This window comes from Pseudomonas sp. LB1P83 (assembly GCF_054897885.1).
In genome coordinates this window covers 5,370,645-5,596,765 of sequence record NZ_CM142709.1, presented here as the reverse complement: position 1 = coordinate 5,596,765, position 226,121 = coordinate 5,370,645, and the positions used below count along the sequence as shown (strand labels likewise).

The following is a 226,121-nucleotide window of genomic DNA, read 5'->3' as shown; positions in this document are numbered from 1 at the left end:
TGTGCTGCGCGCCTGTTGGCGGATGGTCTGGGCCGATGGGCGCGCGGGCAATGCCGAGCGTGAACTGATTGCGCAATGGGGCAAGTGGTTGGGCTGGACGCGCCATCAGGTGCAGGCGCTGGCGGCGGACTATGAGCCGCACCTGCGGCCACAAGTCAGCAGTGCTCTGACGTATCAGGATGCCTTGCGGCTTTTGGGGGTGTCGGCGACCAGCGAGCCGGCGCAGATCAAGCGTGCCTATCGACGCCTGCTGAGTCGTCATCATCCGGACAAGATTGCCGGCAGCGGGGCGACGGCGTTGCAGGTGCGTGAGGCGACTGACAAGACTCGCGAACTGCATACGGCCTACACGTTGATTCGTGAGCGGCGGGATTTTCGGTAGCAGGAAAGATTCGTGTCGCCGGGATACCGTCTTCGCGGGCAAGCCTCGCTCCTACAGGTTTCGCGTCATACGACACAGAAACCGTAGGAGCGAGGCTTGCCCGCGAATGGCGCGACGCGGTCTATCAGTCCGCCTCATTCTGCGGATTCAACCACCCACGCACCCGGCGCACCAGTTGCTCTTGCTCAGCCTTGGCATTACCGGGCAACGCTTTGAGCGATACCTGGCTGAACGCCGAAGTCTTCAACCGCTTGCTGGCCTGCATCCGTTCCAGCGCTGCGTTGCGATCCAGCGGCTTATCCATGTAGAAAATATCGACGGTCGGCAGCTTCAACGTTGGCGTCAATTGCGCCAGCTCGGGTTTCGCCGCAGCGGGTGTCTGCACCGCCACCATCACAAACTTCTCCACTTGCGACGGCTGCTTTTCGCTCAGATAACGCGCTGCCCAATAAGCGCCGGTGCCATGTCCCAGCACGACGATGCTGCGAGCGCTTTGCTGTTCGGCATAGGCAATGGCGGCATCAATTCGAGCAAAGATGCGTTCAGCGTCGGCCTTGGACTGCTCCTCGGTGGTTTCGGCGATGGCCTTGTCGGCAACTTCCGCTTCGCCACCGGCCGCTTGCTCGATGGGGGCCGCCGTGGTCGAGTCCTTGCTGCCGGTTTCCGGCGCCTTGAGCGTTGGCGGCATTTCCACGACGCGGGGCGCAATGGCATCGCTTTGCAGGTCGGGCAAGGTGATACTCAGGCTGCTCCACTTCGCGTCGGGCAATTTATTACGTAACGGGCCGATAGCTTGCGGCCAGTCAACGGTTTCACCGGCGCCCGGGATGATAATCACCGCACCTTTGGGCTCGGCGGTATTGGCCGGTTTCCACAACGCAAGAAAGGTGTCGGCACCGGCTTGCAGTTGTTGCTGCTCCTGCGCCGGGATTTTTCGCTCAAGTGCTGTCGCTTCTTCCTGACTACGCTCAAGCAGTGGCTGGCGTTCGACCGGTTTTTCTTCTGCAGGTTTTTCTGCAGTGGCAGGCGCCGGGTCGGCCGCCTCGACGGAAAAGGCGCAAGGCAGGATCAGCGACAGGCACAATGCTGGCAGTGCCAGGCGGTAGACAGGGGGCATCGGATATTCCAGGCCAGAAGTTATTCCGGCAGCCTAATGGGTTGGTCAGTATTTGTCAGTGTGTGAGACTTCGATGATGCGTTTTCGCTGCCTGTGGGTTATCGGCTGTTTGTGGTTTCCCTTGATGAGTTGGGCGGCTTCCGCGCCACCGACGCACGTCGCGCCCTTGTCGCCCAAGCAACAACTGTGGCTGGCAACGCACGGCGAATTGCGCGTGGGGCTGGTGTTGCAGGCGCCGTACGCGCAATACGATCGCCGCTTGCAGCGCTTGTCCGGGGTCAACGTCGAGTTGATGAAATGGCTGGCCAAGGCCCTCAAGGTCGAGCTGAGCTGGCGTAACTTTCCTGACCTTGAGCAACTGGAAGCCGCCGCACGCGAGGGTGAAATCGACATCGCCCCCGGGCTGACCCAAACCCCCGCCGGCCTGCGGCTCTGGCAATTTTCCGACCCCTACATGCGGGTGCCGCAACTGGTGGTCAGCGACCAGAAAAGCACCGGTGCCGTGGAGTTGGAAAAACTCGACAGCCAAACCCGCGTCGCTGTGCGCATGCCCAGTGCGACGGCCGATTATCTGCGCGGCAACTATCCCCATCTGAATCTGCAAGGCGTGCCGATCGAGCGTCAGGCCTTGCAGCTGTTGCTGAGTCAGCAGGCTGGTTACGCCGTGGTCGATGAGGCGCAATTGGGGCGCTTGTCCGTCGAGCCAGAGTTCGCCGGGTTGGTCGTGGTGGGTGACATCGGCCTGCCGCAATTGCTGCGTGTGGCCACGCGCCGGGACCAGCCAGAGTTGGCCGGTATCGTCGAAAGCGCCCTGCGGGCGATCCCGGCCAAGGACCTGGAACACCTGCACAACCAATGGCTGCAACCCAAATACCCGCGCCTGACTGAGTCCCCGGGCTTCTGGCAAAACCTCTGCCTGCTGATGGCGGTGTTGACGCTGAGCAGCATGGCCATCGTGTTCTGGCAACGCCGCCAGCAGCACAGTCTGGAGCAGCGTCTATTGGCGGCGCGCGAGGACATCGCCCTGCGCGAGGCCAGTGAAGAGGCGTTGCGTCTGACGCAGTTTTCCATCGATCAGAGCACCGTCGGCATCCTCTGGGTCAACTGGGACAGCCACGTGCGCTACGCCAACCGCGCGGCTGAAACCATGCTCGGTTATCCGGCCGGAGGAATCATCGATCGGCCGTTGATCGACTTCGAGCCGGGCCTGCACATGGACCGCTGGCTGAACCTGTGGAAGCGCGCCCGGACCAGCGAAGAGGGACCGCAAAGTTTCGAAACCAATTGCGTGCGAGCGGATGGCAGCATCCTGCCGACTGATGTTTCGTTGAGCTTTATGCGTTTTCGCGGTGGCGAATACCTGGTGGTCTACCTCAACGACGTCACTGAGCGTCGTCGCGCCCTGGCGGCGTTGCAGGAAAGCGAAGCCCGGTTGCAGGGGATTGCCGCCAACGTCCCGGGATTGGTCTTTCGCCTGGAGCGGGCGCCGGTGACAGGGCAGATCGACTTTGCCTACATCAGTGAAGGCAGCGAGAGTCTGGTGGGCTACTCGCCGGCGACCCTGGCCCATCGTGACAAAGGCCTGCGCAGTCTGGTGCATCCGGACGACAAGGCCAGCTATCACCAGACTCAGGACCATGCACTGGATACGGACAGTGACTGGTCGTGGCAGGGGCGGATTCTCACGCGTTCGGGCGAGCAACGCTGGGCCGAGATCAAGGCCATCACCCGCCGGCTCGAAGACGGCGCCTATGTCTGGGACGGGATTGTCTGGGACATCAGCGAGAGCAAGCGCATCGAACTTGAACTGGCCAGTTCCCGTGAGCAACTGCGTGAGCTGTCCGCTCACCTGGAGAGTGTGCGGGAAGAGGAAAAAGCGCGCATCGCCCGGGAAGTTCACGACGAGTTGGGTCAGATGTTGACCGTGCTCAAACTGGAAACCTCGATGTGCGAATTGGCCTACGCCCAGCTTGACCCTGGTCTGAATGAGCGCTTGAACAGCATGAAACGCCTGATTGCGCAGCTGTTCCAGCTGGTGCGCGATGTGGCGACCGCGTTGCGACCGCCGATTCTCGATGCCGGGATCTCCTCGGCCATCGAGTGGCAGGCCCGGCGCTTCGAGGCGCGCACGCAGATTCCGTGTCTGGTACAGGTACCGGAGAATCTGCCGGTGCTCAGTGATGCCAAGGCGATTGGACTATTCCGAATCCTCCAGGAAGCCCTGACCAATGTCATGCGGCATGCCCAGGCGCATACTGTCGAACTGACATTGACGCTGGAAGGCGACGAGTTGTGTCTGACGGTCAGCGATGATGGCGTAGGATTTGTCCCCGCCACCGGCAGGCCGACGTCGTTTGGCGTGGTGGGCATGCGTGAGCGGGTGTTGATCATGGGGGGGCAGTTGTCGCTTGAAAGTGAGCCGGGGGAAGGCACGACGTTGAGTGTGCGAGTGCCGGTGGATGAGGCCTGAAGAATTTTTGTTGTCTGTACTGACGCCATCGCGAGCAGGCTCACTCCCACAAGGGATTTGTGAGCGCCGCAGATCCACTGTAGGAGCGAGCCTGCTCGCGATAGATTTTGGCTCTGATATAAAAAGAATGGAGAAGACTGTGATCCGTGTACTGGTAGCCGAAGACCACACCATCGTCCGTGAAGGCATCAAGCAGTTGATTGGCCTGGCCAAGGACTTGCTGGTGGTGGGGGAGGCGAGCAATGGCGAGCAGTTGCTCGAAACCCTGCGGCATGTGCCCTGCGAGGTGGTGTTGCTGGACATCTCCATGCCGGGCGTGAATGGCCTGGAAGCGATCCCGCGGATTCGCGCGCTGAACAACCCGCCGGCCATCCTGGTGCTGTCGATGCATGACGAAGCGCAAATGGCCGCCCGGGCGCTGAAGGTCGGCGCGGCGGGTTACGCGACCAAGGACAGCGATCCGGCGCTGCTGCTGACGGCGATCCGCAAAGTCGCGGCGGGCGGGCGTTACATCGACCCGGACCTGGCCGACCGCATGGTCTTCGAAGTTGGCCTGACCGATTCGCGACCGTTGCACTCATTGCTCTCGGAGCGCGAATTTTCGGTGTTCGAACGTCTGGCCCAGGGCGCCAACGTCAACGACATCGCCCAGCAACTGGCCCTGAGCAGCAAGACTATCAGCACCCACAAGGCGCGGCTGATGCAGAAACTCAACATCACCTCCCTGGCTGAACTGGTGAAGTACGCCATGGAACACAAACTCCTCTAAACAACACCGCGGTCCCTGTAGGAGCGAGGCTTGCCCGCGAAGCTTTTGGCGTCGGTGCGGACGCCTTCGCGGGCAAGCCTCGCTCCTACAGGAATCCCGTCGTCATATCCATTTGCGACATCTCTCCAAACCGCTTTTGCCCGTTCTTGTGGCTTGCAGCTTGAAGCTCACCGCTTCCCCTATCCATCCCCGCCATCCTTGTAGGGCAATCCCTACCCCCAACCTTCCATCCGGCTGAGGCGATTCTCTCCTGCGCCCCGATTTGCGTGGTCGGCAGTGTCCACTAGGCTTAGTCCACAGCAGTCATCAACAAAAAAGGTGTGGGTATGAGCCAGGTCGATTCAAACGCAGGGGCCAGCGATATTCTGGTCAGCTTTCGTGGAGTGCAAAAAAGCTACGACGGCGAGAACCTGATCGTCAAAGACCTCAACCTGGAGATTCGCAAAGGCGAGTTCCTCACCTTGCTGGGGCCATCGGGCTCCGGCAAGACCACCAGTTTGATGATGCTCGCCGGTTTCGAAACGCCGACCGCTGGCGAAATCCAGCTGGCCGGACGCTCCATCAACAACGTGCCGCCGCACAAGCGCGACATCGGCATGGTGTTCCAGAACTACGCGTTGTTCCCGCACATGACCGTGGCCGAGAACCTGGCGTTCCCACTGACCGTGCGCGGTTTGAACAAGAGCGATGTCAGCGACAAGGTCAAGAAAGTTCTGAGCATGGTTCAGCTCGACGCCTTCGCCCAACGCTATCCTGCGCAACTGTCTGGCGGTCAGCAACAGCGTGTGGCACTGGCCCGCGCGTTGGTGTTCGAACCGCAGCTGGTGCTGATGGACGAACCGCTTGGCGCACTCGACAAACAACTGCGCGAACACATGCAGATGGAGATCAAACACCTGCACCAGCGCCTCGGCGTGACCGTGGTCTACGTGACCCACGACCAGGGTGAAGCCCTGACCATGTCTGACCGTGTTGCCGTGTTTCACCAGGGCGAGATCCAGCAGATCGCTGCGCCGCGCACTCTCTATGAAGAGCCGAAAAACACCTTCGTCGCCAATTTTATCGGCGAGAACAACCGCCTCAACGGCCGCTTGCACAGTCAGACCGGCGACCGTTGCATCGTCGAACTTGGTCGCGGTGAGAAGGTTGAAGCCCTGGCGGTCAACGTCGGCAAGACCGGCGAACCCGTCACGCTATCGATTCGCCCGGAACGCGTGAGCCTCAACGGCTCCAGCGAGTCCTGCGTCAACCGCTTCTCAGGGAGGGTGGCGGAATTCATCTATCTGGGCGACCACGTCCGGGTTCGCCTGGAAGTCTGCGGCAAGACCGACTTCTTCGTGAAACAACCGATTGCCGAGCTCGATCCCGAGTTGGCGGTTGGCGACGTGGTACCGCTTGGCTGGCAGGTCGAACACGTTCGTGCGCTCGACCCACTTCTAGAGGCGAACTGATCGCCCCGGCTTCAACAACACCAACCCTGCACGTGGAGAGAACAATAAATGTTGAGATCCCTGAAATTCACCGCTTTGGTCATGGGCATGATCGGTGCGGCACACGCGATGGCGGCGGGCCCGGATTTGACCGTGGTGTCCTTTGGCGGGGCGAACAAGGCGGCGCAGGTCAAAGCCTTCTACGCACCGTGGGAAGCGGCAGGCAACGGCAAGATCGTGGCGGGCGAATACAACGGTGAGATGGCCAAGGTCAAAGCCATGGTCGACACCAAAAGCGTTTCCTGGGACCTGGTGGAAGTTGAATCCCCGGAACTGTCTCGCGGTTGCGACGAAGACATGTTCGAGCAACTCGATCCTGCGCTGTTCGGCAAATCCGAAGATTACGTCAAAGGTGCGATCCAGCCCTGCGGCGTAGGTTTCTTCGTGTGGTCGACCGTATTGGCCTACAACGCCGACAAGCTGGCCTCCGCACCGACCAGCTGGGTGGATTTCTGGGACACCAAGAAATTCCCGGGCAAGCGCGGCCTGCGCAAAGGCGCCAAGTACACCCTGGAATTCGCACTGATGGCCGACGGCGTTGCGCCGAAAGACGTCTACAAAGTGCTGGCCGGCAAGGACGGTCAGGACCGTGCGTTCAAGAAGCTTGATGAACTCAAGCCAAGCATTCAGTGGTGGGAAGCCGGCGCGCAACCGCCGCAATACCTCGCTTCCGGTGACGTGGTCATGAGCTCGGCCTACAACGGCCGGATCGCCGCCGTGCAGAAAGAAAGCAACCTGAAAGTCGTGTGGAATGGCGGTATCTACGACTTCGACGCATGGGCCATTCCGAAAGGTCTGGACGCCAAGCGCGCCGAAGCGGCGAAGAAATTCATCGCGTTCTCGGTGGCTCCGCAGCAGCAGAAGACCTACTCGGAAAACATCGCTTACGGCCCGGCCAACGTTCAGGCCGTACCGTTGCTGTCCAAGGATGTCCTGAAAGACATGCCGACTACCCCGGAAAACATCGCCAACCAGGTGCAGATCGACGTCAGTTTCTGGGCTGACAACGGCGAGCAACTGGAGCAGCGCTTCAATTCCTGGGCTGCCAAATAAGACCACCCCGTGGGCTTATCCACTCCTGTAGGAGCGAGGCTTGCCCGCGAAGACGTCAGCACTTTCAACATCAATGTTGACTGACACGCCGCCTTCGCGAGCAAGCTTCGCTCCTACGGGGGAATGTGTAGTTATCAAGAACAGTGGCGGCCTCGCGGTCAAAGGATGCCGCCTCTGTAACGATCAAAGATTTCCGGAGTACGCCATGGCCACCGCCATTCCCCTGAACGCGGGCACTGACCCCACCTTGAAGCAGCGGCTCAAGCACGCCGAGCGGATCAACCGCTGGAAGGCTCAGGCCTTGATCGCGCCCCTGGTGCTGTTTCTGTTGCTGGTGTTCCTGGTGCCGATCGTGGCGCTGCTCTACAAAAGCGTTGGTAACCCGGAAGTGGTCGGCGGCATGCCGCGCACCGTGGCAGCCATCGCCAGTTGGGACGGCCGAGGCCTGCCCGCAGAACCGGTTTACAAAGCGGCCAGCGAAGACCTCGCTGAAGCTCGCAAGAATCAGACTCTGGGCGATCTGTCCAAGCGCTTGAACATGGAATTGGCCGGCTACCGCAGCCTGCTGACCAAAACCGCCCGCGCCTTGCCGTTTGCCACCGAACCGGCCTCCTATAAAGAAGCACTGGAAGGCCTCGACGAACGCTGGGGCGACCCGGCCTATTGGCAAGCGGTGCGCCGCAACACCAGCAGCATCACGCCGTACTACTTGCTGGCGGCCGTCGATCACCGCATCGACGACCTCGGCGAAATCGCCCCGGCCACCCCCGATCAGGCGATCTACCTCGACATTTTCGCCCGCACGTTCTGGATGGGCCTGATCATCACCGTGATCTGCCTGGTGCTGGCTTATCCGTTGGCCTACCTGCTGGCGAACCTGCCATCACGTCAAAGCAACCTGCTGATGATTCTGGTGCTGCTGCCGTTCTGGACTTCGATCCTGGTGCGGGTCGCCGCGTGGATCGTGTTGCTGCAATCCGGCGGGCTTATAAACAGCGGCCTGATGGCGATGGGCATCATCGATAAACCGCTGGAGCTGGTGTTCAACCGCACCGGGGTTTACATCTCGATGGTGCACATCCTGCTGCCGTTCATGATTCTGCCGATCTACAGCGTGATGAAAGGCATCTCGCCGACTTACATGCGTGCCGCAATTTCCCTGGGCTGCCATCCGTTCGCCAGTTTCTGGCGGGTGTACTTCCCGCAGACCTATGCCGGTGTCGGCGCCGGTTGCCTGTTGGTGTTCATCCTCGCCATCGGCTACTACATCACCCCGGCCTTGCTGGGCAGCCCGAACGATCAGATGGTCAGCTACTTCGTCGCCTTCTACACCAACACCAGCATCAACTGGGGCATGGCGACCGCACTCGGTGGGCTGCTGCTGTTGGCGACTGTGGTGCTTTATCTGATTTACAGCTGGCTGGTAGGCGCCAGTCGCCTGCGCCTGAGCTAAGGGGAGAATGAAATGCTGAGTCCTTATATGTCGCCCATCGAACGGGTGTGGTTCTACAGCTTGCGGATTCTCTGCGGCCTGATTCTGTTGTTCCTGATTCTGCCGGTGCTGGTGATCATTCCGCTGTCGTTCAACTCGGGCAGCTTCCTGGTGTATCCGCTGCAAGGCTTCTCGCTGCAGTGGTATCACGACTTTTTCGCTTCGGCGGAATGGATGCGAGCACTGAAGAACAGCATCATCGTTGCCCCGGCGGCGACGGTGCTGGCAATGATCTTCGGTACGCTGGCGGCGATCGGCCTGACTCGCGGTGATTTCCCGGGCAAGGCGCTGGTCATGGCCCTGGTGATTTCGCCGATGGTGGTGCCGGTGGTGATCATCGGTGTGGCGAGCTATCTGTTCTTTGCGCCGCTGGGCCTGGGCAACAGCTTCTTCTCGCTGATCGTGGTGCATGCGGTGTTGGGCGTGCCGTTTGTGATCATTACGGTGTCGGCGACCTTGCAGGGGTTTAACCACAACCTGGTGCGCGCCGCTGCCAGTCTGGGGGCTTCGCCGCTGACGGCGTTCCGCCGGGTGACGTTGCCGCTGATTGCGCCGGGTGTGATCTCGGGTGCGCTGTTTGCCTTCGCGACGTCGTTCGATGAAGTGGTGGTGACGCTGTTCCTCGCCGGTCCCGAGCAAGCGACCTTGCCACGGCAGATGTTCAGCGGTATCCGCGAAAACCTTAGCCCGACGATTGCTGCCGCTGCGACGCTGCTGATCGCTTTCTCGGTGATCCTGTTGCTGACCCTTGAGTGGCTGCGTGGCCGCAGCGAAAAACTGCGCACCGCGCAGGTCTGATTAGCTTTTGATTTTGTAGGAGCGAAGCTTGCTCGCGAGAGGCCATAACATTCAGCATCAATGTTGACTGACATGGCCTCTTCGCGAGCAAGCTTCGCTCCTACATTAGATTTGTGATATTCCCATGTTTGGTCATTCACAGCCTGAATAGCAGACAAACCCCAATCCCCAGCTACTATTGTGCCCAGCTCCCCTACTCATAAGAGGCTGCGCACGATGAGTCTTTCCTCTTTCAAAATCGCTCACAAACTGATCACCGGCGCAGGTGCCATCGAGCAACTGGCCGCCGAACTCACCCGCCTGGATGTCGACAACCCGCTGATCGTCACCGACGCTGCATTGGTCAAGTCTGGCACGGTCGAGCTGGCGCTGGCGCAATTGGGTGATCGGACCTACGAGATTTTCGACCGGGTGCTGCCGGACCCGGAAATCGCCATCGTCGAAGACTGCATGCGGGTTTACCGCGAGGGCGGGCACGACGGCCTGATTGGCCTCGGCGGCGGCAGCGCCATCGACATCGCCAAAAGTGTCGCGGCCTACGCCGGTTATCACGGCGCGCTGGAGGATTTGTTCGGCATCGATCAGGTACCTCGTAAAGGCCCGCCGCTGATTGCCATCCCGACCACGGCCGGCACCGGTTCGGAGGTGACCAACGTGGCGATCCTCTCCGACAAGGTCGCGCAGCTGAAGAAAGGCATTGTCAGCGACTATCTATTGCCGGACGTGGCGCTGGTCAGCCCGCAGATGACCCTGACGTGCCCGCGCAGTGTCACCGCGGCCAGTGGCGTCGACGCGCTGGTGCATGCCATCGAATCCTACCTGTCGCTGAACGCCTCGCCGATCACCGATGCCTTGGCCATCGGCGCCATCAAGCTGATCGCCAACGCACTGCCCAAGGCCTACGCCAACCCGTCCAACCTGCAAGCCCGGGAAGACATGGCCACCGCCAGCCTGATGGCCGGCATGGCATTCGGTAATGCCGGGGTCGGCGCGGTGCATGCGTTGGCGTATCCGCTGGGCGGGCGTTTCAATATCGCCCACGGGGTCAGCAACGCCTTGTTGCTGCCGTACGTCATGACCTGGAACAAGATGGCTTGCGTGGAGCGCATGCAGGATATTGCCGAAGCCATGGGGGTCAAGACTGCGCACCTGAGCGCCAATGAAGCGGCGGACAAAGCCGTGGAGGCCATGACCGCGTTGTGTGCGGCGGTAGAGATCCCGCCAGGCCTGCGCAGCTTCGGTGTGCCCGAGGACGCCATCCCGGCCATGGCCGTGGAAGCCGCGGGGATCGAGCGCCTGATGCGCAACAATCCACGCAAATTGAGTGCCGTCGATATCGAGAAGATCTACAGAGCGGCGTACTAGAGCCTGTCGTGACTTATTGATCGAAGGCAGCCCAATCATCGCGGTCACAGTGCGCGCGTCAAAGCATGAGGTATACAATGCGCGCCATCGTGATTCTGCTCAAAAAAGGTGCGTCATGCAGCCCTTCGTCATTGCTCCGTCGATTCTCTCCGCCGACTTCGCCCGCCTGGGTGAAGAAGTGGACAACGTCCTGGCCGCCGGCGCCGACTTCGTGCACTTCGATGTCATGGACAACCACTACGTGCCGAACCTGACCATCGGCCCGATGGTCTGCGCCGCGCTGCGCAAGTACGGCGTGACCGCGCCGATTGACGCCCACCTGATGGTCAGCCCGGTGGACCGCATCGTCGGTGACTTCATCGAGGCCGGCGCGACCTACATTACGTTCCACCCGGAAGCCACGCAGCACGTCGACCGTTCCCTGCAACTGATCCGCGAGGGCGGTTGCAAGTCGGGCCTGGTGTTCAACCCGGCGACGCCGCTGGACGTGCTCAAGTACGTGATGGACAAGGTCGACATGATCTTGCTGATGAGCGTCAACCCGGGCTTCGGCGGGCAGAAGTTCATCCCCGGCACCCTCGACAAGCTGCGTGAAGCGCGCGCGCTGATCGATGCCTCCGGCCGGGACATCCGCCTGGAAATCGATGGCGGCGTCAACGTGAACAACATTCGTGAAATCGCTGCGGCTGGCGCCGACACCTTCGTCGCCGGCTCGGCGATCTTCAATGCACCGAACTACCAAGAGGTGATTGAAAAGATGCGTTCCGAACTGGCGTTGGCTCGTCCATGAGTGGCTTTGAGCAGCTGTTCCCGGGGCGTCTGCCGCGGCTGGTGATGTTCGATCTGGATGGCACGCTGATCGATTCGGTCCCCGACCTCGCGGTGGCTGTGGATAACATGCTGCTCAAACTCGGGCGTCAACCTGCCGGCCTCGAGTCGGTGCGTGAGTGGGTCGGCAATGGCGCGCCGGTGCTGGTTCGCCGTGCGCTGGCCGGTGGTATCGACCATTCGACGGTCGACGACGGTGAAGCCGAAGGCGCACTGGAGATTTTCATGGAGGCTTACAGCGAGAGCCATGATCTGACCGTGGTTTATCCCGGTGTGCGTGACACCCTGAGATGGCTGCACAAGCAGGGTGTCGAGATGGCGCTGATCACCAACAAGCCGGAGCGCTTCGTCGCGCCGCTGCTGGATCAGATGAAGATCGGTCGCTACTTCAAGTGGATCATCGGTGGCGACACCCTGCCGCAGAAGAAGCCCGACCCGGCGGCGCTGTTTTTCGTGATGAAAATGGCCAACATCCCGGCCTCGCAATCGCTGTTTGTCGGCGATTCGCGCAGTGATGTGCTGGCGGCGAAAGCGGCGGGGGTCAAGTGCGTGGCCCTCAGCTATGGCTACAACCATGGCCGGCCGATTTCGGAAGAGTCGCCGGCGCTGGTGATCGACGACCTGCGCAAGCTAATTCCCGGTTGCCTGGATCCGGCCGCTGAGATAACGTTGCCCGACGCTGTTCAACCCCCTTCTGGAAACGCCATCGTGGTGGTCACTCGCAAACTCTGGATGAAAGTCATCAAGGCCCTGGCCCGCTGGCGTTGGCGCGCCTGACTCGATTCTGGCCGGCTTTCCGGCGCGTTTGCATACCTGACTGTTAGCACCTCAAGCCACGAGGCTACCCCATGATCCGCGAAGAATTCCTGCGTTTGGCCGCTGCCGGCTATAACCGTATCCCGTTGGCCTGCGAAACCCTGGCCGACTTTGACACGCCGCTGTCGATCTACCTGAAACTGGCTGACGAGCCGAACTCCTACCTGCTGGAATCGGTGCAGGGCGGGGAGAAGTGGGGCCGTTATTCGATCATCGGCCTGCCGTGCCGCACTGTGCTGCGGGTTCACGATCATCACGTCAGCGTGACCCACGACGGCGTCGAGATCGAAAGCCTTGAAGCCGAAGACCCGCTGGCCTTCGTCGAAGAATTCAAAGCCCGCTACAACGTGCCGACCATCCCTGGCCTGCCTCGTTTCAATGGCGGTCTGGTGGGTTACTTCGGTTACGACTGCGTGCGCTATGTGGAGAAGCGTCTGGGCAAGTGCCCGAACCCGGATCCGCTGGGCGTGCCGGACATTCTGCTGATGGTCTCCGACGCGGTGGTGGTGTTCGACAACCTCGCCGGCAAGATGCACGCCATCGTGCTGGCCGATCCATCGCAGGCAGATGCCTTCGAACAAGGTCAGGCACGCCTGGAAGAGCTGCTGGAAAAACTCCGTCAGCCGATCACCCCGCGTCGTGGCCTGGATTTCAGCAAGCAACAGTCGGCTGATCCTGTCTTCCGTTCGAGCTTCACCCAGGACGATTACGAAAAAGCCGTCGACACCATCAAGGAATACATCCTGGCCGGTGACTGCATGCAGGTCGTGCCGTCCCAGCGCATGTCGATCGACTTCAAGGCGGCGCCGATCGATCTTTACCGGGCGCTGCGCTGCTTCAATCCGACGCCTTACATGTACTTCTTCAACTTCGGCGACTTCCACGTCGTCGGCAGTTCGCCGGAAGTGCTGGTGCGGGTCGAAGACAACCTGATCACCGTGCGCCCGATTGCCGGCACTCGCCCACGCGGGGCCAACGAAGAGGCGGATCTGGCACTGGAAAAAGACCTGCTGTCGGACCACAAGGAAATCGCCGAGCACTTGATGCTGATCGACCTGGGCCGTAATGACACCGGTCGGGTTTCGGAGATAGGTTCGGTGAAGCTCACCGAGAAAATGGTCATCGAGCGTTATTCCAACGTGATGCACATCGTCTCCAACGTCACTGGCCAATTGAAGGCCGGGCTGACGGCGATGGACGCACTGCGGGCGATCCTGCCGGCGGGCACGTTGTCGGGCGCTCCGAAGATTCGTGCGATGGAAATCATCGACGAACTGGAGCCGGTCAAGCGTGGCGTCTACGGCGGGGCGGTGGGCTACTTCGCCTGGAACGGCAACATGGACACCGCAATTGCGATCCGCACGGCAGTGATCAAGAACGGCGAACTGCATGTGCAGGCCGGTGGCGGCATCGTCGCCGACTCGGTGCCGGCGCTGGAATGGGAAGAAACCCTGAACAAGCGCCGCGCCATGTTCCGCGCCGTGGCCCTGGCCGAACAAACCCCGGATAACTAATTCACATAAAAAACGCGGCGCCTGCGAGGGCGCCGCGTTTTTTATGCCTGCCATTCCCCCGCAGGAGCTGCCGAAGGCTGCGATCTTTTGATCTTGTTCCTCGGTCACCCCCAATGCCGCCAAAAGATCGCAGGCTGCGCCAGCTCCTACGCAAACCGATGCGTCCTTTGGCGTGCGACGGATCAGAAGTCCAGCGCAACGCCAACGGTAAGCCCTTGCTGGGTAAAGTCATCATCCTTGCGGAACGTGTATCCGCCACGCAGCGCCAGATCAGCCGTCAACTTGTGGCTGACTCCCAGGCTCACGCGATTCAAGTGGCTTTGCGGTGTATAGCCGTCCAGTTTGAAGTCCAGGGACGGCAGGCTGTTGAGCGCGATGTTTACTTTCTGAGTGTCATCCTCGTATTCACGCTCATACGCGTATTCGCCGAACACTTGAGTCTGCGCGGTGATCTGATACTTACCCTGCAGACCGGCGCCCAGACGTTTTGAATCGCGAGTCTGATCATCAAAGGTCAGCGCCGTGGAACGAGTGCTGTTTTCCGAATAGCCATCAACTTCCACTTTTGCGTAATCGGCGCTGATGAATGGCGACAGGTGCCACTCGCTGCCCGGTTGCGCAATGTCGTAGCCAAGGCGAGTGCTGAAGGCCCAGAGATCTCCATCGGTATCACCTTTCTCCGCACCTTCGCTGGCACCCAGGTCGAATTTGCGTTTGAGGTTGTCGTAATCCAGCTTGCCGCCGGTCAGCGCGGCATCGGCCCACCAGCGATTCTGCTGGAACTGGGCGAAGGCGGTGGCCAGGTAGCTGTTGAGTTTGTAGTCCGAATCGTTATTGCCTGCTTCCAGGTTCTGACGATAGGAACCCGCCGCCACACCGACGCGCCAGGCGTCATTGAGACGATAGCTGCCGCCGATGTTCAGGTTGTAACCGTCGCCGTCGGCGCTTGCTCCGCTGTTTTGGCTATCGACATCCAGATGCTGGCCGCCACCGGCGACAATGGCGCGCCATTGACCGACCGCCTGCCAGTTCTCCCAGTCCGATTGCCATTGGCTGCGCAGTTCATCCTGGTGCGCACGCAAGGTGGCGTGGGCCATTTCCGGCAACAACGTCAGCTCCCAAGGCGCTGCCAGTAAGGAATAGGCGTAGTCGGAAATCAGTTTTTGCCCGGCTTCGGTCGGATGAACCCCATCGTTATAAATCAGCTTGGTGGGATCCGGGGTGGCACTGTTGATGCCATACGCAGGGTTTTCGGTGCAGCTGTTACCGCTGAAGCAAGTCGCCGTCAGGCTCTGGCCGGTAGCAAAACCGAATCGAGCCGGATCGGCGAAAGTTTCCTGCAACAACAGCGGAATGTTCAGCGGGATGATTTCGGCATTGATCCCTGCGAGTCGAGTGACCAGTTGCCGGTTGAAGGCAGAGCTCAGTAGTGAGGTGGGTGTCTGCTGGGGCGTGCCATTGATGGCGGGCGTCAAACCCAGGTCGGGCAGCAGCCATACCGCGATGTACCGGGCGCCGGCGGTGTGCAGAACCTGGACGCTGTCGGCCAGTCGATCCGCAGCGGCATTCGCCTGAGCGCCACTTTGGACACGTCCCTGAAGAAAATCGTTACCACCCCCGGAAATGTAATACAGCGCATTCGGATCGGCGCTGAAGTTGTTTGTCGGCAGATAGCCCGGGCGTGTGCGTTCGCCCGTGGCGGATGCGCTGGTGATAGAGGTGAGGATCTGGTCAGTGCGGTAACCGCCAACGGCCCAGTTATTACCATCCGGTAGACCCTGGCTCGCCCGTGCTGCCGAGGTTGAAGCGGCCGTCTGGTCCGGTGAAAATCCGAGCCTTCCACCCAGCAGTTGGGTCGAGTTGGCGGAGTAGACTTCGCCGCTGCCGTCCAGGTAAACCGGTCCGGTGCGGTTGGTGAAGCGCAGGGTCGAGCCGGGAGGGCCGCCCGTGTCGGTAAACTGTCCGGCATCGTTGAGGCTATCGCCGAAGACGATGAAATTCGAATAGGGGTTGGGCGCCGCGATCGCCTGGGTGCAGGCCATAGTGAGCAAGCAGCCGGCAAGCGGTATAGCCAACGTCTGTCTGATCATGAGCAAGTCCGTTTGTTATTGTTGTAGTGAGCAAAACGATAGTGCCAAAAACTATAGAGCCTGTTGCCGTTCGGCGCGAACCCGTCAATTGTTTCAAGAGCTTCCATCGCCCCATATTGCACGCTCTGCCCAGCTAAGTTACTGTGCCAAGACGTATAAATGAGACCTTCCCCGTGTTGATCGTCAGCAAACTTCTGGATCAAGTCATCAAGGCACACGCCCGTTGGCGTTGGCGCGCCTGAATCCTTCTGCCGGCCTGGCCGGATCTTTACCGCTTTGCCTTCTTTACCCGCAAGACAAACCGCTTTGCAGCGCGACTCCAGCGACTGACAAAGTGCAGGACGCTGCGGGTAACTCATTCGAAGGCTGTATTCAAAGTCAGTAAATTCAAGAGGTTCTTAACGCCATGTTGCTGATGATCGATAACTACGACTCTTTTACTTACAACGTTGTGCAATACCTCGGTGAGCTCGGCTCCCAGGTCAAAGTCGTGCGCAACGATGAGCTCACCATCGCCGAAATCGAAGCCCTCAATCCTGAGCGGATCGTCGTTTCCCCCGGCCCTTGCACGCCGAACGAAGCAGGCGTGTCGATTGATGTGATCAAACATTTTGGCGGTAAATTGCCGATTCTGGGCGTCTGCCTGGGGCATCAGTCCATCGGCCAGGCCTTTGGCGGCGATGTGGTCCGCGCCCGTCAGGTCATGCACGGCAAAACCAGCCCGGTGTTCCACGAGGACAAGGGCGTTTTCGAAGGCCTGAACCATCCGCTGACGGTCACCCGCTATCATTCACTGATCGTCAAACGCGAAACCCTGCCCGATTGCCTGGAACTGACCGCATGGACCCAGCTCGAAGACGGCTCGGTTGACGAGATCATGGGCTTGCGCCACAAGACATTGAACATCGAGGGTGTGCAGTTCCACCCCGAGTCTATCCTCACCGAGCAGGGCCACGAGCTGTTCGCAAACTTCCTCAAACAAACCGGCGGCACGCGCTAAGGACTTTTCATGAATATCAAGACAGCCCTGAGCCGTATCGTCGATCACCTCGACCTCAGCACCGATGAGATGCGCGATGTGATGCGCGAAATCATGACCGGCCAATGCTCGGATGCGCAGATCGGCGCGTTCATGATGGCCATGCGCATGAAGAGCGAAAGCATCGACGAGATCGTCGGCGCGGTGTCGGTCATGCGCGAGCTGGCGGACAAGGTCGAACTCAAGACCCTCGACGGAGTAGTCGATGTCGTCGGCACCGGCGGTGATGGTGCAAACATTTTCAACGTTTCGACGGCGTCCTCCTTCGTGGTGGCGGCAGCGGGTTGCACCGTGGCCAAGCACGGTAACCGTGCGGTGTCGGGCAAAAGCGGTAGCGCTGACTTGCTTGAGGCAGCCGGTATCTACCTGAACCTGACCCCGGTCCAGGTGGCGCGCTGCATCGACAACGTCGGCATCGGTTTCATGTTTGCCCAGACCCATCACCGTGCCATGAAGTACGCCGCCGGCCCGCGCAAGGATCTTGGCCTGCGTACCCTGTTCAACATGCTCGGCCCGCTTACGAATCCGGCCGGCGTGAAACATCAGGTGGTGGGCGTGTTCAGTCAGGCGTTGTGCCGGCCATTGGCCGAGGTCTTGCAACGACTGGGCAGCAAGCACGTGTTGGTGGTGCATTCAAAGGATGGCCTGGACGAGTTCAGTCTGGCGGCGCCAACCTTTGTGGCAGAACTGAAGAATGACCAGATCACTGAATATTGGGTCGAGCCAGAAGACCTGGGTATGAAAAGTCAGAGCCTGCACGGCCTGGCAGTGGAAAGTCCGGCGGCGTCCCTTGAGCTGATTCGCGATGCCTTGGGCAAGCGCAAGACCGAGAGCGGTCAGAAAGCCGCCGAGATGATCGTGCTCAATGCCGGTGCGGCGCTGTACGCGGCCGACCTGGCGACCAGTTTGAAAGAAGGCGTTGCCCTGGCGCACGATGCGCTGCACACAGGCCTCGCTCGGGAAAAACTTGAGGAGTTAGGTGCATTTACCGCGGTATTCAAAGTGGAGAATGAGGGATGAGTGTACCGACGGTTCTGGAAAACATTCTGGCCCGCAAAGTCCAGGAAGTTGCCGAGCGTAGCGCCCGTGTGAGTCTGGCGGAGCTGGAAAGTCTGGCCAAGGCGGCCGATGCACCCCGTGGTTTCGCCAAGGCACTGATTGCTCAGGCCAAGCAGAAACAGCCGGCAGTCATTGCCGAAATCAAGAAAGCCTCGCCGAGCAAAGGCGTGATCCGCGAGCACTTCATTCCCGCCGACATCGCAAAAAGCTACGAGAAGGGCGGCGCGACGTGTTTGTCGGTGCTGACCGATATCGATTATTTCCAGGGCGCCGATGCGTATCTTCAACAGGCCCGGGCGGCGTGCAACCTGCCGGTGATCCGCAAGGACTTCATGATCGATCCTTACCAGATCGTCGAAGCCCGAGCCTTGGGCGCTGACTGCGTGCTGTTGATCGTCTCCGCGCTGGATGACGTGAAGATGGCCGAGCTGGCGGCCGTGGCCAAAAGCGTCGGTCTCGATGTGCTGGTGGAAGTCCACGACGGCAACGAGCTGGAGCGGGCCCTGAAAACCCTCGACACGCCACTGGTCGGCGTGAACAACCGCAACCTGCACACCTTCGACGTCAGCCTGGAGACCACGCTTGACCTGTTGCCACGGATCCCGCGTGATCGTTTGGTGATTACTGAAAGTGGCATCCTCAACCGGGCCGATGTCGAACTGATGGAAATCAGCGACGTGTACGCGTTCCTGGTGGGCGAAGCGTTCATGCGCGCCGAGAGCCCGGGCACCGAGTTGCAACGTCTGTTCTTTCCTGAACGCGGCGGTCCGGTCGGCGGTTCTACGCTCGACTGATTCAACGCAGACCGAGTCGACCCCATCGCGAGCAGGCTCGCTCCCACAAGAGATCTACTAGCACCGCAGATCCAGTGTGGGAGCGAGCCTGCTCGCGATGGCGGCATAAGTAGCACCACAGACTTTATGCCCCATGGATTACCTTATGACCTCAATCGTCTCTTTGACTGTCGAAGCCGGCCTACAGGCCGAACAGAATCTGCTGGCATCGGTCTGTGCCGGCGACGCTGAATTTGGTCTGCTGTTCTGGCAACCCAATGACCGCGCACTGGTCATGCCCCGACGCTTGAACCGTCTGCCAGGCTTCGAAGCAGCATGTGACGTATCAGCCGCCGCCGGTTGGCCAGTGCTGTTACGTGAAACCGGCGGTGAGCCAGTGCCGCAATCGGCCTCCACCATCAACATCGCACTGGTCTACGCGCCACCGCGCAGCGAGGGCGACCAGAATCGGATTGAAACCGCTTACCGCCGTCTCTGCGACCCGATTTGTCAGTTACTCGATGAGCTGGGCGGTGTTTCGTCTTTGGGCGAAGTCGACGGCGCATTTTGCGATGGTCGTTTCAACGTCAACCTCGACGGCCGCAAAATGGTCGGCACCGCTCAGCGCTGGCGCCAGAGCAAGGGTGGCCAACGTCCGGTGGGATTAGTGCACGGAGCTTTGTTGCTGGATAACGAGCGTGAATCGATGGTCGCCGCGGTCAATCGCTTCAACGAAGCGTGCGGTCTTGAACAGCGGGTGCGCGCCGAAAGCCACATTGCCCTGCATGAGAAGTTTGCCGCGCCCGATGCGCTCGGGCGGCTTGATACGCTTTATCGCCAGTTGCTGGCAGATATGCTCGCCGTTTAGCGCGTACCGAAGACCACCATGGTCTTGCCTTTGACGTCCACCAGGTTGCGTTCTTCCAGATCCTTGAGCACGCGACCGACCATCTCACGTGAACAACCGACAATACGGCCGATTTCCTGACGGGTCACTTTGATCTGCATGCCGTCCGGGTGGGTCATCGCATCCGGCTGTTTGCACAACTCCAGCAGGCAGCGGGCGACGCGACCCGTTACGTCGAAGAACGCCAGGTCACCGACCTTGCGCGTGGTGTTGCGCAGGCGCTGTGCGATTTGTCCGCTGAGCACGTAAAGAATGTCTGGATCTTGCTGGGACAGTTCGCGGAATTTTGTGTAACTGATTTCCGCCACTTCACACTCGATCTTCGCGCGCACCCAGGCACTGCGCTCCTGTTCGAGCCCCGCTTGTTCAAACAGACCCAGCTCACCGAAAAAGTCCCCGGAGTTCAGGTAGGCGATGATCATTTCGCGACCGTCGTCATCCTCGATCAGGATCGTGACCGAGCCTTTGATGATGAAGAACAGCGTTTCCGAGCGATCACCGGCGCAAATGATGTTGCTCTTGGCCGCATAACGACGGCGTTGGCAATGCATCAACAGCTTGTCGAGGTTCTTGATCTTGGGGGTTGGGGCAATAGCAACCATGGTTGTATCCCGAAAAGACTTCACGGTGTGTTTGGTTTTTTTATGAGTCGCTGATGACGGTTGCGGCAAAGGCTGGCCATGCGCCAGCGAATTGGCGCCAGCTTAACAGACACTTCCTGTAATATTCGAGCATTTACCTACGGCTCGGAAGGTTATGCCTACAAATGCCGGGCACTGTCAATCCGGGGCCCTGTGCTAAGCTGGCGACCCTTTTTTTATGCAGTGGAGTCTGGCGATGAAGGCACGCATCCAATGGGCTGGCGAAGCCATGTTCCTCGGTGAATCCGGCAGCGGTCACGTCGTGGTCATGGACGGTCCGCCCGATGCAGGCGGTCGCAACCTGGGTGTCCGGCCGATGGAAATGCTCCTGCTGGGTGTCGGTGGTTGCAGCAATTTCGACGTGGTCAGCATCCTCAAGAAGTCCCGTCAGGCCGTCGAAAGCTGTGAAGCCTTCCTCGAAGCCGAGCGTGCGACCGAAGATCCCAAAGTCTTCACCAAGATCCACATGCACTTCGTGGTCAAGGGCCGCGGGCTGAAAGAAGCCCAGGTCAAACGCGCTATCGAACTGTCGGCCGAGAAGTATTGCTCGGCGTCGATCATGCTTGGCGCGGCGGGCGTGGCGATTACCCACGACTACGAGATCATCGAACTCGGTTGAATCGACATTCAACTATCATAAAAGCAGTGCAGACTCTGGCGATCCCAAGCTGACGTCTGCATAATGCGCCACTTTTTTCAGGGTCGTGGTCCGTCATCGACAGGCTGCGAACCCGAACAGACAACCAAAATCGCCATCGCGAAGAGGTGTTAACCGTCCTACGCAGGTGCGTTGTTCGCATCTGACGGGCATGCTTGATCACGCGGCCCGGGCCGCAATACATAGAGAGTTTTTAACGGTGAAAAGCAAACTCAAGCTCCACGGGTTCAATAACCTGACAAAGACCTTGAGCTTCAACATCTATGACATCTGCTACGCGGAAACCCCGCAGGACCAACAGGCTTACGTCGAGTACATCAATGAAGAGTACAACGCGAAGCGCCTGACGCAGATCCTCACAGAAGTTGTCGATATCATTGGTGCCAACATCCTGAACATCGCCAGTCAGGACTACGATCCACAGGGTGCCAGCGTCACGATTCTGATCTCGGAAGAGCCGGTGACCCCGACCGACAGCCAGATCGAAGAGTCGCCGGGTCCGTTGCCCGAGATTATCCTGGCCCACCTCGACAAGAGCCACATCACGGTGCACACCTACCCGGAAATCCATCCGGACGACGGCATTGCGACATTCCGTGTGGACATTGACGTGTCGACCTGTGGCGTCATTTCACCGCTTAAAGCGCTCAACTTCCTGATTCACCAGTTCGATTCGGACATCGTGACCGTGGATTATCGCGTGCGCGGTTTCACCCGTGACGTCGAAGGCAATAAGCACTTCATCGATCACGAGATCAACTCGATTCAGAACTACCTCTCCGACGACACCCGCGACGCGTACCAGATGACCGACGTGAACGTGTACCAGGAAAACCTGTTCCACACCAAAATGCTGTTGAAGAACTTCGAACTGGATAACTACCTTTTCGGTGACGCGACCAACAACCTGTCCCCTGAGCAGCGTGCTCAAGTGACTGATCGTGTGAAACACGAAATGCTCGAAATCTTCTACGCGCGCAACATGCCGAGCTAAGATTTTCGGGTACAAAAAAAGGCGACTACCTCACGGCAGTCGCCTTTTTTATGTCTGTCGCAAAAAAAACCTGTAGGAGCGAGGCTTGCCCGCGAAGAACGATAACGCGGTGTTTCGGTAAGACCTCGTAACGGCCTTCGCGGGTAAGTCGGGTCGCCGCATCGCTTGCTGCTACGAAAAGCCCCTTGAATCAGATCCGATAAGTACTCTTGGTCATCACCTTGGCCATCAAGCTCATCCCGAACTTCACCGGTGCCGGAAAACGAAAGCCTCCAGCCTCCAGCGCACTCTCGGCATGATGTTCTTCATCAACCCGCATCTGCTCAAGAATCGCCCGGGATTTTTCGTCTTCCGCGGGCAATTGCTCAAGGTGCTCGTTCAAGTGCTTGCACACCTGATGCTCGGTGGCGGCCACGAAACCCAGGCTGACCTTGTCGCTGATCAATCCGGCCACGGCGCCAATCCCGAACGACATACCGTAGAACAGCGGGTTGAGTATGCTGGTGTGGCTGCCCAACTGTTTGATGCGTTGCTCGCACCAGACCAGGTGATCAATTTCTTCTTCGGCAGCATGTTCCATGGCGGCACGCACGTGCGGCAGCTTGGCAGTCAGGGCCTGACCCTGATACAGCGCCTGGGCGCAGACTTCACCGGTATGGTTGATGCGCATCAAACCGGCAACATGGCGGGTGTCTTCGTCACTCATTTGCGCATCCGGCTGCACGATGGCGGGCGACGGACGGTACGGCTGGCCACTGAAAGGCAGCAATGTACGCATCGCGGCATCGGCTTGCAGCAGAAGACGGTCAATCGGCGAGTAGTGACGCTGGGTAGTCATGCTGACCTCCGGGAAGAATCTCGGCGGCCAGTTTAACCCAATCGGCCGGGGGAAGGTTTGCGCTGGGTCATTGGAGTTTCCCGATCCCTGTAGGAGCGAGGCTTGCCCGCGAAGGCGGTGTACCAGGCGACATCTATGGTGACTGTCAAATCGCTTTCGCGGGCAAGCCTCGCTCCTACAAAGGGCAGGGCCTTTGGATCAGCCCGGCGGCCAGTGCATCTGGCGCTGACCCAGCACATGCATATGAATGTGATAGACAGTCTGCCCACCTTCTTCATTGCAGTTCATGACAACGCGGAAACCTTTTTCGCAGCCCAGTTCCAAGGCGAGGCGCTGGGCAGTGAACAGAATGTGCCCGGCCAATGCCTTGTCGTCCTCGGTGAGGTCGTTAAGGGTGCGCACCGCTTTTTTCGGAATGACCAGAAAATGCACAGGTGCCTGTGGGGCGATGTCGTGGAAGGCCAGTACTTGGTCGTCCTCGTAGATGATCTTTGCCGGGATTTCCCGGTTGATGATCTTGCTGAACAGAGTATCCACAGCTGTTTCTCCGTTGTTTGGGCTGGCCTGAGTGTACTCATCGGTTATCCCCGAGCCCAGCCTTTTACCTTGAGACATGGTCAGCGCGGGCAGTAGGCCTTGTTGACCATGCCAGCGACTGTCCGGATCAGCCAGCGAGAGCCGAGCCGTGGCAGAAAAGCGCGCCAGCGGTTCCCGCGACCCGGAATGATGATCGCGCGATTTTTCTCCATGGCCCGCACGGTATACAGCGCCACTTCTTCGGGACTCATCAGCATCGTGCTGTCGGCCAGTTTGGCGGTGTCCAACTGCGCGGTGCGGAAGAACCCGGTGCGTGTCGGGCCGGGGCAGAGCACCGAGACTTTGACCGCGCATTTCTTCAGCTCGACGCGCAACCCTTCGGAAAAGTGCAGCACATAAGCTTTGCTGGCGTAGTAAGTGCTCATCCATGGGCCGGGATGGAATGCCGCCATTGAAGCGACGTTCAGAATCTGCCCGCCCCCTTGCAAGGCCATGCTGTTTCCGATGGCATGGCACAAGCGGGTGAGTGCCAGGATGTTCACTTCGATCAGGTCCTGCTCGGTCATCCAGTCCTGGGCCAGAAAGGGCCCGCAGGTGCCGATGCCGGCGCAGTTGATCAGCAAATCGATTTGCCGGTCACCTTCTTCCAGTTCCAGCAGGAACCCGGACAGCCGTAACGGCTCGCCGAGGTCACAGGCGCGGAACAATACTTCCACGCCGAACCGTTGGGTCAGTTCAATTGCAATACTTTCCAGCTGATCACGCTGTCGGGCCACCAGAATCAGGCTACGGCCACGGCGGGCCAGCGCTTCGGCCATCGCCAGGCCGATGCCACTGGAAGCGCCAGTGATCAGAGCGTAACGGGTCATGCAGTTCTCCATCGCAACAGCTCCGCGCCAGCGACGCGGGTGTCACGGGCGGGGAGCGCTGTTCATTCTTTCGCAGAGTCTACAGGGGCCGGGGCTTATTCGGCTTCTTCCTCTGCGGAATCCGCTGCTTGCTCCGCCTCTTGCGCTGGCTCGACTTCAACTTCGTCGGTAGTTACCGAGCTGCTGTCATAGCTGGTTTCGGCAGCACTTTCGTATTCCTGCTGGATGGCAGTAATGCCGCCGGCCAGTGCGCCAATGAAAACGAGCGCGATGAACACGACCCAGAGCGAAGACAGCACCTTGACTGCGGTAGTGTTAGGCGGAGGCGGCGCGCCGTATTGATTGGGAATGTTGGTGCCCGGAGCGATCATGATCACAAACGGGAAGAAGCTGCCCACGAACGGCACAAGGTTCAGCAACCAGAGCCAGCCAGACCAGCCGATGTCGTGCAGACGCTGCACGCTGATCTGAATGCTGACGACCGCCATGGCAATGAACAGGATGAACGCAACCAGGCCACCGAGAATCAGGCCTGCGGTCGAATCGGCGCTGATGATGGCGAAGGCGAAAATGGCCAATACCGAACCGACGGCCAGCGTGACCAGCGTCAGGGACATCGTCCAGGCCAGATAGCGCAAACGACCGATGCGGCCTTCGACGCTGAATGGCTTGAGTGGAGCATACGCGGGCAGGCTTTCGCCGACCGTGGCCCGGGGCGGTGCGTAAGGGGATGCGGGGTCGGCGAATACCGGTTGGCTGCTGGCGGGCGTATGTTCGCGGGCGTCGGCCAGGTTCAGCTCTATGGGCGATTCGCTTTCGATGCGAGCATCGATGCCGGTTTTCTTCAGCGCCTGAAGGTAGGTTTGCGCGTCGACCTGCGACAGGTCTTGTTTGAGCGTAACCGTCTTGCCAGTGAACAGTCGCTCGACAGCTGCGACTTCGCTTTTGTACAGCGCGGCGAGATTCTGTTTGGCAGTGGTGGCGTCAACGCCTGGCAGCAGAGCGCCGTCGAACACGATCTTGAAACGGTTGTCGCCCATTGCGAGGCATCCTTGTCGCGAGTTTTTGAATGAGGAAATGTTACAGGCGTGGAGTGTAAGGCCAGCCGGGGCGGGCTGGCCAAACATTCATCTCAGCGCGGCCAGCGTTTAGGCAGCTCCGCCGCCAGTTCCAGTGCCTTGCGGTACTCCGCGTCCAGCCGTGCGACCAATTGATCGACGCTCGGCAAGTCATCGATTTCCCCGACACCCTGGCCCGCGGACCATACGGTTTTCCAGGCTTTGGCTTCATCGCTGATCGGCTTGAGTTTAGAGCCGAAGTCGACCTCGCCTTTGCCTTGCAGTGCCGCCATGTCAAAACCGGCAGCCTCCAGGCTTTGACGCATGAAACTCGCCGGTACACCCGATACCGCCGGAGTGTGGACGATGTCCGCGGCTCTGGAAGTCAACAACATCTCTTTATAGGCGTCAGGTGCATGACTTTCAGTGGTGCCGATAAATCGCGTGCCGAAGTAGGCCAGGTCCGCGCCAAGCAATTGCGCCGCAAGAATCTCGTGGCCGTGGTTCAGGCAGCCTGCCAGCAGCAGGGTCTTGTCGAAGAACTGGCGAATCTCGGCAATCAGCGAGAATGGGCTCCAGGTCCCGGCGTGTCCACCGGCGCCTGCTGCCACGGCAATCAAACCGTCCACACCGGCCTCGGCGGCTTTCTCTGCATGGCGACGCGTCGTCACGTCATGGAACACCAGGCCGCCATAGCTGTGGACGGCATCGACCAGTTCTTTTACGGCGCCGAGGCTGGTGATCACGATCGGTACTTTGTGCTCGACGCAGATCGCAAGGTCCGCTTGCAGTCGCGGGTTGCTGTTGTGGACGATCAGGTTCACTGCGTAAGGCGCCGGGTTCTCCAGTGTCGCCAACCCTGCCTCGATCTCTTCCAGCCAGGCCTTGAAGCCGCTGCTCTCACGCTGGTTCAGTGCGGGAAAGCTGCCGACCACGCCGTTACGGCAGCAGGCGAGCACCAGTTGCGGATTGGAAATCAGAAACATCGGCGCTGCCACCACGGGCAGACGCAAACGTTGTTCGAGCAAAGCGGGCAGCGACATTGGAAGTACCCCGGTGAGTTGTGCCTATTGGAGTTAGAACGGCCGAACGACGACCAGAATTACGATAGCCAGCAATATCAGAACCGGCACTTCATTGAACCAGCGATAAAAGACATGGCTGCGGGTGTTTTCGCCACGGGCAAAACGTTTCACCTGTGCGCCGCACATGTGGTGGTAGCCGATCAGGATCACCACCAGGGTCAGCTTGGCGTGAATCCAGGCACCTTGACTGAAAATGCCTGGGTTAAGCCAGATCAGCGCGATACCGAAAATCAGGGTGGCGATCATCGCCGGGCCCATGATGCCGCGGTACAGCTTGCGCTCCATGAGGCTGAAGCGTTCCTTGCTGACGGTGTCTTCGCTTTGGGCGTGATAAACGAACAGGCGCGGCAGGTAAAACAGGCCGGCAAACCAGCAGACCATGCTGATGATATGAAGCGCTTTGAGCCACAGATAAAGCATTTTAGTTATTCCCAGGTTCACGGTAGCCCGAATAGTAGAGGCTTGAGCGGCCGCACGTCACCTAAGCGGTTGTCGCAGGACGATGCGGGCCCTATTATCGACGGCTTTCCAGTGGGTTCGTTGAGGGCAGGTTTATGGTCAAGGTCGGTATCGTCGGCGGCACGGGTTACACCGGTGTCGAACTGCTGCGTCTGTTGGCACAGCATCCGCAAGCTGAAGTGGTAGTGATCACTTCCCGATCCGAGGCCGGTCTGGCCGTGGCTGATATGTACCCGAACCTGCGAGGCCACTACGACGGACTGGCCTTCAGCGTTCCGGACATCAAGACGCTGGGCGCCTGTGATGTGGTGTTCTTCGCCACGCCTCACGGTGTTGCTCATGCGCTGGCCGGCGAACTGCTGGCGGCCGGGACCAAGGTCATCGACCTGTCGGCAGACTTCCGTCTGCAAGACCCTGTCGAGTGGGCCAAGTGGTACGGCCAGCCGCACGGTGCGCCGGAACTGCTGGAGGAAGCGGTCTACGGTTTGCCGGAAGTCAATCGCGAGCAGATCAAGGACGCTCGCCTGATCGCCGTGCCGGGTTGCTATCCAACGGCGACGCAATTGGGTTTCCTGCCGTTGCTCGAAGCCGGCCTGGCCGATACCACCCGTTTGATCGCTGACTGCAAATCCGGTGTCAGCGGTGCTGGCCGTGGCGCCTCTGTGGGGTCGCTGTACTCCGAGACGTCGGAAAGCATGAAAGCTTACTCCGTCAAAGGTCACCGTCACTTGCCGGAAATCCGCCAGGGCCTGCGTCGCGCAGCGGGCAAGGACGTCGGTCTGACTTTCGTTCCGCACCTGACGCCTATGATTCGCGGCATTCACTCGACGCTGTACGCGACCGTCGTCGATCGCTCGGTGGATCTGCAGGCGTTGTTTGAAAAGCGTTACGCCAACGAACCGTTCGTCGATGTAATGCCGGCCGGCAGCCATCCGGAAACCCGCAGCGTGCGCGGTGCCAACGTCTGCCGTATCGCCGTGCATCGTCCGCAGGACGGTGATCTGGTGGTGGTGTTGTCGGTGATCGATAACCTGGTCAAAGGTGCGTCGGGTCAGGCGGTGCAGAACCTGAACATCCTGTTTGGTCTGGATGAACGTCTAGGCCTGTCCCACGCCGGCATGCTGCCTTAGAAGCAGCTGCAAGCGGCAAGCGGCAAGTTGTAAGCCGCAAGCTTGAAGCTCACAGCTTGAAGCTTGTCGCTGCCCCTCAAATAGTTGACCGATTTTCTAGGAGAAGCGGATAATGCGCGTCATCACGCATTATGGCGGCGTAACGCCGGGAGATAGTCAGCATGAGCGTCGAATCCTTCACCCCCACCGCTTTGCAATTCACCCACGGTGCCGCGCACAAGGTGAAGAGCCTGGTCGATGAAGAGGGGAATGATCGCTTGAAGCTGCGCGTATTTGTTACGGGCGGCGGTTGTTCAGGTTTTCAGTACGGCTTCACCTTCGATGAAGAAGTGGCCGATGACGACACCATCGTCGAGCGCGAAGGTGTGAGTCTGGTCGTAGACCCAATGAGCTTCCAGTACCTGGCCGGTGCCGAGGTGGACTATCAGGAAGGTCTGGAAGGTTCGCGTTTCGTGATCAAGAACCCGAACGCCAGCACTACTTGTGGCTGCGGCTCTTCGTTCTCGATCTGATCGCGCTTCACCGCATTATCAAGCGCCGCATGGCTTCAGGGCTTTGCGGCGTTTTGCTGTGTGGGATTTGATCTGGGATAGTCAGGCCGGGTAGATGGCGCCGAGTACGCGCAGGCCGCGGGCGCCGGTGACGCTCGGGCGATTGGCCGCGATGCCTTCCAGGCAGCAATGGGCCAGCCAGGCGAAGGCCATGGCTTCGACCCAATCCGGGTCCACGCCGTAAGCGGCGGTGCTGCTGACCGTCGCGTTCGGCAGCAGGCTGGCCAAGCGCTTCATCAGTGTGGCGTTGTGTGCGCCGCCACCGCAGACAAGCAGTTCCTGAGTATCCGATTGGGCGTGCTGCAGTGACTCGACGATGGTCAGTGCGGTCAGCTCAAGCAGAGTTGCTTGCACGTTTCCAGCGGCGAAGGGTGGCAGTTTTGATAGATGCTGTGTCAGCCATGGCAGGTTGAACACTTCGCGGCCGGTGCTTTTCGGGCCTTTGGTGACGAAGAAAGGATCACTCAGCAATTCATTCAGCAGAACCGGTTCAACCTTGCCGCTGGCAGCCCATTGGCCGTCGCTATCAAAGTTGTCGCCGCGCTGCTGATGAATCCAGGCATCCAGCAGGACGTTCCCCGGGCCGCAGTCGAAACCGGCGACAGGTTTGCCGGGCTCGATCAGGCTGAGGTTGCTGAATCCGCCAACGTTCAATACCGCGCGATTGCCGGCACGTTCTTCAAACAAGGCTTCGTGAAAGGCTGGAACCAGAGGTGCGCCTTGCCCGCCAGCAGCAACATCACGGCTGCGGAAGTCGCTGACCACGGTGATTCCGGTCAACTCGGTCAGCAGCGCAGGGTTGCCGATTTGCACCGTGAAGCCGCGTGTCGGTTCATGGCGAATGGTCTGGCCGTGGCTGCCAATCGCGCGAATGTCTTCGGGCTTCAGGTTGTGCTGGTGGAGGAGGGTGTTAATGCCCTGCGCTGCCAGTTTCACCCAGTTTTGCTGGGCGATGGCGGAACGGGCAATCTCGTCCGGGCCGCTGGCGCACAAGCCAAGCAACTCGGCGCGCAGGGAATCAGGCATTGGGGTGTAGTGCGTGGCGATCAGGTTGATCACCGGGGCCAGCTCGATCAGCGCAATGTCCAGGCCATCGAGGCTGGTCCCGGACATCACACCTATATAGAGCGTCATGAATTAGCGCTTCGAAGCCAGCATGGTGGCTTTCTCTTGGTCCATGCGGGCCATTAACGGCTGGCTCTGCGCGAGGAAGCGTGCGCGTTCCGCTTTGGAGATTGGGTCAGCCATCGCAACCTTCTGGCCCAGTGGGTCGACGTGCACGCCATTGACCTGGAACTCGTAGTGCAAGTGCGGGCCGGTGGAGAGGCCGGTAGTGCCGATGTAGCCGATCACTTGGCCTTGTTTGACGGTGCCGCCTGTCTGCACGCCTTTGGCAAAGCCTTGCATGTGGCCGTACAGCGTACGGTAGGTATTGCCATGCTGAATGATCACGGTATTGCCGTAGCCGCCGCGGCGACCTGCCAGCAACACCTTGCCGTCACCGGCCGCTTTGATCGGCGTGCCGCGTGGTGCTGCGTAATCCACGCCTTTGTGGGCGCGGATCTTGTTCAGGATCGGGTGCTTGCGGCCCATGGAGAACTTCGAACTGATGCGGGCGAAGTCGACCGGAGTGCGGATAAACGCCTTGCGCATGCTGTTGCCATCAGCGGTGTAGTAGCTGCTGTTGCCTTGCTTGTTGGTGTAACGCACGGCGGTGTAGGTCTTGCCGCGGCTGGTGAACCGTGCCGAAAGGATCGGGCCGTTGCCGACAGCCTTGCCGTTGACGACCTTCTGCTCATAGATCACATCGAACTCGTCGCCCTGGCGAATATCCTGGGCAAAGTCGACGTCATAGCCAAACACACTGGCCATGTCCATGGTCAGGCTGTGGGACAGGCCGGCACGCGCGGCAGACTGCGACAGCGAGCTGTTGATCACGCCATGCGCGTAGGCGGAGCGCACGGTAGGCTTGGCGGTCATGCGGTTGAACGTGTAACCCTTGTCATTCTTGGTCAGGCTGATGCTTTCGAGGTCGCTGACCTTGCTGTGCAAGTTGGTCAACTGGCCATCGGGGGTCAGTTCGAATTCGAGTTTCTGGCCGTGTTTGAGTTGACTGAATTGCTTGGCCTGCTTATCACTGGCCAGTACTTCATGCACGGCGGTGGCTGGAAGGCCGACTTTCGCGAATAGGGTGGAAAGGGTATCGCCTTTGGAAACGATCACTTCCCTGTGGCCTGGTGCCTTCTTTTCTTCGACGACAGGCGCCGGCGCCGGTGCCGGCGCAGCCTGGGCGGTTTCCTGAGGTTCTTCTGCGTTGTTTTCGATCTGCGCAAAAGGGGAGGCTGCCGGCTCATTTGTGGCTTGAACGGCTTCAGCAGCGTCTTGATCTTGTGTCAGTTGTTCAGCAGGGCTTTCCAGTTCAAGACTCAGGGTCGTCTTTTTGGCTTCTACATCACTGGAAGGGAATACCAGAAGCGCCAGGCTCAGAAGAGCGGCGATACCACTTGCTGCGAGCAGGTGGGTCTTCGGGTAAAGCGGTGGCGCTTTAGACGATTCTTTGGTCATAGGTAATTTTTGACTTTGAAAAAGATGAATTGGAAAAGATGAATGACATGATGAAGATGAAATAACTGTATAAAATATAACCAAATCATCTCTGAAGCAAGTCCGTGGTCACTCTGCCAGTGGATTGGCGTCATTGCGCCGGCCAAACTTTGTATTTGACGCGTGATCTTGTATGGTTGGTTCCCTTTGAATTCGAGCCTTGCGGGTCTGTTATGAAGTCGGTTGAAGAGCAGCTAGCGCTGATCAAACGTGGTGCGGAAGAACTGTTGGTCGAGTCCGAGCTGATCGAAAAGCTCAAGCGTGGACAGCCGCTGCGTATTAAGGCCGGCTTCGATCCGACCGCGCCGGATTTGCACCTGGGTCATACCGTGCTTATTAATAAGCTGCGCCAGTTCCAGGAACTGGGTCATCAGGTGATCTTCCTTATAGGTGACTTCACCGGGATGATCGGTGACCCGAGCGGCAAGAGCGCGACACGTCCTCCGCTCACCCGCGAGCAGGTTCTCGAGAATGCCGAGACCTACAAGACTCAAGTCTTCAAGATTCTTGATCCGGCCAAGACCGAAGTGGCGTTCAACTCCACTTGGATGGATCAGATGGGGCCGGCGGACTTCATTCGTCTGACTTCGCAGTACACCGTGGCTCGCATGCTTGAGCGCGACGACTTCGACAAGCGCTACACCACCAACCAGCCAATCGCTATTCACGAGTTCCTCTATCCGCTGGTTCAAGGGTATGACTCGGTCGCTTTGCGCGCGGATGTCGAGTTGGGCGGTACCGATCAGAAGTTCAACCTGCTGATGGGGCGTGAGCTGCAGCGCAGTTATGGTCAAGAGGCTCAATGCATCCTGACTATGCCGCTGCTCGAAGGTCTGGATGGCGTGAAGAAGATGTCCAAGTCCTTGGGCAACTACGTCGGTATCCAGGAAGCGCCGGGTGTCATGTACGGCAAGCTGGTCTCTATTCCGGATGCGCTGATGTGGCGCTACTTTGAGTTGCTCAGTTTCCGCTCCATGGATGAGATCAATGCATTCCGTGCCGATGTCGAGGCGGGTGCCAATCCGCGTGATATCAAGATCAAGCTGGCCGAAGAGATTGTCGCGCGTTTCCATGGTGAAGAGGCTGCGGCCAATGCTCACCGTGCGGCGGGCAACCGTATGAAGGAAGGCGAGCTGCCGGACGATCTGCCAGAAATCGAATTGACCGCGACTGAAGACATGCCGATCGCTGCTGTCCTTAATAAGGCGGGTCTCGTCAAGAACTCGGCTGTCGCTCGAGACCTGCTGGGTTCCGGTGGTGTGCGTATAGATGGTGAGGTTGTCGATCGCACCTTTATATACGTACTGGGCGCGACCCATGTTTGCCAGGCAGGAAAGAAGGCATTTGCGCGTATTACGCTCAAATCCGAATAAAGCTGAAATTAGGGGTTGACGGCAGATTCTGGAAGTCTATAATTCGCCCCACTTCCGGCGCAGTCGAAACGGAAAACTCCTTGGTAAACAAAGAGTTACGCAGTTTTCGGCAGCGAGTTGCTTCAGGTCATCGAAGCCCAGAAGGAGTTGATCAGGCAGGGTTGTAGGGCTTGATTGACGGTTCGATCTTCTCGGTCGAAAGCGGAGAAAAAGAGGTGTTGACAGCAGCGAGTAACGCTGTAGAATTCGCCTCCCGCTAACGAGAGATCGGAAGCGCAAGTGGTTGAAGTTGCAAAAGAAACTTTGAAAACTTCTGAAAATAACCGCTTGACAGCAACAGAGGCTGCTGTAGAATGCGCGCCTCGGTTGAGACGAAAGATCTTAACCAACCGCTCTTTAACAACTGAATCAAGCAATTCGTGTGGGTGCTTGTGGAGTCAGACTGATAGTCAACAAGATTATCAGCATCACAAGTTACTCCGCGAGAAATCAAAGATGTAACCAACGATTGCTGAGCCAAGTTTAGGGTTTCTTAAAAACCCAAAGATGTTTGAACTGAAGAGTTTGATCATGGCTCAGATTGAACGCTGGCGGCAGGCCTAACACATGCAAGTCGAGCGGCAGCACGGGTACTTGTACCTGGTGGCGAGCGGCGGACGGGTGAGTAATGCCTAGGAATCTGCCTGGTAGTGGGGGATAACGCTCGGAAACGGACGCTAATACCGCATACGTCCTACGGGAGAAAGCAGGGGACCTTCGGGCCTTGCGCTATCAGATGAGCCTAGGTCGGATTAGCTAGTTGGTGAGGTAATGGCTCACCAAGGCGACGATCCGTAACTGGTCTGAGAGGATGATCAGTCACACTGGAACTGAGACACGGTCCAGACTCCTACGGGAGGCAGCAGTGGGGAATATTGGACAATGGGCGAAAGCCTGATCCAGCCATGCCGCGTGTGTGAAGAAGGTCTTCGGATTGTAAAGCACTTTAAGTTGGGAGGAAGGGCAGTAAATTAATACTTTGCTGTTTTGACGTTACCGACAGAATAAGCACCGGCTAACTCTGTGCCAGCAGCCGCGGTAATACAGAGGGTGCAAGCGTTAATCGGAATTACTGGGCGTAAAGCGCGCGTAGGTGGTTTGTTAAGTTGGATGTGAAATCCCCGGGCTCAACCTGGGAACTGCATTCAAAACTGACAAGCTAGAGTATGGTAGAGGGTGGTGGAATTTCCTGTGTAGCGGTGAAATGCGTAGATATAGGAAGGAACACCAGTGGCGAAGGCGACCACCTGGACTGATACTGACACTGAGGTGCGAAAGCGTGGGGAGCAAACAGGATTAGATACCCTGGTAGTCCACGCCGTAAACGATGTCAACTAGCCGTTGGGAGCCTTGAGCTCTTAGTGGCGCAGCTAACGCATTAAGTTGACCGCCTGGGGAGTACGGCCGCAAGGTTAAAACTCAAATGAATTGACGGGGGCCCGCACAAGCGGTGGAGCATGTGGTTTAATTCGAAGCAACGCGAAGAACCTTACCAGGCCTTGACATCCAATGAACTTTCCAGAGATGGATTGGTGCCTTCGGGAACATTGAGACAGGTGCTGCATGGCTGTCGTCAGCTCGTGTCGTGAGATGTTGGGTTAAGTCCCGTAACGAGCGCAACCCTTGTCCTTAGTTACCAGCACGTAATGGTGGGCACTCTAAGGAGACTGCCGGTGACAAACCGGAGGAAGGTGGGGATGACGTCAAGTCATCATGGCCCTTACGGCCTGGGCTACACACGTGCTACAATGGTCGGTACAGAGGGTTGCCAAGCCGCGAGGTGGAGCTAATCCCAGAAAACCGATCGTAGTCCGGATCGCAGTCTGCAACTCGACTGCGTGAAGTCGGAATCGCTAGTAATCGCGAATCAGAATGTCGCGGTGAATACGTTCCCGGGCCTTGTACACACCGCCCGTCACACCATGGGAGTGGGTTGCACCAGAAGTAGCTAGTCTAACCTTCGGGAGGACGGTTACCACGGTGTGATTCATGACTGGGGTGAAGTCGTAACAAGGTAGCCGTAGGGGAACCTGCGGCTGGATCACCTCCTTAATCGACGACATCAGCTGCTCCATAAGTTCCCACACGAATTGCTTGATTCATTGAAGAAGACGATAGAAGCAGCTTTAAGCTCCAAGCTGATAGCTCACCGCTAACAGTTACGCGCTCGAAATTGGGTCTGTAGCTCAGTTGGTTAGAGCGCACCCCTGATAAGGGTGAGGTCGGCAGTTCGAATCTGCCCAGACCCACCAATTTTGTATGGGGCCATAGCTCAGCTGGGAGAGCGCCTGCCTTGCACGCAGGAGGTCAACGGTTCGATCCCGTTTGGCTCCACCATTAACTGCTTCTGCTGTTAGAGTTTAGAAATGAATATTCTGAAGTGAATATTGATTTCTAGTCTTTGATTAGATCGTTCTTTAAAAATTTGGGTATGTGATAGAAAGATAGACTGGACGTTACTTTCACTGGTAACGGATCAGGCTAAGGTAAAATTTGTGAGTTGCTCTTAATTGAGTATTATCGAATTTTCGGCGAATGTCGTCTTCACAGTATAACCAGATTGCTTGGGGTTATATGGTCAAGTGAAGAAGCGCATACGGTGGATGCCTTGGCAGTCAGAGGCGATGAAAGACGTGGTAGCCTGCGAAAAGCTTCGGGGAGTCGGCAAACAGACTTTGATCCGGAGATGTCTGAATGGGGGAACCCAGCCATCATAAGATGGTTATCTTAAGCTGAATACATAGGCTTAAGAGGCGAACCAGGGGAACTGAAACATCTAAGTACCCTGAGGAAAAGAAATCAACCGAGATTCCCTTAGTAGTGGCGAGCGAACGGGGACTAGCCCTTAAGTGGCTTTGAGATTAGCGGAACGCTCTGGAAAGTGCGGCCATAGTGGGTGATAGCCCTGTACGCGAAAATCTCTTAGTCATGAAATCGAGTAGGACGGAGCACGAGAAACTTTGTCTGAATATGGGGGGACCATCCTCCAAGGCTAAATACTACTGACTGACCGATAGTGAACTAGTACCGTGAGGGAAAGGCGAAAAGAACCCCGGAGAGGGGAGTGAAATAGATCCTGAAACCGTATGCGTACAAGCAGTGGGAGCCCACTTTGTTGGGTGACTGCGTACCTTTTGTATAATGGGTCAGCGACTTATTTTCAGTGGCGAGCTTAACCGAATAGGGGAGGCGTAGCGAAAGCGAGTCTTAATAGGGCGTCTAGTCGCTGGGAATAGACCCGAAACCGGGCGATCTATCCATGGGCAGGTTGAAGGTTGGGTAACACTAACTGGAGGACCGAACCGACTACCGTTGAAAAGTTAGCGGATGACCTGTGGATCGGAGTGAAAGGCTAATCAAGCTCGGAGATAGCTGGTTCTCCTCGAAAGCTATTTAGGTAGCGCCTCATGTATCACTGTAGGGGGTAGAGCACTGTTTCGGCTAGGGGGTCATCCCGACTTACCAAACCGATGCAAACTCCGAATACCTACAAGTGCCGAGCATGGGAGACACACGGCGGGTGCTAACGTCCGTCGTGAAAAGGGAAACAACCCAGACCGTCAGCTAAGGTCCCAAAGTTATGGTTAAGTGGGAAACGATGTGGGAAGGCTTAGACAGCTAGGAGGTTGGCTTAGAAGCAGCCACCCTTTAAAGAAAGCGTAATAGCTCACTAGTCGAGTCGGCCTGCGCGGAAGATGTAACGGGGCTCAAACCATACACCGAAGCTACGGGTATCACTTAGGTGATGCGGTAGAGGAGCGTTCTGTAAGCCTGTGAAGGTGAGTTGAGAAGCTTGCTGGAGGTATCAGAAGTGCGAATGCTGACATGAGTAACGACAATGGGTGTGAAAAACACCCACGCCGAAAGACCAAGGTTTCCTGCGCAACGTTAATCGACGCAGGGTTAGTCGGTCCCTAAGGCGAGGCTGAAAAGCGTAGTCGATGGAAAACAGGTTAATATTCCTGTACTTCTGGTTATTGCGATGGAGGGACGGAGAAGGCTAGGCCAGCTTGGCGTTGGTTGTCCAAGTTTAAGGTGGTAGGCTGGAATCTTAGGTAAATCCGGGATTCTAAGGCCGAGAGCTGATGACGAGTTACCCTTTGGGTGACGAAGTGGTTGATGCCATGCTTCCAAGAAAAGCTTCTAAGCTTCAGGTAACCAGGAACCGTACCCCAAACCGACACAGGTGGTTGGGTAGAGAATACCAAGGCGCTTGAGAGAACTCGGGTGAAGGAACTAGGCAAAATGGCACCGTAACTTCGGGAGAAGGTGCGCCGGTGAGGGTGAAGCATTTACTGCGTAAGCCCATGCCGGTCGAAGATACCAGGCCGCTGCGACTGTTTATTAAAAACACAGCACTCTGCAAACACGAAAGTGGACGTATAGGGTGTGACGCCTGCCCGGTGCCGGAAGGTTAATTGATGGGGTTAGCTAACGCGAAGCTCTTGATCGAAGCCCCGGTAAACGGCGGCCGTAACTATAACGGTCCTAAGGTAGCGAAATTCCTTGTCGGGTAAGTTCCGACCTGCACGAATGGCGTAACGATGGCGGCGCTGTCTCCACCCGAGACTCAGTGAAATTGAAATCGCTGTGAAGATGCAGTGTATCCGCGGCTAGACGGAAAGACCCCGTGAACCTTTACTATAGCTTTGCACTGGACTTTGAATTTGCTTGTGTAGGATAGGTGGGAGGCTTTGAAGCGTGGACGCCAGTTCGCGTGGAGCCAACCTTGAAATACCACCCTGGCAACTTTGAGGTTCTAACTCAGGTCCGTTATCCGGATCGAGGACAGTGTATGGTGGGTAGTTTGACTGGGGCGGTCTCCTCCTAAAGAGTAACGGAGGAGTACGAAGGTGCGCTCAGACCGGTCGGAAATCGGTCGTAGAGTATAAAGGCAAAAGCGCGCTTGACTGCGAGACAGACACGTCGAGCAGGTACGAAAGTAGGTCTTAGTGATCCGGTGGTTCTGTATGGAAGGGCCATCGCTCAACGGATAAAAGGTACTCCGGGGATAACAGGCTGATACCGCCCAAGAGTTCATATCGACGGCGGTGTTTGGCACCTCGATGTCGGCTCATCACATCCTGGGGCTGAAGCCGGTCCCAAGGGTATGGCTGTTCGCCATTTAAAGTGGTACGCGAGCTGGGTTTAGAACGTCGTGAGACAGTTCGGTCCCTATCTGCCGTGGACGTTTGAGATTTGAGAGGGGCTGCTCCTAGTACGAGAGGACCGGAGTGGACGAACCTCTGGTGTTCCGGTTGTCACGCCAGTGGCATTGCCGGGTAGCTATGTTCGGAATAGATAACCGCTGAAAGCATCTAAGCGGGAAACTAGCCTCAAGATGAGATCTCACTGGGACCTTGAGTCCCCTGAAGGGCCGTCGAAGACTACGACGTTGATAGGTTGGGTGTGTAAGCGCTGTGAGGCGTTGAGCTAACCAATACTAATTGCCCGTGAGGCTTGACCATATAACACCCAAGCAATTTGTGCGTAAAAGCCAGATTGCGGTGTGTGAAGACGAAACGAACCGAAAGTTCGAGATACTCACAAAACACCAAACTATCGCATACCCATTCGCTGGAGCGTGATCTCGCAAGAGAGAACGACCCGGCTACCGAATTTCTTGACGACCATAGAGCATTGGAACCACCTGATCCCATCCCGAACTCAGCAGTGAAACGATGCATCGCCGATGGTAGTGTGGGGTTTCCCCATGTGAGAGTAGGTCATCGTCAAGATTAAATTCCGAAACCCCAATTGCGAAAGCAGTTGGGGTTTTGTTTTGTCCGCAGGAAAGTACTGGCTCTCGGGTTTTCTATGCAACAGCCCGGGGCATGGCTATCATGCGGGCCTCATTGTGAGGCGAGACTTGCATGCTGACGTTGTTAAAGCTTCTTAAGGATGGCAAGTTCCATTCGGGTCAGGCCTTGGGCGTAGCCTTGGGTATCAGTCGTAGTGCGGTATGGAAGCAGCTTCAGCATTTAGAGGCTGAGCTCGGCTTGTCCATCCACAAGGTGCGCGGTCGCGGCTATCAAATGGCTGCGCCATTGATGCTGCTTGATCCTGCCGACATAAAAGAGCAGGCGCCCTCTTGTGACTGGCCTATTCTGGTCTTCGACTCAATTGACTCCACTAACGCCGAAGCCTTGCGCGCAATTGGACGTGGCCAGGCTGCGCCATTTTTGGTGCTCTCCGAGCGGCAGACTGCGGGGCGCGGCCGTCGTGGTCGCAATTGGGCCAGTCCTTTCGCGGAAAACATCTACTACAGCCTCGTATTGCGTATCGAAGGTGGAATGCGTCAGCTCGAGGGCTTGAGCCTTGTGGTTGGGCTTGCTGTCATGCAGGCTTTGCGAGATCTCGGTATTCCGGGCGCGGGCTTGAAGTGGCCCAACGATGTTTTGGTTGGCCAGAAAAAGATTGCCGGAATATTGCTCGAATTGGTGGGGGATCCTGCTGATGTGTGTCACGTGGTGCTGGGCGTTGGAATTAATGTGAACATGCAGGCGACCGATGAGATTGATCAGCAATGGACATCCATGCGGCTGGAGTCGGGCAGGGTATTTGATCGCAATCGCCTCGTCGCGCAATTAGGGTTAATGCTTCAGAAGTACCTGGCTCGTCATCAGATCGATGGGTTTTCCGCTATCCAGCGGGAATGGGAGCAGAACCATCTTTGGCAGGGGCGGGCAGTCTCATTGATTGCTGGTGTTAACCAGATAGATGGTGAGGTGTTGGGTATCGACAGTCAGGGTGCCTTGCGCTTGAAGGTAAATGGTGTGGAAAAAGTCTTTAGTGGTGGTGAGCTCAGCTTGAGGTTGCGTGATGATTCTTGAGCTCGACTGCGGAAACAGTTTTATAAAGTGGCGCGTTCTCCATGCGGATGCCGAGCGGGTGTTTGGTGAGGGTGTGGTGGATTCAGATCTCGCCTTGCTGGAAAGCCTGAATGGGCTTGAAGGGCTGGCTCTCAAGCAGTGTCGGTTGGTCAGTGTCAGAACGACCGAAGAAACCGGCGCGTTGACTTCTCTGCTGACGCAAGCGTTCTCTGTGTCCGCCATATGCGCTGCTCCGGCGCGCGAAGTGGCTGGCGTACGAAATGGTTACGAGGAGTTCGAGCGGTTGGGGCTTGATCGCTGGCTCGCGATGCTTGGTGGATTTCACCTGGCCGCAGGAGCGTGCCTGGTGCTCGATTTTGGTACCGCTGTGACTGCTGATTTCATTGCGGGGGATGGGGAGCATCTTGGTGGGTTTATTTGTCCTGGGATGCCTTTGATGCGCAACCAGTTGCGAACCCATACCCGCAAGATTCGCTACGGCGATATTGCTGCCGAGCGCGCCCTGGAAAGCCTTGTGCCTGGCCGCACAACTGTCGAGGCGGTTGAGCGAGGGTGTTCGCTTATGCTGAGGGGCTTCGTCCTGACTCAGCTGGAAATGGCGCGTAGTTATTGGGGGGGGGATTTTGCTGTATTCCTCACGGGAGGTGATGCGGCACTCGTCTCTGAAATTGTGCCCGATGCCAGGCTGGTTCCGGACCTGGTGTTTGTAGGTTTGGCAATGGCATGTCCTTTGTCTTGAGGTTTTTATGCGTTGGTTGTTTCTGCTGCTTCTTGTTCTCAATGTCTTCTATTACATCTGGCATCAACAAGAAGCTCCGCTGCGTGCGAAAGACGTCACGCCATTAAGTTTGTATCGAGGATCGCAGCAGGATATCCGCTTGCTGAGCGAGACGACTGATGCGGCTCGTGAGAAAGGAAAGTCAGCGTCGACGGACAGTGGGTGCCTCTATTTGGGTGGCTTTACTCGTCAGGAGATCGCGCTGGCAGCTGAGCGGCGATTGAGCGGGATGGATATCAAATTTCAGTCTTTGCCAAAAGACTCCTCTGATTCTGCTGGTTACTGGGTCCGTGTAGCGCCCGAAAGCCGGCGTTTAGTGGATGATCTTCAGCTGCTAAACCTTTCCAGAGAATTCAATGAGTTAAAACATAAAATAATGCCGTGCGAGGGGGTTGCGCCTGCGGAATAGTTTGCATAGAATGGCGCCCGCTTCGCAGTGAAGACCTTTAAGGGTCAACGGTGCAAAGCGGTGTCAACGCAGCTAACCTCAGGTTTTTAATGAGAAAATGCTTGACAGAAGGTCGGCATGATATAGAATGCCGGCTCGCTTAGGAGGGGTTCCCGAGCGGCCAAAGGGATCAGACTGTAAATCTGACGTCTACGACTTCGAAGGTTCGAATCCTTCCCCCTCCACCATTTTTAGCGAGAGCTGCAAGCTCCGCGGGTATAGTTTAGTGGTAGAACCTCAGCCTTCCAAGCTGATGATGCGGGTTCGATTCCCGCTACCCGCTCCAAGTTTGCAGATCCTGCAAAGTGTTACGCTCTTGTAGCTCAGTTGGTAGAGCACACCCTTGGTAAGGGTGAGGTCGGCGGTTCAAATCCGCTCAAGAGCTCCATATAACAAGGCAGATATGAAAATATCTGCCTTTGTTTTAATGGTTGCGGTCGCATCTTGTTGTTTTTGCTGGGTGATCGTGCGGGTGGTTTTGGTGATGAAGTCAAGGCTGCCGAGTAAATTGTTGTAATGTCTTTTTCGGGTCGGCATAATGGTCGGCCTGATTTTGTTTTAGGTCAGTAGCTCAATTGGCAGAGCGACGGTCTCCAAAACCGTAGGTTGGGGGTTCGATTCCCTCCTGACCTGCCAGATTCACTAGGTGTGTCTGGCTTTCTTTTCACAGGATCTTCATAGATGACTCCTAAAGCTGAAGCTCAAGGCTCTCGCTTCGATCTGCTCAAGTGGCTTGTAGTAGTCGCCTTGGTGATTGTTGGCGTTGTTGGCAACCAGTATTATTCTGCTTCGCCAATCCTGTACCGCGTACTTGCATTGCTCGCCATTGCTGCTGTAGCTGCCTTTGTAGGTCTGCAGACAGTCAAGGGCAAGTCTTTCTTTGTATTGGTTAAGGAAGCTCGCACCGAAATTCGTAAAGTCGTATGGCCAACTCGCCAAGAAACCACGCAGACCACGCTGATTGTTGTGGCTGTTGTTCTGGTTATGGCGTTGCTGTTGTGGGGGCTTGATTCCCTGCTCGGCTGGCTTGTTTCCTTGATTGTCGGCTAAGGGTGTCCCGTGGCTAAGCGTTGGTACGTTGTGCATGCTTACTCCGGTTACGAGAAGCATGTCATGCGCTCGTTGGTTGAGCGCGTAAAGCTGGCTGGCATGGAAGATGGCTTTGGCGAAATTCTGGTTCCCACTGAAGAAGTGGTTGAAATGCGTAATGGCCAGAAACGCAAAAGCGAGCGCAAGTTCTTCCCAGGTTATGTGCTGGTTCAGATGGATATGAATGAGGGTACTTGGCACTTGGTCAAGGATACTCCTCGGGTGATGGGTTTCATCGGCGGTACCGCTGATAAGCCTGCACCGATCACAGATAAAGAGGCAGAAGCGATTCTGCGTCGCGTTGCTGATGGTAGCGACAAGCCGAAGCCGAAGACGTTGTTCGAGCCGGGTGAGTCGGTGCGTGTCAATGACGGTCCGTTTGCCGATTTCACTGGCACGGTCGAAGAGGTTAACTACGAAAAGAGCCGGATCCAAGTGGCGGTGCTCATTTTCGGTCGCTCTACTCCGGTAGAGTTAGAGTTCAGTCAGGTCGAAAAGGTCTAGCTGAACAAGTATCCCAACCCCGCAGCCTAGGCTGTGGGGTTTTGTCGTCACTGGGATAAACGCGCAAGTAACCGGGGAGCCTTTCGAGGCGTTCGAACCCGTAATTGGAGTGCCTCATGGCCAAGAAGATTACCGCTTACATCAAGCTGCAAGTGAAGGCCGCTCAGGCTAACCCAAGCCCACCTGTTGGTCCTGCTTTGGGTCAGCACGGCGTGAACATCATGGAATTCTGCAAGGCTTTCAACGCCCGTACTCAGGGTATTGAACCAGGTCTGCCGACTCCAGTGATCATCACTGTCTACAGCGACCGTAGCTTCACTTTCGAAACCAAATCCACCCCTGCTTCGGTTCTGCTGAAGAAGGCTGCCGGTCTGACTAGCGGTTCCGCTCGTCCGAACACCGTTAAGGTTGGCACTGTGACCCGTGCTCAGCTGGAAGAAATCGCGAAAACCAAAAACGCGGATCTGACTGCAGCTGATATGGACGCAGCCGTGCGTACTATCGCCGGTTCTGCTCGTAGCATGGGCCTTAACGTGGAGGGTGTGTAATGGCTAAGTTGACCAAGCGTCAAAAGGCTATCGCCGGCAAAATCGAAGCAGGCAAGTCCTACAACTTTGTAGACGCTGCTGCTCTGCTGGCTGAGCTGTCGACTGTGAAATTCAGCGAGTCGTTCGACGTTGCTGTAAACCTTGGCGTTGACCCGCGTAAATCTGACCAGGTTGTTCGTAGCGCTACTGTGCTGCCACACGGCACTGGCAAGACTGTTCGCGTAGCTGTGTTCACTCAGGGTCCAGCTGCTGAGGCCGCTTTGGCTGCCGGCGCTGACCGTGTAGGTATGGACGACCTGGCTGCCGAAATGAAAGGCGGCGACCTGAACTATGACGTAGTTATCGCATCCCCGGATGCCATGCGCGTTGTTGGTCAGTTGGGTCAGATCCTGGGCCCGCGCGGCCTGATGCCTAACCCTAAAGTCGGCACTGTAACCCCAGACGTAGCTACCGCGGTTAAAAACGCCAAGGCTGGTCAGGTTCGTTATCGCACCGACAAAAACGGCATCATTCACACCTCCGTTGGCAAAGTCGGCTTTGATGCCGTCAAGCTGAAGGAAAACGTTGAAGCCCTGATCGCTGATCTGAAGCGTATCAAGCCTGCTTCCTCGAAAGGTATTTACGTCAAGCGCGTTACCCTGAGCACCACCATGGGTCCAGGTCTGGTCATCGACCAAGGCTCGCTCGACGCGTAAGACAATGGTTGGCGCAAGCGATTGCGCCAATTGAAAGATTGGGGTCCCTGCCTGGCGGGGGCTATCCAAGACCGTAGGCGACGCAAGTCTTAAACCTCAAGCCTACGCAGATGGTGCTCCCGGTTCCTTACCGAATCAGACACCAAAACGACATCTGGCCTCGGTTGGATGAAACGGTAACAAGCAGGAGTTTTTCCCGTGGCAATTAAACTTGAAGACAAGAAGGCCATCGTCGCTGAAGTCAACAAGGCTGCCCAAGTTGCTCTGTCCGCTGTCGTGGCTGATGCCCGTGGCGTAACAGTAGGCGCTATGACCGGACTCCGTAAAGAGGCTCGTGAAGCTGGCGTTTACGTACGTGTTGTACGTAACACCCTGCTCAAGCGCGCCGTTGCTGGCACTCAATATGACGTGCTCAACGACGTGTTCACTGGCCCGACCTTGATTGCATTCTCCAAAGAACATCCGGGCGCTGCTGCCCGTATCTTCAAAGAGTTCGCAAAAGGTCAGGATAAGTTCGAGATCAAGGCAGCTGCGTTCGAGGGCAAGTTCCTCGCAGCTAATCAGATCGACGTACTGGCAAGCCTGCCGACCCGTGACGAAGCAATTTCTCAGCTGATGAGCGTGATTCAAGGCGCAACCAGCAAATTGGCTCGTACTCTGGCGGCTCTTCGCGACCAGAAAGAAGCAGCTGCAGCCTAAGGCTGAGCGACTCCTTTCAGCGTTTATTGTTTATTTCGATGGCCGCGTAGGCTGTCACCCCAATACAGGAATTTATAGTCATGTCTCTGACTAACGACCAAATCATCGAAGCAATCGGCGAAAAATCCGTTCTGGAAATCGTTGAGCTGATCAAGGCCATGGAAGAGAAGTTCGGCGTATCCGCTGCCGCTGCTTCCGCTGGTCCAGCTGCTGTCGCTGCTGTTGTTGAAGAACAAACTGAATTCAACGTCATGCTGCTGGAAGCTGGCGAGAAGAAAGTTAACGTGATCAAGGCAGTACGTGAACTGACCGGTCTGGGCTTGAAAGAAGCCAAGGCTGTAGTTGACGGCGCTCCTGGCATGGTTCTGGAAGCTGTTTCGAAAGACGCAGCTGACAAAGCCAAAGCCACTCTGGAAGAAGCAGGCGCTAAAGTCGAGCTGAAGTAAGCATCGACTTTGCTCCTCCAGCCCGAGCGTTAAGCGAAAGGCTGATGGCTGGTGGCTCTTGCCACCGGCCTTTTTCCGTTATTGGCAGCCGACTGGGTCGGTGCTGGTAACGAGCTGTAACCACCCGATGCGGTGGCGCAAACCATGGGGTTTGCACGATTTTCTGGCTGCTCCCGTCGGGAGGGGCCAAACAAGCAGGTGACCAAGCTGGGGAACGCTGATGGCTTACTCATATACTGAGAAAAAACGTATCCGCAAGGACTTTAGCAAGTTGCCGGACGTCATGGATGTGCCGTATCTCCTGGCCATCCAGCTGGATTCGTATCGTGAATTCTTGCAAGCGGGAGCGACTAAAGATCAGTTCCGCGACGTGGGCCTGCATGCGGCCTTCAAATCCGTTTTCCCGATCATCAGCTACTCCGGCAATGCTGCGCTGGAGTACGTCGGTTATCGCCTGGGCGAACCGGCATTTGATGTCAAAGAATGCGTATTGCGCGGTGTAACTTACGCCGTACCTTTGCGGGTAAAAGTGCGCCTGATCATTTTCGACAAAGAATCGTCGAACAAAGCGATCAAGGACATTAAAGAGCAAGAAGTCTACATGGGTGAAATCCCCCTGATGACTGAGAACGGTACCTTCGTAATCAACGGTACCGAGCGTGTAATCGTTTCCCAGCTGCACCGTTCCCCGGGCGTGTTCTTCGACCACGACCGTGGCAAGACGCACAGCTCCGGTAAACTGCTGTACTCCGCGCGCATCATTCCTTACCGCGGTTCGTGGCTGGACTTCGAGTTCGACCCGAAAGACTGCGTGTTCGTGCGTATCGACCGTCGTCGCAAGCTGCCTGCATCGGTACTGCTGCGCGCGCTCGGCTATACCACTGAAGAAGTGCTCGACGCGTTCTACACCACCAACGTTTTCCATCTGAGCGGCGAAACCCTCAGTCTGGAACTGATTGCTTCGCGTCTGCGTGGTGAAATTGCTGTTCTGGATATTCAGGACGAGAAGGGCAAGGTCATCGTTGAGGCTGGTCGTCGTATTACTGCGCGCCACATCAACCAGATCGAAAAAGCCGGTCTCAAGACCCTGGAAGTGCCTCTGGACTACGTCCTGGGTCGCACTACCGCCAAGGCCATCGTGCATCCGGCAACCGGCGAAATCCTGGCAGAGTGCAACACCGAGCTGAACACCGAGATCCTGGCAAAAATCGCCAAGTCCCAGGTTGTTCGCATCGAAACTCTGTACACCAACGATATCGACTGTGGTCCGTTCGTCTCCGACACCCTGAAGATCGACTCCACCAGCAACCAATTGGAAGCGCTGGTCGAGATCTATCGCATGATGCGTCCAGGCGAGCCGCCAACCAAAGACGCTGCCGAGACTCTGTTCAACAACCTGTTCTTCAGCCCTGAGCGCTACGACCTGTCTGCGGTCGGCCGGATGAAGTTCAACCGTCGTATCGGTCGTACCGAGATCGAAGGTTCTGGCGTGTTGTGCAAAGAAGACATCGTCGCGGTACTGAAGACTCTGGTCGACATCCGTAACGGTAAAGGCATAGTCGATGACATCGACCACCTGGGTAACCGTCGTGTTCGCTGCGTAGGCGAAATGGCCGAGAACCAGTTCCGCGTTGGCCTGGTACGTGTTGAGCGTGCGGTCAAAGAGCGTCTGTCGATGGCTGAAAGCGAAGGCCTGATGCCGCAAGACCTGATCAACGCCAAGCCAGTGGCTGCGGCGGTGAAGGAGTTCTTCGGTTCCAGCCAGCTTTCCCAGTTCATGGACCAGAACAACCCGCTGTCCGAGATCACCCACAAGCGTCGTGTTTCTGCACTCGGCCCTGGCGGTTTGACTCGTGAGCGTGCTGGCTTTGAAGTTCGTGACGTACACCCGACTCACTATGGTCGTGTATGCCCGATTGAAACGCCGGAAGGTCCGAACATCGGTCTGATCAACTCCCTGGCTGCCTATGCGCGCACCAACCAGTACGGCTTCCTCGAGAGCCCGTACCGTGTGGTTAAAGACGCTCTGGTTACCGACGAGATCGTGTTCCTGTCCGCCATCGAAGAAGCTGATCACGTGATCGCTCAGGCTTCGGCCACGATGAACGACAAGAAAATGCTGATCGACGAGCTGGTAGCTGTTCGTCACTTGAACGAGTTCACCGTCAAGGCGCCGGAAGACGTCACCTTGATGGACGTATCGCCGAAGCAGGTAGTTTCGGTTGCAGCGTCGCTGATCCCGTTCCTCGAGCACGATGACGCCAACCGTGCGTTGATGGGTTCGAACATGCAGCGTCAAGCTGTACCAACCCTGCGTGCTGACAAGCCGCTGGTCGGTACCGGCATGGAGCGTAACGTAGCTCGTGACTCCGGCGTTTGCGTCGTGGCTCGTCGTGGTGGCGTTATCGATTCCGTCGACGCCAGCCGTATCGTGGTTCGTGTTGCTGATGATGAAGTTGAAACCGGTGAAGCTGGTGTCGACATCTACAACCTGACCAAATACACCCGCTCCAACCAGAACACCTGCATCAACCAGCGTCCGCTGGTGCGTAAAGGTGATCGGGTTCAGCGTAGCGACATCATGGCTGACGGCCCGTCCACCGACATGGGTGAGCTGGCGCTGGGTCAGAACATGCGCATCGCGTTCATGGCCTGGAACGGTTACAACTTCGAAGACTCCATTTGCCTGTCGGAACGAGTTGTTCAAGAAGACCGCTTTACCACGATCCACATTCAGGAACTGACCTGTGTGGCACGTGACACCAAGCTTGGGCCAGAGGAAATCACTGCAGACATCCCGAACGTGGGTGAGGCTGCACTGAACAAACTGGACGAAGCCGGTATCGTTTACGTAGGTGCTGAAGTTGGCGCAGGCGACATCCTGGTTGGTAAGGTCACTCCGAAAGGCGAGACCCAGCTGACTCCGGAAGAAAAACTGCTGCGTGCCATCTTCGGTGAAAAAGCCAGCGACGTTAAAGACACCTCCCTGCGCGTGCCTACCGGCACCAAGGGTACCGTCATCGACGTACAGGTCTTCACCCGCGACGGCGTTGAGCGTGATGCTCGTGCACTGTCGATCGAGAAGACTCAACTCGACGAGATCCGCAAGGACCTGAACGAAGAGTTCCGTATCGTTGAAGGCGCCACTTTCGAACGTCTGCGTTCCGCTCTGGTCGGCCACAAAGCCGAAGGCGGCGCCGGTCTGAAGAAAGGTCAGGAAATCACCGACGAAGTTCTCGACGGTCTTGAGCATGGTCAGTGGTTCAAACTGCGCATGGCTGAAGATGCTCTGAACGAGCAGCTCGAGAAGGCTCAGGCCTACATCGTTGATCGCCGCCGTCTGCTGGACGACAAGTTCGAAGACAAGAAGCGCAAACTGCAGCAGGGCGATGACCTGGCTCCAGGCGTGCTGAAAATCGTCAAGGTTTACCTGGCAATCCGTCGCCGCATCCAGCCGGGCGACAAGATGGCCGGTCGTCACGGTAACAAAGGTGTGGTCTCCGTGATCATGCCGGTTGAAGACATGCCGCACGATGCCAATGGCACCCCGGTCGACGTCGTCCTCAACCCGTTGGGCGTACCTTCGCGTATGAACGTTGGTCAGATCCTTGAAACCCACCTGGGCCTCGCGGCTAAAGGCTTGGGCGAGAAGATCAACCGGATGATCGAAGAGCAGCGCAAAGTCGCTGAGCTTCGTAAATTCCTCGACGAGATCTACAACCAGATCGGCGGTCGTAACGAAGATCTGGATAGCTTCTCCGACCAGGAAATCCTGGATCTGGCGAAGAACCTGCGTGGCGGCGTTCCAATGGCCACTCCAGTGTTCGACGGCGCCAAGGAAAGCGAAATCAAGGCCATGCTGAAACTGGCAGACCTGCCAGAAAGCGGCCAGATGCAGCTGACCGACGGCCGTACCGGCAACAAGTTCGAGCGCCCGGTTACTGTTGGCTACATGTACATGCTGAAGCTGAACCACTTGGTAGACGACAAGATGCACGCTCGTTCTACCGGTTCGTACAGCCTGGTTACCCAGCAGCCGCTGGGTGGTAAGGCGCAGTTCGGTGGTCAGCGTTTCGGGGAGATGGAGGTCTGGGCACTGGAAGCATACGGTGCTGCTTACACTCTGCAAGAAATGCTCACAGTGAAGTCGGACGATGTGAACGGCCGTACCAAGATGTACAAAAACATCGTGGATGGCGATCACCGTATGGAGCCGGGCATGCCCGAGTCTTTCAACGTGTTGATCAAGGAAATTCGTTCCCTCGGCATCGATATCGATCTGGAAACCGAATAACACGTGACGCGAATCGAGAGCGGGGCAGGATTGCCCGCTCTCTGCTCCGCCAGGAGGAAAGGCCTTGAAAGACCTACTGAATTTGCTGAAAAACCAGGGTCAAGTCGAAGAGTTCGACGCCATCCGTATTGGATTGGCATCGCCTGAGATGATCCGTTCGTGGTCGTTCGGTGAAGTTAAAAAGCCGGAAACCATCAACTACCGTACGTTCAAACCTGAGCGTGACGGCCTGTTCTGCGCCAAGATCTTTGGCCCGGTGAAGGATTACGAGTGCCTGTGCGGTAAGTACAAGCGCTTGAAGCACCGTGGTGTGATCTGCGAGAAGTGCGGCGTTGAAGTCGCACTGGCTAAAGTTCGTCGTGAGCGCATGGCGCACATCGAACTGGCTTCGCCAGTTGCCCACATCTGGTTCCTGAAATCGCTGCCGTCGCGTATCGGCTTGCTGATGGACATGACCCTGCGTGATATCGAGCGCGTTCTCTACTTCGAGAGCTATGTCGTTATCGACCCAGGCATGACCACCCTTGAAAAAGGTCAGCTGCTGAACGACGAGCAGTACTTCGAAGCGCTGGAAGAGTTCGGCGACGATTTCGATGCCCGCATGGGTGCCGAAGCTGTCCGTGAACTGTTGCACGCTATCGACCTGGAACACGAGATTGGCCGTCTGCGTGAAGAAATTCCGCAAACCAACTCCGAAACCAAGATCAAGAAGCTGTCCAAGCGTCTGAAGTTGATGGAAGCCTTCCAGGGTTCCGGCAACCTTCCAGAATGGATGGTGCTGACCGTTCTGCCGGTACTGCCGCCAGATCTGCGTCCACTGGTCCCGCTGGATGGCGGTCGCTTCGCGACTTCCGACCTCAACGATCTGTATCGTCGAGTGATCAACCGTAACAACCGCTTGAAGCGTCTGCTCGATCTGTCCGCTCCGGACATCATCGTGCGCAACGAAAAGCGTATGTTGCAGGAAGCCGTCGATGCACTGCTCGACAACGGTCGTCGTGGTCGCGCTATCACCGGTTCGAACAAGCGTCCTCTGAAATCCCTGGCTGACATGATCAAGGGTAAGCAAGGTCGTTTCCGTCAGAACTTGCTCGGTAAGCGTGTTGACTACTCCGGTCGTTCGGTAATTACCGTAGGTCCGACCCTGCGTCTGCACCAGTGCGGTCTGCCGAAGAAGATGGCTCTCGAGCTGTTCAAGCCGTTCATTTTCGGCAAGCTGGAAATGCGTGGTCTCGCGACCACCATCAAAGCTGCCAAGAAGATGGTCGAGCGCGAACTGCCGGAAGTTTGGGACGTTCTCGCTGAAGTGATCCGTGAGCACCCGGTTCTCCTCAACCGTGCACCGACCCTTCACCGTCTGGGTATCCAGGCGTTTGAACCGGTACTGATCGAAGGTAAGGCTATCCAGCTGCACCCGTTGGTCTGTGCTGCGTACAACGCCGACTTCGACGGCGACCAAATGGCCGTGCACGTACCGCTGACACTGGAAGCCCAGTTGGAAGCGCGTGCGTTGATGATGTCGACCAACAACATTCTGTCGCCAGCCAACGGTGAGCCAATCATCGTTCCGTCGCAGGACGTTGTATTGGGTCTGTACTACATGACTCGTGAAGCGATCAACGCCAAGGGCGAAGGTCGTGTGTTCGCGGATCTGCAAGAAGTTGACCGTGTGTTCCGTGCCGGCGAAGCCGCACTGCACGCCAAAGTCAAAGTGCGGATCAACGAAACCGTCAACGATCGTGATGGTGGCAGCGTCAAGAACACCCGTATCGTCGACACCACTGTCGGCCGTGCGCTGTTGTTCCAGGTAGTTCCACCTGGCCTGTCGTACGACGTCGTCAACCAGCCGATGAAGAAAAAGGCGATCTCCAAGCTGATCAACCAGTGCTACCGCGTGGTTGGTTTGAAAGAGACCGTGATCTTCGCTGACCAGTTGATGTACACCGGTTTTGCCTATTCGACCATTTCCGGCGTTTCCATCGGTGTTAACGACTTCGTTATCCCGGATGAAAAAGCCCGCATCATCAATGCTGCTACTGATGAAGTGAAAGAGATCGAAAGTCAGTACGCCTCCGGCCTGGTAACCCAGGGCGAGAAGTACAACAAAGTGATCGACCTTTGGTCCAAGGCGAACGATGAAGTTTCCAAGGCGATGATGGCCAACCTCTCGAAAGAGAAAGTCATCGACCGCCATGGCGTCGAAGTCGACCAAGAGTCCTTCAACTCGATGTACATGATGGCCGACTCGGGCGCACGGGGTTCTGCTGCGCAGATCCGTCAGCTCGCCGGTATGCGTGGCCTGATGGCCAAGCCGGACGGTTCCATCATCGAAACGCCGATTACTGCGAACTTCCGTGAAGGTTTGAGCGTACTTCAGTACTTCATCTCCACTCACGGTGCTCGTAAAGGTTTGGCGGATACCGCGTTGAAAACTGCGAACTCCGGTTACCTGACTCGTCGTCTGGTAGACGTGGCGCAGGATCTGGTTGTGACCGAGATCGATTGCGGCACCGAACATGGCCTGGTAATGACTCCGCACATTGAAGGCGGTGACGTTGTTGAGCCGTTGGGTGAGCGCGTATTGGGTCGTGTCATTGCTCGTGACGTGTTCAAGCCGGGTACCGAAGAAATCATCGTTCCTGCCGGTACTCTGGTAGACGAGAAGTGGGTCGAGTTCATCGAGCTGAACAGCATCGACGAAGTGATCGTGCGTTCGCCGATCAGCTGCGAAACCCGCTACGGCATTTGCGCCAAGTGCTACGGCCGTGACCTGGCTCGTGGTCACCAGGTGAACATCGGTGAAGCGGTCGGCGTTATCGCCGCCCAGTCCATCGGTGAGCCGGGTACCCAGCTGACCATGCGTACTTTCCACATCGGTGGTGCGGCAAGCCGGACCTCCGCAGCTGACAGCGTTCAGGTGAAGAATGGCGGTACCGTCCGTCTGCATAACCTGAAGCACGTTGAGCGAGTGGATGGTTGCCTGGTTGCTGTGTCTCGTTCCGGTGAGCTGGCGATCGCTGATGACTTCGGTCGTGAGCGCGAGCGTTACAAGCTGCCGTACGGTGCTGTGATTTCGGTTAAAGAAGGTGACAAGGTCGACGCTGGCGCAATCGTGGCCAAGTGGGATCCGCACACTCACCCAATCGTTACCGAAATGAAAGGTACCGTGACCTACGTGGGCATGGAAGAAGGCATCACGATCAAGCGTCAGACTGACGAATTGACCGGTATGACCAACATTGAAGTACTCGACGCCAAAGACCGTCCAGCTGCCGGTAAAGATATCCGTCCTGCTGTGAAGATGGTTGATGACAACGGCAAGGATCTGTTGCTGCCAGGCACTGACGTTATCGCTCAGTACTTCCTGCCAGCCAACGCCCTGGTCGGTGTTGCGGATGGTGCGAAGATTGCGATCGGTGATGTTATCGCTCGTATCCCGCAAGAGACTTCGAAGACCCGTGACATCACCGGTGGTCTGCCACGTGTTGCCGACTTGTTCGAAGCACGTCGTCCGAAAGAAGCCTCGATTCTGGCTGAAGTCAGCGGCACCATCGCGTTCGGTAAAGAGACCAAAGGCAAGCGCCGTCTGGTTATCACTCCGAACGACGGTACCGATCCGTACGAAGAGCTGATTCCGAAGTGGCGTCACCTGAACGTCTTCGAAGGCGAACAGGTAAACCGCGGCGAAGTTATCTCCGACGGCCCTAGCGATCCACACGACATCTTGCGTCTGCTGGGTGTGAGTGCGCTGGCCAAATACATCGTGAACGAAATCCAGGACGTTTATCGTCTGCAAGGCGTGAAGATCAACGACAAGCACATCGAGACCATCCTGCGTCAGATGCTGCGTAAAGTTGAAATCGCTGAATCCGGCGACTCGACTTTCATCAAGGGCGACCAGATGGAGTTGACTCACGTTCTGGTAGAGAACGAGCGTCTGGCTGGCGACGAGAAATTCGTTTCCAAGTTCACTCGCGTGCTGTTGGGTATCACCAAGGCGTCGTTGTCCACCGAATCGTTCATCTCGGCGGCTTCCTTCCAGGAAACCACTCGCGTACTGACCGAAGCGGCGGTAACCGGCAAGCGCGATTACCTGCGCGGCCTGAAAGAAAACGTGGTCGTGGGTCGCCTGATCCCGGCCGGTACCGGTCTGGCTTATCACAGCGAGCGCAAGCGCCGCCGTGATGCTGACAAACCGTTGCGCGTAAGCGCCAGTGAAGTGGAAGCTGCACTGACCGAAGCGCTGAACTCGAGCGGTAACTGAGTTCTGCGATAAATGAGCGTAAGGCCCTGATCGTTCCGTTCATCGAATCAAGACAATTTGTCGAGGTTCGATGAACGGGAAGGTCGGGGCCTTGCCTTGACTGGGGGCAAGATCCTCTTTAGACTCTTGTACCCCTAAATTTGGCGGGAATTCGTTCCTGCCATTTTGCTTTTCTTGCAAGACAATAGCGTCGCAAGACAACAGTGGAGCTAGTAGATGGCAACTATCAACCAGCTGGTACGTCAGCCGCGTAAGCGTATCGTCGAGAAATCCGACGTACCTGCGCTGCAGAACTGCCCGCAACGTCGTGGCGTATGCACCCGTGTGTATACCACCACGCCGAAAAAACCTAACTCGGCACTGCGTAAAGTATGCCGCGTGCGTCTGACCAACGGTTTCGAGGTTTCCTCGTACATCGGCGGTGAAGGCCACAACCTGCAAGAGCACAGCGTCGTACTGATCCGTGGCGGCCGTGTAAAAGACTTGCCAGGTGTTCGTTACCACACCGTTCGCGGCTCTTTGGATACTTCCGGCGTTAAAGGTCGTAACCAAGGTCGTTCGAAGTACGGTACCAAGAAGCCTAAGTAGTAGTGGCTTTTTGTAAAACTGATTTTCTATTTTTCTGAGTCGATAAGAGTAAGGTCGGAGGCGTCCCGAAAGGGCACCGATTCCGAGCGAACCTGAAGACCGTTTGAGGGCTTATCCATGCCAAGAAGACGCGTAGCAGCCAAGCGCGAAGTGCTTGACGATCCAAAATACGGCAGCCAGATCCTGGCCAAGTTCATGAACCACGTGATGGAAAGCGGCAAGAAAGCCGTTGCCGAGCGTATCGTTTATGGCGCGCTGGAAAAGGTTAAAGAACGCAAGAACAGCGATCCCCTGGAAATCTTCGAGAAAGCTCTCGACGCCATCGCTCCGCTGGTCGAAGTAAAGTCGCGCCGTGTAGGCGGTGCTACTTACCAGGTTCCGGTCGAAGTTCGTCCGTCCCGTCGTAACGCTCTGGCAATGCGCTGGTTGGTAGACTTCGCCCGTAAGCGCGGCGAGAAGTCTATGGCTCTGCGTTTGGCTGGCGAACTGTTGGACGCCGCTGAAGGCAAAGGTGCTGCAGTTAAGAAGCGTGAAGACGTGCACCGTATGGCTGAAGCCAACAAGGCTTTCTCGCACTACCGCTTCTAATTTTAGCGTCACTAATTTTGCGAGGGCTTTATGGCTCGTACAACACCGATTAACCGCTACCGTAACATTGGTATCGTTGCTCACGTGGATGCTGGTAAAACCACCACCACCGAGCGCGTCCTTTTTTACACTGGCAAAAGTCACAAAATGGGCGAGGTGCATGACGGCGCCGCGACCACAGACTGGATGGTTCAGGAGCAGGAGCGTGGTATTACCATTACTTCTGCTGCCATTACCGCCTTCTGGCAGGGTTCCGAGAAGCAGCACAAGGACCAATACCGTTTTAACGTCATCGACACCCCGGGCCACGTTGACTTCACTATTGAAGTTGAGCGTTCCCTGCGTGTTCTCGACGGCGCGGTCGTTGTGTTCTGCGGCACCTCGGGTGTTGAGCCTCAGTCGGAAACCGTATGGCGTCAAGCCAACAAATACGGCGTTCCACGTCTTGTTTACGTAAACAAGATGGACCGTGCTGGTGCGAACTTCCTGCGCGTGATCGGTCAGATCAAGCAGCGTCTGGGTCACACCCCGGTGCCAATCCAGTTGGCCATCGGTTCCGAAGACAACTTCCAGGGTCAGATCGATCTGATGGCTATGGAAGCTGTTTACTGGAATGACGCTGACAAAGGTATGGTTCCAGTTCGCAAGCCTATCCCTGCTGAACTGCAGGAACTGGCTGACGAGTGGCGCGGTAACATGGTTGAGGCTGCGGCCGAAGCCAGCGAAGAGCTGATGAACAAGTACCTCGAAGGTGAAGAACTCACCAACGCGGAAATCAAGGCCGCTCTGCGTCAGCGTACTATCGCTGGTGAGATCGTTCTGGCTGTTTGCGGTTCTTCCTTCAAGAACAAGGGCGTTCCCCTGGTTCTCGACGCCGTTATCGACTACTTGCCTGCGCCTGTTGATATTCCTGCCATCAAGGGTACTGACCCGGATGACGAGACTATCGATCTGGAGCGTCATGCAGACGACAACGAACCGTTCTCCGCTCTGGCATTCAAAATTGCCACCGACCCATTCGTGGGTACCTTGACCTTTGTTCGAGTTTACTCGGGCGTGTTGGCCTCCGGCGACGGCGTGATCAACTCGGTTAAAGGCAAGAAAGAGCGCGTGGGTCGTATGGTGCAAATGCACGCAAACGCCCGTGAAGAAATCAAGGAAGTACGCGCTGGTGACATCGCGGCCTTGATCGGCATGAAGGACGTCACCACCGGTGAGACTTTGTGCAACGCTGACAAGCCAATCATCCTGGTTCGCATGGACTTCCCGGAGCCGGTTATCTCGGTTGCCGTAGAGCCTAAGACCAAGGATGACCAGGAAAAAATGGGTATCGCTCTGGGCAAGCTTGCTCAGGAAGACCCATCTTTCCGCGTCAAGACTGATGAAGAGACTGGTCAAACGATCATCTCCGGCATGGGCGAGTTGCACTTGGACATCCTGGTTGACCGGATGCGCCGCGAGTTCAACGTCGAAGCCAACATCGGTAAGCCTCAAGTTTCGTACCGTGAGCGCATCACGAAGAGTTGCGAAATCGAAGGCAAGTTCGTTCGTCAGTCCGGCGGTCGTGGCCAGTTCGGTCATTGCTGGATTCGTTTTGCTCCTGCTGACGAAGGTCAGGAAGGTCTGCAATTCCTGAACGAAGTAGTGGGTGGTGTGGTTCCTAAGGAATACATCCCGGCTATCCAGAAGGGTATCGAAGAGCAGATGAAGAACGGCGTTGTTGCCGGCTATCCGCTGATCGGCCTGAAGGCTACCGTGTTTGATGGTTCCTACCATGACGTCGACTCCAACGAGATGGCGTTCAAGGTGGCTGCTTCCATGGCGACCAAGCAACTGGCCCAGAAGGGTGGTGGTGAGTTGCTCGAGCCGATCATGGCGGTAGAGGTTGTTACACCTGAAGACTATATGGGTGACGTGATGGGCGACCTTAACCGTCGTCGCGGCATGATCCTGGGTATGGAAGACACGGTCTCCGGCAAAGTAATTCGTGCCGAAGTTCCGCTGGGCGAGATGTTCGGTTATGCGACCGACGTCCGTTCCATGTCCCAAGGTCGCGCAAGCTACTCTATGGAATTCAAAAAATACAATACGGCTCCGTCGCACATCGTCGAAACCGTTACCAAAAAACAAGGCTGATTCAGCCCCTTTAGGCTAGGAGTTAATTGTCGTGGCTAAAGAAAAATTTGTACGTGACCTCCCGCACGTCAACGTTGGCACCATCGGTCACGTTGACCATGGTAAAACCACGCTGACCGCTGCTCTGACTCGCGTCTGCTCCGAAGTTTTCGGTTCGGCCGTTGTTGCTTTCGACAAGATCGACAGCGCTCCGGAAGAAAAGGCTCGTGGTATCACCATCAACACCGCGCACGTTGAATACAACTCGCTGATCCGTCACTACGCTCACGTTGACTGCCCAGGTCACGCTGACTATGTGAAGAACATGATCACCGGTGCTGCTCAGATGGACGGCGCTATCCTGGTTTGCTCGGCCGCTGATGGTCCAATGCCGCAAACCCGTGAGCACATCCTGCTGTCCCGTCAGGTTGGCGTTCCGTACATCGTTGTCTTCCTGAACAAGGCTGACATGGTAGACGACGCTGAGCTGTTGGAACTGGTTGAGATGGAAGTGCGCGATCTGCTGAGCACTTACGACTTCCCGGGCGATGACACTCCGATCATCATCGGTTCGGCTCTGATGGCTCTGAACGGCCAAGACGACAACGAAATGGGCACCACTGCCGTTCGTAAACTGGTTGAGACTCTGGACAGCTACATTCCAGATCCAGTCCGTGTTATCGACAAGCCGTTCCTGATGCCAATCGAAGACGTATTCTCGATCTCCGGTCGCGGTACTGTTGTAACTGGCCGTATCGAGCGCGGTATCGTCAAGGTTCAGGATTCGCTGGAAATCGTTGGTCTGCGTGACACTACCGTCACCACCTGCACCGGTGTTGAAATGTTCCGTAAGCTGCTCGACGAAGGTCGTGCTGGCGAGAACTGCGGCGTTCTGCTGCGTGGTACCAAGCGTGACGACGTTGAGCGTGGCCAGGTTCTGGTCAAGCCAGGTTCGGTTAAGCCGCACACCAAGTTCGAAGCTGAAGTCTACGTTCTGAGCAAAGAAGAAGGCGGTCGTCACACTCCGTTCTTCAAAGGCTACCGTCCACAGTTCTACTTCCGTACTACTGACGTGACTGGTAACTGCGAACTGCCGGAAGGCGTTGAAATGGTAATGCCAGGCGACAACATCAAAATGGTTGTCACCCTGATCAAGACCATCGCAATGGAAGACGGTCTGCGTTTCGCTATCCGTGAAGGCGGTCGTACCGTCGGCGCTGGCGTCGTAGCCAAAATCATCGAGTAAGCTCTTTTTGAGTAAGCTTTGATGAATTGAAAAAGCCCCCGCTTAGCGGGGGCTTTTTTATTGGGTTGACACCTATATGGGGCGTCTATAGAATTGCGCCTCCTTTTAACGGGCGTATTGCGCTCGGTGGGAATAGCAGCCGGAGTCTGAAATCCAATGCAAAATCAGCAAATCCGTATCAGGTTGAAGGCTTTTGACCATCGCCTGATCGACCAATCCACCCAGGAAATCGTGGAAACCGCGAAACGTACTGGTGCTCAAGTGCGTGGTCCAATTCCACTGCCTACCCGTAAAGAGCGGTTCACCGTTCTGGTCTCCCCGCACGTCAACAAAGACGCGCGTGACCAGTACGAGATCCGTACTCATAAGCGCGTTCTGGACATCGTCCAGCCAACGGATAAAACCGTTGATGCTCTTATGAAGCTTGATCTTGCGGCCGGTGTGGAAGTACAGATCAGCCTCGGCTAAGACTCGGTCTTAGTCGTGTAACGCTCTGAAATGGGCGGCCATAGCGGGTGAAAGCCCCGTACACTCATGAGGTTTACAACATGACTATTGGTGTAGTCGGTCGTAAATGCGGTATGACCCGTATTTTCACCGAAGAAGGTGTCTCCATTCCGGTCACGGTCATTGAGATCGAGCCGAATCGCGTCACCCAGTTCAAAACTGAAGAGACCGATGGCTATCGTGCAGTGCAAGTCACTGTAGGCGAGCGTCGTGCTTCGCGTGTTACAGCTGCTCAAGCTGGCCACTTCGCTAAAGCGAACGTTGCCGCTGGTCGTACCGTAATGGAATTCCGCCTTGAAGAAGGCGAGTACCAGGCCGGCGATCTGATCAACGCTGAAATCTTCGCCGCTGGTCAACTGGTTGATGTAACCGGTCAGTCCAAGGGTAAAGGCTTCCAGGGTACGATCAAGCGTTGGAACTTCCGCGGGCAAGATAATACCCACGGTAACTCCGTGTCCCACCGCGTTCCAGGCTCTATCGGCCAGTGCCAGACTCCTGGTCGTGTATTCAAGGGCAAAAAAATGTCCGGTCATATGGGCGCTGAGCGCGTGACCGTGCAGTCCCTCGAAGTAGTGCGCGTGGACGCTGAACGCAATCTGTTGTTGGTCAAGGGCGCTGTTCCTGGCGCTACTGGCGGCAACTTGGTTGTACGTCCAGCAGCCAAGGCTCGCGGTTAAGGGGAAGCTGACATGCAATTAAATGTAAATGACGCTCAAGCGATCGAAGTTTCCGAACTGACATTTGGCGGCGAATTCAACGAGACGCTCGTTCACCAAGCAGTCGTGGCCTACATGGCCGGCGGCCGTCAAGGTAGCAAGCAGCAAAAGACCCGTTCCGACGTTCGTGGTGGCGGTAAGCGCCCATGGCGTCAGAAAGGTACTGGCCGTGCTCGTGCCGGTACTATCCGTAGCCCAATCTGGCGTGGCGGCGGTACCACTTTCGCAGCTCGTCCTCAGGATCACACCCAGAAGCTGAACAAGAAGATGTATCGCGCAGCAATGCGTTCCATCCTTGCTGAGCTGGTGCGTACTGATCGTCTGGTTGTGGTTCAGGACTTCGCTGTTGATGCACCGAAGACCAAAGATCTGCTGAACAAACTGACCGGCATGGGCCTGACTGACGTCTTGATCGTGTCTGAAGTAGTTGATCAGAACCTGTACCTGGCTGCTCGTAACCTGCCACACGTTGATGTACGTGACGTGCAAGGTTCCGATCCAGTTAGTCTGATCGCATACGACAAGGTGTTGATCACCGTGTCGGCCGTGAAGAAATTCGAGGAGCTGCTGGGATGAACCAGGAACGCGTATTTAAAGTTCTGCTTGGCCCGCACGTTTCCGAGAAGGCTACGGTTCTGGCTGACAAAAAAGGCCAGTTCGTTTTCAAGGTTGCAACTGACGCAACCAAGCTGGAAATCAAGAAGGCCGTCGAAAGCCTGTTCAGCGTGAAAGTAGAGCGTGTTACTACCCTGAATGTTCTGGGTAAGAGCAAGCGCACTGCTCGCGGTCTGGGCAAGCGTAATGACTGGAAGAAGGCAGTTATCTCCCTTCAGCCAGGCCAAGATCTCGATTTCAGCAGCAGTGCTGAGTAAGGAAGGGGTGCATCATGGCAATCGTTAAATGCAAACCGACTTCCCCTGGCCGCCGTTTTGTGGTCAAGGTGGTCAACCAGGAGCTGCATAAAGGCGCTCCTCACGCACCGCTGCTCGAGAAAAAATCGAAGACTGGTGGTCGTAACAACAATGGTCGCATTACCACTCGTCACATCGGTGGTGGCCATAAGCAGCATTATCGTCTGGTCGATTTCCGTCGCAACGACAAAGATGGCATCTCTGCCACTGTCGAGCGTATTGAATACGATCCAAACCGTACTGCTCACATCGCTCTGCTGCTGTACGCAGATGGCGAGCGTCGCTACATCATCGCCCCTAAAGGCGTGAGTGCTGGTGACCAGCTGATCGCAGGTGCTTTGGCACCGATCAAGCCGGGCAACGCTCTGCAACTGCGTAACATTCCAGTTGGTAGCACCGTACACGGCATCGAATTGAAGCCAGGTAAAGGCGCGCAAATCGCTCGTTCCGCTGGTGCTTCGGCTCAGCTGATCGCTCGTGAAGGTGTCTACGTGACCCTGCGTCTGCGTTCTGGTGAGATGCGTAAAGTGCTGGCTGAATGCCGCGCGACCCTGGGTGAAGTCTCGAACTCCGAGCACAGCCTGCGTTCGCTGGGTAAAGCTGGTGCCAAACGCTGGCGTGGCGTTCGCCCAACCGTTCGTGGTGTTGCCATGAACCCGGTTGACCACCCACATGGTGGTGGTGAAGGTCGTACCTCTGGTGGTCGTCATCCGGTATCGCCATGGGGCTTCCCGACTAAGGGCGCGAAGACTCGTGGTAATAAGCGTACCGACAAAATGATCGTCCGTCGTCGCAAGTAAATAGAGGGATACGACAGTGCCACGTTCTCTGAAAAAAGGTCCTTTTATTGATCTTCACCTACTGAAGAAGATCGAAGTGGCGGCGGAAAAGAACGATCGCAAACCAGTTAAGACCTGGTCGCGCCGTTCCATGATCCTGCCACAAATGGTCGGTTTGACCATTGCTGTGCATAACGGTCGTCAACATGTTCCAGTTCTCGTGAACGAAGACATGGTCGGCCACAAACTAGGCGAGTTTGCCGGTACCCGCACATATCGTGGGCACGTGGCAGACAAGAAAGCCAAGCGTTAAGGGGTAAGGAACGATGGAAGTAGCCGCTAAGTTGTCGGGCGCTCGAATCTCCGCCCAGAAAGCCCGCTTGGTCGCCGACCAGATCCGCGGGAAGAAGGTGGGCGAAGCGCTCAACCTGTTGGCTTTCAGCAGTAAGAAAGCCGCCGAGATCATGAAGAAAGTGCTGGAGTCGGCCGTAGCCAACGCCGAGCACAACGAAGGCGCAGACGTTGATGACCTTAAAGTCAGCACCGTTTTCGTCAACGAAGGGCGTTCGCTGAAGCGAATCATGCCACGTGCCAAAGGCCGTGCTGATCGCATCGTCAAGCGGTCTTGCCATATCACTGTCAAGGTTGCTGACAAGTAACGGAGTCGAAGAGATGGGTCAGAAAGTACATCCCATTGGCATTCGCCTGGGAATCGTCAAGGAGCACACCTCCGTCTGGTACGCAGACGGTCGGACTTATGCGGACTATTTGTTCGCTGATCTGAAGGTGCGCGAGTATCTCCAAGACAAACTAAAAAGCGCGTCCGTAAGCCGTATCGATATCCATCGTCCGGCTCAAACTGCACGTATCACCATCCACACCGCTCGTCCAGGTATCGTTATCGGGAAGAAAGGTGAAGATGTTGAGAAACTGCGTCAGGACCTGACCAAGCAAATGGGTGTGCCTGTGCACATCAATATCGAAGAGATCCGCAAGCCGGAGCTCGACGGTATGCTGGTTGCGCAGAGCGTAGCTCAGCAGCTGGAGCGTCGCGTAATGTTCCGTCGCGCTATGAAGCGCGCTGTTCAGAACGCCATGCGCATTGGTGCCAAAGGCATCAAAATCCAAGTGAGCGGTCGTCTCGGCGGTGCTGAAATCGCACGTACTGAATGGTATCGCGAAGGTCGTGTGCCACTGCACACCCTGCGTGCCGACATCGACTATGCCAACTACGAAGCTCACACCACTTACGGTGTGATCGGTGTAAAGGTTTGGATCTTCAAAGGCGAAGTAATTGGTGGTCGCCAAGAAGAACTGAAACCACAAGCACCAGCGCCTCGTAAAAAAGCTGCTAAGTAAGGGGTACGCCAAATGTTGCAACCAAAGCGTACGAAGTTCCGCAAGCAGATGACAGGCCACAACCGTGGTCTGGCTCAGCGCGGTAGCAAAGTCAGCTTCGGCGAATATGCGCTGAAGTCTGTAGCTCGTGGTCGTCTCACCGCTCGTCAGATCGAGTCAGCGCGTCGTGCACTGACCCGTCACGTTAAACGTGGCGGCAAGATCTGGATCCGTGTATTCCCGGACAAGCCTATTTCCAAAAAGCCACTCGAAGTTCGGATGGGTAAAGGTAAGGGTAGTGTGGAGTACTGGGTTGCCCAGATTCAGCCAGGCAAAGTCCTGTATGAAATCGAGGGTGTTACTGAAGAGCTGGCGCGTGAGGCTTTTGCCCTGGCTGCTGCAAAGCTGCCGCTCGCCACCGCCTTTGTTAAACGGACGGTGATGTGATGAAAGCGAATGAACTTCGTGAAAAATCCGCACAGCAGCTGAACGAGCAACTGCTCGGCTTGCTGCGCGACCAGTTCAATCTGCGTATGCAGAAAGCAACTGGCCAGTTGGGGCAGTCTCATCTGCTCTCGCAAGTTAAGCGTGACATCGCTCGCGTGAAGACTGTGCTCAACCAGCAGGCAGGTAAGTAATCATGGCTGAAGCCGAAAAAACTGTCCGTACGCTGACTGGCCGTGTTGTCAGCGACAAGATGGACAAAACCATCACCGTTCTGATCGAGCGTCGCGTAAAGCACCCGATCTACGGTAAATACGTTAAGCGTTCGACTAAGCTGCACGCGCACGACGAAACCAATCAGTGCCACATCGGCGACAAAGTCACTATTCGTGAAACTCGTCCTTTGGCCAAGACCAAGTCTTGGGCGCTGGTTGATGTTCTCGAACGCGCTGTGGAAGTCTAAGGACTAGGGGTCGGAGAAATTATATGATTCAGACTCAATCCATGCTCGATGTGGCCGATAACAGCGGCGCTCGCCGCGTTATGTGCATCAAGGTGCTGGGTGGCTCCCATCGTCGTTACGCTGGTATCGGTGACATCATCAAAGTTACCGTGAAGGAAGCAATTCCTCGCGGTAAAGTGAAAAAAGGCCAAGTGATGACTGCTGTTGTAGTCCGCACTCGTCACGGCGTACGTCGTGCTGATGGCTCCATTATCCGCTTTGATGGCAACGCTGCTGTTCTTCTGAACAACAAGCAAGAGCCGATCGGCACCCGTATCTTTGGGCCAGTGACCCGTGAACTTCGTACTGAGAAGTTCATGAAGATCGTCTCGCTCGCCCCAGAAGTGCTGTAAGGAGATCCGACATGCAAAAGATTCGTCGTGACGACGAGATCATCGTGATCGCCGGCAAAGACAAAGGTAAGCGCGGTAAGGTGCTTAAGGTTCTCGCTAATAACCGTCTGGTTATTGGTGGTCTGAACCTGGTTAAGCGTCATACCAAGCCAAACCCGATGTCGGGCGTACAAGGCGGTATCGTCGAAAAAGAAGCTCCACTGGACGCTTCTAACGTCGCCATTTTCAACGGCGAAACCAACAAGGCTGATCGCGTTGGTTTCAAAGTAGAAGACGGCAAGAAAATTCGTGTCTTCAAGTCGACCCAAAAAGCGGTTGATGCTTGAACACTGCTAGGTAGAAGACCATGGCACGACTAAAAGAGATTTACTGGAAGGAAATCGCACCGAAGCTTAAGGAAGAACTTAAGCTTTCGAACGTGATGGAAGTTCCACGCGTTACAAAAATCACCCTGAACATGGGTCTGGGCGAAGCGGTCGGTGACAAAAAAGTCATCGAGCACGCTGTTGCCGACCTGGAAAAGATCACCGGTCAGAAAGTCGTTGTGACTTACGCTCGGAAATCCATCGCTGGCTTTAAAGTCCGTGAAGGTTGGCCGATCGGCGTCAAAGTGACTCTGCGCCGTGAGCGTATGTACGAATTCCTGGATCGTCTGCTGTCGATCTCCCTGCCTCGGGTTCGCGACTTCCGCGGCCTGAATGCCAAGTCCTTCGATGGTCGTGGTAACTACAGCATGGGCGTCAAAGAGCAGATCATCTTCCCGGAAATCGACTACGACAAGATCGATGCTCTCCGCGGTCTGGACATTACCCTGACCACCACTGCCAAGAACGATGATGAAGGTCGCGCGCTGCTGCGTGCTTTCAAATTCCCGTTCCGCAACTGATTGGAGTAGGAAAATGGCCAAGATGAGCATGAAAAACCGCGAGCTGAAGCGTCAGCTCACGGTTGCCAAGTACGCCAAAAAGCGTGCAGCACTGAAAGCTATCATCGTTGATCTGAACGCAAGTCCAGAAGCACGTTGGGAAGCTACAGTAGCTCTGCAGAAGCAGCCACGTGATGCAAGCGCCTCGCGCATGCGTAACCGCTGCCGCCTGACCGGTCGTCCACACGGCGTTTACCGCAAGTTCGGCCTCGGCCGTAACAAACTGCGTGAAGCTGCAATGCGTGGTGACGTACCTGGTCTGGTTAAAGCCAGCTGGTAAGCACTATCAAAGTCTCGGTGGTCGGAATCGCAAGATACTGACCACCGGTGACCTTGAACTTGAATCAAGCCCCTTTTGGGGCTTGATTCATTTGTGGGGTGTGTCTAGAATACCCGGCTCGCCTGAGCCCGTGCTTTTTTCGCATGGATGTCCTCGGCGACAAGTAGTAGCCGCAAGGCTAATTTTTTTGTATTAGGAGCGTCTAGCCCATGAGTATGCAGGACCCGTTAGCGGACATGCTAACTCGAATCCGTAATGCCCAGATGGCTGAAAAGTCCGTCGTAAGCATGCCATCTTCTACTTTGAAGGTAGCTGTTGCCAAAGTCCTGAAGGACGAAGGTTACATTGCGGGTTATCAGATCAGCAGCGAAATCAAACCACTGCTGTCCATCGAGCTGAAGTACTTCGAAGGCCGTCCGGTCATCGAGGAAGTGAAGCGCGTTAGCCGTCCAGGCCTGCGTCAGTACAAGTCCGTCGATGATCTGCCAAAAGTTCGTGGCGGTCTCGGTGTGTCTATCGTCTCCACCAACAAAGGTGTGATGACGGATCGTGCTGCGCGCGCTGCCGGTGTCGGCGGCGAAGTTCTTTGCACTGTGTTCTAAGGGGGGATAAGCATGTCACGCGTCGCTAAGAACCCCGTTAAGCTGCCAGCCGGTGTCGAAGTAAAATTCGCAGGCCAACAGCTTTCGGTGAAGGGTGCCAAGGGCACTCTCGAACTGAACATCCATTCGTCCGTTGAGATCGTTGAAGAAGCTGGTGAGCTGCGTTTCGCTGCTCGCAATGGCGATCAACAAACTCGCGCAATGGCTGGTACCACTCGTGCGTTGGTAAACAACATGGTCCAAGGCGTAAGCCAAGGCTTCGAGCGTAAGCTCCAGCTGGTCGGTGTTGGTTATAAAGCGCAAGCAAAAGGCACAGTGCTGAACCTGGCTCTTGGCTTCTCGCACCCAGTGGATTATGAACTGCCGGAAGGCATCACCGCTGAGACTCCTAGCCAAACCGACATCCTGATCCGGGGTATCGATAAGCAGCTGGTAGGTCAAGTGGCCGCCGAGATCCGCGACTTCCGTCCACCAGAGCCGTACAAAGGCAAAGGTGTGCGCTACGCGGACGAAGTCGTCCGTCGTAAAGAAGCCAAGAAGAAGTAGGGCATAGCAAATGACCGACAAAAAAGTTACTCGACTGCGTCGCGCTCGCAAAGCACGCCTGAAAATGCACGAACTCGAAGTCGTGCGTCTCTGCGTGTTCCGCTCGTCGCAGCACATCTACGCCCAGGTCATTTCGGCCGACGGCAACAAAGTCCTGGCATCTGCCTCGACTTTGGATAAAGAACTGCGTGATGGCGCCACTGGCAACATCGACGCGGCCACTAAGGTTGGCCAGCTGGTCGCTACGCGTGCTAAAGCCGCTGGCGTCTCGCAGGTGGCTTTCGACCGCTCTGGCTTCAAGTATCACGGCCGCGTCAAGGCGCTGGCTGATGCTGCTCGTGAAGCTGGGCTGGAGTTCTAAGTTATGTCAAATAACGACCAAAAGCGCGACGAAGGCTACATTGAGAAGCTGGTTCAAGTTAACCGCGTAGCCAAAACCGTTAAAGGCGGCCGTATCTTCACTTTCACCGCGTTGACCGTGGTTGGTGATGGTAAAGGGCGTGTTGGCTTCGGCCGTGGCAAGTCACGTGAAGTGCCTGCCGCGATCCAGAAGGCAATGGAAGCTGCTCGTCGCAACATGATCCAAGTTGATCTGAACGGCACCACTCTGCAGTACGCAATGAAGTCCGGTCACGGCGCTTCGAAGGTGTACATGCAGCCTGCTTCTGAAGGTACCGGTATCATCGCTGGCGGCGCTATGCGTGCTGTCCTCGAAGTTGCTGGCGTTCAGAACGTTCTGGCCAAGTGCTACGGCTCGACAAACCCGGTAAACGTGGTTCACGCCACTTTCAAAGGTTTGAAAGCTATGCAGTCTCCTGAATCCATTGCCGCCAAGCGTGGCAAAAGCGTCAAGGAGATCTTCTGATCATGGCTACCGTTAAAGTTACGCTGATCAAAAGCATGACCGGCCGCATCCCTAACCACAAACTGTGCGTTAAGGGTCTGGGTCTGCGTCGCATCGGTCACACTGTAGAAGTACTTGATACTCCCGAGAATCGCGGGATGATCAACAAGGCTTACTACATGCTGCGTGTCGAGGGTTAATCGATGAAACTCAATGATCTGAGTCCAGCGCCGGGTTCCCGTCGCGAAAAGCATCGTCCGGGCCGTGGTATCGGTAGTGGTTTGGGCAAGACCGGTGGCCGTGGCCACAAAGGTCAGTCCTCCCGCTCCGGTGGCACCATTGCTCCAGGCTTTGAAGGCGGTCAACAGCCGCTGCATCGTCGCCTGCCGAAGTTCGGTTTCGTTTCCCTGAAGGCCATGGACCGCGCAGAAGTGCGTCTGTCCGAACTGGCTAAAGTGGAAGGCGACATCGTCACCGTGCAGTCCCTGAAAGATGCCAACGTGATCAACGTCAACGTACAGCGTGTGAAAATCATGCTGTCCGGCGAAGTTACTCGCGCTGTGACCATCGGAAAGGGAATCGGCGCCACCAAAGGTGCGCGTGCGGCTATCGAAGCAGCTGGCGGCAAGTTCGAGGAATAAATGGCTAAGCAAGGTGCTCTCTCTGCGCTCGGCAAAGGCGGTATGTCTGAACTCTGGGCTCGTCTGCGTTTTCTGTTCCTGGCGATTATCGTCTACCGAATAGGCGCACACATCCCGGTTCCAGGTATCAACCCGGACCGACTCGCGGACCTGTTTCGACAGAATGAGGGGACCATTCTTAGCTTGTTCAACATGTTTTCCGGCGGCGCGCTGGAACGGATGAGCATCTTTGCACTGGGGATCATGCCGTACATTTCGGCATCGATCATCATGCAGCTGATGACCGCCGTCAGCCCGCAGTTGGAGCAGTTGAAGAAGGAAGGTGAAGCTGGGCGTCGCAAGATTGCCCAGTACACCCGCTACGGCACTGTCGTCCTCGCTCTCGTTCAGGCAATTGGCATGTCCATTGGTCTGGCGGGGCAGGGCGTATCGTTCACTGGTGACTTTGGCTTCCATTTCGTCGCGGTATCCACTTTTGTGGCTGGTGCGATGTTCATGATGTGGCTGGGTGAGCAGATTACTGAGCGTGGTGTTGGCAACGGTATCTCGATGTTGATTTTCGCAGGTATCGTCGCCGGTCTTCCGAGAGCGATCGGGCAGTCTTTCGAGTCTGCGCGTCAGGGTGACATCAACATTTTCGCCCTGGTTGCGATCGGTTTGCTGGCAGTAGCGATTATCGGTTTTGTGGTGTTCATTGAGCGTGGTCAGCGTCGTATTGCTGTTCACTACGCCAAGCGTCAGCAGGGCCGCAAGGTCTTCGCTGCGCAGACTAGCCACTTGCCGCTGAAGGTGAACATGGCCGGTGTTATTCCGGCTATTTTCGCGAGCAGCATTTTGCTGTTCCCGGCTTCGTTGGGTACCTGGTTCGGCCAGTCTGAAGGTATGGGCTGGTTGCAGGACATCTCGCAGTCGATCGCTCCTGGTCAGCCGTTGAATATTCTGCTGTTTAGTGCAGGGATTATTTTCTTCTGCTTCTTCTATACGGCGTTGATGTTCAATCCGAAAGACGTAGCGGAAAACCTGAAGAAGTCCGGTGCCTTTATTCCGGGCATCCGTCCAGGCGAGCAGTCGGCGCGCTACATTGATGGCGTTCTGACCCGTTTGACCCTGTTCGGTGCTCTATATATGACGGCCGTGTGTCTGTTGCCCCAGTTCCTGGTGGTTGCAGCAAACGTACCGTTCTACCTTGGCGGGACCTCGTTGCTGATCGTCGTCGTGGTTGTGATGGACTTCATGTCCCAAGTACAATCGCACCTCGTTTCGCACCAGTACGAATCCCTGATGAAGAAAGCCAACCTGAAGGGTTACGGCAGCGGCATGTTGCGCTGAGTACCCATAAGGTTCGAGGAGTTGGTGATGAAAGTTCGTGCATCGGTGAAAAAGCTGTGCCGTAACTGCAAAATTATTCGCCGCGAAGGTGTTGTTCGAGTAATTTGCAGCGCGGAACCGCGTCACAAACAGCGCCAAGGCTGAGTGTGATTGTGCTTCAAGCCCGGTAGCTAGTGCGCTACCGGGTTGATTATTTGTTATTACAGCGATATTATCTCGCGCCCTATTTCTTGGCTTCCGGGGCGTAGGTAGCTGTCAATTGGAGTCCCACTGAATGGCCCGTATTGCAGGCGTTAACATTCCAGATAACAAGCATACTGTTATCTCGCTGACCTACATCTATGGTGTTGGTCGCACTACTGCGCAGAAGATCTGTGCAGTGACTGGGGTAAACCCAGCCGCAAAGATCAAGGATCTGAGCGACGAGCAGATTGAACAGCTGCGTGGCGAAGTGGCGAAGTTCACCACTGAAGGTGACCTGCGTCGCGAAATCAACATGAAAATCAAGCGTTTGATGGACCTCGGTTGCTATCGCGGTCTGCGTCATCGTCGTGGTCTTCCAGTGCGCGGTCAGCGTACCAAGACTAACGCGCGTACCCGTAAAGGTCCGCGTAAGCCGATCCGCAAGTAATCGCCCCAGCGAATCGACAGGAAATTAATCATGGCTAAACCTGCTGCTCGTCCTCGTAAAAAAGTTAAAAAGACAGTGGTTGATGGCATTGCCCACATCCATGCATCTTTTAACAACACAATCGTGACCATCACCGACCGTCAAGGCAACGCTCTTTCCTGGGCTACCTCCGGTGGTTCGGGTTTCCGCGGTTCCCGCAAGTCCACCCCGTTTGCTGCTCAAGTAGCTGCTGAACGTGCTGGTCAAGCTGCGCTGGAATACGGTCTGAAAAACCTCGACGTTAACGTCAAAGGTCCAGGCCCAGGTCGTGAATCTGCAGTCCGCGCTTTGAACGGCTGTGGCTACAAGATCGCCAGCATCACCGACGTGACGCCAATCCCGCACAACGGGTGCCGTCCGCCGAAGAAGCGCCGCGTGTAATCCAGGAGATTGTAAAGAATGGCTCGTTACATTGGTCCAAAATGCAAACTCGCTCGTCGCGAAGGCACCGATCTCTTTCTGAAGAGCGGCGTGCGCGCGATCGAATCGAAGTGCAACATCGAAGCAGCACCTGGTATCCACGGCCAACGCCGCGGTCGCCAGTCCGATTACGGCACCCAACTGCGTGAAAAGCAGAAGGTCCGTCGTATCTACGGCGTTCTCGAGCGTCAATTCAGCGGCTACTACAAAGAAGCTGCTGGCAAGAAAGGTGCAACCGGTGAAAACCTGCTGCAACTGCTCGAATGCCGTCTGGACAACGTTGTATACCGTATGGGTTTTGGCTCTACTCGTGCCGAATCCCGTCAGCTGGTATCGCACAAATCCGTCAGCGTTAACGGTCAGACCGTAAACGTACCGTCCTACCAGGTTCGTGCTGGTGACGTGGTCGCGATTCGCGAGAAAGCAAAGAACCAACTTCGCATTGTCCAAGCTCTCGATCTGTGTGCCCAACGTGGCCGCGTAGAATGGGTAGAAGTAGACACTGAGAAGAAGTCGGGCGTTTTCAAGAACGTTCCTGCTCGCAGTGATCTGTCCGCCGACATCAACGAAAGCCTGATTGTCGAGCTCTACTCCAAGTAAGGGCTAGAAAATAGGTGCATCCATGCAGATTTCGGTAAATGAGTTCCTGACACCCCGCCATATTGATGTGCAGGTTGTCAGTCCAACCCGCGCCAAGATCACTCTCGAGCCTCTCGAGCGTGGTTTCGGCCACACCCTGGGCAACGCGCTGCGACGCATCCTGTTGTCCTCAATGCCCGGCTGTGCAGTAGTCGAGGCCGAGATTGACGGTGTGCTCCATGAGTACAGCGCCATCGAAGGCGTACAGGAAGACGTAATTGAAATCCTGTTGAACCTTAAAGGTCTGGCTATCAAGCTGCACGGTCGTGACGAAGTTACGCTGACCTTGTCGAAGAAGGGTTCGGGGGTGGTTACCGCTGCCGATATTCAGCTGGATCATGATGTCGAGATCGTTAACCCCGATCACGTAATCGCTAACCTGGCGTCTAACGGCGCCCTGAACATGAAGCTCACCGTAGCTCGTGGTCGTGGTTATGAACCGGCAGACTCGCGTCAGAGCGATGAAGACGAAAGCCGCAGCATCGGTCGCTTGCAGCTTGACTCTTCGTTCAGCCCGGTTCGCCGTATCGCATACGTGGTGGAAAACGCCCGTGTCGAACAGCGTACTAACCTGGACAAGCTGGTTATTGATCTGGAAACCAACGGTACCCTGGATCCTGAAGAGGCTATCCGCCGCGCTGCAACCATTCTGCAACAGCAGTTGGCTGCGTTCGTCGACCTTAAAGGTGACAGTGAGCCAGTGGTTGTTGAGCAGGAAGACGAGATCGATCCGATCCTGCTTCGCCCGGTTGACGATCTGGAACTGACTGTACGTTCGGCTAACTGCCTTAAGGCGGAAAACATCTACTACATCGGTGACCTGATTCAGCGTACCGAAGTAGAGCTGTTGAAGACTCCGAACCTTGGCAAGAAATCCTTGACTGAAATCAAGGACGTTCTGGCCTCCCGCGGTCTGTCCCTCGGCATGCGCCTCGACAACTGGCCGCCTGCAAGTCTTAAGAAGGACGACAAGGCGACTGCCTGATCGTCGTAATCACCGAACGTTGTGTTTGGTAAGGAATGAACCATGCGTCATCGTAAAAGTGGTCGTCACCTGAGCCGCACTAGCTCGCACCGCAAGGCCATGTTTCAAAACATGGCAGTGTCGCTGTTCGAGCACGAGCTGATCAAAACTACACTGCCGAAAGCTAAAGAACTGCGTCGCGTTGCTGAGCCGCTGATCACTTTGGCCAAGACAGACAGCCTGGCTAACCGCCGTCTGGCTTTCGACCGCACTCGTTCGAAAGCTATCGTTGGTAAGCTCTTCAACGACCTGGGCAAGCGTTACGCTACCCGTGAGGGTGGCTACCTGCGCATCCTCAAGTGCGGTTTCCGCACTGGCGACAACGCGCCTATGGCGTACGTCGAGTTGGTTGATCGTCCTGCCGGTGGTGAAGCTGTATCCGCTGAGTAAGACGTCAGTCTGAAACGAAGAACCGGGCCTAGTGCCCGGTTTTTTGTGCGCGCTCGAAAAGCATCGCCATCGATACAAAACCAAAAACGTAATTAGAAATTTTCTATCGATACCCGCAAGTTAATGAATTTGTAGCTGTAACGTTCGTGATCAATACTCCCTCTCTGCCGATTAGCCGGCCGTTAAAGACTGACAGAGGAAGAGATCGCATGAGCCAAAATAAAACGCTTACCACCGCCAGTGGCGCTCCTGTCGCCGACAACCAGAATTCCCGTTCCGCCGGCCCTCGTGGCCCACTGCTGCTCGACGACTTCCACCTGATCGAGAAGCTTGCCCACTTCAACCGTGAGAACATCCCTGAGCGCCGTGTACACGCCAAAGGCTCGGGTGCTTACGGCACGTTCACCGTTACTCGCGACATCACTGAATACACCAGTGCCAAACTGTTTGAATCGGTCGGCAAACAAACCCCGACGTTCCTGCGGTTTTCCACTGTCGGCGGCGAACGCGGTTCGGCCGACACTGAGCGTGATCCGCGTGGCTTTGCCCTGAAGTTCTACACCGAAGAAGGTAACTGGGACATCGTTGGCAACAACACGCCCGTGTTTTTCATTCGTGATCCGCTGAAATTCCCGGACTTTATCCACACCCAAAAGCGTCTGCCGCAAAGCAATCTGAAAAGCGCGCAGATGATGTGGGACTTCTGGTCGCACTCGCCTGAGGCCCTGCACCAGGTCACCATTCTGTTCTCCGACCGTGGCATTCCTGACGGCTATCGTCACATGCACGGCTTCGGCAGCCACACCTACAGCCTGATCAACGCCAATGGCGAGCGGCACTGGGTGAAGTGGCATTACAAGACCCAGCAAGGGATCAAGAACCTGGCGCCTGCGGACGCGGCACGTTTGGCCGGCACCGATCCGGATTACGCGCAGCGTGATCTGTTCGGGGCGATTGAGCGCGGTGACTTCCCGAAATGGCGTGTGTGCATCCAGATCATGACCGAGGACCAGGCCGCCGCACATTACGAAAACCCGTTCGACGTGACCAAAACCTGGTCGCAGAAAGAGTTTCCGCTGATCGAGGTGGGTGAACTGGAACTCAACCGCAATCCGCAGAACTACTTCGCTGAAGTCGAGCAAGCGGCGTTCGGTCCGAGCAACATGGTCCCGGGTGTTGGTCTCTCGCCGGATCGCATGCTTCAGGGCCGCGTGTTCGCTTACGCGGACGCTCACCGCTACCGCATTGGCACCAACCATCAACAACTGCCAGTGAACGCACCGCGCAGTCCGGTCAATAGCTATCAGCGCGATGGTTCGATGGCGTTCGGCAGCAATGGCGGTGCGGCACCTAACTATGAGCCGAACAGTTACGTCGAGTCGCCAAAACAAGCGCCTCGCTTTGCTGAGCCACCTTTGGCATTGAGCGGCGCCGCTGATCGTTACGATCATCGTGAAGACACCGACTACTACAGCCAAGCCGGTGCGTTGTTCCGACTCATGAATGACGAGCAGAAAACGCTCCTGGTCAACAACATTGCCGGGGCGATGGGCGGTGTTTCCAGTGATGTGGTCGATCGTCAGTTGCAGCATTTTTTCAAGGCTGACCCGGCGTACGGAGAAGCAATCGCAAAGGCACTCAACGTACAGCTTAACGAAGTCTAAACGAGAAGCAGAACCGCCCTCATTTGGGCGGTTTTGGCGTTATTTAAACCATTTTTCTCAGAATATCTTCGCTTTTATCGCGCAAACGAAGTGACCAAACAGTCGCCTTGGTTCAAACTACAGACTTTCAAGCAGGGAGATGTAGGGCGATGCAAGGCCACCCAGACGTAATCGATTACCTCAACACGTTGCTGACCGGCGAACTGGCCGCGCGTGACCAATATTTCGTTCATTCGCGGATGTATGAGGACTGGGGATTCACCAAGCTCTACGAACGAATCAACCACGAGATGGAAGAAGAAGCAGGGCACGCCGATGCCCTGATGCGTCGTATCCTGATGCTGGAAGGCACGCCGCGCATGCGTCCGGACGATCTAGATGTCGGCACCACGGTGCCTGACATGCTCGCCGCTGACCTGCGCCTGGAATACAAAGTGCGCGCCGCACTCTGCAAGGGTATCCAGCTCTGCGAGCAGCACAAGGACTATGTCAGCCGCGAGATGCTGCGGGTTCAATTGCATGACACCGAAGAAGACCACACCTACTGGCTTGAAAAGCAGATGGGTCTGATCAAGTTGATCGGTCTTGAGAACTACCTGCAATCCCACGCCTGATTGCTCCCGATACAAAAAAGCCCCTGTCACCGATAAAGTGACAGGGGCTTTTTCATGGGCCCGAATCAGTCCCTGTCGCGAGCCAGTAGCGGCTTGAGGTAGAAGCCAGTGTGAGACTGCTTCATCTCGGACACTTCTTCCGGCGTCCCGACAGCAATGATCTGTCCGCCCTTGGAACCGCCTTCCGGCCCCAGGTCCACCAGCCAGTCGGCAGTCTTGATCACATCCAGGTTGTGTTCGATTACCACCACGGTGTTGCCGTGGTCACGAAGGCGATGCAGTACGTCCAGCAATTGCTGAATATCCGCGAAGTGCAAACCCGTGGTGGGTTCATCGAGGATGTACAGCGTCTTGCCGGTATCGCGCTTGGACAGCTCGCGGGACAGCTTCACCCGCTGGGCCTCGCCCCCCGACAGCGTCGTCGCCGATTGCCCCAGCTTGATGTAGGACAGACCCACGTCCATCAACGTCTGAAGCTTGCGTGCCAGCGCGGGAACCGCATCGAAGAACACCCGCGCTTCCTCGATGGTCATCTCGAGGGTTTCGTGGATGCTCTTGCCCTTGTACTTGATCTCAAGGGTTTCGCGGTTGTAGCGCTTGCTCTTGCAGACGTCGCACGGGACATAGATATCCGGCAGGAAGTGCATTTCCACCTTGATCAGGCCATCACCCTGGCACGCTTCGCAACGTCCACCCTTCACGTTGAAGGAGAAACGTCCCGGGCCATATCCGCGTGAGCGGGACTCCGGCACGCCGGCGAACAATTCACGAATCGGTGTGAACAACCCGGTGTAGGTCGCAGGGTTGGAGCGCGGCGTACGGCCGATCGGGCTCTGGTCGATATCGACGACCTTGTCCAGATGTTCCAGGCCTTTGATGCTGTCGTGAGCGGCCGCCTCAAGCGTCGTTGCTCCGTTGAGTGCCGTAGCACTCAACGGAAACAGCGTGTTGTTGATCAGTGTCGACTTGCCCGAGCCAGACACGCCGGTCACGCACGTCAACAGGCCAATCGGAATGTCCAGGTCGACATTGCGCAAGTTGTTGCCGCGAGCGCCCTTGAGGGACAGCGAAAGCTTTTTGTTACGCGGGGTGCGCTTGGCTGGAACGGCAATCTTCACCCGACCAGACAGGTATTTACCGGTCAACGAATCAGGATGGGCCATGACCTCGGCCGGCGTACCTTCGGCGACAATATGCCCACCGTGGACACCCGCACCCGGTCCGATATCGACCACATAATCCGCCAGGCGAATCGCATCTTCGTCGTGTTCGACCACAATCACCGTGTTGCCGATGTCGCGCAGGTGCTTGAGCGTGCCGAGCAACCGATCGTTATCACGTTGATGCAGGCCAATCGAAGGTTCATCGAGGATGTACAGAACTCCAACCAGACCGGCGCCAATCTGACTGGCCAAACGAATCCGCTGGGCTTCACCACCGGACAACGTGTCGGCACTGCGATCCAGCGAAAGATAGTCGAGGCCAACGTTGACCAGGAACTGCAATCGCTCGCGAATCTCCTTGAGAATTTTGTCGGCAATTTCGCCGCGGCGCCCCGTGAGCTTCAGCACACCGAAATACTCACAAGCATCGCCAATCGGCAGATTGGTCACCGCCGGCAGCGTCTTCTCACCTACCCAAACGTGCCGCGCCTCACGACGCAAGCGCGTGCCGCGGCAATCCGGGCAAGGCTGGGTGCTGAGGAACTTGGCCAGCTCTTCACGCACAGAAGCCGACTCGGTTTCGCGATAGCGGCGTTCCAGGTTCGGCACGATCCCTTCGAACGGGTGCGAGCGTTTGACGATATCGCCGCGGTCGTTCAGGTATTTAAAGTCAACGTTCTGCGAACCGCTGCCGTGCAGGATGTATTTCTGCTGATCGGCCGGCAAGTCGTTGAACGGCACTTCAAGGCTGAATTTGTAGTGTGAAGCCAGCGAGCCGAGCATCTGGAAGTAATAGACGTTACGCCTGTCCCACCCGCGAATCGCACCCTCGGCCAGCGTCAGCTCGCCGTTCACCAGTCGCTTGATGTCGAAGAACTGCTTCACCCCCAGCCCATCGCACGTCGGGCAAGCGCCGGCCGGGTTGTTGAAGGAGAACAGCTTGGGTTCCAGTTCGCTGATGGCATGACCGCAAATCGGGCAAGCGAAGCGCGCGGAGAAGATGATCTCTTCGCCGGGCTCGTCGTCCATCGGTGCGACCAGGGCAATGCCGTCCGCCAGCTTCAGCGCGGTCTCGAACGACTCGGCCAGGCGCTGTTGCAGATCGGCGCGGACCTTGAAGCGGTCGACCACGACATCGATTGAGTGCTTCTTCTGTTTATCCAGCTTCGGCAACTCGTCCAGCTCGCAGAGCCGGCCATTGACCCGGGCCCGCACAAAACCCTGGGCGCGCAGTTCTTCGAAGACCGACAAGTGTTCGCCTTTGCGCTCGCGAATCACCGGGGCCAGCAGCATCAGTTTGCTGCCCTCCGGCTGGGCGAGGACCAGGTCGACCATTTGGCTGACGGTTTGCGCTTCCAGCGGAATGTCGTGATCCGGGCAGCGTGGAATACCAACGCGTGCGTAAAGCAGGCGCAGGTAGTCGTAGATTTCGGTGATGGTGCCGACCGTCGAGCGCGGGTTGTGCGAGGTCGATTTCTGCTCGATGGAAATGGCTGGCGACAAACCTTCGATGGTGTCGACGTCAGGTTTTTCCATCATCGACAAAAACTGCCGGGCATAAGCCGACAGTGATTCGACGTAGCGGCGCTGGCCTTCGGCATACAGCGTGTCAAACGCCAGGGACGATTTGCCGGATCCGGACAAGCCGGTGATGACGATCAGTTTGTCCCGTGGCAGGGTCAGGTCGATGTTCTTCAGGTTGTGGGTTCGGGCCCCACGAATCAGGATCTTGTCCAAAGTGGCCTCGCTTGGCGGGCGTCGAAAACGTAGGAGTATACGGCCAAATACTGGATGGATGCACACTATCAAACGAGCGGGTTGATGTCTTACATGAAGAGTCTGTCAGCGGAGCGCGTCAAAGCGTCGCGATATACCCCGTCAATCGATGGGACTGGTAGAATCGCCGCCGGTTCACATGAGGTTTTTCCATGCACGATCCCCACAGCGAACGCATGAGTGGCAGTGAGACCCGCGCAGCAAGCGGTCTGGCACTCGTGTTCGCCTTCCGTATGCTTGGCATGTTCATGGTGTTGCCGGTACTGGCGACCTATGGGATGGATCTGGCAGGAGCGACCCCGGCCCTCATCGGGCTGGCGATTGGCGCTTACGGCCTGACCCAGGCGATCTTTCAGATTCCGTTCGGTTTCATCTCCGACCGCATCGGCCGCCGTCCGGTGATTTACCTGGGGCTGATCATCTTCGCCCTCGGCAGCGTGCTGGCAGCCAATGCCGATTCGATCTGGGGCGTGATCGCCGGGCGAATCCTGCAAGGCGCCGGGGCGATTTCCGCCGCAGTGATGGCGCTGTTGTCAGACCTGACCCGGGAACAGCATCGAACCAAAGCCATGGCCATGATTGGCATGACGATTGGTCTGTCGTTTGCAGTGGCCATGGTTGTAGGTCCATTGCTGACCCGCGCCTTCGGCCTTTCCGGGTTGTTCCTCGCCACGGGCGGCATGGCGCTGTTTGGCATCGTGATCGTGATGTTCATGGTGCCGCGCTCCACCGGCCCGTTGCAGCACCGAGAATCCGGCGTCGCACGTTCGGCGCTGATCCCGACGCTCAAGCATCCGGACCTGCTACGCCTGGACCTGGGCATTTTTGTGTTGCACGCGATGTTGATGTCGAGCTTCGTTGCATTGCCCCTGGCCCTGGTCGAAAAAGCCGGGCTGCCCAAAGAGCAGCACTGGTGGGTCTACCTGACCGCGCTGCTGATTTCCTTCTTCGCCATGATCCCGTTCATTATCTATGGCGAGAAGAAACGCAAAATGAAACGAGTTTTATTGGGCGCGGTGCTGACGCTGATGCTCACTGAGCTATTCTTCTGGCAGTTCGGCGATAGCCTGCGGGCTCTGGTGATTGGCACGGTGGTGTTCTTTACCGCGTTCAATTTGCTGGAAGCTTCGTTGCCATCGCTGATCAGCAAGGTTTCACCGGCAGGCGGCAAGGGCACGGCGATGGGGGTTTATTCAACCAGTCAGTTCCTCGGTTCGGCGCTGGGCGGGATCCTCGGCGGCTGGATGTTCCAGCACGGCGGTTTGTCGGTTGTATTCCTCGGATGCGCCGGCCTGGCTGCCCTCTGGCTGGCCTTTGCTGTTACCATGCGCGAACCACCTTACGTGACGAGCCTGCGCTTGCCGTTGTCGCCCGAGGCGATCCGCGAAGCGGGTCTGGTCGAGCGCCTGAAGGCCGTCGTAGGGGTAACAGATGCAGTGATCGTCGAAGATGAAGCGGCGATTTACATAAAATTGGACACCGAACTATTGGATCGCACCACCCTTGAACGCCTGGTGAACAACCCGGCCGGGGCAGCGTGCGTAGCCTAGGAGAACGTTATGGCCCGTGGGGTTAACAAAGTCATATTGGTCGGCACTTGCGGCCAGGATCCCGAAGTTCGCTACTTGCCTAACGGTAACGCCGTGACCAACCTGAGTCTGGCGACCAGCGAACAGTGGACCGACAAGCAAACCGGTCAGAAGGTCGAGAAGACCGAATGGCACCGTGTTTCGATGTTCGGCAAGGTGGCCGAGATCGCCGGCGAATACCTGCGTAAAGGTTCGCAGGTCTACATCGAAGGCAAGCTGCAGACCCGCGAGTGGGAAAAAGACGGTATCAAGCGTTACACCACCGAAATCGTGGTCGACATGCAAGGCACCATGCAACTGCTCGGCGGCCGTCCACAGCAGGGCGACCAACAAGGCGGGGGCAACAACTATCAGCAGTCCGCTCCGGCTCCACGCCAGCAGGCGCCGCGTCCGCAGCAGTCGGCACCCCAGCAATCGGCTCCGCAACAGTCGCGTCCAGCACCACAGCAGGCTCCGCAACCGGCTCCGGATTTCGACAGCTTTGATGACGATATCCCGTTCTGATCCGCAGCTTTTTCAGAACCGTAAACAAAAAAAAGCGAAGCCATATGGCTTCGCTTTTTTGTTGGCGCTGTTTAACGGGATAAAGCGGTCACGTTGGCTCTCGCGGTGTGCAGTTTCTTGTAGCTGTCGATCAAGCGCAGGTGCCTATCGAGCCCCTCCAGTTTCATGCTGGTCGGCGTCAAACCATGGAAGCGCACGCTGCCATCCACCGAGCCGATCGCTGCATCCGTGCGCTCGCTGCCAAACATCCGGCGGAAATTGGCCTCGTAGTCTTCGAGTTCCAGGTCTTCGTCCAGCTTCATCTCCAGCACCACATTGACCGCCTGGTAAAACAAGCCGCGCTCGACCGTGTTGTCGTTGTACTGCAGGAACATTTCCACCGCCTCTTTTGCCTCTTCATATTGCTGCAAGGCGAGATAAATCAGCAGCTTCAACTCCAGGATCGTCAGCTGGCCCCAGGCGGTGTTGTCGTCAAATTCGATGCCGATCAAGGACGTGATGTCGGTGTAGTCGTCCAGTTCACTTTCCACCAGACGCTCAACCAGCGCTTTCAGCTCCTCTTCGTCCAGGCGATGCAGGTTCAGGATATCGGCGCGGAAGAACAGCGCTTTGTTGGTGTTATCCCAGATCAGATCGTCCGCAGGATAGATTTCCGAATAGTCCGGCACCAGGATGCGGCAGGCCGTCGCGCCGATATGCTCGTAGACCGCCATGTACACTTCTTTGCCCATGCCTTTGAGAATGCCGAACAAGGTCGCGGCTTCCTCGGCATTCGAGTTTTCACCCTGGCCGGAGAAGTCCCACTCCACAAATTCGTAATCGGATTTGGAGCTGAAAAAGCGCCACGACACCACGCCGCTGGAATCGATAAAGTGCTCGACGAAGTTATTCGGCTCGGTCACCGCATGACCTTCAAACGTCGGCTGAGGCAAGTCGTTGAGGCCTTCGAAGCTGCGGCCCTGGAGCAGTTCGGTCAGGCTGCGTTCCAGCGCCACTTCCAGGCTCGGGTGCGCACCGAACGAGGCGAACACACCACCCGTACGCGGGTTCATCAACGTGACGCACATCACCGGGAATTCACCGCCCAGGGACGCATCTTTCACCAGCACGGGGAACCCTTGCTCTTCCAGTGCCTGAATACCGGCCAGTATCCCAGGGTACTTCGCCAGCACGTCGGCCGGCACATCCGGCAGGGCAAATTCACCTTCGATGATTTCGCGTTTGACCGCGCGCTCGAAGATCTCCGACAGGCACTGCACCTGGGCTTCGGCCAGCGTGTTGCCGGCACTCATGCCGTTGCTCAGGAACAGGTTTTCAATCAGGTTGGACGGGAAATACACCACCTCGCCATCGGACTGGCGCACGTAAGGCAGCGAGCAGATGCCGCGCTCTTCATTGCCCGAATTGGTGTCGATCAGATGGGAGCCGCACAGCTCGCCGTCGCGGTTGTAAATCTTCAGGCAATACTCGTCGAGAATTTCCGTCGGCAGTGCATCTTTACGGCCAGGCTTGAACCAGCGTTCGTCCGGGTAGTGCACAAACGCGGCGTTGGCGATGTCTTCGCCCCAGAACTGGTCGTTGTAGAAGAAGTTGCAGTTGAGTCGCTCGATAAACTCGCCCAACGCCGACGCCAACGCGCCTTCCTTGGTTGCACCCTTGCCGTTGGTGAAACACATCGGTGAGTGCGCATCGCGGATATGCAGCGACCAGACATTGGGCACGATGTTGCGCCACGAGGCGATTTCAATCTTCATGCCCAGGTCCGCCAGAATGGCCGACATATTGGCGATGGTTTGCTCCAGCGGCAGATCCTTGCCCGCGATGTAAGTGCTCGCCTCTGAACTGGATGCCGGCATCAGCAAAGCCTGGGCATCGGCGTCGAGGTTTTCCACTTCTTCGATCACAAACTCAGGCCCGGCTTGCACCACTTTTTTCACGGTGCAACGGTCGATGGAGCGCAGGATGCCTTGGCGGTCCTTGTCGGAGATGTCTGCCGGCAACTCGACCTGGATCTTGAAAATCTGGTTGTAGCGGTTTTCCGGGTCAACAATGTTGTTCTGCGACAGGCGGATGTTGTCTGTGGGGATGTTGCGCGTGCTGCAGTACAACTTCACAAAGTACGCCGCGCACAACGCCGACGAAGCCAGGAAGTAGTCGAACGGGCCCGGTGCCGAGCCATCGCCCTTGTAGCGGATTGGTTGATCGGTCACCACCGTGAAGTCATCGAACTTGGCTTCAAGTCGAAGGTTGTCGAGAAAGTTGACCTTGATTTCCATGGGGGATTACCAGAATAACGGCTAGACGATTGGCCGCCATTATCCGGTATTTCAGCGGTAAGTCTTGCGAGCGTCTTGCGATATGTCCCCAACGGGCCTTTTTTAGCGGTCAGTCGAGGATCAGATGCGGCAAGAAGCGACTCGAATCCTTGGTGATCAGGCTGTTGTCCTCTCGCACGCCGATGCCTGCCGCCTGATCGCCGATCACCCAAGAACCGATCAGCGTATAGCTGTCGCCAAACTTCGGCAGTGGCGCGAATTCCTGAAGGATAAACGGCGCATCGGTGTAGGGGCCGTCCTCTTTCACGATCAGACCGTCAGCGGTTTGCAGCTCGATATTGGCACCTTCCCGCGAAAAGAACGGCTTGCGCACCCAGCCCTTGGGCACCGCTTTGTTCGGATCGGTATCCAGGTGAGCCGCGAGCAGGTTCGGGTGACCTTTGTTGAATTCCCACAACAGCGGCAGGATGCCTTTGTTGGAGATGATGGATTTCCACGCTGGCTCGAAAAACTGCGTATCACTCTGGGCAATCGCTGCGCCAAAGGGCTCGTGGAAGATGAACTCCCAGGCGTGCAGTTTGAAAAGGTGCGGAATCCAGCGATCCTCAAGGTCCACGAAACGTCCATCACTGGTCAGGCCGATGTCTTCGATATCGATGTGGCGTGATTCGATGCCGACCTTTTCCGCCACCAGCCGCAGGTAGTCGGTGGTGCCCTTGTCTTCGACCGAGTCTTTCATCGAGGCGAAGTAGAAGGGTTGCTTGAGCTGCAATTGAGCGAAGGCCTGATGCAGTTTGGTGTCGATGCTGTTGAACTGGTCGGCATGCTTTGGCAGCACACCGCGTTCGATGCATTGCTCCAGCCAGCCCCACTGAAACGCCGCCGCCTCATACAGGCTGGTCGGCGTGTCGTAGTTGAGTTCGAGCAACTTGGCGGGGCCGGTGCCGTTGTAGGAGAAGTCCATGCGCCCGTACAGGTGCGGATGACCTTCGAGCCATGAGGTGCGAACCATGTCGAAGAATGGCGTGGGGATGCTCAGGCGCTCCAGCAACTCCTCGCTCTGCACCACGCGGGCCACCAGGTCCATGCACATCTCATGGATCTCGGTGGTCGGGTCTTCGAGATCGTTCTCGATTTGCTTGAGCGTGAATTGGTAATACGCGCTCTCGTCCCAATAGGGTTCGTTGTCGATGGTATGGAACAGAAAGCCGAGACCCTCGGCCGTCTGTTTCCAGTCAGGACGCTCTGCGCAGTGGATTTTCTTCATGCCCGGTCCCCTTAACTGCTCGATCCGCCGCCGCCCCAGCCGCTGCGTGCGCTGGCCTTGCTGCCGAAGCCGCCACGGGAGGTGGACGAGGCAACGGAAACCGGTTTGCTGGTAGAAGAACGGATCGAGTCGGCGTAGTTGCTGCTGCCGTACCTCGCCTGATTGGACTTGTTAAACGTCGAACCCTTGGAAATCCGCTGGCTGAGGGTCGAGTTCGAATAGCTGCCGCGATCATCGCGATAGCGATACACCGGCTCCGAGTAATAGCTGTTGCGGTTGCTGCTCAGCATATTGCCGATCAGCAGGCCGGTCAGCAGGCTGCTGGTGGAGAAGCCCGAGCCGCCACTGTTCGCCGCTTCCGAGGCGGGTAATTGCGCCTTGGCCGCGTCCACCTGGGATTGGGTGACCTGGCCATCGGCGGTCAGTTCGAAACCGCCCAGCTTGGGGATGAACTTGCCGGCGGAATCCTGCTGGCACCAGTCGGCGACAAAGTCGGCATCGCAATCGGCCTGGCTGTCGTACACCGGCGCAATGCGGCGATGCTCGGCCATGGCGGTCATGTAGGCGTCCGAGCAGACGTCCACCGGGAGTTTTTCATCGGAGCATTGCTGAACGGACTGGAAGTTGTATTTCTTCTGCACCGGGTAGGTTTTTTCCGTCGGCCCGCAGCCTGATATCGCCATGGCGACCGAGGCTGCCAGCGACAGTTGAACGTACTTGCTTCGTTTCATCGGGAGCTCCGTGCGCAATCAGTTCGGGGTTGGGGTCATGCAGGCGGCGTTCAACATGCCAACGCTGATGGCCACGGCCGCGACATAGACACCCGCCGCGATTTCGCCTTTCTTGATCCGTTCAGAAGTGCCTTTCAACACCAGGCTGGTCACCAGGAACGCCAGCAGTTGCACGACTGCCGCGATCAGCGACCAGACGACGAAGTCGAGCAGGCTGATCGAGTAGGCAATCACATTGCTGGCCGGAATCGCGAAACCGATGAGGGCGCCGCCCAGAGCGATTGCGGCGGCGACGTTGCCCGAGCGGATCAGTTCGAATTCCTTGTGCGGTGTGATACGGGTGTAGATGAACTGGAACAGCGCGAACAGCACCGCGGCGCCGAGGATGTACGCGACAAACCCGAACACGGCGGCTTTGTTCAGGGAGATGGAAAGTGCTTCTAGCATGGACTTCTTCCTTTTTAGAACGTATTCAGGTCGGTTGTGTACAGCGAGATGCCCAGCGACGTGCTCAAGCTGATGGTGCCTTCGGCGTCTTCTTCGACGGAAAACAGCAGGAACTCCCGGCGATCGGTCAGGCCTGTTTCGCGGGCGTACAGCATCGAACGGTGCTCGATATTGTAGGACTCCTCCGGATTTTTCAGCTGTTCGCTCAGCGCCACCAATTCTGTCTGGCCATTCTCGGTGCCCCATTCGCGGGTGTATTCGACGCCGTTATGGGTGTAGGTCGGCAGCCCGATCAGGCTTTGCGGACCGGCCAGCCGACGCAGCTCCGCTTCACTGCTGATGGTGATGTAGCTGAGGTAATTGAACAGGATCACCGACTCGACCTGCCCGGCAATTTCGCCGGTGGTGTGCACCTGCAGCCAGTAATCTTCGTCGTTCATGTAATAGCGCGACAGCCAGGTCGATTGCCCGAGGTCGACGGTGCCGTTGCTCCAGATCTGCTGGGAGCCGGGGATGGTCACCGTGGTGTTGCCGTCGAGCAACAATCTCAGGGAGGTGTCGAACATCACGCCTTTGCCCAACCCCAGGCCCAATGGGCCGGTAGCCGACGGCGGAGTTTCGTTGGCGGTCCATTTCGACTCTGGGGTCGCGTTCGGGGCCTCAAGCCCCATCAACTGTTTAAACCATCCCATTGGAGATTTCCTTGAGGCGAGTGGAGGCGATGTAGAAGAGTTCGCCGCCCTCAACGCGCGTAGCGCTGGGCGGGTTGATCGACGGTTGTTGGGCGCCTTTGGCGCGATAGCCGATGAGCGTGGCGTTGTGGTGTTCTTTCATCCGGGTGTACAGATCGCCGAACGTGGCTTCGAAGGCCTCGGGCAGTTTCATCAGGTATTGGGTGGCGCCCTGGCCCACGCACAGCAATTCATTGATGACCACTGACGAGCCCGGATCCTGAGAGGCGCGCACCAGCATCTCGATGGCCATGCTTGAGGTGCATTCCAGGCTGGGTGCGTAGGCGCTGGCGAGCGCAGCGACTTCACTGTCATTGAAATGGGCGACCACATGCCCGACAGGTTTCAGTTGATTGACCGCCAGCACGGTGGCCAGGGTCAGGTCGTCAGAATGGGTTCGCACCAGGACGCGTTCGGCACCCGGAACGCCGGCGCGCAGCAGCAACGCCACCGAGGACAGGCTTTCACCTTTGATAAAGGTCGCTTTGCCCGGCATCGGGTTTTCTTCAAGGGTGCAATCGCAAATGACGATCAGGTTGTCGTTCGAGGTTTCGTCCTGAAGCAATAATTCAATGACCCGCTCGCTGGACGCACCTTCCCAGCCGATGAGAATCGTATGGCCGACCTTGCCGGTGAAATCGCCTTTGCCCTTCATGCCTTTTCTCCATGCATCGATGACACTGCTGGTGGTTTTGCCGATGGCTGCCGTCAGCAGCGCAATGCCCCCGAGCATGACCCAGGTGGCCACGAAAATTCGCCCGGCCGGTGTCTGCGGCGCGAGATCGCCATAGCCGACGGTGAGTGTGGTGGTGAGATAGAAGTAAGTAAACGTGGCGGGGGCGGTGAGGTGTTGTTCGCCCAGAAGCACCAGGCCCAGATAAGCCGTGATCAGGTGTACGCCCAAGGCAATGACCAGGCCTGCCCAGCCGAAGCGGTGGAAGAGGGACGAGGCGTACATGCGCAACAAAAGGAAAATCGACATTTCGTCCCTGACTCCGTGGGTACTCGTTCCGGTGAAGTAATCGCCCCGACTTCTGAACGCTTAAGTGTGGTTACCGGGCGGCATTAAACCTGCTGCGCGACGCGGAGAAAAGTACCTTGGCTGCAATAAACCCGGCGAGCGCCCCGAAGAGATGACCTTCGAAGGAGACACCCTGGCGAGGTAGGAAGCCAAATATCAGGCCGCCATAGAGCAGGGCCACGACGCCGGCCGTGATCAGGTTGCCCCAGCTCCTGTGAAACCAGGCACGGGACAAGAGGTACGCCCAGAGCCCGAACACCCAGCCGCTGGCGCCGATGTGTACGCCTGCAAAGCCGAACAGCCAGACCAGCGCGCCGCCCAGCAGAATAATGATCGCGCTGACCGCAATGAACCGGTTGAGTCCTTCGATGATGACCAGAGTACCCAGTATCAAAAAGGCAATCAGGTTCGCGCTCAGGTGCGCAAAGGAAGCGTGGAGGAAAGGCGAGGTGATGATGCCGAGCAAACCGTGCACGGTTCTCGGAATCAGACCGAAGGCCATGAGGCTGTAGCCGGTCGCGACATTGAACAATTGCAGCGCGACCATGAAGAGGGCCAGTCCGGCGATTGTCTTGAACCCTTTCAGGGCATCCATCCTTGACCTCGAATCAATGAAAACTGAAGCGCAATCCATTGTGGGAGCGAGCCGGCTCCGTGCGGCGTTCCGACGTAGAGGGAGTGCCAGTCGACATCAATGTCGCCTGACAAACCGCAATCGCTGGCAGGCTAGCTCCCACAGGTTATGCGTTTGGCGGCGGAATCGGTTACTCAGCCGATTTTTTCTTCAGGCGTTCCAGAATCGCATTGGCGCTGCCTTCGTTCGGCGTAATGCCGGCTTCGCGCAGTTTGCGTTCCAGGTCAGTGCCGGTCGACGCATCGGCGAGTTGGTCCTGGGCTTCCAGTTCAGCCGCGCGTTGCTGCTGCTTGGCCTGCAGGCGGTTCAGCGTACCGACGGCGGTTTCCAGCTTGCCGTTGGCGCCGCCACTGGCAATCGAAGCGCTGACCTGGGCTTTCTGTACGCTTTCACGGGCCTTGGCCATGTCCACTTGCTGGCGCAGGCTTTTGATGCGGTTTTCGGCCTTGGTGATGTCTTTGCGCATGTTTTCAGCGTAACCGCCGAATTCGGTGGCCTGCTTTTGCTCGACGTCCAGTTCGTTGGTCAGGGTCGAAATGGCTTCGGCCACTTCCAGCGCCAGGTCTTCACGGTTGGCCTGGATCGCGGCCAGGGCCTTGGATTCCAGGTCCTTGATCTTGGCGTTGTACTCGCTGACGCGGTCAGCCGACAGTTTGTGCTTGGCCATGATGGTGACCAGCTCACGCTTGGCGTTGGCCAGGGCGCTGTCCGCATCGCGGATTTCCTGGTCGAGGATGCGCAGGGCCTGTTGGTCGACGATCGATTCGCCAACTTCAGTGGCACCGCCGCGCAGCGCGGTGAACAATTTGCTCCAGATGGACTGAGTCATTGAATATTCCCTATTTCCGAATAATTAATTGAAGAAACGTTCGAAGGCTTCGCTGGCGCGCTGGACGTTGTCGACGAGGGTTTTGGCCTCGGTCACGATGTTCGTCAGGCTGGAGTCGGAGCTCAGGGCGCCGAACATGTTGTAAACAATCTGCCCGTTGGGCATGGACTCGATACCGATCGAGGACAGCGGGAACATCTCCCGGCTGCGCAGCACGGCGTCATTGAAGGCCGGTACGTCGTTGATGGACTCGACGTCGACCAGAACGGTATCGACGATGATCTGTTCGCCCACCACCGCGATGTAAATCGGCAAGCCTCCGAAATCGTTCATTTCCAGCTTGATGCTGGACTCGGAGCCTTGAACCAGAGAAAGCGTGATGTCGTTCGAAACCACTTCGTCCAGGGCTTGAAGGGCGGTGAAGAGTCGATCGATGTTCCAGTTAGTACCTGCGCTCATGTAATTCTCCGACATGAATGAGCCAGCCAGAATCGGTTGGCGAAGCTGTTTCTCCATCTGCTTGAGCAGGCTTCGGTTTTCGGGAAGCACCCAAGTCTCGTGTTTCACATAACCGGCGGCACCCAGGCCCGCGCGCATCTGCTTCATGTAAAAGCTCGATGGTTTTTTCGCGGACGGTTTCGCGCGCTCTCCCTTGCGGCTTGCTGTATCGGTATCGGACCCGGTTGGAGGGCTCGATGGAGAGCTGCTTTTCATGGGGCTGACCTCGTAGTGAAAAACTCACGCGTGGGAAACACTACAGGCAATTTTTGCCACTCTCAATAGCTCACGCGTGAGATTTTTTGTATTACTTTTCCTGACCCACGAAAAAGGCCCGCAGCGCTGAAACGCGGCGGGCCCTTTTTCGGAATTTGATCAATAGGTTAAGACGTTAGTGGCTGGCCGCCAGGAATTCGTCAGTGGAGATCACGCTCGCATAGGCAAAACTCAGGGCTGACATGAAGGCAGCGTGAACATGGGCGGCGGGTACCGTGACGCCGTTGAATTCCAGGTCGCGTGAGGCACAGGCATCGTGGACCACGGTGACGGTGTAGCCGAAATCGGCAGCGGCGCGAGTGATGCCATCGACGCACATGTGGCTCATGCTGCCGACAACCACCAGTTCCTTGATGCCTTGCTCGTCGAGGATCGACTTCAGTTCGGTTTCACGGAACGAGTTGACGAAGTGTTTGAGCACCACCGGCTCATCGGCGCGGTTCAAGACTTTGGGGTGCAGCTTCGCGCCTTCCGAACCCGGGGTGAAGAATGGGGCTTCTTCGGAAGTAAATTCGTGACGGATGTGCACCACCGAATCACCGGCATCGCGAAAGGCTTTGAGCAGACGGACTGCGTTGTCGGCGGCAGCATCGGCGCCGACCAGCGGCCACTTGCCTTGGGGGAAGTAGTCGTTTTGGATATCGACTACGATGAGTGCTTGCTTGGCCATGACTGATTCCTCGAAATGTGTGTGTTGGGTGTGGAACGAAGTATTGGCTCTGGCCGACCGACCGGGGATTGGCCGCACCGACAATAGAAGGGGGAAAACTGACAATGGACGCAGAAAGGGCAATCGCTGAGCTCGGCGTGCTGATTTATCCCGGCGCGCAGATGGCGGCGGTGCATGGGCTGACGGACTTGTTCGGGGTGGCCAACAGAATTGCCGCCGAGCATCAGTCTGCGCAGTTGCCGTTGCTGCGGGTCAGCCATTGGCGGGTTGATGGCGAGCAGGCGCCCGAGCGGGTGTACGACAGTCATCCGGCGCCCGGCCGCCCGTTGGTGGCGGTGTTGATTCCACCGTCGATCGCAGGATTCTCCGAAGGCCAGGCGCCCCAGGCGTTGATCCGGTGGATGCGTCAGCAACATGCGCAAGGCGCGACCCTCGGTGGCGTCTGCGTAGGCTCGATTCTGCTGGCGGAAAGTGGCTTGCTCGACGGCCGCAGCGCCACCACCCACTGGACCTCGGCCAAAACCTTCGCCGAGCGTTACCCGGCCATCAAGCTCAAGGCGGATACGCCCATCGTCGACGACGGCGACCTGATCACCACCGCCGGGCTGATGGCCTGGTCCGAGCTGGGCTTGCGCCTGGTAGACCGTCTACTCGGCCCGAGTATCGCCACCGGCACCGCGCGTTTCCTGGTGGTGGAGCACAGCGACAGCGCGAGTGAATGCGGCAGCAATTTTTCACCGATTCTCAGCCATGGCGATGCGTCGATTCTCAAGGTTCAGCATTGGCTGCAAAGCACCGGGGCTACTGATGTGTCGTTGACGGCAATGGCCGAGCGGGCGGGGCTGGAAGAGCGCACGTTCCTGCGTCGATTCCGCGCGGCGACCGGGTTGAAACCGACCGAATACTGCCAGCACCTGCGGGTCGGCAAGGCGCGGGAAATGCTCGAATTCACCAACGGCACCATCGATCACATCGCCTGGACCGTGGGCTATCAAGACCCGGGGGCGTTTCGGTCGACCTTTAAGAAAATCACCGGGTTGGCGCCGAGTGATTACCGGTCACGGTTTGGCGTGACGCCGAGCGCTGCAACCCGACCGGCGTAAAACACCAAACCCCCTGTAGGAGTGAGCCTGCTCGCGATGAGGTCATAACCGTCAACATTGATGGCGCCTGACAGACCGCTATCGCGAGCAGGCTCATTCCCACATTGGCCCTGTGCAAGGCTTGGATCGTGCAAAATGCCGGAGTCGCGAATGGGAGTCGTGCAGAATCAAGCTGGCGTCGTGCTACCGCTATTCCTGCAACTGACTGATTTCAAGCCTGTTTCTATCCAGGCATCCTTGGCTTGATCTCTGCACCCCATCAACTACATTCATCAAACGCAGATTGAAGGGGGACGCATGACCCCAACAAATCGCAAGAAGCTGGTGGTCGCCCACTCGGTCCGCTCCGAGGCGCCCTTGCACGAGGTCGAAACCAATCGCGCGCTGGCCCGTTGGCTGGCGCAAATCCTGGGGCTCAAGTTCGGCGGCAGTTACGATCCCGAATTACACAACGGCCGGGATCTTTATCTATTGCCGACCCAAACCCTGGTCGGCGTCGCTGCCGCGCGGGCATTGGACGTCAAGGGGCCCGAAGATTTGTGGGGCGGTTACGTCGACCACGATTTCATCTGCACCAAAGCCATTAGCCACGGATTGCGCAACAAAAATGCGCATGCCCCGCAAGGCTGGTCTGCTCTTTTTTCCGAACGGGTGCGCAACGTCGTGCTTAATGGTCTCAGCGTGTTCTCGCTCGACGATGCGCGACCGGCTGCGGAGCATTTGCTCTGCGCCGGCCCTGTCCGCATCAAGCCTATTCATGCCTGTGCCGGACGTGGGCAGGAAGTGATCAAAAGCCTCGACCAATTCGATGCCGTACTGGCGCGCCCCGATGCCAAGGCACTGTTCAGCGAAGGCGTGGTGCTTGAGGAGGATCTCGACAAAGTGATCACCCACAGCGTCGGCCAGAGCTTTATCGGCGGCAAGGTGCTGAGTTATTGCGGTGATCAATACTTGACCGAGGACGGTCAGGGCGAGCAGGTTTATGGAGGTTCCAATCTGCTGGTGGTGCAGGGTGATTACGATGACCTGCTGGAACTGGACCTGCCTGACGATGTGCGACTGGCGATCCAGCAGGCGCAAGTGTTCGACAGTGCAGCGGACGAAGCCTATCCCGGTTTCTACGCCTCGCGCCGCAACTACGACATTGCCCAAGGCCTGGACAGCCACGGCAAACAACGCAGCGGCGTGCTCGAACAATCCTGGCGCATGGGCGGTGCCAGCAGCGCCGAAGTGGCCGCGTTGCAGAGCTTCGTCAACGACCCGGGGATGCGCGCAATTCGCGTGTCCTCGGTGGAAACCTACATCGATCAACCGTTGCCGGTGGATGCCATCGAGGTGTATCGCGGGCCGGCGGAGAACAGTGACTTTCTTCTCAAGTACGTAACGGTCAAATCCTATGACGGCTAGAAGCGAAACCATTCAGATCGACATCGACGATGAACAGATGAGCGGCACTTTTCTGAGCCCCAAATCGAAAGTCCCCGGCGTGTTGTTTGTGCACGGTTGGGGCGGCAGCCAGGAGCGGGACCTGGAACGGGCCAAAGGCATCGCCGGCCTGGGTTGCGTGTGCCTGACGTTCGACCTGCGCGGGCACACCGGCGGCACCGGCATCCCGCTCACTCGCGTAACGCGTGAAGACAACCTGCGTGACCTGCTGGCGGCGTACGACCGCTTGCTCGCCCACCCGGCGCTCGATACTTCCGCCATTGCGGTGGTGGGCACCAGTTACGGCGGTTACCTGGCCTCGATCCTGACCTCGTTGCGCCCGGTGCGTTGGCTGGCGCTACGGGTGCCGGCGCTGTATCGCGACGATGAATGGCACACGCCCAAACGTGAACTGGACAAGGCTGATTTGCGCGATTACCGCAACACGCTGGTGCGCGCCGACAGCAATCGCGCGCTGCATGCCTGCTCGCAATTCACCGGGGATGTGCTGCTCGTGGAGTCCGAGACCGACGACTATGTGCCCCACGCGACGATCATGAGCTACCGCGCCGCATGCCAGCAGACGCATTCACTGACGCACCGGATTATCGACGGCGCCGATCACGCGTTGAGCGAGCCGGTTTCGCAGCAGGCGTATACCTCGATTCTGGTGGACTGGATTACCGAGATGGTCGTGGGCGAGCGGTTGAGCATTATTCAATCGAAGTGAAATCGGCGTTGAATTCTTCGCGGGCAAGCCTCGCTCCTACAGGATTGTGCAAAACCTGTGGGAGCGAGCCTGCTCGCGATGGCGTCATCCGCCTCACTACACATCTCAGGAAGGCTTCTTGGCAATCCGCAGCGACTTCGCTTTGGCCTCAACGATCAAATACATCACCAACGTAATCAACAACGGCAAAATAAAATAGATCGCCCGATACGCCAGCAACCCCGCCACCAGGCTCCCTCGCGAAGCCTCATGCTGCAGCAACGCCACAAACACCGCCTCCAAGACCCCAAGCCCGGCGGGAATGTGGGTGATCACCCCGGCAATCGCACTGATCAGCAACACGCCCAGCACCAACGGATAATCCAGCTTGCTCGGCAGCAGCGTGAATATCACCGCCGCCATCAGCGACCAGTTGAGCGCCCCGAGGGCCAGTTGCAACACCGCCATGCGCAAGGAGGGCAGGTTGATTTCCACCCCGCGTATCGACCATTCCCGCCGCTTGGAGAACCGGCACGCCGCCAGATATCCGGCGCTCACCAGCAGCAACAACACCCCCACACCTTGCAATGCACCGCTGCTCAACTTCCAGCCCGGGGGCATTCTGACCAGTCCGCTGCTGAACACCGCGCCGGCAATCACCATGTAGCCGAACCAGTTTGTCGCCAGGCTCAACCCGAGGATTTTCGCGATGTTGCTTTTGCTAACCCCGAGTCGCGAATAGAGGCGATAACGCATGGCTATGCCGCCGACCCAGGCACTCAGATTGAGGTTGAAGGCGTAGCTGATGACCCCTACCGGTAAGATCTGCTTCCAGGTCAGGTCCTGACGGATGTAGGTGCGACCGATCAGGTCGAAACAGGCGTAGACCAGAAAACTCACCAGCGTCAGGCCCGATGCAATGATCAGCGTACGCATCTTGAAATTGGCCAGGGTGTCGAAGACTTCGTTCCATTCGATGCGCTGGGCGAGCATCGTGAACAGCACGATCAGTGCCAGGAAAAACAGCATCGTCAGCGGTTTTTTCCAACGACTCCAACGTGTTTTTTTTACCGGGGCGGATGTTGCGTTGTCGGCCTGAGGCGCCGAGTGCGCTTCAACGCGGTTCATGGTTGGTCGCTCCCGGCCGAGTGAGTAAAGGGTTTCAGGCGCGGTTTATGTGCCGGCAGCCAACCGGCCCATGCCGGGAAGTGGCGCAGGAAGTGAAACACCAGAAAACCGACGGTCATGTGCCAGATCCGTCCGCGTGGAGACTTGTCCGCTGACATCGCTTTGCAGTGGTTATTGCTCAGCACCTCAAGCCGTTCGAACAGATCGTGGTTGAAGGCACGGTCGCGGATCAACACATTGGCTTCCAGGTTCATGGACAGGCTCAACGGGTCGAGATTGCTCGAACCGACGGTGCTCCAGTCCTCATCCACCAGCGCGACTTTGCCGTGCAACGGGCGTTCGCAATACTCGTAGATCTGCACACCCGACTTGAGCAAATAGTCGTAGGTCATGCGTGCGGCCAGTTTGGCCACCATCATGTCCGGTTGCCCCTGCAGAATCAGCCGCACGTCCACGCCACGGCGAGCGGCGTTGCGGATTTCGCGCAGCAAGCGGTAACCCGGAAAGAAGTAGGCATTGGCGATCACGACGCGGCGCTGGGCACTGCGCAGCACCTGCCGGTAAACCTCTTCGATGTCCGTCTGATGGTCGCCGTTGTCGCGGTACACCAGCCGAATCTGGCCGTCGTGGTCACTGAACGCCATTTCCGAACGCCGCTGCCGGCGGCGTTGCCACCAGTATTTGGCGCGGGCCGGGCGACCACTTTGCAGCAGGGCGAAATGATGTATGTCAGCCACCGCCGGACCTTGCACTTCAACGGAATAATCCTGCTTGGCCTCGGGACCGAAGTCGGCCAAATGGTCAGCGGAAAAGTTGATCCCGCCGATGAACGCAATCGTACCGTCCACCACCACAATCTTGCGGTGCAGGCGGCGGAACCAGTTGGTGCGGATGCCCAGTCGCTTGGGCGCCGGATCAAATATTTGCAGGCGTACGCCGGCCTGGCTCAAGGCCGCGAGATACCCGGTACTCAACTCGCCACAGCCAAACCCGTCGAGGCTGGCCGTGACCCGCACGCCGCGTTGGGCGGCGTCGATCAGCACTTGCTGCAGCTCATTGCCGACCTTGTCCTCGAACACAATGAAGGTTTCCAGGAGGATTTCCGTCTTGGCCTGGCGCATGGCCTCGAACACCCGCGGGAAATAGGCTTCGCCGTTTTCCAGCATTTCCACCAGGTTGTTGCCCTGCCAGCCGTATTCAACGTCGACCACGCCGGGTTCACGCACCGGCGGGGTGGTGGGTATGCGATCAACGGTTTTTCCCATCGGTGCGCTGCTCATAGTTCGATCTCCACCGACAGCGGTGCGTGGTCGGAAAGGTGTGACCAGGGGCGCGCCGCCAGCACTTTCGGACGGCTGGCCTTGAGGTTGCGCACGTAGATGCGGTCCAGGCGTAACGCCGGCAACCGCGCCGGAAAACTGCGCGCCGGTTTGCCGTGGTGCTCGGCGAACACCTCGCGCAGACCGCAGGGTTTGAGCAACGCATCGGCACGCTGGCGCCAATCGTTGAAGTCGCCGGCGACGATCACTGGCGCATCGGCCGGAAGGTCCTCAAGGCGTCGCGCCAGCAACTTGAGTTGTTCCGTCCGGTGGGATTCACGCAGCCCCAGATGCACGCAAATCGCGTGCACTTCCCGGCCATCGCCGGGCAGGCGCAGCACGCAGTGCAGGATGCCACGGTTCTCATGGCCGCTGATCGAGACGTCGAGGTTTTCATGGCGAGTGATCTGGAATTTCGACAGCAGCGCATTACCGTGATCACCCGCCGGGTACACGGCATTGCGGCCGTAGGCAAATTGCGGCCACAGGGTGTCGGCGAGGAATTCGTACTGCGGCACTGCCGGCCAATTGGTGTAGCGCTGCGGATGATGTTCGTGGGTGCCGTGGACTTCCTGCAAAAACACCACGTCGGCGGATACGCTGCGCACCGCGTCGCGCAATTCCGGCAGGATGAAGCGCCGGTTGAGCGCGGTGAAACCCTTGTGGGTATTGACCGTCAGCACGGTGAAACTGCGCACGGCGGTGATGACGGGTTGCTGTTCATCGGTGATGCCCACCGGCTCGGAAATACTCATGACAGCACTCCTTCGGCGACCGGTTCACCGGGACGGGTGGCGAGGTCTTTGTCGAGATGGAAGTGCTCAAGCAAGCGCCGCGCATCGAAGGGCGCGCGCACTTTGATGTCGTTGTCGAAATAGCAGAACACTTCCCGGGACTTGCGCGTTTTCGGCTTCTGCCGAGGTGCGATCAGTTGCGGATCCGCCGGTTGCTGGCCGTGGTTCCAGGCTTCGATTCGCTCGCCCCAACGTTCCAGCGCCTCAGGCGTGTAACCGCTGGCATAGAGTTCTTCGGCGCCATGCAGGCGCAGGTAAACGAAATCACTGGTGACGTCTTCGCGATACGGCCATTTGCCGGCGGTGTCGGCGATGACCAAGGCAACGTTGAAGCGCTTGAGCAGGCGCACGAACGACGGATCAACAAAGGTTTCGTTCCTGATTTCAACGGCGTGGCGCAGCGGCTTTTTCCTGTATGCCTTCAGGCTGGCGGGGCCGTGCAGGTGCGAATCGTGCTGGCGGGCGAGGGCGGCCGCCTGCTGGGTGTCGTGGGGTAGTTGCTCGAGGAAGCTTTCGAACAGCTCGACGTCGAACTTGAAATTGGGTGGGAACTGCCAGAGGATCGGGCCGAGTTTTTCCTTGAGCTCCAGGATCCCGGAGGCAAAGAAATTCGCCAGCGGTTTGTGAATGTCCCGCAGACGTTTGATGTGGGTGATGAAACGTGGGGCTTTGACGCTGAACACGAAGTCCACCGGGGTTTCGGCGTACCACTGGGCATAACGTTCAGGCCGTTGCAGGGCGTAAAACGATCCATTGATTTCTATGCTGTTGACCGCCCGTGACGCGAATTGCAATTCGCGCTTCTGGATCAACCCCTTCGGGTAGAAACCTCCCCGCCAAGGCGTGTAGCGCCAGCCTGAAATACCAATGTGAATCGCCGCCATGTCGCCTCCCGTCTAATGGTCCTCGGTTGCCCCGTCTTTTGATGACCGTGGGGCAAGCGAGAAAGTTTCGACGGGGCTACGGATGGTGTGCGTTCCTGAAAACCACACCGACCTACTGTAGGAGCGAGCCTGCTCGCGATAGCGGTCTGTCAGCCACATTGATGCAAGATGTACCGCCGCCATCGCGAGCAGGCTCGCTCCTACAGGGGTCTAGTGACTGGCGACTATGCGGGTTGAGCTCTCGGCATAGACCGGGCCGAGGCGATCGAGGCGACCGCTCCACGCCGTCAGCGCCAGCGCAACCAACACCACCAGCCCGCCAATCCACGCCGTGTGGATCAGGCCCATATGAGCAACGATCAAGCCACCGCCCCACGCGCCACCGGCGATGCCAAGGTTGAAGGCCGCGATGTTCAGCCCCGACGCCACGTCCACCGCATGCGGCGTGTGATGCTCGGCCTGGCGCACCACATACACCTGCAGCCCTGGCACGTTACCGAACGCAACCGCGCCCCAGACCAGCACGGTAGCCAGCGCGAGCCATGGGTTGCCAGCGGTAAAGGTCAGCACGAACAACACGGCAGCGAGCAGGGCGAAGATGACTTTCAGCGCGCTGATCGGGCCGCGCTTGTCCGCCAGCTTGCCGCCCCAAATGTTGCCGACCGCCACCGAGATGCCGTAGACCAGCAACACCAGGCTGACGGTGCCGGCGCTGAAGCCGGAAATGTCCTGAAGAATCGGCGCCAGGAAGGTGAAGGCGATGAACGAGCCGCCGTAGCCGACCGCGGTCATGGCGTACACCAGCAGAAGGCGCGGTTGCTTGAGCACCTGCAATTGCTGCAACAGCGAAGCAGGTTTGCTGTGGGCAATGCTTTTCGGCACATAAAGCAGGCTGCCGATAAAGGCGATCACGCCCAGCGCAGACACGGCGAGAAAGGTTTCACGCCAGCCGAAATGCTGGCCGATGAACGTCCCCAGCGGCACGCCGGTGACCAGCGCCACGGTCAGGCCGGTGAACATGATCGCAATGGCACTGGCGGCTTTTTCCTTCGGCACCAGGCTGGTGGCGATGGTCGAGCCAATCGAGAAAAACACCCCGTGAGCCAGACCGGTGACGATCCGCGCAAGGATCAGCGACTCGTAGCTGGGGGCTTTCCACGCCAGCAAGTTGCCAAGGGTGAACAGCACCATCAGCGACAACAGCAACAATTTGCGTGGGACTTTGCCGGTCAGGGCGGTCAGCACCGGGGCGCCAATGGCAACGCCCAGTGCGTAAAGGCTGACCAGCAGGCCGGCGGACGGCAGGCTGACGCCGAGGTCGGCGCCGATGGTGGGTAACAGGCCAACGATGACGAACTCGGTCGTCCCGATGGCGAAGGCGCTGAGGGTCAGCGCGAGCAAGGCAATGGGCATGACTGCAACTCCGGTGCGTTTGATTGATGGAGCGCAGTGTCGGGGTTTGGGGTGTGCGGAAAAATAGAGGGGTGGGCATTTGATATTTGCGCTGAGGTCAAATATCTCGGGGCGAATGAAACCCTGTGGCGAGGGAGCTTGCTCCCGCTCGGCTGCGCAGCAGTCGCAAAACTATATAGCGCGGTGTACCTGGAGAGCTCGGGTTTGCATGTTTTTGGGGGTGCTTCGCACCCCAGCGGGAGCAAGCTCCCTCGCCACAGGGGGATGTGTTGGCTGTTATCTCGCGGTGAAAACCGAACTTGCCCGCCGTTTGCCGATCAGTTCCTTACAGACCCTTCCCAAGGAGCTTCCCGTTTTGCTCAAGTTCAAGACCGCGATACTACTGGGGGCGTTGCTGTTTCTGGGCAGCAACGAGTTGGAAGCCGTCACGCTGCCGGGTGTTCCCGCTGCTGCCGAGGAACCGGCAAAGCCTGAACCACTGGTCCAGGGCGGTCTGCTCGGGGCCATCAGCTCCAGCATCGACGACGTTCAGGACAAGCTCGACCTCAACGAAAACCTGGTCGACGCCTGGCGCCTGCGGGCCGATCGGGCGGCGGATGAGGTGGACAAACTGGTCAATCGACCCTCGAGCCGTTCAGGCTGGAGCGTGATCGGCGACTTCCTGATGTTGTCCGGCGTCTGGCTCGGGACTTTTGCCTTGCTCACCGTACTCGGCGGGATCCTCGCCAAACGCTTGAACCAGGGCCGCTGGCTGCGCACCCGTCAACGCAGTCAGGATTTGCTCAATTATGTGTTGCCTTACACGCTGCCGGCGGTGATCTGTCTACCGCTAACCCTCTACGTCAGCCATTTCCTGCCCGCCTCGGTGGGCCGCGCGCTGGCGCTGTGTTTCGCCTATGCCACCAGCAGCGGTATTTTCTCCACCTCGATGCTGCTCTGCGTGATCGTCATGTTCAACACCGGCCACAAGCGCACGGCGGTGCAGATCATTCGCGATTACTGCCCTCGGCCGCTGTTTCTGATCGGCTTTCTCGCCGCGCTCAGCGATGCGTTGACCAGCCCGCAAATCGCTCGGCAACTGGGTGGCAACATCACCAGCAGTGCAGCCGTGCTCACCGGTTTTTTCGTCTCGATCATCTTCGGGTTATTGGTGATTCGACTAAGGCGCCCTGTGGCGCATCTGATCCGTAACCGTCCGCTTGCCCAACGCCTCAAACAGCCGTCACTGCAAGAATCCCTGCGGATCTTTTCCGGGCTCTGGTACTGGCCGATCCTGCTGATGGTGATGGTCTCGGCGATCAACCTGCTTGGCGTAGGCGATGACAATCAGAAAGCCCTGCGCTGTGCGTTGTTCACCACCATTTTGCTGATCGCCACGGTGTTTCTCAGCACGATTTTCCAGCACATGTTCAAGTCGCGGCAGGTCACAGCGATCCAGCAAAGCAGCGCCTACAAGGAGCGTTTCCTCAGTCTGCTGCATGCGTTGCTGCGGATCGTCATGGCCGTTGCCTTCATCGAAATCCTCGGGCGGATCTGGGGTGTGTCACTGTTCGAATTCGCCGAGCGCAACTCGGTGGGACGGGCGATCAGTGAGTCGTTGAGCAGCATGGGCCTGATCTTTCTGGTGACCTGGTTGCTGTGGGTGGTGCTTGATACGGCGATCCAGGAAGCGCTGAAACCGCCGCTCAACAAACGCACGACGCAGCCCAGCACGCGGGTCAAAACCATCCTGCCGCTGCTGCGCAACGCGATCAAAATCATCCTGGTAGTAATTTGCGCGATCACTACCATGGCCAATCTCGGGATCAACGTCGCGCCGTTGCTGGCCGGTGCCGGGGTGGTCGGCCTGGCCATCGGTTTTGGTTCGCAGCAACTGGTGCAGGACGTGATCACCGGGCTGTTCATCATCATCGAAGACACCTTGTCGATTGGCGACTGGGTGGTGCTCGATTCCGGCCACGCCGGCACGGTCGAGGGCCTGACCATCCGCACCTTGCGCCTGCGTGACGGCAAGGGTTTCGTGCACTCGGTGCCGTTCGGTCAGATCAAGGCTGTGACCAACCAATCGCGGCAGTTCGCTTATGCGTTTTTCTCGGTGCAGTTCACCTACGACACCGATGTCGACAAGGCGATAGAGTTGATCCGTGAGGCAGGGGATTCGATTCGGGAAGACGCGTTTCTCAAGTACAACCTGCAAGGTCCGCTGGACGTATTTGGCGTCGATAAAATGGACCTCAACGGCGTGGTGCTGACGGCGCAGTTCCGCACGGTGTCGGGTGGGCAGTATGCGGTGAGTCGGGCGTTTAACCAGCGCTTGAAAAAGCTTGTGGATAACAGCCCGTGGGTGCATTTCGCGCAGACTTATCCACAGCAGGTTTTGATGCCGAGGCAGGCGATGGCAGATGATGGGCCGGCGGTCGAAAATTCGCCGATGATGCTACCGGATCAACCTCGCCCCCAATAACACCGTAACCCCTGTAGGAGCGAGGCTTGCCCGCGAAGGGCGCATCGCGGTGTATCAGTAGGACCGTGTCTTCGTTCTTCGCGGGCAAGCCTCGCTCCTACAGGGACTGGTGTCGGTTAGACAATTTTGCTCAGACACCGATTACCTGTGGGAGCGAGCTTGCCCGCGATGAGGCCCGCCCAGACACCATCAATGCCGGGTCAGTTTGTTGTGCAACTCGGCAGCCAATTGCTGATCCAGCTCCCCCCAGAAAACCTGCTTGCCGGCAATCTCGGCAGCCGCTGGCAACCCATCCCGATACACCAGCCGATTACTCGCCAACGCCGGCACTTTCGCACCGGGCAATAACGTCCCGGCAAGGTTCAGCGGATCAACCCCGCACACCGCAATCAGGCTCCCGTCATGCGGCCGGCGTCGCACTTCACGCAGCAGCGCAATTGCCTCAGGCAACGCAAACTGCTCCCCGGCCAAACCACTGACAAACCGTCCACCGCGAATCTCTCCCCGAGCCTCTAGACGATGGAACGTGCGCAGCAATTCCCGCCAGCTCGGCAGCCAATCCGCTTCCCGTTCCAGCAAGCGCCAGAACACCACGCCATAACGCCTCAGCAAGGTCATTGCGATGTGTTCAAGCGTGTCGCTCGGCGTCGGGGCCGGTCGTTTGTTATCCACAACCGGCGCGGCGGGACCGCGTCGCAGCAAGGCCCAGCGCCCGGCATCGTCCATCCCGCCGACAAACGCCCCACGCCCGCGACGGCTGCTGCGATTCTGCCGTTTGCTGGTGGGCGTGATCAGTGCCCGCAGGCCGGCGAAACTGTCAGCGTTTACCAGCCCGGCGCCGACCAGTTCCTGCAAGGCAATTTCCAGCTCGGCGCGCAGCAGATGCGCCTCATGAATCAACTCATCGAAAAACAGCGCGCCATGTTGACTGAGTGCTTCGTAAACCTTTTGCGTCTTGGGCGACAGTTCACTGACCGGGGTCTGCTCGGTGAGGCTGCTCCACAACCCGACCTGACTGCGCGGCAGCAACAGAATCGGTGTGCTGCGCAGCGCCGTGCCGGCGCTCTTGTTGCGCGCCGTCAGACGCGTCCAGACCAGTTTGCCGCTGCGGCACAGGTCGTCCAGCCAACTCGCCGAATAGCCTTTGATGCGCATCGGCAGAATGTCGCTGTCCCAGGCTGAAGCGGCGGCGGGGTAGCCTTCGAACTGAGCGACGATGGCGGGCAACACCGCGTTGCCCTGGCCTTGAGTCGCGGTGGAAAGATGCTGCCAGTCGAACAGAAACCGCATGAAATCCTGCAACGCCACCGGCTCGATTTCCCGCCGCAGACGTTTGACGGTGTAGCGATGAATCCGCGCCAACAGATGCCGTTCGCACCATTCATCCTCGCTGGCGCCCGGGGTGAATTGTCCGCGTAGCACATAACCTTCGCGCTCCAGTTGCGCCAGCGCCTGGGTGACTTCAATGGCCGGCAATCCCAAGGGTTCGGCAATCGCTTTTAACGGCAGCGGGCCAAATGCGCTGAGCCGCGCGCGAATCACTTCCAGCAGCGCTTCATCCGGCTCCCAGACTTCATCGAACCCTGGCAGCGCCTCCAGCGGTGGATGCAAAGTCGCTTGTGGATAAACCGCGCGCAGGCAGGTCAACCGCTCCAGCGCCAGCCACAGCGATTGCTCGGCATTGATCTGCAAACGGCTGGCGCGGCCGCTTTCAGCGAGAGCGTTCAGCCAGTCGGGCCAATGCGCATTGGCCCGCGCCTCGGTATCGGTGATGCCCGTCAGGCTCATCAAGGCCTCGTGCATTTCATCTACGCCCGTTGGGGTTGGCCAGGCTTCGTCGCGCACCGCTTGAATCGCCTCGGCATCCAGCGCGCCGAGGTCGTCGGTGGACTGCGGGTCGGTCCAGCGCCGGTTGAGCACCGCCTGAGTACGGCGTTCCTCCAGCGGCGCATCGTCGAGAAAGGTGTAGGGACGGGCGCTGAGGATTTCTGCTGCCAATGGCGAGGGCGCCGGCAAATCACGGCTGATCAGCCGGACCTCGCCACGTTCCATGCGCCGCAACAGCGCCAGCCAGCCTTCGCAGTCCATGGCCTCGTGCAGGCAGTCGTCGAGGGTTTGCTCCACCAGCGGATGCTCGGGCACTTCACGTTCGCCGGCGAGGTTTTCCGCGCAGGCGATCTGGTCGGGAAATACGCTGGCGATCAGGTCCTCGCTTTTCATCCGCTGGATCTGCGGCGCGACTTTGCGTCCGCCCGTGTAACGCGGCAACGCCAGCGCGACCCCGGCGTTCCAGCGCCAACGCACGCCAAACAGCGGCGCATCGAGGATTGCCTGGATCAGCAAGTGTTCGGCCGTGTTGCTGTGCACATAGCGCCAAACGTCTTCGAGTTCGAAGCTGTGGCTGGAGGACAGCGAGAGCACGATCGCGTCTTCGCTGGCGGCGGCCTGCAATTCGAAGTTGAAGGTGCGGCAGAAACGCTTGCGCAGGGCCAGGCCCCAGGCGCGGTTGATGCGACTGCCGAACGGCGTGTGGATGATCAGTTGCGTGCCGCCGGATTCGTCGAAAAAGCGCTCCATCAGCAGCGTGTCTTGCGACGGCAGGGCACCGAGCGCCAGGCGCGCCCGGGCCAGGTAATCCACCAGTTGCTCGGCGCTCGCGAGGTTCAGGCCGAGGGTATCAGTCAGCCAGTCGATGGCCGGCTGCAAGTCGCCCGGTGTGGCGCCGAGCAGTTGGTCGAGCTGCGCTTGCAGGCGCGCCACGGCGAACGACAATTCTGCGCTGCGTCCCGGTGCTTCACCGAGCCAGAACGGGATAGTCGGTGGCTGGCCCTGCGCGTCTTCGACCCGGACCTTGCCGGTTTCGACGCGCAGGATTCGGTACGACGTATTGCCCAACTGGAAGATATCCCCGGCGATGCTTTCGACTGCGAAGTCTTCGTTCACGCTACCGATGTTCAGCCCTTGAGGTTCCAGTAAAACGCTGTAGTCGGCGTTGTCCGGAATCGTTCCGCCGCTGGTCACGGCCGTCAATTTGCTGCCCCGACGACCGCGCAATGTGCGGGTTACGGCGTCGCGGTGCACGTAAGCGCTACGGATGCCCTGCCGACCGTTGTAGCCCTCGGCGAGCATGTGCAGCAGCGCCTGGTAATGTTTTTCGTCGAGTCCGGCGTAGGGCGAGGCTTTGCGGAACATCTCCAGCAGCGCCTGCTCTTGCCATTCCTGGCAGCTGACTTCGGCGATGATCTGCTGAGCCAGGACATCCAGCGGCGCCTTGGGAATCTGCAAGGTGTCGAGTTCGCCACGACGCACGCAGTCGAGCAGGGCGGTGCATTCGATCAGGTCATCGCGGGTGGTGGCGAACAAACGGCCCTTGGGCGTGCCGCCGACCTGATGCCCGGAGCGACCGACCCGTTGCAGAAAACCGGCAATCGAGCGCGGCGAGGCGATCTGGCACACCAGGTCGACGTCGCCAATGTCGATCCCCAGCTCCAGCGAGGCCGTGGCGATCAATACTTGCAGGTCGCCGCGCTTGAGCCGCTGTTCCGCGTCGAGGCGAAACTCTTTGGCCAGGCTGCCGTGGTGCGCGGCGACGGCTTCTTTGCCGAGGCGTTCGCTCAGATGCCGGCTCAAGCGTTCGGCGAGGCGCCGAGTGTTGACGAAAATCAGGGTGGTACGGTGTTCGCGGGCAAGGGCGGCGAGCCTGTCGTAGACCAGTTCCCAGACGTCGTTGGACATCACCGCCGACAGCGGCACTGGCGGCACTTCAATGTCCAGATCCCGCGGGCGGGCGTGGCCGATGTCGATGATTTCGCACTGGCGATCACGACCAACGAGGAAGCGCGAGACCGCTTCGATGGGTTTTTGCGTGGCGGACAGGCCGATGCGCATCAGCGGGACGGCGCACAGCGCCTGCAAACGTTCGAGGCTCAGGGCCAGGTGACTGCCACGTTTGCTGGCGGCGATGGCGTGGATTTCGTCGACGATCACTGTGCGCGTGGTGCCGAGCATCTGCCGGCCGGAGTCGGAGCCGAGCAGTACGTAAAGGGATTCCGGGGTGGTCACCAGGATGTGCGGCGCATTTCGGCGCATGGCCGAGCGGTCTTTCTGGGGCGTATCGCCGGTGCGCACGGCGGTGTTGATCTGCAATTCGGGCAGGCCCATGACACGCAATTGCTCGGTGATGCCGGCCAGCGGGGTTTGCAGGTTGATCTGGATGTCGTTGGACAGGGCTTTGAGCGGTGAGACGTAGACCACCAGGGTTTCGTCGGGCAGATGGCCGCCGTTGTCCAGACCTCGGTGGACCAGGTCGTCGATGACCGCGAGGAAGGCCGTGAGGGTCTTGCCGGACCCAGTGGGCGCGGCGATCAGGGTCGAGCGGTGCTGGCGGATCAACGGCCACGCCCGGGCCTGGGCGGCGGTGACCGTCGGGAACGTGTTGCTGAACCAGGCGCTGACGGCGGGGTGGAAGCCTGCCAGGGCCGCGTCCGTGGGAATGGGCAGATTCATGGGGTAATTTATGCGGGCGGGGGGATGAAGATGCAAGTACCGCTCAAGAACTGCGCCGATTTTGAGGGCCTCTTCGCGGGCAAGTCGGATCGCCGCACCGCTCGCTCCTACAAGGGGACCGCGGTGTACGCAAATCCCGTGTAGGAGCGAGGCTTGCCCGCGAAGGGGCCGGAACAGGCACCACAAATCCCGCAGATCTACACTTTACGGATGACGGTTGCGCACTAAACCCGCAAAATGCAACGATTCCGGCAACTAACAACGACATCGCCCGTGGGTGCTGTCGATAAAGCCATCGTTCCAATCAGACTGGGCCTGCTGACTCTATGCGAATGCGCCTTATGTTACTGGGCGGCGGAAATGCCCTTGGGCAGGCGCTGATTCGCCTCGGTGCGGAGGAAGACATCGGTTTCCTCGCCCCCCGCCCACCGCAAGACGGCTGGGATGCCGCGAGCCTGACGCAACTGCTCGACGACACCCGCCCGGACGCGCTGATCAATCTCGCCTACTACTTCGACTGGTTTCAGGCGGAGACGGTCAGCGAACAGCGTCTGGCCGGGCAGGAGCGGGCGGTCGAGCGTCTGGCCGAACTGTGCCAGCATCACAACATCGTTCTGCTGCAACCGTCGAGCTATCGCGTGTTCGACGGCTCCCGGGCGACCGCTTACAGCGAAAAAGACGAACCGGTGCCGCTGGGCTTGCGGGGTCAGTCCTTGTGGCGGATCGAACAAAGCGTTCGCGCCACCTGCCCGCAACACGTGCTGCTGCGATTCGGCTGGCTGCTCGATGACAGCCCCGACGGCACCCTCGGGCGTTTCCTCGGTCGCGCCGAACAGCCTGAAGAGCTGCTGTTGGCCGACGACCGCCGGGGCAACCCGACACCGGTCGACGACGCGGCGCGGGTGATCATTTCGGTGCTCAAGCAACTTGATTGTGCCGCACCGCTGTGGGGCACTTATCATTACGCCGGGCATGAGGCGACGACGCCGCTGGCGCTGGGTCAGGCGATTCTGACCGAAGCACGCAGCCTGCATCCGCTGGCCATTGAAGCGCCGACCGCCCAGGCTCACGCCGCGCGCCCGGACGCCGCCGAAGAGCCGCAACACGCGGTGCTGGCCTGCAAGAAAATTCTGCACACTTTCGGGATCAAGCCCCGCGCCTGGCGCGCGGCACTCCCGGGCTTACTGGATAGGTTTTATCGCCATGGCTGACGGCCCTGTTTTAATCACCGGCGGCGCCGGTTTCATCGGCTCGCACCTGACCGATGCCTTGCTCGCCAAGGGGCATTCGGTCCGTATTCTCGATGACCTGTCCACCGGCAAACGCAGCAACCTGCCGCTGGACAATCCCAAGGTCGAACTGGTTGTGGGCGACGTCGCCGATGCTGCGCTGGTGGCTCAGGCGATGGTCGGTTGCAGCGCCGTGGCGCATCTGGCGGCGGTAGCGTCGGTGCAGGCCTCGGTGGACGATCCGGTGAAGACTCACCGGAGCAATTTCATCGGTTCGCTGAATGTCTGCGAAGCCATGCGTCAGGCCGGGGTCAAGCGAGTGCTGTACGCTTCCAGTGCCGCCGTTTATGGCAACAATGGTGAAGGCGAGTCGATCGACGAAGACACGCCGAAGGCACCGTTGACGCCGTATGCGTCGGACAAGTTGGCCAGCGAGTATTACTTCGATTTCTACCGTCGCCAGCATGCATTGGAACCGGTGATTTTCCGCTTTTTCAACATTTTCGGCCCGCGTCAGGACCCGTCCTCGCCGTACTCCGGCGTGATCAGTATTTTCAGCGAGCGTGCGCAGAAAGGCTTGCCGATCACCGTGTTTGGCGATGGCGAGCAGACCCGCGATTTCGTGTACGTCGAGGATCTGGTGGACTTGCTGGTGCAAGCCATCGAGCAACCGCAGGTCGAAGTCGGCGCGGTCAATGTCGGCTGGAACCAGGCGACCTCCCTCAAGCAAATGCTTGAAGCGTTGCAGGCGGTGGTCGGTCAATTGCCGCCGGTGAGCTATGGCCCGGCACGTTCCGGTGACATCCGCCACTCGCGAGCGAACAACCGGCGGTTGCTGGAGCGGTTTACCTATCCGGAGCAGACACCGATGAGTGTTGGCTTGGCGCGGTTGTTGGGACGCTGAGTTTTTTGCCGTCATGAAAAAGGCGCCTTTCGAGGCGCCTTTTTTGTGAATCAGACAGCGCTTGTTTGGATGGTGCGGTCCCCTGTGGCGAGGGGGCTTGCCCCCGTTCGGCTGCGCAGCAGTCGTGAACCCGGCATGCAGGGTGTAACTGAAGAAACGGGACGGATAGTTTTGGGGCCGCTTCGCAGCCCAACGGGGGCAAGCCCCCTCGCCACAGGATCTTCTTCAACCTTACGGTTGGGTGTTAGAACTTGTAACCCAATCCAACCATGTAGATGAACGGATCAACATCCACATCGACCTTGGCCCGAGTGCCCGGAGCCACGGCGTTGTTTTCCACGGTCGCCGTGGTGTCGATGTCGATGTAGCGCACCTGGGCGTTGATCATCACGTTGTCGGTCAGCATGTAGTCGGCGCCGACCTGAAACGCCATGCCCCAAGAGTTATCCGCCTTGAAATTGCTGAAGCCGTTGGCCTGCGCTTCGCTGCCGACGTGCTCGTCGTAGATCCAGGTGTAGTTGATACCGGCGCCAACATACGGCTGGAACGCGGATTTCCCGTCCAGTGGGTAGTACACAACGCTCAAGGTCGGCGGCAGGTGTTTCAGGGTGCCGAGTTTACCGTTGGCTGCGCCGAGGGCGGTGCCTTTGAGCTTCACGTCATGCTCGAACGGCGAGGCGGCCAGCAGCTCGATCCCCCAGTGGCTGTCGATCATGTAGGCGAAGTTCAAACCCAGTTGCGTGTCGCTGCTCATGGTGGCCTTGCCACCCAGGTCGGCGCCGGCCAGCGGGCCTTGATCGACCTTGACGCTGGAGCTGTCGGCTTTCGGGTTGACGGTGATTGCACCGGCACGAACGATGATGTCGCCGGCATCGTGGGCATAGGCGAGCGGGGCTGCAAGCGCGAGGGCGAGCAGCGAAGCGCTAAGCAAGGACTTGTGCATGGGGGCTCCAAAGGACGTTGAAAATGTTCGATGTCCAATGGTACGGAGCTGTCTGATACGGTCTTTTGATGCAGCTCAATGAAACAGTGATGGGCCTGATTTTTGTGGAACCTTTGAGGGCCACTTCGCGGGCAAGCCTCGCTCCTACAGGGATTCGTGATTACCTTGTAGGAGCGAGGCTTGCCCGCGAAGGCGTCCTCAAAAGCAACACAGAACTGCCGGATTCACTCCGGCAGTTCATACACATAAATCTTGTCCGCCTCCATCTGATACCCCGCATCCGCCAACTCGCTGCTCGACGCTTTCACCTGCAACGCTCCCTCGATCCAGTACGGCTGATACAGCTCATCGAGCTTCACGCCCACTTCGCTTTTCACATGCACGATCTGGTTCGACGGCGGTGGCGGCACATGGATGCAGGCGCCGAAATACGGAACCAGCAAAAACTCCGTGGTGCGACCTTCTTCACTCACTTCCAGCGGCACGATGTAGCCGGGCAGGCGAATGTTCTGCCCGTCGAGGCTTTTCACCACCGGTGCATTGGGCATGTCCTGCTTGGCAGCGGGCGCCGATTCCAGAGCGCTGCTCATCTGCGACAGGTCGTGCAGCGGTGTCATGTTCGGCACTTCCGGTGCGGCGTCCGGCGGGATCATCTCCGACCAGGTCAGGTCTTTCGGCTCGGCCGCCCACAGCGGCAGGGAGACCAGCATCAATAGCGCAAGCAGAGCGCGGGGCATCATTAACGTCCTCATAGTCGGATCGACAGGCCATCGGCCAAAGATTGGCGATACGCGCGCCAGGCCGGCACGCTGCCCATTAGCAACGCGGCAATCAGGATGCCACCGAGCAGCGTCCATTCATATTCACTGGGCCAGGCGAGTGGCAGATACAAGCCGTAATTGGATTGCACGTACCCCTGGGCCAAGGCGATGCCCACATACAAAAGACCCAATCCGGCAATCACACCGGACAGCGCCAAGGCAAATGCCTCCAGCACCAGCAACGTTGCGATGTGCCACGGCCGAGCGCCCACCGAACGCAGAATCGCCATCTCGCGACGTCGTTCGTTGAGGCTGGTGAGGATCGCCGTGAGCATGCCGATCAAACCGGTCAGTACCACAAACAGCGAGACCACGAACAAGGCTTTTTCCGCCGTGCTCATCAAACTCCACAACTCTTGCAGCGCCACGCCGGGCAGGATCGCCAGCATCGGCTCGCCGCGGAATTCGTTGATTTCACGCTGCACGGCGAAGGTCGAAATCTTGCTGTTGAGGCCGAGCATGAACGCGGTAATCGCTTGCGGCGTCAGGTCCATGTTGCGTGCCTGATCGGCACTGATCCGGCCTTTGCCCTGGGCCGGCACACCGTTGTGCCAGTCGACGTGAATCGCTTCCATGCCACCAAGGCTGATGTGCAACGTGCGGTCCACCGGGGTGCCGGTGCGCTTGAGAATGCCAACCACAGTGAACGGTTTGTCGTCATGTTTGACCAGGCTGATCACCGCCACGCCGTGGGCCAACACCAGTTTGTCGCCGAGTTTGTAGTGCAGCGCATCCGCCACTTCGGCTCCGAGCACTACTTCGAACGGATCGCTGGCGAAGGCGCGGCCGTCGGCGAGTTCCAGGTGTCGTTGATGACCGTACTGGTAATGCTCGAAGTACGCCTCGGTGGTGCCCATCACCCGATAACCGCGATGCGAATCGCCGAGGGACATCGGAATCGCCCACTTCACTTTCGGGTTGTTGGCGAAGTGTTCGAAGCTGTCCCAGCGGATGTTGTTGGTGGCGTTGCCAATGCGGAACACCGAGTACAGCAACAGGTTCACCGAACCGGAACGGGCGCCGACGATCAGGTCAGTGCCGCTGATGGTGCTGGCGAAACTGGCCTTGGCTTCGGTGCGCACCCGTTCCACGGCCAACAGCAGGCAAACCGACAGGGCAATGGCAAAGGCGGTGAGAATCGCGGTGAAACGGCGATTAGCCAGACTGGCCATGGCTAGACGAAACAAATACATCTCAGACCTCGAACGGAGTGGCGGCGCGATTGAGTTCGGCCAGCGACAGGTGGCGATCGAACAGCGGCGCGAGGCTTTGGTCGTGGCTGACAAACAGCAGGCTCGATCCGGCTTCGCGGCATTCGGCGAACAGCAGGCGGATGAAGTTTTCGCGAGCGTCGTAATCCAGCGCCGAGGTGGGTTCGTCGGCGATCACCAGTTCCGGCTGACCGATCAATGCGCGCGCGGCGGCGACCCGTTGCTGTTGGCCGATAGACAGCGAATCGGCACGGCGGCCGAGGATGCTTTCATCCTTCAGGCCCAGGTGCGCGAGCAGGGTGGCTGCGGCCTGGTCGACACTGCCATGGCGCTGTTTCGCCCGTTCGGCCCGCAGTCTGGAGAAGTGGCAGGGCAATTCGACGTTCTCGCGCACCGAGAGAAACGGCAGCAAGTTGAACTGCTGGAAAATGTAGCCGGTGTGATCGACGCGAAAGCGGTCACGCGCGCCGGCGCCGAGTTCGGTCAGTTCCTGGCCCAGCAGGCGAATGCTGCCGCGATCGGGCTTTTGCACACCACCGAGCAGGCCGAGCAGCGTGGTCTTGCCACTGCCGCTGGGACCTTTGAGGAACAGGGTTTCGCCGGGCTCCAAGCGAAACGCCGGGATATCCAGCAGCGGCGGGTGACCGGGCCAGCTGAAGCCCAGGTCGGACAGTTCGATGAGTGCTTGGGTCATGTGAAACCGGTCAGAGTAGTGGTGAGCCCTGTAGGAGCGAGGCTTGCCCGCGAAGGCGATATTCCAGTCAACATCGATGTTGAATGTGATGGCCTCTTCGCGGGCAAGCCTCGCTCCTACAGGGTTTTGTGGTGGATTCAGAATTTCAGGGCGGCAGCCTTGGCCGTCACTTCAACCCCTTGCTGCCCACTTGGGCTGATCAGTTGTACCTGAATTTTCTGGGTGGCCGGGAAGGTGTTGAAGATGTTCGCCAGGTCCAGGGTTTTCAGCGCGCCCGGGGCCGCGCAGGTGAATTGATAGTGGGCGTGGATTTCGCTGTGATCGTGGTGATGCTCGTCTTTGGCATCTTCATCGTGATCGTGATCGTGATCGTCATCAGCGTCTGGCTTGTCACCGAACAACGGGCTTTCCAGTTCCTGTGTCGCGACCACGCAACCGGCGGCTTTTGGCAAGTTGAACAGCGCCAGCGGCTTTTCGAGCTGCGCACGGGCAGCGGCGACTTTGGCCTTGTCGGCATCGGAGGTGGCGGCGTGTTCGAAGCCCACCAGGTTCATCGCCGGGCTTTCCAGCTCCAGCTCCAAGGTCTGACCGTCCAGCGCCGCGTTCAGGCGACCGACGCCATGTTCGTGGGCGCTGAGGCTACCGTGCTCATGGTCGTGATCATGTTCATCAGCTGCGTGGGCGACGGCCAGCGGCAACAGGGCAAACGGCAGAGCGAGAAGCAGACGGCGCATGGAGGGTCTCCGAAAGTAAAATGAAGAGTTTGTTATGTAATCTTATAACGAAAGCGCGGGGAGTTTGACCGTCTGCTTGGCGTTGTGCAAGTCGCATGGGAGCATGCAAGTCAGAAATGTGCGGGAGCAGACTTATGTTGCGAATTCGCGGAAGCATCGGCGACTGGCCGGTGGATTTGACGTTGGAGATGGATGATGGCGATTGGGCGCGGCTCGGCGCGCAGTTGCAGGCGGTCAAGCCTGAGGCCAGTGTCGCCCCGGCCAAACAGGTGAATCAGGATGATGCGCTGTGGCAGGTCGCCAAAGACCTGCTGCGCAAGGCTGGGCAATTGAGCGGGCCGGATTTGCTGGAACAGCTGGAAGGACTGACTGGCAGCGCGGCATCGGGCAAACGCCTGCTGGTGCGCCTGCGCCATTGCGCGGATGTGAAGGTGGTGAGCGGCGGGGATACGCCGCTCTACAGCTGGATCGAGTGAAACGCAAAGATCGCAGCCTCGCTTCGCTCGACAGCTCCTACAGGGAAACAAGATCCCATGTAGGAGCTGTCGAGTGAAACGAGGCTGCGATCTTTTGATCTTTTAATAAAGAGCAGCAAACAACTTGCGGCGATAGGTGGTCACCAGTGGGTGATCATTGCCCAGCAGTTCGAACACCTGCAGCAAGGTCTTGTGCGGCAAGCCTTCGCTGTAGCTGCGATTGCGCACAAACAGTTTGAGCAACGCATCCAGCGCAGCGTCGTACTGTTGGCGGGCCAACTGCTGGATTGCCAGTTGATACACCGCTTCATCGTCCTGCGGGTTTTTCGCCAGGCGCGCTTTTAGGTCTGCCGCATCCGGCAAATCCTTGGCCTGGCCAAGGAATTGGATCTGCGCCTTGGCACCGGCCAGCGCGGCTTTGTGCTCGTCGCTTTTCACCGCGTCGAGCACGGTTTGTGCTTCGCCCAGTTCGCCGCGTTCAGTCAGGCAACGGGCGTAGAGAATCAAGGCGCCAGCGTTGGTGTTGTCTTCGCCCAGCAGCACTTTGAGCGCGGCTTCGGCGTCGGCGAAACGGCTGTCGTCGAACAGGGCCTGAGCCTGTTCGAACGGATCAGCCGCCGCTGGTGGCGGCATTTGTACGTGAGGCTCAAGCATCGCCCGCACGGCGGATTCCGGCTGCGCTCCGGCAAAACCGTCCACCGGCTGACCGTCCTTGAACAACACCACCGTCGGCAGGCTGCGAATGCCGAAACGGGCGACGATGTCTTGTTCGAGATCGCAGTTGACCTTGGCCAGCAGCAATTCGCCCTGGTAGCTCTCGGCAATGGTTTGCAGCATCGGCATCAGCACTTTGCAGGGCGCACACCATTCGGCCCAGAAATCCACCAGCACCGGTTTGTGGAAAGAGTTCTCGATCACCGACTGGTCGAAATCGGCGGTCGTGGCGTCGAAGATGTATGGCGTTTCCTGACTCATGGGGGATCTCTTGGAAGCGTGAATGGGGCAACTATACGGCTTGGTAGGGGGCGGCCGGAAGCGGGGTGGCCTTTGAGATGTGTGTTGCCTGACCGGACGCCTTCGCGGGCAAGCCTCGCTCCTACAGGTCCACACCGATTTGAAGAACGACGCCGAACCTGTAGGAGCGAAGCTTGCTCGCGAAGCTTTTAAGAGCGCCGCGCGTGGTACAGGCTCACATGCCGAAACTCTTCAGGCTCGGCCAGATCCGGCAACGTCATCGCTTCCAACATCTCAATGCGCTGATACAACGGGTGACGAAAATCCCTGACACGCGAATCGGCCACCAGCGCCTCTTGGCCACGACTCAAAAACTCGTCGAGCAACGGCAGGTTCGCCCGGTCGTACAGCACGTCGGCCACCAGAATCAGATCGAACCGATCCGCCTCGGCGAAAAAGTCCGCCGAGTAATTAAGCTGTACGTCATTGAGTTCAGCATTCGCCCGACACGCGGCAATCGCCAGCGGGTCCAGGTCACAGGCCACCACTTCCAGCGCTCCGGCCTTGACTGCCGCGATACCCGCCACCCCGGAACCGGCGCCGAAATCCAGCACGCGTTTACCTTTGACCCACTCAGGGAATTCGGCGAGGTAGCGGGCCACCGCCAGGCCGCTGGCCCAACAGAAACTCCAGTACGGAGGCTCATGCAGAATCCGTCGGGTCTCTTCCGGGCTGAACGCGCGGTCCATGTTGTCGCCGTCGATCAGCCAGAGCTTCAGCTCGGTATCAGGCAATGCGACAGGCACAAGCTGCGCATCACCGAGCAATTCACCCAACGCCTGTTGCAGGTCGAGCGGTGCAATCATGGCGCTTTGACGAATTGCAGCTGGCCCAAAACCTGGGTCGTCGGCTGGGTGATGACCTGCGACGGCAAGTGCAAAATCAGCTGGCCGGACTGGCTGGCACGGCCGCGCAATTCAACGCGAACGCCCGCCGGGAACGATTCCGGGTTGAAACGCAGGTGAAACGGCAGAATCTGATTGGTGCCGATCAGGCTGGAACTGGCGAGCAATTGTTGCGGGCGGTCCTGGGCATCGATCACCAGCAGCGCCAGTTCGACTTCGGCACCGGCCGGCACGCCTTGCAGGGTGCCGCTCAATTCACGCTGATACGCGGGCAGCGGGCCGAGGTTGGCCGATTCCTTGGCCTTCTTCTGCGCCTGTTGCGGCGCGGGACCCGGCGTCGGCGGCTGGGGCTTGGGCGCATCGCTGCTGCAGGCCACCAGCAGGCTGAAAAGACTGAGCAAGACGAGCGGTCTTAGGGACATTTGCGGCTCCAGCAAGGTGAAATCCATGAATCAGGCATATAGCCCGTCTGTATACCGTAAACCCTATGGCTTGTCTTGCCACGGGGATGCGCTACCATGGCCCTCCCTTTTTTTGTTGCCTGCCACCATGCACTGTCCCTTCTGCGGTGCCAACGACACCAAGGTCATCGACTCGCGTCTGGTCGCCGAGGGCGAACAGGTGCGCCGCCGGCGTGAATGCCTGGCCTGCGGTGAGCGTTTCACGACGTTCGAGACTGCCGAACTGGTGTTGCCGCGCCTGATCAAAACCGACGGTAGCCGTCAGCCCTTCGACGAAGAAAAACTGCGCGCGGGCATGCAGCGTGCGCTGGAGAAGCGCCCGGTGAGTGTCGAGCGCCTCGAATCGTCGCTGGTGCACATCAAACACAAACTGCGCGCCACCGGTGAGCGCGAGGTCAAATCCCTCGTGGTCGGTGAACTGGTGATGGCCGAGCTGCAAAAGCTCGACGAAGTCGCCTACATTCGTTTCGCCTCCGTGTATCGGCGCTTCCAGGACCTCAACGAGTTCCGCGAAGAGATCGATCGCCTGGCCCGTGAGCCGGTGAAAGAATGACCACTTCCCCAGAACAAGCCATCCTCGACGCCCATTACATGGCCCGCGCCCTGGAACTGGCGCGCAAAGGTCATTACACGACGCACCCCAACCCGCGTGTTGGCTGTGTGATTGTGAAGGAAGGGCAAATTGTCGGCGAAGGCTGGCACGAGCGCACCGGCGAACCCCACGCCGAAGTCCACGCCCTGCGTGCCGCGGGCGACAAGGCCCGTGGTGCCACGGCTTACGTGACCCTCGAACCGTGCAGCCACCACGGCCGCACGCCGCCCTGCGCCGATGCGCTGGTGAATGCCGGCCTCGCACGCGTCGTCGCGGCGATGCAGGACCCGAATCCGTCGGTGGCCGGTCGCGGCATGCAGCGCCTGGCCCAGGCTGGCATCGCCATCGAAAGCGGCGTGCTGGAAGGGGAGGCGCGCAAGCTCAATGAAGGCTTCCTCAAACGCATGGAACACGGCTTGCCGTTCGTGCGGGTCAAGCTGGCCATGAGCCTGGACGGTCGCACGGCGATGGAAAGCGGCGAAAGCCAATGGATCACCGGCCCGGCGGCGCGTTCGGCGGTACAACGTCTGCGCGCGCAGGCCAGCGTGGTACTGACCGGCGCCGATACGGTGCTGGCGGACAACGCCCGACTGACCGTGCGTGCCGATGAACTGGGCCTGGACGCCGAGCAAACGGCCTTGGCCATGAGCCGTCCGCCGCTGCGCGTGCTGATTGACGGCCGTTTGCGCGTGCCGCTTGATGCGCCGTTCTTCAAGGCCGGTCCTGCGTTGGTCGCCACGTGCATGGCGGTCGAAGAGCAATACGCCAACGGTCCGGAATGTCTGATCGTGGCCGGTGACGATGGCTTGGTTGACCTGCGCAAGCTGCTGGTCGAACTGGCCAATCGTGGGGTCAACGAAGTATTGGTCGAAGCGGGTCCTCGTCTGGCGGGAGCGTTTGCCCAGCAAGGTCTGGTGGACGAATTCCAGATTTTCATCGCTGGCAAGTTCCTTGGCTCCTCGGCACGGCCGTTGCTGGACTGGCCGCTCGCGCAAATGAAGGATGCGCCCGAGCTTAAAATCACCGAAATTCGCGCGGTTGGCGATGACTGGCGAGTCATCGCCATTCCTGCGCCAGCGGCGAGCGTATAATTCCCGGCCTGCGCCACGCGACGGCCCTGTTCTCGAGGAGGACTCCATGTTTACCGGCATCATCGAATCCATCGGCAGTATTCGTGCATTGACCCCAAAAGGCGGAGATGTGCGAGTACACGTAGAAACCGGCAAGCTCGATCTGAGCGACGTCAAACTGGGCGACAGCATCGCGGTCAACGGCGTGTGTCTGACCGCCGTTGAATTGCCGGGCAATGGCTTTGCGGCGGACGTCAGTCGCGAGACCCTCGACTGCACCGCGATGAATGACCTGAAAAGCGGCAGCCCGGTGAACCTGGAAAAAGCCCTGACCCCGACCACTCGCCTCGGCGGGCATCTGGTCAGCGGGCATGTCGATGGCGTGGGCGAAGTGGTTGCCCGTACCGAGAATGCCCGTGCCGTGGAATTCCGCATCCGTGCGCCGAAAGAACTGGCCAAGTACATCGCCCATAAAGGCTCGATCACCGTCGACGGCACCAGCCTGACCGTGAACGCGGTCGATGGCGCCGAGTTCCTGCTGACGATCATTCCGCACACCCTGAGCGAAACCATCATGGCGTCGTACCAGCCAGGTCGCCGGGTGAACCTCGAAGTCGACTTGCTTGCCCGTTATCTGGAGCGCCTGCTGTTGGGCGACAAGGCCGCAGAGCCGACTTCTGGAAACATCACCGAAAGCTTTCTGGCCGCCAACGGCTACCTCAAATCCTGACCCAAGGGGGTGCCTTGTGGCGCTCAATAGCATCGAAGAACTGGTTGAAGACATCCGCCAAGGCAAGATGGTCATCCTCATGGATGACGAAGACCGCGAGAACGAAGGCGACCTGATCATGGCCGCCGAGTGCTGCAAGGCCGAACACATCAACTTCATGGCCAAGCACGCCCGCGGCCTGATCTGCATGCCGATGAGCCGCGAGCGCTGCGAACTGCTCAAGCTGCCCCTGATGGCACCGCGCAACGGTTCCGGCTTCGGCACCAAGTTCACCGTGTCCATCGAAGCGGCCGAAGGCGTGACCACCGGCATCTCCGCAGCTGACCGTGCCCGTACCGTGCAAGCCGCCGCCGCGAAAGACGCCAAGGCTGAAGACATTGTCAGCCCTGGCCACATTTTCCCGCTGATGGCTCAGGCCGGCGGCACCCTGGCGCGCGCTGGCCACACCGAAGCGGCGTGCGACCTGGCGCGCATGGCCGGTTTCGAGCCGAGCGGCGTGATCTGCGAAGTGATGAACGACGACGGCACCATGTCCCGTCGCACCGAACTCGAAGCCTTCGCGGCCGAACACAACATCAAGATCGGCACCATCGCCGACCTGATTCACTACCGGATGATCCACGAACGTACCGTTCAGCGGATTGCCGAGCAGCCTTTGGACAGCGAACTGGGCCAGTTCAACCTGGTGACCTATCGTGATTCCGTGGAAGGCGACGTGCACATGGCCCTGACCCTGGGCACCGTGTGCGCTGAAGAACCGACCCTGGTTCGCGTGCATAACATGGACCCGCTGCGCGACCTGTTGATGGTCAAGCAACCGGGTCGCTGGAGCTTGCGCGCCGCCATGGCCGCGGTGGCCGAGGCCGGCAGCGGCGTGGTGCTGTTGCTTGGTCACCCGCTCGATGGCGACGTGTTGCTGGCGCATATCCGCGAAACCGCGGATCAGACCGCCGTGAAAAAACCGACCACCTACAGCATCGTCGGTGCCGGTTCGCAGATCCTTCGGGACCTGGGCGTACGTAAAATGCGCTTGATGTCTGCGCCAATGAAATTTAATGCGATATCCGGTTTCGATCTGGAAGTTGTAGAATACGTGCCCTCCGAATAATGACCGGTTGTTTCCAGTCATTGATTCGCGGCTAACACATCACCGAGGGACGCGTAGAAAACGCGTCCCGGCTCTTTAAGAGATCTAACGAATGACCCTGAAGACCATCGAAGGTACCTTCATCGCCCCTAAAGGCCGCTACGCTTTGGTAGTGGGCCGTTTCAACAGCTTCGTCGTTGAAAGTCTGGTCAGCGGTGCAGTTGATGCCCTGGTTCGCCACGGCGTAAGCGAAAGCGACATCACCATCATCCGCGCGCCTGGCGCCTTCGAAATCCCGCTGGTTGCGCAGAAAGTCGCTCAGAAGGGCGAATACGCGGCAATCATCGCCCTGGGCGCGGTCATTCGTGGCGGCACTCCGCACTTCGAATACGTGGCGGGCGAATGCACCAAGGGCCTGGCCCAGGTGTCCATGGAGTTCGGCGTTCCGGTCGCTTTCGGCGTCCTGACCGTTGATTCCATCGAGCAAGCCATCGAACGTTCCGGCACCAAGGCCGGTAACAAAGGTGCCGAAGCTGCCCTGTCCGCTCTGGAAATGGTCAGCCTGCTGGCGCAGTTGGAGGCCAAGTGATTAGCGACGAAAGCGATCGTTTCAACCCGCGCGAACCGCGTCCAACGGACGCCGGCAAGCCTTCGAAAAGTGAAAAGCGCCGCGCTGCCCGTCAGTTGGCGACTCAAGCGTTGTATCAGCGCCACATGGCCAGTACTTCGCTGAACGAAATCGAAGCGCAGTTTCGCGTCGACAACGATTTCACCTTCGCCGATGCCAGCTACTTCCACGACATCCTGCACGGTGTCCCGGCCAGTCTGACCGAAATCGACACTGCGTTGGCGCCGTGCCTGGACCTGACCATCGAAGAGCTGGATCCGGTTGAACTGTGCGTACTGCGCCTGTCCACCTGGGAACTGCTCAAGCGCGTCGACGTGCCGTACCGCGTTGTGATCAACGAAGGGATCGAACTGGCGAAAGTCTACGGTTCCACCGACGGCCACAAATTCGTCAACGGTGTACTCGACAAGCTGGCCCCGCGTCTGCGTGAAGCTGAAGTGAAGGCGTTCAAGCGCTGATTTGCGCTTGGACAATGCCAAATGGGCGAGTTTGAGCTGATCCGCAACTTCTTCGCCGCCGCGCCTTGTGCGCAAGGCGGCGAAGGCGTTGCCCTCGGGATCGGCGACGATTGCGCCTTGCTGGCTGTTCCCTCTGGGGAACAGTTGGCGATTTCCACCGACACGCTGGTTGCCGGCGTGCACTTCGCAGATCCTTGCGACCCGTTTCTGCTCGGTCAGCGTTCGCTGGCTGTGGCCGTCAGCGATCTGGCTGCCATGGGCGCCACCCCCGTTGCCTTTACCCTTGCCCTGACCTTGCCGACGGTGACCACCGATTGGCTGGATGCCTACGCCCGTGGTTTGAACCTCATGGCGCAACGCTGTGGTGTGGCGCTGGTGGGCGGTGATACCACGCGGGGGCCGCTGAGCCTGACCATGACCGTGTTTGGTCGTGTGCCGGCGGGCAAGGCGTTGACCCGCAGCGGTGCGCAGCCCGGCGATCTGCTCTGCGTGGGTGGTGAGTTGGGCAATGCGGCGGGTGCCTTGCCTCTGGTGCTGGGGCAGCGGACGGCTGAAGCCGCCATCGCCGATCCATTGCTGGCCCATTACTGGTCGCCGCAGCCGCAACTGGCGTTGGGTCAGGCGCTGCGTGGCAAAGCCACCTCGGCGCTGGATATCTCCGACGGCCTGCTCGCTGACTGCGGGCATATCGCCCTGGCGTCGAAGGTCGGCATACGGCTTGAACGTGACAGGTTGCCGCTGTCGAACGCTTTAGTGGCCTTCCTCGGTCAATCGGCCGCCGAAGAGGCAGCGCTGAGCGGCGGAGACGATTACGTGCTGGCCTTCACCCTACCGTCCGTCGAGTTGCCTGCGTTGCTGGACGACGGTTGGCCGATCCACGTGGTCGGCAGAGTAGAGGCGGGGCAGGGCGTGACGCTGCTGGATGCCGTTGGGCAAGACATCACCCCGCAAACCCGGGGCTATCAACATTTTCGGGAGACACCGTGACAGATCATCCCAAACAGGTCCCGGCGGAATTCGTACCGCCTTCGGTCTGGCGCAATCCATGGCATTTCCTGGCGTTCGGCTTCGGCTCGGGCACCTTGCCAAAAGCACCGGGCACCTGGGGTTCGTTAGTTGCGCTACCCTTCATCCCGTTGTGGCAGATGCTGCCCGACTGGGGTTACTGGCTGATGCTTGGCGTCACCATGCTGTTCGGCTTCTGGCTGTGCGGCAAGGTCGCCGACGATTTGCGGGTACACGACCACGAAGGCATCGTCTGGGACGAAATGGTCGGGATGTGGATCACCCTGTGGCTGGTGCCGGAAGGGTGGTACTGGTTGCTGGCGGGGTTCCTGGTGTTCCGCTTCTTCGACATTCTCAAGCCTTGGCCGATCCACTGGATCGACCGGCATGTGCACGGTGGCGTCGGGATCATGCTCGACGACGTGTTGGCAGGCGTGTTTGCGTGGTTGGCGATGCAAGGGCTGGTATGGATTTTCGCCTGACGGGCGAAACAGGGGACTAGGGATGGCTCGACGCTGGTTGGCTGTGATGGTGTTCGCCATGCTTTGCCCGTTCGCCCAAGCGGGCGATCCCACGCCGACGCCGTCCGTGATTTACCTGGCCAGCGAAGACTGGGAAGACTACACCTCCGCTGACGGTCATGGCCTGGGGTGGGACGTGCTGCGGGAAGTGTTCGAGCCTGCCGGCGTCAAACTGGACATTCGAACCGAGCCTTACACGCGCTCCGTAGGGTTGGCTCAGCGTCGCGAAGTGGACGCCTGTGTTGGCTCTTACCGCGACGAGACCAGCGATCTGCTTTATCCGCGCTGGAATTTCGATACCGATCACATCTATGCCCTGGGGCTGGCGAGCAATCCGGCGCCGACTCCGCAGACGCTGGGCAACTATCGACTGGCCTGGGTCCGCGGCTACGACTATCAGGATTACCTGCCCAACGTGCGTCGCTACAACGAAGTTGTTCGGCGCACCGGCATTTTGTCGATGCTGACCCGCAACCGCGCCGACTACTACATCGACGCGCTGACCGAAGTCGACTATGTCCTCAAGTGGGCCAAGGATCCTTCGCAGTTTCGTCGCACTCATATTGCGGAGTTACCGTTGTACCTATGCTTTGCCGATACGCCCAAGGCCCGCACGTTGATGGCGCTGTTCGACCAGCGCATGGAGTTGCTGGTGAAAAGCGGGCGGTTGAAACCCATCTTCGAACGCTGGAAACAACCGTATCCGTTTGACCCGAACTGAACATTAACGGTGGGGCTGACACCGATCCCCTGTAGGAGTGAGCCTGCTCGCGATAGCGGGCTGTCTGTCGCCATCGATGTCGACTGGTAGACCGCTATCGCGAGCAGGCTCACTCCTACAGAGGGCTGTGGCGGCCTGAGATCTAACTTTTTGATCGTTATGCCCCATAATTCAGCCTAAGCGTCTGCAGGAACCTGCTGTTACAATGCCGCCTCTGCGAATCTCCAGTACTTATTGATCAGGAGCACACCGGTGCCTGTCGTTTTTGTCGCCGCTTCCAAGCTGCCAACGCCTTTTGCGCAATTCACCATGCACGGCTTTCTCGATGAAGAAAACGGACGCGAGCACGTAGTGCTGAGCCTGGGTGAGTTCGCCGACGGTGCCCCGGTACTCGGCCGGTTGCACTCCGAATGCCTGACGGGCGATGCCTTGTTCAGCCAGCGTTGCGACTGCGGCTCGCAACTCGAGGCCGCCTTGCAGGCCATCGCCCGTGAAGGCCGTGGCGTGTTGCTCTACCTGCGTCAGGAAGGCCGTGGCATTGGCCTGCTGAACAAGATCCGCGCCTATGAATTGCAGGATGGCGGTGCCGACACCGTTGAAGCCAACGAACGTCTGGGCTTTGCCGCCGACCAGCGTGACTACGCCATGTGCCTGCCGATGCTGGAACACCTGGGCGTGAAATCCCTGCGGCTGATGACCAACAATCCGCGCAAGGTCAAAGCCTTGACCGACATGGGCATCGTGGTCGCCGAGCGCGTGCCGCTGCACACCGGCCATAACCCGCACAACAAACTCTACCTGGCCACCAAGGCCAGCAAGCTCGACCACATGATGGGCAACGAGCATCAGGGCGAGGCAGACCGGGCGTGACGCGCGGTCAAGTACGGCGGCGATTGTCCTTCAGTTGGTGGCAATACCTGGCTTTGGCCTTGCTGCCGCTGTTCGTGATCAATGGCTTGTTCGGCCAGGGCGAGGCGATTTTGCCAGTGCTGGCGATGCCATTGTTCATCGCCGGTGTCGCCTCGATGTTTGTCAGCCTGAAGTTTTTTGGTGGCTACAAACACGCATTGATTGCCACCCAAAAAGCCCTCGACACCCCTGAGGAACCCGCTGCCTGGATCACCCTGGCTGCCAAACGCCGCACGGCGTTGCTGGTCGCTGGCTTGCCGGCGTGGATCGGTGCGTTGGCAGTGTTCGTCGGCCTCGAAGCGGTGCCGTTGGTACTGTTGGCGCTGTCGACCACGGTGCTGTTTTACCTCTACCGTATCCCGCGTCAGCTCGGCTGATGTTTCGCCTCTGGCTGGCGGTGTTGCTGCTGGCCATCGGCGGCTCGGCTTTTTCCGTTGAACGGGTTGTCAGCCTCGCGCCTTCTCTCTCAGAAATCGTTGTCGAGCTGGGTTCGGCAGACCTTTTGGTCGGTGTGCTGGACGCCGGTGAGCGTCCTGCCGAACTCAAAGGTCTTCCTTCAGTTGGCCGCTACGGCCAGTTGGACATGGAGCGGTTGCTCAGCCTCAAGCCCGATTTGTTGCTGCTCTGGCCTGGCAGCGTTGGCCCGGCCCAGCGCGAGCAGCTCAAGCGATTGAGCATCCCCACCTATGTCGCCGAACCTCACAACCTCGAACAACTGACCGCGCAGATCGAAGCGATTGCCAAGCAGCTAGGTCGGCCTGAGCGTGGCGTTGCATTGGCCGCGCAATTACGCCAACGACTGGATGTGCTGCGCCAGCGTTATCGCCGGGATGAACCGTTGCGGGTGTTTTATCAAGTATGGGATCGACCGCTGTACACCGTTGGCGGCGGGCAGATCATCAGTGATGCGCTGGAAGTGTGCGGGGCGCGTAATGTGTTCGCCGACCTGACATTGCCGGCGCCGCAGGTCAGCGTGGAGGCGGTATTGCAGCGTAATCCCGAGGTGATTCTGGCCAGTGATCAGGCGCAGCTGGATGCGTGGAAAGCGTGGCCGCAGGTGGCGGCGGTGGTGCAGGGGCGGCTGTTGTTGGTGACGGATAAGGGGCTGGAGCGGCCGAGTGGGCAGATGATCGAGGCGACGGCCAAGCTGTGCCAGCTTATAACGTCTTCACGCTGATCGTTCCCACGCTCCGCGTGGGAATTCCGCCATTGGACGCTCCGCGTCCGCTTTGGATGTGACGCAGAGCGCCACGGGATGCATTCCCACGCGGAGCGTGGGAACGATTGTGGGTCAGAGCTCCGGCGTCCAGGTCACCCCAAACATCCACGCCCTACCTTCCTCGCGATACCCATACTGACTGCCGTCATGGCTGTACAACGCCCGGCTGTACCCCTTGTCCAGCAAGTTATCGACCTTCAGCTCAAGTTTGATCTCACGATTCAATTCCCAGCTGCTACGCAACCCCAGCAACGCATACCCGCCTAAAGGCTGCTGATTGTTCTCATCGTCATAGCTGCTGCTCACCGCTTGCCAGCTGGCGCCGAGCCCGAGCCGATCGAACTGTCGATCGAGATCCAGGCTCAAGGTCCGTCGCGCCCGACGCGCCAGGGTGTGGCCGCTGTCGCGATCCCTTGGGTCGATAATCGCCATGCCCAGGTTGCTCTGCCAGCCGAACAGTTCCTGTTTCAATGCCGCTTCGAAACCGTTGATCCGCGCCGATGCAACGTTCTGTGGCCGTGAATGGCTGCCGAAAATAATCGCGTCTTCAAGGTCGGTGCGATACAGCGAAGCTTCGAGGCGACTGGTCTCGGTCAACTGGCTGCGCCATTGCAGCTCGTAGCTTTTCGAGGTTTCAGGCTTCAGGTCCGGATTGCTGAAGTCCGGGTAGTACAAGTCATTGAAGGTCGGTGCGCGAAAGCCTTCGCTGTAGGTCAGCAGTACGTCGTTGTCCGGGTTCAGCGGCAGCGTGAAGGTGCCGCTCCAGCTGTTCTGGCCACCGAACTGCTGGTTCTGGTCCCGGCGCAAACCCAGTTCCGTGGAGAAGCTGTCCGCCTGATAGCGATGCTGGATAAACGCTGCGCGGTTCCAGCGGCTGTCTTCGTCGAACGGGGTGCTGCTGTTGATCCGGTCTTCGTACCAGTCGCCGCCGAGAATCAGGCTGTTGCGCTCATTCAGCGTCAGGTCGTTCTGCCAGTTCACCGAATCACGGTACGTGTTGAACACGCTGCGTTCATCGCTGAGCTTGTCCAGGGTCTTCTCGCGGTTTTCGCTGTGACCGAATTCGACGCGGGTTTTCCAGGTATCGTTGACCCGGGCATCGACATAGCTGCTGATGCTGCTCACGGAAAAGTCGCTGTAAGGCTGCTGCTGGAGCGATTCGAAGGTGGTCGTGTCGAAGCGCCCGAACGGATTGTCGAACTCGCTTTTGCCACGGTTATCCAGCACGTTGGCGCCGATTTCGATGTCATCGGTGAGGGCGTGGCTCAGGCTCAGACTCACCGATTTATTGCGGTACTCATCGTGATCGCCATCGCTGGGATACGACTCGCGGGTGCGATTGATGCCGGCGGTTTCATCGAGGCTGGCGCCGAGATTGAAGCGGGTTTTGTCATCACCGCCGGATAATCCGAGGCTGCGCTCCCAGGTCTGGTTGCTGCCGAAGCCGACGTGCAGACGCGGTTGCAGGCCTTGTTCGCCGCCACGCCGGGTGAAAATCTGAATCACCCCGCCAATTGCATCACTGCCGTAAATCACCGAACGGGAGCCGCGCAGCACTTCCACGCGCTCGACCTGTTCGATGTTGATGTGTTGCAGGTTGCTGTCGCCGGAGGTCGAGTTGCCGATGCGTTGACCGTTCACCAGCACCAGACTCTGCGCCGACTTGGTCCCGCGAATGTAAATTCCCGGCAGGCTGCCGCGTCCACCGGTTTGCCCGACCTGCACACCTGGCACCCGACTCAGCAGGTCTGTGACGCTGTTCGGTTGCAGGCGGTCGATGTCTTCGCGGGTGAACACGGTGTTGGCGGCGCTGCTGTCGTTACGCGCTTCGACCTGACGGTTGGCGCTGATCAGCACTTCGGGGAGTTTCAGGGCTTGATCGCGTTCGAAGGTTTCAGCCAGGAGTTGGCCGGCCGGCAGCAGGGTCAGCGTCAGGGCGAGAGGGGAGAGTTTCATCGGCAGTCCGTTGGTGCTTAAAGCGAACACAAATTTTGAAAGGCACAGAAACCACTGTGGGAGCGAGCCTGCTCGCGATGACGGTTTGTCAGTCAACGAATATGTCGACTGTCAGGCCGCTATCGCGAGCAGGCTCGCTCCCACAGGGTGATGCGTTTAAATATTTAGCAGTGTCAGGCGTTCACGTACCGAAGCTTCGATCCCTGCTTCATCCAGCCCACACTCGGCCAGCATTTGCGCAGGCTTCGCATGCTCGACATAACTGTCCGGCAAGCCCAGGTGCAGAATCGATTTGAGGATGTTTTCACGCGCGAGGAATTCGCTGACCGCGCCACCGGCGCCGCCCATGATCGCGTTTTCTTCGATGGTCACCAGCAATTCGTGGCTGCCAGCGATTTCGCGAACCAGTTCCTCATCCAGCGGTTTGACGAAACGCATGTCGACCACGGTCGCATCCAGCTTATCGGCGACTTTCAGCGCCTCGGCCAGTTGCACGCCGAATACCAGCAGGGCGACTTTGCTGCCCTGGCGACGGACCACACCTTTGCCGATTTCGATCGGTTGCAGGTCTTTCTCGATCGTTGCGTTCGGGCCGGATCCACGCGGGTAACGCACCGCCGCCGGCCCGTTGAACAAGTGACCGGTGGTGAGCATCTTGCGCAGTTCGTTTTCGTCGCTCGGGGTCATCACCAGCATGCCGGGGATGCAACGCAGGAAAGACAAGTCGAAGCTGCCCGCATGCGTCGGGCCGTCTTCGCCCACGAGGCCTGCGCGGTCGATGGCGAACAGCACGTCGAGGTTTTGCACCGCGACGTCATGAATCAGTTGGTCGTAACCGCGTTGCAGGAACGTCGAATAAATCGCCACAACAGGTTTCGCGCCTTCGCAGGCCATGCCGGCGGCGAAAGTTACGGCGTGTTGCTCGGCAATCGCCACGTCGAAGTAGCGCAGCGGGAAACGCTCGCTGAACGCCACCAGGTCGGAGCCTTCTTTCATCGCCGGGGTAATGCCCACCAAACGCGGATCGGACGCGGCCATGTCGCACAGCCATTCGCCAAATACGCCGGAATACTTCGGCCCACCGGATTTCTTCGGCGCAGCGGCCGGAGCATCGACGGGTTCGAGTTTGGTGATGGCGTGGTAACCGATCGGGTCGACTTCCGCCGGGGCGAAGCCTTTGCCTTTTTTGGTGACGACGTGCAGGAACTGCGGGCCTTTGAGATCGCGCATGTTGCGCAGGGTGGCGATCAGGGTCGGCAGGTCGTGGCCATCGATCGGGCCGATGTAGTTCCAGCCCAGCTCTTCGAACAGCGTGCCGGGAACCAGCATGCCTTTTGCGTATTCTTCGGTGCGACGGGCGATTTCCCAGGCGCCGGGCAGGCGCGACAGGACCTTTTTGCTGCCTTCACGCATGCTCGCGTAAGTGCGGCTGGAAAGGATCTTCGCCAGATAATTCGACAGCCCGCCGACGTTGCGCGAGATCGACATGTCGTTGTCGTTGAGGATCACCAGCATGTTGGCGTTGACTTCCGGCGCATGGTTCAGCGCCTCGAAGGCCATGCCGGCGGTCAGAGCACCGTCGCCGATCACCGCAATCGCCTTGCGATCACTGTTTTGCAGGCGGGCGGCAATCGCCATGCCCAGCGCTGCGCTGATCGAGGTGCTGGAGTGGCCGACGCCGAAGGTGTCGTACTCGCTCTCGGAACGACGCGGAAAGGCTGCGACGCCGTCCTTCTGGCGCAGGGTGCCCATGCGCTCGCGACGGCCGGTGAGGATTTTGTGCGGATAGGCCTGATGACCCACGTCCCACACCAGCCGGTCGTCCGGGGTGTCGAAGACGTAATGCAACGCGATGGTCAGCTCGATGACGCCCAAGCCGGCACCGAAGTGCCCGCCGGTCTGTCCGACCGTATAGAGCAATTCCAGGCGCAACTCATCGGCCAGGGTTTCCAGCTCGGCTTCGCCTAACCGGCGCAGGCCGTCCGGCGTGTTGGCACGGTCGAGCAGGGGCGTGGTCGGGCGCTTGCGGGGAATCTCATGAAACGTCGTGGGCATCAGGCGAATCGTTATAGGTATAAAAGATGCGGCAGTTTACCTGATGCATCGCCCCCTGCCCACGCGTTGGTTTTAACTTGGCGGATACGCCGTCAGCTGCGCCGTTCGACGATGTAGCGGGCCAGATCGCGCAACGGCTCGGCGGCCGCGTCAAACGGTCGCAGCGCGTGCAGGGCCTGATCGCGCAGTTCCAGGGCGTAAGCCTTGGCCGCGTCGAGGCCGAGCAGGGCCGGGTAGGTCGGCTTGTCGCGAGCGATGTCGGCGCCCTGGCGTTTGCCGAGGGTTTCGGTATCGCTTTCAACGTCGAGAATGTCGTCCTGCACCTGAAATGCGAGGCCGATGGCTTGTGCATAGGTCTGTAAAGACTTCAGTTCGTCCTTCTCGGCGCGGCCGCTGGCCAGGGCGCCGAGCTTGACGCTGACTTCGATCAGCGCGCCGGTCTTGTGCCGGTGCATGGTTTCGAGGGCTTTTTGATCGAGCTTCAGACCGACTGAGCCGAGGTCGATGGCTTGACCGCCGACCATGCCGGCCGGGCCTGCCGCCAACGCTAGAGCGCTGACCATTTGCAGGCGGATCTCTGCGTCCGAGTTACTCAGGCGCGGATCAAGCAGGGCGCTGAACGCCAGGCTTTGCAAGCCGTCACCGGCCAGGATCGCGCAGGCTTCATCGAATTTCTTGTGCGTTGTCGGCTGGCCGCGACGCAGATCGTCGTCGTCCATGGCCGGCAAATCGTCGTGCACCAGGGAATAAGCGTGAATCAGCTCCACCGCACACGCCGCGCCGTTGGCTTGCTCAGCCTTGCCGCCGAGCGCTTCGCACGCCGCGTAGGCCAGCAGCGGGCGCACCCGTTTGCCGCCATTCATCACGCTATAGCGCATGGCTTCGTACAACCGCGCGAGCTCGGGGCTCGGCGCGTTGAACAGGGTTTCCAGCGCCGCGTTGACGCGGGCCTGGCTGGTCGCCGAATACGCTGCAATCATTCTGGCTGATCCGCGTCGAAGGGTTCCTCGGCCAACTCGCCATCACGCTCGAGCAGCACTTGAACCTTCTGCTCGGCCTGGGCCAGGGCCGCCTGGCAATCGCGAGTCAGACCGATGCCCTGCTCGAAAGCCGTCAACGAGTCTTCCAGCGACAATTCGCCGTTCTCCAGTCGCTCCACCAGCGTTTGCAGGTCAGCGAGGGATTGTTCGAAATCCAGTGCAGCTTTTTTGCGGGCCATGGCGGCTATTTCCGGTTGACGTTAAACCGGCGCGACACTAGCAGACATGGGGGTTATGGGCAAATGAGGGCGGTTGTTTGAGCCTTGATCCCAAGTTGAAAACAACCCTTGTGGCGAGGGAGCTTGCTCCCGCTGGGTCGCGCAGCGGCCCCAAAACCGTTTACCCAGGTTTTTCAGGAATACCGCATTCAGCAATTTGCGACTGCTGCGCAGCCGAGCGGGAGCAAGCTCCCTCGCCACAGGACCGCGTTGATCCTGATTAATCGGTGGAGGCATCGGGATAGCTGATCTGGTATCGAGTATTGCGCCCACCACCGGGCAAGCGCCTCAAATATCCCTTTTCCAGCAACTCCGCCAAATGACGAGTCGCAGTAGACTTCGAAACCTTCGCCACGGCCTGATACTGCGCGGCACTAATGCCATTCTCGAAACCGCGTTCCCCGCCATCCAGCAAACGATTCAGTACTTTGGTCTGCTCCGCCGTCAACGCCGACGCCTGATGTGCCTGCCAGAAACGCGCCTTGCCCAGCACTGATTCGATCCGCACCATGGCCTGTTGCAAGCTGCGCGATAGCGTCTTCAGGAACCATTCCAGCCAATCAGTAATATCCGTCGTCGCTTTCTGGCTGGCTTCCAGTACCCGGTAATAGCCAGAACGATCTTCAAGAATGCTCGCCGACATGGCGTAGAAACGGATGGCTTGCGCCTCACCTTGAGCCAGCGCCAGATCGGTGAGGGTGCGTGTCAGGCGGCCATTGCCATCGTCGAAGGGGTGCAAGGTAACGAACCAGAAGTGCGCAATGCCGGCCCGCAGCAATGGATCGAGCCCTTCCTGACTCCGGCTGGCTTCAAACCAGGCAAGGAACGTATCGAGTTGTTGCTCAAGGCCACGACGGGGCGGTGCTTCGAAGTGAACGGTCGGCCGGTCGAGGCGCCCTGAAACAACCTGCATGGGTTCATCGCCACGCAATGCACCGACATGCATCAATCTGGCAGCGAGTTGAGTGTCCTGATCCGGAAACAGCCATTCGTGCCATTCCAGCAGTCGCTCCAATGTCAGCGGTTTCGCAAAGTGCTGAGTGGCATCGAGCATCAACTGCGCCAGTCCTTCGCTGCGCTGGCTGACGTGATCGCCATCGATCTGTTCCAGACCCAAGCGCCTCGCCAGCGAAGAGCGGACCGAGCCAACATTCAGCTGTTCACCCTCGATAGCCGAAGACGTCACGATGTTCTGCAATAACGCATCCAGTTCGCTCTGCGCACTGAGTGAGCTATTCACGGAACTGACCATGCCCATCAGCCGACCTTGTGCCTGCACGCACTCGCGCAGTAGCGGTGTCAGGCGCTCGGCTTGCCAAGTGAAATTCGGCCAGTCGGGCTGTTGCCAGATCCAGTGAGGTGCCATGAATTCAGGTGCTCCGAGGTCAATGAGCCGAATATTAGTCGTATTCGGCTCATTTCGTGAGCCGAATAAACTCGCTATTCGGCTCACGGACTCAAATGTGCGTGATTCCTACCGCAAATGTAGATGTATCCGATTGTTAAAAAACCGCCAAATGGCTAACCTTCGCGCCTTCTACGACCCAATAGTCACGGGTCTTTCTGACGAAACGCAGTTTTTGGATCTGTAACGCGCCGAGGATCGGGCGCAAGGTTTCGTTATGCATGGCAGGAGGCGTCACATGCGTTCATTTCTTCTAGTGCTGATGGTGTGGGTCTGCACGACCGCTGCCTGGGCCGAGCCGACGGCTGAGCTGTCGGAACCCGTCGGCGGCTGGCGCTACAACGGCCTGCTGGACCGCAGCGAATACCCTCAAGTCGCCTATCCGACACCGCCCATCGACCGGGGCGTGCAGCGCAATCGCACGATGATTGAGGGCCAGCTCAAGGCCATCGGCACGCAACGCGGGCCGCACACGCTGGCGGTCAACGGCAATCCCCTGAACCTGTACACCGACGACCAAGGGCGTTTCGCCCGGCCGTATGCGTTCGGTGCGGGCTCCAACAGCGTCGAAGTGCGAAGTGCCGAAGGCAAATCCCTCAAGCGCGTTCAATTCTATGAAGCCAACAACCTGCGCACACCGGCACGGATTCGCGTGGTGCTGGGGTGGGACGATCCGAAAGCCGAACTCGATCTGCACATCGTTACCCCCGATGGCCAGCATGCATTCTGGGCTCGCCCGGCGATGAGCAATGGCGGTGGCCTGGACCCGGACGGCGTCGATGGCCCCGGCCCGGAAATGTTCACCATGACCGCGCCGATGCATGGCACCTATCTGGTTTACGTCAACTATTGGGGCAACTTCGGCAGCGGCGGCTATAACTTCGATGAGACCAGCAACCAGAACGAGGTGATCACCTCGCAAATCAACCTGGTACTCAACGAAAACACCGTCGACGAAAAACGCGAGACCTTCATCGTGCCCTTGCGGGCCATCGGTGACCTGCTGCTGGTCAAGACTTTCAACTATTAAGCATCCCGCTCCACGGATGAATTGCCGAGCTTTGGGAACATGAGCGTGAAGATGAGCGATAACACTGTTACTCCAGCCGCCGAAGCACCTGCTGCAAAACCTTCTCGGCGCTGGCCGTTGCTGTTGGGCGGGCTGATCCTGGTAGCTGGCGTGGCGGCCGGGCTTGGCTGGTTCATGCACAAACCCAAGGCGCCACTGGCAGAATTGGCCAGTGACAAACTGGGCATGAGCCGCCCGGACGGTCTGCTCGAAACCCATTCCTTGAGCCAATTGCCCAAGGACTTGCTGGCCGTGCCGTTCCTCAAGGAAACTCTGACTGAAGATTTCGTCTTCTATTACGAAGCCCATGCCGATCGCCTCGGCTTGATCGGCAGCCTGCGGCGGATCATTTACGAGCACGACCTGAAGTTGCAGGACAGCCTGATCGAGCAACTCTTCGATCAACCGGCGGATGTCGCGTTGTGGCGCGGGGCAGATGGTCGCCTGAAAGACTTTTTGTTGGTGATGGATCGCGGTGGTCTGGCCAAGGTGCTGGAGCCGCTGGCGAAAGTGGCGCTGGATGATTCGCAGCTGACCCAACTCGGTGACATCAAGGTCGCCGGCGATACGGTGCCGCTGTATCAGCTCACCTACAACAACAGCAAAGCGCTGCTGTTTGCCTCTCATGGCGACAAGCTGGTGGTGTTGTCCAATCCTTCGAAACTGTACGACAACAGTAATGGCCCGATCGATGAGCGTGGGATGGTTTCGACTCAATCGCTGGAAGCTTTGCTCGGCGGTCAGAAACTCTTCCCTGAAGCCTTCGGCCTGCCACCGCGCGCGCCGGAAGTGAAACAACGCCTCTCGGTCAACGCCAACGTTCTGGCCATGGGTTACCAGCGTTTCATCCCGAACTTCGCCGGCCTGCGCTTCGACATGGACGATAAGGGCTGGCACAGCTTCCTGGCCATGGACGAACTGGAAAACCAGCCGGACTTCGATTTCAAACCAATCTGGCAAGCCATGCCGATGGGCGCCAGTGCTTGCGTGGCCCTGCCACTGGCCGCCGAACAGCAGAAGCCGCTGCTGGTGAAGCTCGGCGCCGAAGAAACCGTGGCCCAGGCCCTGACCGAACACATGGCCGGTGCTGCCGGGCTGTGCTGGTACGCCGATTCGCGGCTGTACACGCCGCTGCTGGTGGCCAGTCTGAACGATGATGACAACGCCAAACTTGACGGTGACTTGGGCAGCCTGTTCGGTTCGATGGTCGGTGCCTACGAAGGCAACGTTGAAGAACATGCGTTCCCGGTGGTCGAGAAACAGGAAGGCCAAAGCCATCAGTGGCAGCGCCAGGTCAGCTCCAACTTCGGTCCTTACAAGGCCAAGGACGCCGAGAACCCGGATGCGATCACCGGCAAGGCGTTCATGAAAGTCAGCTTGGCGCGTCACGGTTCGACGCTGCTGTTCTCCCTCGACGACAAGCTCGTGGACAAGGCGCTCGGCACCCTCGACAAACGCTTCCCGCCAATGGCCGACGTGGTGCCGAAAGACCTGCTGATGCCGGTGTATTTCGGCCCGGATGCGATGGCGCAACTGATGCAGCAGGAAACCCTCGACAGCCTGCCGCAGGACATGGAACCGGTGTTTTACAACGCCGCGCAAACCTACCTGATCCCGAAACTGCGCAAGCTCGGCGGCTACGGCAAGTACGCCCTGACCTTGCCCGAGGGCAGTGAACCCGACGGCCATTGGCAGTGGCTGCCGCTGGAATGGAAAGCCCTGTGACCGCACTCATCCGAGGCCTCGGCCTGCTGGCGATGTTGCTGGGCAGTCGGGTATTTGCCACTGAAGCCGCGCCGCTGGATCCGCAGCAATCCCAGGTGTTTCGCGCCTGGTTCGTGCGCATCGCCCAGGAACAACTGACCCAAGGCCCAAGCCCGCGCTGGTATCAGCAGGACTGCGCCGGGCTGGTGCGCTTCGCTGCCAACGAAGCACTGAAAGTCCATGACGACAAATGGCTGCGCAGCAATGGCCTGTCCAACCGCTACCTGCCGCCCGAGTTGCAATTGAGCGAAGCCCAACGCGGCCTCGCCCAGCAATGGCAGCAGGGCGGCGGCAAGGTCGGGCCGTACGTCAACGCGATCAAACTGATTCAGTTCAACAGCCATCTGGTCGGCCGGGATCTGGCGCAAGCCCGGCCCGGCGACCTGATGTTTTTCGATCAGGGCGATGACCAGCACTTGATGATCTGGATGGGCCGCTACATCGCCTATCACACCGGCACCACCACCCCCACAGACAACGGCATGCGTTCCGCGAGCCTGCAGCAACTCATGACATGGAAGGACACCCGATGGATACCCGACGCAGCCAACCCCAACTTCATCGGCGTCTATCGACTGAACTTTCTCTCCCAATGATCGGTGCCCGCATGTTGCGTTTTCTGCCTCTGCTGTTGGTCTTAGGGCTGCCATTTTCGGCGGTCAACGCCGAAGACACCGTCGAGCCAAGCGGCTACACGCCGGTGGCCGGTGAAAGCTTTTTCCTGCTGGCCGACAGCAGTTTCGCCAGCGATGAACAGGCGATGGTGCGTCTCGAAGCGCCGGGCCGCGACTATCGTCGGTTCCGTATGGAGCCTTACGGTGGCGCGGACATTCGCGTGTATCGCATCGACAAACCGCTGGATTTCCTCAAGCGCCAGAAGAACCTGCACCGCGTGGTCAGCGACGGCCAGTTCAAGGGCGAAGGTCTGTCGAACACCCTCGCGTACCTGTGGGACAACTGGTACCGCAAATCCCGTCGGGTGATGCAGCGGGCGTTTTCCTACGAGTCGCGAAAACAAGTCACCGAGGAAGTGCCTGAGCTGAAGATGGGCACTGCGATTGCTGCGCCGACGCCTTACGACGCACAGCCGCAATTCGCGCTGATTCCGGGCCTGCCGGTGGTCAGCCAGTTCCGTTATCCGCTGTGGCAAGCCAAGCCGATCCAGCCGCCTGAAGGCGTGAATCTCGCCGGTTCTTCCAGCGAATTCGTCAGCGTCGCACCGGGCAACGTGTACATCCCGTTGGGCAATTTGAAACCCGGCCTGTACCTGGTGGAAGCGCTGATCGGCAAGTACCGCGCGACCACCATGGTCTTCGTCTCCAACACCGTGGCCGTGAGCAAGATTGCCGGTGACGAGCTGGTGGTCTGGGCCGCGCGCAAACACGAAGGCAGTTCGGTGCCGAAGGTGAATGTGCTGTGGACCGATGGCCTCGGCGTGATGAGCAGCGGCGCCACCGATACCGATGGTTTGTTGCGCCTGAAGCACGTCAGCCCGGAGCGTTCGTTCGTGATCTGCGAGGACGAAGAGGGTGGGGTGTTTGTCTCCGAGAACTTCTATTACGACAGCGAAATCTACGACACCAAACTCTATGCGTTCACTGACCGGCCGCTGTATCGGCCGGGGGATTGGGTGTCGCTGAAAATCGTCGGTCGCGAGTTCAAGAGCGCGCGGGATTCGGTGTTGCCAACTGCGGCAGACGTCAACGTGACCGTGCTCGATGCCACGGGCACCGCGCTGCAATCGCTGGCGCTGAAACTCGATTCCAAGGCCGGCACTCAAGGCCGTTTCCAGTTGCCGGACAACGCCGTGGCCGGCGGTTATGAACTGCGTTTCAGCTACAAGGACCAGGCCTACAGCAGCGCCTTCCGCGTGGCCGAATACATCAAGCCGCACTTTGAAATTTCGCTGAACCTGGCCAAGCAGGATTACCGCACCGGCGAACCGGTGAAAGGCAGTCTGGTGCTGCTGTACCCCGACGGCAAACCGGTGGCCGATGCCAAATTGACCCTGAGCCTGCGCGCCCAGCAACTGTCGATGGTCGACAACGAGCTGCAATACCTCGGGCAATTCCCGGTGGAACTGACCAGCACCGAACTGACCACCGACGCCAAGGGCAATGCGACCCTTGACCTGCCGGCCGCCGAGAAACCGAGCCGCTACATGCTCACCGTGTTCGCCAGCGATGGCGCGGCGTATCGGGTCAAGACCACCAAGGAAATCCTCATCGACCGTGGCGCCGCGAGTTTCCGCTTGAGCGCGCCGCAGCGCTTCAGTGCAGTGGGTGACAAGGTTGCGTTCAGCTACGCCAACGAAGGCGGCAGCGAGGAGAGCAAAGCGGTCACGCCGGGCATCTACAGCTGGGTACGCCTGGAAGACCAGAGCACGGGCGAGGGCAAACTTGCCGCAACGGACAAAGGCTTCACCTTGGCCTTCGACCGTCCGGGCACCTACAACCTGACGTTGAAGGATGACCATGGCCGAGTCGTCGGCGCCACCGGCCATTCGGTGACTGGCGACGGCGTCAAAGCGGTGCCGGGCACCGTGGAAATCGTCCTCGACAAACCCGAATACAAAGCGGGTGACGAAGCTCTGGCGTTGATCACCTTCCCCGAGCCGGTCAGCGATGCCTTGCTGTCGCTGGAACGCGACAAAGTCGAGGCCACGGCGTTGCTGTCCAAGGGCGGCGACTGGCTGAAGATGGAAAAACTCAGCGACACCCAATACCGCGCGCGCATTCCGGTAAAGGATGACTTCGCGCCGAACCTGACCTTCTCGGTGCTGTACACCAAGGGCGGTCAGTACAGCTTTCAGAACGCTGGTATCAAGGTGATTGCGCCGCAGATCGACGTTGCCATCGCCACTGATAAAGAGGCCTATCAGCCGGGCGAAACCGTGTCGGTCGACCTGACCACCCAGTTCGCCGGCAAGCCGATCCCGGCGCACCTGACCGTCAGCGTGGTTGATGAAATGGTCTACGCGTTGCAACCGGAAGTCGCGCCGACCATCGACCAGTTCTTCTACCACCCGCGCCGCAACAACGTGCGCACCAGCGCCAGTCTGTCGTTCATCAGCTACGACGTTGCGTTGCCGGGCAGCCCTGGCGCACCTGGCAAAGCCAACCGCAGCGAACGGGGCGTGAAAGTGCTGGAGCGGCCGCGTCGTGAAGACGTCGACACCGCCGCGTGGGAACCTGAGTTGATCACCGACGCCAACGGCAAAATCCGTTTCACCTTCAAGATGCCGGACTCGCTGACCCGCTGGCGCATCACTGCGCGGGCCATCGCCGATGACGGTCAGGTCGGGCAGAAGAAGCAATTTGTCCGCTCGGAAAAACCGCTGTACCTGAAGTGGAGCGGCCCGACCAAATTCCGCAATGGCGACAAACCGGACCTCGGTGTGTTCGCGTTCAGCCAGGCCGAACAACCGGTCAAGGCTGAGCTGGTGATTCATTACGCAGGCGCCGAACAGCGTGTTCCGGTGACGCTGAACAACGGCATCAACTACATCGCGCTACCGGCGTTCGCGCTGGCCTCGGGCGAGTGGACTGCCGAGCTGGTGCAGGACGGCAAAACCGCCGATGCCCTGGCCGTGCACCTGACTGCGACCGGCGAAGGCTGGCAGGTCACGCAAAGCCAAAGCCTGGACTTGGCCAGCGGTGACACGCCGCTGACCTTGCCGGCAGACGCCAGCGATATTCGCCTGCGTCTGGATGACAGTCCGCAAGCGCTGTTCCGTTCGGCGCTCGATGATTTGCTGAGCTATCCGTACGGCGGCGTTGAACAAACCGCTAGCCGCTTGCTGCCACTGAGCATCGCGTATCCGACCTTGTCGTCGAACCCGCAGATCCGCGATCGCTTGCGCCTGATCATGCAAAACAGCCGTCTGCGCCTGGTGCAAATGGCCGGGCCGTCGGCGAGTTTCACTTGGTGGGGCATGGACGGCGAGCCGGATGCTTTCCTCACTGCCTACGCCTATTACGCCGACTGGCATGCCAGCAAAGCGCTGGAACTGAGCCTGCCGCCGGAGCATTGGCAGCGGGTGCTGGAGGTCTATTCGAAGCAGGCGAAAAATACCCCGTTGTTGCAGCGGGCGCTGATTCTGTCGTTCGCCAAGCAGATGCAATTGCCGGTCAACACGTTGCTCAGCGGGTTGATGGAAGATCTGGCGAAAGCCGGCGAGGGCAATGCTGCGAACCTGATGGAGGATGGCGAGGACAGCCTTGTCATGAGCGATCCGGATTCGGCGCTGGGATTGGCGGCGGCGCGTGCGTTGACCGCTTCCCTTGCGCGTCAGTCGAAGGTGGTTTTGCCCGACGCATTCAATCGTCAACTGCCGGATGCGCAACAGCGTCTGGCCGTCAGTTCTCAACCGTTTGCCGAAGCCTTGAATCTGTCGCTGCAACCCTTCGATCAGGCTCACGCTCAAGCGTTGTTGCAACGTTTGCTGCCACAGCAATCGACCCTGGAACGCGCGTTGGCGCTGACCTGGTTGCAGCGCAGCATTGAGCAAGCGTCGCCGACGATTGCACTGGCACCAGGTGACGGCTGGAAGAAAGAACACGGTGCTACCGGCGAGATGTATTGGACGTGGCAGGGTGCCTCGCCTGTGCCGGCCGTGTTGACGCTGACCGGGACACAGGAACGTCCGTTGCGCGCCGCGCTGAGTTTCCAGACTAAGCAGCCGCCGGTTGATCCAATGGCTGTGACCATCACTCGACGCCTGTCGCGTCTGGTGCCGGGTGACGAAGCGTTCACCTTCAAATTGGAAGCAGTCGGCACCAAGCCGTTGTCCAGCGACAGCCTGTACCTGGACGAAGTGATCATCACCAGCAAAGCCGCGAAACCGCTGCGCTACGGGATGATCGAAGTGCCGCTGCCGCCGGGTGCTGATGTCGAGCGCACCACGTGGGGCATCAAGTTGATGGGTAAGGCCGGCACCGAACCGACGGCGCTGGAGAAGGCCCGTTTCGAGCCGGGGCAAATGGCCTATGCGATTCCTGTCGATGCCTTGAGCGGCGAATTGCGTCTGCGTCATCTGGTGCGCTTCTCGCAGAAAGGCCAGTTCAACCTGCCGCCGGTGCGTTTCACTCAGGTCTACGCGCCACAACACCAAGCTCAGGAACAGAAACCGGCCCTCGGCCAGGTCACGGTCAACTGACATGACTCGCCCGCTGGTCTGGTGGCTGCTGTGTTTGATTCCTGCGCTGGCAACAGCGCAGGAGGAACCGCTGCGACTGGGCTTCAAGGGTGAGTTGATTTCGTTGAGCCCGACTCAGGTGATTTCCCGCGAGCCGATGCCTGCTGATGTGCAGGCGCCATTGGGCAGTTTGTGGAAGTTATTTGTGTACGGCTGGCTGGTGGACACCGGCGCCCGTGAGCTGGCGTATGAGTGTCGCGGGCAGTCGAAAGAAGAAGTTTATTGCTGCACCGCAGGCGGCAAGATTGAGCGCGATCAAGCGTTGGTGAAGTCGTGCGGTTTGTACTTTGAGTCTGAGCGATTGGGTATTTCTGATGCTGGATGGCGGGAGTATTGGCAGGCGCGGCAGGCTCCGGAGTGGTTGCTGAACTTGCCTTCGTTGCAGCCTTCTACGCGGGTGTCGGTGACGGAATTGCTGAAGGTGCTGGCCGTAATGCCGGCGCAGGAACAGGCGCGGCGGGTGTTGCTCGATGTGGTGCTCAACGCGGCTGACGGCAATGTCGTCGGCGAACTCGGTGGCCGACTGCGGGTGAAAACCTGGAGCTGGTTGGGCGATCAGGATCCGTCGTCGCGCCAGGGCGGATTTGCCGGATGGATGGCGGATGGCACGCCGATCTGGGCGGGCGGACGGGGGACCAGTCAGATGGTGCTTCGTCATTATGGTGCTGCGTTGGCTTCGGTGTTACCGGTGGATTGGCCTTTGGATGCGGGTCGCTGTGTTGAAGTGGGTTTGTTTTCGCGTTATCCGATCGGGCGTGTTCTGACCGGGGATCGGGTTGCTGCTTCCGGGCTTTTGCAAGGCGATTACCGCGTCGAATTTGCCAACGGCAATCAGCTCGATATCCACAGCGACGGCGAACTGTTTTTGGTGGGTGAAAAACTGGTCGCACGCCTGGATCGCGAAGAATACGTCGCCCGCGTCCTGCAACGCGAAGCCAACCCCGAACCTGCTGAAGCCGCTAAAGCACTGGCCGTCGCCATCCGCACCTACCTGCTGCAAAACGCCACGCGCAACGGCGACTGCCTGAGCATCGACGACAGCAGCAGCCGACAACGCGTCGCCCCACGCCCGGCCACCCCCGAATCACGCAACATCGCCGCCTGGACCAGCGACCTGGTCCTCGCCGGCAGCACCGTCACCTATCACTCCGACCAACCCGGCCCGGACAAACTGTCCTGGCAGCACGCCGTCGAACAAGCCAATGCCGGCCAGCGCTACGACGCCATCCTGCTGCACGCCTACCCGCGCGCCAGCCTCAGCCGATGGGACAACCCCGTCGCCTCCTGCGAAGCACTGCCCGCCGCGCAAGACTGGCTACAGAAGCAACGCCGCGGCTGGCGCTCGCGTTTGGAAGGCGAGATCGGCTACAACGACGTCAGCACCTTCGCCGTCTGCCGCCTGGCCTTCGGCCGCCCCTATGTCGACCGCGAACGCCAACGCATCTACGTGCGCGGTGTGCTGTCGCTGCAGGATCGCCTCGACCTGACCCACGAATACCTGCACCTGGCCTTCGAAGCACACCCCAACGGCCAGGATGAAACCTACATCGAAGGGCTCGCCCGCCACCTCTTGCTGGAATAGGCCATGAAACTCCGTTATCCACAGGTCCTCCTGTTCCTTTGTATTTTTTGCGTATTGCCGACGGTTTTTGCGGCTGAAAGCGGCGTGAAGATTGATACGCCCGTTGGTGGTTGGCGCACCGGCGCGTCCGAAGGTGAAGGTGAAAGCTTTCGCCAGACCGTTAACTACCCGGCCTCATCGGTGAATACACCGGTGGGGCAGGCCAATACGGCGCGTATCACGGGTCAGATCAAAGCCGCGTCCAAATCGAGTGAGCCGGGACGGTTGATCGTCAACGGCGTCAGCATGCCGCTGAAGATTGATCCGGCTGGGCGCTTTGATCGGCCGTTCTCGTTTCCCAATGGCAGCAATAGCGTTGAGGTTCGCAGCCCGGATGGGCAGCAACGGCATCGGACGCAATTTCTCAACGCCAGTGGCGGCGCTACGCCAGCCAAGTTGCGGGTGCTGCTGGCCTGGGATAGCGATGGCACGGATCTGGATCTGCACCTCATCACACCCGACGGTGCGCACATCTGGTACGGCGATCGCGTTGCACCGAATGGCGCGGCGCTGGATGTCGACGTGACTACGGGGTATGGCCCGGAGATTTTCGCTATGCCGGCGCCGATCAAGGGGCAGTATTTGGTGTATGTGAATTATTTCGGGGGCGGGTATCGGAGTGATGAGGAAGGGCAGGAGGAGGCGGTTCAACCGCTGACCACGGCGCAGGTGACGGTGATTACGGAGGAAGGGACGCCGAATGAGAAGATGGAGACTTTTCTGGTGCCAATGCGGGCGGTGGGGGAGTTGACGTTGGTTAAGGGGTTTAGTTATCCGTGAGCGAGTGATCGTCCAACGGTCGTTGGACGATCATCGTGGGCAGCGAAGTTATCAGGCAGCCATTTCAGGCCTGAAGCTACTGGATGTCAGGCGTTTGAGGGCAATATCAAGCGCCGAGTCGTCAAACAGTCTGCTCTTGCGAGCGGCAGCGCTGGTGCCACCATCCCAACGCTTCAACGCTTCAACGCTTCGCGCACAGCGGGAACAGTCGGGGATACCCCTTCCTGGTTCAGCAACCAATCAACCGTTGCAAGCAATTCCATACCGAAGGGCGACTCGAAGCCGTCAATCAGATCGGCTGTGCGCTCCAAGGCTTGGGAATACTCCTTGGCCTCTGTTTTTAGATAGGTTTGCAGAAAAGCTTTGCGTTCTTGGTCAAACCAGATCACGTCACTGATACCCGCATCACTGATGCGCTTGTCGCAATGCAGATAGCTGCCATCCAGGTTATTGAGCAGATGCTCCAACCGATTGGCATACGGCCCATATTTATGAGCAACAAACTTAAGGTTCAGCGGGTTTTCGGTGTCCGGTAGCTTCTCGATAGCGCGCTCCAGGAACCAGGCCAACTTCTGAATCTCAAGCAGGCTGCATTCCATACCCAAAACCCAGTAGCGTCGGACCAGTTCGGCAATGAGTGCACGAGCAGGCGTGAGCTTTTCCACGCCGCTACGTTTGGCGACATTCAGATACTGGTTGGAAGGTTCGAATATCAACACATCGACATCCAGATCGCTCAGGACATCAACAATCTGTTCGCGAACTTCTGGCCATTTCAAACCACCATTACCCGCTCCTAGCGGTGGAACTGCCACGGACTTCACGTCGTTTTCAATCAGGAAGCGACGCAGATCGTGCAAGCCTTCGGTAATCCACGCCATCTGCGACGGTGATCGCCAGTGACGTTTGGTAGGAAAGTTTACGATCCAGCGAGGGCCGTCCAGTTCGTTGACTGCCGTTACGTGAACCTTGCCAGTCTCTACCTCGCCAGCTTTGCAGGCCGCCGAATACAGACGGTAGTTCTCCGCGAAGCGCTCTTTGAACATCAGAGCGATACCTTTGCCCATCACACCTACGGTATTCACCGTATTGACGAGGGCTTCGGTTTTGGCTTCCAGAAGGTTGCCTTGGGTAAATCTGATCATTGGAAATACCATCCCGGACGCGCATGAACAGACAACGTCAGGCCTCTAGCTGCCACGTCCTGCTCTATGCGTTCTTTCATTGCATCGGTGTAGCACATGATGCCAAGGAGTCCTGTAATCGGTAGGTGATGGTGAATCAGCGCTTCGGCCTGATAACGCTCCATCTTTCGAGGGTCATCAGGATCACGTTTGAAGTCGCGCCGTTGAAGGATAGACCAATCGATCTGGGCGAGATTCGCCAGATCACGGTAATAGTTTGTCCAATCCGGGTAGGCGTGTGCGTTTGTGAAGACGAATGGTAGACCCAGCTGTTCTACGCGGTACAGGCTGGAGACCAGAATCACGATCTCGTCGTTGCTGCGCTGCTGAACGCTCCACCCGGAGTGAATGTTTTTCATCATCACAGAGAAGGGGGTGAAATAGAAGGGTACGTAGTCGGCCAAAAAACCCTCTGGTGCGATGGGCACACGGCGGGATCGGCGCTTGTCGATTAAATCGACGTGCCGATATTCACGTACTGGGGGGCCAGCACTTTGGAGTTCGCGCAATGAAGCCCATTGTCCAGAATCCACGGCAGGTTATCGCGATGGACGATCCGCCAAATCAGAGCCTTCTCTGGATTCAGACTGCTGTAGTTCATTTACGAAACATTCCCGGATTTACGCTGAGGCGTACCTTAACACCCGCGTCACGCATTTTTTCCGAGCAGAGCGTCTCGACCTCAGAATTGGGGACGAAAATCATAAAGAAGTCTTTCGGAGAGACTACGTTGGGCGATAGGCACTCTGCCATGCAGATGCTTTTGCAATCAGCATTCAGATAATCCCTTGTGCTCATCAGCTCCCAATCGATTGTTTCGAACCCTTCGTTGTAATTGAATATCTGAATATCATCGCTAGCCAGAGGGTGGCGAGGAATTATCTTCCAGCCGTTTTGTTTAGCAAATGATCTGTAAACCGAGATCAGTACGAATCTTGATTTTGGCCTGCTTAGCTGCACGCTCCCATCAAATGGATTCGCAGCAAACCAATGAAATGGCACATAGCGGTCAAGCTCAAAGACTTTGCGTTTATTAAGAATTTCAATGTCAGCTACGTCGGTGAAATCAGTGAGGTCGGCAGATATTGACCCTTGATGCTTTTGACGTCCGACATTGTGGTCTCCTTGACCTACACATCTATCTAAACGGGCTTCAGTCCTAGCTGTTCCCCAACCCTCATTCCGTGGGGTTTAGTAAGGCATGCGTCGTGATTCTAGTGTGCCATCATCTAAAGCCGCAAGTGTCATATGGGCATTGGCCTGTTTACCAGAAAGACCTACAGCTCACTCCTCATCAAAGTAATCGCGATCCAGCGCCGGCAACCGTAACAGTCGCGATGTAACGCCCACTTCATGATCCATCATCAGATGCACCAGTCGTGTGCCATCCACCAACACAATGCCAGCCACCGACTTAGCAAAGTCGACGCCGTGCGCCGTGAAACCAGAGGTTGTGATGAACACTCCGCGCTTAGCTTTTTGCCCGGCGAGTGCACCGTAGAATGCCTGCAGCTCAGGGCGGCCGACGGTGTTCTGCCAGCGCTTGGCTTGGACATAAACCTTCTCTAGACCTAACTTATCAAGGGAGATGATGCCATCGATTCCCGCATCCCCTGAGCCGCCGACACGCTGCAAGTCATTGCGACTAGCGCCATATCCCAGGCGATGAAGCACATCCAGTACGATCACTTCGAAGCGATTGGGGCTGACCTGTAACAAGTTATCCAAAAGGTCGGCTGCTGTAGCGTCGCGCAATTCCTGGAGGGCTTGTTCAAGTCGATCATCCGGGCTGGCAGTGGCGGAGATGACGTCAGGTTCAACAGGTGTTTCGTCATCAAGCGGTGCCGCGTCCGGTGCAACCTTCAGCTTCACATTCATATAGCCAATGGCTAAATGTTCCACTGCGCCGGCCGGCAAGGGGGCTTGATGTTCCTTGGCGTAGTCCACGCCCGCGTCAGTCAATTTCCAATACCCGCGTTTGGCACTGCTGGAAAGGCCGGCACGCTTGAGTCGGTCGTGTGCCCATCCCGCTCTATTCTTATAGGTTGTCTGCCCACTGGCTATCAGTTCTTCACGCTGCTCTAAAGTCAGTTGCAACATTTTTGCTGCAGCTTCATAGGCATCCCTGGCGGGTCATCCCTGCATTGGGGGTCAGCAGACGAGCTTAATTTTTTCCCTGTCCACAAACTCGCTTTGATAAGCATGCCCTTTATCCAGTACCAGCAGGCAGCACGCGCTTCGATGGAAGAGCTGGAAAGTTTTTAAGCCAAACGACAGGCATTAAAAAGCCGGCTTGTGGCCGGCATTTCTTTAGTCCGCAGCTTTTCGCGTATTTCCTCAAAGCCTAGATTTTACAGTGCTTTAAGCCTAATATCAGTTCGTAAGTGTCCGCCGTTGATCGCTGGAAACCGCGATTAGGGTGTGGGTCAAAGTGTGGGTCGGACTGAGGAGGCTTTATGGGCAAGCTGACAATCAAGGCAATCGAATCACTTGCCCGATCTGGAGACGCAGGCAAAACCAACGACGGTGATGGTCTGTATTTCCAGATAAGCAAAGCTGGGGTATCCAGTTGGATTTTCCGCTACAAGATTGAGGGCAAAGGTCGTGAAATGGGCCTGGGGCCTTATCCAACCATCACTCTTGCGAAGGCCCGCGAACTGGCCGCAGATCAACGCAAGGTATTGGCTGCTGGCGGTGACCCTCTGGCCGCCCGTGATTTCGAGCGAGAAGGGAAGCGCGAAGCCGAGCGACTGGCGCAATCGCGTCGTGTGACTTTTGAGTCGCTTGCGACTGAATACCGCAACGCTCATGGTTCTGCCTGGTCGGAAAAGTGGCGTAAAGGCTGGCTGCGAAAACTGGAGCTGTATGCCTTCCCCATCATCGGCAAGCTGCCTGCTGCTGAGGTTCAGACCGAGCAGGTCCTAAAAGTACTTCGCCCAATCTGGGCAACCAAGACCCGCACCGCCGACGAGGTGCGTGGACAAATCGAGCAGGTCCTAGATGCTGCCAAGGCGCACAAGCTGCGCGATGGTGACAATCCGGCGCGCTGGCGCGGGCATCTGGACAGCCTGCTGAGCAAAGTAGAAAAGAAAAAAGCCCGGCAGCGCCAGCATTTTCCTGCGATGAAGTGGAAGGATGTGCCGACGCTTATGGTCAACCTGGCGAAGGACGAATCTCGCGCCTCTGTGGCGGCTCGACTGCTTATCCTCACTGGTGCGCGCGCACTTATGGTCCGCTTTGCAAAGTGGTCGGAGTTCGACTTGAAGGCCGGTGTCTGGTCGCTGCCTGCCGAGCGGATGAAAATGCGCCAGGCCTTCAATATTCCCCTGGCTCCCGAGGTTGTCGAGCTGCTAAAAGCTTTGCGGTCCGACGAGGACAGCTCTTACCTTTTCCCTGGTCAGGGCAAGACTGGCGTTATGCATGCCAACGCCATCCGCAATCTGTTGCACGGCTTAGGGCATGACGACGTGACCCGTCACGGCTTCCGGTCCAGCTTCCGTGACTGGGCAAGCGAATACACCCAGTATCCGCGTGAAATCTGCGAAATGGCCTTGGCTCACGACGAGCGTGACCAGACCGAGGCCGCCTACTCCCGATCCGACTTCATCGAGAGACGCCGCTCCTTGATGGCCGATTGGGCGAAATTCATAACCACGCCGCCAACGGCAAATGTCATTCAAGGCGACTTCAAACGCGCTTGAAAATCGAGGACCAAAAAATGAAGAAGCTCGGTCGCAAGGAGCCGATGGACGTCACTCTCGCTGATTCGAAGATGAAGTGGCTGGATTGCACGCGCGAAGATTTAGACGCGGCATTGGCTTCAATCAAGAATCGCCATGATCCGGAAGCTGCTCGAAATATCATCGAGTACTACCACGAGCGTATGAGCAACGGTTTTGCCTACGATGAAGGCTTCTTGCATACGCTGATGGCGTACGTTTTCGCAGGAATCGTGGAAGGCAATAAAAACGCAGACCAGGCTTTTGGTTTGAGTTTAGAAAGGGGCAAGTACGATCGTGAGGATACGACAGACCGTGATGTGACAGCGACAGCTTGCATCCTTCTGCTGATGCGAAAAGGCGCTGATTGGCTGGAGGCAAAAGGTCATACAGCAAATCTTTTGTTTCCTGAAGGCACAGGAGACAGGGCGGTCGACGCTGCTTACTCGCAGTATCGACATGAGCTTCGGCACTGCTCTGACGACTCCCTTTTAGAAATACTTGGGCCGTTTGCCGGCACTGCGGTCATAAAGCGCTTTATGACCGCTTAGAGCCTGCGTCACCTCCAGATGAAATGCCATCGTCCGCCCTGAGTCGGACTCATCCTTAGAGGAAGTGTCGATGGCAGCAACCAACCAAGAATACGCCCAACAGAAAGCCACCCAGCGCCAGCAGCGCCGCATCCTGCGGTTCCCTGATGTGAAGTCTGCAACGGGTTTGGGTCGTACCAAAATCTATGATTTGATGAAAGAGGGCCGCTTTCCGAAGGCCCGCCGCATTGCCGGTGCGAATGTTGTTGGCTGGGACTCGCTGGAGATCGAGGCCTGGATTTCCGAGCAGTTGGAGTGCCAATAATGAAAAACGGCCACTCCCTGTTGTTTCTTGATGATCTGCAAGCCGTTTATGGCCCACTTGATTGCCTTCCAATTCCTGATGGCAAAATCCATCGCTTCCACGTCCCTGGTGATAAGCCTGGCAGTCTGAGCGGCTGGTATCTGCTGTATGCCGAACCCAGCGTTAAGGGCTGCTTCGGTAGCCTGAAGGCTGGTGGCGTTTACACTGGCGAGGTGCTCTAAATGAAAAAGAGCCGCCCCCCATACCAGCAGAGCCGCCCGTCGCGTGGTCAGTTTATCACCCTCATCGGCGCCTTGTCGGTTATTGAGTACGCCCTCCGCCTGCCTGTGCTGCTGACTTTTGTAGCTCTTCTGTATCGGCTGATCACGGAGGCAGCATGAACAAGATCGCCTTCCACAACCACGGTGAACCACTCGGCGTGGTGCTTTCGCGTATGAAAGGTGTCAAGCAACACGGCGACAGCTTCATGGCTGTATGCCCCGCACATCAAGACAAGTCTCCATCCCTGAGCCTGTCGCGGGGCGGGGATGGCCGCGCACTGGTTCACTGTTTTGCCGGCTGCGATCCCCATGATGTACTGGCCGCGGTTGGCTTGGAGATGCGAGACCTGTTCCCTGAGAACATGAGCCAAGACCAGCGCCGGGAGTTCCGGCGCATCAAGCTGGAAGGCGAGCGCGATTCTGAGCGTTTGATTCTCGATATTGCAAAGGCAGAGGCTGAGGCCGGCCCCATGAGTGAAAAGAACACCGCACGGCTGGCACTGGCACACGAACGAGTCGACCAGTTGGATCGTCAGCTGGTAGAGCTGGAGAGCGACGCCACACCGCCGCGCCGTGCGTTGCTGGAGGTGAAATTGAACGACGTCATGAGCGCCAGCCCGGATGTTGTGCGCTATGCCGTGAAACCGTTGATGCCTCGCCGTCATGTGACTCTGTTCGGGGGGCATGGCGGTATCGGTAAGTAGAGCCTCGCATTGGCTATCAGCGCGCATGTTGCATGCGGTCTTCCCTTCGCAGGTCAGGAAGTCGAGCAATCCCCCGTGCTGTTCGTAAGCTTGGAGGATGAAGCCAGCATCGTGCGTCTGCGCTTGCGCAGTATCATTGAGGCATACGGGCTGCCCGCAGAGCGCGTGCTTGCCTCCCTTCGCCTGTTGGACGGCACGCAAACCATCACCGCTCTGATGACAGAGGGCGATGGTTTTAGCGCGCAACCCGTTTTCACCCAGGCATACCGGGAGCTGGAAGCGGGTGCTCATGGTGCGGGGTTGATCGTGATCGACAACGCTTCTGATGCGTTCGATGCGAACGAAAACAGCCGCCGTATGGTGCGTGCCTTTGTGCGTGGTTTGGCCGACATTGCCCGCAAGCACAATGCTGCTGTGGTTCTGCTGGCGCATATCGATAAGAGCGCTGCCAAGGATGGTGCGCGGGGTAATACCTACAGCGGTTCGACCGCTTGGCACAACAGCGCTCGCTCGCGTTTGGCACTGATGGAACGGGATGGGCGTATTCTGCTCGTACATGAGAAGGCCAACCTTAGCGCACAGGCTGAACCCTTGCCTTTTATGTGCGTGGATGGGGTTCTCGTGCCTGAGGCTGGAACTCAATGCGAGGGCCTGACCACTGAGAATTTCGATCACGCCGAGATCATCCGTGCCTTAACGGCTGCCCATGACGCGGGTATCAAAGTATCAGCCAGTTTGGCACCTGGCGCGTATTCGGCCATGAAAGCGTTGGAGCCGCTCCCAGAATATAGCCTGACCTTCCGGGGCAAGGCGGGTAGTCAGCGCGCCGCACGCGCCATTACTGCTCTGATCCGCGACGGGCGCATTCAGCGGGCCGAGTACAAGGCGCCCCATCGTAAAATTCGCGAGCGTCTGGTGCTGGTCGAACTGCTGGTGAAACCCGCAGACGCGCTCGAAAATGTGCCCATTCAGTGCGTTTAAAGTGCGCCGCGCCACCCCCCTATAACCCCCCCCAGCACATCGGCGCAGCGCATTGGGATGCTTGCGCCAGTGTGCCAAACATGACCGGCGCAGCGCCGAACACCATCGGCGCAACCAGCGCAAATTAGAGCCCACCCCAAGTGCCGCCCAATCTTCAAATTATGCGGCCGCGGGTATGTAATAAGTTGAGACTGAGGAGTAAGCGATGAGCAAGAACCGCCAGTTCAAGAATCAGCCAAAAATCCGCCTGATCGTGTCCGTTGAGGGGCATACGGTGGAAACCATTGACGAGCTTATTGGTTATCCCCTTGGCGGCGGGCACCCGGCTAAGGGCAACCGTTCGGAGTTTGTGCGTCAGGCTATCGAAGAGAAGCTGGAGCGTGACATGGTTCAGTCTCAGAACCGGGTCTCAGCGATTGCCTAAGCGTATTTGAGACGGACGGATGATTTTCGTACGCCTTTCAGCGTGGAAACTTTGATGCTTTTTGTACCAGTACGCGCGCAGGAGCGCGCGATTAGTCCATTACAATGCGACCTGTCAACCCCATAGCAAAGTGAGGGAGAAGACGATCACTTTCCCGTTGATTTGATGCTGACCGCCGTTTTCACCTAGATTGCCCCTTGCACGTCGAGGTTGCGACCGGCAGCGAGCGGCCGATTCTGTTGAAAAAGTCGGATTTTCAGATCGCCTGAACTCAGGCACGACCGCCACCGGAGAACCTACTCGCCACATTGAGTGGTTTTTCGGCCCTTCGTTGACCTTTGCGGCTCTGTTATTGGGTTAGTTTGAGGTTTTTTGCTTAGTGCAGGCGCACCTATCCCGTAACTGGCGGACCTTGAGATGTAAGTTTGGCCAGCCGTCGCAGGTTCTGCACCGCAGCGGCCAGCGTGAACTCATCGGTCGCGCCGCTCATGCCACGTAGTCGCAAGCGATCCAATCTCAGGATGCGCTTGAGGTGGGCAAACAACATTTCGACCTTCTTACGTTCGTGGCGAGAGCGCACGTACTCCGGCGTCGCTGCGATGCGTCGAGCCACATCACGAGCGGCTTCATGGACGCTGCGAGCGATCTTTCGGAACGCAGTGTTCGGGCAGCACTTGGCTTTCATCGGACATGTCGCGCAGTCGGTCTGTCTAGATCGGAAGATGATGGTGTTGGCTTTTGTGACATGCGAACGCTCGTTTTTGAAGGCTCGCCATTCGCTACGTAATACGTTGCCGGCTGGGCAGCGGTATTCCTCGGCCTCTTCATTCCAGTGGAAATCGTTACTCGAAAAGCTGTCGTTCTTGCGCTCAGTTTTGTCCCACACCGGCACATGCGGTTCGATGTCTTTTTCCTCCACCATCCAGGCCAGCATCGGCGCGGTACCGTAAGTGGCTCACAATTTATAAAGGAACGTGACTGACGTATTGCTCGGGGGAGATCCGGGCACTGCCATAACCTGCCACCGCCAGATGCCACAGATTTCCTTTGCCCGGGTACCGGTTGGAGGCGGTGACCAGACGTGCAGTTATGCCAGACGGTTCTCGATAGACAATGAAATCATTCACACGCATTTCCTGGGCTGGCACGCTCGACGGTGTAGTGGTGCCGGCCTGGTCGGCCATCTCGATGTACACCGACTGCAGGCAGGTGCTGCAGGTCCAAGTGCGGAAGTCAAGGTCGGTAGGGTGGTCTGGGTAATCATGGCAGTAGGGCAGGCTTGATGCTGATCGAATACTGTTTCAATGCGGAATTTCATAGGAGCCCTCCCAGGCTAAATATGGTGATAACGGTTTTATCACCAATTATTTGTGTCCAAAAAACAGTTCAAAAAGAGTTCGGATGACTAACTGTCATTGATATCATTAGTGATACCAGATATGGTGTGTTCAACAAACCATAGGAGCCGAGCCCATGACAGACATCCTCACGCTGATAGAAAATTCCAAAAAAGCCAAAAATGAGTCGATTGCTTCTACCGTCAGAATTCCCGAGCCGCTGCATGACTTCATCGAAATGTTGGCGATTGATTTAGACCTTTCGAAGCACGAGGTCATACTCAAACTGCTGCAGCAGGGCGCTGATGCTGCCCAGAATGTGTTGGACGAGGTGGATAAAGCTGAGATGGCTAAAGCAGCTCAGTTAGCTCTGGCGGAGAAAGCCGATTCGCAACCAGCGGCCGGCTTCCATATCTTGAACACCAACAAGAGACATTCCGACGACGATCAAGAGTGGATGCTAGCCAATGAGGCAGCCGCGGCGTTTTATGACCCCTGGAAGTTCAGCATCAACCGCATCAAGAAGGGTGAAGTGGTGTTTTTATACCAAAATGTCAAAGGTATCGTGGCCTATGGCCGAGGGACCGGCCAGGTGCAGATGCGTGACCATGAGGGTGAAAAGGACGAATGCCACTACCAAGTCCTGGAGGGGTTCACGATTCTAGAAAAACCCCTTTCGGCAGCCGCCATCAAGAAAGCGCTGGAACGCAACGTCGTGTTCCTGAGGACCATGTCGGGCATGCCTGACGGGCAGAAAGTGCTCAACCTCATCGATTCGAAAAAAGCGAAGGCTTGAGCAAAGTACCGTACCGCCACTAATCGTCTTACGGTCAGTCCACACAAAAAAGCCCGCTTTCGTGGGCTTTTTTGCGCGCGTCTGGGTGACTCACTGCGGAAGAGCCCTACGGGGTGCCGGCCACCGATGATTCGTCGATATGAAAGTCCGCAAAATGCTTAAGCCAGCAATTTTTTTGGGAGCGCGCGCCCCACAACTGACTGCTGACGACGAACGTGAAGGGCTCCAGATGCGATAAATCGATTAGCTCGCCGCTGATCGCTAGATGTGAAAAATAGGGCTGATCGGCCACACAAGTTGAAGTTATGGCGGTTGTACTGGAAAAAATGCGGTGTTTGTCTGTACCTAGATCTTTACTGGTTGGGGATTGGTGGATGCTTTTTGGCGGGGATTTCAGCGGAAATTTTAACGGTGCGCGGGCTCGGCTTTGGGGCCGGTGAGCTGCGGCTGATCAGCGACAGAAGATTGCCAACCTGACAGGCGAAGTGCTGTACGATTTTTTCTATTTTCTCTATCGTCCCCAACCAGAGCGTTTGTGATGGGACTGCGCCTTGATCTGCACTGAACCTCATACTGACAAGGAGTAGCCATCTGGCTACACATGGGACTATGATCAATAAGAAAAAAAAATTTGATATCCAGAAAACGCCAGATTTTGACGATTGGCTTGATGGTGTGAAGGATGTTCAAGGAAAAGCGGCCATCCTTGGCCGTCTGGATCGCGCCGGAGATGGCAATTTCGGAGATTGCGAACCTGTAGGCGAAGGTATGAGCGAAATGCGTGTTTTTGTTGGACCTGGGTACAGAATTTACTTTGTGCGCTCGGGACAAGCTGAGTTCTTGATGCTTAGTGGAAGCGACAAAACGGATCAAAAGCGAGGTATCAAGCGAGCTAAAGCAATCCTCGATGCCCTGAGAGGAAAATTGACATGACCGATACGAAATTTAACCCTGAGGATATGCCAATCCTCAGTCTTAACGCTTCTGGCACGACTCGTTATGAAGCTTCGCGCTTTCTCGACAGTCCTGAAGCTATGGCGGCTTACTTGGCCGAAAGCATGAAAGCGGATGATACGGAAGGTCTCATCCACGCTTTGGCAGAAGTCGCAAAAGCCAAAGGCGTAAACAAAGTCGCAAAAGATGCTGGGGTCAATCGTGAAAGCCTTTATAAAGTTTTGAAAGCAGGCGCGAAAACGAGATTCGAAACCATCAAAAAATTGATGACCGCGATAGGCGTAGAACTCACGGTACAACCTATTGCAGCACTTGCGCTGGGTTCAAATGCTGCTCCCAGGGCTGGAAAACCAGCCGCTGCCGCCAAGCCTGCTGCAAAACCTGCTGCGAAAAAACCAGTTGCAGCGAAGGTTGCAGCGGCTAAACCTGCTGCAAAACCTGCTGTGAAAAAACCAGGTGCAGCGAAGGCTGCGGTGGCCAAGACCGCTGGAAAACCTGCTGTGAAAAAACCAGCTGCAGCGAAGGCTACGGTGGCCAAGGCTGCTGGAAAACCTGCTGTGAAAAAACCAGCTGCAGCGAAGGTTGCGGCGGCCAAACCTGCTGCGAAACCCGCCGTGAAGAAACCAGCCTCACCCAAGGCGGTGGCACCGGTAGCTGCGGCAAGACCTGCCGTGCCTAAGCCTGCGAAACCTGCGGTACCTGCGGTACCTGCATCTTCGGCAACACCTCAGGTAGTACCTGCGAAAGCTCTAGGCGCGGGCCAAGATGGCCTCGCTAGAGCGTAAAAAGGTTTTGATGTTAGAGCTGCATTATCTACCGGCAGGCGACCGTCCATAATTGGTCGACCCGAGTGGTGTAGCTCTGGCTCATCATTTCGCGCCGCATTGCCCCCTCGGGACTGGTTGGCACACTGGCGGATCTCAGTGTGCCTATACCTGAGCTGATACGCGCAAAATCGAATTTATTTGCACTTTCCGCTTGATAAGTAACACCCATAGTGCAGCAGTATTAGTAGAGCACTTTAACTGATACAGGCACCCATCATGTTCATCCGCGCATACCTCCGAGCATCCACCGAAGAACAAGACGCCAGCCGTGCCCGGGCCTCACTTGAGCAGTTCGCCAGCGACCATAACGAGGTCATTGCGAGCGTGTATCTGGAGAATGCCAGCGGCGCCTCCGCAGACCGGCCCGAGTTGTGCGTCTGCTCAAAGATGCGCGCAAGGGTGACGTGCTGCTGGTGGAGTCGATAGACCGGCTCTCCCGTTTGCCGGTGGAGGACTGGCAGAAGCTCAAGGCCACGATTGATTCCAAGGGCCTGCGCATCGTCGCGCTCGATCTGCCGACCAGCCACCAGGGAATGCAGGACACGAAGGGCGACGAGTTCACTGGGCGGATGCTGGGCGCTATCAACTCGATGCTTGTGGAAATGATGGCCGCCATTGCGCGCAAGGATTACGAGCAACGCCGCGAGCGCCAGGCCCAGGGTATCGAGAAGGCCAAAGCTGCCGGTAAGTATCAGGGCCGGCCGATTGATGAAGATCTGCACAAGCGCGTTACGGAACTGCTCGGAGCAGGCCTTGGCATCCGCGCAACGGCCAGGCACGCCAACTGCTCAACTACCACGGTCCTCAGAATCAGGGACTTGGCTAGCGCCTGAAAGCACCAATAAAAAGGCTTAGCGGCCACTTGTCGCGACCTAAAAGCCAGCACTGCGCTGGCAGCTTCGATCTGCGTTGGCGATATGACAAGGCCGTTGCATCACGCAATGCCTGGACAGGCGGGATGAGGCCGCTGCTGCGAGAACTGGCCGAACAGCTGCGGGAGCAGGACAAGATTCGTCGCGAGATTCTGGACTGAGCGAAACACCACGCGCGAGTGCCGGGCGCTGCCGTACTAGGCGCGTGCGAGAACATTTATGACATTCCATTTGAGGAGAAACTGGAGCATGACGTGGTTCGAATTCAAAACCGTTGAACTGTTTTCAGCAGCCGTCACCAAGAGATTGATAACTCTTTGAGCTGCTGTGATAAAGACGTGAGTCGTCCAGTAGCTGATCCAGCAGTGAACGAGCCGCCTCGGATTCAAACAGGTCCTGTTGAAGCATCATGGACTTTCGCTCCCATATACCTGCTGCGAACTCGACTGCTTTCGCTAACAGTCGAGCTCATCGTTTGTGCTTAGAGTAAACCTGGGTTACGGATTAGCGAGATTCGTGCGGTGATTTGCTCGCTCAGGTCTCTTGTTTGGCCATCCTCCTCGGTGGTGATCAGGATGCCTGTCGACTGCCCAGACACGTATTCTTCTATGGGAACAATTCCCTGTGCTTCGTAGGCCTTGCGCTTGATTTCCCAGCGTGCACGGTAATCCGGCTTGTCCATACGCCCCAAGTGTTCCCAGTACCAAGTTAGACCGCGACGATCGTCATTGATGACGAAGTCTGGCCAGCGCTCGGTGCCGCCCAGGTTCATCCGATACTCATAGATGTATCGGATTCCAGCTGCGTGCAGCTTGTCGGCAATGATCCATTCACTCTTCGAACGGACCAGTTCGTCACGATCTGTACGATAGATCAGCTTGTCATCAAGAGTGACAGTGCGGTTGCCGAGCTGCAATGTCACCGGAGTGGAGGTCTGAAATAGATTGGTCATGCGCCGCCGAATTTCGGAGGCAGAATCCTGGCTGTAGCAGAATAGGTCCGACAGCTTGCCCTGGATTAGTAGCACCACCTTGTTCCTGTGCCGGGTCAGAGCCGTATAGAGCATTTCCCTTGTTAGCAGTCGGCAATGCTTTGGAATCACGATGAAGGTGATGCCAAACTCGCTGCCCTGGGTTTTATGCACCGTCAGAGCGTATGCCAACTCGAGCGGCGCTGTCCTATCGGCTCCAAATTCAGATGGTTTGTAGTGAAACTCCACTCCGGGTTGGGTGGCCATTTCGACCTGAAGCTGTTCGAAGAAATACTTGCTATCCCGACGCCGGAAATGACCGGTTGCCACGCCTATCTCGCCATTGGCCACATAGGAGTCAGGATTCTTCGGATAGCAAGCGCGGCCTGACCTGTTTTGCACGTTTATGACTTTGTCACCCCACAGCAACCGACTTGATCCCATAGGTCTCGGAATGCGGCGTTGCCAACCGCTGCGTCCGCTGAGTTCCAGGGCAAATGTCCGGTAATGGGTCTGCAGTTGTCGATTGAGCGCGTCCGAACCAACTGCCGAGTGACGCAGCGGCGTTAGGACCTGCCAGTCCTCAGCTTTCTCTGCTGCGCCACCGCTGCTTTGCTCCTGCGTTCGAGGCCAGAAGAACACCTTGCCTTCGTACAAGCTGCCGCCGTAGCTCTGCTCAAAAGTGAGACTGTCATCAGGTGAAGAGAACTTCAGCTCCCGGGCCATCGCTTCGCACAACAGGGATGCTAGATGCTCGGTCGACTCCCAGGTCAGTACACCCATCCTGGGTGAATTAGCAGTAATGAGTTGGTTCCAGGCCGCATCGGCGCCGGCATCCTGTGCCTCGCCCTTGAACAGATTGGCAAAGGCCAAGTCGTCGCGGTCCTCACCGGTTTGTTGGCGGCGCGTGACCAGTAGCTCGGCATAGCCATCGACGACTCGAATTCCAGAGCTGGCAACTTGCTCCGGTTGAAGCCAGTGGCAAATGTCGACGAAGGGGCGGCCTGCGCCAATCGGAGGCAACTGATTCGGATCGCCGACGAGTATCAACCGATCGACACCCTGCAGGGCGTCCAGAGTTGCCGCTAGCTGATCCTCTGTCAGCATGGATGCCTCGTCGATCACAACGGTTTTGTACCCTGTTGCGCGGCGGCCATATGAGTTCATGAAATAGCGGCCTTGTGTACCGTCGTAGCGATCGAAGCGATTCAGGAATTGGGCGATGGTTTCGCCCTGTCCGGGCATTCCGCTGGCTTGCTCCAGTCGCACCCGCGCCTTGCCGGTTGGGGCGAGTAACAAGATGCCACTGTTCTGGATTGCCGGGATGCGGCACAGGGCTTTGATTAGGGTGCTCTTTCCAGTGCCTGCAGCGCCCAGTAGCACGCTGATGCGGCGCTGGTGGAGCATTCGAAGTGCCGCTGCCTTCTCCTTTCTGGCCTCTTCCTCTTGGATGTCGGCTGCTGGGTTGTCCATTCCCTTGCCAATTGCCGCATCGACCAGATCAGCCCAATCAAACTCTTCAGTCTTGCTAGCACGCTTATGGCGGTACTCCACCTCGTCGGCGATGCAGATTCGGGTCTGTTCGTAGCGCTTGAGCTGATAGCTTCTTCTGCCCTCATCTTCGATTAGTACAACGAATGGCAGCAGGTCTTCGTCGAAGAGAGGCAGGAGGTCGGCATCCACCGGACAGGCTGGCTCGATAGCTCGTGAGCGGATGCGCTCTATCGTCCAAGTTTCAGGGAGAATTGTATGGCCTTCCTCAATCGCTGCTTGCTCCAGCAGATCGACTATCAGCGCTCGGACGCGTCGCGGATCAGTGGCTTCGAACAAGCAACTTTCAGCTGGGAGAGCGTTGGGGCCTTCTAAGTCGCGCGCGCCGAAAAGCCCGCGATCGACAACGTTAAAGGGTAGGGCGTGCTCGTGTGAGTTTTCGAATAGTAGATAGGCGTTTTCGCGTATGGCTTGGTCTGAGTCCTTGATGCCAGAAGCTTTACGCATCTCGGCGGAATACCAGAATTGCGCCTGGTCAGAGCTGAGCTCGAAGCGGCTGAGCAGCATAAGCAGCGCCTTCCGGCCGCTGTCCAGCCCTTCCCATTTGCCTGCAAGGGTTGGGCCAACAGTGTTCTGTAGATGCCGTGGCAAACGTTCGGGCTGCTGCAGGATCGTCTCAAAGTGCTCCCACGCCGACTGCGTGTCACCTTCCTGACCCTGGGCGGCCAAGTGCCAGGCTAGGAGGTTGCCTCGCTCAACGCCGAAGGCGCACAGAGCCGCACCGATTCCTGGGAAGGGGCCGCGCAGCTTCCAGATTCTATTGAGCTCACGATCGACCCGGGACCGGTATTCCGCCCAAGGCCCTGGCATGAGACGAGAGGTCTCTAGCAGAGCGTGTTCTATGGCTAGCAGAGAGGCGATCGCATTGTCATGGTGAAGCAGCTCCGAGCCGTACGAGTACTGCTCGAAAGCTTCGTCCGGGGCGAAGGCGATGCAGCGCTCAAGCTCCAAGTGCTCGTTTTGTTCGGCCAGCGCCAATAGATCATGGTAGGGAAGCAGAAAACCATCGTGCTTCCCTTTGCCGTCAATCCGGATGGAGTGGGCCAATGTCCGCTCCCATAGGAAGCCCGACATCTGATTCTCGCGTCGCTTGCCGCCTGTGTAGTGGTATTCGACCGGTTTACCTACACCCGTCACCCGTCCAACGCCGACAATGACGCGGCGCGGCGACTCCGACAGCGGTGTTCGCTTGGCATAGAAAAAGACTAGGGAGTCCTGTGGCTCAATGGCGCTGAAAAAGGTGTCCAGCATTACCTGCTGGTTAGTACCTTCCTGTATCCATGTATCCATGTATCCATGTATCGGGAATCGACTCCGGTATGGTCGGTTCCCTGGCGGGGTTGTAGCCAAGCGCAAGGGATTTAGCTAGGCCAGACAGCATGTCACGCTTGACGCCTTCGACGTTGTTTTTCAGCATCCAACGAAAAGGAATTGCCGCAGCAGCGAAAGGATCTAGCGTGACTGGCGTCTCAGCGAAATGCATATGTGTTTCAACGTTGCGGTAAGGGTGTTCCTTAAGTTTGCTAAGCCCAAATTCCGCCATAAAGGTTCCATGTTCGTCGACACATGGTGGAAGTTCGCTTTCGGTCAAGCCTTGCAGTGATTGTCCAGCACACTTCTGTTCGAAAACATCATCTCTGCCGGTACCTACCCGTGGCAGCACCATGCATGAGGTGTTGGCGCAAGGATCTTTACAGAGCGTCCCGTTCCAACGCTGGTCGTGCCAAGGCACGCGAACGGTAATGTGCTGAGTTGGGAGAGAGCGAGCGCCGTCAATAAGAGCCATCGGTTGGTTCCTTCAAGTTCGTGGCGACGGGCGGTTAATCCGCCTCTGTCCTGTTCGCAATCTTAGTGCCGTAAAGTAACGCGCTTTGTCGTTGAGGCTCTCGGGAAGTAAGGCAGCTTGGCTTCGCTGCTCACCCTGGATAAAACGCTTCATGGGCGATCCCTGCGATGAGATCCTCAGAAATCATAGCAAGGGTTCGCGAAGACGTTTTACACACTATGGCCAGAAGCTACCGACCAAGAGTACGGAAAATAAATCTGTCCCCTATGCCTTCTGGTTGATCAATGAAGTGTTGCGTCGCTGCATGGACGCAGGCTTGGTCAAGGGCGAAGGCTTTGCCGTGGACGCCAGCATCATTAAAGCGGATACGAGCCGGCAGCGCGGCGTACCGGGTGATGAACTGGTCAAATGGAGCGATCCGTCCTTGAGCACTCGGGCCGTGCGTGAGTACCGTGAGGGCACTTGATGAAGAGGCTTCGGCCGAAACGCTGCCGAAGCGTTTATCACTGACGGATCCTCAGGCTCGCTGGACAGCTGCTCTGGGTGGCCCAGCTCCACGAATTATCTAATCGATACCGAGCACGGCGTTATCGTGGATGTGGAACCAACTCCGGCTCATCGCACGGCCGAGGTCGAGAACACCAAGACGATGATCGATCGCGTTGAAGCGCAGTTCGACATCAAGCCGGATCGACTCATCGGCGATACGGCTTACGGTACAGCGCCGATGCTGGCTTGGATGGTGGAGAAAAAAGATATCGAACCGAACGTGTCGGTGTGGGACAAAGCCGAGTGCAAGAAGACAGTTTTTCGAGCAACGATTTCCACTGGAATGAAGAGGTTGAGGAATACTGCCGCCCGCCGCCCGCCCGCCCGCAATGCATTCGCAACGAATGGCGAGCCTTCAAGAATAAGCGTTCGCACGTCACCACAGCCAACACCATCATCTTCCGATCCAGGCAAACCGACTGCGTAGCCTGCCCGAAGAAAGCCAAGTGCAGCCCGAACACATCGCTCAGCAAGATTGCTCGCAGCATCCATGAAACCGCGCGTGATGTGGCTCGGCGAATCGGAGCGACACCTGCAACGTGCGCTCTCGCCACGAACGCGAAAAGGTGGAAATTTTGTTTGCCCACCTCAAGCACATCCTGAAATTGGATCGCTTGAGACTACGCGGCATGAGTGGTGCGACCGATGAGTTCGCGCTGGCCGCTGCGTACAGAACCTGCGACTGCTGGCCAAATTGACCTCTCAAGGGCCCACCAGTCACGGGATAGGTGCGCCTGCACTCAGCAAAAAAACTCAAATTAACCCAATAACAGAGCAACAACGGTCAACGAAGAGCCGAAAGCCACTCAATGTGGTGAGGCGGTTCTCCTTTGGTAGCCATGCCTGAGTTCAGGCGATCTGAAAATCCGACTTTTTCAACAGAATCGGCCAGAAGCGGTCACTGCGCGTCTACAAAAGCAGGGGCTCTTCAGCTTGCAGCTGGGCAACAATGAAGTCTAGATTGGCCCAAATTCCCGTTGCCTCGAAGAGGCGTATTAGTCGTGGCGTCACGCGTCCGAACTCCCGGAAATCGCCTCCAATGTGCAGCTTGCCCTTGGCGATCTGCTTGTAGAACTCCTCCTGATCTGTATGCGCCCATTCCCAGATAGTGCGGTATCCCACTGCAAAAATGACTGGCTTTAGAGCTTCGATTTCCGCAGGCATGTCGCTCCCAGGAGAAATAATGCCCGATACGGTTGAGACGCTCCGGTTGGCCACGTCGAATGCCAACCACGTAGTATCCTTGCCACTCTCCTTCATAATTCCGATGACGACCGATCCCTTGAGACCAAGCGGCCAGGCATCTTTGGGGCACTTCAAGTCAATGGTCTTCATTTATTCGTCCACTAGGCGCAATAGGCTGAGCACTTCATCGCGACGAGAGTTGGATACCTCGTAAAAGCAATCCAAAAGCTCGTCATAGGTATCGTCAGAGTTGCCAATGAAGTTCCAAAGCCCCTGCCCCATCAAGGGCATTCCCCTGGCTTTCCAATCGTGCTCTGGATCCAGGAAGTAGCGAAGTGGAGGCCAGGCGTATGCCCCGACAAGGCCATTCGGGTTGTGTGGGAAGACGGCAAGCGCCCTCACTTTCTCATGGACACCATGATGCATTGCTCGAATCGTCAAGATGCGTGTCTTCATCTTGTCGCACGTGTCGTAGTTGGGTTGGACCGTCTTGATCTCCAGGAAATTTCGGTAGCCTTCGTGGTCTACGAAATAGACGTCGCTTTTCACGTCACGCTCGAGGGACCGGTCATTTGCTTCTATAACGCCGACGAGCTCACGCATCTCTGCCTGCGCGTCGGGCATAGCGCGATGCTCCCGTTTCGCTTTGTACCGAGCAACAATATGTTCGATAGCGATAAGTGTCTCGGGCGCAATGGTGCCTGTAAGGTGGTAGTCGTGTTCGCCGTTTCCGTATGTTTTGCGCGCAATAGCGGCGCCGATATAGTCGAAGGCTTTCCCCAGTGACGCACTAAGAGAGCGCTCGAATGAAGAGAAAATTTTTGCCTCGGGAACCAGTAGCTTCTGAAATGGCGACGCGCCTCCGTTATCGTTGCTGGCGATCTCTGACGTGAAGAGCTCTTCAGCTCGTTCCGTGACACGCTGGATTGCAACTCCCACCGCCTGATTGATGTGGCCAATGATCTCTTCGCGCGGTACCGTCATTGCTCTAGCATCCATTCTTTGTTTTTGGGGGAAGCGATTTCGCCAGTCACAAGCGTGGCTTCACGGAAGCCAGCAACGGATAGGAGGAGGTTGCCTACCGCGCGGCCCAATCGCGCCGGAACGGCATTCCCAATCTGCTTGTATTGGCTGGCCTTGTTTCCAGCGAACTTATAGGAGACTGGGAAATCTTGGAGAACAGCGTATTCCGGCACGGAAAGCGGCCGCTCAACTTCTGGGTGACAAAGTCCAGTCGCCAAGTGCTGTGGTTGGGTCGGTAGTGTGGGCGATGGTCTGTCCCACCCTAGGCGTCGCCAGTAGCCCACCTTGCCTCCGCCCGACTTGAACGCGCCCTTCAGAAAGCTTTCAAGTCCCTCGGGAAACATGTCTGGGTTATCGCGAATGTATGTCCAGTATTTTCCAGGAGGAATTCGTTTCCAGATTTCCCTCCGTTCATCGCTGTAGCTGAACGTCTGATCGATGGTCGGCTCGGAAATCCCTTCGATTGCATCTCGAAGCGTTCTCCAGGGCTTGATCGGCGAATATGGCGCGAACTTATGATGCGTCGGAGGAAGGAGGTCCTTAAGCGTCATTGTCTCCCCCGTAATCTTGCGGAACGTGCCGGATCCGAACTCCTTGTCTCGACTTCCGATGAAGACGAGACGATGACGTATCTGTGCCGTTCCGTAGTCCGCCGCGTTAACAAGCCCGAAGACAATTTCGTAGCCAAGGCTCTTCATCTTGGGCCAGAAAACTTGGTCAAATACCGAGCCGAGGCGCTCATCATCTTCGAGGTCAGGCTCTCCAGGATTAGCTCGCTCGCTCGCGATGCGATCCACGTAGAGCCTGTGCTTTATAGCCACGGACGCCAGCCCGCGCACGTTCTCGAATACGAAAAACCGAGGTTTCGTCTTGCGAATCACGTCGAAGTAGTGATCAACGACTTGGCCGCGCTCTTCGTTAATGGAGCGACGGAGGCCGGCGGTGCTAAATGCCTGGCAAGGCGGCCCTCCAGCAACGAGGAATGTCTCGCCCTTTTTGACGCCGGCAGCTTCCATCAGTTGCTCAGGCGTCACCATTGTGATGTCGCCAAAGATGGCGCCTTCGGACCCAGGATGATTCAAAGCCAAGGTCTTTCGGCAGTCCTCATCCAGTTCGACCCAGGCCTTAAATTGGATTCTGCCGTCGCCCGCATTCTCAAGCCCCAAGTCAAGTCCACCAGCGCCTGAGAACAGGGAGATGGCCGTTAAGCTGCAAGTGGTACTGCTGTTGTCTGGATCTTCGGTCGTCGAGCGCTTATCCGATGTTGGACGTGTCCACATATTCACGGCTGGCGCCACCTAGGCTTGTCAAAATAGCCGTAGATCTTAATGAACTGAGCCTGCTTTGTGTAGCGGTTTCTCAGGCCGGTTGCTCGGCCTCCTTGATTGCTTATTTTGATGCCAATGGAGGTGCAGTTGGCAGCGGGGCCAGGCGTCCAGCTAAAATTTGGACACAAACCGGTGTTTTGAAACTCACCAATTTGTGAATGATGCTCCCTATAGTCTGTGGTGCTTCCGGTCTATCTTTGAGCGCCTTCCAACACTTTGCTGCTGCATATCCAGTAAGGCCGGGCTGGGCTGCCCGCACTGGCTTTCGACTAGTGCGAGCGCGTTAACCGGCGTCCGAAACGGGAGGCGCGGCTCCTGCTCACCTGTGGCAATTCGGGCCAGGGGCTCTGGACTATGACGTGCTGGTTTCAGAGGAAGATGAATCCGCCTTGATTCGTAGAAATCTCCAGGGCCGTAGTGAAGCTCCTCAACCAATGACAGATCTTTGTCTGCCGATGCTTTCCGTCGGCAGCTTGGGGCGATTGCAGCCCATCGCGACAGGGTGTAATCGGCCAGAAGTGGACCGCTATGAACGTCCGCTCCTGGCCGATTCTGTTGAAAAAGTTGGCCTTGGTTTGCGCATCATAAAAGTACGCGTCCGAGATTGAAATCTTTGCTTTTGGCAGAGGCTTCCGGGCTCGGACTTCACGTAGCAGCGTGCAAAAAAGGCGTTTTCACCAGGCAATGATCAGGCAATTTGGGTAGGACCGACTTTTTCAACACAATCGGCCGGTTGCTGCTTGTCGTGAAGGCCTGCAACCGGTCGCTCTCTGCCGGTCGTGTAAACAACCGGTCAATACCAAACCAATTTTTTGGTAACGGTCCAATTCGACCAATTGGTGTGCCGTAGGAGGGCCGTCTGGTGATGATCCACGCCCGTACTGTTTAAGAAACTATCAAATCCTCTTGCCCTTTTGGGGCTCCTGAATCATCAATCTCTTTGTGGCGACTGCCGAAAACAGCTCAATGGTTCTGTATTTGAACCACGTGACAATTAACCTTCTTCTTGAACGTGCCCAGTACGGCAGCGCTCAGGCACTCCGGAGTGGCAGTTTTTGACTGTCGCCACCGACAGCTACTGGTCGAGCGCAGCCGGCTGTTGTCGAAGAAGTCGAGTCGATAGAGCGGCAGCTAACCAAGTGTTTGGGTGTGGGTCATAGTGTGGGTCAAAGATGGTGTTTTGAATGCGGCCCTTATTTTACAAGGCTTTCAGGCATTAAAAAGCCGGCTTGTGGCCGGCTTCTCGGGGACTGACTTGGTTCATTTTTGGTAAACCGCGCCAGCCTTCAAAACGTACACCCGGATCTTGCGTCCGGCTGTGGGACTCGGCGAGAAAATCATCTGCCTTGTCGGTGCGATCAGAGCCGCGGGGCGGGGTGATGCGCAAATGTGGGGCGCAGCATACTGATTTTTTTGCGGGATTCCCAGCTTGGTGTGCGTATTAGAGCTGTCGGGGCTCGGGATCAGGGAGTCCATCCGAATTTTTGGGTGAATGAACCATCGCTTTCGCGGGCAAGCCCGCTCCCACAGGGATCGTGTGATGCCTGTGGCAGTGGGCTTTCTACTCAGGTGTTACAAGAACGGCACCGCCGGCCGTCGCTTGTTCAGCGTCGACCACCAGAACACCCACCCCAACACCCTGATGTTCTGCTTCTCAATCTGCTCGGCATTGAAGATCTCATCTGGATGCTCAGCCTTGTTGTAACTGCGCAACCGCAGGGCATTGCCGGGCATCCGGTGCAGGTATTTGATTCGCAGCATCCCGTCGTGCTCGATGGCGTAGATTTCCCCGTCAATCACCTTGGTCAGTCCTCGGTCGATGGCGAGTGTGGAGCCGTCTTCAATCCTGGCTCCCATGCCGTTGCCGAGCATGTGGACGCAGAACACATCCGCATGGTTGATTTCCAGGGAGTCGAGGTGGCTTTTGGGCAGGCGGATGAATTGGCCGGGGTCTTCGATGACGTGGGTTTTATGGGACCCCGGGGCGATGGGCATTTCTTTGTAGACGGGCAGCTCGACATCGGTGGGTTCGATCACCGTGTAAATGCCGCGGATGGCCTGGGCGTCGAAGGTGTTGCCTGACTCGTCGATCAGTCGCAGGTGTTTTGAGCTTTGTGGACCTTCGCCGGTCTTGAGCCAGTCGCTGTTTACCGACAGTAGTCTGGAGACCTCTTCCATGCGGTAGGCGGGCACGCCGCGGGTGTACCAGTTATGGATATTTTGCGGCTCCGTGTCGAAGAAAGCGGCAAATCCTGTCGTCGTTATTTTCGCTTCTTCGAGGAGCGTCTTAAACCGTGGGCCGCTAGTGTTCTTTTTCATAAACACGAGTCTACGGGCGCTGGGCCGGGCTTTGAATAAACGAACCGTTCAAATTTCGAGGGAAATTTACGACCGGATGTAAGACGTATTTGGAACAAATTAAACAAGAAAAAACTGAGGCAGCTTCAAGTAAACGCCCTGTTTAAAAAGCGCTTTATGAGCGCCCACAAAAAACCCCGGATCAACCGGGGTTTTCTTCAAGTCGTCACAGCCGCGAGGCCAGTGGCGTCTCAGCCTTTGTAGGCAGCAGCCGACTTTATGATCGCATCGCGAGCGGCATCTGCGCCGGCCCAGCCTTCGATCTTCACCCACTTGCCTTTTTCGAGATCTTTGTAGTTCGCGAAGAAGTGCTCGATCTGCTGGATCAGCAGCGGTGGCAGATCGGTGTATTCCTTCACGTCGACGTACAGCTGGGACAGCTTGTCGTGTGGGACTGCGATGACTTTGGCATCGCCGCCGCCGTCGTCGGTCATGTTCAGGATGCCAACTGGACGAGCGCGGATCACCGAACCTGGCGCAACCGGGTAAGGGGTCACGACCAGCACGTCGAGGGGGTCACCGTCGTCAGCCAGGGTGTTCGGGATGTAACCGTAGTTGGCCGGGTAGAACATCGGGGTGGCCATGAAACGGTCAACGAACAGGCAATCGCTGTCTTTGTCGATTTCGTATTTGATCGGCGCGTGGTTGGCCGGAATCTCGATCGCGACGTAGATGTCGTTCGGCAGGTCTTTGCCAGCCGGAATCTTGCTGTAGCTCATTGGGCGGTGCCCCCGTTAGTTGACCAAAAACACTTGGCCGGATTGACCAAAAAGTGGCGGCGATTATAGGCATATTCCTGCGCCGACGCCACGTACCAGAGGTCGTGTAGACCCGAGTGCCCAGCCTCACAGATACTGTTGCTTTTTGACGGCGTCCGTTGCGGTCATGCTGCGTTGCCGCTCCTCGCCATAGCCAGCTATGACTCGTCGCGGCGCCTTGCCTGACCACAACGGCCACTCGTCAAAAGAGCAACGTATCTGTGAGGCTGGGCACTAGTCGTGTGCCTGATAGACCGGGTTCTCGGCCAGAAGTTGCCGCAGCCGGGCCAGCGGGTCCTGGCGGTAAAACAGCTTCAGCTGCTCATAGACCTGAGGATACGCCTCGTGCAGCAAATCCGGGGCGCTGAAGAAATATTCGCTGGTGACCGCGAAGAACTCGGCGGGGTTTTCCGCCGCGTAGGGGTCGATGGCCGTTTCGGCATCCGGATTGCGGTCAAGTTGGCGATTGAGGTCGTCGTAGGCCTGCTGCATGACCTTGGCCCAGTCACTGACCCGCATATCGGGGTGCAGCGGCGGCAAGCCGTTGGCGTCGCCGTTGAGCATGTCGAGTTTGTGCGCGAGTTCGTGGATCACCAGGTTGTAGCCTTCCCAGCCGCCACTGGCCATCACGCCGGGCCAGGCGAGGATGATCGGGCCTTGCTGCCAGGCTTCGCCGCTGTGTTCGCCGTCCCACTCGTGTTCGACGCCGCTGGTATCGCGATGACGTTGGGGGCTGAGGAAATCGTCGGGGTAGAGGACGATTTCGTGGAAACCCTGGTACCAGTTCAGATCGCCCAGATGCAGCAGTGGCAATTGCGCTTGAGCGGCAAGCAGCAGGCGTTGCTCTTGGTGGAGTTCGACGCCGGTCAGGGCGGTCAGGTGTTTATCTTCGAGGAACAGCACGCAGGCTTCGCGCAGCCATTGATCTTCGGCGGTGCTGATGCCATCGAGAAAACTCAAGTGCTGGCGCACCCGCTGCCACAGTTCGTCGGCAATCGGGTGTCTGGCCAGGATGCGCCGGCGACGCCAAGCGCTCAGGGACCACATCGCGAGTCAGCGCGATTGGGCTTTAGAAGCTCTGTTGCCGAAGCGGCTGCGGACCACACCGATGATCATCGGCACCAGCGACAGCAGGATGATGCCCACCACCAGCAGCGAAAGATTAGTCTTGATGAACGGTACGTTGCCGAAGAAGTAACCGAGGGTCACCAGGCCGCCGACCCACAAAATGGTGCCGAGGACGCTGAAGGCAAAGAACCGCAGGTAAGGCATTTTGGCTACGCCGGCGACGAACGGTGCAAAGGTGCGGATGATCGGCAGGAAACGCGCCAGGGTCACGGTTTTGCCACCGTGCTTGTCATAGAAATCGTGGGTCTGTTGCAGGTAGTCGCGGCGGAAGATTTTCGAGTTCGGGTTGCTGAACAAGCGTTCGCCCGCCGTTCGGCCGATGACGTAGTTGGTGCTGTCGCCGAGGATCGCCGCCAGCATCAGCAGGCCGCCCAGCAACACCGGGTCCATGCCGCCGCCGGCCGCTACAGCGCCCGCGATGAACAGCAGGGAGTCGCCCGGCAGGAATGGCATGACCACCAGACCGGTTTCGCAGAAGATCACCAGAAACAGGATGGCGTAGATCCATGGCCCGTAGTTGTTCACCAGCAAGTCGAGGTAAACATCGAGGTGCAGGATAAGGTCGATCGGGTTGAAATCCATGGAGAGCACCTGTGGTGACGGCCAGACTCAGCGGGCCTGTGCGGATGACTTCGCGAAAGCCTACAGATGAGTGTAGTTTTTCTTACAAGCCGAAAAGGCCGGCATTATACGGGCTGAGTTGTGAAACGCGCGTCGAGATTGTAGCGGGGGATGTCCATGGCGCGATCGGAAGTCTGGTGACAATAAATAACCCTTCTGTGATGAGGGCGCACGATCCCTCATCACAGAAGCCGGCAAGCATCAGAGCTCGTCGCTGATCGGCAGCACGTAGTTCTTGAACTCGGTGTCTTCCTTGAACCCGATGGATTCGTAGGTTTTCTGCGCGATTTTGTTGTCGCTGCTGGTGGATACACGCATGCGCACGGCATTGGTTTCCTTGGCCATTTTTTTCGCGGTGCGCATCAGGTTGTCTGCGACTAACTGACGGCGCGCGTCTTCGGCGACGTAGATGTCGTTGAGGATCCACACGCGTTTGAGCGAAAGGGACGAAAAGCTCGGGTACAACTGACAGAAACCCATCAGTTTGTCGTCTCCATCGGCCAGCGCCAGGTAAATCACCGATTCCTTGCGTCGCAGGCGTTTTTCGAGGAACGCCCGGGAGGAGTCCGGATAGGCCAGTGAGCCATAAAACTCGCGATATTTGACGAACAACGGGGTCAGCAGGTCCAGGTGTTCGAGGGTCGCTTGGATAATCCGCATTGATAGGTCTCGTCTTCAAGTGGCTGTCTTCACGTGCTCTGACGGCGAACGGTTCTTCACTCGGGCAGCCGTGCATCGATCCTGCCTGAAATCGGAACAGAAACGCAATGCGGAAACGGTTCAGGCATTCGGCAGGCTCAGTAGGAAATTACCTTTCATGGCTGCACCGGCGTCCGACTCCAGCGTCTGAACCTGGGCTTCGTCCTTCAAATTGACCCCCGACAACTGCCGACGGCAGGCCTCGCGCATCAGGTACAACAAGCGGTGTGCCGCCATTCCGTAGCTCAGCCCCTCAAGCCGCACATTGGAGATGCAGTTGCGGTAGGCATCGGTCAGCCCGACCTTTGGATTGTAGGTGAAATATAACCCCAGACTGTCCGGCGAGCTGAGGCCAGGGCGTTCACCGATCAGAATCACCACCATTTTTGCGCCCAGCAACTCGCCGATTTCGTCGCTTATCGCGACCCGGCCTTGTTCTACCAGAATCACCGGTGAAACCGTCCAGCCATCGACTTCGATTTGCTCTCGCATGCGTGAAAGGAAGGGCACGGTGTGACGGTGCACAGCCAGTGCCGACAAACCGTCGGCCACGACAATCACCAGATCGACGCCGCCGGGATAGGCAGAAGCATGGTTGCGCAGGATTTGCGCGGACTCATCGCTCAATTTTCGCCCCAAGTCAGGGCGCTGCAAATAACTGTCCCGGTTTGTGGCGGCGCTGTGCAGGAGCACACTTTCGTATCCGCATTCAGCCAGTTGCGAGCTGAGCCCGGCATGATCGAACGGTAAGTGCACCGCGTCCCGAGCCTGTGCGTGGGCGTACTGGAAATCCAGTTGCGCACTGGTCGGCATGCTGGTACCGGTGCGGCCCAGGGCAATCCGCGCCGGGGTCAGGCGACGCAGTTCCAGCAATGGATTCTCTGGATCAACAGGTGGTTTATCCATTTCAACACTCATCTCAGTTGCGCCATCGCTTGGCGGAAGGCGGGCGGCAGGCTGTCGCCGAAGTGAATCTTGCCGTCCGCCTGAGTGAAGATGCCCATTTTCGCCAGCCATTGTTCGAACTCCGGCGCCGGTTTCAGGCCCAGCGTCTGGCGGGCGTAAAGGGCGTCGTGGAACGAGGTGGTCTGGTAGTTGAGCATGATGTCATCGGAGCCCGGGATGCCCATGATGAAGTTGATGCCGGCCACGCCCAGCAGGGTCAGCAGGGTGTCCATGTCGTCTTGATCGGCTTCAGCGTGGTTGGTGTAGCAGATGTCGCAGCCCATCGGCACGCCCAGCAGCTTGCCGCAGAAGTGGTCTTCGAGGCCGGCGCGAATGATCTGTTTACCGTTGTAGAGGTATTCCGGGCCGATAAATCCTACGACGGTGTTGACCAGGAACGGTTTGAAATGGCGCGCCACGGCGTAGGCTCGGGTTTCGCAGGTTTGTTGATCGATGCCGTGGTGGGCGTTGGCTGACAAAGCACTGCCCTGGCCGGTCTCGAAATACATCAGATTCTGGCCCAGGGTGCCGCGATTCAGGCTCAAACCGGCGTCATAACCTTCCTGCAGGACATTCAGGTTGATGCCGAAACTGGCGTTGGCCGCTTCGGTGCCTGCGATCGACTGGAACACCAGGTCCAGCGGAACACCGCGATTGATCGCTTCGATGGACGTGGTGACGTGGGTTAAAACGCAAGCTTGTGTAGGAATTTCGTAGCGCTGGATGATCGCGTCGAGCATTTCCAGCATGGCGCAGATCGACGCGATGCTGTCGGTGGCCGGGTTGATCCCGATCATCGCGTCGCCGTTGCCGTACAGCAGACCGTCGAGAATGCTCGCCGCAATGCCGGCCGGTTCGTCGGTGGGGTGGTTGGGTTGCAGGCGTGTGGATAACCGTCCGCGCAAACCCATCGTGCCGCGGAATTTCGTGATCACGCGGATTTTTTGCGCCACCAGAACCAGGTCCTGCACGCGCATGATCTTCGACACGGCGGCGACCATCTCCGGGGTCAGGCCGGGCGCCAGGGCGCGCAGGCTCTGTTCGTCGGCCGCATCGCTCAGTAGCCAGTCACGGAAACCGCCGACGGTAAGGTGGCTGACAACTGCGAAAGCGTGTTTGTCGTGAGTGTCGATGATCAGGCGGGTGACTTCATCGGCTTCGTAAGGAATCAGTACTTCCTGCAGGAAGTGAGTCAGTGGAATGTCAGCCAGGGCCATTTGCGCAGCCACGCGCTCGCCATCGTTGAGGGCAGCGACGCCGGCCAGAAAGTCCCCGGAGCGCGCCGGACTGGCCTTGGCCATGACGTCCTTGAGACTGGCGAAGCGGTAGGTCTGGGCGCCGACGGAATGGGCAAATTGTGCCATGGGACGGTGTCCTCTTGATGTGTAGAAGTCTTGATTACCCTGACATTCCCTTGTGGGAGCCAGCCTGCTGGCGATTGCAGTGTGTCATTCAAAATCTATGCTGACTGTCAGACCGCAATCGCCAGCAGGCTGGCTCCCACAGGGGATTGGCGTGCACTTCAATATGGCAGGCGCCGGGCAACAGGCCCGGCGCCGGTGCAACTCAGACGCCTTCGAGCATCGCATCCGCTGGTGCATCGAAGCGCTGTTTGGCGGTCAGCTGGAAATACAAGTAACCGGCCGCCATGAAGCCGAGGAACACACACCCGATCAGCGGGTTGAACCACGCCATCGCCACCAGGCACACCACCGCCAGAAACAGCGCGATCCCCGGTACGATCGGGTAGCCCGGTGCACGGAAGCTGCGTTCCAGGTTCGGCTCGGTTTTACGCAGTTTGAACAGGCTCAGCATACTGATGATGTACATCACGATGGCGCCGAATACCGACATGGTGATCATCGCCGCCGTCAGCGTCATGCCTTGCAGGTTGACCAGGCCATCGCTGTAGATCGCGGCGATGCCGATCACGCCGCCGGCCAGGATCGCACGGTGCGGGGTCTGGAAGCGCGAGAGTTTGGCCAGTGAGCGAGGCAGGTAACCGGCCCGGGCCAGCGCAAAGAATTGCCGGGAGTAACCGAGAATGATCCCGTGGAAACTGGCCACCAGACCGAACAGGCCAATCCATACCAGCATGTGCATCCAGGTCGAATTGTTGCCGACCACCGCTTTCATTGCCTGAGGCAACGGGTCGTTGATGTTCGACAGTTGACGCCAATCGCCAACGCCACCCGCCATTACCATCACGCCGATGGCCAGGAACACCAGGGTCAGAATGCCACTGACATAAGCCCTGGGAATCGTGCGTTTCGGGTCCTTGGCTTCTTCGGCCGCCATCGCCGCGCCTTCAATCGCAAGGAAAAACCAGATCGCAAAGGGGATCGCCGCAAAGATGCCAGGGATCGAGCCCATGGTGAACTCGTTGGCGCCCGACCAGCCGTTAAGCGCGAAATTACTGAAGCTGAAGCCCGGCGCAACGACGCCCATGAACACCAGCAACTCGGCGACCGCCAGCACGGTGACTACCAGTTCAAACGTCGCGGCGATGCTGACGCCGAGGATATTCAAGCCCATGAACACGAAATAGGCGCCAACGGCGGCGATCTTGGGGTCCAGTTCCGGGTATTGCACGTTGAGGTAGGCGCCGATGGCCATGGCAATCGCCGGGGGCGCGAAGACGAACTCAATCAGGGTGGCAATGCCGGCGATCAATCCACCTTTCTCACCAAAGGCCCGCCGGCTGTAGGCAAACGGCCCGCCGGCGTGGGGAATCGCGGTCGTCAGTTCGGTGAAACTGAAGATGAAGCAGGTGTACATCGTCGCCACCATCAGTGCGGTGACGAGAAAACCCAGGGTTCCTGCGGTGCCCCAGCCGTAACTCCAGCCGAAATACTCGCCGGAAATCACCAGGCCGACGGCAATGCCCCATAAATGCAGGGTGCCGAGTGTGGGTTTGAGCTGTGTGGAAGAAGTCATAAGTCCTCGCTGTCTTTTTTATTGTTTGATCTGTTGGACTTTCGGGTACGACGTTTACGTGTGGAGCGGGCACGCAAAGCCCGTGCCAGAGGGGCAGGGCGAGGTTTGGTGTGTCATTGAGGGCGCCTTCGCTGGCAAGCCATACTCCTACAGGTACGGCGTGATCCTGTAGGAGCGAGCGGTGCGGCGATCCGACTTGCCCGCGAAAGCCGTTACGCGGTGTCGCGCCGGTTTAGAAGAAGCCCAACGGATTGATGTCGTAGCTCACCAGCAGGTTTTTGGTCTGCTGATAGTGATCGAGCATCATTTTGTGGGTTTCACGACCGACGCCGGACTTTTTGTAACCGCCGAACGCGGCGTGCGCCGGGTACAGGTGGTAGCAGTTGGTCCACACACGACCGGCCTTGATGGCGCGGCCCATGCGGTAGGCGCGGTTGATGTCGCGGGTCCAGAGGCCGGCGCCGAGGCCGAACTCGGTGTCGTTGGCGATGGCAAGGGCTTCGGCCTCGTCCTTGAACGTGGTGATACTCACCACCGGGCCAAAGATTTCTTCCTGGAACACGCGCATTTTGTTGGTGCCCTTGAGCAGGGTTGGCTGGATGTAATACCCGGTCGCCAGGTTGCCCTCGAGTTTTTCAATCTTGCCGCCGGTCAGCAGCTCGGCGCCTTCGCCCTTGGCGATTTCCAGGTACGAAAGGATTTTGTCGAATTGCTGCTCGGACGCCTGGGCGCCGACCATGGTGTCGGTGTCCAGCGGGTCGCCACGTTTGATCGACAGCACTTTTTTCATTACGACTTTCATGAAGTCGTCGTAGATCGACTCTTGCACCAGTGCGCGAGACGGGCAGGTGCAGACTTCGCCCTGATTGAAGAACGCCAGCACCAGGCCTTCGGCGGCTTTTTCGATGAAGGTTTCTTCAGCTTGCATGATGTCGGCGAAGAAGATGTTCGGTGACTTGCCACCCAGCTCCACGGTGGACGGAATGATGTTTTCAGCGGCGCATTTCATGATGTGCGAGCCGACCGGGGTCGAGCCGGTGAAGGCGATTTTGGCGATGCGTTTGCTGGTGGCCAGGGCTTCACCGGCTTCTTTGCCGTAGCCTTGCACCACGTTCAGCACGCCTGGCGGCAGCAGGTCGCCGATCAATTCCATGAGCACGGTAATGCCCAGCGGAGTTTGCTCGGCAGGCTTGAGCACCACGCAGTTACCGGCAGCCAGGGCCGGGGCGAGTTTCCAGGCGGCCATCAGGATCGGGAAGTTCCACGGGATGATCTGCCCGACCACGCCCAGCGGTTCGTGGATGTGATACGCCACAGTGTTGCCATCGATTTCGGCGGCGCTGCCTTCCTGAGCGCGGATGCAACCGGCGAAGTAGCGGAAATGGTCCGCAGCCAGAGGGATGTCGGCGTTGAGGGTTTCACGCACGGCTTTGCCGTTGTCCCAGGATTCGGTGATTGCCAGGACTTCCAGGTTCTGTTCGATGCGGTCGGCGATTTTCAGCAGCACCAGCGAGCGCGCCTGGGCGGACGTGGCGCCCCAGGCATCGGCAGCGGCGTGGGCAGCGTCCAGGGCTTTGTCGATGTCTTCGGCCGTGGAGCGCGGGAATTCGGCAATCGGTTGGCCATTTACTGGCGAAGTATTGGTGAAGTACTGACCTTTGACAGGCGCGACGAACTCGCCGCCGATGTAGTTACCGTATTTGCTCTTGAACGAAACGATAGCGCCTTCAGTACCGGGGTGAGCGTAACGCATGGTGATTTCTCCTTGGCTTTTGTGCTTATAAGGGAGAGCGCATGTGCGCTTGTTATAAGCGTAGAGCAAAGGTCGGGCCACTGCCTTGCAGGTCAGGCAAATCAAGGCCTTGCGTGATTTTTGTCGGACCGGCGGATCGTGCCTGTGACGCTTTCGGTACAGTGCCCGTGACAGTTTGTATCGCTTTTGGCACAGCCTGTGACTGCTCGGTCTTGCCAGCATTGCAATGCGGGCTAGGCTGGAGGATGCTCGGCCTCGTGTGAGGGCATTGTTCTTGTAGCAGCTGCCGAAGGCTGCGTTCGAGGCCGAAGCACTCGCCTCGGTTTGAGCAACAAATCCGAGACTCAGGTTTTACGACTGCTTCGCAGCCGGACGCAGCCTTCGGCAGCTGCTACACGGAAGCGGACCGGACTCTGCGCAGAGAATAATAAGAAATGCACGACAACCATTTGAGTCGCCATGCCCAGCAAGTCTTGACCGTCACCCAAGGCAAGTCCCACCTGCACGGTCCCGGTAGCGATCCGTCCATTGCCCGTTCCTGGCTGCGCTGTCTTGAGGACTATCACCTCGACCCGGCCCTGACGATGGCGCCGACGGTGCTGGAACATGGCCGCGTGCTCGAAAGCCGCGAACGCTTGCAGCAGGTGCTGCACATCGCCGGCAACGAAATGACCAGCCTTCATCAGCAACTTTCCGGCGCCGGCCACGCGGTGCTGCTGACCGACGCCCGCGGGGTGATCCTCAACTGCGTCACCGCCCCCGCCGAACGGAAAATCTTCGAACGCGCAGGCCTGTGGCTTGGTGCCGACTGGAGCGAAGCGTGCGAGGGCACCAATGGCATCGGCACCTGCCTGGTGGAGCGTCAGTCGCTGACCATTCATCAGGATGAGCATTTCCGCGGTCGCCACACGGGCCTGACTTGCTCGGCGAGTCCTGTGTTTGACCCTCACGGCGAACTGCTGGCGGTACTGGACGTGTCCTCGGCGCGTCACGAGGTCTCGCGTCAAAGCCAATTCCACACCATGGCCCTGGTCAATCTTTCGGCGAAGATGATCGAGAGCTGCTATTTCCTGCGCTACTTCGACAATCAATGGTTGCTGCGTTTTCATCTGCAGGCTGAATCCGTCGGGCTGTTCAGCGAAGGGTTGCTGGCGTTCGACGGGGAAGGGCGGATCAGCGCGGTCAATCAGAGTGCGCTGAACCTGCTGGGGCATATTCGCGGCGGATTGTTGGGGAAGCCGGTCGAGGCGTTTTTCGACTGCTCGCTGGATGACCTGCTCGGCCGCGCGAGTGTCAACGCCAGCGCCAGTTGGCCGTTGCGCACCCGTGACGGGCGGAGTCTGTTTGCCGTGTTGCGCGGGCAGCCGCGCAGCATTCCAGTGCCGGTGGCGCCAAGTCCGGTGATTGCCGAACGTCCGCGCTTGTCCGGCATCTGTCTGGGCGACACCGCGTTGCAGGAAGATTTCCGCAAATCCTTGAGAGTCTTCGAACGAGACGTGCCGCTGCTGATCAATGGCGAAACCGGTTCCGGCAAAGAGGCCTTTGCCAAAGCCGTGCATCAGGCCAGCCAGCGGGCCGAAAAAGCCTTCGTCGCCCTGAACTGCGCGGCGATCCCTGAAAGCCTGATCGAGAGCGAACTGTTTGGTTATCGCGGCGGCAGCTTCACCGGCGCGCGCAAGGAAGGCATGCGCGGCAAGCTGCAGCAGGCGGATGGCGGAACCTTGTTCCTCGATGAAATCGGCGACATGCCTTTGGCGTTGCAAACCCGGCTATTAAGGGTGCTGGAAGATCGTCAGGTGGTGCCGATTGGCGGTGAACCGGAGTCGGTCAATGTGCGAATCATCAGCGCCACTCACCGGAATTTACTGGATCGGGTGCAGGACGGCAGCTTCCGGGAGGATTTGTATTACCGGCTCAACGGGCTGGAGATTGCGTTGCCGGCGTTGCGTGAACGCAGTGATAAATCGCAGTTGCTTGATTTCCTGCTGGCCGAAGAGGCGGGCGGTGAAAACGTACTGATCGACGCCCCGGCACGCCAGGCGTTGCTGGGTTTCGCCTGGCCAGGCAACGTGCGGCAGTTGCGCAATGTGCTGCGCACGTTGGCGGCGTTGTGTGACGGCGGGCGGATCGGGCTGGAGGATTTGCCAGCGATGATTCGTCAGGCGCGGCCGGTGCCGGTTGTTGCGGTTGAAGTGTCGTCGGAGCATCCGCTGGAGGATGCCGAGCGGTTGGCGTTGCTCAATGCGCTGGAGCAGACGCGTTGGCATATGACTCATACCGCTGAACACCTCGGTGTAAGCCGTAACACCCTCTACAGAAAACTGCGTAAACACGGGATTGAGCGGTAGGCCCGAGATCCAGCCCTCACCCTAACCCTCTCCCGGAGGGAGAGGGGACTGATCGAGGTGTTCTTGGAGTACATCGACCTGAAATAACGAGCCGAGCTCAGGTTAGGAAAAGCACGGAGATCGGCTCCCTTTCCCCCTCTCCCCCGTGGGGAGAGGGCTGGGGTGAGGGGTGGATCTCAAGCCATCACCTAAAGAGTGCGGTTTTCCCCTCCCTACGCTAACCTGCGGCCATGTTTTACGAGGTCGACTATGCACATTCATATTCTTGGTATCTGCGGCACTTTCATGGGTTCGATGGCGGTTCTGGCCAAAGAGCTGGGCCATCACGTGACGGGCTCCGATGCCAACGTCTATCCGCCGATGAGCACTCAGCTTGAAGCGCAGGGCATTGAGTTGACCCAAGGCTACGATCCCGCCCAACTCGATCCGGCGCCGGATCTGGTGGTGGTCGGCAACGCCATGTCTCGCGGCAACCCCGCCGTCGAATACGTGCTGAACAAAGGCCTGCCTTACGTCTCCGGTCCGCAATGGCTGGCGGATCACGTGCTGCAAGGTCGCTGGGTCCTGGCCGTCGCCGGCACCCATGGCAAAACCACCACCAGCAGCATGCTCGCCTGGGTCCTGGAGCACGCGGGCATGAGCCCGGGCTTCCTGATCGGTGGCGTGCCGCAAAACTTCTCGGTGTCGGCGCGCCTGGGCGGTACGCCGTTCTTCGTCATCGAGGCCGACGAGTACGACAGCGCATTCTTCGACAAGCGCTCCAAGTTCGTTCACTACCGCCCACGCACGGCCATCCTGAACAACCTGGAATACGATCACGCCGACATCTTCCCCGATCTGCCCGCCATCGAGCGTCAGTTCCACCACTTGGTGCGGACCATCCCGAGCGAAGGCCTGGTGATCCATCCGACCACCGAGCCGGCATTGCAGCGTGTGATCGAAATGGGTTGCTGGACCCCGGTGCAAACCACCGGTGCCGGCGGTCAGTGGCAGGTCAAACTGCTCAGCGAAGACGGTTCGAAGTTCGAAGTGATGTTCGAAGGCGTTGCCCAAGGCGTCGTCGATTGGGACATGACCGGCCAGCACAACGTGGCTAACGCCCTGGCGACATTGGCGGCGGCTCGCCATGTTGGCGTAGTACCTGCCATGGGCATCGCCGCGTTGAGCGCGTTCAAAAGCGTGAAACGCCGGATGGAGAAAGTCGCCGAAGTGCGCGGCATCACCATCTACGACGATTTCGCTCACCACCCGACGGCGATTGCGACGACCCTCGACGGCCTGCGCAAACGCATCGGCGATGCGCCGTTGATTGCGATCATCGAGCCGCGTTCCAACTCCATGAAGCTCGGTGCTCACCGCGACGGCTTGCCGGAAAGCGTGGTCGATGCCGATCAGGTGATCTGGTACGCCCCCGCCAACCTCGGCTGGGACCTGGGCGCGACCGCAGCGTTGTGCACCGTGCCGTCGATTGTCAGCGATTCGCTGGAAGGCATCATCGAGCGCGTGAAGAGCCAGGCCCAGCCCGGCACTCACGTGGTGATCATGAGCAACGGCGGCTTCGGCGGCCTGCACGGCAAACTCGCCGAGGCGCTGCAATGAACAACGGCCCGGAACGCATCACCCTCGCGATGACTGGCGCTTCGGGCGCCCAGTACGGTCTACGCCTGCTCGACTGTTTGATACGCGAAGACCGCGAGGTGCACTTTCTGATCTCCAAGGCTGCGCAACTGGTGATGGCCACCGAGACGGACGTCACGCTGCCGGCCAAACCGCAGACGATGCAGGCCTTCCTCACGGAATACACCGGCGCGGCCGCCGGGCAGATCAAGGTGTACGGCAAGGAAGACTGGATGTCGCCGGTGGCCTCGGGCTCCGGTGCGCCGGCGGCGATGGTGGTAGTGCCTTGCTCCACCGGGACCTTGTCGGCGATCGCGACCGGTGCCTGCAACAACCTGATCGAGCGTGCTGCCGATGTGACATTGAAAGAGCGTCGCCAGCTGATTCTGGTGCCGCGCGAGGCGCCGTATTCGAGCATTCACCTAGAGCACATGCTCAAGTTGTCGAACATGGGTGTGACGATTTTGCCGGCGTCGCCGGGCTTCTATCATCAGCCGCAGACCATCGATGACTTGATCGACTTTGTGGTGGCGCGGATTCTCAACCTGTTGAACATTCCGCAAGACATGCTGCCGCGCTGGGGCGAACATCATTTGAGCAGCGATGAATAAGCTGCTGATTGTTCTGCTGGTGCTGCAACTGACGGGCTGCGCCACGGCGCGCACGCTGGACGCGGCCAAACCGGGGGCGCCAGTGGTGTACTCGGGGACGCGTCTGGATTTGTATGCCTTGAATGGTGGGTGCTGCGCGATGGACCGGTTTGGCGCCGAAGCGCCGAGCTACCCCGGCGTCGACCTGCCGGCTAGCGCGTTGCTCGACACGCTGTTATTGCCGTTGTCGGTGCTGACGGTGATCGGGGTGAGTTTTCAGGCGACGGGCGGGTTGTAGCGTTCTGCAATGAGTCGGTGTCGCGCCCTTCGCGGGCAAGCCTCGCTCCTACAGGTTCTCCGTTGCCTGTGTAGGAGCGAGGCTTGCCCGCGAAGGCACCCTCTCAGGCTTCACAGGTTATTTGCCTAACTTACGCAACTCATCCGACTCGACAACCCGCACCCCATCCTGTTCTTCCAGCGCCAGCCTCCACATCGCGCGGGCCAGTTGGCAGGCTTCGATGCCGTGGTACTTGCCCGGAATCAATCGCGACAACGGACCGGCGACTTTCTCGCCCAGTCGCGGCTTTACGCGATCGCCCAATAACAGCGAAGGTCGGCAAATGGTCAGTTGCGGCCAGTCCTGCGCACGCAATGCATACTCCATTTCGCCTTTGACCCGGTTGTAGAAAACCGAGGATCTTCGATCCGCCCCCAAGGCACTGATCACGATCAAATGCCGTGCACCCATCTCCCGCGCACGTTTGGCGAACGCCACCACCATGTCCAGGTCGACCGCGCGAAAGGCTTGTTCGGAACCGGCCTGCTTGATCGTGGTGCCGAGGCAGCAATAGGCGATGTCGACGCGACCGTTCAGTTGCGGCAGAAACACGGCCGGATCGCCGACCGGGTTTTCCAGATGCGGATGCTCGGCCAGTGGCCGGCGTGAGGGGGCTAATACCCTTGAAATCGTTGGCTCATTGAGCAAGCGATCAAGCAGATGTTCACCGGTTAACCCGGTAGCTCCGGCAAGCAATACATGCTGAGGCGTCAAGTACATAGTGTTTCTCCCTTGATACTGTTCAGCTTAGTTGCTCTTTGCATCCTTGCTGCTGACAGAGACACTTTGTAGTGCTTTTCGTGCCTGCTGTTTGCGTAAAAGTTGCCAGTGAGAGAGGACGGTTTTCGGTGCCCAGATCTGCGGTTCAGAGGCTTCGAAGCCGTCGGCCAGTTCGCGCTCGGCCACAGTGGCCTTGGCCAGCTTGAAGGCCTGTTCCAGGTCATCGGTCTGGTTCAGTGCCTGGGCGAACAGCGCGTCCCCGAAGTAGGTGAAGTTGGCTTCCTCCGAGCAACCGAAGGACACGCGATCGGCGCGAGAGGCGGTCATGATCAGCGTGCGTTCGTCCTTGAGGGCAGGGATGAAACCACCGGAATAGCAGGATGAAATCACAACGATCTTGTCGCGATTTTTCAGGGGGGCGAGCACGGCGGCGAGTTCGTCGGCCGGCAGGTCGGCCAACTCCATGCGCGGCTGGTCGAGCACCAGTTCATGTTCGCTGCTGCCGTGGCTGGTCAGGTAGATGAAGATCAAGTCTTCCGGGCCACTGCGTTCGGCCAGGGTCATCGCGGCGCGGCGCAGGTTTTCCCGCGTGGCCATCGGCCGGTCGACCAGGTGATCGCGATGGTTCACCAGGCGAATCTGGCCGAAGGCGCCAAAGCGGCTGCTGAGCATGTTGCTGACGTAATCGGATTCACGCAGGAATACGCTCTGCTTGCCGTCACCGCCCAGGGTCAAGGTGTACAGCTCCACCACCGGGGTCGAGGCCGGCACACTGGACAGGGCGTCATCGAGTAACCGGCCCTGGGCCAGTAACCCGAGTTCGAGGGTGTCGGGCAGCAACTTGCCATCGGCATCGCGAACACGCTGGCCATTGATCCACGTACCGCTTTGCACCGTGCCGTCGGTGAGCACCAGGGTGCCTCGCCCCGAGTAGCTGTCGCCATCGAATTGGCCGATGTAGAAGCTGCCGTCCGGCAGGTTCAACCGCCCTTGGCCGGTGAAGCGCCAGTCGCTGAACTGGCCGATGTAATGGCTGCCGTCGGCGCCGATCAACTCGCCCTTGCCGTTCAGCGAGCCTTCCTTGAATTGCCCCAGCCAGACATCGCCGTCGGCGTTCTCGTAGCGGCCCTTGCCGTGCAGTTGATTGTTCTTGAAGCCACCGACATAGATGTCGCCGTCGGCGCTGTTGAAAGTCCCGTTGCCTTCCAACTGTCCGTCTTTGAAGTGCCCGGTGAACTGATTGCCACTGCCATCGCCGCGCTGGCCTTCGCCATTGGGTTTGCCGTGGGCGAACTTGCCCTGGTAGGAGCTGCCGTCGTCGAGTTCGAGACGACCGAGCCCTGAATATTGATCGGCCTTGAATTCACCGCGATAGGTCATCGCGTTTTCTTTGAGCGTGCCTTCACCGTCGCGGCGGCCGAGCTTGAATCCGCCGGTGTAGCTGCTGCCGGGGGTGGTCAGCGTGCCTTGGCCGTCGAACAAGCCTTGATTGAATTGTCCGCGATAGACCTCGCCGTTGCTGCCATGCCATTCGCCCTTGCCATGCCATTGGCCCTTGTCGAACTCGCCGGCGTACCAGCTGCCGTTCGGGTAGTCGATGCGGCCCTGGCCTTGCAGCAAGCCGTTGACCAGATCACCGCGATAGCGCCCGCCGTCCGGCAAGCGGGCATCGGGGGGCAGCAGCGATTCGCCATCGCCGCAAGCGGTGAGCAACAGGGTCAAGGCGAGGAGTGCAAGTGAGCGCATAGCGGGATCCGGGCAATTATGCGACGGAGTATGCCGCAGCTATGTGTCGCATTTATAGAGACACGGCAGAGACACGGCGCGAAACAGCGTGAGCTGTTTCGCAATCAGGCATGTGTCAGACGAAACAGAGGGACAGCGGCTCGGCGATATACGCCGGTTTGTCCGACCCTTCGATTTCAAGCGTGGCGGTGGCTTTGAGCAGCCATTGGCCGGGTTTCTTCTCGATGACTTCGTTCATGTCGACCTTGAGCCGAACCCTGGAGTTGACCTTCACTGGCTGGATGAAACGCACGCTGTCCAGGCCATAGTTGACCACCATCTTCGCCCCTTGAGGGAGGATCAGGATGTCTTCCATCAGTTTCGGGATCAGCGACAGCGACAGGAATCCGTGTGCAATGGTGCTGCCAAATGGCGTTTGCGCGGCTTTGACCGGGTCGACGTGAATAAACTGATAATCGCCTGTGGCTTCTGCGAACAGGTTGATGCGGTCCTGGTCGATGGTGAGCCATTCGGAACGTCCGAGTTCCTTGCCGACATAATCTTTGAGCTCTGCAACGGGAACATAGGGCATTGAGACTCTCCTTGGGTTTCATCGGATTTATAGTTTTTCGAGTGGGGGGATTTGACCTCCCTGTGAACCACTTTAGATCAACATGGCAAATTGCTCCGGTCAACTGACCATGCTTTTGGCGAATGCCGATCCATAGCGATGACGTGCTTATAATGCCCGGCCACTTTTTGGTGGGGAGCGCGTGCGGGAGATGCTGATGTTGTTACGTGGCCTGACCTGGCTGGTGCTGTTCCAATTGCTGGGCACAGCCATCAACCATTTGTTTTTACCGGTGCTGCCCGGGCCGATTGTCGGCCTGCTGCTGTTGCTGGTGTACATGATTTCACGCGGACAAGTCGGCGAGCCGTTGAGCCTGGCCGCCAGCAGCCTGCTGCGATACTTGCCCCTGCTACTGGTGCCGCCGGCCGTGGGCGTCATGGTTTACGCCAAGGACATTGCCGCGGATTTCTGGGCCATCGTCGGCGCGCTGGTGTTGTCGCTGGTGCTGTCCATGGCGTTTGCCGGGGTGCTGATGCAGCGCATGGTCAAGCGGCATACCCATCGCGGAGACAGCCAATGATCCTCGATTGGCACGGCGCGCTGGACTCGGTGATTCATCATCCGTTGTTTGGTATCGGCATTACGCTGGGCGCTTATCAGTTGGTGCTGGCGGCCTTCGAGAAAACCCGCTGGATCTTTCTGCAGCCGGTGCTGGTCTCCATGCTGCTGGTGATCGGCGTGCTGGTGGCTTGCGGGATCAACTTTGCCGAGTACCGCAAGAGCACCGAGATCCTCAGCATCTTGCTCGGGCCTGCGACCGTTGCACTGGCCGTGCCGCTCTATCTCAATCTGCGACGAATCCGGCAGTTGTTCTGGCCGATATTTACTACGCTGGTGATAGGCGGCGTGGTTGCCACGGGCATGGGCGTGTTGCTGGGCTGGTGGTTTGGCGCCGAACACATGATCCTGATGACCATGGCGCCGAAGTCGGTGACGTCACCGATTGCCATGTTGGTGGCCGAGCAGATTGGTGGTGTTGCGGCGCTGGCGGCAGTGTTCGTGTTGATCACCGGCGTGATCGGTGCGATCTTCGGCCCGAGTCTGTTGACCCGGCTGGGGGTGCACAGCCCTGAAGCCCGAGGCATGGCGCTGGGCATGACCGCCCATGCGGTTGGCACTTCGGTGGCCTTGCAGGAAAGTGAAGAGTGCGGCGCCTTCGCGGCGCTGGCGATGAGTCTGATGGGCGTGGCCACGGCGGTATTCCTGCCGTTGGCGGTGTCGATGGTGGTGTAAGGAAATGTCTATGAGCTTGCCGCTTTTCCCGCTGAACACAGTGCTGTTTCCTGGCTGCATCCTCGACTTGCAGATCTTCGAGGCGCGCTACCTGGACATGATCAGCCGCTGCATGAAACAGGGCGGCGGCTTCGGCGTGGTGTGCATTCTCGACGGCGAAGAAGTGGGCATCGCGCCGGCGGGCTATGCACTGGTGGGCTGCGAAGCGTTGATCACCGATTTCAAGCAGCAAGACAACGGCCTGCTGGGCATTCGCGTGCAGGGCGGGCGGCGTTTTCATGTACTGCGCACCGAGGTGCAGCGCGATCAATTGACCGTCGCTGACGTCGAGTGGCTGGAAGACGAGCCCGAGCAACCGCTGCAGGACGAGGACGCGGACCTGGTCGCACTGCTCAAGGCCCTGGCCGAACACCCGATGGTCGAAGCGTTGAACATGGGCACCGAAGCGACCGGGCAACAATCCTTGGCCAATCAGCTGGCCTACCTGCTGCCGTTTGCTGAGCTGGACAAGATCGACCTGCTGCAACTCGATGATCCCCAGCAGCGACTGGATGCGATTCAGGCGCTGCTGGATGAATTGCAGGGTGAGTTGTTTTCTTAGTTGCATCTTGTCGTAACTTGGTGAATGCAAGATCATTGCGTTGAAGTTCTGACTACATTAAATTAAGTCTTGTTCACATGATGTGGATATTTAAATTAACTAAAGGAATGTTTGCGTGACTATTTATTCTTATGATCATGAACTTTGGGACGCTGTTGCTGTTGGGTATATGCTCAAAAACTATTCCAGTGGTAGCACCCGCGAGGTAACCGCTGAACACGCAGGCAAGTTAGCCGATGCATTAGTGCTGGAGAAGCGCAAGCGTGAGCGTGCTTGATCTCGCTCTGTCTTGAGATGATCAAGTAGTGACAAAAGCCCTCGACTATTAAGGTCGGGGGCTTTTTTATTTATGATCGGGTGATGTCTTAGTTGTATCGAGTGATATCGAAAAGTTCGGTGTCAGTATGCATACCGCAACATTGCATGGGGCAAATGCCGCAAAGTAAAGAAGCTGAACAGTGCCACCAGCGCCGGCAGCACCAGCCACCAGACTTTGGGTGGCATGGCGTTGAGCGGTGTCTGGCGCTGACTCAAGCCCAGGCTCGCCGCACACACGCACGCAGCCAGCATGGCGCCGGCCAGCACATCGGTTGGCCAGTGCGCGCCCAGGTAGACGCGCGACAAGGCAATCGACAGCGCCGGCAGGCAACCCACCAGCAACCAGGTCAGGCGCATCCGCGGCGGTTGTCCACGACCGGCCAGCACGGCGAGGGTCAGGAATAGCGCGAAAGAGCCTGAGGCATGGCCGCTGGGCATGCTGTAGGTCACCAGCGGATCGCTTAACACTTCCGGGCGCACACGGGCGAAAAACTGTTTGGTGAAGGTGTTGCCGAGCGCGGTGATGAGCAGGGTGCTGCCGGCGAAAATCGCCTGTCGCCATTGCCGGGTCAGCAACAGTAAAGCTGTCAGCAGGGCGCTGAACACCAGCATGTTGCGGAACTCACCGATCAGCGTGAAGGTGACGGCCACTTCATCGAGCATCGGGCTGCGGTGTTCCTGCACCAGGGTCATCACGCCCTGATCGAGCGCGGTCAGGTGCGGGTAACCGATAAACAGCCCTGCCAGAATCAGCAGGCCGAGGCCGGATATATACGCGGTGGCGTGGCGATGACGGCGCAGGCTGCTGGTCACGCTCAAGCCGATCATTACCGCAATGCTGCCGGCGACGATCCCCGCTTCAGGCCAGAACCCGTCGGGCAATGGCAGACGAATCGCTGCACCCGTGGCCCAACCGGGTAGCAAGTACGCGATGCTCCAGCCCGCGGCGGCCAGCAAGCTGACAGCGGCGAACCGCGGGAACGGCATGTCGAACATCCCGGCGACCATTGGCAGCATCGGGCGAAGTGGGCCGATAAAGCGTCCGACCAGCAGGCTGGCGATGCCGTAGCGCTGGAAATACGCCTCGGCGCCGGCGATCCATTCCGGATGATGGCGCAACCCCGGCAGGCGCCGGATGTTCTGGTGGAAATGTCGGCCGATGAAGTACGAAACGATATCGCCCAGCACCCCGGCGACGAACCCCAGCAAAAGCGTTTCGCTCAATGACAGCGCGCCGCTGCCGGCCAGTACCGCCACGGCGAACAGCAACACCGTGCCGGGCACGATCAACCCGGCAATTGCCAGGCATTCCACAAATGCCACTATGAACACCGCCGCGGCCAGCCATTGCGGGTTAGCCGCGAGCCAACCCGTCACGCTATCGAGCCATGGGCCCATAAAAACAACTCCCTCTGATGTTCAATTGGCCCCGAAAGGGGCGCACGCAACCTTCCAGACGCCACAAGTCCCCTGTAGGAGCGAGCCTGCTCGCGATAGCGGACTGACATTCGAAACCGATGTCGCCTGATACTCCGCTATCGCGAGCAGGCTCGCTCCCACAGGGATTGTTCCATCTTCAAGTCAGCAAAAAATAATCGCGACCTTCGACCTGCCCCCGTCGCAGCGGGTTCCGTGTGCAATACGGCGCGTAAGCCGCATCGACGAAGCGATACATCAAATGCTCATCACGTCCGTGGGGAATCCCCAAACGCGTGGTTTGAATGATATGAGCAGGCGCCGGGCCGACGTCTTCGACCAGCAACACCTCATGGTCAAAACGCTTGGCATCCCAGACCGGCACCTTCAAACCCAGCGACTTGCAGAGCAACGTCTGCCCGGCGCAGAGTTTTTGCGAAGGGCGAGGGCGGCCTTGTGCGTCGGGATTGTTCAACAACATCTGCGCCAGGCTCGCCGACCCGCTCAACTCATCGACCCATGGATAGGCGGATTTGATCAGCACTGCGTTGCCCGGCCCCTGGGCGCTGAAGTTCAGGGAATCACCGCCGCGGGCGTAATACATATAGATATGCCCGCCATCCAGAAACAAAGCCTTACGCTTTTCTGTGTAGCCGAGGGACGCATGGCTGCCTTTTTCTTCGCAGTAATAGGCCTCAGTCTCAATAATCCGGGCGCTGAGCCACAGATCGCCGACCCGATGACGGATGACTTTGCCGAGTAAATCCCGGGCCAGGGTTTGGGCGTCTCGGTCGAAAAACGCGTCCGGGAGCCCCGTGGGCAGGCTTGCTGCGGACGCTCGAACAGTCAGGTTGGACATGATGAACGGTGTTAATCAAGGCTGATTGAGTCGTGATGATAACAATTTGCAGCTTAATCCCGGCTGAACGTCGGCAAATTGCCCTCCATTTCGACCATCCGCCCGTCACCGCTGTTAGTCCCGGGACGCGACAGCTATAATCTGCCGCTTTACTCTTTACCAAGACCTTAGCAAAGACCACCACAGACAATGACTGAGTCCGTTCTTGACTACATGACCCGCCTGGGTCGCGCCGCCCGCGCGGCTTCTCGCGTCATTGGCCGTGCCAGCACCGCGCAGAAAAACCGCGCGTTGCAGGCTGCTGCCAATGCGCTGGACGCTGCACGCGCCGAGCTGACGGCTGCCAATGAACTGGATTTGGCCACAGGTCGCGCCAACGGTCTTGAGCCAGCATTGCTTGAACGTCTGGCGCTGACCCCGGAACGCATCGACGGCATGATCGTCGGTTTGCGTCAGGTGGCGGCATTACCGGACCCGGTCGGCGCGATCCGCGACATGAGCTTCCGGCCATCGGGCATTCAGGTCGGCAAGATGCGTGTGCCCTTGGGCGTGATCGGGATCATCTACGAATCCCGGCCGAACGTGACCATCGATGCAGCGAGCCTGTGCCTGAAGTCCGGCAACGCGACGATCCTGCGTGGCGGTTCAGAGGCAATTAATTCCAATCGCGCCATCGCCGCCTGCATCCAGCGCGGGCTAGCCGAAGCCGAGCTGCCGGCCGCCGTGGTGCAGGTGGTCGAAACCACCGATCGTGCGGCCGTTGGCGCGTTGATCACCATGCCGGAATACGTCGACGTCATCGTGCCTCGTGGTGGCCGTGGCCTGATCGAACGGGTCAGTCGCGATGCCCGCGTGCCGGTGATCAAGCACCTGGACGGCATTTGCCACGTCTACGTCAGCGCCCACGCTGATCTGCCGAAAGCCCAGCGTATCGCCTTCAATGCCAAGACTTACCGTTATGGCATCTGCGGCGCCATGGAAACGCTGTTGGTGGATCAAACCGTGGCCAAAGATTTCCTGCCGTCGATGGCTGCACAGTTCCGCGAAAAAGGCGTCGAGCTGCGCGGTTGCGAACGCACCCGGTCGATCATCGAGGCTGTCGCGGCCACCGAAGAAGACTGGGGCACCGAATACCTTGCGCCGATTCTCTCGATCCGCGTCGTCGACGGGCTGGACCACGCCATCGAACACATCAATCGGTACGGCTCGCATCACACCGACTCGATCGTCAGCGAAAACCTTGCCGACACACGGCGTTTTGTGGCGGAAGTCGATTCATCGTCGGTGATGATCAACACGCCGACCTGCTTCGCCGATGGCTTCGAATACGGATTGGGTGCCGAGATTGGCATTTCTACTGATAAGCTGCACGCCCGCGGCCCGGTCGGCCTCGAAGGGCTGACCTGCGAGAAGTACATCGTGGTCGGTGATGGCCAGTTGCGCGGCCAGGCGTCGGTCTGACTTGGGCGACCTCAAACCGTCAGCCCCGCAAACCGCCAGCGAGCCTGCGCCTCGACGCATTGGCGTGCTGGGCGGGACGTTCGACCCGGTGCACATCGGCCATTTGCGCGGTGCGCTGGAAGTCGCCGAATCGTTGGCGCTCGATGAGTTACGCCTGACACCCAGTGCCAGGCCGCCACATCGCGGTACGCCGCAGGTGTCGGCAAAGGACCGTCTGGCGATGGTCGAGTGCGCGGTGGCCGGTGTGGCGCCGTTGGTGGTTGACGCCCGCGAATTGCAGCGGGACAAACCGTCCTACACCATCGACACCCTGGAACTGATGCGAGCCGAATTGGCCGCCTCCGACCAGGTTTTTCTACTTTTGGGCTGGGACGCATTTTGCGGCCTGCCCACTTGGCACCGCTGGGAAGAGTTGCTCCAGCATTGCCACATCCTGGTGCTGCAACGCCCGGATGCCGACAGCGAACCGCCGGATGCCTTGCGCAATCTGTTGGCGGCACGCTCGGTGAGCGACCCGCTGGCCCTCAAAGGGCCGAGCGGACAGATTGCATTCGTCTGGCAGACGCCGCTCGCGGTATCCGCCACCCAGATCCGTCAACTGCTGGCCAGCGGTAAGTCGGTACGTTTCCTGGTGCCCGACGCGGTCCTGGCCTACATCGATGCGCACGGACTCTACCGTGCGTCGAACTGAAAAAGGGAGCGCTTCAAAACACGTGAACGCGTGTGCCGAAGCGCCCGAACATACGAGCAAAACGAGTTTTATATGACGAACAAAGACGTAACTAAAGTAAAGCGCAAAGGCACGTTCAAGAGCGCCCCGCTGCCTGAGCCGGTTCTCACCACCGAGCCCCTGAAGGGTGATGAGCTGGTCAAGGTTGCCGTAGCCGCCCTGGAAGACGTCAAGGGCCAGGACATCCAGGTCATCGACGTTCGTGAAAAGCAGAGCATCACTGACTACATGATCATCGCTACCGGTACTTCGAACCGTCAGATCGGCGCGATGCTGGACAAGGTTCGCGAGGCCGTCAAAGCCCTGGGCGTCAAGCCGTTGGGTGAAGAAGGCAAGGGCGACAGCGACTGGGTACTGCTGGACATGGATGATGTCATCGTTCACATGATGACTGCCTCGGCTCGTCAGTTTTACGACCTCGAGCGTCTGTGGTCCGGTGCGGAACAGAGCCGTGCTCTGAACGCGGCTCACCACAGCCCGGAAAACACCCATGAGCATTTCATCAAGCTCAACAAAGACCAGCAATAAGGGACCGCTGTGCGACTGCGACTGATCGCCGTCGGTTCACGCATGCCCAAGTGGGTGGAAGAAGGCTGGCATGAATATGCCAAGCGTCTTCCGTCCGAGCTGGCGCTGGAACTGGTGGAAATACCGCTCAACACCCGTGGCAAGAACGCCGACGTGGCGCGCTTCATCCGTCAGGAAGGCGAAGCCATGCTGGCGAAGGTCGGGCCGAATGAGCGTGTTGTGACCCTCGAAGTCCACGGCAAACCCTGGAGCACCGAGCAGTTGGCGGTCGAGCTCGATCGCTGGCGGCTGGACTCGCGCACGGTGAATTTCATGGTCGGCGGCCCCGAGGGGCTGGCGCCGGAAGTGTGTGCGCGGGCCGATCAGCGCTGGTCGTTGTCGCCGTTGACGTTGCCGCACCCGCTGGTGCGGATTCTGATCGGCGAACAGCTGTACCGTGCCTGGACAGTCTTGTCCGGCCACCCTTACCACAAGTAGTTCTGCCCTCATGCCCCAGCCGATCCGCATCAAGGACCACGAAAAAGACGCCCGTCTGGTGCGTGGCCGCGTCGTGTTCGGGGCAATTGCGGTGGTGCTTCTGATCTGTGTGCTGATCGCGCGGCTGTATTTCCTCCAGGTGATTCAGTACGAGTACCACTCGACCCTGTCGGAAAACAACCGCGTCCATGTGCAGCCGATTCCGCCAACGCGCGGGCTGATCTTCGACCGCAATGGTGTAGTGGTGGCCGATAACCGGCCCAGCTTCAGCCTGAGCATGACCCGCGAACGGTCTGGCGACTGGCAGCAAGTGCTCGACGTGATCGTCGAAGTGCTGGGGCTGACGCCCGAAGATCGGGTGATCTTCGAGAAGCGCATGCGTCAGGGGCGCCGGCCTTTCGAGCCGGTGCCGATCCTGTTCGAGCTGACTGAAGAGCAGATCGCCCGGATTGCGGTGAATCAGTTCCGTCTGCCGGGGGTGGAAGTGGTCGCGCAGTTGGTGCGTCACTACCCGCAGGGCCCGCACTTTGCGCACTCGGTGGGCTACATGGGGCGGATCAACGAGAAAGAGCTGAAGTCCCTCGACCCGGTCAATTACAGCGGCACCCACCACATCGGCAAAACCGGCATCGAGCGTTTCTACGAGCCCGAGCTGCACGGCCAGGTGGGTTACGAAGAAGTCGAGACCAACGCTCGGGGCCGCGTATTGCGCGTGCTCAAGCGTACCGATCCGATTCCCGGCAAGGACATCGTCCTGAGCCTGGACATCAAATTGCAGGAAGCTGCCGAAGCGGCACTCGGCGGTCGTCGTGGTGCGGTGGTGGCGCTGGACCCGAAAACCGGCGAAGTGCTGGCGATGGTCAGTGCGCCGAGTTTCGATCCGAACCTGTTCGTCACCGGCATCAGCTTCAAGGCCTATTCCGAGCTGCGCGACTCCATTGACCGTCCTCTGTTCAACCGCGTGCTGCGAGGTCTGTACCCGCCGGGCTCGACCATCAAGCCGGCGGTGGCGATTGCCGGCCTGGATGCTGGCGTCGTGACCGCGTCGAGTCGGGTGTATGACCCCGGCTATTACCAGTTGCCCAACTACGATCACAAATACCGTAACTGGAACCGTACCGGTGACGGCTACGTCGATCTGGACACGGCGATCATGCGGTCCAACGACACCTACTTCTACGACCTGGCCCACAAGCTGGGAATCGATCGCTTGTCGGCGTATATGACCAAGTTCGGCATCGGCCAGAAGGTCTCGCTGGACATGTTCGAAGAGTCGCCGGGGCTGATGCCGACACGGGAATGGAAGCGTGCAACCCGACGTCAGGCCTGGTACCCGGGCGAAACACTGATTCTGGGGATCGGCCAGGGCTACATGCAGTCCACGCCGCTGCAACTGGCCCAGGCCACGGCGCTGGTGGCCAACAAAGGCATCTGGAACCGTCCGCACCTGGCCAAAACCGTCGAAGGCGAGCGGCCCAAGGATGAAAACCCGATGCCGGACATCGTCCTGCGTGACCCGTCCGATTGGACCAGGGTCAACCACGGCATGCAGCAGGTGATGCACGGTGCTCGGGGTACGGCGCGCAAAGCGGCGATCGGTGCGCAATACCGCATCGCCGGGAAAAGTGGTACGGCCCAGGTGGTTGCGATCAAGCAGGGCGAGAAGTACGACCGCTCCAAGGTTCAGGAACGCCATCGCGACCACGCCTTGTTCGTCGGCTTCGCACCGGCCGACGACCCGAAAATCGTAGTGTCGGTGATGGTCGAGAACGGTGAGTCCGGTTCCGGCGTCGCCGCGCCCGTGGTGCGTCAAATCATGGACGCCTGGCTTCTGGATCAGGACGGTCGGTTGAAGGCCGAATACGCCAGCCCTATCAGTGCGGAGGCTACGGCCCGTGAAGAGTAATTTCGATCGGATCCTCTCCAGTGAGGATGTGATGCGTCGCCGTGCGACGCTGTTGCAACGCCTGCACATCGACGGCCCGTTGTTGATTCTGCTGCTGACCCTCGCGGCCGGTAGCCTGTTCGTGCTGTATTCGGCCAGTGGCAAGAGCTGGGACCTGCTGGCCAAGCAAGCCACTTCGTTCGGCATCGGCCTGGTGTCGATGATCGTCATCGCCCAGTTTGAGCCGCGTTTCATGGCCCGCTGGGTGCCAGTCGGTTATGTGGTCGGCGTGCTGTTGCTGGTGGTGGTGGACGTCATGGGCCACAACGCCATGGGCGCCACGCGCTGGATCAACATTCCGGGCGTGATCCGCTTCCAGCCTTCGGAATTCATGAAGATCCTGATGCCGGCGACCATCGCCTGGTACTTGTCCAAACGCACCTTGCCGCCGCAGCTCAAGCATGTGGGCGTCAGTCTGTTCCTGATCGGTTTACCGTTCATTCTGATCGTGCGCCAGCCGGACCTCGGCACTTCGTTGCTGATCCTCGCTGGCGGCGCATTCGTGTTGTTCATGGGGGGCCTGCGCTGGCGCTGGATCCTCAGCGTGCTCGCCGCGGCGGTGCCGGTGGCAGTCGCCATGTGGTACTTCGTCATGCACGATTACCAGAAGCAGCGAATCCTGACGTTCCTCGACCCTGAGAGCGATCCGCTCGGCACCGGCTGGAACATCATTCAGTCCAAAGCCGCGATCGGTTCCGGCGGCGTGTTCGGCAAAGGCTGGCTGCTCGGCACCCAGTCGCACCTGGACTTCCTGCCGGAAAGCCACACCGACTTCATTATTGCGGTGATGGGCGAAGAATTCGGCCTGGTCGGCATCTGCGCGCTGCTGCTGATTTACCTGCTGTTGATCGGCCGCGGGCTGGTGATTACCGCCCAGGCCCAGACATTGTTCGGCAAATTGCTCGCGGGCGCCCTGACCATGACGTTTTTTGTTTACGTTTTCGTCAACATCGGTATGGTCAGTGGCCTGTTGCCGGTCGTGGGGGTGCCGTTGCCGTTCATTAGCTACGGAGGAACTTCGCTGGTAACGCTGCTGTCAGCGTTTGGGGTTTTGATGTCGATCCATACCCATCGTAAGTGGATCGCACAGGTTTGAATAAGGTGAAGATGTCAATGCAAGTAATGCGTGGCTGGGCGACTCGATACGCGCCGTGGGTCGGCCTGGTAAGCATCCTTGGCACAGCGCAGGACGCGTTGGCCGGCGATTACGAAGGCTCACCCCAGGTGGCCGAATTCGTCGGTGAAATGACCCGCGACTACGGTTTTGCCGGTGAACAGCTGATGGGCGTGTTCCGCGAAGCCGAGCGTAAGCAGTCGATTCTGGACGCGATCTCGAAACCCGCCGAACGGGTCAAGCAGTGGAACGAATATCGCCCGATGTTCATCACCGACGCGCGCATCGCCCGTGGTGTGGACTTCTGGCGTCAGCACGAAGCTGTTCTGGCTCGAGCGGAGCAGGAATACGGCGTGCCGGCGCAGGTGATCGTCTCGATCATCGGCGTTGAGACCTTTTTTGGACGTAATACCGGTAATTTCCGGGTGATCGACGCCTTGTCGACCCTGGGTTTCGACTATCCTCCCCGTGCCGAATTCTTCCGCAAGGAATTGCGTGAGTTCCTGTTGCTGGCCCGTGAGGAGCAGGTCGATCCGCTGACCCTCAAAGGCTCTTACGCCGGAGCCATGGGTTTGCCGCAGTTCATGCCGAGCAGTTTTCGCGCCTATGCGGTGGACTTCGACGGTGACGGCCACATTAATATCTGGACCAATCCGGACGATGCCATTGGCAGCGTCGCCAGTTATTTCAAGCGTCACGGCTGGGTCGCCGGCGAACCGGTAGTCAGCCGCGCCGATGTGCGTGGCGCGCAGGTGGACGAAGGTTTGACGACGGGCATCGAGCCGACTAAAACGGTCGGGGAGTTGCGAGCCTTGGGCTGGTCGAGTCATGATGCGCTGCGCGATGACATGCCGGTCACGGCGTTCCGCCTGGTAGGTGACAATGGCCCCGAATACTGGATGGGCCTGAAGAATTTTTACGCAATCACGCGTTATAACCGCAGCGTGATGTACGCCATGGCGGTACATCAACTGTCTGAACAGCTGGTCCAAGCACGGGGCGTCAAGTAATGCGGGCATTGCCTATGAATAAACCCCTGAAGCTGATGGCTTTCGCCGCGTTGGCGGTGCTGGTCGCCAGTTGTTCGACCAGCCGCGCGCCGGCTCAGAAGTCCTCATCCACCGCCGTGCGCTCGACGCCGGGGCTGGACATCAACCGCGCTCACAAAGATGGCGCGCCGTGGTGGGATGTCGACGTATCGCGTATCCCGGATGCCACGCCGACCCTGCACTCCGGTCCTTATAAAGCCAACCCGTACACCGTGCTGGGCAAGACTTACTTCCCGTTGCAGGAATCCAAGACCTATGTCGCCTCGGGCACGGCGTCCTGGTACGGCACCAAATTCCACGGTCAGAACACCGCCAATGGCGAGGTGTATGACCTGTACGGCATGAGTGCCGCGCACAAGACTTTGCCGCTGCCAAGTTACGTTCGGGTGACCAACCTGGACAACAACAAAAGCGTGATCCTGCGGGTCAACGATCGCGGGCCGTTCTACTCGGACCGCATCATCGACTTGTCCTACGCTGCTGCGAAAAAACTCGGTTATGCCGAAACCGGCACCGCGCGGGTCAAGGTTGAAGGCATCGATCCGCAACAGTGGTGGGCACAAAAGGGCCGTCCGGCGCCTTTGATGCTCAACGAGCCGCAAGTAGCGCAAAATGCCGCGCCGACGATTACCGCTTCGGCCGGCACCGTCGAGCAATGGACGCCACCGCCGCAGCAACACGCTGCGGCCGTAGTGCCAGTGCAGATGGATGCAAAAAAAAACGCTTCTGTACCAGCCTCTGGCCAGTATCTGCAGGTGGGCGCGTTCGCCAACCCGGACGCTGCAGAACTCCTGAGATCGAAGCTCAGCGGGATGGTGAGCGCTCCGGTGTTCATCAGCTCGATCGTGCGCAATCAACAGACCCTGCACCGGGTGCGCCTGGGGCCGATCGGTTCGCCGGGTGAAATCCAGCAAGTGCAGAACAGCGTGCGCCTGGCCAATCTCGGTTCGCCGAGCCTGGTCACCGCCGAGTAATACGTAGTACTTGATTGACGGTTCACTTGCGGTTTGGGGGGTGAACCGGGTTGTTGGCTCGTTGAAGAACAAAAGCCCGGCAAGGGTTGCAGAGTGAGCAACTGAACACGCGACAACTTTTTAGAGAGTTGTCTGATTAGTTTTGCCCTAGGGCAGTTTCCATTAGCGATTTCGAGAGACGGATGAACATCACCACCTTTGCCAAACGCCTGTGCCTTCTAGTCCCGCTGCTCCTCTCGCCTGCGGCTTTCGCGGTCGAGATGATGCCGTCGCCGCCACAACTGGCCGCCAAAGCCTATGTGCTCATGGATGCCAGCAGCGGCAACGTGCTGGTCGAGAACAACGGTGACCAGCGTCTGCCGCCGGCCAGCCTGACCAAGCTGATGACCGCGTATATCGCGACCCTGGAAATCCGTCGTGGCCAGATCGGTGAAAACGATCCGGTGACCGTCAGTGAAAACGCCTGGCGCACCGGCGGCTCGCGGATGTTCATCAAGGTCGGCTCGCAAGTCACTGTCAGCGACCTGCTGCACGGCATCATCATTCAGTCGGGTAACGACGCCAGTGTTGCGCTCTCCGAGCACATCGCCGGCAGCGAAGACGCGTTCGCCGACATGATGAACAAAACCGTGGCCGACCTGGGCATGACCAACAGCCACTTCATGAACCCGACCGGTCTGCCGAACCCTGAGCACTACTCGTCGGCTCACGACATGGCCGTGCTGGCTCGCGCGATCATCCACGAAGACCCGGCTCACTACGCGATCTACTCGCAGAAAGAGTTCTTCTGGAACGGCATCAAGCAACCTAACCGCAACCTGCTGCTGTGGCGTGACAAGACCGTCGACGGTCTGAAAACCGGTCACACCGACGAAGCCGGCTACTGCATGGTGTCTTCGGCCGTACGTGATGGCATGCGCCTGATCGCGGTGGTGTTCGGCACCAACAGCGAAGTGGCTCGTGCTTCCGAAACCCAGAAGCTGCTGACCTACGGTTTCCGCTTCTTCGAAACCCAGACCTTCTATCAGAAAGGCGCCGAGCTGGCTCAGGCCCCTGTCTGGAAAGGCAGCACCAATCAAGTCAAGGCCGGCCTGGCTGAAGACCTGACCATGACCCTGCCAAAAGGCCAGCTGAAAAAGCTCGCCGCCAGCATGACCATGAACCCGCAACTGGTTGCGCCAATCGCCAAGGGCGACGTGATCGGTAAAGTCGAAGTGAAACTGGACGACAAGGTGGTGCACAGCGCCGACCTGATCGCCCTGGACGCTGTCGAGGAGGGTGGTATCTTCCGCCGCATGTGGGATAGCATCCGTCTATTCTTCTACGGCTTGTTCAACTGAATTAGTGTGGACTTGCATGGCCTCGTTCCAATCCGGAGCGGGGCCATGTCTGTTGCCACGGCTTACGAGGCCGTTACGCCATGACAGATACCGAAGTAAAGGCGCCAAAGATCGAATTCCCTTGCGCGGATTACCCCATCAAGGTGATCGGCGATACCGGCGTGGGTTTCAAGGACAAGATCATTGCAATCCTTGAGAAACACGCGACCGTTGACCACGAGACCCTGGCCGAGCGCCAGAGCACCAACGGCAAGTACACCACCATCCAGTTGCACATCATCGCCACCGGTCAAGAACAGCTGTACGACATCAACAGCGAGTTGCGGGCTACCGGTTTCGTGCACATGGTGCTGTGATGCCGGGCACGCTGGGCTTTCGCGAGCTTGGCCAGATGGCTTACGAGCCGGTCTGGCATGCCATGCAACGCTTCACCAACGAACGTGGCAGCGATGCCGCGGACGAAATCTGGCTGGTCGAACACCCGCCGGTGTTCACTCAAGGCCAGGCTGGCAAGGCCGAGCACTTGCTGCTTCCGGGGGATATCCCGGTGGTGCAGGTCGATCGCGGTGGTCAGGTGACTTACCACGGTCCCGGCCAATTGGTGGCCTATCTGTTGCTCGACGTGCGCAAGCTCGGGTTCGGTGTGCGTGACCTGGTCACCCGCATGGAACACTGTCTGATCGAACTGTTGGCCAGCTACGGCGTGACCGCAGCGGCCAAGCCTGATGCGCCAGGTGTCTACGTCAACGGGGCGAAAATCGCGTCCCTGGGTCTGCGGATCCGCCACGGTTGCTCCTTTCATGGCCTTGCCCTGAACGTGGACATGAACCTGGAACCGTTTCGACGGATTAATCCCTGCGGCTACGCCGGGCTGGCGATGACCCAGCTGAGCGATCACGCAGGATCGATTGAATTTGCCGAGGTAAGTGCCCGGCTGCGCGCGCAGCTCGTCAAACACCTCGACTATGCTGAGCAGACGACCCTAACGGGCGGAATCGACTGATATGACTACTGATGCAGTGCAAACCATGATCCCGACGCTCGATGTAACCGAGCGTCCGGCCCCGCGTGCCAAGGTTGAAGCCGGCGTCAAGCTGCGCGGCGCCGAGAAGGTTGCACGCATCCCGGTAAAGATCATTCCGACGACCGAACTGCCCAAGAAACCTGACTGGATCCGCGTGCGTATCCCGGTTTCGCCGGAAGTCGACCGCATCAAGGCCCTGCTGCGCAAACACAAGCTGCACAGCGTCTGCGAAGAAGCGTCCTGCCCGAACCTCGGCGAGTGTTTCTCCGGCGGCACCGCGACCTTCATGATCATGGGCGACATCTGCACCCGTCGCTGCCCGTTCTGCGACGTGGGCCACGGTCGTCCGAAGCCACTGGACGTCAACGAGCCGCAAAGCCTGGCCATCGCCATCGCCGACCTGAAACTCAAGTACGTAGTGATCACCTCGGTAGACCGCGACGACCTGCGTGACGGCGGTGCCCAGCACTTTGCCGACTGCATCCGCGAGATCCGCAAGCTGTCGCCGAACGTTCAGCTCGAAACCCTGGTCCCGGATTACCGTGGCCGCATGGACGTCGCGCTGGAAATCACCGCCGCCGAGCCGCCGGATGTGTTCAACCACAACCTGGAAACCGTGCCGCGCCTGTACAAGGCCGCGCGTCCGGGTTCGGATTACCAGTGGTCGCTGACCCTGCTGCAACGCTTCAAGCAGATGATGCCGCACATTCCGACCAAGTCCGGCCTGATGCTAGGCTTGGGCGAAACCGACGAAGAAGTCATCGAAGTCATGAAGCGCATGCGCGAACACGACATCGACATGCTGACCCTGGGCCAGTACCTGCAACCGTCCCGCAGCCACTTGCCGGTCCAGCGTTTCGTGCACCCTGACGTGTTCGCCTGGTTCGCCGAGGAAGGTTACAAGATGGGCTTCAAAAACGTCGCTTCCGGCCCGCTGGTACGTTCCTCGTACCACGCCGACGAGCAGGCGAAGCTGGTTAAAGCTGAATTGATGTCGTCTCTGTAACAAAGCGCCCGCAAGGTTCTTCAGCCTTGCGGGCGTTTTTGTTGGCCGTTCCTACGGCCGCTACAGTCTTTTCCTGCAACCTGCGGGGCGATTGATCCTCTTCTGTTTGTCCCCGTTCCTGACTACTGTGTGCTGAAGCTTTTCGCGCAGGGAGATTCATGGATGACCGTTCGACCGACTCACACTCTTTTTCCCCACTCACCCGTTCCGGCCTTGCCCTCGGAAGGGCTGATCGGTGTCATTGCGCCCGCCGGTCCTGCCGGGCTGGACACCGATAAAGCCGTGGCGTGGATGCGCGCTCGCGGTTATGCGCTGCGAGTGTTTCCCGGGGTGTACGAACAGGATGGCTACCTGGCCGGTAGCGACGACATGCGACTCAATGACTTGCACGCGGCGTTCGCCGACACCGAAGTCGACGCGATCATTTGTCTGCGCGGCGGTTACGGTACGCCGCGTTTGCTCGATCGCATCGATTTCGAATTGCTGCAAAACAACGCCAAGCCGTTCATCGGCTACAGCGACATCACGGCGCTGCACGTGGCGATCAGTCGTTATGCCGGTTTTGTGACCTTTCACGGTCCGTTGCTCAATGCCGATCTGCTGGGCGAGAAGCAAAAACCGACCGAGTCTTCGTTTTTCAACATGCTCAGGGGGCAGGTGAAGGCGGGCAGTGTGATTTCGCACCCGGTGGCTTACCCGTTGACCACGATCGAGCCAGGCATCGCTCACGGGCGTTTGCTGGGGGGCAATCTGTCGATGATTGCCGCGACCATGGGCACGCCTTACGAAATAGACGCCGAGGGCGTGATTCTGCTGATCGAGGATATCAACGAGCCGTTGTATCGCATTGATCGGTTGCTGACTCATCTGCGTCTGGCCGGCACGCTGGGCAAGCTGCGAGGGGTCCTGGTGGGGGATGTGGCCGGGGTTGATGCGTCGGGGCTGGAGCGTTTGCTCAAGCAGACATTCGAGCCGTTACGGATACCGGTGCTGGCCGGGTGGCGCAGTGGGCATTGCGATCCGAACCTGACATTGCCGATGGGGGCATTGGTTCGGTTGGATGCGGGGAAGAAGGAGTTGATGTTGGAGCAGGATGTAGTGGTCAAACGGTAGTCATTCGTCGCCTGATAGTCAGTCTTCGCGGGCAAGCCTCGCTCCTACGGATAACGCAATCTGTAGGAGCGAGACTTGCCCGCGAAGCTTTTAACGGTTACGCAAGCCTTCAAGCAGCTTGTGCGTCGGATACCCGTCCGCCGGCCAGCCAAACGACTGCTGTGCACTGCGGATCGCCTTGCGAGTATTCGCGCCGATGATCCCGTCAGCGGTGCCCGCATCGTAATTCTGCGCGCTCAGCAGGCTTTGCAGTTCGATCCGCTCGGTACGGCTCAACGGCAAATCGTCTTTTGGCCAGGCGCCGTTGATCAGCCCCCCTCCATTGAAACGCTCAGACAACAGGCTCACCGCCAACGCATAAGACGACGAGTTGTTGTACTTGAGGATCGCGCGGAAGTTGTCGAGCACCAGGAACGCCGGGCCACGATAGCCTGCCGGCAACAGCAGGGCGGCGGACAGGTGTTCGGAGCCCGCCGGAACCTGGGCGCCATTGGGCAGCGAGACACCCAATTGCAGCCATTCGGCGACGCTCTTGCGAATCGTGCCGTCGGCCAGAACGTAGTTGAAGCTACCCGGCAACTGCACTTCAAAACCCCACGGCTGGCCTCTCTGCCAGCCGGAGCTTTGCAGGTAGTGCGCCGTCGAGGCCAGGGCATCGGCGGGGCTGTTCCAGATGTCGCGGCGGCCGTCACCGTCGAAATCCACGGCGTGAGTGTTGTAGGTGGTCGGGATGAACTGGGTCTGGCCCATGGCGCCGGCCCAGGAACCGAGCATTTTCTCCGGCTCGATATCGCCTTGTTGCAGGATTTGCAGGGCGGCGATCAGTTGCGCATGAGCAAAGCCGGGACGCCGGCCTTCGTAGGCCAGGGTCGCGAGGGAGTTGATCACGGACTTGTTGCCCTGGAACTGACCGAAGTTACTCTCCATGCCCCACACCGACACCAATGCCTGGCGATCGACGCCATAGCGCTGTTCGATGCTTTGCAGAATGTCGGCGTATTCGCTGACCAGCGCCTGACCTTTACGGACCCGCAGTGGCGACAGGGCGCCATCGAGGTATTCCCACACCGGGCGGGAGAATTCGGGCTGGCTTCGATCGGCGCGGATCACGCTGTTGTCCAGGCTGATATTGGCGAAGGCGCGGTCGAACAGATTGGCGCGGATGCCGGCGGCCAGCGCGTCCTTGCGGAACCCCGCCTGCCATTCGGCGAAGGTCTGGGTGGGCTGGATGTCGAGGTTTTCACCGGTCGGCACCACGGGCGGAATGACCGCAGGGGCTGTCGCGACGGGGAGGGTCTGAAGCGGCTGGGCGTCGGCGGCGGTCGGTTTTTCCGCGCAGGCAACAAGCAAAATGAGGCTGGAGGCAGCGATCAGTTGGCGCAGGGGCCAACGACGGGAAAGACTAAGGGGCATGCACAGGTCCAGGGAATACGAATCAGGTGCAGACCTTAACATGTTGAGCGGGCGCTTGCCTTTCAGGCCGCCAGAAAGTAAGAAGCCTCCCAGCTATTAGACTGGAAGGCTTCGCGGCGGTAGCTGCCTTTGCCCTTGCCGGCTCGTTCCTGACGGCTGCGGAACAGGGGCTGGGCGATGATGGATTTGGCCTTGTTGGGGCCATGCTTGGATGGCTTTTTGCTCATAATGAATGCTCGCGAGTGAGGTGGGTTTTGCGGTGCAAATCATCGGCCGAAGTTGGGGTTCTGTCTAGTCCCCACATTGCGTAGGACCTTTCACCGATCGCCCCGTAGCAGCTGGCGAAGCCTGCGTTCGGCTGCGAAGCAGTCGCCAAGTCAGGCGGCACGGTGTGTCAGGAAGATCCCGGATTCAGGGTTTACGACTGCTTCGCAGCCGAACGCAGGCTTCGCCAGCTGCTACAGAGAGCGTGCTTACTCGGCGGGCAACGACAGGCGTTGACCAGCCATCAACAACGACAACCGACTCAAACTCATCCACGGCGACCCGGCCGCCTGACCCTTGATCTGCGCATCAATCCGTTGCGCTTCCAGCAATAACTGCGCCCAGCGTTGCGCCGGGTAGCGTTGCAGGGCTTTGCTCATCAACGGTTTGCGCTTGTCCCAGACCGGCGGACGGGCCTGGCTGAAGGCTTTGTCCAGAGGCACACCCTGACTGTACTGCAGCGAAAGGTTGGCCAACAGACGCAGTTCCCGGGCCAGCGCCCAGAGAATAACGGGTGGTTCAACGCCTTCACCGCGCAGCCCTTCGAGGATACGCAGGGCATGGGCGGCTTCGCCGTTGAGAATCGCATCGGTCAGGCCAAAGACATCGTAGCGTGCACTGTCGGCCACCGCCGCTTGCACGGTTTCGACGGTGATCTGGCCACCTTCGGCCATCAGCTTGAGCTTTTCGATTTCCTGGGCGGCGGCCAGCAGGTTGCCTTCGACCCGCGCGGCGATCAGTTCCACGGCGTCCTGGCTGGCGGAAAGCCCGGCCTGGGACAACCGTTGACGAATCCAGCTCGGCAACTGGTTGGCATCCACCGGCCAGATCTGCACGAACTGCGTCTGCTGTCCTTCGACCAGCGCCTTGCCCCACTTGGTTTTCTGCGCGCTACCATCCAGCTTGGGCAGGCTGATCAGCAGCACCGTGTCTTCTGCCGGGCGCGAGCAGTATTCGATGAACGCGGCGGCACCTTTGTCACCCGGTTTGCCGGACGGCAAGCGCAGTTCCAGCAGGCGCTTTTCGGCGAACAACGACATGCTGGCGCCGGCTTGCAGCAACGTACCCCAGTCGAAACTGGCGTCGGCGGCGAAGACCTGGCGTTCGTCGAAACCCTGTTGGCGAGCGGCGGCGCGAATGGCGTCGGCGGCTTCCTGACACAGCAACGGGTCATCGCCGCTGATGATGTAGACCGGCGCGAGAGTGCCTTGCAGGTGTTTGGCGAGTTGGGCGGGGGCGAGTTTCATAAGAAAGGGCGAACGGGGCGCCTGGGCGCCCCGTAAGTCTTATTGCTGCGGGATTTCGATGGGCGACTGACGCGGGGTTTCCGCTTCAGCCTTCTGCGCTGCTTCCAGTGCCTGGGCTTCGGCTTTCGCTTTCGCGTCGGCGGTCTGTTGCAGCTGGTCCAACTGAGTCGGAGTAAGCTGTGACAGGCGCAGCATCATGCGCTGAACCAACTCGCGCCGGGTTTCTGTACGAGCCGTATTGGCTTCCTGGTCGGAGCCCACCAGGTTGTTGCCGTCGTGAATAAAGATCTTCTGCACTTCGAGTTTGTCGCTCATCAGCGGCAGGTCGTGCGCACCACGGATGTCGTAGCTCAGCACGGTGCTCACCTGATATTCGCCAGTACGGCCAGCACCGGCGTAGCTGAGGATGCGCTGGCTTTCCTGCTCATCGGTCAGCACCAGTTTGTACGGAGCTCCGGTGTAAACCTTGACGCCGCTGCTTTGCAGTATCTGACGCAATTGCGTCACGGTTTCGCCGTAAGCGTTGCGGGCGCTCAGGTCGAGTTCCTTGATCGCCATTTCATTGGTGCCGGTGCCGCGCAGCTGGAAACCGCAGGCGCTCAACAGGACTGCGAGGCCCATCACCAGCAGATTGCGTTTGATCATCTTGTTGCTCCCCTTGAAACCATGTGGGCCGATCATGCGGCCCGAAAGGTTTAACTCGGCGCCAGGCTTGCCTGGCGCCTGATCCAATTTAGCTGGCGACGATATTGACCAGTTTCCCGGGCACTACGATCACTTTACGAATAGTCAGGCCATCGACGAAGCGCAGCACGTTCTCGTTGATACGGGCAGCGGCTTCGACTTCTTCGCGAGTCGCTGTGGCCGGCATTTCGATCTGGCCGCGCAGTTTGCCGTTGACCTGGATGACCAGGGTCAGGCTGTCCTGCACCAGCGCGGTTTCGTCCACCACCGGCCAGCCGGCGTCGATCACTGGGCCAACGTGACCCAATTGATTCCACAGCTCGTGGCTGATGTGCGGGGTGATCGGAGCCAGCAGCAACGTCACGGCTTCCAGGCCGTCGTGAACCAGTGCGCGATCCTGTTCGGTGCCTTGCGCGGCTTTTTCCAGCACGTTCATCAGCGTCATCACCTGAGCGATGGCGGTGTTGAATTTGTGGTTCTGGCCGACGTCGTGGCTGGCCTGCTTGATGGCCAGGTGGATCGAACGGCGAATGGCTTTCTGCTCGTCGTTCAGGCTGGCGATGTCCAGTTTGCCCGGCAGGCCCTGAGTGACGTGCGCTTGAGCAAGGCGCCAGACGCGCTTGAGGAAACGATGCGAACCTTCGACTCCGGAGTCGGACCATTCCGCGCTCATGTCAGGTGGCGAGGCGAACATCATGAACAGGCGGCAGGTGTCTGCGCCGAACTGGTCGATCATCGACTGTGGGTCGACGCCGTTGTTCTTCGACTTGGCCATCTTCTCGGTGCCGCCGATTTCCACCGGCAGGCCATCTGCGATCAGCTTGGCGCTGATAACCTTGGCCTTGCTGTCGCGTTCGAGTTCGACATCCGCCGGGTTGAACCAGGTGTAAGCACCGTTGGCTTCGCGACGATAGTAAGTCTCGGCGATCACCATGCCTTGGGTCAGCAGGTTCTTGAACGGCTCGTTGGAGCTCACCAGACCTTCGTCGCGCATCAGCTTGTGGAAGAAGCGCGCGTAGAGCAGGTGAAGAATGGCGTGTTCGATACCGCCGATGTATTGATCCACCGGCAACCAGTGGTCGGCCGCCGATTTTTCAACCAGACCGCCTTCATAGTGCGGCGAGGCGTAACGGGCGTAGTACCACGACGACTCGACGAAGGTGTCCATGGTGTCGGTTTCACGCTTGGCAGGCTGGCCGCATTTCGGGCAGTTGCACTCGTAAAACTCAGGCATGCGCGCCAGCGGCGAACCAGCGCCGTCCGGCACCACGTCTTCCGGCAGTACCACAGGCAATTGATCTTCCGGGACCGGCACATCACCGCAGGTGGTGCAGTGGATGATCGGGATCGGGCAACCCCAGTAGCGCTGACGGCTGATGCCCCAGTCGCGCAGGCGGAACTGGGTGCGCGAGGCGCCGAGGCTCTTCTTGATCAGCGCGACTTCGATGGCGTCGAATGCGCCGGCGAAGTCCAGACCGTCGAATTCACCGGAGTTGATCAGCGTGCCGTGCTCGCCGTAGGCGTCTTGCCACGGGGCCGTGTTGGTCTCGCCAGAGCTGGTGCGCACCACCGATCTGATCGGCAGGTCGTACTTGTGGGCGAATTCGAAATCGCGCTCGTCGTGAGCCGGTACCGCCATGACCGCACCATCGCCGTAGTGCATCAGCACATAGTTGGCGACCCACACAGGCAGTTTTTCGCCAGTCAGCGGGTGCTCGACGAACAGGCCGGTCGGCAGGCCTTTCTTCTCTTGGGTGGCGACGTCGGCTTCGGCAACGCTGCCGCCCTTGCATTCAGCGATGAACGCTTGCAGCTCAGGGTTGTTCTGCGCGGCCAGGGAGGCCAAATGGTGTTCCGCAGCCACGGCAACGTAAGTTGCGCCCATCAGGGTGTCTGGACGGGTGGTGAAAACCTTCAGCGCGCCGGTTTCGCCAATGGAATCGACGTTGTACGGGAACTGCACTTCCATGCCACGGGACTTGCCGATCCAGTTGCGCTGCATGGTCTTGACCTGCTCAGGCCAGCCCGGCAGATCGTCGAGACTCTCCAGCAGTTCATCCGCATAGGCGGTGATCTTGAAGTAGTACATCGGGATTTCGCGCTTTTCGATCAGCGCGCCGGAACGCCAGCCGCGACCGTCGATCACCTGTTCGTTGGCCAGGACGGTCTGGTCGACCGGGTCCCAGTTCACGGTGCCGCTTTTTTTGTAAATCACGCCTTTTTCGAACAGGCGAGTGAACAGCCATTGTTCCCAGCGGTAGTAATCGGGCTTGCAGGTGGTCACCTCGCGGGACCAGTCCACCGCCAGACCCAGGCTGCGCAGCTGGGTTTTCATATAGGCGATGTTTTCGTAGGTCCACTTGGCGGGTGCTACGTTGTTCTTCATCGCGGCGTTTTCCGCCGGCATGCCGAAGGCGTCCCAACCCATGGGTTGCAGGACGTTCTTGCCTTGCATGCGCTGATAGCGGGAGATCACGTCGCCGATGGTGTAGTTGCGCACGTGCCCCATGTGTAGCTTGCCGCTGGGGTAAGGGAACATCGACAGGCAGTAGAAAGTCTCCTTGCCTGGCTGTTCACTGACTTCAAAGGACTTTTGCTCGTCCCAGAACGACTGGGCGGCGGCTTCGATTTCACGGGGCTGATATTGTTCGTGCATGGCTACTTTTGAACTGAATAGGGGTGGCCTAATCCTCTTCAAAGCAACGCTGGACGGTGACGACGCCAAATTGGCGTTTCGGTGCCCAGACGAGCTGGAAGTGGAGTTACAGGAAGCGCCGTAGCATACATGACCGCGCTCTACCGAGGGAAACCCTGATTGCACCCCGAGGGCCGTTGGTCGCGGCACTCAGCCGGTTTGTTCATGGAAGCTAAGCTCTAAATGGGGAGTGAGTCTTATCTTCAATGAGGTGAGGGATGGTTGAGTCACAGCAAAAAGTCACGAAACCGGTGCTGTACGAAAGACTGATCGATCGTCTGGGGATGGCCCTGGACGCTGCAAAAACCGCTGACCGGCTACGCGATGAGCGTCCCTTGGAGCTGGAACTGCGTGGGTTGAGCCCCGCAGAGTTTGCACTGGTCAAAGCCTATCTGGATCGCAGTGAACGTGAAACACACGGATGCTTGTCCGCAGCAGTGAAGCAACTCGACGCACCACGTTCGGCCAAGATCATCTGGCTCAAGGACAAGGCACCTGGCAGGGGCGCGGAAAAGGTCCGGTCTCTGCAATTCAAGTAACGGTTGCAAGCCATGACCCATGGTTTATTCAAAGCATAATCCTTCCGCATTTGTTGTCGCATTGCGTCAACCCACTTAGGCTTCGGGCATCTTATGGAGATGCTCGATGCCTTTTCGCTATTTCGTGAAACAACTTCTGTTGCCACCCGGCATTCTTTTGCTGTTGCTGGTTCTTGCGTGGTGGTTGCGCCGCTCAAGGCCGAGGCTTGCGGGCGTGTGCTTTGCCTTGGGTTTCGGCGGCTTCTTTTTGATGAGTCTGCCGGTCGTGGTGCAGTACGGTGCCAAGGCCCTCGAAAGTGAACCGCCACTGGCACGCGAGGAGTGGGCCACCCTGAGTCAGCGCGCGGATGCGATTGTGCTGCTGGGTTCCGGGCGTGAACGTGGCGATATTGCCTGGGGGGCTGATCAGCCGACGGGTATTGGCCTGGAGCGTGAACGTTATGCGGCACGCCTGGCCAAGGCTTCCGGGTTGCCCATTCTCACCAGCGGCGGCCTGCATTACGGCACGCCGCCCTCTGAAGCGAAGTTGATGGCGGATTCGTTGCTCGATGATTTCGGCGTGACCGTGCGTTGGCAGGAAGGGCGCAGCCGCACGACTTGGGAGAACGCACAGTTCAGCGCTGAGGTGTTGTTGCCGCAGGGAATCAAACGGGTAGTGGTGGTGACTCAGGCCTGGCACATGCCGCGATCGGTCTGGAGTTTCAAGCAGGCGGGATTTGAAGTGGTGCCGGCGCCGGTGGGGTTTCTAGGTGTGGACAATGCCCGCCCGCTGGGTGGCTGGATGCCGGAATTCAAGTCGATCTGGCAGAGCGGGCAGTTGCTGAATGAGGCGGTGGGGCAGATCGGTTACTCGATGTTTTACCGCTGAGCATCAAAAGATCGCAGCCTCGTTTCACTCGACAGCGGCTACAGAGTACGCAATCTCCTGTAGCCGCTGTCGGGGAAACGAGGCTGCGATCTTTTACTGGCACCACAAATCCTCAGACGGTTTTCGCCATCCGGCTCGCCACCAGTGCCCAGCCAAACAACAATACGCAAACGATGATCAGCGGCCACGAACGCCATTCCAGGTAAGGCGTCAGGTTGTGCATTGGCACGACTTCGCCGTACAGGATGCCGCGTTCGAACTGCGGAATCTGCACCGTGATCTGACCGAACGGGTTGATCAGGCCCGTCACGCCGTTGTTGGTGGCGCGGATCATCCAGCGGCCCGCCTCAAGCGCGCGCATCTGCGCCATCTGCAAATGTTGCAGCGGGCCGATGGAGGTGCCGAACCAGGTGTCGTTGCTGATGGTCAGCAGCAAATCACTGCGAGCCGCCAGGCTGGCGGCGAATTCCGGGTAGACCACTTCGTAGCAGATGAACGGTGCGATCTGATAGCCCTTCGCTTGCAGCATGGCCTGGTCCGCCGGGCCACGGGCAAAGTCGGACATCGGCAGATCGAAGAATGCGATCAGCCCGCGCAACACGTCCTGCAACGGAACGTATTCGCCAAACGGCACCAGCTTCTGCTTGAGATAAGTGCCGTCACCTTCACCGATGACGGTAATGCCGTTGAAGAAGCGTTTCTCGTGGCGGACTTCCTGGCGGATCGGTACGCCGGTAATCAGCGCAGACTTACGCTCTGCGGCGAAATTTCCCATCATGTTCAGGTAGCCCTCGGCGGACTCCTTGAGCACCGGGACGGCCGTTTCCGGCCAGATCAGCAGGTCGACCGGTTTGGAGCTGAAACTCATGTCGCGGTACAGCGCCAACTGCGCGTTGAGCTGCGCCGGGTCCCACTTCATGCTTTGTTCGATATTGCCCTGAATGGCGGCGACGCTCAGCGCCGGGCCCGCCGGACTGGTCCAGGCGTGCTCTTTCAACGCCATGCCGGCCACCCAGGGGCCGACTAACAGCAAGACACCGGCGGCGATGAAACCTTTACGGCCCGTACGCACCAGACGCAAAGCGTTGTAGATCAACGCAGCGGTCAGGGCCAGGGTGAAGGAAATCAGCCACATCCCGCCGACGGGCGCGAGCCCGGCCAACGGGCCGTCGAGCTGGCTGTATCCGGAGTAGAGCCATGGGAACCCGGTGAGAAACCAGCCACGAAAGGCTTCCTGGCCGACCCACAGCGCGGCAAACGCCAAGGCATCCGCCAGCGGCGCTTCGTTACGACGCAGCCAGCGCGCCCAAATCCAGGCGGGCAGGGCGAAGAACCAGGCAATCGCCGCCGTGAAGATCAGCATCAGGAAACCGGCCAGCAACACCGAAGCGCCGCCGAAGTGGTGGATGCTGTAATAGATCCAGCTGGTGCCGGCGCCAAACAGGCCGAAACCGAAACACCAGCCACGGCCCAAGGCCTGACGGGGGCTCAGCTCGCGTAAACCGGCATAAAAGAAGCCGACTGCCAGCAATGCCAGCGGCCAGATATCGAATGGCGCCAGGGCCAGGGTTGTGAGTGCACCGGCCGCCACGGCCAGCAGGTTACCGGGCCAGCCGGGACGGGTCAGACGGTGCATTTCAATCCTTAGGAATTACCGAGCAATTGGAGTCAGGCGCAGCAAGTGAATCCGACGGCTGTCGGCGTTCAGGATGCGGAAGCGATAAGGGCCGATTTCAGTGATTTCGTTGCGTTTTGGCAAGTGCCCGAACGCACTCATCACCAGGCCGCCCACGGTGTCGAATTCGTCGTTGGAGAATTCGCTGTCAAAGAACTCGTTGAAGTTCTCGATCGGCGTCAGGGCCTTGATCAGGAAGTCACCGCTGGGCAGCGGCTTGATGTAGCTGTCTTCTTCGACGTCGTGCTCGTCTTCGATGTCGCCGACGATTTGTTCCAGCACGTCTTCGATGGTCACCAGGCCCGCCACGCCGCCGTATTCGTCAATGACGATGGCCATGTGGTTGTGGTTGGCGCGAAATTCACGCAGCAGCACATTCAGGCGCTTGGACTCCGGCACGAAGGTGGCCGGGCGCAGCAGATCCTTGATGTTGAAACTGTCGCCGTTCTCCTTGAGGATCAACGGCAGCAAGTCCTTGGCCAGCAACACGCCCATCACGTCATCGTGGCTTTCGCCGATGACCGGGTAGCGGGAGTGGGCCGAGTCGACCACGGCAGGCAGGAACTCGCGAGGTGTCTGGGTCGCCTTGATGCTGATCATCTGCGAGCGCGGGACCATGATGTCCCGTACTTGCAGGTCCGCAACCTGGATGGCACCTTCGACGATGGCCAGCGCTTCGCTGTCCAACAGTTTGTTCTGGTGTGCGTCGCGCAGCAGCTCCAGCAGCTCCTGGCGGTTCTTCGGCTCGTGGGCAAAAGCCTGGGTGAGCTTACCCAGCCAAGACTTTTGCCCGTTGCTCGATCGATCTTCGCTCATAGCGATTACTCTGAATCCTTTGTTGTCACGATAGGGGTTGTGTCTGTTTCGTCGTCCGCATAAGGGTCGGGATAGCCCAACTCGGCAAGCAACGTTCGTTCCAGTGCTTCCATTTCTTCGGCTTCGTCGTCATCTATATGGTCGTAACCCAGTAGATGCAAGCAGCCGTGAATCACCAGATGTGCCCAATGGGCCTTTAGTTCCTTTCCTTGCTCGGCGGCTTCGCGCTCGACCACCGACACGCAGATCACCAGATCGCCCAGCAGCGGGATGTCGAGAAACTCGTCAGGCACATCGGCAGGAAACGACAGGACGTTGGTGGCGTAATCCTTCTGCCGCCAGGTGTGGTTCAGCTCACGGCCTTCGGCTTCGTCGACCAGGCGAATGGTCATTTCGGAGTCGGCGGTGCGCTGGCGCAGGGCCAGTTCACACCATTGGCGGAATTCGGCTTCGCTGGGGGCAGGCGCTTGGGTAGCCAGTTGCAGATCAAGCTCAAGCATCGCGGCGACTGTCCTTTGGCGTTTCGTCTGCCACGCGATTCTCGAAGCGCTCGTAGGCTTCGACGATGCGTTGCACCAGTGGATGGCGCACAACGTCCTTGGATTCGAAATGGGTGAAGCTGATGCCCGGTACGTCCTTGAGCACTTCAATCACATGGTGCAGCCCGGACTTGGTGCCTTTCGGCAGGTCGACCTGGGTGATGTCACCGGTGATGACGGCCGTGGAGCCGAAGCCGATCCGGGTCAGGAACATCTTCATCTGTTCGACGGTGGTGTTCTGGCTTTCGTCGAGGATGATGAAACTGTTGTTCAGCGTGCGACCGCGCATGTAGGCCAGTGGCGCCACTTCGATCACCTGACGCTCGATCAGTTTGGCGACGTGTTCGAAGCCGAGCATTTCGTAGAGTGCATCGTAGAGCGGGCGCAGGTACGGGTCGATCTTCTGCGACAGGTCGCCCGGCAGGAAGCCGAGCTTTTCGCCCGCTTCAACCGCGGGACGCACCAGCAGGATGCGCCGAATCTGCTCGCGTTCCAGCGCGTCGACCGCACAGGCAACGGCCAGATAGGTCTTGCCGGTACCGGCCGGACCGATGCCGAAATTGATGTCGTTACCGAGAATTTCCTTCACGTAGCGCAGCTGATTCAAGCCGCGAGGGCGAATCATGCCTTTTTTGGTGCGCAGGGCGACGGAGGGTTCAGCGGGGGAGACATTGTCCAGCTCTTCGACGGCCGATTCCTGCAGGAACAGGTGAACCATGTCCGGCGACAGCTCGGTACCCTTGGTTTCCCGGTACAGGCGGCGCAGGAGGTTTTCCGCGGAGGTGGTGTGCTTGGGGTCGCCGATCAGCTCGAACTGGTTTCCGCGGTTGCGGATCTCGATGGTCAGGCGTTGCTCGATCAGGCGCAGGTGCTCGTCGAACATCCCGCACAGATTGGCGAAGCGACGGGCCTCAAAGGGCTCGAGGATAAAACGATGTGGTTCTATGGGTGCGTTCAAGGTCGTATTTAGCCGCCCTGGGGCAATTGAGATGAAATCAAGGATAACGCCAGCGGGCTGGGTGCGAAAGCTCTTAAATAACCCAAGGCCAAACACCGTCCTGTAGGAGCGAGGCTTGCCCGCGAAGAACGATAACGCGATCTGTCAGACAGATCGCGGCGCGACCTTCGCGAGCAAGCATCGCTCCTACAACAGCGAGCCGCGCAGCGAGTGCGGCTGCGCGGCGTCGATGTGCACGTCGGCGAACTGGCCAATCAAGGTCGGAGTGTCGCAGCGGAAGTTGACGATACGGTTATTCTCGGTCCGTCCTTGCAGCTCGCCGGGGTCTTTTTTCGAATAATCGGTCACCAGGATCCGCTGGATCGAACCGACCATTTGTCGGCTGATTTCGAAGCCTTGCTGGTTCAGGCGATGCTGCAGCGCGTTCAGGCGTTCTTTTTTCAGTTCTTCCGGCGTCTCGTCGGCCAGGTCTGCCGCCGGGGTGCCCGGGCGCTGGCTATAGACGAACGAGTAGGAGAAGTCGAAACCGACGTCTTCGATCAGCTTCATGGTCTGTTCGAAGTCTTTTTCGGTCTCGCCCGGGAAGCCGACGATGAAGTCCGAGCTGATGCAGATCCCCGGCACGGCGGCGCGCAGTTTGCGCAGTTTGGATTTGTATTCCAGCGCGGTGTGGTTGCGCTTCATCGCCGAGAGAATGCGGTCCGAACCCGATTGCACCGGCAAGTGCAGGTGTTTCACCAGTTCCGGCACATCGGCGTGGGCCTGGATCAGGCTGTCGGAGAATTCCAGCGGGTGCGAGGTGGTGTAGCGAATCCGGTCGATGCCATCGACGGCGGCCACCACGCGGATCAGCTCGGCGAGATCCGCCAGACGTCCGTCGTGAGTCTTCCCGCGATAACCGTTGACGTTCTGACCCAGCAGCGTCACTTCCCGCACGCCGTTTTCGGCGAGGTGAATGATCTCGGCAATCACGTCATCAAACGGCCGGCTGACCTCTTCGCCGCGGGTATAAGGCACCACGCAGAATGTGCAGTACTTGCTGCAACCTTCCATGACCGACACATACGCGCTCGGGCCATCGATGCGCGGCTCGGGCAAGTGGTCGAACTTTTCGATTTCCGGGAACGAAACGTCAACTTGCGGCAACTTGGTGGCGCGTGCGGCGTCGATCATTTCCGGCAAGCGGTGCAGGGTCTGCGGGCCAAAGACCACGTCCACATACGGGGCGCGATCGCGGATGGCGGCGCCTTCCTGGCTGGCTACGCAACCGCCGACGGCGATCACCATGTCCGGGTTGGCCAGTTTCAGTTCGCGCCAGCGGCCGAGTTGGGAATACACCCGGTCCTGGGCGCGTTCACGAATGGAGCAGGTGTTGAGCAGGATCACGTCGGCGTCTTCAGCGCGAGCGGTAACTTCCAGGGCCTGATGTTCACCCAGCAGATCGACCATGCGCGAGCTGTCGTACTCGTTCATCTGGCAACCGTGGGTTTCGATGTAAAGCTTCTTGGCCATGGACACAGTCATCACGTGATTCAAAGAACCGCGCATTATAGGGAACATGTCCCCAGGTTCCTACCGCTGTGCGTCCGGTGGCTATGCTATAGTTCGCGCCCTCATTTTTATCCCCGATGTGTTGCCCGCCCACCATGACCAAACGTGAAGCCCCAATCTACAAGGTGATTTTCCTCAATCAGGGCCAGGTGTACGAAATGTATGCCAAGCAGATCTATCAAAGTGATCTGTGGGGCTTCCTGGAAGTGGAAGAGTTCGTCTTTGGCGAGCGCACACAAGTTGTCGTCGACCCGAGCGAAGAGAAGTTGAAAGCTCAATTCGAGGGCGTGGTGCGCAGTTTCGTGCCGATGCATTCGATTGTGCGCATCGACGAAGTAGAACGCCTGGGCACTCCGAAAATCAGCGAAGCCCGCGGCGCGGTCGGCAATGTCATGCCGTTTCCGATGCCGATGCCTGAGAAGTAAGACCGAGTCGCACCCTTCGCGGGCAAGCCTCGCTCCTACAGGACTGACGCTGCTCTTGTAGGAGCGAGGCTTGCCCGCGAAGGGGCCAAAAAGATCGGCACAGAAATCAGGGAAGGGGCGAAAACGGCGTACGCCCATCGGCGCTTTGCAATTCCATCAGGTATTTGCGAAAGATTTGCCCGAGCACCTGAGTAGCGACTTCGAGATCTTCGCGGGGCATCTTCTCGGCCACTTCGTCGGCTGTATCCAGCGCATCTTCCGCGCCGTTGACCGCGGCCATTTTCAGCACGATATACGCCTGAACGTTATTGGCCGGCACGCCTTCGCCGTGAAAGAACATGGTGCCGAGTTTGAATTGCGCCTGTGCGTGGCCTTGCAGCGAGGCCTTTTCGAAATAGCCCAGGGCTATCTTGAGGTCGCGCGGGGTGTTTTTGCCGTCGTAGTAGAACTCACCCAACTCGTATTGCGCTTGTGCATCCCCTTCATCCGACGCTTTCTGGCAGGCAGCGAGCGCTTGCGTCAGGTCTTGCGGCTGAGTATTGAGGGTGCAGCGACCCATCGCTGGGATTAACAACGAGTTGCCGCCTGCTTGTGCGAGCGCAAGCAAGGGCTGAAGGAGCAACAGGCAGCCCAGTGAAAGGGCGCGGCCGGTGCGGTTCATGGGAATCGACTTACCTCTGAAGGGCGCGCGGACCCATCGAGGGGATCCAATAAGCGCGCATTATGAAATAAGCAGGGCCAACCTTACAAAGTCTTTACTCGTTTTTCTGCTGCGCGGGGAATATATCGCCCCATTTGCGGGGGATTATTAGCAGAAGCACAGAAATAAGGGTGCAAATCCAGGTGAAAGCTGACGCCGGCAGTCGCCAACGTCAGCGGCACAACGTTATTTCAATGCGGCGAATGCACGTTCGGCGGCATCCAGCGTCAGTTTCAACTCGGTGTCGCCATGAGCGATCGAGGTGAAGCCCGCTTCGAAAGCACTCGGCGCCAGGTACACGCCGCCTTCGAGCATCAAGTGGAAGAAACGACCGAACAGTGCGGCGTCGCTGGCCATCACGTCATCGAAGGTCACGATGTCGTCGGCACCGCTGAAGTACAGACCAAACATACCGCCGGCCTGAGTGGTCACGAACGGAATGCCCGCGGCATCGGCGCGCTGTTGCAGACCATCGAGCAGGCGGCTGGTGTAGTCGCTCAGTTCGTCGTGGAAGCCAGGACGGCTGATCAGACGAAGCGTCGTCAGGCCCGCAGCCATCGCCAGCGGGTTACCCGACAGAGTGCCAGCCTGATAGACCGGACCCAGTGGCGCGATGTGCGACATGATTTCGCGCTTGCCGCCGAAGCAACCGACCGGCATGCCGCCACCGATGATCTTGCCGAAAGTGCTCAGGTCCGGCGTCACGCCGAAGTGCGCTTGTGCGCCGCCGAGGGCAACCCGGAAACCGGTCATCACTTCGTCGAAAATCAGCACCACGCCGTGCTTGTCGCACAGGGTCCGCAGGCCTTCGAGGAAACCTGGCGCCGGGGGTACGCAGTTCATGTTGCCAGCCACCGGCTCGACGATGATGCAGGCCACGTCCTGGCCGACGTCGGCGAGCATGGCTTCGACTGCGTCGATGTCGTTGAACGGCAAGGTCAGGGTGTGCTTGGCGAAATCCGCCGGCACACCGGCCGAGCTCGGCACGCCCTGGGTCAGGGCGCCGGAACCGGCCTTGACCAGCAGGCTGTCGGAGTGACCGTGGTAGCAGCCCTCGAACTTGATGATGTTGTCGCGACCGGTGAAACCACGGGCCAGACGGATGGCGCTCATGGTCGCTTCGGTGCCGGAGCTGACCATGCGCACCATTTCCATCGATGGCACGATCGAGCAGACCAGATCCGCCATCTCGGTTTCCATCGCGGTCGGGGCGCCGTAGGACAAACCGTGTTCCAGCTGTTTACGCACCGCGTCCAGCACGTCCGGGTGGCTGTGGCCGAGAATCATCGGACCCCAGGAGCCGACGTAGTCAACGTAACGTTTGTCGTCTTCGTCGGTGACGTAGGCGCCTTCCGCGTGCTTGAAGAACAACGGCGTGCCGCCCACGCTTTTGAATGCGCGAACAGGCGAGTTCACGCCACCGGGGATGTGTTTCTGGGCATTGGCAAACAGGGTTTCGGAACGAGACATGATCGGGCTCTCAAATCAGATTTTCAGTAATTCATTAAAGACGCGGGCGCGGCGGGTCACTTCAGCCGTGCTGTCGGCACCAAACAGGCCATGCACCACCGCCAGCAAGTCGACCCCGTGGGCCACCAGCGGCGCGGCGTTGTCCAGGGTGATGCCGCCAATCGCGCAGATCGGCAGGTGCAGTTTGCTGCGGGCCTGGTCGAGCAGGTCGAGACTGCAAGTCGGTGCGCCGGGTTTGGTATTGGAGTTGAAGAAACGGCCGAAGGCGACATAACTCGCGCCTTCCTTGGCCGCTTGTTCGGCGAGTTCGAGCTGCGCATGGCAGGTCGAACCGATAATTGCCTTGGAGCCGAGCAGGGCGCGAGTCGGTGACAGCGGGCCATCGGTCTGGCCCAGGTGTACGCCCACGTTCAAGCGAGCGGCCAGTTCGGCGTCGTCGTTGATGATCAGCTGTGTCTTGTAGCGGTCGCACAGATCGCGCAGGGCTTCGGCCTCTCGCAAACGCCGGGCCTCGTCGCTGCTCTTGTCGCGGTATTGCAGCAGGGTGACGCCGCCTTCCAGCGCCGCCTCCACGTACGAAAGAAATTTACCGGCCAGCAACTGGCTGTCGGTAATGGCGTACAGGCCACGTAGTTTCATCGGACAAGCCTCACCGCAGTGCGAATAGAAAGTTACGAACAGAAATCCAGCGGCAGGCGACGCGGCACGAACTGGCCTTTGCCCAGCTGCTCTGCATCACGCAGGGTACGCCAAGTGTAGTTAAGTGCGGTCTGCACGGCGCTGGCGAGGTTTTCACCTTGAGCCAGGCGACCGGCGAGGGCGCTGGCCAAGGTGCAACCAGAACCGTGATAACTGCCGGGCAGGCGTTGGCAGGTAAAGGTTTCGCGATGGCCGTCGCGGCTGTACAGGCGGTTGTGGATTTCGTGTTCGTCGCCATGGCCGCCGGTGATCAGCAGGTGTTTGACGAACGGCAAGAGTTTTTCAGCGCATTCGTCCGCGGTGCCTTCGGGCAGTTCGGCGAGGATGCGCGCTTCGGGAAGGTTAGGGGTCGCGATGATCGACAGCGGCAGCAGCCGTTCGCGCATGGCGTAGCCGACTTCATCTTTGCCCAGTCGTCCGCCGCCACCGGCGCGCAGCACCGGATCACAGACCACCGGCAAATGCGGGTGCGCCGAAAGCAGTTCGACCACGGTGTCGACCATCTCCAGGGAACCGAGCATGCCCAGTTTCACGGCAGCGACTTCGGAGTCGTTGAGCACGGCATTGGCCTGGGCCAGCACCCACTCGCGGTCGAGCACGCGAAAGTCAGTGACGTTGACCGTGTCTTGCACGGTCAGGGCGGTGACGGCCGGGGCCGCATGACAACCCTGAGCGAGCAGGGCTTCGATATCTGCCTGCAAGCCGGCGCCACCACTTGGGTCGTGGCCGGAGAGACAGAGGACAACGGGGCGAGAGCTGTAGATATTCATGGTGCGCGAGCTTACCACCAGTCGACCAACGAGTCATGAGAGGGACTGGTAATTGGATGGACTCGCCCAAGCCGAGGCGTCAATGCGCCACGGTGGCAGTCTAAACAGCCAACGACAGCGAGGGCGAGTCCATGAAAAAGCATACTTCGATTGATCAATCCCTGTCTTCTTCCGATTTGTCGGCCTGCACAACCGTGGCGATCGATCTGGCCAAGCAGGTCTTTCAGGTCGCCGGTGAAGACGTCCTCGGCCAGGTGCACTACGAGCAACGGATCAAGTCGCGCGAGGCGTTTTATGAGTTTCTACGCCAGTTGCCGCCTCATGTCGTGGTTCTGATGGAGACCGGTCCGGGTGCTCAAGCCTGGGCCCGGCAGCTGCAAGACCAAGGCAATCTGGCGCGGATTCTTCCAGCCCGTTTGGTGGCCACACATCGTAGCGGGCCTAAAAATGATCGCAACGATGCGCTGGCGATTCTGCGGGCTGGTCGCGATGAAAAGATCTACGCAGTGCCGGTCAAAAGCGTTGCGGCGCTGGCAATGCAGGCGTTGCATCGGGCCCGCCAAGGCTATGTGCGTCGACGCACGGCGGTGAGCAATCAGATGCGCGGCCTGCTGCTCGAGCATGGCGTGGCCTTGGCGCAGGGCGATGTTGCGATCAGCCAGAAAATTCCGCGGGTCCTGGAAGATGCCACCCAGCCGGTGCCGGGCCTGCTGCGTGAACTGATCGACGAACTGTTGGCCGAGTGGCGCCATTTGGGCGAACGCATCAGCGTGCTGACGGGGCGCCTGGAAGTGGCTGCCAACGCCGACATGACGGCGAAGCGACTGATGACTGTGCGCGGCATCGGCCCAGTCACTGCCACGGCACTGGTGGCCAAGGAAACCAAGCCTGAGCGATTTCCCAATGCCCGCAAGTTTGCCGCGTACTTTGGCATGGTGCCTGACCAGCACAGCAGCGGGCAGACGGTCCGGCTGGGGGGCATGACCAAGCGAGGCGATGTTTATTTACGCAGCCTGATGATCCAGGGAGCCCATGCGGTACTGCAGCAACTACGACCTGATTCCCAGCAACCCGATGACCGCCGCTTGTTGCGCTGGATGAGCCGGCTGGGTCGTAAGGAGGCTGCGATCAGGCTAGCCAACCGCAACCTGCGAATCGTCTGGGTGCTTCTACAGAATGACCAGACTTATCGTCGCCAGGCTGGTGATGGCCAGCAAGCGACGATGAGCCACTGAGCGACAGAGTTCTGCCACCGAGGTACTAACTGTCCGGCCCTTTGCTGAAAAAAAATTGACCCCAGGTAAGACCGGCGTGGATTGATGCCTTAGCTGCTACTGGCCTTCGAGGCCTGACTGTAATCGGCATACCACGAGCTCTTCCAATTTTGGCCAGAAGCCGAAGACGGCTTCCTCGAATAGGCCTAATACATAGATGCAACGGGGCGGCGGTTTTTCAAAAGCGAGTAGACAGTGGGGGCGAGTCCATACATAGCAGCTGGCGAAGCCTGCGTTCGGCTCGGGCCGCGTTCGGACGCAGCAGTCGTAAAACCGGCATACACGGTTCGCCTGACAAACCGCACTGCCTGATTTCACGACTGCTGCGTCCGAACGCGGCCCGAGCCGAATGCAGGCTTCGCCAGCTACAGGAATGGGTGAAGCGGCCGATGCATTGACACAAGCTGACCGTACAAACAGGTCTGCTCCAATCATACCGCTGGAACGCCCGTACTAGAGCCTTTGCAGGAAAAATTTCAATGGTGCTCAATGGCCATCAACGGCTATGCTAGAGTGGATCCAACCAATAACAGGTAATACCGGTTTTACGTCTACTCAAAGGGAATGAGGGGCTTCCTGAGATAACCGGACAGGCCACGCTGGGGCTTAAATGCGCTATTTGCTAATGTTGCTGTTGTGCTTGCCCCTCATGGCGAGCGCCGTCGAATTCGATGAGTTCACCCAGAGCCTTCCGTTGGGCCGAGCCCTGCAGGTGTACGAAGACGCGGGCGGTCAAGCGACCATCGCCGATGTTCGTGCGCAGGCCGCGGCCGGAAACTTCAAGCCCCACGATAAAGCCACCCTCAACGCCGGTTATTCGCGTTCGGTGTTCTGGCTGAAAATCGATCTGCATTACCGTCCGACCAACCCGGCGGCGCAACGGACCTGGCTGTTGGAACTGGCCTATCCGCCCCTCGATCACCTCGATCTCTATTTGCCCGATGCTGGCGGTGACTTTCAATTGGTCCGGCAAACAGGCGATGCGCTACCGTTCGCCAGTCGCGAACTGCGCCAGAACAACTACCTGTTCGATCTGAATTTCATCCCTGACCAGGTGCAAACGGTGTACCTGCGCCTGCAAAGCGAAGGGTCAGTTCAGGCACCAGTCACCTTGTGGTCGAGCACCGCTTACCTGGAAGAACAACCGGTGCGCCTTTATGTGCTGGGGCTGATCTATGGCGTGTTGTTGGGGATGGTGGTCTACAACCTGTTCATCTACCTCAGCGTGCGCGACACCAGCTACCTCTATTACATTTTCTACATCGCTTCATTCGGCCTGTATCAGCTGTCGGTGAACGGCGCCGCGGTGGAATATTTCTGGCCCGACAATCCATGGTGGGCCAATGCCTCGACGCCGTTTTTCATCGGTTGTGCAGGTCTGTTCGGCAGCCAGTTCGCCCGCAGCTTTTTGCAGACGGCCAGCCACAGTCGCTGGCTCGACCGTTTACTGCTGGCGTTAATTGCGTTCAGTGCGGTGGTGATCGGCTTGTCATTAATGGCCAGCTACGCCCTGGCCTTGCGTCTGGCGACCGCCTTGGCGCTGGTCTTCACCGTGGTGATTTTCATCGCCGGGTTGTGCGCCTGGTTGCGTGGGTTGCGGGTGGCGCGGTATTTCATCATTGCCTGGTCGGCGTTCCTGCTCGGCGGCATCGTCAACACCATGATGGTGTTGGGTTACCTGCCGAACGTGTTCCTGACAATGTATTCCAGCCAGATCGGTTCGGCCATCGAAGTGGCGCTGCTGTCACTGGCCTTGGCCGACCGCATCAACGCCATGCGCGAGCAGCAGGCGCAGACGCTGTTTGATGCCGGTCAAAAACTCGAAGTGCTGAACCAGCAGTTGGCCCACAGCAACAAGCTCAAAGACGAGTTCCTCGCCACCCTGACCCACGAATTGCGCACGCCCATGAACGGTGTGATCGGTTCACTTGAATTGATGCAGACCGTCGAGATGGACCCGGAACTGGAGCAATACCAGCAAACCGCCGCCGGTTCTGCGCGAGACATGATGCGCATGGTCAACGGCATCCTCACCCTGACCGAATTGCAGGCCGGCAAGCTCAAGGCCAGTCCGGCAACGTTCAGTTTGCGTGGCGTGGTCGAAACCTTGCGCACCCAGTTCGAGAGCAATGCTTCAAGCAAGTCGCTGGACTTCAAAGTCGAAGTGATGCCGGGCTTGCCGGATCGCTTGAATGGCGACAGCGTCAAGCTGGCGCAATGCCTGGAGTGCTTGTTGGACAACGCCATCAAGTTCACCCGGGTCGGCGGGCTGGCACTGCGCGTGACGGGCAAACCGGTAGAAAGCGGTCGGGTGTCGTTGTCGTTTGCGGTAATCGACACCGGTATCGGTTTCACCGATCTGGGGGAGGCGACGATGTATCAGCGCTTCTTCCAGCTCGACGGTTCCATGACCCGCGAATACGGCGGTCTGGGGGTAGGCCTGGCGATCTGTCGGCAACTGGTCGAGTTGCTCGGCGGGCGTCTGACCCATCGGTCCGAGCCCGGCAGCGGTAGCCGTTTCCAGCTGGACGTCGAGTTTGAATTGCCCGTGGTCGAGCGCCCGGCCGTGCCCTTGATGACCCGTGAGTTTCCCCGTCTTCGATTGCCTCAGGACTGCACGGTGCTGCTGGTGGATGACAACAGCATCAATCAACTGGTGATGCGTGGCATGTTGCTCAAGCTCGGTTTCCGGGTGCGCGCCACCGACAGCGGTGCTGCCGCGCTCGATCTCTTGCAGCGTGAAACCTTCGATGCGGTCTTGCTCGATAGTCAGATGCCGACGCTGGATGGCACCTCCCTGTGCTGCCAGATCCGCGCCTTGCCGGGTTGTGCCGAGTTGCCGGTGTTCGTGGTTGCCCTGAGCGCCGATCGGGAGCGCTGCCCGACCGGCGCCTTGATCGATTACCTGAACAAACCAGTGAAATTCGAGGATTTGCAAGCGGCGCTCTATCGGCGTGTGCTCAATCCGGGGCAAGGCGAAAGCGCCGACATTTAGGCGGATATGACACTTTGTTCGGTCAGGGGGCGGTGCTTAACTGAATGCCTTGGCTGACCAAAGGAGCCCCGTCATGAACCTGCATCAGTTCGCCGAAACCCACGAAGTCACCAACCAGCCACCGTCGCTGGACGGCACCAACCTCTACCGCATCGACCTGCCCTTGCAGGAGTGGTCGCGGCGTTTTGGTGCCGGTTGGGCCGAGTCGCGGATCGACGCGTATGGCGCATTGGCCGGCGGGCCGCTGATGGAAGCAGGGTTCCTGGCCAATCAGAACAAACCGGTGTTCGTCAGCCATGACCGTTACGGCCATCGCATCGACCTGGTGGAATTTCACCCGGCGTATCACGACTTGATGCGCACGGCGGTCGAGCACGGTCTGACCTCGTTGCCCTGGGCGCATCCGCAGCTCGGTGCCCATGTGGCTCGTGCGTCCATGACTTACCTGCACAGCCAGGCCGAAGCCGGCAGTGGTTGCCCGCTGACCATGACCTTCGCCAGTGTCCCGGCGATGCGCCTGCAACCGGATCTGGCCGAGCAGTGGCTGCCGAAAATCCTCTCGACCGAATACGACCCGCGTAATGTTGGCATGACCCACAAGGCCGGTGTCACCATCGGCATGGCGATGACCGAGAAACAGGGCGGCACTGACGTGCGGGCCAACACCACCAAGGCGTATCCGGTTGGCGCCAGTGGCCCGGGCCAGGCCTATGAGTTGGTGGGTCACAAGTGGTTCTGTTCCGCGCCGATGTGCGATGCCTTCCTGACGTTGGCGCAGACGGACAAGGGTTTGACCTGTTTCCTGCTGCCACGCCATCGCCCGGACGACACACGCAATCAGTTCTACATCCAGCGCCTGAAGAACAAGCTCGGCAATTGCTCCAATGCCTCCAGCGAGGTGGAGTTCCGCGGTGCGCTGGCGTGGATGGTCGGCGAAGAAGGGCGCGGCGTTCCGACCATCATTGAAATGGTCGCCATGACTCGCTTCGATTGCATGGTCGGTTCAAGCGCCTTGATGCGTCAGGCGCTGACCCAGGCCAGCCATCACTGCGGTCACCGCAGCGTCGGCGGCAAGCTGCTCAGCGAACTGCCGTTGATGCAGAACGTACTGGCCGATCTGGCGCTGGAAAGCGAAGCGGCCCTGGCCTTGAGCCTGCGCATGGGCAAGGCGCTGGACCATCTGGATGACAGCCATGAAGCCAAGTTCGCCCGACTGGTGACGGCGGTGGGCAAGTACTGGATCTGCAAACGCGCGCCCGCAATGATCAACGAAGCCGCCGAATGCATGGGCGGCGCCGGGTATGTCGAGGAAAGCATCCTGCCGCGCCTGTACCGTGAGGCGCCGGTCAATTCGACTTGGGAAGGTTCCGGCAACGTGCAATGCCTGGACGTGTTGCGGGCGCTGTCGAAGGAGCCGGGTGTGCTCGATGTGTTGTTCAGCGAGTTGGGCGATGGTCACGGCGATAAACGCTTGGCCGCGCACATCAGCCAATTGCAGACGGCGTTCAAGGACACCAGCGACATTCAATACCGCGCACGGCAATTGACCGAAGACATTGCTCTTGGGTTGCAGGCCAAGTTGTTGCTGGAGGCGGGCAACTCTGTCGTCAGCGATGGGTTTATCGCCAGTCGCCTGGATGGCGGTGGCCGGGTATACGGTGCGTTGCCGCGAGGGGTGGATGTGGAAGCCATTGTCGCCCGCTCGACACCGCAGGCACTGTAAAAATCTGTAGGAGTGAGCCGGCTCCGGGCGGCGTTCCGACGATGACGGATTGACATTCAACAGTGATGTTGACTAACACACCGCTATCGTCGGAACGCCGCCCGGAGCCGGCTCACTCCTACAGGTGTTCTCTGTACACATAGACAACACACCACTGTTCCCGTGAAGCGACGATGCAGGCAAGATGAAGCTCTGCAAGTCAGAACACAGGATGCTGATCGTGACCGAAGCTTTTATTGTCGTTCAAACCGCCGAGCAAGCCGTGGACCGGCTTGCGCTCTTGCACAATCGTGCAACCACTGCGCTGAACCAGGCGCTCAAGCGTTATCTCAAGGATCGAGTTGAACCGGACGCGGAACAGCGTGCGATGTTTCGTTATCCCGAACTGCGTCTGACCTACCACTGCCAGGGCGAAGTCCCGCAGACCACGCGCGCCTATGCCAAGGTTCAGCTGCCCGGAACCTACAGCGTCACCGTCACCCATCCGGCGGCCTTCCGTAAATACCTGCTGGAACAACTCGTGCCGTTGATGCACGACTTCACCGTAACCGTGGAAGTCGGCATCAGCCAGCAAAACATTCCTTATCCGTACGTGGTCGAGCAGGGCGATGAGCTGGCCGGCTCCGGCGTCACCGCGGCCGTGCTGGCGCGGGTGTTCCCGAGCACCGACCTGTCAGCCGCGACCGACGGCATCGCCGATGGTCTGTACGATTGGGAAAACACCGATCCACTGCCACTGGCCCTGTTCGATGCCGCGCGGGTGGATTTCTCGCTGCGCCGTCTGGTGCATTACACCGGCAGCGACTGGCGTCATGTGCAGCCGTGGATTCTGCTGACCAACTACCATCGCTATGTCGACCAGTTCATCGTCCATGGCCTGGAACAGTTGCGCAGCGATCCGCGTTTCGTGCGCATGGTGTTGCCGGGCAACGTGATCATCGAAAAAAGCATGGACCACGGCGAAGCCTCGGCCATTGCTGCCGGAGTGGTGTGGCACCGCTATCAAATGCCGGCCTATCACCTGATCGCCACCGATGGCCATGGCGTGACCCTGGTGAATATCGGCGTCGGCCCGTCCAACGCCAAGAACATCACCGACCATTTGGCGGTGCTGCGTCCACATTGCTGGTTGATGATCGGCCACTGCGGTGGCTTGCGTCAGTCGCAGACCATTGGTGATTACGTTTTGGCTCACGCTTATATGCGCCGCGACGGGATTCTCGATCGCGTAGTGCCGCCAAACATTCCGATCCCGGCCCTGGCCGAAGTGCAGATGGCCTTGCAGCAAGCGGCGGCCAACATCACCGGCGAGAAGGGCGACGAGCTGAAGAAACGCCTGCGCACCGGCACCGTACTGACTTACGACGACCGTAACTGGGAGTTGCGCTGGGCTCAGGAGCGTCCGCTGATCAACTTGTCCCGCGCCGTGGCGGTGGACATGGAAAGCGGCACCATCGCAGCGCAAGGCTATCGCTTGCGGGTGCCGTACGGCACGTTGCTCTGCGTTTCGGACAAACCGCTGCACAGCGAAATCAAGCTGCCGGGTTCGGCCAACGCCTTCTATGAGCGCGCGGTCAGCCAGCACTTGAAGATCGGCATCGAGGCGGTGGATCTGTTGCGCACCGAACTCAACTCGCTGCACTCACGCAAACTGCGCAGCTTCGACGAGCCGCCGTTCCGCTAACAGTCATGGCCATTTAGCGGTCGGGGCACTAGCATTAGCAGCCCTGACCGTTAGATGTTCCTTTTCCCATGTCGCGTCCTCAACGTCCCGTTTCTCGCCGCCCTGGCGCGAACAACCCGCCATCAGCCCCGCGCCGTGTCGCCAAAGCGCCACCGGCCGAGCCGAAGCTGATTCTGTTCAACAAACCGTTCGATGTGCTGACGCAGTTCAGTGACGGAGAAGGGCGGGCGACGCTCAAGGATTACATCGAGATTCCGGGGATCTACCCGGCAGGACGGCTGGACCGTGACAGTGAAGGTTTGCTGCTGCTGACCAACGATGGCCAGCTTCAAGCGCGAATCGCCGACCCGAAACACAAACTGGCGAAGACCTACTGGGTGCAAGTGGAGGGCGAGCCGAGCGCTGAGCAGTTGCAGCGTTTGCGTGAGGGCGTCGAACTGAATGACGGCATGACCTTGCCCGCCGAAGCGCGGCAGCTTGAGGAACCCGAACTGTGGCCACGCAACCCGCCGGTGCGCTTTCGCAAAAGCGTGCCGACCAGTTGGCTTGAGCTGGTGATTCGCGAGGGGCGCAACCGTCAGGTGCGGCGCATGACGGCGGCGGTCGGCTTGCCGACGTTGCGTCTGGTACGGGTCAGAATCGGCGACTGGACGATCGAAGGGCTCGATCAGGGCCAGTGGAAGGAAGTGCCGGCGCGCTTATAACGCGCCGGATTCGATCAGGCCGATCACCACGCTTTTGATCACGAACGCGGCCACGCCCAAGCCCAGTACGGAGAACAGGATGACCGAGCCAAAGCGTCCGGCCTTGGATTTCTTCGCCAGATCCCAGACGATGAAACCCATGAAAATGATCAGGATGCTGACCAGTCCAGTCATCATCCACTCTTCGAATACTGCAGGATCCATTGAATATCTCCAGCGCGGGCGGGGCTAAAACGCGCTGGAGTATACGTCACGTAGTATTCGCGCAGTATTGACCTGCGGCAGTGTGTCGCAGCTATTCGTCGCCTGTAACGGCCCCTTCGCGGGCAAGCCTCGCTCCTACAGGTTTTGCTCGAGCCCTTGTAGGAGCGAGGCTTGCCCGCGAAGGCGTCCTCAGCTACGCAAATGAGTCAACGGCAGCTCAGTACTGTTCAACACCTGGTTCAACACAAAACTCGACCGCACACTCGTCACCCCTTCAATCCGGGTCAAATGTCCCAGCAGCAGTTTCTGGTAGTGATCCATGTCCGGCACCACCACCTTGAGCTGATAATCCGCATCCATCCCCGTGACCAGACTGCATTCCAGTACCTGCGGCAACGTGCGAATGGCGGCTTCAAAGTTCTCGAAACGCTCCGGCGTGTGTCGGTCCATGCCGATCAGCACGTAAGCCGTGAGGCTCAAGCCGAGCATCTTGCGGTCCAGCAGCGCCACCTGGCGGGTGATGTAGCCGTCGTCTTCCAGTTGCTTGACCCGGCGCGAGCAAGGCGACGGCGACAGGCCGATGCGTTCGGCCAGCTCCTGGTTGGAGATGCGCGCGTCACGCTGCAACTCCGCCAAAATGCTCAAGTCGTATCGGTCGAGTTTGCTCATCAATCAGGCCTTTGTCATAACTATTGCGGCAGATTATCTATCCAGGGTTAAAAATTGCGCAAGTGATGTTTAATTGAGCAATCTTCGCAATCCTCTGTCGGCGCGTCCGGCCTATTCTTATCACCAGAATCACTGCTCGGACAAACAGTCCACAGCCGCTCGCCGAATCAGGCCGGCGGCGGCCGCCACCCCCACAGGGGATGTGCCGGCCCCCGAGCTACACACTGTCCAGAAGACGGCGTGAGGTGAGCCGACGTCATAAGCGTCGAGCACGGACGAAGTTCTCAAAGGGAGGCCGACGGGTCTCCCTTTTCTTTTGCCCGGAATTTGTCGGCCACCCTCAATAAATAAGTTGCGCGACTGATAACCTGTTGCAGAACCGCCCTGTACTTTCCCAGTCTTACGTACAGGCCCTAACCCGCAGTGAGGAAAAGCATGAAGTCGCGCATCTGGCGTTTGGCCGGTGTTGGTTTGCTGTGTGTGAGTGTCACTGCGCAATCGCTGGCCGATGATCAGCAAAACCGTGGCCCCGATGACGGGCAGCGTGGATCGGACGGCCGTCAGGGCAACAATCAGGGGCATGGCGGCAATAATCAGCCGCGCCCGCAGAACAACGACATCATTCGTGGCGACAACAGCCGCCAGTTCGAGCAAAACGGCCAGAATCAGAACAACGGCCAATGGCAGAACCGTCAGCAGCCCAACTACAACAATCCTGTTCGCTCACCGCCGCCACCGCCGCAGCTACCGGCCAATGACCTGCCGATCCAGAGTCGCCCCGACGCCGTGCGCCAGACCCAGCAGCCGCAACGTGGTTACTATCAGGACGTTCCGAGACGCAACGATTACAACCAGCACTGGCAGAACAACGGTCCGCGTCCCGATGATCGCCGTTGGGCCGGTCGTCCGGACGGGCACGGTAATGGCTGGGGCCCCGGCCCGCAGTATCGCCCGGGTCATGTGATCGACCGCTTCCCGGACCGCGACTACCGCGTGCCTTATGGTGGTCGGGATTATTTCTTTTCCGGCGGCTACTGGTATCGCCCGCAAGGCCCGCGTTATGTGGTGGTTCAACCGCCTCGGGGAATTAGGGTCAGCTACTTGCCCGATTACGCGCGTGAGGTGTGGATCGGCGGGACGCTGCTGTTCCTGGCGGCCGGTTCGTATTACGCCTATCAGGAAAGCTCTCAGGATTACGTGGTGGTCGAGCCGCCGATGCAGTCGCAACCGCAGCCGCAACCGGTCAGCAACAGTTACGACGTGGAGGCCTATCCGGCCAACGGCCAGTCGCCGGAGCAGGTCACCCGGGACGGTTACGAGTGCTATCAATACGCGGTGCAGCAGAGTGGCTTCAATCCGCGGACGGCCACCTACCAGCCAGACCCCTCAGTGGTGCAAGCTTACCGACAGGCCCAGGGTAATTGCCTGAGCAGTCGCGGTTATCAGGTTTCCTTCTGAGTCCTTGCCGCCAGTACTACTTCCTGCGGGTCGGCGTGCACCAGCACTTCGGCTCGCGGGTAAGCGGCGTGAATCGCATCGGCGGCTTGATCGCTGATGCCATGGGCGACTGACAGGGTCAGGTCTCCCGGCAATTCCAGATGCAACTGCACGAACCACTGGCTGCCGGAAATTCGCGTGCGCAGGTCATGCGCACCCAGCACCCCCGGTACGCCGCAGGCCAGTTCGAGCATGTGCTGGCTCACGTCCGGTGGCAGCTCCTCATCCATCAACACCGTAAAACTCTCCCGGGCGATCTGAATTGCGCTCCAGAAAATGTACGCAGCGATTCCCAGCCCGAACCAAGGGTCGACCTGATGCCAGCCCAACCCGGCCAACACCAGCGCCACCAGAATGCTGCCATTGAGCAGCATGTCCGAGCGGTAGTGCAGGGAGTCGGCGCGCACCGCGTTCGAGCCGGTGGCCTTGACCACCCGATGTTGCAACATCAGCAACGCCAGGGTCAGCGCCAGGGAGAAGACAATCACCCCGATGCTGATCCACGGCGCTCCCACCGGTTCCGGATGTTTCAGCCGCTCGATCGCCTGCAGGGCAATCAACACCGCACTGCCACCAATGAACAGCGCTTGAGCCATGCCCGCCAGCGACTCGGCCTTGCCATGCCCATAACGGTGATCGTCATCGGCCGGGCGCAAGGCGTAATGCACCGCCAGCAAGTTGAGCAGTGACGTGACGCCGTCGAGCGCCGAGTCGGTGAGCCCGGCGAGCATGCTCACCGAGCCGCTCAACCACCAGGCGATGGCTTTGGCGACGATCAGCGTACACGCCACCG

The 226,121-nt window shown here is 58.6% G+C and carries 218 protein-coding genes, 6 tRNA genes, 3 rRNA genes and 6 pseudogenes (2 of these 233 cut by a window edge); 146 read left to right on the top strand and 87 right to left on the bottom strand.

The features are described from left to right. A protein-coding gene (locus tag ACYZTY_RS25750; RefSeq protein ID WP_461955975.1) for a TerB family tellurite resistance protein crosses the window boundary here: on the top strand, positions 1 to 382 show its 3' end. The gene continues 386 nt to the left of window position 1, outside the view; the window shows 382 of its 768 coding nt (coding positions 387–768); its start codon lies beyond the left edge, outside the window; its stop codon occupies positions 380 to 382. 124 nt (positions 383 to 506) lie between these two features. On the opposite strand, the gene ACYZTY_RS25745 is transcribed toward ACYZTY_RS25750, so the two are convergent. Then, the gene (locus ACYZTY_RS25745; protein WP_461955974.1) at positions 507 to 1,499 is read right to left on the bottom strand and encodes an alpha/beta hydrolase family protein; all 993 of its coding nucleotides are present in this window, start codon (positions 1,497 to 1,499) and stop codon (positions 507 to 509) included. Between the two features lie 73 nt (positions 1,500 to 1,572). Here ACYZTY_RS25745 and ACYZTY_RS25740 point away from each other — a divergent pair, with 73 nt between their 5' ends. The 10 genes from ACYZTY_RS25740 to trpE all read left to right on the top strand — a co-directional run bounded on the left by ACYZTY_RS25740 (position 1,573) and on the right by trpE (position 14,094). Next, positions 1,573 to 3,969: a PAS domain-containing sensor histidine kinase gene (locus ACYZTY_RS25740; RefSeq protein WP_461955973.1), complete on the top strand. Its 2,397-nt coding sequence runs from the start codon at positions 1,573 to 1,575 to the stop codon at positions 3,967 to 3,969. Positions 3,970 to 4,108: 139 nt separating this feature from the next. Then, positions 4,109 to 4,738 carry a response regulator gene (locus tag ACYZTY_RS25735; protein WP_003210977.1) on the top strand — a complete coding sequence of 210 codons (630 nt, stop codon included), beginning with the start codon at positions 4,109 to 4,111 and terminating at the stop codon, positions 4,736 to 4,738. 326 nt (positions 4,739 to 5,064) lie between these two features. Further along, complete coding sequence (locus ACYZTY_RS25730; RefSeq protein ID WP_461955972.1) at positions 5,065 to 6,189, top strand: ABC transporter ATP-binding protein; 1,125 nt, start codon at positions 5,065 to 5,067, stop codon at positions 6,187 to 6,189. A 48-nt stretch (positions 6,190 to 6,237) separates the two neighbouring features. Further along, the gene (locus ACYZTY_RS25725; RefSeq protein WP_461955971.1) at positions 6,238 to 7,281 is read left to right on the top strand and encodes an ABC transporter substrate-binding protein; all 1,044 of its coding nucleotides are present in this window, start codon (positions 6,238 to 6,240) and stop codon (positions 7,279 to 7,281) included. Between the two features lie 205 nt (positions 7,282 to 7,486). Continuing rightward, complete coding sequence (locus tag ACYZTY_RS25720) at positions 7,487 to 8,734, top strand: ABC transporter permease (protein ID WP_282381944.1); 1,248 nt, start codon at positions 7,487 to 7,489, stop codon at positions 8,732 to 8,734. A gap of 12 nt (positions 8,735 to 8,746) precedes the next feature. Next, the gene (locus ACYZTY_RS25715) at positions 8,747 to 9,571 is read left to right on the top strand and encodes an ABC transporter permease (RefSeq protein ID WP_008084123.1); all 825 of its coding nucleotides are present in this window, start codon (positions 8,747 to 8,749) and stop codon (positions 9,569 to 9,571) included. A 216-nt stretch (positions 9,572 to 9,787) separates the two neighbouring features. Beyond that, positions 9,788 to 10,936 (top strand): iron-containing alcohol dehydrogenase, encoded by a 1,149-nt coding sequence (locus tag ACYZTY_RS25710; protein WP_461955970.1) that lies wholly within the window; start codon positions 9,788 to 9,790, stop codon positions 10,934 to 10,936. Between the two features lie 115 nt (positions 10,937 to 11,051). Further along, positions 11,052 to 11,726 carry a ribulose-phosphate 3-epimerase gene (rpe, locus tag ACYZTY_RS25705; RefSeq protein WP_008035979.1) on the top strand — a complete coding sequence of 225 codons (675 nt, stop codon included), beginning with the start codon at positions 11,052 to 11,054 and terminating at the stop codon, positions 11,724 to 11,726. Beyond that, entirely contained in the window at positions 11,723 to 12,541 is an 819-nt protein-coding gene (locus tag ACYZTY_RS25700; protein ID WP_461955969.1) for a phosphoglycolate phosphatase, read from the top strand. Before rpe ends, ACYZTY_RS25700 begins: the two co-directional genes overlap by 4 nt. Positions 12,542 to 12,612: 71 nt before the next feature. Then, positions 12,613 to 14,094 (top strand): anthranilate synthase component I, encoded by a 1,482-nt coding sequence (gene trpE / locus ACYZTY_RS25695; protein WP_461955968.1) that lies wholly within the window; start codon positions 12,613 to 12,615, stop codon positions 14,092 to 14,094. Between the two features lie 182 nt (positions 14,095 to 14,276). Here trpE and estP read toward each other — a convergent pair whose 3' ends face one another. Together estP and ACYZTY_RS25685 are read right to left on the bottom strand one after the other, a co-directional pair. Continuing rightward, complete coding sequence (estP, locus tag ACYZTY_RS25690; RefSeq protein ID WP_461955967.1) at positions 14,277 to 16,184, bottom strand: esterase EstP; 1,908 nt, start codon at positions 16,182 to 16,184, stop codon at positions 14,277 to 14,279. Beyond that, positions 16,181 to 16,543, bottom strand: a complete 363-nt coding sequence (locus tag ACYZTY_RS25685; protein WP_461955966.1) for a hypothetical protein — start codon at positions 16,541 to 16,543, stop codon at positions 16,181 to 16,183. The genes estP and ACYZTY_RS25685 overlap by 4 nt, the downstream gene beginning before the upstream one ends. Positions 16,544 to 16,590: 47 nt before the next feature. Between ACYZTY_RS25685 and ACYZTY_RS25680 the strand changes: the two genes are divergently transcribed. The 4 genes from ACYZTY_RS25680 (at position 16,591) to ACYZTY_RS25665 (ending at position 19,923) form a co-directional block, all read left to right on the top strand. Then, on the top strand, positions 16,591 to 17,184 hold the full coding sequence (locus ACYZTY_RS25680) for an aminodeoxychorismate/anthranilate synthase component II (protein ID WP_033056198.1): 594 nt from the start codon (positions 16,591 to 16,593) through the stop codon (positions 17,182 to 17,184). Positions 17,185 to 17,193: 9 nt separating this feature from the next. After that, on the top strand, positions 17,194 to 18,243 hold the full coding sequence (gene trpD, locus ACYZTY_RS25675; RefSeq protein WP_461955965.1) for an anthranilate phosphoribosyltransferase: 1,050 nt from the start codon (positions 17,194 to 17,196) through the stop codon (positions 18,241 to 18,243). Then, the gene (gene trpC, locus ACYZTY_RS25670; protein ID WP_461955964.1) at positions 18,240 to 19,076 is read left to right on the top strand and encodes an indole-3-glycerol phosphate synthase TrpC; all 837 of its coding nucleotides are present in this window, start codon (positions 18,240 to 18,242) and stop codon (positions 19,074 to 19,076) included. The genes trpD and trpC overlap by 4 nt, the downstream gene beginning before the upstream one ends. Before the next feature lie 145 nt (positions 19,077 to 19,221). Further along, positions 19,222 to 19,923 carry a lipoate--protein ligase family protein gene (locus tag ACYZTY_RS25665; protein ID WP_461955963.1) on the top strand — a complete coding sequence of 234 codons (702 nt, stop codon included), beginning with the start codon at positions 19,222 to 19,224 and terminating at the stop codon, positions 19,921 to 19,923. Here ACYZTY_RS25665 and crp read toward each other — a convergent pair. Next, positions 19,920 to 20,564, bottom strand: a complete 645-nt coding sequence (gene crp / locus ACYZTY_RS25660) for a cAMP-activated global transcriptional regulator CRP (protein WP_207284802.1) — start codon at positions 20,562 to 20,564, stop codon at positions 19,920 to 19,922. The two genes, ACYZTY_RS25665 and crp, sit on opposite strands and share 4 nt — an antisense overlap. Before the next feature lie 235 nt (positions 20,565 to 20,799). On the opposite strand from crp, the gene ACYZTY_RS25655 reads away from it, so the two are divergent. Together ACYZTY_RS25655 and speD are read left to right on the top strand one after the other, a co-directional pair. Next, positions 20,800 to 21,222, top strand: coding sequence for an OsmC family protein (locus ACYZTY_RS25655; RefSeq protein ID WP_007941657.1), 423 nt, complete (start codon positions 20,800 to 20,802; stop codon positions 21,220 to 21,222). Between the two features lie 238 nt (positions 21,223 to 21,460). Further along, positions 21,461 to 22,255, top strand: coding sequence for an adenosylmethionine decarboxylase (gene speD, locus ACYZTY_RS25650; RefSeq protein ID WP_461955962.1), 795 nt, complete (start codon positions 21,461 to 21,463; stop codon positions 22,253 to 22,255). A gap of 190 nt (positions 22,256 to 22,445) precedes the next feature. Here speD and coq7 read toward each other — a convergent pair whose 3' ends face one another. From coq7 to hemJ, 6 genes are all read right to left on the bottom strand, one after another. Next, positions 22,446 to 23,093: a 2-polyprenyl-3-methyl-6-methoxy-1,4-benzoquinone monooxygenase gene (gene coq7, locus ACYZTY_RS25645; protein ID WP_461955961.1), complete on the bottom strand. Its 648-nt coding sequence runs from the start codon at positions 23,091 to 23,093 to the stop codon at positions 22,446 to 22,448. Positions 23,094 to 23,291: 198 nt separating this feature from the next. After that, complete coding sequence (locus tag ACYZTY_RS25640; RefSeq protein ID WP_461955960.1) at positions 23,292 to 23,630, bottom strand: histidine triad nucleotide-binding protein; 339 nt, start codon at positions 23,628 to 23,630, stop codon at positions 23,292 to 23,294. Positions 23,631 to 23,710: 80 nt separating this feature from the next. Beyond that, positions 23,711 to 24,499 (bottom strand): SDR family NAD(P)-dependent oxidoreductase, encoded by a 789-nt coding sequence (locus ACYZTY_RS25635; protein ID WP_461955959.1) that lies wholly within the window; start codon positions 24,497 to 24,499, stop codon positions 23,711 to 23,713. 95 nt (positions 24,500 to 24,594) lie between these two features. Then, positions 24,595 to 25,539 carry a DUF805 domain-containing protein gene (locus ACYZTY_RS25630; protein ID WP_461955958.1) on the bottom strand — a complete coding sequence of 315 codons (945 nt, stop codon included), beginning with the start codon at positions 25,537 to 25,539 and terminating at the stop codon, positions 24,595 to 24,597. A 92-nt stretch (positions 25,540 to 25,631) separates the two neighbouring features. Further along, entirely contained in the window at positions 25,632 to 26,600 is a 969-nt protein-coding gene (locus tag ACYZTY_RS25625) for an NAD(P)H-dependent flavin oxidoreductase (RefSeq protein WP_461955957.1), read from the bottom strand. 33 nt (positions 26,601 to 26,633) lie between these two features. Continuing rightward, a complete protein-coding gene (gene hemJ, locus ACYZTY_RS25620) occupies positions 26,634 to 27,062 on the bottom strand; it encodes a protoporphyrinogen oxidase HemJ (protein ID WP_461955956.1) in 429 nt (142 codons plus the stop codon). A 134-nt stretch (positions 27,063 to 27,196) separates the two neighbouring features. Between hemJ and argC the strand changes: the two genes are divergently transcribed. Both argC and erpA read left to right on the top strand, forming a co-directional pair. Continuing rightward, positions 27,197 to 28,231 (top strand): N-acetyl-gamma-glutamyl-phosphate reductase, encoded by a 1,035-nt coding sequence (gene argC, locus ACYZTY_RS25615; RefSeq protein WP_461955955.1) that lies wholly within the window; start codon positions 27,197 to 27,199, stop codon positions 28,229 to 28,231. Positions 28,232 to 28,392: 161 nt separating this feature from the next. Next, positions 28,393 to 28,743 carry an iron-sulfur cluster insertion protein ErpA gene (gene erpA, locus ACYZTY_RS25610; RefSeq protein ID WP_007947969.1) on the top strand — a complete coding sequence of 117 codons (351 nt, stop codon included), beginning with the start codon at positions 28,393 to 28,395 and terminating at the stop codon, positions 28,741 to 28,743. Positions 28,744 to 28,824: 81 nt separating this feature from the next. On the opposite strand, the gene ACYZTY_RS25605 is transcribed toward erpA, so the two are convergent. Together ACYZTY_RS25605 and ACYZTY_RS25600 are read right to left on the bottom strand one after the other, a co-directional pair. Then, positions 28,825 to 29,916: an anhydro-N-acetylmuramic acid kinase gene (locus tag ACYZTY_RS25605; RefSeq protein WP_461955954.1), complete on the bottom strand. Its 1,092-nt coding sequence runs from the start codon at positions 29,914 to 29,916 to the stop codon at positions 28,825 to 28,827. Positions 29,917 to 29,919: 3 nt separating this feature from the next. Further along, on the bottom strand, positions 29,920 to 31,347 hold the full coding sequence (locus ACYZTY_RS25600; protein WP_461955953.1) for a peptidoglycan DD-metalloendopeptidase family protein: 1,428 nt from the start codon (positions 31,345 to 31,347) through the stop codon (positions 29,920 to 29,922). 212 nt (positions 31,348 to 31,559) lie between these two features. On the opposite strand from ACYZTY_RS25600, the gene tyrS reads away from it, so the two are divergent. The 12 genes from tyrS (at position 31,560) to ACYZTY_RS25540 (ending at position 41,245) form a co-directional block, all read left to right on the top strand. Continuing rightward, positions 31,560 to 32,759, top strand: coding sequence for a tyrosine--tRNA ligase (tyrS, locus tag ACYZTY_RS25595; RefSeq protein WP_131061026.1), 1,200 nt, complete (start codon positions 31,560 to 31,562; stop codon positions 32,757 to 32,759). Between the two features lie 552 nt (positions 32,760 to 33,311). Next, positions 33,312 to 34,850, top strand: a 16S ribosomal RNA gene (locus ACYZTY_RS25590). Between the two features lie 123 nt (positions 34,851 to 34,973). Continuing rightward, positions 34,974 to 35,050: transfer RNA gene (locus tag ACYZTY_RS25585), tRNA-Ile, on the top strand. A gap of 9 nt (positions 35,051 to 35,059) precedes the next feature. After that, positions 35,060 to 35,135 (top strand) — tRNA-Ala (locus tag ACYZTY_RS25580). A 239-nt stretch (positions 35,136 to 35,374) separates the two neighbouring features. Next, positions 35,375 to 38,266: ribosomal RNA gene (locus ACYZTY_RS25575) — 23S ribosomal RNA — on the top strand. A 154-nt stretch (positions 38,267 to 38,420) separates the two neighbouring features. Next, positions 38,421 to 38,536, top strand: a 5S ribosomal RNA gene (rrf, locus tag ACYZTY_RS25570). Together the 16S, 23S and 5S rRNA genes with 2 tRNA genes alongside form the textbook arrangement of a ribosomal RNA operon. A gap of 135 nt (positions 38,537 to 38,671) precedes the next feature. After that, the gene (gene birA / locus ACYZTY_RS25565) at positions 38,672 to 39,631 is read left to right on the top strand and encodes a bifunctional biotin--[acetyl-CoA-carboxylase] ligase/biotin operon repressor BirA (protein WP_461955952.1); all 960 of its coding nucleotides are present in this window, start codon (positions 38,672 to 38,674) and stop codon (positions 39,629 to 39,631) included. Then, on the top strand, positions 39,621 to 40,370 hold the full coding sequence (locus ACYZTY_RS25560; RefSeq protein ID WP_461955951.1) for a pantothenate kinase: 750 nt from the start codon (positions 39,621 to 39,623) through the stop codon (positions 40,368 to 40,370). The genes birA and ACYZTY_RS25560 overlap by 11 nt, the downstream gene beginning before the upstream one ends. A 7-nt stretch (positions 40,371 to 40,377) precedes the next feature. Beyond that, positions 40,378 to 40,818 (top strand): hypothetical protein, encoded by a 441-nt coding sequence (locus ACYZTY_RS25555; RefSeq protein WP_461955950.1) that lies wholly within the window; start codon positions 40,378 to 40,380, stop codon positions 40,816 to 40,818. Between the two features lie 142 nt (positions 40,819 to 40,960). Beyond that, a tRNA-Tyr gene (locus ACYZTY_RS25550) sits at positions 40,961 to 41,045 on the top strand. A 24-nt stretch (positions 41,046 to 41,069) separates the two neighbouring features. Next, a tRNA-Gly gene (locus ACYZTY_RS25545) sits at positions 41,070 to 41,143 on the top strand. Positions 41,144 to 41,169: 26 nt separating this feature from the next. Next, positions 41,170 to 41,245 (top strand) — tRNA-Thr (locus ACYZTY_RS25540). On the opposite strand, the gene ACYZTY_RS25535 is transcribed toward ACYZTY_RS25540, so the two are convergent. Continuing rightward, complete coding sequence (locus ACYZTY_RS25535; RefSeq protein WP_461955949.1) at positions 41,224 to 41,394, bottom strand: hypothetical protein; 171 nt, start codon at positions 41,392 to 41,394, stop codon at positions 41,224 to 41,226. The two genes, ACYZTY_RS25540 and ACYZTY_RS25535, sit on opposite strands and share 22 nt — an antisense overlap. Positions 41,395 to 41,417: 23 nt before the next feature. Here ACYZTY_RS25535 and ACYZTY_RS25530 point away from each other — a divergent pair. The 43 genes from ACYZTY_RS25530 to bfr all read left to right on the top strand — a co-directional run bounded on the left by ACYZTY_RS25530 (position 41,418) and on the right by bfr (position 74,071). Further along, positions 41,418 to 41,493, top strand: a tRNA-Trp gene (locus ACYZTY_RS25530). A gap of 45 nt (positions 41,494 to 41,538) precedes the next feature. Then, positions 41,539 to 41,907: a preprotein translocase subunit SecE gene (gene secE / locus ACYZTY_RS25525; RefSeq protein ID WP_131062048.1), complete on the top strand. Its 369-nt coding sequence runs from the start codon at positions 41,539 to 41,541 to the stop codon at positions 41,905 to 41,907. Between the two features lie 9 nt (positions 41,908 to 41,916). Next, positions 41,917 to 42,450, top strand: coding sequence for a transcription termination/antitermination protein NusG (gene nusG / locus ACYZTY_RS25520; RefSeq protein WP_007896622.1), 534 nt, complete (start codon positions 41,917 to 41,919; stop codon positions 42,448 to 42,450). Between the two features lie 116 nt (positions 42,451 to 42,566). Next, on the top strand, positions 42,567 to 42,998 hold the full coding sequence (rplK, locus tag ACYZTY_RS25515; RefSeq protein WP_003210097.1) for a 50S ribosomal protein L11: 432 nt from the start codon (positions 42,567 to 42,569) through the stop codon (positions 42,996 to 42,998). Then, positions 42,998 to 43,693, top strand: coding sequence for a 50S ribosomal protein L1 (gene rplA, locus ACYZTY_RS25510; protein WP_007896626.1), 696 nt, complete (start codon positions 42,998 to 43,000; stop codon positions 43,691 to 43,693). Before rplK ends, rplA begins: the two co-directional genes overlap by 1 nt. Before the next feature lie 198 nt (positions 43,694 to 43,891). Continuing rightward, positions 43,892 to 44,392 carry a 50S ribosomal protein L10 gene (gene rplJ, locus ACYZTY_RS25505; protein WP_010467255.1) on the top strand — a complete coding sequence of 167 codons (501 nt, stop codon included), beginning with the start codon at positions 43,892 to 43,894 and terminating at the stop codon, positions 44,390 to 44,392. Positions 44,393 to 44,472: 80 nt separating this feature from the next. After that, a complete protein-coding gene (rplL, locus tag ACYZTY_RS25500; protein WP_010467258.1) occupies positions 44,473 to 44,838 on the top strand; it encodes a 50S ribosomal protein L7/L12 in 366 nt (121 codons plus the stop codon). A 220-nt stretch (positions 44,839 to 45,058) separates the two neighbouring features. Beyond that, entirely contained in the window at positions 45,059 to 49,132 is a 4,074-nt protein-coding gene (gene rpoB / locus ACYZTY_RS25495; RefSeq protein ID WP_461955948.1) for a DNA-directed RNA polymerase subunit beta, read from the top strand. Positions 49,133 to 49,196: 64 nt separating this feature from the next. Next, on the top strand, positions 49,197 to 53,396 hold the full coding sequence (gene rpoC / locus ACYZTY_RS25490) for a DNA-directed RNA polymerase subunit beta' (protein ID WP_008145492.1): 4,200 nt from the start codon (positions 49,197 to 49,199) through the stop codon (positions 53,394 to 53,396). A 216-nt stretch (positions 53,397 to 53,612) separates the two neighbouring features. Further along, positions 53,613 to 53,984, top strand: coding sequence for a 30S ribosomal protein S12 (gene rpsL, locus ACYZTY_RS25485; RefSeq protein WP_002555494.1), 372 nt, complete (start codon positions 53,613 to 53,615; stop codon positions 53,982 to 53,984). A gap of 117 nt (positions 53,985 to 54,101) precedes the next feature. Further along, on the top strand, positions 54,102 to 54,572 hold the full coding sequence (gene rpsG, locus ACYZTY_RS25480; protein WP_002555493.1) for a 30S ribosomal protein S7: 471 nt from the start codon (positions 54,102 to 54,104) through the stop codon (positions 54,570 to 54,572). Positions 54,573 to 54,602: 30 nt separating this feature from the next. Next, positions 54,603 to 56,708, top strand: a complete 2,106-nt coding sequence (gene fusA, locus ACYZTY_RS25475) for an elongation factor G (RefSeq protein WP_131062046.1) — start codon at positions 54,603 to 54,605, stop codon at positions 56,706 to 56,708. A gap of 31 nt (positions 56,709 to 56,739) precedes the next feature. Continuing rightward, on the top strand, positions 56,740 to 57,933 hold the full coding sequence (gene tuf / locus ACYZTY_RS25470; RefSeq protein ID WP_131062045.1) for an elongation factor Tu: 1,194 nt from the start codon (positions 56,740 to 56,742) through the stop codon (positions 57,931 to 57,933). Positions 57,934 to 58,089: 156 nt separating this feature from the next. Continuing rightward, positions 58,090 to 58,401, top strand: a complete 312-nt coding sequence (rpsJ, locus tag ACYZTY_RS25465) for a 30S ribosomal protein S10 (protein ID WP_003186070.1) — start codon at positions 58,090 to 58,092, stop codon at positions 58,399 to 58,401. Between the two features lie 80 nt (positions 58,402 to 58,481). Then, entirely contained in the window at positions 58,482 to 59,117 is a 636-nt protein-coding gene (gene rplC / locus ACYZTY_RS25460) for a 50S ribosomal protein L3 (RefSeq protein ID WP_003186059.1), read from the top strand. 12 nt (positions 59,118 to 59,129) lie between these two features. Beyond that, positions 59,130 to 59,732 (top strand): 50S ribosomal protein L4, encoded by a 603-nt coding sequence (rplD, locus tag ACYZTY_RS25455; RefSeq protein WP_007896707.1) that lies wholly within the window; start codon positions 59,130 to 59,132, stop codon positions 59,730 to 59,732. Beyond that, entirely contained in the window at positions 59,729 to 60,028 is a 300-nt protein-coding gene (rplW, locus tag ACYZTY_RS25450; RefSeq protein ID WP_002555488.1) for a 50S ribosomal protein L23, read from the top strand. Before rplD ends, rplW begins: the two co-directional genes overlap by 4 nt. 14 nt (positions 60,029 to 60,042) lie before the next feature. Then, positions 60,043 to 60,867 (top strand): 50S ribosomal protein L2, encoded by an 825-nt coding sequence (rplB, locus tag ACYZTY_RS25445; RefSeq protein ID WP_003176423.1) that lies wholly within the window; start codon positions 60,043 to 60,045, stop codon positions 60,865 to 60,867. A 16-nt stretch (positions 60,868 to 60,883) separates the two neighbouring features. Next, positions 60,884 to 61,159, top strand: a complete 276-nt coding sequence (gene rpsS / locus ACYZTY_RS25440) for a 30S ribosomal protein S19 (RefSeq protein ID WP_002555486.1) — start codon at positions 60,884 to 60,886, stop codon at positions 61,157 to 61,159. Positions 61,160 to 61,172: 13 nt separating this feature from the next. After that, positions 61,173 to 61,505 (top strand): 50S ribosomal protein L22, encoded by a 333-nt coding sequence (gene rplV / locus ACYZTY_RS25435; protein ID WP_003103908.1) that lies wholly within the window; start codon positions 61,173 to 61,175, stop codon positions 61,503 to 61,505. A 13-nt stretch (positions 61,506 to 61,518) separates the two neighbouring features. Further along, on the top strand, positions 61,519 to 62,205 hold the full coding sequence (gene rpsC / locus ACYZTY_RS25430) for a 30S ribosomal protein S3 (protein WP_003176422.1): 687 nt from the start codon (positions 61,519 to 61,521) through the stop codon (positions 62,203 to 62,205). Between the two features lie 12 nt (positions 62,206 to 62,217). Next, positions 62,218 to 62,631 (top strand): 50S ribosomal protein L16, encoded by a 414-nt coding sequence (gene rplP, locus ACYZTY_RS25425; RefSeq protein WP_045057467.1) that lies wholly within the window; start codon positions 62,218 to 62,220, stop codon positions 62,629 to 62,631. Further along, positions 62,631 to 62,822: a 50S ribosomal protein L29 gene (gene rpmC, locus ACYZTY_RS25420; protein ID WP_002555481.1), complete on the top strand. Its 192-nt coding sequence runs from the start codon at positions 62,631 to 62,633 to the stop codon at positions 62,820 to 62,822. Before rplP ends, rpmC begins: the two co-directional genes overlap by 1 nt. Before the next feature lie 2 nt (positions 62,823 to 62,824). Then, a complete protein-coding gene (rpsQ, locus tag ACYZTY_RS25415; RefSeq protein ID WP_003176419.1) occupies positions 62,825 to 63,091 on the top strand; it encodes a 30S ribosomal protein S17 in 267 nt (88 codons plus the stop codon). Positions 63,092 to 63,114: 23 nt separating this feature from the next. After that, entirely contained in the window at positions 63,115 to 63,483 is a 369-nt protein-coding gene (gene rplN / locus ACYZTY_RS25410) for a 50S ribosomal protein L14 (RefSeq protein WP_002555479.1), read from the top strand. Positions 63,484 to 63,494: 11 nt separating this feature from the next. Continuing rightward, the gene (gene rplX, locus ACYZTY_RS25405; RefSeq protein WP_003176416.1) at positions 63,495 to 63,809 is read left to right on the top strand and encodes a 50S ribosomal protein L24; all 315 of its coding nucleotides are present in this window, start codon (positions 63,495 to 63,497) and stop codon (positions 63,807 to 63,809) included. 20 nt (positions 63,810 to 63,829) lie between these two features. Further along, positions 63,830 to 64,369: a 50S ribosomal protein L5 gene (gene rplE / locus ACYZTY_RS25400; protein ID WP_003176415.1), complete on the top strand. Its 540-nt coding sequence runs from the start codon at positions 63,830 to 63,832 to the stop codon at positions 64,367 to 64,369. Positions 64,370 to 64,382: 13 nt separating this feature from the next. Continuing rightward, positions 64,383 to 64,688, top strand: coding sequence for a 30S ribosomal protein S14 (gene rpsN / locus ACYZTY_RS25395; RefSeq protein WP_003176414.1), 306 nt, complete (start codon positions 64,383 to 64,385; stop codon positions 64,686 to 64,688). A gap of 209 nt (positions 64,689 to 64,897) precedes the next feature. Then, positions 64,898 to 65,290 (top strand): 30S ribosomal protein S8, encoded by a 393-nt coding sequence (gene rpsH / locus ACYZTY_RS25390; RefSeq protein WP_003186040.1) that lies wholly within the window; start codon positions 64,898 to 64,900, stop codon positions 65,288 to 65,290. 12 nt (positions 65,291 to 65,302) lie between these two features. Beyond that, a complete protein-coding gene (rplF, locus tag ACYZTY_RS25385; RefSeq protein WP_007896774.1) occupies positions 65,303 to 65,836 on the top strand; it encodes a 50S ribosomal protein L6 in 534 nt (177 codons plus the stop codon). 10 nt (positions 65,837 to 65,846) lie between these two features. After that, entirely contained in the window at positions 65,847 to 66,197 is a 351-nt protein-coding gene (gene rplR / locus ACYZTY_RS25380; RefSeq protein ID WP_003186037.1) for a 50S ribosomal protein L18, read from the top strand. A gap of 3 nt (positions 66,198 to 66,200) precedes the next feature. Next, a complete protein-coding gene (gene rpsE, locus ACYZTY_RS25375; RefSeq protein WP_007943782.1) occupies positions 66,201 to 66,701 on the top strand; it encodes a 30S ribosomal protein S5 in 501 nt (166 codons plus the stop codon). A 2-nt stretch (positions 66,702 to 66,703) separates the two neighbouring features. Further along, positions 66,704 to 66,880, top strand: a complete 177-nt coding sequence (rpmD, locus tag ACYZTY_RS25370) for a 50S ribosomal protein L30 (protein ID WP_003186033.1) — start codon at positions 66,704 to 66,706, stop codon at positions 66,878 to 66,880. A gap of 3 nt (positions 66,881 to 66,883) precedes the next feature. Next, positions 66,884 to 67,321 (top strand): 50S ribosomal protein L15, encoded by a 438-nt coding sequence (gene rplO, locus ACYZTY_RS25365; RefSeq protein ID WP_007896782.1) that lies wholly within the window; start codon positions 66,884 to 66,886, stop codon positions 67,319 to 67,321. Then, positions 67,322 to 68,650, top strand: a complete 1,329-nt coding sequence (gene secY, locus ACYZTY_RS25360; RefSeq protein WP_008073883.1) for a preprotein translocase subunit SecY — start codon at positions 67,322 to 67,324, stop codon at positions 68,648 to 68,650. A gap of 27 nt (positions 68,651 to 68,677) precedes the next feature. After that, on the top strand, positions 68,678 to 68,794 hold the full coding sequence (rpmJ, locus tag ACYZTY_RS25355) for a 50S ribosomal protein L36 (protein ID WP_002555468.1): 117 nt from the start codon (positions 68,678 to 68,680) through the stop codon (positions 68,792 to 68,794). A gap of 130 nt (positions 68,795 to 68,924) precedes the next feature. Continuing rightward, positions 68,925 to 69,281 (top strand): 30S ribosomal protein S13, encoded by a 357-nt coding sequence (rpsM, locus tag ACYZTY_RS25350; protein ID WP_003186020.1) that lies wholly within the window; start codon positions 68,925 to 68,927, stop codon positions 69,279 to 69,281. A gap of 30 nt (positions 69,282 to 69,311) precedes the next feature. Then, positions 69,312 to 69,701: a 30S ribosomal protein S11 gene (gene rpsK, locus ACYZTY_RS25345; protein WP_002555466.1), complete on the top strand. Its 390-nt coding sequence runs from the start codon at positions 69,312 to 69,314 to the stop codon at positions 69,699 to 69,701. Positions 69,702 to 69,719: 18 nt separating this feature from the next. After that, positions 69,720 to 70,340, top strand: coding sequence for a 30S ribosomal protein S4 (gene rpsD, locus ACYZTY_RS25340; protein WP_003210056.1), 621 nt, complete (start codon positions 69,720 to 69,722; stop codon positions 70,338 to 70,340). A 22-nt stretch (positions 70,341 to 70,362) separates the two neighbouring features. Continuing rightward, a complete protein-coding gene (locus ACYZTY_RS25335) occupies positions 70,363 to 71,364 on the top strand; it encodes a DNA-directed RNA polymerase subunit alpha (protein ID WP_003186012.1) in 1,002 nt (333 codons plus the stop codon). 42 nt (positions 71,365 to 71,406) lie between these two features. After that, positions 71,407 to 71,793, top strand: a complete 387-nt coding sequence (gene rplQ / locus ACYZTY_RS25330; RefSeq protein ID WP_008145500.1) for a 50S ribosomal protein L17 — start codon at positions 71,407 to 71,409, stop codon at positions 71,791 to 71,793. 209 nt (positions 71,794 to 72,002) lie between these two features. Beyond that, the gene (locus ACYZTY_RS25325) at positions 72,003 to 73,457 is read left to right on the top strand and encodes a catalase (RefSeq protein WP_461955947.1); all 1,455 of its coding nucleotides are present in this window, start codon (positions 72,003 to 72,005) and stop codon (positions 73,455 to 73,457) included. Between the two features lie 149 nt (positions 73,458 to 73,606). Next, positions 73,607 to 74,071 carry a bacterioferritin gene (gene bfr / locus ACYZTY_RS25320; RefSeq protein ID WP_131062041.1) on the top strand — a complete coding sequence of 155 codons (465 nt, stop codon included), beginning with the start codon at positions 73,607 to 73,609 and terminating at the stop codon, positions 74,069 to 74,071. Positions 74,072 to 74,136: 65 nt separating this feature from the next. On the opposite strand, the gene uvrA is transcribed toward bfr, so the two are convergent. Further along, positions 74,137 to 76,971: an excinuclease ABC subunit UvrA gene (gene uvrA, locus ACYZTY_RS25315; protein ID WP_461955946.1), complete on the bottom strand. Its 2,835-nt coding sequence runs from the start codon at positions 76,969 to 76,971 to the stop codon at positions 74,137 to 74,139. A 191-nt stretch (positions 76,972 to 77,162) separates the two neighbouring features. Between uvrA and ACYZTY_RS25310 the strand changes: the two genes are divergently transcribed. Then, on the top strand, positions 77,163 to 78,560 hold the full coding sequence (locus tag ACYZTY_RS25310) for an MFS transporter (protein ID WP_461955945.1): 1,398 nt from the start codon (positions 77,163 to 77,165) through the stop codon (positions 78,558 to 78,560). Between the two features lie 9 nt (positions 78,561 to 78,569). Then, positions 78,570 to 79,103 (top strand): single-stranded DNA-binding protein, encoded by a 534-nt coding sequence (locus ACYZTY_RS25305; protein ID WP_131062038.1) that lies wholly within the window; start codon positions 78,570 to 78,572, stop codon positions 79,101 to 79,103. 71 nt (positions 79,104 to 79,174) lie between these two features. Here the strand turns inward: ACYZTY_RS25305 and ACYZTY_RS25300 are convergent, their stop codons facing one another. From ACYZTY_RS25300 to ACYZTY_RS25255, 10 genes are all read right to left on the bottom strand, one after another. Next, a complete protein-coding gene (locus tag ACYZTY_RS25300) occupies positions 79,175 to 81,379 on the bottom strand; it encodes an OsmC domain/YcaO domain-containing protein (RefSeq protein WP_461955944.1) in 2,205 nt (734 codons plus the stop codon). 109 nt (positions 81,380 to 81,488) lie between these two features. Further along, the gene (locus tag ACYZTY_RS25295) at positions 81,489 to 82,646 is read right to left on the bottom strand and encodes a glutathionylspermidine synthase family protein (protein WP_461955943.1); all 1,158 of its coding nucleotides are present in this window, start codon (positions 82,644 to 82,646) and stop codon (positions 81,489 to 81,491) included. A gap of 11 nt (positions 82,647 to 82,657) precedes the next feature. Further along, positions 82,658 to 83,377, bottom strand: coding sequence for a DUF1190 domain-containing protein (locus ACYZTY_RS25290; protein WP_461955942.1), 720 nt, complete (start codon positions 83,375 to 83,377; stop codon positions 82,658 to 82,660). Between the two features lie 18 nt (positions 83,378 to 83,395). Next, positions 83,396 to 83,824 carry a DUF350 domain-containing protein gene (locus ACYZTY_RS25285; RefSeq protein ID WP_131062034.1) on the bottom strand — a complete coding sequence of 143 codons (429 nt, stop codon included), beginning with the start codon at positions 83,822 to 83,824 and terminating at the stop codon, positions 83,396 to 83,398. 14 nt (positions 83,825 to 83,838) lie between these two features. Beyond that, complete coding sequence (locus ACYZTY_RS25280) at positions 83,839 to 84,516, bottom strand: DUF2491 family protein (protein WP_461955941.1); 678 nt, start codon at positions 84,514 to 84,516, stop codon at positions 83,839 to 83,841. After that, a complete protein-coding gene (locus ACYZTY_RS25275) occupies positions 84,503 to 85,537 on the bottom strand; it encodes an ion channel (protein ID WP_461955940.1) in 1,035 nt (344 codons plus the stop codon). Before ACYZTY_RS25275 ends, ACYZTY_RS25280 begins: the two co-directional genes overlap by 14 nt. Positions 85,538 to 85,607: 70 nt before the next feature. Continuing rightward, positions 85,608 to 86,171: a rhomboid family intramembrane serine protease gene (locus ACYZTY_RS25270; RefSeq protein ID WP_461955939.1), complete on the bottom strand. Its 564-nt coding sequence runs from the start codon at positions 86,169 to 86,171 to the stop codon at positions 85,608 to 85,610. Between the two features lie 169 nt (positions 86,172 to 86,340). Further along, the gene (locus ACYZTY_RS25265; RefSeq protein ID WP_461955938.1) at positions 86,341 to 87,039 is read right to left on the bottom strand and encodes a PspA/IM30 family protein; all 699 of its coding nucleotides are present in this window, start codon (positions 87,037 to 87,039) and stop codon (positions 86,341 to 86,343) included. A 24-nt stretch (positions 87,040 to 87,063) separates the two neighbouring features. After that, a complete protein-coding gene (locus tag ACYZTY_RS25260) occupies positions 87,064 to 87,645 on the bottom strand; it encodes a YjfI family protein (RefSeq protein WP_131062028.1) in 582 nt (193 codons plus the stop codon). A gap of 283 nt (positions 87,646 to 87,928) precedes the next feature. Continuing rightward, the gene (locus ACYZTY_RS25255) at positions 87,929 to 88,483 is read right to left on the bottom strand and encodes a cysteine hydrolase family protein (protein ID WP_461955937.1); all 555 of its coding nucleotides are present in this window, start codon (positions 88,481 to 88,483) and stop codon (positions 87,929 to 87,931) included. A 104-nt stretch (positions 88,484 to 88,587) separates the two neighbouring features. Here ACYZTY_RS25255 and ACYZTY_RS25250 point away from each other — a divergent pair, with 104 nt between their 5' ends. The 3 genes from ACYZTY_RS25250 (at position 88,588) to ACYZTY_RS25240 (ending at position 91,741) form a co-directional block, all read left to right on the top strand. Further along, on the top strand, positions 88,588 to 89,586 hold the full coding sequence (locus tag ACYZTY_RS25250; protein WP_461955936.1) for a GlxA family transcriptional regulator: 999 nt from the start codon (positions 88,588 to 88,590) through the stop codon (positions 89,584 to 89,586). 297 nt (positions 89,587 to 89,883) lie between these two features. After that, positions 89,884 to 90,993 (top strand): DUF3182 family protein, encoded by a 1,110-nt coding sequence (locus tag ACYZTY_RS25245; RefSeq protein ID WP_461955935.1) that lies wholly within the window; start codon positions 89,884 to 89,886, stop codon positions 90,991 to 90,993. Continuing rightward, a complete protein-coding gene (locus ACYZTY_RS25240) occupies positions 90,983 to 91,741 on the top strand; it encodes an alpha/beta hydrolase family protein (RefSeq protein ID WP_461955934.1) in 759 nt (252 codons plus the stop codon). Before ACYZTY_RS25245 ends, ACYZTY_RS25240 begins: the two co-directional genes overlap by 11 nt. Before the next feature lie 105 nt (positions 91,742 to 91,846). On the opposite strand, the gene ACYZTY_RS25235 is transcribed toward ACYZTY_RS25240, so the two are convergent. The 5 genes from ACYZTY_RS25235 to ACYZTY_RS25215 all read right to left on the bottom strand — a co-directional run bounded on the left by ACYZTY_RS25235 (position 91,847) and on the right by ACYZTY_RS25215 (position 97,258). Beyond that, complete coding sequence (locus ACYZTY_RS25235; protein ID WP_461955933.1) at positions 91,847 to 92,848, bottom strand: lysylphosphatidylglycerol synthase domain-containing protein; 1,002 nt, start codon at positions 92,846 to 92,848, stop codon at positions 91,847 to 91,849. After that, positions 92,845 to 94,128 (bottom strand): cardiolipin synthase ClsB, encoded by a 1,284-nt coding sequence (gene clsB / locus ACYZTY_RS25230; RefSeq protein WP_461955932.1) that lies wholly within the window; start codon positions 94,126 to 94,128, stop codon positions 92,845 to 92,847. Before clsB ends, ACYZTY_RS25235 begins: the two co-directional genes overlap by 4 nt. Further along, the gene (locus tag ACYZTY_RS25225; protein ID WP_461955931.1) at positions 94,125 to 94,922 is read right to left on the bottom strand and encodes an endonuclease/exonuclease/phosphatase family protein; all 798 of its coding nucleotides are present in this window, start codon (positions 94,920 to 94,922) and stop codon (positions 94,125 to 94,127) included. Before ACYZTY_RS25225 ends, clsB begins: the two co-directional genes overlap by 4 nt. After that, positions 94,919 to 95,845 (bottom strand): DUF72 domain-containing protein, encoded by a 927-nt coding sequence (locus tag ACYZTY_RS25220; RefSeq protein ID WP_461955930.1) that lies wholly within the window; start codon positions 95,843 to 95,845, stop codon positions 94,919 to 94,921. Before ACYZTY_RS25220 ends, ACYZTY_RS25225 begins: the two co-directional genes overlap by 4 nt. Positions 95,846 to 96,055: 210 nt before the next feature. Further along, positions 96,056 to 97,258 (bottom strand): MFS transporter, encoded by a 1,203-nt coding sequence (locus tag ACYZTY_RS25215; protein WP_461955929.1) that lies wholly within the window; start codon positions 97,256 to 97,258, stop codon positions 96,056 to 96,058. A gap of 355 nt (positions 97,259 to 97,613) precedes the next feature. On the opposite strand from ACYZTY_RS25215, the gene ACYZTY_RS25210 reads away from it, so the two are divergent. Next, positions 97,614 to 99,722, top strand: coding sequence for a mechanosensitive ion channel domain-containing protein (locus ACYZTY_RS25210; RefSeq protein WP_461955928.1), 2,109 nt, complete (start codon positions 97,614 to 97,616; stop codon positions 99,720 to 99,722). A gap of 189 nt (positions 99,723 to 99,911) precedes the next feature. Here ACYZTY_RS25210 and ACYZTY_RS25205 read toward each other — a convergent pair whose 3' ends face one another. Beyond that, positions 99,912 to 104,228 (bottom strand): Lhr family helicase, encoded by a 4,317-nt coding sequence (locus tag ACYZTY_RS25205; protein ID WP_461955927.1) that lies wholly within the window; start codon positions 104,226 to 104,228, stop codon positions 99,912 to 99,914. Positions 104,229 to 104,554: 326 nt separating this feature from the next. Here ACYZTY_RS25205 and ACYZTY_RS25200 point away from each other — a divergent pair, with 326 nt between their 5' ends. Together ACYZTY_RS25200 and ACYZTY_RS25195 are read left to right on the top strand one after the other, a co-directional pair. After that, positions 104,555 to 105,439, top strand: a complete 885-nt coding sequence (locus ACYZTY_RS25200; protein WP_461955926.1) for a sugar nucleotide-binding protein — start codon at positions 104,555 to 104,557, stop codon at positions 105,437 to 105,439. Continuing rightward, positions 105,432 to 106,361, top strand: a complete 930-nt coding sequence (locus ACYZTY_RS25195; RefSeq protein WP_461955925.1) for an NAD-dependent epimerase/dehydratase family protein — start codon at positions 105,432 to 105,434, stop codon at positions 106,359 to 106,361. Before ACYZTY_RS25200 ends, ACYZTY_RS25195 begins: the two co-directional genes overlap by 8 nt. Positions 106,362 to 106,605: 244 nt before the next feature. On the opposite strand, the gene ACYZTY_RS25190 is transcribed toward ACYZTY_RS25195, so the two are convergent. The 5 genes from ACYZTY_RS25190 to ACYZTY_RS25170 all read right to left on the bottom strand — a co-directional run bounded on the left by ACYZTY_RS25190 (position 106,606) and on the right by ACYZTY_RS25170 (position 110,764). Continuing rightward, entirely contained in the window at positions 106,606 to 107,304 is a 699-nt protein-coding gene (locus ACYZTY_RS25190; protein ID WP_461955924.1) for an OmpW/AlkL family protein, read from the bottom strand. A gap of 224 nt (positions 107,305 to 107,528) precedes the next feature. After that, a complete protein-coding gene (locus ACYZTY_RS25185; RefSeq protein WP_461955923.1) occupies positions 107,529 to 108,041 on the bottom strand; it encodes a DUF3299 domain-containing protein in 513 nt (170 codons plus the stop codon). Between the two features lie 11 nt (positions 108,042 to 108,052). Next, a complete protein-coding gene (locus tag ACYZTY_RS25180) occupies positions 108,053 to 109,318 on the bottom strand; it encodes an ABC transporter permease (protein ID WP_461955922.1) in 1,266 nt (421 codons plus the stop codon). A gap of 1 nt (position 109,319) precedes the next feature. Continuing rightward, entirely contained in the window at positions 109,320 to 110,030 is a 711-nt protein-coding gene (locus ACYZTY_RS25175) for an ABC transporter ATP-binding protein (RefSeq protein ID WP_461955921.1), read from the bottom strand. A gap of 137 nt (positions 110,031 to 110,167) precedes the next feature. After that, positions 110,168 to 110,764, bottom strand: coding sequence for a DUF2796 domain-containing protein (locus tag ACYZTY_RS25170; RefSeq protein ID WP_461955920.1), 597 nt, complete (start codon positions 110,762 to 110,764; stop codon positions 110,168 to 110,170). Positions 110,765 to 110,898: 134 nt separating this feature from the next. Here ACYZTY_RS25170 and ACYZTY_RS25165 point away from each other — a divergent pair, with 134 nt between their 5' ends. Next, positions 110,899 to 111,240, top strand: a complete 342-nt coding sequence (locus ACYZTY_RS25165; RefSeq protein ID WP_461955919.1) for a hypothetical protein — start codon at positions 110,899 to 110,901, stop codon at positions 111,238 to 111,240. A gap of 102 nt (positions 111,241 to 111,342) precedes the next feature. Here the strand turns inward: ACYZTY_RS25165 and trxA are convergent, their stop codons facing one another. The 3 genes from trxA to ACYZTY_RS25150 form a co-directional block, all read right to left on the bottom strand. After that, positions 111,343 to 112,215: a thioredoxin gene (gene trxA, locus ACYZTY_RS25160; protein WP_461955918.1), complete on the bottom strand. Its 873-nt coding sequence runs from the start codon at positions 112,213 to 112,215 to the stop codon at positions 111,343 to 111,345. A 188-nt stretch (positions 112,216 to 112,403) separates the two neighbouring features. Next, positions 112,404 to 113,060 (bottom strand): class I SAM-dependent methyltransferase, encoded by a 657-nt coding sequence (locus ACYZTY_RS25155; protein ID WP_461955917.1) that lies wholly within the window; start codon positions 113,058 to 113,060, stop codon positions 112,404 to 112,406. Next, complete coding sequence (locus ACYZTY_RS25150) at positions 113,057 to 113,521, bottom strand: YbaY family lipoprotein (protein WP_461955916.1); 465 nt, start codon at positions 113,519 to 113,521, stop codon at positions 113,057 to 113,059. The genes ACYZTY_RS25155 and ACYZTY_RS25150 overlap by 4 nt, the downstream gene beginning before the upstream one ends. Before the next feature lie 127 nt (positions 113,522 to 113,648). Between ACYZTY_RS25150 and nrdR the strand changes: the two genes are divergently transcribed. From nrdR to ACYZTY_RS25090, 12 genes are all read left to right on the top strand, one after another. Continuing rightward, on the top strand, positions 113,649 to 114,113 hold the full coding sequence (gene nrdR, locus ACYZTY_RS25145) for a transcriptional regulator NrdR (protein ID WP_003228656.1): 465 nt from the start codon (positions 113,649 to 113,651) through the stop codon (positions 114,111 to 114,113). Beyond that, on the top strand, positions 114,110 to 115,243 hold the full coding sequence (gene ribD / locus ACYZTY_RS25140) for a bifunctional diaminohydroxyphosphoribosylaminopyrimidine deaminase/5-amino-6-(5-phosphoribosylamino)uracil reductase RibD (RefSeq protein WP_461955915.1): 1,134 nt from the start codon (positions 114,110 to 114,112) through the stop codon (positions 115,241 to 115,243). The genes nrdR and ribD overlap by 4 nt, the downstream gene beginning before the upstream one ends. A 46-nt stretch (positions 115,244 to 115,289) precedes the next feature. Further along, positions 115,290 to 115,952 (top strand): riboflavin synthase, encoded by a 663-nt coding sequence (locus ACYZTY_RS25135; RefSeq protein ID WP_134423297.1) that lies wholly within the window; start codon positions 115,290 to 115,292, stop codon positions 115,950 to 115,952. A 16-nt stretch (positions 115,953 to 115,968) separates the two neighbouring features. Next, positions 115,969 to 117,060 carry a bifunctional 3,4-dihydroxy-2-butanone-4-phosphate synthase/GTP cyclohydrolase II gene (ribBA, locus tag ACYZTY_RS25130; protein ID WP_109635198.1) on the top strand — a complete coding sequence of 364 codons (1,092 nt, stop codon included), beginning with the start codon at positions 115,969 to 115,971 and terminating at the stop codon, positions 117,058 to 117,060. A 91-nt stretch (positions 117,061 to 117,151) separates the two neighbouring features. Further along, a complete protein-coding gene (gene ribH / locus ACYZTY_RS25125) occupies positions 117,152 to 117,628 on the top strand; it encodes a 6,7-dimethyl-8-ribityllumazine synthase (RefSeq protein WP_003185938.1) in 477 nt (158 codons plus the stop codon). Further along, positions 117,625 to 118,125: a transcription antitermination factor NusB gene (gene nusB, locus ACYZTY_RS25120; RefSeq protein ID WP_034153728.1), complete on the top strand. Its 501-nt coding sequence runs from the start codon at positions 117,625 to 117,627 to the stop codon at positions 118,123 to 118,125. The genes ribH and nusB overlap by 4 nt, the downstream gene beginning before the upstream one ends. Positions 118,126 to 118,146: 21 nt before the next feature. Further along, positions 118,147 to 119,112: a thiamine-phosphate kinase gene (gene thiL / locus ACYZTY_RS25115; protein ID WP_461955914.1), complete on the top strand. Its 966-nt coding sequence runs from the start codon at positions 118,147 to 118,149 to the stop codon at positions 119,110 to 119,112. Beyond that, positions 119,109 to 119,612 carry a phosphatidylglycerophosphatase A family protein gene (locus ACYZTY_RS25110; protein ID WP_403102722.1) on the top strand — a complete coding sequence of 168 codons (504 nt, stop codon included), beginning with the start codon at positions 119,109 to 119,111 and terminating at the stop codon, positions 119,610 to 119,612. The genes thiL and ACYZTY_RS25110 overlap by 4 nt, the downstream gene beginning before the upstream one ends. 22 nt (positions 119,613 to 119,634) lie before the next feature. After that, positions 119,635 to 120,372, top strand: coding sequence for a substrate-binding periplasmic protein (locus tag ACYZTY_RS25105; RefSeq protein WP_461955913.1), 738 nt, complete (start codon positions 119,635 to 119,637; stop codon positions 120,370 to 120,372). 252 nt (positions 120,373 to 120,624) lie between these two features. Then, positions 120,625 to 121,242, top strand: a complete 618-nt coding sequence (gene ribA / locus ACYZTY_RS25100) for a GTP cyclohydrolase II (RefSeq protein ID WP_027924335.1) — start codon at positions 120,625 to 120,627, stop codon at positions 121,240 to 121,242. Beyond that, a complete protein-coding gene (locus tag ACYZTY_RS25095; protein ID WP_461955912.1) occupies positions 121,239 to 121,658 on the top strand; it encodes an MFS transporter in 420 nt (139 codons plus the stop codon). Before ribA ends, ACYZTY_RS25095 begins: the two co-directional genes overlap by 4 nt. Further along, positions 121,658 to 122,458: a cobalamin-binding protein gene (locus tag ACYZTY_RS25090; protein ID WP_461955911.1), complete on the top strand. Its 801-nt coding sequence runs from the start codon at positions 121,658 to 121,660 to the stop codon at positions 122,456 to 122,458. The genes ACYZTY_RS25095 and ACYZTY_RS25090 overlap by 1 nt, the downstream gene beginning before the upstream one ends. A gap of 114 nt (positions 122,459 to 122,572) precedes the next feature. Here ACYZTY_RS25090 and ACYZTY_RS25085 read toward each other — a convergent pair whose 3' ends face one another. The 5 genes from ACYZTY_RS25085 to ACYZTY_RS25065 form a co-directional block, all read right to left on the bottom strand. Beyond that, positions 122,573 to 124,456, bottom strand: coding sequence for a TonB-dependent receptor domain-containing protein (locus ACYZTY_RS25085; RefSeq protein WP_461955910.1), 1,884 nt, complete (start codon positions 124,454 to 124,456; stop codon positions 122,573 to 122,575). 156 nt (positions 124,457 to 124,612) lie between these two features. Beyond that, entirely contained in the window at positions 124,613 to 126,511 is a 1,899-nt protein-coding gene (gene dxs, locus ACYZTY_RS25080; protein WP_461955909.1) for a 1-deoxy-D-xylulose-5-phosphate synthase, read from the bottom strand. A 92-nt stretch (positions 126,512 to 126,603) separates the two neighbouring features. After that, entirely contained in the window at positions 126,604 to 127,491 is an 888-nt protein-coding gene (ispA, locus tag ACYZTY_RS25075; protein ID WP_461955908.1) for a (2E,6E)-farnesyl diphosphate synthase, read from the bottom strand. Next, positions 127,488 to 127,730, bottom strand: a complete 243-nt coding sequence (locus ACYZTY_RS25070; RefSeq protein ID WP_007894317.1) for an exodeoxyribonuclease VII small subunit — start codon at positions 127,728 to 127,730, stop codon at positions 127,488 to 127,490. The genes ispA and ACYZTY_RS25070 overlap by 4 nt, the downstream gene beginning before the upstream one ends. Before the next feature lie 259 nt (positions 127,731 to 127,989). Continuing rightward, positions 127,990 to 129,135, bottom strand: a complete 1,146-nt coding sequence (locus ACYZTY_RS25065; protein WP_461955907.1) for a Fic family protein — start codon at positions 129,133 to 129,135, stop codon at positions 127,990 to 127,992. A 277-nt stretch (positions 129,136 to 129,412) separates the two neighbouring features. Here ACYZTY_RS25065 and ACYZTY_RS25060 point away from each other — a divergent pair, with 277 nt between their 5' ends. The 6 genes from ACYZTY_RS25060 to ACYZTY_RS25035 are packed head-to-tail and all read left to right on the top strand — an operon-like array spanning position 129,413 to position 139,605. Next, positions 129,413 to 130,204, top strand: coding sequence for a YfaP family protein (locus ACYZTY_RS25060; RefSeq protein ID WP_461955906.1), 792 nt, complete (start codon positions 129,413 to 129,415; stop codon positions 130,202 to 130,204). Between the two features lie 51 nt (positions 130,205 to 130,255). After that, positions 130,256 to 131,968: a DUF2138 domain-containing protein gene (locus tag ACYZTY_RS25055; RefSeq protein WP_461955905.1), complete on the top strand. Its 1,713-nt coding sequence runs from the start codon at positions 130,256 to 130,258 to the stop codon at positions 131,966 to 131,968. Further along, on the top strand, positions 131,953 to 132,603 hold the full coding sequence (locus ACYZTY_RS25050) for a DUF1175 domain-containing protein (RefSeq protein WP_461955904.1): 651 nt from the start codon (positions 131,953 to 131,955) through the stop codon (positions 132,601 to 132,603). The genes ACYZTY_RS25055 and ACYZTY_RS25050 overlap by 16 nt, the downstream gene beginning before the upstream one ends. Next, the gene (locus tag ACYZTY_RS25045; RefSeq protein WP_461955903.1) at positions 132,600 to 137,165 is read left to right on the top strand and encodes an alpha-2-macroglobulin family protein; all 4,566 of its coding nucleotides are present in this window, start codon (positions 132,600 to 132,602) and stop codon (positions 137,163 to 137,165) included. The genes ACYZTY_RS25050 and ACYZTY_RS25045 overlap by 4 nt, the downstream gene beginning before the upstream one ends. A 1-nt stretch (position 137,166) precedes the next feature. After that, positions 137,167 to 138,786: a DUF2300 domain-containing protein gene (locus ACYZTY_RS25040; protein ID WP_461955902.1), complete on the top strand. Its 1,620-nt coding sequence runs from the start codon at positions 137,167 to 137,169 to the stop codon at positions 138,784 to 138,786. Between the two features lie 3 nt (positions 138,787 to 138,789). Continuing rightward, a complete protein-coding gene (locus ACYZTY_RS25035) occupies positions 138,790 to 139,605 on the top strand; it encodes a YfaP family protein (protein WP_461955901.1) in 816 nt (271 codons plus the stop codon). Positions 139,606 to 139,656: 51 nt separating this feature from the next. Here the strand turns inward: ACYZTY_RS25035 and darG are convergent. The 5 genes and pseudogenes from darG to ACYZTY_RS25010 form a co-directional block, all read right to left on the bottom strand. Beyond that, positions 139,657 to 140,750, bottom strand: a pseudogene (gene darG, locus ACYZTY_RS25030) (type II toxin-antitoxin system antitoxin DNA ADP-ribosyl glycohydrolase DarG). Beyond that, the gene (gene darT / locus ACYZTY_RS25025; protein WP_461959399.1) at positions 140,747 to 141,298 is read right to left on the bottom strand and encodes a type II toxin-antitoxin system toxin DNA ADP-ribosyl transferase DarT; all 552 of its coding nucleotides are present in this window, start codon (positions 141,296 to 141,298) and stop codon (positions 140,747 to 140,749) included. The pseudogene darG and the gene darT overlap by 4 nt, the downstream one beginning before the upstream one ends. Further along, positions 141,241 to 141,390 (bottom strand): DarT ssDNA thymidine ADP-ribosyltransferase family protein, encoded by a 150-nt coding sequence (locus ACYZTY_RS25020; protein ID WP_461959426.1) that lies wholly within the window; start codon positions 141,388 to 141,390, stop codon positions 141,241 to 141,243. The genes darT and ACYZTY_RS25020 overlap by 58 nt, the downstream gene beginning before the upstream one ends. Then, a pseudogene (locus tag ACYZTY_RS25015) lies at positions 141,387 to 141,869 on the bottom strand (DarT ssDNA thymidine ADP-ribosyltransferase family protein); the annotation flags it as partial. The pseudogene ACYZTY_RS25015 and the gene ACYZTY_RS25020, both read right to left, overlap by 4 nt. 204 nt (positions 141,870 to 142,073) lie before the next feature. Further along, positions 142,074 to 142,889 (bottom strand): restriction endonuclease, encoded by an 816-nt coding sequence (locus ACYZTY_RS25010; RefSeq protein WP_461955900.1) that lies wholly within the window; start codon positions 142,887 to 142,889, stop codon positions 142,074 to 142,076. Positions 142,890 to 143,245: 356 nt separating this feature from the next. Between ACYZTY_RS25010 and ACYZTY_RS25005 the strand changes: the two genes are divergently transcribed. From ACYZTY_RS25005 to ACYZTY_RS24970, 8 genes are all read left to right on the top strand, one after another. Continuing rightward, positions 143,246 to 144,490 (top strand): tyrosine-type recombinase/integrase, encoded by a 1,245-nt coding sequence (locus tag ACYZTY_RS25005; protein ID WP_461955899.1) that lies wholly within the window; start codon positions 143,246 to 143,248, stop codon positions 144,488 to 144,490. A gap of 17 nt (positions 144,491 to 144,507) precedes the next feature. Then, the gene (locus ACYZTY_RS25000) at positions 144,508 to 145,059 is read left to right on the top strand and encodes a hypothetical protein (protein WP_461955898.1); all 552 of its coding nucleotides are present in this window, start codon (positions 144,508 to 144,510) and stop codon (positions 145,057 to 145,059) included. A gap of 70 nt (positions 145,060 to 145,129) precedes the next feature. Then, a complete protein-coding gene (locus ACYZTY_RS24995; protein ID WP_461955897.1) occupies positions 145,130 to 145,363 on the top strand; it encodes an AlpA family phage regulatory protein in 234 nt (77 codons plus the stop codon). After that, positions 145,363 to 145,584 (top strand): hypothetical protein, encoded by a 222-nt coding sequence (locus ACYZTY_RS24990; protein ID WP_461955896.1) that lies wholly within the window; start codon positions 145,363 to 145,365, stop codon positions 145,582 to 145,584. Before ACYZTY_RS24995 ends, ACYZTY_RS24990 begins: the two co-directional genes overlap by 1 nt. Then, the gene (locus tag ACYZTY_RS24985; protein ID WP_461955895.1) at positions 145,585 to 145,743 is read left to right on the top strand and encodes a hypothetical protein; all 159 of its coding nucleotides are present in this window, start codon (positions 145,585 to 145,587) and stop codon (positions 145,741 to 145,743) included. It begins immediately after the preceding gene. After that, entirely contained in the window at positions 145,740 to 146,327 is a 588-nt protein-coding gene (locus tag ACYZTY_RS24980; RefSeq protein WP_461955894.1) for a CHC2 zinc finger domain-containing protein, read from the top strand. Before ACYZTY_RS24985 ends, ACYZTY_RS24980 begins: the two co-directional genes overlap by 4 nt. A 9-nt stretch (positions 146,328 to 146,336) precedes the next feature. After that, entirely contained in the window at positions 146,337 to 147,308 is a 972-nt protein-coding gene (locus ACYZTY_RS24975) for an AAA family ATPase (RefSeq protein WP_461955893.1), read from the top strand. A 205-nt stretch (positions 147,309 to 147,513) separates the two neighbouring features. Further along, positions 147,514 to 147,732: a ribbon-helix-helix domain-containing protein gene (locus ACYZTY_RS24970; RefSeq protein ID WP_461955892.1), complete on the top strand. Its 219-nt coding sequence runs from the start codon at positions 147,514 to 147,516 to the stop codon at positions 147,730 to 147,732. Between the two features lie 391 nt (positions 147,733 to 148,123). On the opposite strand, the pseudogene ACYZTY_RS24965 reads toward ACYZTY_RS24970, so the two are convergent. After that, positions 148,124 to 148,681 (bottom strand): annotated as a pseudogene (locus tag ACYZTY_RS24965) (transposase); the annotation flags it as partial. Positions 148,682 to 148,694: 13 nt separating this feature from the next. After that, complete coding sequence (locus ACYZTY_RS24960) at positions 148,695 to 148,928, bottom strand: hypothetical protein (RefSeq protein WP_461955891.1); 234 nt, start codon at positions 148,926 to 148,928, stop codon at positions 148,695 to 148,697. A 277-nt stretch (positions 148,929 to 149,205) separates the two neighbouring features. On the opposite strand from ACYZTY_RS24960, the gene ACYZTY_RS24955 reads away from it, so the two are divergent. The 3 genes from ACYZTY_RS24955 (at position 149,206) to ACYZTY_RS24945 (ending at position 151,604) form a co-directional block, all read left to right on the top strand. Further along, on the top strand, positions 149,206 to 149,865 hold the full coding sequence (locus ACYZTY_RS24955) for a hypothetical protein (protein ID WP_461955890.1): 660 nt from the start codon (positions 149,206 to 149,208) through the stop codon (positions 149,863 to 149,865). Positions 149,866 to 150,474: 609 nt separating this feature from the next. Continuing rightward, positions 150,475 to 150,798, top strand: coding sequence for a type II toxin-antitoxin system RelE/ParE family toxin (locus ACYZTY_RS24950; RefSeq protein ID WP_461955889.1), 324 nt, complete (start codon positions 150,475 to 150,477; stop codon positions 150,796 to 150,798). After that, entirely contained in the window at positions 150,795 to 151,604 is an 810-nt protein-coding gene (locus tag ACYZTY_RS24945; protein WP_461955888.1) for an addiction module antidote protein, read from the top strand. Before ACYZTY_RS24950 ends, ACYZTY_RS24945 begins: the two co-directional genes overlap by 4 nt. A 28-nt stretch (positions 151,605 to 151,632) precedes the next feature. Here the strand turns inward: ACYZTY_RS24945 and ACYZTY_RS24940 are convergent. After that, a pseudogene (locus ACYZTY_RS24940) lies at positions 151,633 to 151,755 on the bottom strand (DUF4113 domain-containing protein); the annotation flags it as partial. Positions 151,756 to 151,862: 107 nt separating this feature from the next. On the opposite strand from ACYZTY_RS24940, the pseudogene ACYZTY_RS24935 reads away from it, so the two are divergent. Both ACYZTY_RS24935 and ACYZTY_RS24930 read left to right on the top strand, forming a co-directional pair. After that, positions 151,863 to 152,278 (top strand): annotated as a pseudogene (locus ACYZTY_RS24935) (recombinase family protein); the annotation flags it as partial. Between the two features lie 230 nt (positions 152,279 to 152,508). After that, on the top strand, positions 152,509 to 152,679 hold the full coding sequence (locus ACYZTY_RS24930; protein WP_461955887.1) for a hypothetical protein: 171 nt from the start codon (positions 152,509 to 152,511) through the stop codon (positions 152,677 to 152,679). A 320-nt stretch (positions 152,680 to 152,999) separates the two neighbouring features. Here ACYZTY_RS24930 and ACYZTY_RS24925 read toward each other — a convergent pair whose 3' ends face one another. Together ACYZTY_RS24925 and ACYZTY_RS24920 are read right to left on the bottom strand one after the other, a co-directional pair. Next, positions 153,000 to 156,290, bottom strand: a complete 3,291-nt coding sequence (locus ACYZTY_RS24925) for an AAA family ATPase (RefSeq protein WP_461955886.1) — start codon at positions 156,288 to 156,290, stop codon at positions 153,000 to 153,002. 10 nt (positions 156,291 to 156,300) lie between these two features. After that, positions 156,301 to 156,825, bottom strand: a complete 525-nt coding sequence (locus tag ACYZTY_RS24920) for a hypothetical protein (protein ID WP_461955885.1) — start codon at positions 156,823 to 156,825, stop codon at positions 156,301 to 156,303. A gap of 271 nt (positions 156,826 to 157,096) precedes the next feature. Between ACYZTY_RS24920 and ACYZTY_RS24915 the strand changes: the two are divergent. Beyond that, a pseudogene (locus ACYZTY_RS24915) lies at positions 157,097 to 158,098 on the top strand (transposase); the annotation flags it as partial. 185 nt (positions 158,099 to 158,283) lie between these two features. On the opposite strand, the gene ACYZTY_RS24910 reads toward ACYZTY_RS24915, so the two are convergent. From ACYZTY_RS24910 to ACYZTY_RS24900, 3 genes are read right to left on the bottom strand one after another with little or no spacing between them, the layout of a single operon-like run. After that, positions 158,284 to 158,709 (bottom strand): hypothetical protein, encoded by a 426-nt coding sequence (locus ACYZTY_RS24910; RefSeq protein ID WP_461955884.1) that lies wholly within the window; start codon positions 158,707 to 158,709, stop codon positions 158,284 to 158,286. Continuing rightward, entirely contained in the window at positions 158,710 to 159,543 is an 834-nt protein-coding gene (locus tag ACYZTY_RS24905) for a TdeIII family type II restriction endonuclease (protein WP_461955883.1), read from the bottom strand. Beyond that, positions 159,540 to 160,862, bottom strand: a complete 1,323-nt coding sequence (locus ACYZTY_RS24900) for a DNA cytosine methyltransferase (protein ID WP_461955882.1) — start codon at positions 160,860 to 160,862, stop codon at positions 159,540 to 159,542. The genes ACYZTY_RS24905 and ACYZTY_RS24900 overlap by 4 nt, the downstream gene beginning before the upstream one ends. A gap of 407 nt (positions 160,863 to 161,269) precedes the next feature. Here ACYZTY_RS24900 and ACYZTY_RS24895 point away from each other — a divergent pair, with 407 nt between their 5' ends. Continuing rightward, positions 161,270 to 161,518: a hypothetical protein gene (locus ACYZTY_RS24895; RefSeq protein ID WP_461955881.1), complete on the top strand. Its 249-nt coding sequence runs from the start codon at positions 161,270 to 161,272 to the stop codon at positions 161,516 to 161,518. A 964-nt stretch (positions 161,519 to 162,482) separates the two neighbouring features. On the opposite strand, the gene ACYZTY_RS24890 is transcribed toward ACYZTY_RS24895, so the two are convergent. The 9 genes from ACYZTY_RS24890 to exaC all read right to left on the bottom strand — a co-directional run bounded on the left by ACYZTY_RS24890 (position 162,483) and on the right by exaC (position 172,109). After that, positions 162,483 to 163,229, bottom strand: coding sequence for a S24 family peptidase (locus ACYZTY_RS24890; RefSeq protein ID WP_461955880.1), 747 nt, complete (start codon positions 163,227 to 163,229; stop codon positions 162,483 to 162,485). 230 nt (positions 163,230 to 163,459) lie between these two features. Next, complete coding sequence (gene ppa, locus ACYZTY_RS24885) at positions 163,460 to 163,987, bottom strand: inorganic diphosphatase (protein ID WP_461955879.1); 528 nt, start codon at positions 163,985 to 163,987, stop codon at positions 163,460 to 163,462. A 273-nt stretch (positions 163,988 to 164,260) separates the two neighbouring features. Continuing rightward, the gene (locus ACYZTY_RS24880) at positions 164,261 to 165,073 is read right to left on the bottom strand and encodes a M90 family metallopeptidase (RefSeq protein WP_461955878.1); all 813 of its coding nucleotides are present in this window, start codon (positions 165,071 to 165,073) and stop codon (positions 164,261 to 164,263) included. A gap of 6 nt (positions 165,074 to 165,079) precedes the next feature. Next, complete coding sequence (locus ACYZTY_RS24875; RefSeq protein WP_461955877.1) at positions 165,080 to 165,736, bottom strand: DedA family protein; 657 nt, start codon at positions 165,734 to 165,736, stop codon at positions 165,080 to 165,082. 240 nt (positions 165,737 to 165,976) lie between these two features. Continuing rightward, positions 165,977 to 166,435 (bottom strand): GNAT family N-acetyltransferase, encoded by a 459-nt coding sequence (locus ACYZTY_RS24870; RefSeq protein ID WP_461955876.1) that lies wholly within the window; start codon positions 166,433 to 166,435, stop codon positions 165,977 to 165,979. A 120-nt stretch (positions 166,436 to 166,555) separates the two neighbouring features. Then, positions 166,556 to 167,380 carry an ethanolamine ammonia-lyase subunit EutC gene (gene eutC, locus ACYZTY_RS24865; RefSeq protein ID WP_461955875.1) on the bottom strand — a complete coding sequence of 275 codons (825 nt, stop codon included), beginning with the start codon at positions 167,378 to 167,380 and terminating at the stop codon, positions 166,556 to 166,558. Between the two features lie 8 nt (positions 167,381 to 167,388). Next, positions 167,389 to 168,783, bottom strand: coding sequence for an ethanolamine ammonia-lyase subunit EutB (locus ACYZTY_RS24860; RefSeq protein WP_461955874.1), 1,395 nt, complete (start codon positions 168,781 to 168,783; stop codon positions 167,389 to 167,391). A 202-nt stretch (positions 168,784 to 168,985) separates the two neighbouring features. Beyond that, positions 168,986 to 170,356, bottom strand: coding sequence for an ethanolamine permease (gene eat, locus ACYZTY_RS24855; RefSeq protein ID WP_461955873.1), 1,371 nt, complete (start codon positions 170,354 to 170,356; stop codon positions 168,986 to 168,988). 232 nt (positions 170,357 to 170,588) lie between these two features. Further along, positions 170,589 to 172,109, bottom strand: coding sequence for an acetaldehyde dehydrogenase ExaC (exaC, locus tag ACYZTY_RS24850; protein WP_461955872.1), 1,521 nt, complete (start codon positions 172,107 to 172,109; stop codon positions 170,589 to 170,591). A 434-nt stretch (positions 172,110 to 172,543) separates the two neighbouring features. Between exaC and ACYZTY_RS24845 the strand changes: the two genes are divergently transcribed. The 4 genes from ACYZTY_RS24845 (at position 172,544) to ACYZTY_RS24830 (ending at position 176,962) form a co-directional block, all read left to right on the top strand. Beyond that, entirely contained in the window at positions 172,544 to 174,457 is a 1,914-nt protein-coding gene (locus ACYZTY_RS24845) for a sigma-54-dependent Fis family transcriptional regulator (protein WP_461955871.1), read from the top strand. Positions 174,458 to 174,706: 249 nt separating this feature from the next. After that, the gene (mpl, locus tag ACYZTY_RS24840) at positions 174,707 to 176,056 is read left to right on the top strand and encodes a UDP-N-acetylmuramate:L-alanyl-gamma-D-glutamyl-meso-diaminopimelate ligase (RefSeq protein ID WP_109635158.1); all 1,350 of its coding nucleotides are present in this window, start codon (positions 174,707 to 174,709) and stop codon (positions 176,054 to 176,056) included. Then, positions 176,053 to 176,685 (top strand): flavin prenyltransferase UbiX, encoded by a 633-nt coding sequence (ubiX, locus tag ACYZTY_RS24835; protein ID WP_010467349.1) that lies wholly within the window; start codon positions 176,053 to 176,055, stop codon positions 176,683 to 176,685. The genes mpl and ubiX overlap by 4 nt, the downstream gene beginning before the upstream one ends. After that, entirely contained in the window at positions 176,678 to 176,962 is a 285-nt protein-coding gene (locus ACYZTY_RS24830; protein WP_461955870.1) for a YceK/YidQ family lipoprotein, read from the top strand. Before ubiX ends, ACYZTY_RS24830 begins: the two co-directional genes overlap by 8 nt. A 117-nt stretch (positions 176,963 to 177,079) precedes the next feature. Here ACYZTY_RS24830 and ACYZTY_RS24825 read toward each other — a convergent pair whose 3' ends face one another. The 3 genes from ACYZTY_RS24825 to ACYZTY_RS24815 form a co-directional block, all read right to left on the bottom strand. Further along, a complete protein-coding gene (locus tag ACYZTY_RS24825) occupies positions 177,080 to 177,721 on the bottom strand; it encodes an oxidoreductase (protein ID WP_131063027.1) in 642 nt (213 codons plus the stop codon). Between the two features lie 27 nt (positions 177,722 to 177,748). After that, positions 177,749 to 179,467, bottom strand: a complete 1,719-nt coding sequence (locus ACYZTY_RS24820) for a C13 family peptidase (protein ID WP_461955869.1) — start codon at positions 179,465 to 179,467, stop codon at positions 177,749 to 177,751. A 115-nt stretch (positions 179,468 to 179,582) separates the two neighbouring features. Further along, a complete protein-coding gene (locus ACYZTY_RS24815; protein WP_461955868.1) occupies positions 179,583 to 180,038 on the bottom strand; it encodes a MaoC family dehydratase in 456 nt (151 codons plus the stop codon). 196 nt (positions 180,039 to 180,234) lie between these two features. Here ACYZTY_RS24815 and ACYZTY_RS24810 point away from each other — a divergent pair, with 196 nt between their 5' ends. The 4 genes from ACYZTY_RS24810 (at position 180,235) to ACYZTY_RS24795 (ending at position 182,188) form a co-directional block, all read left to right on the top strand. Next, positions 180,235 to 180,597 carry a CidA/LrgA family protein gene (locus ACYZTY_RS24810; RefSeq protein ID WP_461955867.1) on the top strand — a complete coding sequence of 121 codons (363 nt, stop codon included), beginning with the start codon at positions 180,235 to 180,237 and terminating at the stop codon, positions 180,595 to 180,597. After that, positions 180,594 to 181,310, top strand: a complete 717-nt coding sequence (locus ACYZTY_RS24805; RefSeq protein WP_461955866.1) for an LrgB family protein — start codon at positions 180,594 to 180,596, stop codon at positions 181,308 to 181,310. The genes ACYZTY_RS24810 and ACYZTY_RS24805 overlap by 4 nt, the downstream gene beginning before the upstream one ends. 10 nt (positions 181,311 to 181,320) lie before the next feature. Continuing rightward, positions 181,321 to 181,911, top strand: coding sequence for an LON peptidase substrate-binding domain-containing protein (locus ACYZTY_RS24800; protein WP_461955865.1), 591 nt, complete (start codon positions 181,321 to 181,323; stop codon positions 181,909 to 181,911). Between the two features lie 115 nt (positions 181,912 to 182,026). Further along, positions 182,027 to 182,188, top strand: a complete 162-nt coding sequence (locus ACYZTY_RS24795) for a hypothetical protein (protein WP_461955864.1) — start codon at positions 182,027 to 182,029, stop codon at positions 182,186 to 182,188. 122 nt (positions 182,189 to 182,310) lie between these two features. Here ACYZTY_RS24795 and ACYZTY_RS24790 read toward each other — a convergent pair whose 3' ends face one another. Further along, on the bottom strand, positions 182,311 to 183,627 hold the full coding sequence (locus tag ACYZTY_RS24790; protein ID WP_461955863.1) for a bifunctional DedA family/phosphatase PAP2 family protein: 1,317 nt from the start codon (positions 183,625 to 183,627) through the stop codon (positions 182,311 to 182,313). A gap of 178 nt (positions 183,628 to 183,805) precedes the next feature. Next, positions 183,806 to 184,504: a DNA-3-methyladenine glycosylase gene (locus ACYZTY_RS24785; RefSeq protein ID WP_461955862.1), complete on the bottom strand. Its 699-nt coding sequence runs from the start codon at positions 184,502 to 184,504 to the stop codon at positions 183,806 to 183,808. Positions 184,505 to 184,693: 189 nt separating this feature from the next. Between ACYZTY_RS24785 and ACYZTY_RS24780 the strand changes: the two genes are divergently transcribed. From ACYZTY_RS24780 to ACYZTY_RS24720, 13 genes are all read left to right on the top strand, one after another. Beyond that, positions 184,694 to 185,965, top strand: a complete 1,272-nt coding sequence (locus tag ACYZTY_RS24780; protein WP_461955861.1) for a glutamate-5-semialdehyde dehydrogenase — start codon at positions 184,694 to 184,696, stop codon at positions 185,963 to 185,965. Between the two features lies 1 nt (position 185,966). Next, entirely contained in the window at positions 185,967 to 186,656 is a 690-nt protein-coding gene (gene nadD, locus ACYZTY_RS24775) for a nicotinate-nucleotide adenylyltransferase (protein ID WP_177346260.1), read from the top strand. A 72-nt stretch (positions 186,657 to 186,728) separates the two neighbouring features. Then, positions 186,729 to 187,223, top strand: a complete 495-nt coding sequence (gene rsfS, locus ACYZTY_RS24770; RefSeq protein ID WP_131063098.1) for a ribosome silencing factor — start codon at positions 186,729 to 186,731, stop codon at positions 187,221 to 187,223. 9 nt (positions 187,224 to 187,232) lie between these two features. Next, the gene (gene rlmH / locus ACYZTY_RS24765) at positions 187,233 to 187,700 is read left to right on the top strand and encodes a 23S rRNA (pseudouridine(1915)-N(3))-methyltransferase RlmH (protein ID WP_007937439.1); all 468 of its coding nucleotides are present in this window, start codon (positions 187,233 to 187,235) and stop codon (positions 187,698 to 187,700) included. Positions 187,701 to 187,710: 10 nt separating this feature from the next. Further along, entirely contained in the window at positions 187,711 to 189,606 is a 1,896-nt protein-coding gene (gene mrdA / locus ACYZTY_RS24760) for a penicillin-binding protein 2 (protein WP_461955860.1), read from the top strand. Between the two features lie 31 nt (positions 189,607 to 189,637). Beyond that, complete coding sequence (gene rodA / locus ACYZTY_RS24755) at positions 189,638 to 190,741, top strand: rod shape-determining protein RodA (RefSeq protein ID WP_461959398.1); 1,104 nt, start codon at positions 189,638 to 189,640, stop codon at positions 190,739 to 190,741. 17 nt (positions 190,742 to 190,758) lie between these two features. Beyond that, complete coding sequence (gene mltB / locus ACYZTY_RS24750) at positions 190,759 to 191,769, top strand: lytic murein transglycosylase B (protein WP_461955859.1); 1,011 nt, start codon at positions 190,759 to 190,761, stop codon at positions 191,767 to 191,769. Then, complete coding sequence (locus tag ACYZTY_RS24745) at positions 191,769 to 192,782, top strand: septal ring lytic transglycosylase RlpA family protein (RefSeq protein WP_461955858.1); 1,014 nt, start codon at positions 191,769 to 191,771, stop codon at positions 192,780 to 192,782. The genes mltB and ACYZTY_RS24745 overlap by 1 nt, the downstream gene beginning before the upstream one ends. A gap of 182 nt (positions 192,783 to 192,964) precedes the next feature. Beyond that, positions 192,965 to 194,122, top strand: coding sequence for a D-alanyl-D-alanine carboxypeptidase family protein (locus ACYZTY_RS24740; RefSeq protein WP_131063094.1), 1,158 nt, complete (start codon positions 192,965 to 192,967; stop codon positions 194,120 to 194,122). Between the two features lie 80 nt (positions 194,123 to 194,202). Next, on the top strand, positions 194,203 to 194,478 hold the full coding sequence (locus ACYZTY_RS24735) for a DUF493 domain-containing protein (protein ID WP_064679955.1): 276 nt from the start codon (positions 194,203 to 194,205) through the stop codon (positions 194,476 to 194,478). Continuing rightward, positions 194,478 to 195,125, top strand: coding sequence for a lipoyl(octanoyl) transferase LipB (gene lipB, locus ACYZTY_RS24730; protein WP_461955857.1), 648 nt, complete (start codon positions 194,478 to 194,480; stop codon positions 195,123 to 195,125). The genes ACYZTY_RS24735 and lipB overlap by 1 nt, the downstream gene beginning before the upstream one ends. A 1-nt stretch (position 195,126) precedes the next feature. Beyond that, positions 195,127 to 196,152 carry a lipoyl synthase gene (gene lipA / locus ACYZTY_RS24725; protein ID WP_446739911.1) on the top strand — a complete coding sequence of 342 codons (1,026 nt, stop codon included), beginning with the start codon at positions 195,127 to 195,129 and terminating at the stop codon, positions 196,150 to 196,152. Positions 196,153 to 196,314: 162 nt separating this feature from the next. Then, positions 196,315 to 197,265, top strand: coding sequence for a S66 peptidase family protein (locus tag ACYZTY_RS24720; protein ID WP_461955856.1), 951 nt, complete (start codon positions 196,315 to 196,317; stop codon positions 197,263 to 197,265). A 90-nt stretch (positions 197,266 to 197,355) separates the two neighbouring features. Here the strand turns inward: ACYZTY_RS24720 and ACYZTY_RS24715 are convergent, their stop codons facing one another. The 5 genes from ACYZTY_RS24715 to leuS form a co-directional block, all read right to left on the bottom strand. Then, entirely contained in the window at positions 197,356 to 198,678 is a 1,323-nt protein-coding gene (locus ACYZTY_RS24715; protein ID WP_461955855.1) for a lytic murein transglycosylase, read from the bottom strand. 62 nt (positions 198,679 to 198,740) lie between these two features. Next, positions 198,741 to 198,905 carry an alternative ribosome rescue factor ArfA gene (arfA, locus tag ACYZTY_RS24710; protein ID WP_003176285.1) on the bottom strand — a complete coding sequence of 55 codons (165 nt, stop codon included), beginning with the start codon at positions 198,903 to 198,905 and terminating at the stop codon, positions 198,741 to 198,743. Positions 198,906 to 199,151: 246 nt separating this feature from the next. Beyond that, a complete protein-coding gene (gene holA / locus ACYZTY_RS24705) occupies positions 199,152 to 200,189 on the bottom strand; it encodes a DNA polymerase III subunit delta (RefSeq protein WP_461955854.1) in 1,038 nt (345 codons plus the stop codon). A gap of 39 nt (positions 200,190 to 200,228) precedes the next feature. Continuing rightward, positions 200,229 to 200,834: an LPS-assembly lipoprotein LptE gene (locus ACYZTY_RS24700; RefSeq protein WP_461955853.1), complete on the bottom strand. Its 606-nt coding sequence runs from the start codon at positions 200,832 to 200,834 to the stop codon at positions 200,229 to 200,231. An 88-nt stretch (positions 200,835 to 200,922) separates the two neighbouring features. Next, positions 200,923 to 203,529, bottom strand: a complete 2,607-nt coding sequence (gene leuS / locus ACYZTY_RS24695; RefSeq protein WP_461955852.1) for a leucine--tRNA ligase — start codon at positions 203,527 to 203,529, stop codon at positions 200,923 to 200,925. Positions 203,530 to 203,786: 257 nt separating this feature from the next. Here leuS and ACYZTY_RS24690 point away from each other — a divergent pair, with 257 nt between their 5' ends. Then, positions 203,787 to 204,107, top strand: a complete 321-nt coding sequence (locus tag ACYZTY_RS24690; RefSeq protein WP_461955851.1) for a hypothetical protein — start codon at positions 203,787 to 203,789, stop codon at positions 204,105 to 204,107. Positions 204,108 to 204,213: 106 nt separating this feature from the next. After that, the gene (locus ACYZTY_RS24685) at positions 204,214 to 204,975 is read left to right on the top strand and encodes a YdcF family protein (RefSeq protein ID WP_461955850.1); all 762 of its coding nucleotides are present in this window, start codon (positions 204,214 to 204,216) and stop codon (positions 204,973 to 204,975) included. Positions 204,976 to 205,087: 112 nt separating this feature from the next. Here the strand turns inward: ACYZTY_RS24685 and lnt are convergent, their stop codons facing one another. The 5 genes from lnt to miaB form a co-directional block, all read right to left on the bottom strand. Beyond that, the gene (gene lnt / locus ACYZTY_RS24680) at positions 205,088 to 206,611 is read right to left on the bottom strand and encodes an apolipoprotein N-acyltransferase (protein WP_461955849.1); all 1,524 of its coding nucleotides are present in this window, start codon (positions 206,609 to 206,611) and stop codon (positions 205,088 to 205,090) included. Positions 206,612 to 206,626: 15 nt separating this feature from the next. Then, the gene (locus ACYZTY_RS24675) at positions 206,627 to 207,466 is read right to left on the bottom strand and encodes an HlyC/CorC family transporter (RefSeq protein ID WP_109635113.1); all 840 of its coding nucleotides are present in this window, start codon (positions 207,464 to 207,466) and stop codon (positions 206,627 to 206,629) included. Between the two features lie 5 nt (positions 207,467 to 207,471). Next, complete coding sequence (ybeY, locus tag ACYZTY_RS24670) at positions 207,472 to 207,966, bottom strand: rRNA maturation RNase YbeY (RefSeq protein ID WP_461955848.1); 495 nt, start codon at positions 207,964 to 207,966, stop codon at positions 207,472 to 207,474. Next, positions 207,959 to 208,963: a PhoH family protein gene (locus tag ACYZTY_RS24665; protein WP_131063080.1), complete on the bottom strand. Its 1,005-nt coding sequence runs from the start codon at positions 208,961 to 208,963 to the stop codon at positions 207,959 to 207,961. The genes ybeY and ACYZTY_RS24665 overlap by 8 nt, the downstream gene beginning before the upstream one ends. A gap of 186 nt (positions 208,964 to 209,149) precedes the next feature. After that, positions 209,150 to 210,475, bottom strand: a complete 1,326-nt coding sequence (gene miaB / locus ACYZTY_RS24660; RefSeq protein WP_461955847.1) for a tRNA (N6-isopentenyl adenosine(37)-C2)-methylthiotransferase MiaB — start codon at positions 210,473 to 210,475, stop codon at positions 209,150 to 209,152. 134 nt (positions 210,476 to 210,609) lie between these two features. Here miaB and ACYZTY_RS24655 point away from each other — a divergent pair, with 134 nt between their 5' ends. After that, positions 210,610 to 210,939 carry a DUF1820 family protein gene (locus tag ACYZTY_RS24655; RefSeq protein WP_007894425.1) on the top strand — a complete coding sequence of 110 codons (330 nt, stop codon included), beginning with the start codon at positions 210,610 to 210,612 and terminating at the stop codon, positions 210,937 to 210,939. A 106-nt stretch (positions 210,940 to 211,045) separates the two neighbouring features. On the opposite strand, the gene ACYZTY_RS24650 is transcribed toward ACYZTY_RS24655, so the two are convergent. The 4 genes from ACYZTY_RS24650 to ACYZTY_RS24635 form a co-directional block, all read right to left on the bottom strand. Then, positions 211,046 to 211,600, bottom strand: coding sequence for a tetratricopeptide repeat protein (locus ACYZTY_RS24650; RefSeq protein WP_461955846.1), 555 nt, complete (start codon positions 211,598 to 211,600; stop codon positions 211,046 to 211,048). A gap of 225 nt (positions 211,601 to 211,825) precedes the next feature. Continuing rightward, positions 211,826 to 213,109 (bottom strand): glutamate-1-semialdehyde 2,1-aminomutase, encoded by a 1,284-nt coding sequence (hemL, locus tag ACYZTY_RS24645; RefSeq protein ID WP_461955845.1) that lies wholly within the window; start codon positions 213,107 to 213,109, stop codon positions 211,826 to 211,828. Positions 213,110 to 213,124: 15 nt separating this feature from the next. Further along, positions 213,125 to 213,748: a thiamine phosphate synthase gene (gene thiE / locus ACYZTY_RS24640; RefSeq protein WP_461955844.1), complete on the bottom strand. Its 624-nt coding sequence runs from the start codon at positions 213,746 to 213,748 to the stop codon at positions 213,125 to 213,127. A 32-nt stretch (positions 213,749 to 213,780) separates the two neighbouring features. After that, complete coding sequence (locus tag ACYZTY_RS24635; RefSeq protein ID WP_403102581.1) at positions 213,781 to 214,578, bottom strand: hydroxymethylpyrimidine/phosphomethylpyrimidine kinase; 798 nt, start codon at positions 214,576 to 214,578, stop codon at positions 213,781 to 213,783. A 176-nt stretch (positions 214,579 to 214,754) separates the two neighbouring features. Here ACYZTY_RS24635 and ACYZTY_RS24630 point away from each other — a divergent pair, with 176 nt between their 5' ends. The 5 genes from ACYZTY_RS24630 (at position 214,755) to ACYZTY_RS24610 (ending at position 222,958) form a co-directional block, all read left to right on the top strand. Further along, positions 214,755 to 215,813: an IS110 family RNA-guided transposase gene (locus tag ACYZTY_RS24630; RefSeq protein WP_461959254.1), complete on the top strand. Its 1,059-nt coding sequence runs from the start codon at positions 214,755 to 214,757 to the stop codon at positions 215,811 to 215,813. A 649-nt stretch (positions 215,814 to 216,462) separates the two neighbouring features. Next, complete coding sequence (locus ACYZTY_RS24625; protein WP_461955843.1) at positions 216,463 to 218,847, top strand: hybrid sensor histidine kinase/response regulator; 2,385 nt, start codon at positions 216,463 to 216,465, stop codon at positions 218,845 to 218,847. 73 nt (positions 218,848 to 218,920) lie between these two features. Next, positions 218,921 to 220,570 (top strand): acyl-CoA dehydrogenase family protein, encoded by a 1,650-nt coding sequence (locus ACYZTY_RS24620; RefSeq protein WP_461955842.1) that lies wholly within the window; start codon positions 218,921 to 218,923, stop codon positions 220,568 to 220,570. 184 nt (positions 220,571 to 220,754) lie between these two features. Further along, complete coding sequence (amn, locus tag ACYZTY_RS24615; protein WP_461955841.1) at positions 220,755 to 222,254, top strand: AMP nucleosidase; 1,500 nt, start codon at positions 220,755 to 220,757, stop codon at positions 222,252 to 222,254. 68 nt (positions 222,255 to 222,322) lie between these two features. Beyond that, positions 222,323 to 222,958 (top strand): pseudouridine synthase, encoded by a 636-nt coding sequence (locus ACYZTY_RS24610; protein ID WP_461955840.1) that lies wholly within the window; start codon positions 222,323 to 222,325, stop codon positions 222,956 to 222,958. Here ACYZTY_RS24610 and ACYZTY_RS24605 read toward each other — a convergent pair. Together ACYZTY_RS24605 and ACYZTY_RS24600 are read right to left on the bottom strand one after the other, a co-directional pair. After that, positions 222,953 to 223,162, bottom strand: coding sequence for a DUF2788 domain-containing protein (locus ACYZTY_RS24605; RefSeq protein ID WP_109635094.1), 210 nt, complete (start codon positions 223,160 to 223,162; stop codon positions 222,953 to 222,955). The genes ACYZTY_RS24610 and ACYZTY_RS24605 overlap by 6 nt on opposite strands. Positions 223,163 to 223,351: 189 nt before the next feature. Beyond that, the gene (locus ACYZTY_RS24600; RefSeq protein ID WP_007894448.1) at positions 223,352 to 223,831 is read right to left on the bottom strand and encodes an Lrp/AsnC family transcriptional regulator; all 480 of its coding nucleotides are present in this window, start codon (positions 223,829 to 223,831) and stop codon (positions 223,352 to 223,354) included. 435 nt (positions 223,832 to 224,266) lie between these two features. Here ACYZTY_RS24600 and ACYZTY_RS24595 point away from each other — a divergent pair, with 435 nt between their 5' ends. Continuing rightward, a complete protein-coding gene (locus tag ACYZTY_RS24595) occupies positions 224,267 to 225,289 on the top strand; it encodes a DUF6515 family protein (RefSeq protein WP_461955839.1) in 1,023 nt (340 codons plus the stop codon). On the opposite strand, the gene ACYZTY_RS24590 is transcribed toward ACYZTY_RS24595, so the two are convergent. Continuing rightward, positions 225,274 to 226,121 carry the 3' portion of a cation diffusion facilitator family transporter gene (locus tag ACYZTY_RS24590; RefSeq protein ID WP_461955838.1) on the bottom strand. It continues 58 nt past the right edge of the window, so 848 of the gene's 906 nt are visible here — the last part of the coding sequence; the start codon falls outside the window, past its right edge; its stop codon occupies positions 225,274 to 225,276. The genes ACYZTY_RS24595 and ACYZTY_RS24590 overlap by 16 nt on opposite strands.

Coding starts and splice junctions, on each gene's coding strand:
- ACYZTY_RS25745 (WP_461955974.1), bottom strand. CDS start 1,499: ATGCCCCCTGTCTACCGCCTGGCACTGCCAGCATTGTGCCTGTCGCTG.
- ACYZTY_RS25740 (WP_461955973.1), top strand. CDS start 1,573: ATGATGCGTTTTCGCTGCCTGTGGGTTATCGGCTGTTTGTGGTTTCCC.
- ACYZTY_RS25730 (WP_461955972.1), top strand. CDS start 5,065: ATGAGCCAGGTCGATTCAAACGCAGGGGCCAGCGATATTCTGGTCAGC.
- ACYZTY_RS25725 (WP_461955971.1), top strand. CDS start 6,238: ATGTTGAGATCCCTGAAATTCACCGCTTTGGTCATGGGCATGATCGGT.
- ACYZTY_RS25720 (WP_282381944.1), top strand. CDS start 7,487: ATGGCCACCGCCATTCCCCTGAACGCGGGCACTGACCCCACCTTGAAG.
- ACYZTY_RS25715 (WP_008084123.1), top strand. CDS start 8,747: ATGCTGAGTCCTTATATGTCGCCCATCGAACGGGTGTGGTTCTACAGC.
- ACYZTY_RS25710 (WP_461955970.1), top strand. CDS start 9,788: ATGAGTCTTTCCTCTTTCAAAATCGCTCACAAACTGATCACCGGCGCA.
- rpe (WP_008035979.1), top strand. CDS start 11,052: ATGCAGCCCTTCGTCATTGCTCCGTCGATTCTCTCCGCCGACTTCGCC.
- ACYZTY_RS25700 (WP_461955969.1), top strand. CDS start 11,723: ATGAGTGGCTTTGAGCAGCTGTTCCCGGGGCGTCTGCCGCGGCTGGTG.
- trpE (WP_461955968.1), top strand. CDS start 12,613: ATGATCCGCGAAGAATTCCTGCGTTTGGCCGCTGCCGGCTATAACCGT.
- estP (WP_461955967.1), bottom strand. CDS start 16,184: ATGATCAGACAGACGTTGGCTATACCGCTTGCCGGCTGCTTGCTCACT.
- ACYZTY_RS25685 (WP_461955966.1), bottom strand. CDS start 16,543: ATGAGTTACCCGCAGCGTCCTGCACTTTGTCAGTCGCTGGAGTCGCGC.
- ACYZTY_RS25680 (WP_033056198.1), top strand. CDS start 16,591: ATGTTGCTGATGATCGATAACTACGACTCTTTTACTTACAACGTTGTG.
- trpD (WP_461955965.1), top strand. CDS start 17,194: ATGAATATCAAGACAGCCCTGAGCCGTATCGTCGATCACCTCGACCTC.
- trpC (WP_461955964.1), top strand. CDS start 18,240: ATGAGTGTACCGACGGTTCTGGAAAACATTCTGGCCCGCAAAGTCCAG.
- ACYZTY_RS25665 (WP_461955963.1), top strand. CDS start 19,222: ATGACCTCAATCGTCTCTTTGACTGTCGAAGCCGGCCTACAGGCCGAA.
- crp (WP_207284802.1), bottom strand. CDS start 20,564: ATGGTTGCTATTGCCCCAACCCCCAAGATCAAGAACCTCGACAAGCTG.
- ACYZTY_RS25655 (WP_007941657.1), top strand. CDS start 20,800: ATGAAGGCACGCATCCAATGGGCTGGCGAAGCCATGTTCCTCGGTGAA.
- coq7 (WP_461955961.1), bottom strand. CDS start 23,093: ATGACTACCCAGCGTCACTACTCGCCGATTGACCGTCTTCTGCTGCAA.
- ACYZTY_RS25635 (WP_461955959.1), bottom strand. CDS start 24,499: ATGACCCGTTACGCTCTGATCACTGGCGCTTCCAGTGGCATCGGCCTG.
- ACYZTY_RS25630 (WP_461955958.1), bottom strand. CDS start 25,539: ATGGGCGACAACCGTTTCAAGATCGTGTTCGACGGCGCTCTGCTGCCA.
- ACYZTY_RS25625 (WP_461955957.1), bottom strand. CDS start 26,600: ATGTCGCTGCCCGCTTTGCTCGAACAACGTTTGCGTCTGCCCGTGGTG.
- hemJ (WP_461955956.1), bottom strand. CDS start 27,062: ATGCTTTATCTGTGGCTCAAAGCGCTTCATATCATCAGCATGGTCTGC.
- argC (WP_461955955.1), top strand. CDS start 27,197: ATGGTCAAGGTCGGTATCGTCGGCGGCACGGGTTACACCGGTGTCGAA.
- erpA (WP_007947969.1), top strand. CDS start 28,393: ATGAGCGTCGAATCCTTCACCCCCACCGCTTTGCAATTCACCCACGGT.
- ACYZTY_RS25605 (WP_461955954.1), bottom strand. CDS start 29,916: ATGACGCTCTATATAGGTGTGATGTCCGGGACCAGCCTCGATGGCCTG.
- ACYZTY_RS25600 (WP_461955953.1), bottom strand. CDS start 31,347: ATGACCAAAGAATCGTCTAAAGCGCCACCGCTTTACCCGAAGACCCAC.
- tyrS (WP_131061026.1), top strand. CDS start 31,560: ATGAAGTCGGTTGAAGAGCAGCTAGCGCTGATCAAACGTGGTGCGGAA.
- birA (WP_461955952.1), top strand. CDS start 38,672: ATGCTGACGTTGTTAAAGCTTCTTAAGGATGGCAAGTTCCATTCGGGT.
- ACYZTY_RS25560 (WP_461955951.1), top strand. CDS start 39,621: ATGATTCTTGAGCTCGACTGCGGAAACAGTTTTATAAAGTGGCGCGTT.
- ACYZTY_RS25555 (WP_461955950.1), top strand. CDS start 40,378: ATGCGTTGGTTGTTTCTGCTGCTTCTTGTTCTCAATGTCTTCTATTAC.
- ACYZTY_RS25535 (WP_461955949.1), bottom strand. CDS start 41,394: ATGCCGACCCGAAAAAGACATTACAACAATTTACTCGGCAGCCTTGAC.
- secE (WP_131062048.1), top strand. CDS start 41,539: ATGACTCCTAAAGCTGAAGCTCAAGGCTCTCGCTTCGATCTGCTCAAG.
- rplK (WP_003210097.1), top strand. CDS start 42,567: ATGGCCAAGAAGATTACCGCTTACATCAAGCTGCAAGTGAAGGCCGCT.
- rplA (WP_007896626.1), top strand. CDS start 42,998: ATGGCTAAGTTGACCAAGCGTCAAAAGGCTATCGCCGGCAAAATCGAA.
- rplL (WP_010467258.1), top strand. CDS start 44,473: ATGTCTCTGACTAACGACCAAATCATCGAAGCAATCGGCGAAAAATCC.
- rpoB (WP_461955948.1), top strand. CDS start 45,059: ATGGCTTACTCATATACTGAGAAAAAACGTATCCGCAAGGACTTTAGC.
- rpsL (WP_002555494.1), top strand. CDS start 53,613: ATGGCAACTATCAACCAGCTGGTACGTCAGCCGCGTAAGCGTATCGTC.
- rpsG (WP_002555493.1), top strand. CDS start 54,102: ATGCCAAGAAGACGCGTAGCAGCCAAGCGCGAAGTGCTTGACGATCCA.
- fusA (WP_131062046.1), top strand. CDS start 54,603: ATGGCTCGTACAACACCGATTAACCGCTACCGTAACATTGGTATCGTT.
- rpsJ (WP_003186070.1), top strand. CDS start 58,090: ATGCAAAATCAGCAAATCCGTATCAGGTTGAAGGCTTTTGACCATCGC.
- rplC (WP_003186059.1), top strand. CDS start 58,482: ATGACTATTGGTGTAGTCGGTCGTAAATGCGGTATGACCCGTATTTTC.
- rplD (WP_007896707.1), top strand. CDS start 59,130: ATGCAATTAAATGTAAATGACGCTCAAGCGATCGAAGTTTCCGAACTG.
- rplW (WP_002555488.1), top strand. CDS start 59,729: ATGAACCAGGAACGCGTATTTAAAGTTCTGCTTGGCCCGCACGTTTCC.
- rplB (WP_003176423.1), top strand. CDS start 60,043: ATGGCAATCGTTAAATGCAAACCGACTTCCCCTGGCCGCCGTTTTGTG.
- rplV (WP_003103908.1), top strand. CDS start 61,173: ATGGAAGTAGCCGCTAAGTTGTCGGGCGCTCGAATCTCCGCCCAGAAA.
- rpsC (WP_003176422.1), top strand. CDS start 61,519: ATGGGTCAGAAAGTACATCCCATTGGCATTCGCCTGGGAATCGTCAAG.
- rplP (WP_045057467.1), top strand. CDS start 62,218: ATGTTGCAACCAAAGCGTACGAAGTTCCGCAAGCAGATGACAGGCCAC.
- rpmC (WP_002555481.1), top strand. CDS start 62,631: ATGAAAGCGAATGAACTTCGTGAAAAATCCGCACAGCAGCTGAACGAG.
- rpsQ (WP_003176419.1), top strand. CDS start 62,825: ATGGCTGAAGCCGAAAAAACTGTCCGTACGCTGACTGGCCGTGTTGTC.
- rplN (WP_002555479.1), top strand. CDS start 63,115: ATGATTCAGACTCAATCCATGCTCGATGTGGCCGATAACAGCGGCGCT.
- rplX (WP_003176416.1), top strand. CDS start 63,495: ATGCAAAAGATTCGTCGTGACGACGAGATCATCGTGATCGCCGGCAAA.
- rplE (WP_003176415.1), top strand. CDS start 63,830: ATGGCACGACTAAAAGAGATTTACTGGAAGGAAATCGCACCGAAGCTT.
- rpsN (WP_003176414.1), top strand. CDS start 64,383: ATGGCCAAGATGAGCATGAAAAACCGCGAGCTGAAGCGTCAGCTCACG.
- rpsH (WP_003186040.1), top strand. CDS start 64,898: ATGAGTATGCAGGACCCGTTAGCGGACATGCTAACTCGAATCCGTAAT.
- rplF (WP_007896774.1), top strand. CDS start 65,303: ATGTCACGCGTCGCTAAGAACCCCGTTAAGCTGCCAGCCGGTGTCGAA.
- rplR (WP_003186037.1), top strand. CDS start 65,847: ATGACCGACAAAAAAGTTACTCGACTGCGTCGCGCTCGCAAAGCACGC.
- rpsE (WP_007943782.1), top strand. CDS start 66,201: ATGTCAAATAACGACCAAAAGCGCGACGAAGGCTACATTGAGAAGCTG.
- rpmD (WP_003186033.1), top strand. CDS start 66,704: ATGGCTACCGTTAAAGTTACGCTGATCAAAAGCATGACCGGCCGCATC.
- rplO (WP_007896782.1), top strand. CDS start 66,884: ATGAAACTCAATGATCTGAGTCCAGCGCCGGGTTCCCGTCGCGAAAAG.
- secY (WP_008073883.1), top strand. CDS start 67,322: ATGGCTAAGCAAGGTGCTCTCTCTGCGCTCGGCAAAGGCGGTATGTCT.
- rpmJ (WP_002555468.1), top strand. CDS start 68,678: ATGAAAGTTCGTGCATCGGTGAAAAAGCTGTGCCGTAACTGCAAAATT.
- rpsM (WP_003186020.1), top strand. CDS start 68,925: ATGGCCCGTATTGCAGGCGTTAACATTCCAGATAACAAGCATACTGTT.
- rpsK (WP_002555466.1), top strand. CDS start 69,312: ATGGCTAAACCTGCTGCTCGTCCTCGTAAAAAAGTTAAAAAGACAGTG.
- rpsD (WP_003210056.1), top strand. CDS start 69,720: ATGGCTCGTTACATTGGTCCAAAATGCAAACTCGCTCGTCGCGAAGGC.
- ACYZTY_RS25335 (WP_003186012.1), top strand. CDS start 70,363: ATGCAGATTTCGGTAAATGAGTTCCTGACACCCCGCCATATTGATGTG.
- rplQ (WP_008145500.1), top strand. CDS start 71,407: ATGCGTCATCGTAAAAGTGGTCGTCACCTGAGCCGCACTAGCTCGCAC.
- ACYZTY_RS25325 (WP_461955947.1), top strand. CDS start 72,003: ATGAGCCAAAATAAAACGCTTACCACCGCCAGTGGCGCTCCTGTCGCC.
- bfr (WP_131062041.1), top strand. CDS start 73,607: ATGCAAGGCCACCCAGACGTAATCGATTACCTCAACACGTTGCTGACC.
- ACYZTY_RS25310 (WP_461955945.1), top strand. CDS start 77,163: ATGCACGATCCCCACAGCGAACGCATGAGTGGCAGTGAGACCCGCGCA.
- ACYZTY_RS25305 (WP_131062038.1), top strand. CDS start 78,570: ATGGCCCGTGGGGTTAACAAAGTCATATTGGTCGGCACTTGCGGCCAG.
- ACYZTY_RS25300 (WP_461955944.1), bottom strand. CDS start 81,379: ATGGAAATCAAGGTCAACTTTCTCGACAACCTTCGACTTGAAGCCAAG.
- ACYZTY_RS25295 (WP_461955943.1), bottom strand. CDS start 82,646: ATGAAGAAAATCCACTGCGCAGAGCGTCCTGACTGGAAACAGACGGCC.
- ACYZTY_RS25290 (WP_461955942.1), bottom strand. CDS start 83,377: ATGAAACGAAGCAAGTACGTTCAACTGTCGCTGGCAGCCTCGGTCGCC.
- ACYZTY_RS25285 (WP_131062034.1), bottom strand. CDS start 83,824: ATGCTAGAAGCACTTTCCATCTCCCTGAACAAAGCCGCCGTGTTCGGG.
- ACYZTY_RS25280 (WP_461955941.1), bottom strand. CDS start 84,516: ATGGGATGGTTTAAACAGTTGATGGGGCTTGAGGCCCCGAACGCGACC.
- ACYZTY_RS25275 (WP_461955940.1), bottom strand. CDS start 85,537: ATGTCGATTTTCCTTTTGTTGCGCATGTACGCCTCGTCCCTCTTCCAC.
- ACYZTY_RS25270 (WP_461955939.1), bottom strand. CDS start 86,171: ATGGATGCCCTGAAAGGGTTCAAGACAATCGCCGGACTGGCCCTCTTC.
- ACYZTY_RS25265 (WP_461955938.1), bottom strand. CDS start 87,039: ATGACTCAGTCCATCTGGAGCAAATTGTTCACCGCGCTGCGCGGCGGT.
- ACYZTY_RS25260 (WP_131062028.1), bottom strand. CDS start 87,645: ATGAAGCAGATGCGCGCGGGCCTGGGTGCCGCCGGTTATGTGAAACAC.
- ACYZTY_RS25255 (WP_461955937.1), bottom strand. CDS start 88,483: ATGGCCAAGCAAGCACTCATCGTAGTCGATATCCAAAACGACTACTTC.
- ACYZTY_RS25250 (WP_461955936.1), top strand. CDS start 88,588: ATGGACGCAGAAAGGGCAATCGCTGAGCTCGGCGTGCTGATTTATCCC.
- ACYZTY_RS25245 (WP_461955935.1), top strand. CDS start 89,884: ATGACCCCAACAAATCGCAAGAAGCTGGTGGTCGCCCACTCGGTCCGC.
- ACYZTY_RS25240 (WP_461955934.1), top strand. CDS start 90,983: ATGACGGCTAGAAGCGAAACCATTCAGATCGACATCGACGATGAACAG.
- ACYZTY_RS25235 (WP_461955933.1), bottom strand. CDS start 92,848: ATGAACCGCGTTGAAGCGCACTCGGCGCCTCAGGCCGACAACGCAACA.
- clsB (WP_461955932.1), bottom strand. CDS start 94,128: ATGAGCAGCGCACCGATGGGAAAAACCGTTGATCGCATACCCACCACC.
- ACYZTY_RS25225 (WP_461955931.1), bottom strand. CDS start 94,922: ATGAGTATTTCCGAGCCGGTGGGCATCACCGATGAACAGCAACCCGTC.
- ACYZTY_RS25220 (WP_461955930.1), bottom strand. CDS start 95,845: ATGGCGGCGATTCACATTGGTATTTCAGGCTGGCGCTACACGCCTTGG.
- ACYZTY_RS25215 (WP_461955929.1), bottom strand. CDS start 97,258: ATGCCCATTGCCTTGCTCGCGCTGACCCTCAGCGCCTTCGCCATCGGG.
- ACYZTY_RS25205 (WP_461955927.1), bottom strand. CDS start 104,228: ATGAATCTGCCCATTCCCACGGACGCGGCCCTGGCAGGCTTCCACCCC.
- ACYZTY_RS25200 (WP_461955926.1), top strand. CDS start 104,555: ATGCGAATGCGCCTTATGTTACTGGGCGGCGGAAATGCCCTTGGGCAG.
- ACYZTY_RS25195 (WP_461955925.1), top strand. CDS start 105,432: ATGGCTGACGGCCCTGTTTTAATCACCGGCGGCGCCGGTTTCATCGGC.
- ACYZTY_RS25190 (WP_461955924.1), bottom strand. CDS start 107,304: ATGCACAAGTCCTTGCTTAGCGCTTCGCTGCTCGCCCTCGCGCTTGCA.
- ACYZTY_RS25185 (WP_461955923.1), bottom strand. CDS start 108,041: ATGCCCCGCGCTCTGCTTGCGCTATTGATGCTGGTCTCCCTGCCGCTG.
- ACYZTY_RS25180 (WP_461955922.1), bottom strand. CDS start 109,318: ATGTATTTGTTTCGTCTAGCCATGGCCAGTCTGGCTAATCGCCGTTTC.
- ACYZTY_RS25175 (WP_461955921.1), bottom strand. CDS start 110,030: ATGACCCAAGCACTCATCGAACTGTCCGACCTGGGCTTCAGCTGGCCC.
- ACYZTY_RS25170 (WP_461955920.1), bottom strand. CDS start 110,764: ATGCGCCGTCTGCTTCTCGCTCTGCCGTTTGCCCTGTTGCCGCTGGCC.
- ACYZTY_RS25165 (WP_461955919.1), top strand. CDS start 110,899: ATGTTGCGAATTCGCGGAAGCATCGGCGACTGGCCGGTGGATTTGACG.
- trxA (WP_461955918.1), bottom strand. CDS start 112,215: ATGAGTCAGGAAACGCCATACATCTTCGACGCCACGACCGCCGATTTC.
- ACYZTY_RS25155 (WP_461955917.1), bottom strand. CDS start 113,060: ATGATTGCACCGCTCGACCTGCAACAGGCGTTGGGTGAATTGCTCGGT.
- ACYZTY_RS25150 (WP_461955916.1), bottom strand. CDS start 113,521: ATGTCCCTAAGACCGCTCGTCTTGCTCAGTCTTTTCAGCCTGCTGGTG.
- nrdR (WP_003228656.1), top strand. CDS start 113,649: ATGCACTGTCCCTTCTGCGGTGCCAACGACACCAAGGTCATCGACTCG.
- ribD (WP_461955915.1), top strand. CDS start 114,110: ATGACCACTTCCCCAGAACAAGCCATCCTCGACGCCCATTACATGGCC.
- ACYZTY_RS25135 (WP_134423297.1), top strand. CDS start 115,290: ATGTTTACCGGCATCATCGAATCCATCGGCAGTATTCGTGCATTGACC.
- ribH (WP_003185938.1), top strand. CDS start 117,152: ATGACCCTGAAGACCATCGAAGGTACCTTCATCGCCCCTAAAGGCCGC.
- thiL (WP_461955914.1), top strand. CDS start 118,147: ATGGGCGAGTTTGAGCTGATCCGCAACTTCTTCGCCGCCGCGCCTTGT.
- ACYZTY_RS25105 (WP_461955913.1), top strand. CDS start 119,635: ATGGCTCGACGCTGGTTGGCTGTGATGGTGTTCGCCATGCTTTGCCCG.
- ACYZTY_RS25090 (WP_461955911.1), top strand. CDS start 121,658: ATGTTTCGCCTCTGGCTGGCGGTGTTGCTGCTGGCCATCGGCGGCTCG.
- ACYZTY_RS25085 (WP_461955910.1), bottom strand. CDS start 124,456: ATGAAACTCTCCCCTCTCGCCCTGACGCTGACCCTGCTGCCGGCCGGC.
- dxs (WP_461955909.1), bottom strand. CDS start 126,511: ATGCCCACGACGTTTCATGAGATTCCCCGCAAGCGCCCGACCACGCCC.
- ispA (WP_461955908.1), bottom strand. CDS start 127,491: ATGATTGCAGCGTATTCGGCGACCAGCCAGGCCCGCGTCAACGCGGCG.
- ACYZTY_RS25070 (WP_007894317.1), bottom strand. CDS start 127,730: ATGGCCCGCAAAAAAGCTGCACTGGATTTCGAACAATCCCTCGCTGAC.
- ACYZTY_RS25065 (WP_461955907.1), bottom strand. CDS start 129,135: ATGGCACCTCACTGGATCTGGCAACAGCCCGACTGGCCGAATTTCACT.
- ACYZTY_RS25060 (WP_461955906.1), top strand. CDS start 129,413: ATGCGTTCATTTCTTCTAGTGCTGATGGTGTGGGTCTGCACGACCGCT.
- ACYZTY_RS25055 (WP_461955905.1), top strand. CDS start 130,256: ATGAGCGATAACACTGTTACTCCAGCCGCCGAAGCACCTGCTGCAAAA.
- ACYZTY_RS25050 (WP_461955904.1), top strand. CDS start 131,953: ATGGAAAGCCCTGTGACCGCACTCATCCGAGGCCTCGGCCTGCTGGCG.
- ACYZTY_RS25045 (WP_461955903.1), top strand. CDS start 132,600: ATGATCGGTGCCCGCATGTTGCGTTTTCTGCCTCTGCTGTTGGTCTTA.
- ACYZTY_RS25040 (WP_461955902.1), top strand. CDS start 137,167: ATGACTCGCCCGCTGGTCTGGTGGCTGCTGTGTTTGATTCCTGCGCTG.
- ACYZTY_RS25035 (WP_461955901.1), top strand. CDS start 138,790: ATGAAACTCCGTTATCCACAGGTCCTCCTGTTCCTTTGTATTTTTTGC.
- ACYZTY_RS25020 (WP_461959426.1), bottom strand. CDS start 141,390: ATGAACTACAGCAGTCTGAATCCAGAGAAGGCTCTGATTTGGCGGATC.
- ACYZTY_RS25010 (WP_461955900.1), bottom strand. CDS start 142,889: ATGTTGCAACTGACTTTAGAGCAGCGTGAAGAACTGATAGCCAGTGGG.
- ACYZTY_RS25005 (WP_461955899.1), top strand. CDS start 143,246: ATGGGCAAGCTGACAATCAAGGCAATCGAATCACTTGCCCGATCTGGA.
- ACYZTY_RS25000 (WP_461955898.1), top strand. CDS start 144,508: ATGAAGAAGCTCGGTCGCAAGGAGCCGATGGACGTCACTCTCGCTGAT.
- ACYZTY_RS24995 (WP_461955897.1), top strand. CDS start 145,130: ATGGCAGCAACCAACCAAGAATACGCCCAACAGAAAGCCACCCAGCGC.
- ACYZTY_RS24990 (WP_461955896.1), top strand. CDS start 145,363: ATGAAAAACGGCCACTCCCTGTTGTTTCTTGATGATCTGCAAGCCGTT.
- ACYZTY_RS24985 (WP_461955895.1), top strand. CDS start 145,585: ATGAAAAAGAGCCGCCCCCCATACCAGCAGAGCCGCCCGTCGCGTGGT.
- ACYZTY_RS24980 (WP_461955894.1), top strand. CDS start 145,740: ATGAACAAGATCGCCTTCCACAACCACGGTGAACCACTCGGCGTGGTG.
- ACYZTY_RS24970 (WP_461955892.1), top strand. CDS start 147,514: ATGAGCAAGAACCGCCAGTTCAAGAATCAGCCAAAAATCCGCCTGATC.
- ACYZTY_RS24955 (WP_461955890.1), top strand. CDS start 149,206: ATGACAGACATCCTCACGCTGATAGAAAATTCCAAAAAAGCCAAAAAT.
- ACYZTY_RS24950 (WP_461955889.1), top strand. CDS start 150,475: ATGATCAATAAGAAAAAAAAATTTGATATCCAGAAAACGCCAGATTTT.
- ACYZTY_RS24945 (WP_461955888.1), top strand. CDS start 150,795: ATGACCGATACGAAATTTAACCCTGAGGATATGCCAATCCTCAGTCTT.
- ACYZTY_RS24925 (WP_461955886.1), bottom strand. CDS start 156,290: ATGCTGGACACCTTTTTCAGCGCCATTGAGCCACAGGACTCCCTAGTC.
- ACYZTY_RS24920 (WP_461955885.1), bottom strand. CDS start 156,825: ATGGCTCTTATTGACGGCGCTCGCTCTCTCCCAACTCAGCACATTACC.
- ACYZTY_RS24910 (WP_461955884.1), bottom strand. CDS start 158,709: ATGAAGACCATTGACTTGAAGTGCCCCAAAGATGCCTGGCCGCTTGGT.
- ACYZTY_RS24905 (WP_461955883.1), bottom strand. CDS start 159,543: ATGACGGTACCGCGCGAAGAGATCATTGGCCACATCAATCAGGCGGTG.
- ACYZTY_RS24900 (WP_461955882.1), bottom strand. CDS start 160,862: ATGTGGACACGTCCAACATCGGATAAGCGCTCGACGACCGAAGATCCA.
- ACYZTY_RS24890 (WP_461955880.1), bottom strand. CDS start 163,229: ATGAAAAAGAACACTAGCGGCCCACGGTTTAAGACGCTCCTCGAAGAA.
- ppa (WP_461955879.1), bottom strand. CDS start 163,987: ATGAGCTACAGCAAGATTCCGGCTGGCAAAGACCTGCCGAACGACATC.
- ACYZTY_RS24880 (WP_461955878.1), bottom strand. CDS start 165,073: ATGTGGTCCCTGAGCGCTTGGCGTCGCCGGCGCATCCTGGCCAGACAC.
- ACYZTY_RS24875 (WP_461955877.1), bottom strand. CDS start 165,736: ATGGATTTCAACCCGATCGACCTTATCCTGCACCTCGATGTTTACCTC.
- ACYZTY_RS24870 (WP_461955876.1), bottom strand. CDS start 166,435: ATGCGGATTATCCAAGCGACCCTCGAACACCTGGACCTGCTGACCCCG.
- eutC (WP_461955875.1), bottom strand. CDS start 167,380: ATGGATAAACCACCTGTTGATCCAGAGAATCCATTGCTGGAACTGCGT.
- ACYZTY_RS24860 (WP_461955874.1), bottom strand. CDS start 168,783: ATGGCACAATTTGCCCATTCCGTCGGCGCCCAGACCTACCGCTTCGCC.
- eat (WP_461955873.1), bottom strand. CDS start 170,356: ATGACTTCTTCCACACAGCTCAAACCCACACTCGGCACCCTGCATTTA.
- exaC (WP_461955872.1), bottom strand. CDS start 172,109: ATGCGTTACGCTCACCCCGGTACTGAAGGCGCTATCGTTTCGTTCAAG.
- ACYZTY_RS24845 (WP_461955871.1), top strand. CDS start 172,544: ATGCACGACAACCATTTGAGTCGCCATGCCCAGCAAGTCTTGACCGTC.
- mpl (WP_109635158.1), top strand. CDS start 174,707: ATGCACATTCATATTCTTGGTATCTGCGGCACTTTCATGGGTTCGATG.
- ubiX (WP_010467349.1), top strand. CDS start 176,053: ATGAACAACGGCCCGGAACGCATCACCCTCGCGATGACTGGCGCTTCG.
- ACYZTY_RS24830 (WP_461955870.1), top strand. CDS start 176,678: ATGAATAAGCTGCTGATTGTTCTGCTGGTGCTGCAACTGACGGGCTGC.
- ACYZTY_RS24825 (WP_131063027.1), bottom strand. CDS start 177,721: ATGTACTTGACGCCTCAGCATGTATTGCTTGCCGGAGCTACCGGGTTA.
- ACYZTY_RS24820 (WP_461955869.1), bottom strand. CDS start 179,467: ATGCGCTCACTTGCACTCCTCGCCTTGACCCTGTTGCTCACCGCTTGC.
- ACYZTY_RS24815 (WP_461955868.1), bottom strand. CDS start 180,038: ATGCCCTATGTTCCCGTTGCAGAGCTCAAAGATTATGTCGGCAAGGAA.
- ACYZTY_RS24810 (WP_461955867.1), top strand. CDS start 180,235: ATGTTGTTACGTGGCCTGACCTGGCTGGTGCTGTTCCAATTGCTGGGC.
- ACYZTY_RS24805 (WP_461955866.1), top strand. CDS start 180,594: ATGATCCTCGATTGGCACGGCGCGCTGGACTCGGTGATTCATCATCCG.
- ACYZTY_RS24800 (WP_461955865.1), top strand. CDS start 181,321: ATGAGCTTGCCGCTTTTCCCGCTGAACACAGTGCTGTTTCCTGGCTGC.
- ACYZTY_RS24790 (WP_461955863.1), bottom strand. CDS start 183,627: ATGGGCCCATGGCTCGATAGCGTGACGGGTTGGCTCGCGGCTAACCCG.
- ACYZTY_RS24785 (WP_461955862.1), bottom strand. CDS start 184,504: ATGTCCAACCTGACTGTTCGAGCGTCCGCAGCAAGCCTGCCCACGGGG.
- ACYZTY_RS24780 (WP_461955861.1), top strand. CDS start 184,694: ATGACTGAGTCCGTTCTTGACTACATGACCCGCCTGGGTCGCGCCGCC.
- rsfS (WP_131063098.1), top strand. CDS start 186,729: ATGACGAACAAAGACGTAACTAAAGTAAAGCGCAAAGGCACGTTCAAG.
- mrdA (WP_461955860.1), top strand. CDS start 187,711: ATGCCCCAGCCGATCCGCATCAAGGACCACGAAAAAGACGCCCGTCTG.
- rodA (WP_461959398.1), top strand. CDS start 189,638: ATGCGTCGCCGTGCGACGCTGTTGCAACGCCTGCACATCGACGGCCCG.
- mltB (WP_461955859.1), top strand. CDS start 190,759: ATGCAAGTAATGCGTGGCTGGGCGACTCGATACGCGCCGTGGGTCGGC.
- ACYZTY_RS24745 (WP_461955858.1), top strand. CDS start 191,769: ATGCGGGCATTGCCTATGAATAAACCCCTGAAGCTGATGGCTTTCGCC.
- ACYZTY_RS24740 (WP_131063094.1), top strand. CDS start 192,965: ATGAACATCACCACCTTTGCCAAACGCCTGTGCCTTCTAGTCCCGCTG.
- ACYZTY_RS24735 (WP_064679955.1), top strand. CDS start 194,203: ATGACAGATACCGAAGTAAAGGCGCCAAAGATCGAATTCCCTTGCGCG.
- lipB (WP_461955857.1), top strand. CDS start 194,478: ATGCCGGGCACGCTGGGCTTTCGCGAGCTTGGCCAGATGGCTTACGAG.
- lipA (WP_446739911.1), top strand. CDS start 195,127: ATGACTACTGATGCAGTGCAAACCATGATCCCGACGCTCGATGTAACC.
- ACYZTY_RS24720 (WP_461955856.1), top strand. CDS start 196,315: ATGACCGTTCGACCGACTCACACTCTTTTTCCCCACTCACCCGTTCCG.
- ACYZTY_RS24715 (WP_461955855.1), bottom strand. CDS start 198,678: ATGCCCCTTAGTCTTTCCCGTCGTTGGCCCCTGCGCCAACTGATCGCT.
- arfA (WP_003176285.1), bottom strand. CDS start 198,905: ATGAGCAAAAAGCCATCCAAGCATGGCCCCAACAAGGCCAAATCCATC.
- holA (WP_461955854.1), bottom strand. CDS start 200,189: ATGAAACTCGCCCCCGCCCAACTCGCCAAACACCTGCAAGGCACTCTC.
- ACYZTY_RS24700 (WP_461955853.1), bottom strand. CDS start 200,834: ATGATCAAACGCAATCTGCTGGTGATGGGCCTCGCAGTCCTGTTGAGC.
- leuS (WP_461955852.1), bottom strand. CDS start 203,529: ATGCACGAACAATATCAGCCCCGTGAAATCGAAGCCGCCGCCCAGTCG.
- ACYZTY_RS24690 (WP_461955851.1), top strand. CDS start 203,787: ATGGTTGAGTCACAGCAAAAAGTCACGAAACCGGTGCTGTACGAAAGA.
- ACYZTY_RS24685 (WP_461955850.1), top strand. CDS start 204,214: ATGCCTTTTCGCTATTTCGTGAAACAACTTCTGTTGCCACCCGGCATT.
- lnt (WP_461955849.1), bottom strand. CDS start 206,611: ATGCACCGTCTGACCCGTCCCGGCTGGCCCGGTAACCTGCTGGCCGTG.
- ACYZTY_RS24675 (WP_109635113.1), bottom strand. CDS start 207,466: ATGAGCGAAGATCGATCGAGCAACGGGCAAAAGTCTTGGCTGGGTAAG.
- ybeY (WP_461955848.1), bottom strand. CDS start 207,966: ATGCTTGAGCTTGATCTGCAACTGGCTACCCAAGCGCCTGCCCCCAGC.
- miaB (WP_461955847.1), bottom strand. CDS start 210,475: ATGGCCAAGAAGCTTTACATCGAAACCCACGGTTGCCAGATGAACGAG.
- ACYZTY_RS24655 (WP_007894425.1), top strand. CDS start 210,610: ATGACCAAACGTGAAGCCCCAATCTACAAGGTGATTTTCCTCAATCAG.
- ACYZTY_RS24650 (WP_461955846.1), bottom strand. CDS start 211,600: ATGAACCGCACCGGCCGCGCCCTTTCACTGGGCTGCCTGTTGCTCCTT.
- hemL (WP_461955845.1), bottom strand. CDS start 213,109: ATGTCTCGTTCCGAAACCCTGTTTGCCAATGCCCAGAAACACATCCCC.
- thiE (WP_461955844.1), bottom strand. CDS start 213,748: ATGAAACTACGTGGCCTGTACGCCATTACCGACAGCCAGTTGCTGGCC.
- ACYZTY_RS24635 (WP_403102581.1), bottom strand. CDS start 214,578: ATGAATATCTACAGCTCTCGCCCCGTTGTCCTCTGTCTCTCCGGCCAC.
- ACYZTY_RS24625 (WP_461955843.1), top strand. CDS start 216,463: ATGCGCTATTTGCTAATGTTGCTGTTGTGCTTGCCCCTCATGGCGAGC.
- ACYZTY_RS24620 (WP_461955842.1), top strand. CDS start 218,921: ATGAACCTGCATCAGTTCGCCGAAACCCACGAAGTCACCAACCAGCCA.
- amn (WP_461955841.1), top strand. CDS start 220,755: ATGAAGCTCTGCAAGTCAGAACACAGGATGCTGATCGTGACCGAAGCT.
- ACYZTY_RS24610 (WP_461955840.1), top strand. CDS start 222,323: ATGTCGCGTCCTCAACGTCCCGTTTCTCGCCGCCCTGGCGCGAACAAC.
- ACYZTY_RS24605 (WP_109635094.1), bottom strand. CDS start 223,162: ATGGATCCTGCAGTATTCGAAGAGTGGATGATGACTGGACTGGTCAGC.
- ACYZTY_RS24600 (WP_007894448.1), bottom strand. CDS start 223,831: ATGAGCAAACTCGACCGATACGACTTGAGCATTTTGGCGGAGTTGCAG.
- ACYZTY_RS24595 (WP_461955839.1), top strand. CDS start 224,267: ATGAAGTCGCGCATCTGGCGTTTGGCCGGTGTTGGTTTGCTGTGTGTG.